Raw genomic sequence first — 230,686 nt, forward strand, 5'->3', positions numbered from 1 at the left:
ACTGTAACTGATTGGCCATTACCTCTTTCTGCAATTGTTGCTGTTGGCTTTCCAACAGCAGCTGTTCTGCCTTTAACCTCGCCTGCTCTTCTTTTTCGAATTTCATCTGCAGTTCGGCATCCTGCTTTTCCAAATGCAGCTGTTTTTCGCGCTGCAACGAATACCGTAACCTAAAGTGGTAAGAGCGGAACATAAATATAAGCCCCAGTACCGAGGCAATTGCGATACCAATATAAAGGTACTTTTGCTGCCGGGCATATTTTTCACTCTGTTTTAACAGTTTTACCTCATTGTTTTTTTTTTCGGCCTCATACTGTACTTCCAGTTTCTGAGCATTTAAAGTCTTCTTCTCAGCAAAAAGTTTACTATTGTATTCTGTTGCCTTTTTCTGGAATTCGAGGGCTTTTTCATAATTTCCCTGTTGCTCATAAAAGTTCGACAGGGCATTTACCACATTAATTAAAGTGTAGTAGTATGGTACTTTTTGATTTTTCATGAGACTATAGGCCTCCTGTAAATAGGCTTCTGCCATTACAAAATTTTTGTCCCTCTTGGCATATTCACTTAAAATACCCAAGCCACTGGCCCTCAGTTCTTCTCCGTTTAATGCGCCTTTCATCACTTCGTTAGCCATGGTGGCATAGCGAATGGCGTTATTTTTTGCCTGCTCATCGGTATCTGAGAAATACCTCAGGTAATAATCGGCGCTGTTGATACAGGCAATTCCATAGGTTTTTCGGGCAACATATTGAGGATGCTGAACGTAAAGGTTTTGGGCCTTGTTCAAATAATAGATGATGCTATCGCGGAACACTTCTTTTTTAGTACCGGCATAATTATAATCGGCAGCAACCGATAAGGCGATATAACCATTGCTCAACAGGTTATAGTCGGTAGTTTTTAATGCGTTTTCTACGGCCAGGCGTGCGTATTTATTTATATTTTTTACATCGTCCCATCTCGTATTCAATGCATATAGCTGGTAATATATTTTTGCAATGATATAAGCATCGTACTTTTTCTCTAATGCTTTGAGGCCAAGCTGGCAGTATTTGGTTACCTGTTCATTATTATCGATGGCATTATAAAACAGGGCCTGCGCAAAATACGCATAAGCCAGGGCAATGGGCCGCCGCGACCGTTGTGCAACAGATAGCGCAGTATCAGCTGTATTTTTTAATAATGCAAACTGATTGGTATTCGCATACACATTAACCAATATGGTATAGGCCTTTGTAGCTTCTTCATCGTTTTTAAATTTTAAGGCCAGGCCTATACTTGTTTTTGCTTTTGCAATGGCAGTTTGATAATCGCCGACAATTCTGCTCCGCTCTGCCAGCTGGGTAAGAAGGGCAGGTTTATCTTTTTCACTAAGATTGCCAAGCGCTGTACTATCTAGCATAGTTTGCCCATTAGCTATAAAACAAATCAAAAACATTCCCATTAAGAGTGTTATGCTTTTCAGAACCAGGTATTTCATATCGTAAAATTAACATAAAGATTGAAGCCAGGACATAGTTGTAGACGAAAAACAAAAATAAACAAAAACTATAAACAACTGAAAAACAACACATTAAACACAAATGTAGATACATTGTAGACGTTTTTACAAAGTGCCGTAGATGCTCTGTAGGCGGCAAAAACTTTAAAACCCTGCTGATAAGCCTCAATTTTGGATCAAATAATTTTTCAATCTAAAAACAGAAATCATGGACAACAAGACCCTTTCAATTATTTCTTACATCACCCTTATTGGTTGGTTAGTAGCCTATTTTACTGGAAAAGATAAAGCCGATGCTTTGCTTAAATATCACTTAAGACAATCGTTGGGCATTGCCATTGTAAGTATTATTTTCAACATCCTTTTTACGATCATTGCCAGTATAGTGCCTAGTTTATCCTTTTTAGGATTTGTAGGTTATGCATTTGTTATCCTTTGGATTATAGGCATTATCAATGCGGCAAATGGTGCACTAAAACCTATTCCACTTATTGGCAAGTGGTTCGAAGACAAATCCTCAGTAGTTGGTAAATATTAATAAAGAAGTTTATGCGCCTCAACATCAAAAATGTCATGCTAATGGTGATGGTTTTTACCATCACCGCATGCAAATTTTCAATCAATACCCCTGAAGAATATTTCGACCAGGCAGCCCTGAACACGAATGACATATCGCGCTTTGGCACATACTATTTTCAAGGTTATCAAAAATACCTCAAAGTTGTATCAGGTCCGGGCAAAGTGACCGGCTGCGAAGAATACTTGAAAAATTCAATTAACAGGGCCGAAAAGAATTTGGAAAAAGTAAAAAAACTGGAGCCAACTCCCTCGGCTAAACCCATGCTTGATGCATCAATAACCTTGTACAACTATGTTTTAACCAGTTACAAAAACGAGCACCTTAAAATAGCCAAGATGATCGATAATCATGAACCGGAGCAAGAAATTAACAAGGCCTTAACAGAACTGGATACCAGCCAGTACGATGCATTTATAGAGAAGTATAATACACTTTGGAAACTTGCAGAAACATATGCCAAGGATAATAAAATTGAAGTAAAAAAAATGCCTTTTTAGCAGATCCATCACTCACCATACCCTTAGTTGTACTTTAAAAAGAAAAATGATGTGGAGTGACAGATACAACTATTACAGCATTAAAAGCGACCTGCAGCACAAAAAGAATGCAGAAACCGGAAGCGTAATGAAGATGCTGTTACAGACCGGAAATTTTGTGCAGCAAGATCATCAAAGCCTATGTAATGCAGATCATTTCCCATGGACGAGTATAACATTGGCTGAAACAAAAGAAGGAAGTTTTTCTTCATCAAAAAGGCAAACAGACTTTATTAATTTGATTGACATTGTTTGTAGCAAAGGAAAAGATATAGATCAGCAGTTATACCTTAAAACTTTTTTAGCAATAGCCGAAAAATTAAACTGGAATTTATACCTGGAAGCCGATGATGAAGGAAATGAAAACGTAATTGTTAAACGTATGCACTAACCCCATCATCCGGTAGTTCTTTCATAGTATCGATATTAAAATATATCAAATTCATTTTCAAATAATTAAAACAAAATGCAAACATTTAAATATTTCGAACAAGAAGGCAATACTTATAAATTAAAGGTGCAAAAAGGACTATTTTATACCATAACTTTGGGCTGTATTGCTGCCATCATAGCCCTACTGATCTATAGCACCAGCAAGGCAACATTTTTATACGTTACTTTCTTTGCCTTTGTAGGTGTACTGGGTGTTTTGCGTACAACAGGTATTATTGCTTTTGATAACCAAAGTCGTGAAATACAGCGTAAACGTTTTTTCTTCAGTGCGCCTGTAAGCTATAGTTTTGATGATTTTGACCATTTTCTCATATCAAAACAAAAAAGTTATTTTATTACCGTGAGTATCCAGGCCATTATGGTAATGAGAAAAGGCGATAAAACCAGACACATTTTACTGGCGCAAACTTTATTTACAGCAAAACCGCTTCAAAAACTTAGTGAAGAAATAAGTACAATAATGGGTTTGCCACAAACTTAAAAATATACAGGTAAGCCTGCTGCTTTAGCCTGACTACAGGCAAGCCGGAAATACGTAAAACTGTAATAAAAAAGAATCCTAAACAAAAACATAAGTCATTTTATCACCAGCTAGTTTTCGTGGTCGTCGGCATTCAGAAAAGCCCTGTTGCGGACAAGAGCAAAAAACAGGAAAAATTATAAAGATATGTCAGCCTATAATTTAAAAATAGAAAACGGCAAACTCAGCTTTCAACCCGAACGCGATTACAGGGGCAAGATTTTGTTTTTTGTACTTCTCGCTGCAGGAATATTTGTGGTAACGCCTATACTCCATCTCTATCGTGATACGAAATGGGTTGTAATGGGCATTGGTTTCATATCGGCACTAACGGCGATTTATGATTTCATCTTCCATTTTAATGTTACCTATATTTTTGATCAATACTCAAGGCAGGTATACAAAAAAATTCCCGGGTTATTCACCCGTAAAATTATGGCCTTTGAAGATATATACATCCTTCATGTACAGGAAGATGGCCTATTGCATTATGCCTTATCGCACAAACAGAACAAGTATGGTAAAAGCTTCGCCATTAGCCAACCGTTTGGCACCAACCGCAAAAGCCGGGCAAGACAGGAGCAATTTGAAACAGAAGTGTTAACTGAAATAGAAAAAATAATGCATCAAAGCATATGATAAACTAAAAACCTCAAATATTACAATTAAATAAAAGATTCACCTACCTAACCAAAAAAACATGAGAGGATTTTCGATATTCTGGATCATTTACATGCTGTTTTTCGCTATTCCGTTCCCCATGTTGATCTATTACAACACCAAAGACGATAGCGTATCCAACCTGATGGGCGAAAATCCCTGGTATCCGCTTTCTATGCTTGCCTTATCCATAATATTCTGGGTCATATTATTAATCGGCTACTACCGAAAATGGGTGATTCGTATTTTTTCGGTTAAACGTAATATAGAAAAACTTAAAACCACCGGTGAACCTCGGGAGGCCAAAATATTAGAATCATCAAAAATACATGAAAAAGGTGCGGCTTACGATACCTACGAACTTACCTTAGGGTTTAAAAACCTAGTGGGCAGTACGATTATGCAAAAAACCACGGTAAATGATGCAAAACCTTATGAACGCCGTTATGAAGTGGGTAAAACTGTTGGCATTCTGTTAGATAGAGAGGTAAAAAAAGTCCCTTATTTTATTTTTGCCACAACAGAGGTAAGCATAAAAAAAATGATCATATTTCTCACCAACCTGGCCTGGCTGATCTTTGTCGCCATTGTTGTTTGGTATTATGCTTATTCTTATGCTTTAGAAAGCAAAGGCATGGGCTGGCGTTTTATGGGTATCGGCCATCCTTTATTAACCTGCGCATTTACGCTGCTTATTTACCGTATCTTCGGCACTTTTATCGCTCATAAGTTTAGCAGCAAACCCAGTCAATTGTACCTGATCAAATTTAAAGGTACACATACTACTGCCCGGTTGGTAAAAGTTAACCAAACCGGAACTTATATTAATGAGCAGCCGATGATCAATTTTGACCTCGAATATACCGATCAGTTTAACCAAAAGCACCGGACAAGCATTAAAAAAATAGTAGATCTACTTGATCTGGACAGCGTTAGGCAGGAATATTTTTCTATTTTTTACATCAAAGAAGATCCGCAAAAAATTGCCTTTGAAAAAGACCTGAACGAACTTAAGGGAGAATTCTGATGAAAAACCTAAAAAAACTTTATTGCCTGATTGTACTGCTCAGCTTACTCGGTTCAAGCTGCAGACAGATTACCAAAAGTATAGATGAAACCTTTCATCCAAACGATTCGCTGGTTAAAAAATATGATCAGGAAAAAGGCCTTCGAGAAAATGGAGGATATAAAGGAGACACAAAAACATCTTCTTCTACTTCAATACAGCACCAACAGAAAAGAACCATCGTGATCAATGGCGATACCGTTAATACACCCGAAATGGAGTCAAAAGCAAAAGAGATGTTCAGCGACATTGAATCGTTAAAGCAGCAAAAAAGCCCTGCTACAGCTAAAGAAATACAGAAAAGGGTAAACAAGTTTCTAAAAGAGATGAAACTTCCGCAAGGTGGCCTTAAAACCATTGATACGGAAAAACCGATCGTAAAAACTAAAAAAGGACTATTAGGTACTGCTGACCTCGCGTTGGCTGAAGAACAGTTAAAGAGATTGCCCCAATATCGCCACAAAGAAATAATGGTGTACCAATCGGTTCATTTTTACGATAATGGCACTATAAACCTGATGTTACAGCATCCTGTAAACCCTAAATATGCCGATGCATACGAATATCGGGATGGGGTATGGTCTATGCCGAAACCGGTATTGGCCAGAGATATGGAACGCAGAACCTTCCCCTTAAGTGAAATGCATTTTTCAGATGCCCGGAAAGTACTCAAAATCTACAACGAAAAAGCGGCACAGGTAAATGGTGCAGCACCAACTTCTTCTGTTTACATTTCGATATGGGATGATAATTTCCGCTGGTTCCCCGGGAGCATCAACGGTACCCGCGAGCGCTTCGATATCCAGTTTAACCGCGATGGAACACTTAAAAGTTTCAGGCAGGAATGAAAAATACGAATGGAGTGATCTTATCCTTTTGTATCCCAGATAATTGATCGTTGCGTTTTCCCGATTTCTATATCAAGATCAGGTGTTGTTATCGCAAATACTAACCTCGCAGTTGCTATTAAGCTTTAAAAAAAATAGAAAACAGGTTCAGCATTGACGAAATCCCGAATTTATTTAATCAAACTCAGGGCCTTTTTCAAATCCAGGTCATTATTACTTACTACATCCTTCGGAGTATAATCAATTGTGTAATCGGGCATTATGCCCCGGCCACGACTTGCTTGTTTAGCTGTCGAAACTACCCGCATCCACGGAAAATCGACTACAACCTTACTATTGGGCAACGTTAGGTGCTGCACTGTCATACCATTGCATCCCTCCTGCGCCCCTGCAGTTTCCCTTCCAATAAACTTAACGTTTTTATTTTGCGCCTTTAATGCTGCTGTAAAAAGCACTCCTGATGAAAAAGTGGCGCCATCAATCAACACCAAGAGCTTACCATCAAAATGATTGGCACCAGCAGGCTTAAATGGTCCGTAGAGCTGTCCAAACTCAGAAGTAACGGTTATATGGTGCCAGGTTGCTGGCTTATTATCAGCTTTAAAGCCTGTTTTAAAACCTTTGGTTATTTCGGCATCAAAGTACCGGGCAAACTGACTTGCAGCAGGGTCAGTAAATCGTGATTTTACATCACCAACAATATTGAAATCACCATCTGCCAGGTAAGACAGCAATCGGGTCGCCACCCTGATATCGCCACCAGTATTGTGCCTTACATCCAGCACCAGATTTCTAATCCCTTTTTGTTTAATCAAGGCAAAAGCCTTTTGGTATACAGCAGTATCGGTATAGGCAAATGGGGTTGCCTGAAACCAGGCCGTTAGTGCATTTTTTTGAAAGCGTAAGCGCGAATTTTCAATTTCCGTAGCCACTACCCAGCCAGCAAGATTATCGATGGTCTGTTGCGGCTCGGCCAGTAATTTTTTTCCATTTTGAGCTTCATCAACTTTTATCATTTTCAACTCACCTTTGCTGGTACGAAGCTTAAGTTCATACGGTGGTTGCCAGTGATAGTATTTATTGCATACATCTTCAAAGCCATCATATTCACTTAAAAACAATTCTTTAAAGGTTTCGTTATAACCGTCTCCACAATATAGATTATAGCCATGATCAACCATTTGAGCAACAGGAATACCATTCATTTCCATAAGCTCATCCCCGGTATGGAGTTCCGGTACCTGATGAGTAGTAACCCATACCTTGCGCTGCTGTACCAGTACATGAAAAGGCAAATGTGGTACTTTTTCGTTTGCTGCCGGTTTAAAGTTGACCGAATGTTTTAACTGGGTATGTCCACATCTTAACTGGCATAAAAAGGGATAAACCGCATCGATAAACTGACTTTCGGAAAGTGGTTTTTTTAGGCCTTTATAAACATTTTGATAAGCTTGCTGCAATTGAGCTGTTGGCGTATAAAAACCGTAACCCGGATGTAATTCCTGAATGGCACCCCACAACACAGCCAAATCCTCCTGCATACTATTTACCGGTAACATATTTTTGGCAGCTGTATCAGCAGCTGTTGAATGATTTGTTTTATGCGATGTATTACTGCCACAACCCAAGGCAATGACCATCATCACTGAAATCAATAATCTTAATAAAGGTGCTTTCATGACAGGTAATTAAAGGCACGCAATATACTGTAAGTTAGAGGCTAACCAAAATTCGATTTTAAAGTTTGCTACAGCTTTGATAATTAAGGGAATTACGCAAACCCACAACTGAGTCTACACCACAGAACCATTCTAAATAACACTGTACACTTTAGCTTAACATAAGCTTTAATTTTTCGCAACATAGCCAATGTATTTTTGCCGCAAACGGAAAACAAAACTTATGAACAAAACGCTATTAAAGCAAAGGGCTTTGGCCCTTGCTGTTGCTGCATTTGTTACTTCTACAGTAATAATCAGTGCCTGTAAAAAGAATAATGAGCCAGAAACACCAGAAACCACTACCCCGGTTACATTAAAAGATTATTCGGTAAATCCTTCGCTGGTAAAAGCAATGCCTGGTTTCGAGAGCCTGAACATTACGACTTTAATCAGTTCGGATGATGTATTGCCTGAATCGCCAAATTTCATTTTCGGTGCACAGCCTGATGGTGCAGGAATGATTAAAAACCCTTCGGGCGAAGGTTTTATCATGATTAACAACCATGAAATTCTCCAGTCGGTATCGCGCGTGTATCTCGATAAAAACTTTAAACCGGTAAAAGGAGAATACATTGTTGATTCGGATGGCGGTATGACCCGTCTTTGTTCGGCTACCCTGGCAACCCCCGAAGAGCATGGCTTTCCTAAACCAGTTTTTTTAACTGCGGGCGAAAGTGGTGCAGAATCGATGATTCACGCCATCGACCCTCTTGCTGCTGCCGATAAAAAGAATAAACAAAGAACCGTTAGCGCATTGGGCAGATGGAGTGCCGAAAACGCAGTACCGCTGCCTAAAGGAGCATTTGCGGGTAAAACTGTCATCATGATTGGCGAAGATGAGAGTGACGGACAGCTGGCCATGTATGTTTCCAATACACAAGGTGATTTGGAAAACGGCAAGTTATATGTAATGAAACGCAGCAATAACGACCCGATTGAAACCAACATGGAGAAGGGACAAACCTACGATGTGGAATTTGTAGAGCTTGACAATGTAAAAAGCAGTACCGGCGCCCAGTTACAACAACAAACTATTGATAAAAAAGCTTTAATGCTGGCGCGCGTAGAAGATATCGATTACAGAAAAGGCAGTGCGGCAAACGGTCGCGAAATATACTTTACTGCAACTGGCGTTAGCCAGGGCGATAAAATCACACCTGTAAGTGGTAAAACCATGTGGGGTCGTGTGTATAAGCTGGTACTGGATGCAAGCAACCCGTTAAAAGGTAAACTGGAAGTAGCTGTTGATGGAAACGACAATCCTGGAAAAAGCATCGTAAACCCTGATAACCTTTGCGTTACTGAAAACTATGTATACATCCAGGAAGATGGCGATTCATTTTACAAAAACAACGATCACGATGGAACCATATGGCAGTTTGCAATGGCTTCAAAATCGTTAAAACCAATGTTACAGATGAACCACCGCAGAACAGATGCCACATTTAATGCAAAATACAACCCAGGAAACAATACGCAATTAAGCAGCTGGGAATATGGTGCCATGTACGATATTTCTGCTTTAACCGGCATTCCTGATACTTTTGTGGTGAATTTACACCCACACACCTGGACAAATGACAAATACAAAAATGCCGACGGTGGTACGACCAGATTGGTTAACAACAGCGAAGGTGGACAAGTAGTAATTGTTCGCGGCGTTTCTAAATAACCAATGCGCTTTCTCATCCCTTTCAGCAAATGCTGGAAGGGATTTTTCTATTTTATTTCAACTCCACTGCAAGTATGCCCAGCCTAAAAAAAATTGTCTTTTTCGCATCCTTAATTACCCTTACTACTCTTCTTTCCATTTTCTGCAAAATGGAAAAGAAAACAACGGCAGAACGGGTTAGAGCAGATTTCGACCAGCAGCTCACTGAATTTCAAAGCCTGGTTGATCAAAAATTATCTCACGCCGCTCAGAACCGGGATGAAAAAGCAATTAAGCAAGCCTTCTTACTGGCAAGGACAAAATACAAGCAACTCGAATATTATATCGAATATTTTTTCCCGTCTACCGCAATAATGCTTAATGGGGCGCCCATTGATGAAATTGAATTGGGCGAAAACCTGATCGAGAACCCAACGGGTTTTCAGGTAATGGAAGAAATAATTTACGAAAGCCCAACAAAAGAAAATCGTCTGGAATTACTGAACGAGGTAAAGAAAATGCAGCTCAATTTGCAGCGGGTTAGTCGTTTTAATGCTCAATACCAGCTTACTGATGCACAGCTATTTGATGCCATCCGTTTAGAAATTTTCAGGATTACAAGTTTAGGGATAACAGGTTTCGACACCCCCAACGCTTTACAATCGATCCCTGAAACGGCGGCGGCTTTAAGAGGAATTGAGCATGTACTGGAGAAGTATGATGAAACATCAGCAAATCAAACAATTTCATTGGCCATTGCCTATTTGGATAAAAACCATGATTTTAACACTTTTGACCGCCTGACTTTTATCACCCTATACCTCGACCCCATCAGTAAAAAAATCAACGCACTCCGGTTGAAAAAAAAGATCGCAACTGCAGCAAGTGGATCCGCATTGCACGATGAGGCGGTAAGCATGTTTCAGCCAAATGCTTTTAATGTAAATAAATTTGTTGGTAACAGCACCTTGTTTATTAGCGACGCTAAAATTGCCTTAGGCAAAGCTTTATTTAACGATCCTGTACTTTCTAACAGCGGTAACCGCAGCTGCGCCAGTTGTCATCACCAGTCGAAGGCCTTTACCGATGGTTTAGTAAAAGCCACCGGAATTAAAACAGGGGAAGCTTTACTAAGAAACACCCCCACACTAAGTTATGCAGGCTTACAACGCGGATTCTTTTACGACTTAAAGGCCGGCACATTAGAAGACCAGGCCCTCGATGTGGTACACCACAAACAGGAAATGAACGGATCGCTTACCCAAGCGGCTGAACGTATTAACACGGCTAAAGGTTACCAAACCTTATTTCAAAAAGCCTATCCGGATAAAGCCGGTAAAGCCAACCCTTGGAAAATACAGCATGCACTGGCTTCCTATATACGATCGTTATCGCCTTTTAGCTCAAGGTTTGACCGCTACATGCAGGGAGACCATAAACAGCTAAGTGCTGATGAAAAAAAGGGCTTCAACTTATTTATGGGTAAAGCTAAATGCGGAAGCTGCCATTTTGCACCGCTTTTTAACGGCACCCCGGCTCCCCTATTCAATAAAAGCGAGGCGGAAGTTTTGGGTGTACCTGCAACTGCTGATACCATTAAACCGCAATTAGACAACGATTTGGGACGTTACGCACTTTACAATTACCCACAGTACAAGCATGCCTTTAAAACTTCAACCTTAAGAAACATTACCAAAACAGCACCATATATGCACAACGGTGTATACAAAACCCTCGAGCAAGTGATGGATTTCTACAACCGGGGCGGAGGTGCAGGCATGGGTATAAAAGTTGATAACCAAACTTTATCTGCCGATAAACTGAATTTAAGTAAAACAGAGATTAAACAGATTATTGCTTTTTTGGCTACGCTTGAAGATTTACGTTGATCTTGTTTATATTTTTCACTACTAAAGGCGCAAAAGAACACAAAGTAAAGTAAAACTTCCGTGTATACTGTACACCCATGGCTAAAAAGGGAGTACGCAGAATAACCCGGATTTTTGATACTTTTACATTATGATCAGAATAAACAACGATACACCAACCGAGGTTCTTCAGGATATAAAAATTGGCGATATGGTAACCGATACCTTCAGCAAAACGGGTCTGGTAGAAAATATAGAGATCAGCGATGATGGGCTATACCGGACCTATGAATTTAACCTTGTTACCGGAAGAACCATCACGGTTAAAAAGTAAAACGTTATAAACTTATCTTACCATCCTAACCCTGGCCAAATGTCATTACTTATCCTCCTTTTCGGTATTCTTTTGCTTTTTGTGCTGATCTTGAAAAAGATCAACCCAATGATCGCTTTAATTGCTGTAGCGATTATTACAGGTCTTTTATTGGGCATGCCGGTAACAAAGGTAATGGCCTCCATCAGTAATGGAATTGGCAGTACCCTGGGTAGTATGGTGATGGTTTTGGCCCTTGGTGCAATGATGGGTAAAATGATTGAAGATAGCGGCTCGGCTAAAAAGATTGTTTTTATTTTAATCAGGGCCTTTGGCAAAAAGAATATTCAATGGGCCGTGCTGTTAACCGGTTTATCGGTAGGGATTCCTTTATTTTACAATGCTGGTTTCGTGGTACTAATCCCTTTGGTTTTTGCCATTTCTGCTGCCACAGGGCTATCGAAATTATACATTGGCATCCCAATGGCTACAGCCCTTTCGGTAACACATGGTTTTTTACCCCCTCACCCCGGACCTGTTGCTTTAGCCGGAATTTTCCATGCTGATATTGGCAAAACACTCATTTACGGCTTAACTTTAAGTATACCCATTGCGGTTATTGCCGGAATTTATTTTCCGCGTTTTATTCTCAAACGGGATCAATCGGCAACTGTTCAAGACTTCCATATCAGCGAAGAAGAAAACCTCCCTTCTGCCCCGAGAAGCTTTATTACCGCATTGTTACCAGTATTCTTAATCATCGCCGGAACCATAGGAAGCAGTTTCAAAACAGATTATGTAGGCAAACCGCTGTTTATATTTTTAGCTGACCCTACGGTAGCCCTATTAATTTCGGTTATTATTGCTTTGGTTATTCAAAAAACGGGCATTTCAAAAGCGATGGAATCATGTGCTGAAGGGGTAAAAAGCATCGCTATGATTATTTTAATTATTGCAGCCGGTGGTGCATTTAAACAGATTTTGATTGATAGCGGTATGGGCGAAACCGTAAAACAGCTTACCGGAAGTTTAAATTTATCGCCACTGCTACTGGCCTGGTTAATTACTGCATCGCTCCGGGTAACCCTTGGTTCGGCAACGGTAGCTGCCCTAACCGCATCCGGGATGGTATTGCCACTGATCAGTTCGGGTGCTCCGCCAGAGTTAATGGTTTTATCGGTAGGTGCAGGAAGTTTAATGTTTTCGCACGTAAATGATACCGGGTTTTGGATGTTTAAAGAATATTTTAACCTCAGCCTGAAAGAAACTTTTAGCACCTGGACCATGATGGAAAGTTTGGTTTCTGTTTTAGGTTTGGTTGGTGTGCTGCTGTTGAACCAGGTTGTTTGAGCTGATCTTCGTTTAGAGAGCTCAGTTTTTTTAACAAAACAACAGGAGTTGGAATGACAGCATCAGCTTTAAAAGGGACCGTCATTTCGAGCGGAGTGCAACGCAGTCGAGAAATCTGCATAGATAGAAATAGATTTCTCCGTTTCGCTTCGCTTCAGTCGAAATGACGTCCGATTTTGAATTTTATCATTGTGTACTGGAGCACAACACATTAGAGAGATCCATTAATTTTCATGGATGTCCCTGAACCACATTCGATAGGTAATCATTAATTCTTCACCCTGTTCTTTTCTGCATCAGCACCGGATGATTCGTGTTTTGCTGGTGTAGAAAAAGCCTTACCAAAACGGTAGCTGTAACTCACCACAACCGATCTCGAATCCTGGCGGTTTACCCAGTTTGCCTCTGTATTTGCGAGGTTATTGATTACCCCATTAAAAACCCTGGTTCTAAAAATATCATTTGCGGTTAATTTCAAGGTACTTTTAGTTGAAAGTTTTTTCTGCACCGCTGCACCAAACTCATGTACTTCACCCAATAAAAACTGTACATTAGATAGTTTACTCTGGTAACGCATGTTTACTTCGGCATTCCATGTCGGGCTGATTTTGAACTGCAAATTCGGGTTTGCCCTTAAATAACTTCCATGGGTAACCAGAAAACCTGTATAAAAATCTGTTTTTGAAATTATGTTTGCATACTCCACATAAGCATTCAGTTTAACCCATTTGGTTAGGTCAATTTCTGCATTTACCGAAATATTGGCCACGGTTGTTTTGCCCACATTCGCGGGCCTGCTGTAATAGGTGCCATCTACAATCTCTATGGTTTCGTTCACTTCGTCTCTCACCCAGCCATAACCTAAAGTGGTGGTAATTTTATTTTTATAGGTGTGCGACAGCTCTAAACTGTGTGTAAATGACGGCTTTAAGAATGGATTTCCGACGTAATAGGTAAACTTATCCAATGGCGAGAAAAATGGGTTCAGATCCTGATAATACGGACGGTCGATCCTTCGACCATAATTTAAGCCTAACTGATTATTGCCGGCAGTATCCAGTTTATAAGAAAAATAAACCGTTGGAAACAAGCTGTTGTAAGTTCTTTTGAAACTCGAGTCAGGTTTAATCAAATTACCCAACTGGTGCCCGTTTGACACCGTATTTTCATACCTCAATCCAACTTGTAACGAAAACCTTTTTCCCTCCCTGCTCATGTTCAGGTAAGCTGCATTAATATTTTCTTTGTACAAGAAATGATTGCTTTTCTCATAATCTACACTTGTTTTTCCATTTGCGGTATTAAAGTAATCGGCAATATTATCGGTTTTGGTATAAGCCGTTTTAACACCTGCGGCCAGTTTCCATTCATTTGCCAATGGGTGCGAATAATCCATTTTTGCCGTGTAAATATCGATATCAGAAGGCAGGTTACCGGTTAATATATCCTGGTATTTTAATGTTCCACCCGGTAGGTAACTGAAATTATAATAGGTCTGATCGGTTTGATTATGATAAAGCAGGTAATCTGCATCAAAAGTAAGTTCCCTGCCCGCCTGTTTAAATTTGTGCCTGTAATTTAGGTTTACCCCAGCATTCTGGTATTTAATCTGGTCGATGTTTTCGGCCCTGATGACCGAATCGAGCTGCATTGATGCATTCGATAAGTTACTGGTATTGTTGTTTACCTGTTTAGAAATCCGGTTCATGCCTGTTAGCACCATGCCCCAGGTAGTATTATCCGAAGCATAATAATCGAGCCCTGTTTTCAGGTTGAACGTATTGCCATGCCTACGAAAATAAGAGTTCTGATTAAAGTATGATTTTGCGCTGCCATCATCATTTTTATATTTCCGGTTAAGGTCCAGATCGGTAAAACTGTTGTTGAGGTTATAACTCAAATTTCCGAAAACGTTGATCTTATCCTTGCGGTAATTAAAATTTAAACTGTTGTTAGATCTACTCAGTTGACCTTGATTTAAACTCAGGTTAATGCCTCCGTTAAACCCGGCAATTTTTGTTTTCTTGGTTTTGATATTGATGACCCCGCCATTTCCTGCCGCATCGTATTTGGCAGGCGGATTGGTCATCAATTCGATCTGATCAAGAGATGAAGAAGGCAACGAACGCAGGTAATTCTCCAGCTCGGCCCCCGACAGGTAAGTCGGCTTATCATCAATAAAAATGGCCACCCCGTTTTTGCCCTTCAGCGAAATTGCACCGTTCTGATCGACATTAACGCCAGGCGATTTACTCAGCACATCCAGGGCCGTTGTTCCTGCATTAGAAATCAGTGCATCAACATTCACCACTGTCCGGTCTATTTTCCGTTCAACAAAAGCCTTTTGCCCGGCAACCGTTACCTCTTTCAGGTTATTGGCTCCGGTAGCCATTTTAATATCGGCTAAAGCAATATTGGAATGCGCAACATCTAATACTATTAAATCTGATTGGTAAATGGGCGCCCCCACAACCGATATTTTAAGCAGGTATTTACCATAAGTAAGCTTATCAAAACTGAACAGTCCATCTTTTTCTGTAAAGGTGGTTTTTAAAAGTACAGAATCTTTAAGCAGTGCTACCGTAGCAAATTCGATGTTTTTTCCTTCAGCATCCAATACCCGGCCATAAATTTTGGGTGAAGATGGTTGATCCTGAGCAAAAGTAAGGGCAATATTCATCCAAAGGGCTAAAAAAGCCAGGAGTGTAAATTTCATGATGGTAAGGTTGGATTAGCGCCTAGAAGATTAATTTTTGTTGTTTTCAATCAGGAAATTATACATCAGCGAGTGGTTATCGTTTTTCAAAAACCTTCTTTTGTACTTTTGCTGAGTCTCGGTACTTTGTTTCACACCATTTACAATCAGCTCGTCTTTATTGAGTTTATATGATAGCTTATTGGTGCTGCTGATAATGCCATCTTTAATCAATTCTTGGTTAATAGCATTCGTATAATCGTGTCCATCACCATTGGTTACGGTTTTTGAGGTAATTGTACGCTGCGATCCGGTTCTGATACTGCTGCTTTCGCCATGAACAGGTGGCGTTGGTGGTGTAGGAGGAGTAGCATAACCCAAGCCTGGCTGAGCTGCAGGAGCTGCCGGCATAGCAGGTATGGCGGGTATGGCAGGTGCCGCGGCAACAGCTTTCGGTGCTTTTGGCGGACGAGGCGCCCTCGGTTGTACATCATAACCTTGCGATTTATACTCTTTTGCCCATTTCCGGTATTCTCTTGCATCGTCAGCAGCTTGCTTAGCATCAGCAATAGCTCTTTTCGAATCATTTTCGGCCATTTTAGCATCAGCAACTGCCTGTTTATGGTCTAACTCTGCTTGCTTAGCATCAATAGCAGCCTGCTTGGCATCTTTCTGAGCCCTCATTTCATCGTAGCGCCGTGCTTTTTCATCTGCTTGTCTGGCCTTTTTATCTTCTTTCGTTTCCTGCCACTGTTGCTTTTCATTCAGTTTTTTCAGCTGGCTGTCCATTTTTTCATTGATCTCTCTTTCCATCTGATCTGCAGATTTACCTGTTGAAGGTCTGGCTTTTTTCTTGGTCGTATCCTGCAACACTACATTTAAAGTGCTTATTTCTTTTTTAGAAACTGCTTTTGTATTGCCCACGCTTTTAAAAGCAGCAGTACAAACCACAGCAGATACCAGGGCGATGGTTAATATTGTTTTTTCCATTTTGTTTAAAGTTGAATTGGTATTAAATAACATCCTGCTGGCTCTGTGCAGCAGGCTACCTTTCTTGCCGGTAATGGCCATGGCATAAGCAGGTGCACGCTGCTTAAATTCCTGGCACACAATAAGGGCCTGAACGTAGTTTTTGCGATCGTTTACACAGGCGATGGCCAAATCATCGCAACAATGCTCGCGCTCTGTTTTAATTAATTGCGATACCCAAAGTACCGCGGGGTTAAAGAAGAATACGATTTCAATAAAACTCTGAAATAAATTTACCAGGTAATCTTTCCGTTTGATGTGGGCCAGTTCGTGAGAGAGGATAGCTTCAACTTCCGCATTTGATAAACCATTAAGCAGCCCCAAAGGAATAAGGATTAAAGGCTTAAAATATCCCACTACCATAGGCACCTGAACAATACCCGATTGCATTACTTTCACCTTTTGCGTTAAACCCAGTTTCTGCGCGAGTTCATTTAGTTTTTCGTCCCATTTTTTACCTGCAGCATAGGTTTTATTATTACGCAAATGGTACACGCCATTTAAACCAACCGTTAATTGGATACTTTTTCCGCAGATGATCAGGAACCACACCAATACAATCTGACTGGCATAAGTATTCCACAATGAGAGGATTTTGTTCAGTCCCGAATACATATCCTGCTGTACACTTGTAACAGCATATTGATCTGTAATTGCTTTGGGCAGGTTAATCCCCGTTTGATGAATGGCCCTTGTCTGTGCATCGTACACCGGTTGTTGTAGCTCCTGATAAAAGGTAAAACCTATTGCAACAACAAACAGGCCTAAACATACCGTAAGCAGGTTGTAACGCCATGCTGCGCTCACCCTACGGGTAGTAAACATAACCAAACCGGCCATCAATGCTAAAATTACACCAAGCCACAACGAATGGAACAAGGTAGCGCCCAAGGCATGAAGCCAGTTTTCTGGCAAAAGGTTAATTAATTTAAATTCCATTATCGTGGTTCTTTAGAATCAGTACTGTTAATTATTCCATGCTATCCAATAGCCGCTTAATCTCTTCGATTTCCTTTTTTGATGTTTTCTCGTTCCCCAAAAGCTGCATCATCAACTGCGATGCAGAACCTTTGTATAACGTGTTTACGAAACGGTCTAACAATTGAACTTTGGTTTTTTCTTCTGCTTCTACCGGAATATAAATGTGTTTCATTTGGCTCTCATCACGCTTTAAAATTCCTTTTTCAGTTAAGATCTGCATCTGCTTTAAAGTGGAGGTATAATTCACCTCTCTTTGTTCATTCAGCTTATCATTTACAAACCGAACGGTCGACGGTCCAAATTCCCATAATACCTGGAGAATTTCCAGTTCGGCTTTGGTAGGTTCGGGCAGATTATTTTCGGATTGCACATTCTTCATACCCTAAAGGTACGATGTTTTTCGTACGATACAAATATTAGGATAGATATTTTTAACAAAATTTAGTAAATAACTGATTTATAACCACTTAAAAATAATAAAGACACAGAACTTAAATCTGATATCATGTTTAAAAAACTGGATTGGTAAGTCTCAAAGACTTTTTACTAAATCCTGGCAGGCCGAAATCCTCATTTTGATTACAATCATCAACAGGCTTAATGCTTATCAAAGGATATGTAGCGGCAGCTCTACAAATTTGGACATAAAACTTATACCCTATCGCCTGTTCCGTTTTACCCTTAACCTGCACAGACCTAATTATAATATGACAGATAAAAAGAACAACATTTCTACCTTGTTTATCACCTACCTGATATTGACAACTACTTTCCTTTTATTATTGATTGGCTTTGGAGAAGATTATTTTTTTGGGAGCTTTAATATCGAGATCCTGACTCTTTATGATTTTAGCGACCTGGCTTCATCGCAGAGGGGATTAAGTTCCCTGGAAAAATCTGCCCTTTTAGTTTTTTTACCTTTAATTATTACGGTTGCTTTTATTGCACATTCGTGGATCTGCGATACTTCTACCATACTACGCACCAGAAATGCTGCTTTTATAATAGGCCTAATGCCATTTGCATTTTTACCTGCTGTAATCAGCTTACAGGAAATTAAAATGTCTATCCTATTAATCAGCATTTCACTTGCCCTTATGCTATGCCTTTGGATTATTCTCTTTCAGGTCAGGATGTTCCAGTTTAACTACCTCTCTTTTCATTTATTTGCGAGCTGCTGCCTTTTAATCACATTTACATCAATTAACCGGATCGACATGGATATCCAACATTGCTTAAACAGCGCAAAAAACGATGGTACTATCGAAAATCCAGATCCGGCTACCGTAAACAGTCCGGTTGTTTTTGTTGGCAGTACCACCTCCTTTAATCTTTACTATTCTCCTACACAGCGCCGCAGCATTATCCTGCCCAAAGCAGATTAAGGATTCTTTTAAATAACTACCCCAATCATCGCCATAACTCAATAGATTAATTTAATCACTACCTATTTGTTACATCAGGCATTAAACACCGGCTGTAATGCCGTTAAGCCAACCTTTTCAATTTAAACAGCCAGGCTTCACGGTATTAACGCACATCATATTTATCATTATTAACCAAAATCAACAATTAATTTGACAATTATCAATCTATTTATGCATATTTATGCTCATTTTTATTGGATATTTGTCTATTAATCCCTATAAAAACATTTGCTAAATGCTTTTTGCAGAAAATCATGTTAAAAAACCGTGCTGTTTTTTTAACAGGTCGTCTTACGTAATTCCCATTGCTGTCAATGGACTTCCCGCTGTGGATACTCTTCAAAACAATTCGGTTTTGACAGATATTCTAATTAACATACCATAAATGAAGATTTTTAACTTATTAATCAACGATATACCTATACCCGTCTGCTTTATCAGAGTTTATCCGGCAAAGGGCGGGCAAAAACCAAAAAAAATTAAATTCGATTTTCAAAGTAATCTGTACCGCTGCCAATTGCCAATCTTCTTTTTTCAACGGCCTATGTTTAATATCTGAGGAATGCTTTTAATCATGCAAACACCATAAGGTTAAATGCTTTTTTACTTATCCAAAAAGAGCTTATTGTCTTTAGGATCAAACATAAAATTTAAATGGAGGGATCTAAAATCTTGGTTATACTAGAGGATTTTGATTTAAGAGTAAAAATCACCGAAATACTTACAGCTGGAAAATACAATGTAAAATCGACAGATAATGGCAAACATGCGATCGACATCATTAGAAAAAATCCTGTAGATGTTATTATTTCGGGGATAAACGTATCAGAAATAGACGGATTTGGGGTACTCCTTGTGGTTAATAAATTTACTGAAACTGCAGGCATCAGTTTTATTATGCTACTGAACGATAAAGATTATGATCTTGCCCGCAGGGTGATGGAACTTGGTGCAGATGGCCACTTAATGACTCCTTTTGATGACGGCGAACTGCTTAACCAAGTGGAAGTAAAACTTAGAAAAAAAAAATTGCAGCACGATTTATTTTTAAAAAAACATTTACAACTGAGAAATATAGACAACAGTGTAGACGATATGTCATGGCTGAGATCGAGGTTTGAAGGAAGTTTACCAAGAAATTTTAAGAAAAACCAGGTGCTTTATTATAAGGGAGAAAGACGCGCGCTTGGCCTTCATTATATTTTATCCGGAAAAATTAAAACTTATGTAACTGATGCAGCAGGCAATGTATTCATTACGGGCATTTACGGCCCTCATGAGTATTTTGGATTACAGAGCACATTATTGGGTACCGAAAACAAAGAAATTGCAGAAGCTATTGATAATTCTGAAATACTGACCATTCCATTTGCTGAAGTGCAGCATTTAATAACCGATTACCCCGAAATATTCAGTGTTTTTGCCAAAGATTTAGCACAGACTTTAAGCACACGTGATGAAAAGCTGCTCGACATTGCTTACTACTCGGTACGAAAGAGAATCGCAAAAGCCATTATTGGCTTAACCAAACTTGCCCATGGCACTGAAAATGGCCAGTTTATACTTCCAAGGCACGATCTGGCCTGCCTCGTTGGCATTGCAACCGAAACCCTGAGCCGCGTATTAGGCGATTTTACCAAAGAGGGACTTATTGAAAAGGAAGGCAACAACATTATTGTACTTGATGCCAAATCTTTAGATATGATGAAAAACTGATATACCGAGGCTTAATACCGTCAATTTTGAACAGCAACATTAACTATTGGCATAAACCGGAGCGGTAGATGAGAAAGATCAAGATACGCATTGACCATAGTCAGAGGAAAATTGGTATTAGTTACACAACTTAGCAACAACCAATACTTAGCGAATATTGGATGAATAATTTATGCATTTGCAGCGTTATGTTAAATAAATGTGAACGCTGGTACTGAAACTGAAATGCAAGCGGGAAGAATGCTGTATTTTCAATATCAAAACAAACGAAATTTTACTCAACTAAATTAAACAACATGAAACTTGGCTACACTAGGTATTTTTTAAAGGTATTTCTTTCATTATTAGACAGTAAGAAGAATAGGGCGGCCATCCGTTTTTTATATCGGCATACAACATTTCGAAACATTAGCGAAGGAGAAACGCTTTTTGAGGTCAATAGCCCAACAGCAAATGGCCAAGTAATATATGTGGCTGAGGGGCTGGTAAATGGATATATCAGTAATGAAGGGCAAAAATCGTCTGATATATGGCTGGGCAAATCGGGCAGCACTTATATCTGCGATGATTACAGCTATACCGGTTACAGCTTTAACATCAATGCGTTAGAAAATTCTGTCATTTTTATCATAGATAAATGCGAATTTGAGGAGGGCTGCGCATGGTATCCTGAACTTGATTCATTATTTGATGTTTATTTTCTCAGTAACGCCATAAATGATGTCAACAACAGGAACATTTTATTCAGGTTACAGGATATAGAAAACAGAACCAGATTATTCAGGCAAATTTATCCAGACCTCTATGAGCGAATACCTGCTGATCTGCTCATTTCTTATCTTGATCCGGATGCAGCTTTGGACCTGGAACAGGACCTGCATTTAGACGATACAAACAACGAAAGCATACTGAATTACCCGTGGCTGGAGAACTCACAAAAATCCACCTTGCTGTTGAATAAGGCTTAATTAAGCCTACTCAACAACAGATAATTTAGCATTAAGGCTTTGATGGTTTATCAATCAGAGCAAGATCATCAAGAATAATATCTCCTGAGCGGGTTTTATTAAAAATAAATTTGATTTTTTTAAGGTCGTTGAGCCGAAGTTTAGTTTCAGCATTCAGGAGTTTCGCAATATCGAAATAGAAAAAATCGGGTACAGCTTCCGAATTTGGATAATCGTCAAAAAAGCTAAATTTACCCAGATTTTTAGCGATCTGTGGCTGCAACATACTACAACTGCTCAATGGAAACGAAAGTTTATGCTTTTCACTGTCTTCAAGTATAATGGTAAAATCTGTTGGTTTTGCATGGCCATCCGTATTTTCTTTGTTAGCTGCCAGAGAAAAACTCAACATTTTTCCTGATAAAGAAAGCGGGGAAGCAAGTGTAAGCGAGAAAAAACCGCTCTGGTGTTTTAGGCTATCCCACCCTAAATAAACCCCTTTAGTAACCTGTATTCCCCATAAAAATTTATTCTGCTGTTCTTTCCATTGCCTTAAACCACTGGTTGTAATCCGGCCACCATTAATTGTTGAAGTATTAACATCTATATCTTCATCAAAATCAGCCAATACCGTTTTTTGGGCCGGTTCGAATTGGTTCATGTAAATCTTTTTGGGCAACCAGTTCCTGCCGAACCTCGCATCCATGAATAAGGGCTTATAACCTTCATTGCCATTAATTGTTGACTCTAAGAACGAGCTGATGTAGATGCTTAATATTTTTTGCTGTTCCTTCTCATCCATTAATTGTTTTAAATTAAACTTATTGATACCTGGCCCGGTGCCATCTCTCCTTCCCCATACTGAATTAAACTGACCATGGTTGGCTCCGCTTAAATAAAGTCCGGCCTTAAAGCCATTAAATCCCGGTGAAAACTGAATCCTTTTCATAGTAGTTAACCCGCCATAAGTCTGCATATCCATATCAAGTGCACCTTGTATTACAAAAAAATTAACATCTTTTGCAACAGTTAAAGTTCCTCCGGGTTTATATTGGCCATCAACAGGTGCAATGGCTACTACGGCGCCAATATTAAAATTAAAGTCGAATTTCTCTCTGGCATCGTCAGGGTAATGGCTTAGTTTATTAAATACAGCGGCATGGGTTACAGCTTCTCCCCCTCTCGAATGGCCAATAATGGCAATTTTATTCATATCCAAACGGTTATAAAATATATTGCCAGGTGTTTTATTCCAGTTGCGTAAAAGTTCAAGGTGTTTTAAAAGCAACCATGCCCGGGCTGCATTTTCATTTTTTAATCCGCCACCAAATACATCCAGATCGGTTAATGAGAGGTTTAAAAAATTTTCATCTACCGATACGACCATATAACCACGGCTGGCCAGTAGCTCACCCAAAAAAGCATAACCCGGATCTGAAGCTTGTTGCCCCAGGTGGTTTCCATGGATAATCATCACCAGCGGAAGTTTTTCTTTTTTCTCACGGGGGTACCATACCAGCGCATTCATGGGTAACGATTTTTCATCGCAACCAAAATATAAGGTTCTTAATTTTCCCGAAATCCCGGTCCATGAAGTAAGCAACCGGGAACCATCTATGCTGCTTGTTTTTATGGTAACACCATCTGCAAATTCTTTTCGCCATTTATCTTTTCCACTGCCATAAGTCAGAAAATAAGGTTTATACCGCCCTCTTGCTGAGGGATCAGGTAAATTTAGCGCTAAGGGCAGCCCTCCATGCAATTTATAATTGATAACGGTTTGTGGCTTACTCCCCTGCCCCAGTAACATAATGAGCCCTGAAACTAAAACAACCGAAGAAACAAGCAATATCGCAAACCAGAGAATACGTTTTGGACTCTTCAGAGGAAATAAATCACCCTTTTTCCATTGGTAAAGCCCTGTTAGCACGAATACCGGTAATATAACGGTCGATAGGATCAATAACCAACCATAATTGGTGGGTAAATGAAAAAAATAAAAAGCAGCCAGATAACTGAATATTATGGCCACCTGGTAAGCAGAAGGAATGCACCTGACCAGTTTTAATAGCCAAACCAATAAAACGGAGAAGATAACTCCACAACCCACATAAAACAACAGGTAAGCAAAAAGGTATATTGGTGATACATCTCCGATAAGATATAAAACATGCAAAGTAGATAGGAATATAACCACAAAAGCGGCGACTAATTTCTGAGCAAGTGCGGGTAATTTATTTGATGGGGAAAGGAATTCGATAACGCGTTTAAAGATGGATCTGATCTTCTTGATTATAGCCATAGTTTTTAAGAGTAGGTGCAGGTCAGAAACGATGGTAGAATCATCTGTTAATAAACCAATTATTAGGTAGTGCCGAATGGGTATTAAAAACAAATTAGGGAAAATTAATAAATATTCAAAATACCGCAGGTGTAGCGGCAAGTAACAAAGTCAGTACGCCTGCAGCATTAAAATGATCTTAAAACGACACAAAACATATGATGTTTAAATAAAACATCGTATGTTTGTATCACTATTTTAAAAGTAATGAAACAGGAAAGCAGGCTTTTTGAACAGATAGCCCTTAAAATCAGGAATAACATTAAAGAAGGCAAATTTAAAGCCGGAGAAAAAATCCCTTCTGAGCCTGCCTTAATGGAATTATACCAGGTTGGCCGCTCTACCATCAGAGAAGCGGTTAAATCATTAACCTTATCCGGAATTCTTACCGTTCAGCAAGGTTTTGGAACAAAAGTTAATGCAGTGCCTGCCGAACCTATAGAACAGCGCCTGCGTAGCTCTGATTTTGAAGAAATCAATCAGGTCAGGGCATTGCTCGAACAGGAAATTGTACGTTTAGCAACGCAGAACAGAAGTGATTCTGATTTAAATGCCATTGGCCAGGCACTTGAAAAACGAAAGCTGGCCATCGAAAGCGAATCGAGAACCGCATGCACCAATGCCGATATTGAATTTCACCTGGCCATTGCCGGAGCGTGCGGAAACCGGGTACTAAATGACCTCTATGAAAGTTTCACCCTAATTATCCGCGATTTTTTTGCCAAACGTGCACCTTCTGGCATTGCCCATTTTGCCATGAGCCATCATTTACACGAGGCATTATTTGATGCGATAAAAAACAGGGATGCCGATACCGCCCGCCAAATCATCACTACTATATTGAACAACAATCATTAAAATATATAATCATGCCAATTTTAACTTTTACCCTCATTTTATTGCTCGGTGCATACCTCGCAGGCCTGGTGGGTTCGTTAACAGGTCTCGGCGGCGGAGTAGTGGTAATCCCATTGCTTACGCTCGTTTTCCATGTTGATATCCGTTATGCCATCGGTGCCGCCTTGTTGGCTTCTATTGCCAACTCTTCGGGCGCGGCAAGTGCTTATATTAAAGAGGGGATCACCAATATCAGGCTGGGGATGTTTTTGGAAATTGCCACTACCATTGGGGCTGTAATTGGCGCCCTGATTGCGATATATACCCCAACCAATACCATAGCCATTCTTTTTGGTGCTGTGCTTCTATTTTCTGCTGCAATGACCTTAAGAAAAAAGAACCAGGAGGCCTTAACCGAAGGGAGCAGGTTATCTGCCGTGCTGAAGCTTAACAGTAGCTATCCCACCCAAACGGGAACGGTTAAGTATCAACTCAAAAACGTTGGGACAGGCTTTTCGATTATGACGATAGCAGGGATAATGTCGGGCCTGTTGGGAATAGGCTCTGGGGCATTAAAGGTACTGGCAATGGATACCGCCATGAAAATACCTTTTAAAGTAAGTACAACAACGAGTAATTTTATGATCGGTGTTACCGCAGCAGCCAGTGCCGTGGTATACCTGCAACGTGGTTATATGGACCCGGGTATCGCTTTCCCCGTGGTGCTGGGTGTATTGGGCGGAGCATTTACAGGGGCTAAATTACTGACCAGGATCAACCCCTCAACCTTAAGGATTATTTTCTGTATCGCCATTACTTTTGTTGCACTCGAAATGATTTACAATGGTTATCACCATAAATTCTAATTAAGGACAAATGAAAAATATCACTTCCACACATCTTATACAAGACCGCGATGTAGAAAAAATTGTAGGCAAACTACTGAGATTTGGCGTAATTACCGCAAGCCTGGTTGTTTTATTGGGCGGCATACTTTTTTTGGTTCAAAACGGTAATCAGGCCCAGCCTGATTACCATATTTTTAAAGGTGAAGAAAACGACTTTATTACTTTCAAAGGTATCTTTATGGGCCTTTTTACTTTTAAACCTATGGCCATTATCCAGTTCGGAGTATTGCTTTTGATCATTACCCCTATTATGCGCATCGTATGCTCACTGTTTGCTTTTATACTCGAAAAGGATAAACTATATGTAATTATTACCTTAATTGTACTGGCCATTATTTTAGGAAGCACTTTCGGTGGATTAAAAATATAGCCAAACCCCTGCGATAAGGTATACATGAAACTCTTATTTTTTTGATAATATAGGTATCTCTTTATCCTTTAACCTGCTTAATTACGGCAATTAGATCTTCTTCTCCATATCTGGTGGTTGCTGCCTCAAACGTTTGCAATGTGGTTTTGGCTAATGGCGAATTAAGCCCTATTGCTTTAGCCAGGTTTAAATCTTTTACAATATGTTTAAGGGCGAAAGCAGGCTTATAGTTATCGGCTATAATGGCATCGCCTTTAATTTTGGTAAAAACATTGGCTATGGCGCCATTATTGAGCAGATTAAGCAAATCTTCCGTTTTAATTCCTTGTTGATTGGCAAATACCACCGTTTCGGCCAAGCCTTGTGTATATAAAGCCAATAATGAATTAATAGCCAGTTTAGCTACATTACCTACACCTGCATCACCCAAACGCACCACCATTTTACCCATTTTTTCGAGTATCGGTTTAACTTGTTCAAAAGCAGCCTCATCTCCGCCAACCATAATTACCAATTGTCCTGTTTCTGCCTGCTTTACACTTCCAGAAACCGGGGCATCTAAATATTCCGCTCCTTTTTCTTTGCACAAAGCGGCCATTTCTTTTGAAATAGCAGGAGAAACCGTACTCATATTAACAATAATTTTACCCGAAATTTCTACACTGAAAAGCCCTTCAGGTCCATTAAAAATCTGCTCTATTGCCGCATCATCCGATACCATTAATATAATCACTTCTGTTTGGCTGATCAGGTTTTTGGGTGTTTCAGCAATCAATGCTCCCATTTCTTTTAAAGCAGCTTCTTTTTCTTTACTTCTGTTGTAAACGGTAACGGCATAATCGGCTTTTATCAATTGTTCTGCCATTGGGATTCCCATGTTGCCTAAGCCGATCCAACCTATTTTTGTTGTATTCATGTTATTGTTTTTATACTAAACAAATGTGATAAAGAAAAAGCTGAAATTGTTTAGCGATTGGTAAAAATACTACTGCAAAATGATTATTTTAATTATCCGGACCCAAAATACTAATAAAATTAGTATTTTAGCTAACTGATAAACTTGATCACACACTTTACAAACAACAAAATATGGCCAGCCTCCTGAAAGATTTATACTCTCCTGCTTTTTACGATCGTTTAAGCAATGCCCTGGCGGTTAGTATCCCAAAATTTGATAAAGAAAAATTTATTAAGGCCATTTTTATACCTGAATTTGAGGCAAAGGAACTTAAAGAGCGGATGAAACATACATCGGAGGTTTTGCACCATTTTTTACCAAAGGATTATCAGCAAAGTATTGAGCTGATCAAAAAAACCATCACACAATTAAGGGCGCAGGGTATAGGAGAAGACGGATTAGCCTATATGTTTCTGCCAGATTATATCGAAACTTATGGCATTAACGATTTTGAAAGCTCAGTTGAGGCACTTGAGTTTGTTACCCAGTTTATAAGCTGCGAATTTGCGGTGCGCCCTTTTATTTTAAGGTACGGAAATCAAATGATCTTAAGGATGCAGCAATGGTCACTACACGAGAGCCATAAAGTTAGAAGATTGGCCAGCGAGGGCAGCAGACCACGCCTGCCCTGGGCGATGGGCATTCCTTTTCTGAAAAAAGATCCCACTTCCATCCTACCCTTACTGGAGAACCTTAAAACAGATCCCTCTGAGTATGTGAGGCGCAGTGTGGCCAACAGTTTAAATGATATTGCAAAAGATCATCCGGAAGTGGTACTAAATGTGGTTAAAAAATGGTCGGGTTTAAGTAGCGATACTGATGCCATTATTAAGCACGGCAGCAGAACATTGCTTAAACAGGGACACGCAGCTATTCTTAAACATTATGGCTTGGATGATAAAGGCATTTTGCTGAGAGACTTTAAAATCCTTAACCCAACCATTAAAATCGGGGAAAGCCTAGAATTTTCATTTTCAATCACCAACGAAAATCCTACCGGACAAAAAGTGCGCCTTGAATATGCCATTTATTATAAAAAACAAAATGGCCAGAATACAAAGAAGGTATACAAGATTTCGGAGAAGATTTATCCTCCTGGTGCAGCAGTTAGGGTAATACGTAAACAAAAATTTGTGTTAATTACCACCAGAAAATTCCATTTGGGCGATCATCAGCTATCGGTAATTATCAATGGTGCCGAAAAGGAAAAGTTACATTTCGAATTAACCGCCTAATTTGGCGATCAGTTCATCAAGCAATGCAATTTGTCTTTCGTTAATGTATTTAACCGCATCCGGGTAATTAAACCAGGCGGCTTTGTCCATTTCCGGATAACTTTGCCTCTTACCCGAACGGGGCGGCCATTCCAATTCAAAAGTATTGCTCACGAAAACTTCAGGGGCCAGGTTACCTGCTATTGCCCAGCAAAAAACTTTTTTGCCCCCTTTTTGAACAATTGGGGTTAACTCGATAAAATCACCGGATAGTTTTTCACCTGTTTCTTCAGCAAATTCGCGGATAGCAGCCGCTAAGGGTTCCTCATTCTCGTCTATTTCGCCTTTGGGTACCGTCCAAAAGCCCTGATCTTTGTTTATAAAAAATGGTCCGCCCGGATGAGCAAGAAAAAATTCAATTTCCTGATCCTTTTTTCTGAAGAGCAATATTCCCGCACTTTGTTTCATTATGGTAAGGTAGGAATTGCATAAAAAAAAGCAGCCATATTTTTAAAATTTGGCTGCTTTATATAAATCTGGCATGATGAGATTTTTTGAAGATATTTTTTACAATAATCCATACAAACCGTGGGCGTAATTCCTTAACGATGACGATACCGTTTTCATCTTATCCGGTGACGGACCTTTTACTTTGTACGCTTCCGGATGAAGTTCTAAAGGCTGTTCTTCAACTTGTTCTAATGTGCTTCTATTGCTTAATGCAGCATGCTGTTCTTCGCTTAATTTTAAAGGTGCCATGATGTTTATTTTATATTAGAACAACAGGAATATCTGAAATAAGTTTGCCGTTTTTATTATTTTTTTTGTATTTTTTATCAAAAACCTCTGACCAATTATTTACAAATTCTAAAGCTAAATTTATTTCGCTATCGATGGCAAACATAATAGTTTATGGTACGTGAGGACACGAACCTAGGCGACGGCTAGGTAGCCAAAGCAGTATTTCTTTTTTAGGGCTCGTAAGGTGCAGCCCCCTTTGTTCCTAAACCTGATTGAGCGGAATAGCCCGCATCCCGATTTTTCATCGGGAGAGGACTATAAGCGAAAGCAGGACTGCAAACCGCCAAGAACTACAAGCTGCTCATTTCCTGATTCTATTCCAATGAGGCAGCGATCGATGGCATAAATAATGCTTTATGGTACGTGAGGATGAGAACCTAGGCGACGGCTAGGTAGCCAAAACGGTTTTTCATTTTTTAGGACTCGTAAGGTGCAGAACCCTTTGTTCCTAAACGTAATTAAGCGGAATAGCCCGGAACGAAGCGAGGACTATAAGCGAAAGCAGGAATGCAAGCCGCCAAGAACCACTAACCAATCATTTCCTGATTCTATTCCAGTGAGACAGCTATCGATGGCTAACATAATAGTTTATGGTACGTGAGGACACGAACCTAGGCGATGGCTAGGTAGCCAAAACGGTTTTTCATTTTTTAGGGCTCCTAAGATGCAGAACCCTTTGTTCCTAAACCTGATTAAGCGGAATAGCTCGGAGCGCGGCGAGGACTATAAGCGAAAGCAGGACTGCAAACCGCCAAGAACTACAAGCCGCTCATTTCCTGATTCTATTCCAATGAGACAGCGATCGATGGCATAAATAATGCTTTATGGTACGTGAGGACGCGAACCTAGGCAATGGCGATATATTTCGGTCGGTGAGACACCGACCGATAGGATAAGGTTCTATGTACGCTATAAACTATAAACATGAGAATTCCGGCACCATCATTTTCAAAAAAACATAAAAAAACCGCCCCAATTTTAACACTGGGACGGCTCTGAATAATTTTATTTAAGTTATTTAATGGTAACCGGAACCGAGATTTTATCCCAATCCAAAGAGAAACCATTTTTGGTAATTTTGTAAACCAAACGTTCTTGTGTTGCTTTTAAGGCTTTGGTTTTAACTTCTACCCGTAACGCATCTTTTGCTTCTTCGTATTTGTAAGCCCCCCATTGTTTAGGTTCTTTATTAAAAATAGCTGTCCAGGTACCACTTTCTTTAGGGATCAAGAAGAAACTGTATTTTCCGGCTGCCAAAGGTTTGCCTTCAACCAGGATATCTTTATCGGTTTCGAAAGTTGTAGCTTCGTTTGCACCAGCACGCCATACTTTATCGAAGGCTTCCAGACCGCCCCAGATTTTACGTCCCTTTACAGCCGGGCTACTGTAATTGATGGTGATGGTTGCGCCTTTAACTTTTCCGGTTGCCGTTGCCGCAGGGCTTGGCTTCGGCTGAGCATCTTGAGCCATTGCATTTACAGAAATGGTAATTACTGTTAATAGCAACGCGATTGATTTAATCATCGTTTTCATAGAGTTATATTTATCTGTTTTGTTGTTTTTTGATTTTACGAATTTATACTTTTAGGCTGAAAAAACTATAATCCCAGTGTCTAAAAACGCTGGAAACGCTTTATTATTTCACCATTGATTTTCTATTTTTTCCGACCTACAAATCTGATTACAGAACCTTGCCCGTTATGGAATAAACCTTCGCTCAGTTCAATCTCTTTTTCTTCTAATGTGATGATGTCAAAATCAGCAAAATCTGATCTTATTTCTTCAATAGAGAATAACATATCAACCTCTTTTGGCCCGCCAACATTTTCGTTTTTGGCCAGGTAACCGAGGTGGTTTTTACTGAAAGCTTCGAAAATAACTATGCCCCCTTTACGCAAATAAGCACGGAGAGATTTGTGATAAGAAGATTTAATTGCAGCCGGAAAATGGGCATAAATCAGTGCCAAGACATCAAATTGTTCAGGCTTATAATTTAATGTTTCCAATTGACCAACCTGATAATCGACGCTGACCTGACTATTTTCTGCGAGCCGGAGGGCTTTATTTTTCCCTTCCAGGCTGATATCAAAAGCTGAAACCTCCCAACCCAGTTTGGCCGCAAAAACCGCATTGCGCCCTTCGCCTTCTGCAGGAAATAGTATTTTGCCGGGACTAAGCTTTTCTAACTGTTCTCTTAAATAATTATTTGGTTGTTCGCCATAAGCAAACTCATCTGTACGGTAACGGTCGTTCCATCGGTCAATCCAAGCTTGGTTCATATTCGCATTATTACTTTAATTGGTCAAAATAAAGGTATAGAATTTTGCTTAGGCAGCCGAGTTTCCAATATCTTCCTGAAGTAAAAATTAAGGTCTATTTGCCATTACGGTTTTAGGCTGATAAAATAAGAGGCCCAACAACGAAAATATAATTACCGCAAAGGCGCCGATTACATTTAACCACAGAAAAGAAACAATATCGAATTTGTATATGGCAATAACCGCAATTTCAGCCAAAATTGCAGCAATAAATACTAAAGGTCCGTTTATCTTTTTAAAATAAAAAGCCACTAAGAAAATGCCCAATATCGGGCCGTAAAAGAGTGAACCCAATACATTTACGGCTTCAATAAGCGATCCCATCTGTGTGGCAAACATGGCCACCGCAATGGAGAAAATTCCCCAGGCTAAGGTATGCAGGCGGCTATATTTCAGTTCATCTTCGTCTGCTATTTCTTTTTTCTCAAAAATAAGGTGTACGTCTTTTAAGGAACAAGCAGCCAAAGAATTAAGTGCTGCTGAAATCGACCCCCAGCTGGCCAAAAAGATGACGGCAAAAAGCAAACCGATCATGCCTACAGGCAGCGTATTTTTTACAAAGTATAAAAAGATATAATTGGTGTCGGTTTTTTCGGCATTATAGTTAGATTTATTAATGGCTTCCTCTACCCTGCCGTGCAATTCTTTTACCTGTTTTTGGATCGACTTAAAATCTGCTATCGAAGCATTTAATGTTGGAGATTGTTTTTCTTTTTCTTCAAGAACATGTTTTGATTGCTCGTTAAATTTCTGTTGCAGTGCAATATGTTCTTTTTCAAAAACAGCAGCCTGTTGTGGCTGGGTTTCTTTTAAGTACTGGTAAGATCGCTCGTTGAAATAAATCGGAGCGGGTTTTAGCGCAAAAAAGGCGAACAACAATGCACCGATTAAAAGGATGGCAAACTGCATCGGAATTTTAACCACCCCATTTAGCAGCAATCCCATTTTCGCATTCGTATTGTCTTTTGCAGTGATATACCGGCCAACCTGGCTTTGGTCTGTTCCGAAATAGGAAAGTGCCAGAAAAAAACCGCCGATCAATCCGCTCCAGATGTTGTATTTGTCTTTCCAATCGAAACCGGTGGTAATTACATTTAACTTGCCTGATTTACCTGCCAGGTAAAGTGCATCTTTAAAACCGATCCCATTTGGCATATTCTGTACCAGAAGGTACCCGGCGAAGGCCATGGTACCCAGGATGATCAAAAACTGTAATTTCTGCGTATGTGCAATGGCTTTGGCACCTCCAACGTAAGTATAAATTAACAGTATGCCCCCGGTTAAAATATTGGTTAAATAAATATTCCAGTTTAAAACACTCGAAAGGATAATACTGGGTGCATAAATGCTGATCCCGGTTGATAATCCGCGTGAAAAAAGAAAGAGCAGCGAGGTTAATACACGTGTTTTTTTATCAAACCGGTTCTCCAGGTATTCATAAGCCGTATAAACATTCAGACGCTGAAAAATCGGAATGAAAGTGATGCAAATCACGATCATTGCCAAAGGTAATCCAAAATAATATTGAACGAAGCGCATGCCATCGGTATAGGCTTGCCCTGGTGCCGCCAGAAAAGTAATAGCACTGGCCTGGGTAGCCATAATACCCAAAAGCACAATGTACCAGGGCATTTTATTATCGGCCTTTAAGTAAGAAGCATTACTTTTTTGTCCGCGGCCAATAAAGACGCCATAAGCTACCACGGCAAGTAAAGTAAATATCAATACTGCCCAATCGATATTACTCATGCCCAGAATTTAGTAAAGAAATAATAAAATACAATCTGGAATGCCAACGCCAATGCCAATAATACATACCAGGTATTCCAGTTTTTAAATTGATTTTTCATCACTTCCCGGCCGATAAAAAGTTAAAAAACAATCTCGCTGCGCCCACATTACCTGCAGGCAACTGCCTGAAAAAGGCCAAGGGTGTATAAATAAAATTCCCTTTACCATATTTTGCATAAAGCGTTGATCCTTGAAGCGGTTCTTCGCCAGTATCGTTCATTTCGAAAAGGGCTTCGTATTTTGCATCCCATTTATCAGGAAAATAAGCACCACGTTCCTGCACCCAGCCTTTAAAATCTTCGGCAGTGATTTTATTCGGATAATTTAGCAGTTTGTGGTTAGGGTTTAAGAATTTAACTTCCGCATTTTCTTCGGTTACCCTTTTACCGCTTATCGAGAAGGGATAAATCCCGAAATCCTGTAAGGCCATATCCTGTGTGGTATTATATTGCATTACAATGGTGCCACCATTTTCTACATAATTACGCAATGCGGTTTGCCAGTTTTTAATCCTTTTTTCGGTATTGATCACCCTTACACCGGTTACCAGGGCATCATAAGTAGCCAGTTTTGTTGCATTCAGGATATCGGCTTCACTGAGCACATCTACCTGCAAACCAGCCTGCCTTAAAAACTCAGGGATTAAATCGCCGGCACCTTCAATGTATCCGATCTTTTTGGCCAGTACTTTTACATCGCCTTTTATCAACCAGGTAGTGGCAGGTACGAAATATTGCAAGGTGGGTAGATGCGGATATTGGATCAAAACCTGCCCTTTCGAATATTCGTTCGCTTCTGATGAGAAAACAGCCTCGAGTTTATTCTGGCTCGTTTTTATTTTCGCCAGATCTTCTGCCGGGATCAGAAAGTCTTTGATGGTTATGGTATTTTCTGCCAGATTAATTCCCTGGAAAGTTTTGATCACCTGTTTACCGATCTTAAAGCTCACCTTACCGTAATTGATATTTTTATTCGCTTTTAAGCGGAGTGTAACACTTAATGCTTCTTTTTCTTTAGCAAAATAAACAGGCTCAGCAAAACTTAAATCAAGCGGCGGAACAACCCGCAGTGCTTCTACCACGTCGCCTTTAACCGGATCTAATTTTTTATAAGATAAAGGCAATCTGATCTCAAATTTTTCATTTTCAATTTTCAGCAACAATAGCACATTGATGGGCGATTGTGTTTCCGGTAAACCGATTAAGGTATCGTTGGCTACACTGAAAGTTGCCGCATCTTTTGCAGGTTTGCTTAACCAGTAAGGTTCGGTAGGTGCTGCATCAGCCGGAATCTGGATTTTACGCTCAACTGTAATCAGTGAGTCGTTAGCAATATTCCTGTTCAGGTTATCGGTTTGGTTTAACCAGTTCACACTTTCTACAATTACCGGCGTAGCCGATCTTGAAATTAAATTCAGGCGAAAGTTATAGCTATTGCCTGCTATAGCTTCGGGCTGGTTGGTTACCACTTCGCCCATAAAACCTGCACAGCTTAAAATAATCTGATCAATAGCCGCCAGTTTATCTTTTCTTAAAGCCTGATCCTGTAATTCGGCAATTTTCTTCCTGAGCATCAACAAGCCATGCAAACTCTTATCAGGCTGGTTGTAATTGAAAGATAACAGCACAATATCAATCAGTTCGTCAATATCACCGGTTCCTTTTTCCGACCAGTTAAGATTTATGCCATCAAATAGTGTTCGCTTAGCAGGATCGCCCAAAACATGGGTAAAATATTCGGTTCGAACGCCGGCTACTGATTGGGTTCCTGCGCCCTGGCTTTTATGCAGGCTTCTGCTTAAACCAGCCAGCTCACCGTAGCCCATGCCCAGTTGCGCATCGTATTGGCCAACCGTAACTTTTAATTGATTTTCGGCCGTTGTATTTACAGACCCGAACCTAAAGGTATTCCACAACAATCTTTTTGGCTGCCAAACGGAAACATATTTAAGCTGGTTAGGAAACATATTTTTATCGGCAGCAGCTTTAAAAGCTTTTTCTGCAACCACAGCAGAAGCAGCATGTTGCCCGTGCCCCGCAGCAGCTGTAGGTGGGAAACGGCAGATGATTACATCTGGCCTGAATTTTCTGATCACCCAAACCACATCGGCCGTAATGCTATCGGCATCCCATTGCTTAAAGGTATCGTTGGTATTTTTCGAAAAGCCAAAATCGATGGCCCTGGTAAAAAACTGCTGTGCTCCATCTAATCTGCGTGCCTCTAAAAGTTCGTGTGTTCTGATTAAGCCCAGAGCAGCACCTTGCTCGGTACCCAAAAGATTTTGCCCACCATCGCCCCTGGTAAGTGATAAATATGCCGTTTCTACATTTTGATCATTGATTAACCAGGACAATAAACCGGTGTTTTCATCGTCAGGGTGAGCGGCTAGATATAAAACCTTGGGCAGGTGTTTCAAGGTTTTGAGTTCTCTATAAATTTCTGAAGATTTTGCCGGACGTACTTGTTGGGCCATGCAAAATATTACAGGAAAGCATAATATAAATAGTGCAGTTAATCTTTTAAACATAATATTTGTTTTGCACATCAAATATGCTCAAAAAGCTTCTACTTTAATGCCTCCGAAACGAAAAAGGTACAAAAAATAGCGTTTCTCCGATTTACAAGATTTTAAAAACAGATTCGAGCAAATGGATATACAGCGTTATTCCTTCTTCAATTTCTTCAATCAGTACAAACTCATCTGCAGTATGCGATCTTGCTGATTCCCCTGGCCCCATTTTTACGGAAGGCATGGTCAGCCAGCCTTGGTCGGAACTGGTAGGGGAAACATAAGTTTTTCTGCCAAGCGACATTCCGGCCACTACAAGCGGATGTAATATATCGATGTTAGAAGGATGGAGCACATTAGGGCGAACGTTAAAATCACTTAAGGTATGGTTGATGATCACATTCAGGATCTCGCGCGGGGTATAATTATGATCGAAACGGATATCCACCGTAAAATGACATTCGCCGGGTACAATATTATGCTGCAAACCCGCATTTATTTCTGTAACGGTCATTTTTACCGGAGCAGGTAAATGGTCTTCAATCGGGAACTGAAAATGTGAAAACCATTCAATATCCTTAATGGCTTTGTAAATGGCATTGTCACCTTCTTCACGTGCGGCATGGCCAGATCGGCCTTTGGCTACACAATCAATCACCATCGAACCTTTTTCGGCAATAGCCATTTGCATACCTGTTGGCTCGCCTACTATTGCAAAAGAAATGGGTTTAAGCTCATCCAGAATACTTCTGATGCCGTTTAAGCCCGAATTTTCTTCTTCGCCGGTAGCTGCCAAACATAAATTAAAAGCAAGATCAGTCGATTCGTAAAAATAAATAAAGGTAGAAATAAGCGATACCAGCGAAGCGCCTGCATCGTTACTGCCCAGGCCATGTATTTTTTCATCATAAATTATGGCATGGAAAGGGTCTAATGTATACTGCTCATTCGGTTTTACAGTATCATGGTGCGAGTTGAGCAGAATAGTTGGTTTTGCGTGGTCGAAATACTTATTGTAACACCATACATTATTGTTTTTGCGGATAGTAGTAATGCCATGTTTAGCCAAATGCGATTCTATTTTATTTGCAGTGCCTTGTTCTGAACCACTAAAAGATGGTATGGCAATTAAAGCCGACAAAAGTTCTATCGCTTCATTGTACAAGTGGTTTAAATCAGGATGGCTGGTTAATTGTTTTTCTACAGTATTCATAACGGTTTATTAAATGCTTTTAAGGTTTAGGTTCTGTTTCAATTGCAGGGTATTTTCTGCACTGGCGATAATTTGATCGATATGTTCGGGGCTGAACAACATGGCCGTGCATAAACAGTTGCTTTTATTTTTGCTCTCGAGGATAGCATAGTTAACACAGCTTTTGCAGCCTTCCCAAAAGGCGGTATCCTGAGTAATTTGTGCAAAGGTTACAGGCTCAAATCCCAGTTGACTATTCATTTTCATAATGGCTGCGCCGGATGTAATGCTGAATATTTTGGCTTCGGGATACAAGCGACGGGAGAGACTGAAAATCCGGTTTTTAATACTTTTTGCAACGCCAGCATTTCTAAATTTAGGGGCAACAATTAATCCTGAATTGGAAATAAAGGTGTTATTCTGCCAGCTTTCGAAATAAGAAAAACCAACCCATTCGCCAGCTCCAGTTACTGCGATAACGGCTTTCCCGGCATTCATTTTTTCGACAACTGAAGCCGGTGTTCTTTTCGCAATTCCCGAACCTCTTAATAGTGCGGAACTTTGAGTTTCTGCAACAATTTCATCTGCATACTTTGCATCTGCGTTGGTTGCTACCCTGACAAAAATGATTGAATTATTCATTTTAATAAAATTTCATAACTGCCAGTCATCAAAAGCGATACCCGCGTAGAGAACAAAATAATAAAACACTGATTATCAATGCAAAAATTTTGAAAAACAGATACCATTGCAGTAAGTATGAACAAAATCATATCATTTTGAAAGGCTTCTTTCCATATTGAAAAGCTATTTTTATCTTCTGCCTGATTGGTTTAGTTTCGAGCTAAAGCCGAAAGGGTCCAATTATCACAATCGTTAATTATTCGGTATATTTATTGTTAATATTGCAGCATAATTTTTACCTATGAATGGGATGGTCCTCATCATCGATGATGAAAAGAAAATCAGCAGTTTACTTTCAAGAATTATAGAACTCGAAGGTTTTAAAACCTTACAGGCGGGTACTGGGAAAGAAGGCCTTAAACTACTTAAAAGCAATGATGTGAGTATTGTTATCAGTGATGTAAAATTACCTGATGTAAATGGCGTTGCGCTGGTTAAAGATATTAAAGCCATAAAGCCTTATGTAGAAATTATAAACCTTACTGCCTACGGTACCATTTCTGATGGCGTTTTGGCAATTAAGAACGGTGCATTTGATTATCTTGTAAAAGGCGACGATAATGAAAAGATTATTCCGCTTTTATACAAAGCCATGGATAAATCTAACCTGCAGCGAAGGGTTTCCGACCTGGAAAACAAAATCGCCAAAAAACACAGCTTCGAAACCATTATCGGTCAATCAAAAGCCTTAAAAGAAGCCATTGATCTTGCCAAAAAAGTAAGTGCAACCGACACTACGGTATTGTTATTAGGCGAAACCGGCACAGGAAAGGAAGTTTTCGCCCAATCTATCCATTACGAAAGTCCGAGGGCGGCCAAACCATTTGTAGCCTTAAACTGTAGCGGTTTTAGCCCCGATTTATTGGAGAGCGAACTGTTCGGTTACAAAGCAGGGGCCTTTACCGGCGCAAACAAAGATAAAAAGGGCCTGCTTGAAGAAGCCAATGGAGGTACTTTACTGCTGGATGAGATAGGCGAAATGAACCTCGATTTACAAGCCAAGTTATTACGGGTATTGGAAAGCCAAACCTTTATAAAAGTGGGCGATACCTTAACCCAACAGGTAAACGTGCGGATTTTAGCCGCCACCAACAAAGATTTAAAAGCAGATGCGGCATCCGGAAAATTCAGGTCTGATCTTTATTACCGGCTTTCCGTTTTCACCATCATTTTGCCACCACTCAGGGAGCGTAAAGCCGATATCCCTGCATTGGCTAAACATTATTTAAAAGAATTTGCCGATAAGGTGAACCGCGCAACACCAAAAATGGACGATAAGATTTTATCCATTTTAAGCGATCATAGCTGGAAGGGAAATATCCGTGAATTAAAAAACGTGATAGAGCGCCTGGTTATTTTATCAGATGGTGATACGCTGAGTGCAACCGCACTTCCACCGGAGTTTTTTGAGTTTGCGCCAATAGAAAACGATTATAACCTGCAACAGATAGAAAAACAGCATATCCAGAAAGTGCTGATCCATACCAAAGGAAACAAAACAGAAACTTCGCGGTTATTGGGCATTGGTTTAACTACGCTTTACCGCAAGATAGAAGAATACCAGATCAGAGAGCTTTAAGGTTGAAGGCAGGAAGGCTGAGGGTTTTGAACCAACAGGATTACTTTTTCATCTGCCTCATATCTAATCTCATTTAAACTTCAAACCTGATCCACTTATCACCTTCGTGGCCAAAAATAAAGGACCCCGGGTGTAACATTTCGGCAATATCTTCTATAAGTGAAACTGCATTTTCGGCTGTCCTTTCTCGTTCAACATCATCGTTTAACAAAATGATGCGGCTATTTTTTACGGCCGGCCAATCGGTATCCAATACAGAAGGCACTTCGCGCATCAAATCTGTTAAGGTTTTGCCCGGCTGATAGTAAATGATGAAAACAGCACTTAAAATATCGGTTTCCAATCTGCCTCCTGCCAGCGCAATTTCTTCTGACAAAAGATAGCCAGGATTGTTGCCGGTATCCAGGCAGGCTACAGGCATTTTATCCATAAATTTAATTTTGTGCTCCACTAAATCTAAACGTTCCTGTAGTTCTTCCTGTTTAGCAGCATCGAGGCCAATAAATAAATCGTTTAAAAAAGACATCTGCATTAAATTTATTAATTTGTGCAAAAATAACATTCCTGATCGCATGCGTGGCTCATTTAAATATATATTTTGGATTTTTTGTATCATCTTACTCTTTTCTTGCCAGGAAAATAATGACCATAAAGACAAAAAGGTATTCAATATCAACCTCGATCAGGGTTTAACCTCTATTGATCCTGCCTTTGCACGCAACCAGAACGCCATCTGGATGACGAATCAAATCTTTAACGGACTGGTACAGATCGATTCGTCATTACGAACCCTTCCTTGCATTGCAAAAAGTTGGCAGGTTTCGGAAGATGCACTCACCTACACCTTCAATCTGCGCAATGATGTTTATTTTCACGACGATCCGATATTTAAAAACGGAAAAGGCAGAAAAGTTGTGGCAAGCGATTTTGTGTACAGCTTTTACAGGTTGATTGATCCAAAAGTAGCCTCGTCGGGTGGCTGGATTTTTAGCGATAAAGTGAAAGATAAAAACAATTTTATAGCCCTTAACGATTCTACTTTCAAGATTAAACTGGTTCGTCCTTTTCCGCCGTTTATGAGTTTGCTTACCACACAATACTGCTCAGTAGTACCCAAAGAGGTGGTAGAACATTATGGAAAGGATTTTAGGAGCCACCCGGTTGGAACTGGCCCGTTTAGATTTAAATACTGGAAAGAGGGCGAAATACTCGTGCTTTTAAAAAATGAGCATTATTTTGAAAAAGATGAAAAAGGAAAGGCACTGCCCTATCTGGATGCCCTAAAAGCCACATTTATAACGGATAAACAAAGTGGCTTTATGAGTTTCCTAAAAAAAGACCTTGATTTTTATTACAATGTTGACGGGAGCTACCGCGATGATATCCTGACCAAAAGCGGAAAAATGACCTCAAAATACAAGGGAAAATTTACGCTGACCAAAAGCCCATACCTTTGTACGGAATATGTTGGAATATTAGTAGATACAAACCTTTCAATTGTAAAAAAATCGCCATTGAGGCTAAAAAAAATCAGGCAGGCGATTAATTATGCGATAGACCGCGACCGACTGATCAAATACTTAAGAAACGGGATCGGTATTGCGGCAACCTCTGGTTTTATTCCAAAAGGAATGCCTGGTTTTGACAGCCTGGCTGTACGTGGATATGCCTATAATCCTAAACTTGCCGCCAAACTTTTGGCAGAAGCCGGTTTTCCTGAAGGCAGGGGTTTAACTGAAGTTACCTTAAACACTACCACCACTTATAAAGACCTGATTGAGTTTATTCAGGGCGAGCTTACGGCGATAGGTATCAAGGTAAAAATTGATGTCAGTCCAAGTGCCAGTTTAAGAGACCTGATGTCCAAAAACAACGTCAATTTTTTCCGCGGCTCCTGGTTGGCAGATTATGGCGATGGAGAAAATTTTCTCTCCATGTTCTACTCCAAAAACAGAGTGCCTTACGGCCCCAATTATACGGCTTTTTACAATAAGGAATTTGACCAGCTTTTCGAAAAAAGCTATTATGAAACCAATAATGAGAAAAGATTTGAGCTGTACCGCAAAATGGACCAAATGGTTATGGATTTTGCCCCGGTTGTTCCTTTATTCTACGATCAGTCGGTTGTGATGTTGCAAAACAATATTAGCGGATATTCTTTTAACCCACTAAGCCTGATGATTTTAAAAAGGATTAAAAAAAGCTCAATATAAAAAATCAACGTTGTAAGCCTGAGCCTGTTGAAGACCTTCTAACAATTAAATTATTGTGGCCCTTCGACAGGCCCAGGATGACCATACGATTTCAAACTATTTTTTCTCCATCAACTTTCTTTTAAGGAAATCGGCGGTTGCTTCGCTTACTTTTAAACCGTTAGAAAATTTCATCCAGTGGTGGGTATCATCCGGGATGGCGAGAAACTCAAAATCAAACTTTTTATCTTCAAAGCGTTTAATGAGGTCTACACTTTGGTTAAAAGCAACATTTCTATCATCATCAGCATGAATAATCAATGTGGGCGAAGTCCAGGTATTCATATAACTTACCGGCGACGATTCTTCGGCTATCTTTTCAGCAAGAACTGCATCGGGTGCAGGCTTCCGCCCTTCCTGCGCTAAAGTAGTAAACCGGTTATTTACGCCATGTATATCTACCCCAGCAGCAAACCGTTTAGAATCTTTACCAAGGGCAAGCGCGGTCAGGTATCCGCCATAAGAACCACCATAAATCCCGATTTTTTCTTTGTTGATATTGGGCTGTTCAACAAGCCAGTCGCCCGCAGCTTTAATGTCCTGGTATTCTGATGCCCCCTGTGCTCCTGCATGTAAGGGTTTATGAAAATCATAACCATAGCCGATCCCCAAACGGTAATTAACAGAGAGAACAGTAAAGCCAAGATTAACGAGGTATTGATTTAAGGCATAATCTATCGAATAATAATCCATAGGATTCCAACCTAAAAACATTTGCCTTTGCGGTCCACCGTGTACATATACGATAGCAGGTTGATTTTTAAATACCTTTTTTGGGGAGAACAATTGGCCATAAACAGTACTTCCGTCAGCAGCTTTGAAGTTAACATGTTTAGGCATCACCATATCCTTGAGGGGAAAATCATTGGGAATAAGAGATTCGCCGATGAGCTTTAGTGCTTTTCCGGGATTGATAAGCGCAGGTAAAAGCGGTCTTTCGGCAGTAGCGCTCAAACAGAAAAATGCTTGGGTATCGCCCGAAATAACCGGATAGGCTTCTATGCCTTTTCCATGGGTTAAGGGTTGCATATCGGTCTGGCTGACCGAAACTTTATAAATGTGCCTCCTATCCAGGTCATCGGCATCTTTGCCTGTATTGGCTGCAAAAATCAATGTTTTCTTATCTGTACTTAACTTAATGTTCTCTACAGCAAAATTACCCGGGGTAAGCAACATTTTTTCTGATCCGTCAGGATTAATGGCATAAAGGTGTGGCCACCCATCTTCATAGGAAGTAAAAATAATTTTTCCATCGGCCCATAATAAGTTTGCTCCACCATCAATTGAAGGGAAAGAACCGCGTAAAGTTTCTGGTGCTTTCCAGATCTGTTTTCCTACGCCTGTATTAACATTTACTGTCCAAATGGCCCATGGTTGATGCTTCCTGGTTAAAATGGAGTCGGTTTCACCTCCGGCACCAGGTGTTCTGATAAATGCAATGTCATTTCCATCAGGCGACCATACCGGGGTATTATCTTTGGAAAAAGAGGGCATTAGCCATTTAACCGGTATTTGCTGATCGGTATAAATCCCTAAAAAAGAATGATCGTTACGGTTGGAAATAAAGGCTACTTTTTTGCCATCTGGCGACCATTTACAGGCTCCGTTTATTCCTTTTGCATAAAATAGATTTTTCACTGCCGATGTTCCATCAACAGGACTGATCATCACCTGGCCATTTTTAGCAAAAATAACCTGGTCGCTATTAGGCGAAATAACGGGATAATCACCATCGCCTAAAAGCACTGTTTTTCCCCCATCAAAAGGAACAGAAAACACTTGTACTTTAGGTGCAATAGGGGACGAATTTGCATTAACCGGACCGCCATCCCGTCCACCGTGATCTCCGCCGCGCACAAATACGATCCATTTTCCATCAGCAGAAATAGACAAACTGGTTAGCTCCTGACCATCATCCTCAGCATAATCTGTAATTTTTACTGCTTTGTAATCCGGAGCCTGTGCTACATAAATATTTCTTTTCCCTTGTTCGTTTGCTGCCCAGGCAATTTTAGCGCCAACCGGAGCGGCCACCAATTGGCTTGGAAAAGGATAAGATAAAACAGATTTTAAACTGAACGACTGCGCGAATACACTGGAGGCAGAAAGTAAAACGAATAGGATAATCGATAGTTTCTTCATTTCGTAATGGGTTTGGCATTGAGCGCATGGCGAATAGCGTTTGGCGAATGGTGTAAAACACCTTCCGCCAAACACGATATGCTTTATCTTACTGATCCCACCATAACCTGGTAGTTCTTGGTACATCAACAGGCACATTGCTGCCATTTTTACTTCTTTCGCCTTGCGGATAATCTAACCGGCGGATAAAATCGGTTAAGACTGCATTTACCGGAAGCGTAAAATCTTTATACTTATAATCGTAACGGCGGGCATCATTCCAGGCTTCAGGATTCAGATAAGTGGCAACATACTTTTCTTTAAAAATTAAATCTTTGGTTAATGAAGCTTCACCAACTGATACCCTTGGATCGGCCAAATAAATGGCTTTATCTGTTGCTGCCACCTGAAATTTATCCATATTAGCTCCGATCGCTGCTAAATAAGCAGCATAAGCCCGTGGTCTATTTGTTGTTAATGCAGCTTCTGCTTCAATAAACTTTAATTCGGCATAAGTTGCAATAAATATCGGTGATGTTGGGCTGGTCCAGGGCGAATTGATAGAGATATAACATTCGTCTTTAGTTGTATTTCCTCCGGTACCCCGATTACCTGCACCATTTACGGTACCTATGTAAACATTATTAATGGTTTTATCGGTTATTTTCGCGATTCTGGGATCGAACAAACCATATGTGGTACCATTAAGCTGATCGATCAGTTGTTCAGAAAGCCATCCACCTAATGATTGGGATGCATTTGCAATGGCTACACTTGCCCAAAAATTCCTGGTTACAAAACTTCCCATAGCAGCATCATCAGCATTAGAAGTAAAAGAATTATCTATTGCGCTAAGTACCGCCGTTGCATTATAAGCAGATGTTTTACTTACTTTATTTAAAAGCCTTGCCTTAAGTGCATAAGCAAATTTTAACCAGTTGGCTCGCTCTGTAGACGCAGAGGCTCCATAAATAAGATCGTTGGCAGGAGTTAACTTTATGGTTGCATTTGTTTTGGCCAATTCTACAATGGCCTCGTCTACAAGGGCCATGCTCTGGTTGTAAACCTCTTGCCCACTATCATATTTCGGCGTAAAATTCGTTATGTTAAAAGCCTGTGAAAATGGTGCATTGCCCCATAAATCGTTAACCATAATCAGGTTATAGGCAATCAGCACATCTGCAACGCCTTTATACTCGCTTGACCCTTGTGATATAGCCAGTTTTTTCATTTCATTGGCATCCGCCATGGCGAAATACAGTGCATCCCAGGTGGTGCTAAAATCAATAGATTGATAAGTATCGCCCGCCGCACTTGCAGATGGATTTGCAGTATACTGTACATAAGGTACAATTATGCTGGCAACATTATAATTGTTTAGGCCTGCCTTTGCAGTTGATGTAGCCAATAAAGATGGCAGCGTTGGAATGGTAACCTGATTGGGGTTATCAGCTAATTTATCAAAATAGCTATCCTTACAGCTTTGCAAGCTTAGTGTTGCTATTAAAGCCGAAAATATTGTGTATTTTATATTATTTTTCATTGTATTTCCTTTTAAAAACCAACATTAATAGAAAAAAGGATAGTTCTGGCACTTGGATAGGTAAAACCAGCAGAACCATCATTATTGCTGCCTGCATCAAAAGAACTGGATTCAGGATCTACACCATAGTATTTTGTCCATAACCAAAGGTTATTTCCTGTTACCGACAAGCTCGCTGATTTTATTGTTTTGGCCGGAAGCCATTTTGCCGGAAGGGCATAACTTAAACTTGCAGAACGTAAACGTACCCAAGAAGCATCGGAAACAAATGGTTCAGAAACATTTCTATAATACACCCTGTAATAACCTTCTCCATAATCAACACCATCTACTGTATTCTGCCCCAGCCATACCGCTTTGGTATTTGGTGTTCCATTGGCCAGTACACCATCAAATACCTTATACGATCTTCTGTCAGCAGTATAATCCGGTAATCCGAAAGCCGCATAAAAATCTTCTAACCAATTATATTTTTCGAAGCCCAAACGTGCATCAAACAGCACATTTAAGCTGAATTGTTTATACCTGAAAGTATTCCCTAAACCAATAATATAATCGGGCTGTGAATTACCGAGCAAGCGTTGTTGTCCGCCGGAAATTACCGGAAAACCATTTGCACCAATCAATAACGGAAGATTTTTATCTAAAAACACCGGATCCTGGGCCTGAGGAGAATACCTGGTAAAATAACTTCCGTAAATATTTCCATAAGGCTGCCCTTCAATTAATTTCATGGTCACCCCGGCATTTCCATAACCCCTGGCCGCACCATAAACCAGCTCGGTTATGCCATTTGGCATGGTTAATACTTTATTCCTGTTGGCTGAAAGGTTGAGGTTTACATCCCATTTAAATTGTTCGGTAACGATAGGTTTTCCATTGATCACCAGTTCTACCCCTCTATTCCTGATATCACCTGCATTAATAAAAGATGAAACGTAACCTGTAGCAGAAGAAACCTGCGCACGCACGATCTGATCCTTACTCAATGAATAATAATAAGTGAAATCGAAGCCTAAACGATTTTTAAGGAACGACATTTCTAAACCCGCCTCAAAAGTATTGGTAAATTCAGGCCTAAGTCCAGGGTTTCCCAAATTCGGAGAAATGGTTAGTCCGGTAGTACCTGTTGGAAGATTAGTATAGCTTACAAAACCCGAAGAGGTGGCATATTCTAATGCATCTTTTCCTATTTGAGCATAAGATAACCGCAGCTTCGCCTGACTGATTGCCGTTGGAAGCTTTAAATGATCCGAAAACACGTAACTCAAACTTGCCGATGGATAAAAGAAAGATCTGTTATCTTTTGATAAAGTTGAGGTAATATCATTTCTTCCTGTAAGTGTTAAGAAAAGGTAGTTATTATAATCAAATGTTGCTTCACCAAAATAGCCAACCAACCTTTTCTCTGTTATCGTTTGAGATGGCGTTAACACCTTTGCATTTCCCAGATTAAAGAAATTATAAATGCTTAACTGACTTCCCAGCACACCAATATCCTTAACACGTTTGTCGTAAATTTCCTGTCCAACCCTTAATGTGCCATTCAAACCCTCAGCTATTTTCGAACTGAATGTTGCTACAAAAGTGCTGTTCAAAGTCCTGAATTTAGTATTATATTCGCCATAAAAACCAAAATCATTATCATATACATTTTCGCCGGTAAACATTGGCCCCCTGGCCGTTCTTATCCTGTTATCGTTATAGGTATCAACACCAAAACGGTACGCAAAATTTAACCATTTAACCGGCTCATATACCACGCTCGCCCCACCTATAAAGCGGTTTACATCGCCTTTCAGTTTGTTGTTAGCAGTACCCCAAATGGGGTTGTTAGTGCCCAGATATACCTGTGTTCCATCAGGATTTTCAGAATTTGAAACATCGTACCTTGGCGACCAATAAGCTAAGCTCTCTCCAAATCGGTCAGCACTATAGGTATATCCTCCAGAATTGTTAAAATTCATATTTACCGAAGCTTTAAGTTTAGTACTGATAATAAAATCGGTATTTAGTCTCGCAGAAAAGTTTTTGTAATCGGTGTTTGGCATCATTCCTTTCTGATAGAGCTGAGAAACTGAAGAAAAGAACTTGATGGCTTCACTTCCTCCTGCAACTGAAACTGAATTTTTAATTTGCTGTCCGGTTCCAAATGCCTGTTTATAATTATTAAACAGCTGGTCAGGATGTGTCGGATCTATCAATTTTGCCTCAGCTATGGTTGGGCCCCATGCCGGTCCGATACCAGCGGGAGGATTGGTGTAAACCCCTCTAACACCCTGGGTATATTCTGTCTGAACATCGGGGCTGATCAATACGTTATCAAATCCATAAGTACTGTTGAGGTTGATATTAAATCCACCAGCCTTACCTCTTTTTGTGGTAATTACGACTACCCCGTTAGCTCCCCTTAAACCATATAATGCGGTTGCTGCCCCGCCTTTTAAAATATTGATGGTTTCGATATCTTCAGGATTCACATCCGATGCCCTGTTGCTTACCCCCCTTGCACCATAAGGTGTTCCTCCCGGATTAGCTCCCAGTGTTGAGGTTGTATTATCAATCTGTACCCCATCAATTACATATAAAGGATCGCCGGAAATATTCGGATCGATAGAGTTGACTCCCCTGATCCGGATATTTGCGCCCTGCCCGGGACCTCCGCCTGTACTCGAGATGGTTGCACCTGCCACTTTGCCCTGTAATGCATTGATCAGGTTTGGCTGGTGATTAAAATTAAGGTCTTTATCGTTTACTGTTTGTGCTGCATAACCTAAAGATTTGGCCTGTCTGGTAATACCCAATGCAGTTGAAATGGTTACTTCCTTTAATTCCTGGGCATCAGGAATCAAGGCCGCATTAACAGTAGTTTTACTGCCAACGGTAATTTCCTGGGTTTTATAGCCAATAAGGCTGATAACCAGCACCGCACCTGGCGATGGTACCTGGACGGTAAAAACACCAGTAACATCGGTTGAGGTACCCGTTGCAGTACCCTTAATTTTTATACTTACTCCGGGTAACGGACCGCCATCATCAGAAGAAGTTATTTTTCCTGTTATGGTTTTTACCTGGGCCCAAGTAGTAAAACCGGTGAGTAAAATGCACAGAAAAACGAATGAGGTAAAGATTTTTCTCATATCTGAATTTGTTTAGATTAATAATTAGCTACTGCAATATAACTTTTTAACAGCACAAAAACGCACAAAAGGCGACAATAGCGACTAATCGAAAGTATTTTTTACATTACAAAATGCATATCCTACAAAAACAAGCAAACAATCCACCCAAAAAACCGCAAAAAACCACAATACAACACCAACACCTTCAAAAACTCCAGAAGACAGCCATTTAAAATCATCAATTTGATGCCAATAGGTAATTTTTAGCAGTTTAAGTGATCTTTTAATTGAGGTTATAAACGGAGTTCAATTAAGAATCTGTTCTGAAGATGTTCTTACAAATGGTTTTCTTTTCTGCCCGTCGCCCTGAATCTAACATTAGCGAGCTCACCGGAGGTAATTTATTTCAGGGTCTATTTGCAGGGAAGATGATGATCAGGCAGTATCTGCGAGGCAATTGAAAGCACTATTAGCAATTTTATTGGCTGTGGCACTACCGGCATGGTTTGATTTTCCGGCTAAAAACAAAAAGTCTTTCCGGATTAATGGAAAGACTTTTAAAAAATATATTTAATTTGGGTTTTTACTGTTGTATGCCGCCCATTCCACCTTGCTGCTGATCTTGCTTAATATCATCGTTTTTAATCTTTTTCTTTTCTGTATATTTAAGCTTACCGAAAGAATAACTAAAATTAACACCAAAAGAACGTAATGGATAGTAGATATTTTGGCTTTGAAAAACGGCTCCTGTAGGTACAATAGAGTTGTTTACAGTCTGAATGTGAAGATCTTTTGTAAAAGGGTTTAACGTATTAACACCAATTGAACCTTTTTTATTTAAGATATCTTTTTTGAACGATGCTCCGTAAAAAACCATAGCGTCTGTTTTACCCTGATAAGTTCTTCTAGGCGAATTTACTACACCGAATAATTCAAAATTATAGCCTTTGCCGAAACCATAAGCTGAACGGAGAAAAAGATTATAGTTTAAAAAAGTACCGGTATTAAAATTGGCTACCTTATTATTAACTTCATAAGTATTTAACCCGAAATTACTCATTAAAGTCCATTTAGGTTTAGGATTGTACGAGCCAAATACATTAAAACCATAAGTCTGGCCAGTACCCACATTGATATAAGTGGTTAAGGGTGTATTTGTGGCAGTTGTAGTAAGTGAACTTTCTATTATACCACCTGTGCGTCGGTAAAATACAGATGCATTAATTACCGATCCTTTAATAAAGGTACTGTAGCCCAGCTCCAGGTTATCGCTTAATTCTGGATTCAAATACGGATTTCCCTGCATCAAGCTAATTGGGTTACTGTCGTTAAGGAAAGGATTTAAATAGTTTTGACCAGGCCTTTGTAAACGACGGTTATAACTTAGTTTTAAGGTGGTATTACCTTTTAAAGTTTGAGATATGATGGCGCTTGGAAATAAATTCAGATAATCATTCTTCTGAATTCCATTGGCTTTGGTATTAAAACTTATTGTAGTATATTCAGTCCTTAAACCACCTTTAAATTTTAATTGTTTCGTTAAATTAAAGTTAATCACACCATAAGCAGCAGCAACATCCTGGTTGTAATCAAAATCTTGAGAAGAAAAATCGAACTGGCTTTTTATCGTACGAAAAATCCCTTTTGCCCCCACTTCTAAAGTTGTTGATTTAGAAAATGGATAGGTATAATCAGTTTGAACAGTGTATTCATCATTCTTACTGGTGTTGTTCCTTTCAGTAGTTACACCAGTTGAAGATCCCTGAGGAATAAGTGTATTACTGAACCTTTGCGGTGTACGTCCGGTAGATAATTGTGCCGAAATGGAAAACTCCTCCCCTTCTTTCTTTGATGTCTTTTTATAATCCACATTCCAATCCATATTGCTAAAGGTCATATCCATATCGCTAATATTTTTTTGAAAAAGGCCATTATAAATAAAATCCGATTCGCCGGGTCCGCCATTTGAAAAACGGTTGAACTTCAAATTAGAGCTAATGTTATTGTATGCATTAAAATCATAATCAACTCCAACGCTACCGTTTAAACCATTTCTGCTCCATTTTGAGTACCCATCCTGTGATAGGTTATTCACACCGCCATTGTTTAATGTGGTATTATTAACGATTACAACCCTCGAATTTTGAGCGTATGCAAAATTGCCTCCAAGAGCTGTATTAACACTTAAACGACCCGTTTTTGCAGTTAAGTTGAAGGCACCATTATTCTGTCTTGTACCAACAGATGCATTTACAGAGCCACTTACCCCCTGTGCATTTGATTTTTTGGTGATGATGTTGATAATCCCTCCGGATCCTTCAGCATCATATTTTGCAGACGGGCTGGTAATTACTTCAACGCTTTTAATCTGCTCTGCAGGAATCATCTTTAATGCATCGGCAACACTACTCGCCATCGTACCAGAAGGTTTACCATTTATCAATACACGAACAGCACCACCACGGAGCTGAACATTTCCGTTCATATCAACTGATAACATCGGTACTTTACGCATAACGTCGGTTGCATCACCACCAGCATTGGTACCATCGGCTTCGGCATTGTAAACCATTCTATCGATTTTATTTTCGATAACCGCTTTTGTACCCTGAACCTCAACATCAGCCAAAGTATTCCCTGTGCCGGAGATATAAATGGTTCCAATGTTGTTATCGGGCTTGGAAGGAGTAGTTGTTACTAAAACCGTTTTCGTTTTATAGCCCATAAAACCAATCATCAGCTTATAAGCATCAGGGGCAACATTTTGCAAGGATAATTTTCCTTTCTCATCAGTTACTCCACCATTTACAGATTTATTGTCTTTTACTGTAATTAACGATACTGTTGCGTAATCAATTGGTTTTTTTGTTAGTGAATCAACTATTATGGCCGTAATACGTCCGGTAACAGCGACTTTTTTGGCTGCTCCACCAAAGCCGCCACTGGGAAACTGGGCATGTGCGGTAAAAAATATTCCTAGGATAAAAGTTAATAGTAAAAGTTTTTTCATTTTAAGAGTTAGTCTTTTGTAATTAGTCTACGCAAATTGCATTTTGTTACAATTATACACTATACTTTTTACACCAACTCTATTAATTAGTCGGTAAACGTTAGGCTTTTATCGGCGAATAGATTGGTTCATTGGTCAATAGTTTATGGCTTGATTAGTCAAATTAGGATTGATGGCTCTAATTATCCAAATCAACTACTCCACTCATAACTTAAGGCTAATCAATTTAATGCCATAACATTTTCTAACTTACCGGGCAATTAACTATAAAACCATCATCCATCTTACCTCACTACCTTGAAATATTATTTGGTCTTGAGTAAACCATTTGCATTACATTAATATTTCGCATGGCAAAAGCGGCTTCGCAATAGTTTAAGTAATAATTCCACTTGCGTATAAAGGTTTCGTCAAAACCCAGGGCTTTTACTTTATTAAGGTTTTTATTGAATTCGATAAACCATAAATGAAGGGTACGGGCATAATCAAGCCCCATGTCTTTTAAATCGACCAAGGTTAACTCTCCGGTTTCATTTATTGCTTTGTTTATGGCAGCTACCGAAGGTAAAAGTGAGCCCGGAAAAATGTGCTTTTGAATCCAATCTACACCGTTTCTCAATTTATCGTACCTACAGTCGGGAGAGGTAATTACCTGAAAGGCAAGAATCCCATCGGGTTTCAATAACTTCTGGCATTTCCTGAAATAGGTTTCTAAATATTGATGACCTACAGCCTCGAGCATTTCAATGGAAACGATTTTATCAAAAGTACCTTCAATTTTGCGGTAATCCTGAATAATAACTGAAACTTTATCTGTCAGTCCTTCTGCATGAACGCGCTCCATGGCAAGTTTTTGTTGTTCCTTAGAGATGGTAACAGAAGTAACATTACAACCATAATTCTTGGCTAGAAAAATAGCATTACCGCCCCAACCGCTTCCAATTTCCAGCACATTATCGGTCGCTTTTATTTTTAACTGCCTGGCCAGGCGGTCGTATTTAGCATATTGCGATTCTTCTAAACTTAAATCTCCAGGGTTAAAATAACCGCTTGAATAAGTCATGGTTTTATCCAGAAAAGTCGCAAAAAAATCGTTGTTGAGGTCGTAGTGTTCCGAAATATTTTTCTGCGATCCGGCCAAAGTATTTGCCCTGCGCATATGATAGATTTTGTTAACCCATTTAAAAATATTAAGTGCAACAGATTTCGCCTTGCTCCCGGTAACCGATGGTGCATTTTCAATATTCAGGATTACCCATTTAATTACATTGGTAATGTTAGTGGTATCCCATAGACCCGACGTATAGCCTTCTCCAAAGCCGATATCGCCGTAAAGCGCAATGGATTTAAAGAAATCGGGATGGTTAACCTGTATATGTGCTTCGATTTGATGTTCACCGTTTCCAAAAACCAGTGTTTCGCCACTTGGCAACGAAAGTTCCAATTTGCCTAATGTCATTTTAGAAAGTGCATTTAAGACAGTTCTTTCGAAAAAACCCGTTGATGTTCTGGTAGCGGTAAGCGTATTCATAATGTTTTATCTATTTTATTTGTGGCTTATAGGGTCTATATACGTTGCGTTGCAGCTCAGGGTTTTCGGCTTTTGGATGAAAAGGTATTTTTTTTATCCAAAGCTTAAAGGCCTGCCAGTGGATCATACCCATTACCTGCAGAGGGATTAAGGGAATAGAGAAAAAACAACGCAACAAACTGGCATTACTCAGTGGCTTTTTCTGTCCCTTTAAGGTACTGATAAAAAACCGGTTACCCTGCTTATCGATATCATCAATTTTAATATCGAGTTTATCATTGGGCACTCTTAATTTAAAATCGAAAGAATCATCGTGATCGATAAATGGTGAAACATAAAAATATTTGGTGGTGATTTTTTTAAAGGTATCGCCATCCAATTCATCTTCGCCGAAGAAAAAAAGTTTCATTTCGCGGTAGGTATTGCTGATTTCGGCCACACAACAAACCGGATTATCCTGCTCATCAAAACAATAATAAAAGGAAACCGGATTAAAATTATAACCCAGCACATTGAGGTTGGTAAGCAGTTTTATTTTAAGCCTGGTACCATCTACTCCATTTTCTTTTAAATAATCTTCTACATGCTGGCGCGTATTTTTGGTTTGGTCTGGATTTTCTTTGGGTAACTGTAGGTGTTCGGCATCGCGAAAAGAAAAGAGGTTAAACTTATTCCTGCTGAACCAGCGGAGTTTTTGGGCAAGCAAATCCAACTCATCCAGATCGATGTAGAACATATACACCCTGTACCAAAAAGAATGTTTTTTGGGCGCCAGGCGGTGATGCATGACCTTTGCAGTGTAGATGTTTGATGTAAGATTCATTATTATTACTTCAATTTACGATTTTTTGTGGATTGTCTTTCTGAATTCATTGTCATTCTGAGCGTAGCGAAGAATCTTTTAAAGCAGATCCTTCATTGCATTCAGGATGACAAATGGAGTAAAAATGGTTTAGTTATTACATCCCTTTACACAAATCAACAGCACTCTTATAAGCATCCTCATGAAAACCATATTTAAAATAACTTCCGCAATAATAAATCGGCCCGGTTTCGTTTAGCTTGTGTAATTGCTCCTGTGCCTGCATGGCAGGAACATCGAACAAAGGGTGGTGATAATCGATTTCTTTGATGATCTTATCTGGATTTAAAGTTCCGGTGGGGTTAATGGATACAAAATAATTCTGCTTTTTAGAAACACCCTGTAAACTGTTCATCCAATAAATGGTGCTCGGTAATAACTTATCGCCATTTTTTTCTACACGGTAATTCCAGCTGCTCCAGGCCAGTTTTGTTTCAGGCATCTGCTTTTCATCGGTATGTATAACCGCCCGGTTTAACTGGTATTTAAATTTAGAGAGCAGTTCGGTTTCGAGTGCTGTTTTATCTTTTACGATTTCGAAAGTCTGGTCGGCGTGACTGGCCATGATCACTTTATCGAATTCGAATTTCTCGCCCTTTTGATTTTCCACTTCGACTTTACCGTTTTCCAAACGTTTTACCGCTACAATTTTAGTATTGATCTTGATCCTGTCGCGAAAAGGGGCGATCAGTTTTTCCCGGTAGGCCTGACTGCCATTTTGCAGCGTGTACCATTGGTGCTGGGTATTTAAGCCCAAAAAGCCATGATTTTTAAAGAACCGGATTAGGGTAACCGCCGGAAAATCCAAAATCTGTTCCATTGGTGCGCTCCATACTGCAGCACTCATTGGGATCAAATATTGCCAAAGCATATCATTGCTATAACCAAATTCTTTAAAAAACTTTCCGATCGAATAATCCTGATATTCCGGTTTATCCAAAATTTCGACACTCTGCTTGTTAAAACGGTTAATCTGCATCAACATTTTTAAATAAGAAATATTGAACAGGTTTTTCCGCTGGGCAAAAAGATGGTTCAAGCTTGATCCGCTGTATTCTAATTTTTTAGGCAGAAACTGCACGCTGAAAGACATATCGGTTTTAATTACCGGGGCCTCAATCTCAGAAAACATTTCTGTAAGATTTGGATAAGTCTGGTAATTAAAAACCATAAAACCACTGTCAAGGTAAATGGGTTTACCGTCCTCTTCAAGTGTAATGGTATTGGTATGCCCCCCGATATAACCGAGCTCTTCGAAAAGGGTAATATCGTATTTATGCTGCAGTTTATGGGCACAGCCCATGCCTGCTATTCCGGAGCCGATAATGGCGAGTGTTTGCATTTTGATAGATTTGAATTAATCGTCATGCTGAATTCATTTCAGCATCTGTAAGTAGCCCCTGAATCAAGTTCAGGGTGACGCACTGCGTTATACCTTTTCGAACAAATAATGGCATACCATCCATTCGTTCCCTTTGTTATAATTAAACAGTTCGGCGCACGACATGTAGAACAACCTCCAGTATACCCACCATTTTACGGCCTGATCTTTACCATAAGTACGTTCCAAAATCGGCATGATTTCTTTTTTGTGTTTGTCCATATTGCTTAACCATGCTTCGGATGTTTTACCATAATTGGTTCCATTTACCACCCAATGTTTATCGATCTTTAAATCATCGTTAAAATAGAAAAACAGGTGGTTTGATGGCATAATGCCCCCGGTAAAAAAATATTTGCTCATCCAATCGGTTTCATCAATCACCTCAAATTTATAAGCCAGCGTTTTATGGGTAAAAATATGTACAAACAACTTGGCATCAGGTTTCATAAAAGAAGCAACCTTGTTAAGCAAAAATTTATAGTTTCGCATGTGTTCAAACATTTCTACCGAAACCACACGATCGAAAGTATCAGCAATGGTAAAAGTATTCATATCGGTAGTTAAAACCGTTAAATTCTGGATTCCGCGCTGTTTTGCCGTTTCATCAATAAAAACTTTTTGGGTAGCAGAATTAGATACCACAGTAAAAGTACTTTCCGGATATTTAGCTGCCATGTAAAGCGAAAGCGAGCCCCAGCCACAACCCAGCTCTAAAACATTTTGTCCGTTTTGTAAATCGGCTCTTTTACAGGTTAAAGCCAGCATATCATCTTCTGAAGTATCGATATCCTTAACACCTGGTTTCCAATAACCGCTGCTATATTTTAAATTTTTCCCCAAACAGTACTGAAAAAATTCGGTTGGCAATTCATAATGCTGTTCGTTGGCATCTGCAGTATTTACAGCAATCGGCGATTGCTTTAATTCTGCAACCAGATCCATAAATTTTTCCTGTTGCAGTTCTGCATCTCCAAGCGTTTCGTCATCCAGACGTTGTTTGCATAATTTTCTGATACCGATACGCAAGGCAGTATCCGGAAGTTTATCGTTTTCTAAAAGTTTATCGTACCACATATAGTTTGAAGTTTGATGGTCGGAAGTCCGAAGTCGGAGGTCCGGTGTTGTTGTTCTATACCTAAAATGCCTAATAGCAGATAGTTTATTTTTGATTTACAGTTTTATATTAGCAGCCAGCCCCCGGTCTTTCGGACCTCTGACTTCTGACTACTTTTTCTTAGACCATGGAAAAAAGGCGCTTGTTGTTTCCTGATATTTTTTATAGGCCAGGGGTTTGCTCCTCAGGTTTTGCTCTTCGTTATTGGGTACACCGGTAACACCTGTTAATAAATACAACATAACTGCCGGACTGATAATTGCCAGAATTCCCCATGGTGATGCCAGTGCAAAGATGAAATAGCCTATCCAGGTTAACCACTCGAAAAAGTAATTAGGATGACGGCTGTAATACCACAGGCCGGTATCGCAAACCTTACCCTTATTATTTGGATCTTTCTTAAATGCGGCAAGCTGTCTGTCGGCCATCATCTCGCCAAAAAAAGCCACTGCCCAAACTACAGCGCCGATAAATTCGAGAATCGAAATTTCCTGCGATAGGTTTGCAGTAATGATCAATAATGGAATAGCCAAAATTACATTTGATATCGCCTGAAACTGAAAAAAAACAAAGAAATTCCGATCAGCTTTATCTCCCCATTCTTTACGGAGCTGTTGGTACCTGCCTTCCTCTTCGCCTAAATGACCAATAACACGTTGCCAAAGGTGAATACCCAAGCGCAGCTCGGCCAATAAAAACATGCCGCAGATTAAGATTTTCCGGGGGACAAAACCATCCGACATCAAAAAAGTAATCAGTGTAATTACAGGAAAATTCAAGGCCCAGAAAACATCAACCACACCAGCGTTTTTAATTTTCTTCGCCCAAAGCCAAACCATGGCCATAATAAAACAGCAGGCTATTAACGAAATGAGTGCTATGAATAATAGATTTACTGTTTGGAGCGGCATAAAGTTTAAGGTTTAAAAGGTAATCAGCTTGCTTTAAAAAACTCCTTATAAGACCCCTACACTTTAAACCCTGCACCTAACGCCTTAAAAGTAATTCTTTAACACCTTCGCCATCTTTTAGTTTGAATAGATGCACTAAAACATAGGCTAAGGTTGCTATACTACCTAAACATACGAACAAAATAACAATAGAGATTTTAAGAATGATGCTTTTTTCTTTATAAAACATCCACAGCGTGATAATAAAGATGTTAGCGTAAAAATCCCAAAGTGTGGCACGCATCCAGGGTATGCTGCCCAGGAAATCCCATTGTTCGAACAGGTTATTTTCCAGCGAAGTGCTAATTACTTTATAGCACATAAAAACGAACAATACAGAGAAAATGATTTTGAGAAAGTTGATCATCAGAAGGAGGAATTTTATTGGAGTATATACGGTAAGATAAGTAAAAAGGATTTTACTTTTAAAATCTCCTGGCTGTCGTTCAACTCTGCTGCCCTTGAATTCTCCTGTCGTTCAAATTGATTTTTATGCTACAACATAAATACCCCTTAGGGTTTACAAGATCAGAACAGTACGGGCACAGCCTCACATAAATGCATTTTTATTTAAAAAGCAGGCTCCTGTGTGTATCACTTGCGATAGTCCTGCCATTCTCTTCAATCTTTTTAAGGTGCTTTATGCTGAAGGCAGTATCCCGTTCCATAGGCTGCAGATGCTTCGTACCTCAGCATGACAGTATATGTAGGGTATTGCAAACAAAAAGGATTTTTGCTGCCGTCCCTTAGGTTTAGTTAAAACCCAAGACAGTGAAAGGAAGGAAATAACTCAGAAGAATTAAATAATGATCAGTGAAGCCACAGATCATCGGTTGGTGCTTTGAGCTGTGGTCTTTTTTTCTCTCAACCTAGCTCCTTAAATTTTTCTAATTTTAATAATCTTCATCCAATGCAGTACTTTCATCACCGGGTAAGTTGGATCAAATTCCCACCATTTGGTAGCAAAATTCGGGCTGTTCGGTTTTTTATGGTGGTTGTTCTGAAAAAGCTCACCCATTAATAAGAAATCCCAAGGCAAGGAATTTTTGCTATGGTCTTCATTATCGTGGTTAGCGTAACCGTATTTGTGTCCACACCAGTTTACAATTGCGCCATGTAACGGTCCCATTAAAAAGTGGACCGGCAACAACAGATACATCCACCAGTGATTGGCAAAAGCTATATAAAAACCGATATAAAACAAACCACAGCTGATTCTCCAAATCCACGAATCGCCGATCCGGTCAATCAAAGGCCATTCCGGATAATTACCACGGAAAGCAGGTTCGGGTTCGATTTTATATTTAAGATAATTGAGATACATGTTTTTTGTTGCAATCATCATCCCGAAAACATCCTTAAAAAAATGTGGCGAATGCGGATCTTTTTCAGTGTCGCTATAGGCATGGTGCATCCTGTGAAGGATAGCATATGCCCTTGGGTTTAAAAATGATGAACCTTGTGAGATCAGTAATACCAGATAGAAAAACCTTTCCCAAAAAGGCTCCATTTTAAACATCTTGTGTGATGAATAACGGTGGAGGAAAAAGGTTTGGCTAAACAGGGATAAAAACCAATGACAAATAAAAAAAATGAAAATTACCATGTATGATGTGTATGCTTTATAAACGGATTTTGAAAGCGTTTAGTTTTTTTAGCGTAGCGAAAGGCGTTTAGTTTTTAAGCGTTTAGATAAAAAGAATCCCGTTCCGTTGTGGAACAGGATTCCATATATTAGGTGTTTATTATCTACCGAAATCGTCCTGAACACGAACAATATCATTCTCATCAGATGGGTTAGAAGCATCAGTATGTTGCCAGATTTCTGCCACTACTCCCCAGTCATCTAAACCTATCAAACGGTGACGTTCACCTTGTTGCAATTTGATCTGATCTTTTGGTGCATATTTTTTCACTTCACCTTCTTCGTCGGTCTGACTGGTTTTGATGCCCACCGTACCGGTTACCACTTGCCAGATTTCTGCCCTGCGATGGTGATATTGCCACGAAAGACGTGTATTTGGCGCAACGATTAAAATTTTCGGGCTTAATTTACCGCCAATTTTAAGGTCTTCAACGTTTAATCCATCAAAATAAGTATCGGCAAATTGTTGTGCCTGTGCCTCATCTATTACAAAGAAACCTCCCCAAGGACGGGTTTCATCGCGGTTTACTACATTAAAACCTTCAATTTTTAAACGTTGTGCTACGCTTTCGAATATTTCTTTTTTGTCGTTTGTCATTGATAAAGTATTAGTTCTTCTAATAATTGTTGAGGTTCACAGGTGTTAATTAACCTCCTGTGCGGTTCTATAATTTGCGGCAAAAATAAGCCTAATAAATTAAAAAAGTACTTTCGTATATTTTATTTTTTTTAACCTCAGGATGAAATCGGCTCAAAATCATGGTACAGAAGGATTAATGGCACTAAATTACCGGTAAAATTTTAGCCGGCAGCACTTTACAAGTAGGATAACCGGATATGCCTAAGTCACCATCATATTATAGCTGTTGATATCATTACTCTTCCCAGTTTGCCTGCTGGCTATTGCTCCATATAAACGAGAAAGCCTCATATTTCTATGAGGCTAATTACTTTGTCTTATCAGCATCCACCAATAAAACTAAACCAAACAAACTAATGAAACTATAAGACAAATAAGTTTGAAAATTGTTTTTAATAAATGAGAAAATCTTTTAATATTTTTTTTTATCAAGATTCCCATCAGGTAATAATAAAAAAGAGGCTGTATCATAAGTTTAATGTGTCATCCTTAGCTTTTTGAAGAACCTCTTTTAAAACACCTAAAACGCGTTTCGACAGGCTCAACGTGACAAAACCTAAAGGAAACCTGCTTAAGACACAGCCTGTATACAAAACGATCTATCCTTGATTACTTCAAATCAAAACGGTCTGCATTCATTACCTTATTCCAGGTGGCCACAAAGTCTTTTACAAATTTATCTTGTGCATCTGAACTTGCATATACCTCTGCAATTGCCCTTAATTCGGAATTAGAACCAAATACAAGATCAGCACGGGTTGCCGTCCATTTTGGCTGGCCGGTTGAACGGCTGCTTCCGATATAAAGTTCCTTATCTTCTGCAACTGCTTTCCATGCGGTTTCCATATCTAATAGGTTCACAAAGAAATCGTTTGTTAACTGGCCCGGTTTGCCGGTTAATACACCATGTTTTGAACCGTCAAAATTGGTATCCAATACGCGCAAACCACCTACCAAAACTGTTAATTCGGGGGCTGTTAAGGTAAGCAACTGGGCTTTGTCAATCAGGAATTCTTCTGTAGGAACGGGAGATTTTGATTTGCGGTAATTACGGAAACCATCAGCCGCCGGCTCTAAATAACCAAAAGATTCAATATCGGTCTGTTCTTGCGAAGCATCCATCCGGCCTGGCGAAAAAGGAACTGTAACGGAATGCCCGGCAGCAGCGGCCGCTTTTTCTACTGCAGCTGCACCTGCTAATACAATTAAATCGGCTAAGGAAACTTTTTTGCCATCAACCTGTGCCCCATTAAATTCATTTTGAATACCTGCTAATACGCCCAATACCTTTTGCAATTGTGGAGGATTGTTAACGGCCCAATCTTTTTGCGGTGCCAATCGGATACGTGCACCATTTGCACCACCACGCTTATCAGAACCGCGGAATGTAGAAGCCGATGCCCAGGCTGTAGAAACCAGTTCGGCCACACTCAACCCCGAAGCCAATACTTTTGCCTTTAATCCGGCAATGTCGCTTTCGTTGATCAATGCATGATTAACCGCCGGTATCGGATCTTGCCAAAGCAACTCTTCCTGTGGTACATCTGGTCCCAGGTAACGCGCCAAAGGTCCCATATCACGATGGGTTAACTTAAACCATGCCCTCGCAAAGGCATCAGCAAACTGATCCGGGTTTTCTAAGAAACGTCTTGATATTTTTTCATAAGCCGGATCAAACCTTAAAGAAAGATCGGTAGTAAGCATCGTTGGCAGGTGTTTTTTTGATCCATCAAATGCATCCGGAATAATGGCTTCTGCATTTACGGCTTTCCACTGATGGGCACCAGCAGGGCTTTTCGATAATTCCCATTCAAATCCAAAAAGATTTTCGAAAAAATTATTGCTCCATTGTGTTGGTGTGGTAGTCCAGATTACCTCTAATCCACTTGTAATCGCATCAGCGCCTTTGCCGGAACCATAACTATTCTTCCATCCGAAACCCTGGCTTTCGATATCAGCAGCTTCAGGCTCTTTACCAACATGATCTGCTGAAGCAGCTCCGTGGGTTTTGCCAAAGGTATGTCCACCGGCAATTAATGCCACCGTTTCTTCATCATCCATCGCCATGCGACCAAAAGTATCACGAATATCTTTAGCCGCAAGAACCGGATCCGGGTTTCCATCTGGCCCCTCTGGGTTTACATATATTAATCCCATCTGCACTGCAGCAAGAGGTTTTTCTAAATTACGGGTATGCACATTGCCATCGGCATCATCATCTGAAACCACTACACCATGTGCTTTATTTGCCCCCTCAGAGCCTTGTGCATAACGGAGATCGCCGCCTAACCAGGTGGTTTCAGAGCCCCAATATACCGATTCATCGGCCTCCCAAACATCTTCTCGCCCACCGGCAAAACCAAAGGTTTTGAAACCCATCGATTCTAAGGCGATATTTCCTGTTAGGATCATTAAATCTGCCCACGAAATTTTACGCCCGTATTTTTGTTTAATCGGCCAAAGTAATCTGCGGGCTTTATCAAGACTCACATTATCTGGCCAACTGTTCAGCGGTGCGAAACGTTGTAATCCGGCACCGGCACCACCCCGGCCATCGCCTACCCTGTAGGTTCCAGCACTGTGCCATGCCATCCGGATAAATAAACCTCCATAATGACCGAAATCTGCCGGCCACCAATCTTGCGAATCAGTCATCAGTGCATGAAGGTCTGCTTTTAATGCTGCCAGGTCTAAACTTTTAAAAGCCTCAGCATAATTAAATTCAGCATCCATCGGATTGGACAAACTAGAATTCTGACGTAAAATATTCAACTTTAACTGCTTTGGCCACCAGTCGCCATTTCTGGTGCCGCCACCAGCTACATTGCTCTTCATGCTACCATTATGAAACGGGCACTTGCTAATATCATTTGATTCTTTTTCCATATGTATAATTTTGTTAGTAAAACCTGATTCTTTTAGTAGACTTGATCAGATTAAGATAAATTTAGAGAATTGAAATAACTAATCACAATCATTTAATTCTATAATGGAATAGTTAGAATCTATTACTGTTTGATATCAGGTATTTATAAAGATTTAGGGCCATCATATCAAGAAAAAAAATCAGGCCGGGTATTAACTTTTTAGGGATGTAAATAAAACAGAATGATATGGGGACAATCCGTTAAAAGTATAGCAACCCGAAATTCCAATGTTTTTTTTAAAGCATTATTAAAGCAAAAACAATACAATTAACATTTTCATAGGTATTCTAAAATATTGAATTTTATTAAGCCCTTATAAATTCACACATATCTCAGATGAACTAAATTTAATTTGCTTTTCATCCCCTCCTCAGATCGCACCTGTAGTTTTGGACTATAAAATTATTGCAAATCAAAAAAAGAGCATATGAAAAGTCAAATCAAAAGAACAGCAATAACTGCTTGTTTCGCGTTGATGAGTGTAGTAGCACTAGCGCAGGTACGTCCAAATGATAACCTTCCATTACCACCGGCCAGAGTGCCTGGAGAAATACCTCCTCGCCCTGAAAGACACAGAGGTGGCCTGGAACCAGGAAATCCTTTAAAAGTTTTAATGTCACTGAGTGGAAAAGTTATTGCCTATCAAGCTAATGACAGGCACATTTACAACAGTTTCACCTTGCAAAACGGCAGCCAGGTGATCACGGTCAGATTTCCAGAACAACTGGGTAAACAATTAATGAGTGCAGCAGGAAAAGGCAAATCGGTAACTGTAAAAGGTTTTACAGACAATGGGCCGGATGGTGTAAACGTATTCCAAATGGCGAGTTTGCTGGTTGGTGGAACGCAAATAGTAGATACCCCGCCTACTGCGCCTATTGAACCGGTTAATGTGCCGTCAGGAACATTTACAGGAAAAATCAGTGATTTTAAGCGTGATCAGGGAGGCGCAATCCGTGGACTTAGTCTGGACAATAAAATAGAGATAGATCTGCCGCCACCTGCAGTTGAACAGTTACAATCTTTATTGAAAGCTGGTGATAAAGTTGTGGTAACCGGCTTTAAAGACATCGCACCGTCAGGTGTGGCGTTGGAAACCGGTGCCCCAACCGTCGTTCGTCCACAAACCATAGAAATCAATGGCCAAACCTATCTGTTAAGATAATGCAATAAGAATAGGAGAGCTAAATAGCTCTCCTATTCTTAAATTATTTATTACCGGATATGAACTAATTGGCTGCTTTGGTGTTAACTCATAAAATACAGATATTTTGCAGGTTGTATGAAAATGGAGCAAGATAATGACTTACAGGGTGAGCCATTAAAGATGAAAAGTAACCGTCCGCTGCTGGTAGTGATCATTGTTTTACTGCTGGTTATTATTTGGTTATTGGTAAAACCCCCAGTGCCTCTATTACCAAAACAGCCGTTGCATCATAACGGGCCACAGGTAGAACTGTTTCATAAACAACGCGTAGTTACAGGAATTGTTACCGCGTATAAAAACAATCCTCATTTAGATATCAATGCCCTTCAACTGAAAACCAAAACGGCAGGCTCAATAACCATCGATTTTCGGCCACATACTGCAGCATTGATAACCAGGATCGGTGCTGTAGGTGAGTTGGTTACGGTAACTTATGGTTTAAATCCTAGTGATGAATTAGTGGGTTACCAATTAATAGCCATTAAGAATGATAAGACAGGCATAAGCCAGATCCTTGATGACGTGCCGCCACCTCCGGATGTTCCAAATCATCAAACTGAAAAATTCGAATTAGCACACCCTATTTTGATCACCGATCAATATGGTGGTATTGTAGCAATGAAAAAGAATAATCTTTTATTTCACTTTAAGCCAGGGCTGGTAGATGATATCGCACCGTTAATCAAAAAAAGCAGCACATTTCATCTTATAGCGGTAAAACGTCAGGATGACCAGGGCTTCATTAACATCAATCATGATAAAGTATACATCGTGCTCAGCATCACGATAGATAACAAAACGTTCCTAGTAAGATGAAAATATTATTGATAGAAGACGAGTTAAAGTTAGCAGGGTTTATTGCCGACGGCCTTACGCAGGCTGGTCATATCTGTGATCAGGTTGCTGATGGCAATAAAGGGCTGGAAATGGCTATGGTTGGCAATTATGATCTCATACTATTGGACATGATGTTACCCACACTCAATGGCTTGGAAATTTTAAAAAACCTTCGCAGTTTTAATAACCAAACGCAGGTAATTATAATCAGTGCATTGAACGATACAGAACACGTTATAAAAGGACTTGACCATGGCGCTATTGATTATCTTAAAAAACCGTTTGAGCTTGACGAACTACTAGCCAGGGTACGTTCTGTACAACGTCGGTCTTTAGCACAGGGTTCACTCAAATTGCAGGTTTCGGACCTCAAGGTAGACCTGCTCACAAGAGAAGTTAGCCGCGCAGGTAAACCTGTAATACTCAGTAATCGTGAATTTGCCCTACTGGAGTTCCTGCTCGCTAATCAGAACAATGTGGTCACAAAATCACAGATCCTTGAAAAAGTATGGGATATCAACTTCGATCCGGGAAGCAATGTAATAGAAGTGCACCTTTACCAGCTTCGAAAAAAAATGGACAAGGGTTACGATGAAGAATTGATCCATACGGTTATTGGTCGGGGTTATGTACTTAAAGGCGAAGTAGAACGGGGTTAAAAATGATAGGGAATCGTCAGTTCGGCATCAAATTAAAAATAACAGCGGCATTCAGCCTGATCTTTATTTTATTAAGTTTCTCTTTCAACCTCTACTGTTATCGGAAGATCAGGATGCTGATGATATCCGATAATGATGCTTATTTGCTAGCCAGGGCCCAAACACTTTTGGATAAAACTGAAGTGTTACCTGCCATTATTCCTTTGCCTGATAAAAACACTTCCATCAGGGTATTGTACCATTCTGCAGGGAAACCCATAATTGTTTTTCAATCGCCGGGCATCATTAAAAATATCCGTACACCTACAAAGACTGGCGTAACCGATACCTTGGGGATGAGGGTTGCTTACGTGGCGAGCAGCAATGAGGATAATCCCGCCGAATTGGTGCTCGTACGCAGTGCAGAGCATTTGAACAGTAATTTACAATACCTGCTCTTACTGCTTTTTGCCTGTAGTTTGCTGAGTGTTTTACTTGCAGGTTTAATTGCCTATATCTTATCTTTTTACTTATTACAACCGGTGCAGCGCATTATTAATGCGGCAAAACTTATCAATGCGCATAAACTCAGGAATGTAATTCCGGTTAAGAAAACGAATGATGAATTACAGGAATTAACGGAAACCATAAATACCATGTTAGTAAGGATCGATGAATCGTTACAGCAGCAACAAAACTTTTTTGCCTCTGCCTCGCATGAATTAAAGACACCGCTTGCCATTATGCGTGCCGAAATAGAAGTTCACCTATCTAGACCAGATTTAACAGCAGCGCTATCAAGCCTTATGGAAAGCCAGCTAGCCGAGATCAACAGGTTACAACAGGTGGTACAGGAATTTCTATTGGTAAGCCAGCTAAAAAGTAGTGGCATTACTTTACATAAGCAACAAATAGACCTTTCATTAGTTATACTCAGGTTATTTCACAGGTTTCAACCATTCCTGCAGCAAAAAGGACTGCAATCTACGATTGATTTTGATCAAGAGGCTGAAACATTTTTAGTAGTTGCCGATGATGATAAGCTGAACATCTTATTGATGAACCTCGTCGAAAATGCGGTTAAATATGCTGCCCCTGAAACGATGATCAGCTGTTCTATTCGGCAATCTACAGTAAAGGATCAGATCGCCATTAGCTTTAAAAACAAAATCAACGAAGAAAGTTTCCCGACTGAGAATCTCCAAAATGCTTTTCACAGGGAAGCTATAGACTCAAACGGTGCAGGTATTGGTCTTTGGCTCGTCAAAGAAATCACGCGTTTACATCATGGAAATTTCAGCATAAAGAGCAGCAACTTTTTCTTTGAGGCAATAGTAGACCTGCCGATTAGCGAATAGCCTTTAATTTTTTGGTTTAAATGCGAACCTTAATTTTAATATGAAGAAAATTTAATTTCAACCAAAAAACACACCCAAACAACTGACTAACAGAAAGTTAATTAAAAATATTCCTATTAAGGGTTTAAACATAATTATGCTCCTGTTGTTAAGAGGATCATATGAACACACAAGTATCAACAAGCGTAACAGATAAGCGTGTAATCTGGCCATTGCAATCTCTTAATTTTTTCATGGCCGACCTTCAGGCCGGGATCGGACCGTTTTTGGGAATATTTCTTTTAGCACATGGCTGGAAAAGCGGACTGATTGGTTCGGTAATGACTATTGGCGGAGTAGCCGGAATGATCATGACTATTCCGGCAGGTGCATTAATCGATGCTACCAAAAGAAAGCGGTTTTATGTAGTTATATCCGCAATCTTCACTATACTCGCATCAGGTATAATCTTATTCACACAAGAATTTTGGTTGGTTAGCATTTCGCAGGTGGCAACGGCTATTGCCGGATCGGCTATAGGTCCGGCTATAATCGGAATCACGCTGGGAATAGTTAGGCAAGAAGGATTTAACAGACAAAATGGCTATAACCAGGCATTTAATCACGCCGGAAATGTAGTAGGTTCAGCACTTTCGGGTTACCTGGGGTATAAATTCGGTATAACGGCTATATTTATTCTGGCTGCTGCTTTTGGAGTGCTATCTATTATTTCAGTGTTATTGATCCCCGCCAAATCTATTGATGATCATGTGGCAAGAGGTATGAAAGAGGGGAATAAAAATGATGAAGTAAGCGGATTTAAGGTATTGTTTCAATGTAAATCATTGTTGATACTTGCTGGCGCATTAGCATTTTTTCATTTAGGAAATGGTGCTATGCTTCCCCTATACGGCCTCGCCGCAGCCGCAAATAGCCATGGTAATGCTTCCATGTTCGTGGCCTTTACTATTATCATCGCTCAGCTTGTAATGATAGGCACTTCGCTGTTAGCCGTAAAGATGGCAGATAAAAGAGGCTACTGGCTGGTATTATTCATTTCTTTCCTGTCATTACCTATACGTGGTTTATTTGCTGCTTATATGCATAGTCACACAGGAATATATCCGGTACAAATTTTAGATGGAATTGGAGCAGGCTTGCAAAGTGTTGCAGTTCCCGGATTGGTTGCTCATATACTGAATGGCACGGGAAGGGTAAATATTGGCCAGGGTGCAGTGATGACTGTACAGGGACTGGGTGCTTCGTTTAGCCCCGCAATTGGAGGTTGGATAGCCCAGGGAATAGGTTATAGTAGTGCTTTTATAATCCTCGGTGCTTTCGCCATCGGTTCCGTATTATTATGGGTCATCTTTGCAAAAACAATTAGAGATGTTTGCTAACCCATATTATTTTCATATTATACATGAGTAATTTGACCAGCAAAGCGCTTAAAGTTACCGGCCTCGCCAGCATTTGGGCAATACGAACAACTCTACCCTAACCGTAATGGAAAAACCAATATCTTAGCGCTGTAAAAAATATGAATAACATGTTAATCTGGATCATTTCCTTCTTTTCAATAGCGGGTGTGATCATCAGGCCATTTAAAGTTACCGAAGCGGTATATGCCATAATTGGGGCTGCCCTATTATTATTACTCCGGTTGATTACCCCTTCTGATGCCTTTTCTGGGATAGCGAAAGGATTAGATGTCTATTTATTCCTGACAGGCATGATGTTGCTTGCAGAAACCGCCCGGGAAGAAAAACTGTTCGATTGGCTGGCTGCCCATGCCACTTTGAGGGCCAGGGGTTCTTCCGGAAAATTATTTTTGCTGATCTACCTGGTTGGCATTGTGGTAACCACATTTCTTTCCAATGATGCCACAGCCGTTGTGCTAACGCCAGCAGTGGCGGCTGCAGTTAAAGCCGCTAAAGTAGAAAAACCACTGCCCTATTTATTGATCTGTGCTTTCATTGCCAATGCCGCTTCCTTTATACTCCCCATTTCAAACCCGGCAAACCTGGTGATTTATGGCGCACACATGCCATCCTTAATGCATTGGCTCGGCCTGTATCTGATCCCCTCTGTATGTGCCATTACTGTTACTTATTTTATGCTTCGATTTTCACAGCGCGAATGCTTTAAAGAGAAAATCAGAACCGAGATTGATTTGCCCGAATTAAGTACAGGCGGCAAGACTGCTTTAATTGGAATCTGTGGAACTGCTGCAGTTTTACTGGCTGCGTCTGCCTGGAATATTCAACTTGGGCTGCCTACATTGATTACCGGTGTTGCTACTAGTGCAATCGTATTGGCCCGGGCAAGAAAAAACCCTGTGAATATTATTAAAGGCATATCCTGGGCAGTACTTCCCTTAGTGGCTGGTTTATTTATAGTGGTAGAAGGGTTGAATAAAACCGGGATGACACAGCAGCTAAGTACATTATTAAATACTGCTATAGCGCAATCTGAGACGGCCGCCGTGTGGCTGAGTGGCTCCCTAACCGCAGTAGCCTGCAATTTAATGAATAATTTACCTGTTGGTTTAATAGCGGGAAATGTATTACAGAGTTCTTCGCATACACCTGAAATGGTTAAAAGCGCGGTATTGATCGGTGTAGATCTTGGCCCCAATCTCTCTATAACCGGTTCATTGGCTACTATACTGTGGCTGGTGGCTTTAAGACGGGAGGGACAGGAAGTAAGCACCTGGACATTTTTAAAATTGGGAAGCGTAATTATGACTGCTGCGTTAGTAGTCGCGTTACTGTCATTATGGATTTCATCTGTTTAGCATCTTTTTCTTAAATAACTTAAAAACGGTTGTTAAAAAACTTCCACTTTTTTGAAAGAATATCAAATATGCAGGATCCCCACCTCTCAACATCAAAATATTACCCCGTACCTGAGTATTAGACCACGCTGGTATTTTTTGTTTTAACGGACCTGGTATTGGCATTCAAATCGGTAAGCTCAACATTGAGCTTTCTCTTTGCCCGCCTTCTGGTATATTCAACTAATTATTTTCCCATTTTGAGCTTTATTCCAATTTCTACCTCTCCATTACTGTAATTATAAAGGTCTGAAGTATTCGTTGTGTAAAGACATAAAATAGACAACTTTTCCTTATATAAAGTACCAATGCCAACGCTTGTACTATTGGTACTATGGTACATTGCATTAAAAAACAGTTTATTTTCTGAGAGATTTACATTAGCCCCTACATCGACAATATTTTTATAATTTTGAATAGCACGGTAAACAACTTTAGGTTCTACACTGGTGAACCCTGCTGATGACATGGGCAGTTTATAACTGATTGACGAAAAAAATAAGGCTCGGTCTGCCACATTTCGAAGCAAATCTCGCTTTAAAAAACGCTTTAAATTAGGAAGACTTCCCTGTAAAGTTAATCTGTTAAGGCGGAAGGCGATTCCGAAATCCCCGTCAAAGTTAACTTTCCTGTCGTTAAAATTAGAAATAGACACATCATCAAGATCACCTTGTACTTTATATAAATCTATTTTTTCGTCTACTATACCGGCAGAAAGCCCCAAATCAATAAAGTTTTCGTTTTTTTTGCCCATGCCGATATGATAGGCATAACTTATTTTAGTGCCAGTTCTTTTAAAAATTCCGGCACTTTCATTATAAAGGGTAAAGCCCAAACCCACTTTTTTCTTTAAGAGACCATAATCTATGGTAACGGCTTGCATAACTGGTGCACCTTCAATAGCCGTCCATTGCGCTTTTAACGCAGCTGCAACGTTCCATCCTGTATTTGTACCCGCCATAGCCGAATTCATTAAATATTGATTTTGAAAATACATGTTTCCAAATGGGTTAAGCTGTGCATGGATATTTGTCGATATCAATAATAAAGCAACCGTTGCTGTATTCCTTAATAACTTCATCAGTAATTTATTCGTTTTTTGATTTTTGATCTGCTCAACAGATACTATAGCTGTTTTAATATTATTGCCGATCATCGCGAACAATTGAAATAAATCCCCTGATTAAACCTTTCGATTTACCTAAATCAATAACATAATAATAGCTGTCTTCGAAAAGTTGCTTACCATTAAATGTACCGTTCCAGTCGTTTTTATAATCGGTGGCCCGATAAATTAATCTTCCGGCCCGATCATAGATACTCAAAACACTTCCGGGATAATTTCCCAAACCTTGAACAGTAAAAAAGTCGTTCTTGCCATCGTTATTGGGTGTTATAATATTATTGCGGGCTTTTACATCGGTTAAAAAAGGTATAGCGATGTAGTAGGGTTGTAAAAAGCCCTGACTTAAAAGGAATTGACCTGAAGAATATGTATCTACCAACACCATTTCGGCAAAACTATAATCGAACATAAATTCGTTTACAATACTTGATCCGCTTGCAGCGTTAAGTGTATAAGGCAAATCGATGGTTTGGGCATACGTTGTTTTACCTTTTATCTGGAGCAGAATACATGCTACAAATAATACCAAATATCTATTGTACTTCATCCCGTTCTTTTAGTTTTTCAGGTACTCGATTACAATTTCATAATTACCTGCCTTATTTGTAGTAATTGTAGTACCCGCTCCGGTAATGAGCTTGTTTGTTGTGTAATCGTAGCTGTAGATATCTCTGCTTACTCCGTTATTACCTGTATTGATAATGGTAATGCCAATAATTTTTTTAAGATAACCGGATGAAAATACCGTACTTAAATCAAAAGTAGTATTGTCAGCAGCTAAAGTGTAATTAAAGGTTTTCCAGTAAACAGTACTCGTGTTATCGTACCATAACTTGCCTGTTGATTTTTCTGTAGTACTGTAATTGCCTGCTGACAAAGAGTTGATTACGTAGGGATCTAAAGAAGTACCTGTACCTGTTACAGTAATGTTAGTACCGGCAATTGTTTTTCCGCCAATACCCGCTACCCCTTGCGGCCCTTGAGGGCCTGTAGCTCCGGTTGCCCCGGCAGGTCCTTGAGGGCCCTGAGCTCCCGTATTTCCAATCGGGCCAACTGGTCCTTGCGGACCCTGTGCGCCGGTAGCGCCATCAGCGCCAGCCGGCCCCCGAGCTCCAGTTGCACCAGTAGGACCCTGTGCACCCTGAGGGCCCTGTGCGCCAACTGGGCCCGGAGGGCCTTGAGCACCTTGCGCTCCGTTGGCACCATCAGTACCCGCGGGGCCTTGTGGGCCCTGAGCGCCTGTGGCTCCGGCAGGTCCTTGAGGTCCTTGCATTCCGGTTGCACCCGTAGCTCCGGCAGGACCTTGTGGGCCTTGAGCGCCGGTAGCTCCATCGGCCCCTGGAGGACCTTGTGGGCCGCCTGTGACGTTAATAACTGTAGAATTTTGCTTTTCATCGGTGTAAGTAACAGTACCATTGCCATTGTCAACCAGTTTGGTTAAGGTTTCGGCAGATTTTACCAGTGCAGCTGGTGTAATCAAAACAGGTGTTCCAGAAGCATCTGTACTATAAATTTTATTACCATCGGATGCACCTGCTGTTTTTAGTTTAGCGAGGGTTACAGTTGCATCAGCTATTTTAGGTGTAGTAATGGCATTGGCGTTGATATTTGCGGTAACCGCTTTTAATGTAGCACCTGCCCCACCAGAAATGGTTAAATCAGTTGAAGTAAAGTTGTTACCAGTAACTGAAGTCGCGGGGATAATAAGTTTGCTCTCATCTAATTTAATGGTTAACGGTTTTAACGCTGCACCAATGTTGTTGGTTAAAATAATTTTACCGCTGGCATCTGTTGTAACGTCCATACCTGCAACTGAAGAACCGGTAGGTATATTAATAACTGTAGAATTTTGCTTTTCATCAGTATATGTAATGGTACCATTGCCATTGTCAACCAGTTTAGTTAAGGTTTCGGCAGATTTTACCAGTGTAGCTGGTGTAATCAAAACAGGTGTTCCAGAAGCATCTGTACTGTAAATTTTATTACCATCGGATGCACCTGCTGTTTTTAGTTTAGCAAGGGTTACAGTTGCATCAGCTATTTTAGGTGTGGTAATGGCATTGGCATTGATATTTGCGGTAACCGCTTTTAATGTAGCACCTGCCCCGCCAGAAATGGTTAAATCGGTTGAAGTAAAGTTGTTGCCGGTAACCGAAGTCGCTGGGATAACAAGTTTGCTCTCATCCAATTTAATGGTTAACGGTTTTAACGCCGCACCAATGTTGTTGGTTAAAATAATTTTACCGCTGGCATCTGTCGTAACGTCTTTGCCTGTAGCCGGTAAAGAACCGGTAGGTATATTAATAACTGTAGGATTTTGTTTCTCATCCGTGTAAGTAATGGTACCGTCACCATTGTCGACCAGTTTGGTTAAGGTTTCGGCAGATTTTACCAGTGCGGCTGGCGTAATCAAAACAGGTGTTCCAGAAGCATCTGTACTATAAATTTTATTTCCATCTGATGCACCTGCTGTTCCTAGTTTAGTGAGGGTCACAGTCCCATCAGCTATTTTAGATGTAGTAATGGCATTGGCATTGATATTTGCAGTAACAGCTTTTAATGTAGCGCCTGCCCCACCAGAAATGGTTAAATCGGTTGAAGTAAAGTTGTTACCAGTAACTGAAGCCGCGGGGATAACAAGTTTGCTCTCATCTAATTTAATGGTTAACGGTTTTAATACTGCACCAACGTTGTTGGTTAAAATAATTTTACCGCTGGCATCTGTTGTAACATCCATACCTGCTATAGATGCTGCTGCAATAGTGGCAGTTTGAGTATTTCCTGATTGATCTATATAACTAAAGGTCTTAGTATTGGCGTTGTAAGTTACCCCGTTTTTAGCATTACCGATTAATTGTTCGAGTATAGTTTTTACCGATGGATTGTTAACGATATTGCCGAAATTATTAGTTACATCGCCTACTACATCAATTTTAATCTCTGCACCCGATTCGTTTTTATATGTATAAGTTCCGCTATTGTTATTTACCAAAGTGGTAACAGTTTCAGGTTTAGGAGCCGGGGCGTTTGCCGCATAAATGGCGTAAGGAACGCTTAACAATTGCGATGTACCAGCAGTAAAATAGTTATTTCCATTGTTAATATCAACCTCAACTTTAATGTATTTAAGACCTGATGCCCAGCTTACAGAAGCAATGCTTCCACTCGTTGTAATTGCTCCCGGGCTACCAATAGCAACACTATAAAGCCCCAAAGCATTTGTGTTAATGCTTCTCGACTCTGAATATTGAACGTTTCCGTCAGCAGAACCATCCAAAATACTTAAACGTAATGAGATTGTTTTGTTTGCGAGTGGTGTACCATTTGTGTTCCTTACTGCTCCCTGATAATTAAACTGTAGTGGCGCCTGACCAAAAGATTTTATCGCAAATACGACAGAAAAAAAAAGAAATAGTAAAAGTTTATTCTTCATACAGAGTTGTTCGTGTTTGCGGCAAATATGATCGATTCGCCTTTTCAAATTAAAAATCTTAACAATAAAACAGCACTTCCCATTGGAGATTACAAGTAAAATAATACTGTACAGTTACCATTGTAATGTTAAAGATTACAGGTAAACTTGTTTAAAATGAAAGGTTTATCACCCTGCCCGGATGAAATAAAATCACAAGTAATGTAAAATCAGTCAAATTAATCTGAATAAGTAAAGTGGAAATGGTTTTAAGAGCCATTTTTTGTCTACAAATATTTCAGCCCCTCAAACCATACTGTTGAAAAAACAAATCACCCGGTATGACCGTAATTTTGTTTCAATTTATTGATGGGTTAATCATCAAAGAAAAACAGCTTCAAATATCTCCTCACCGAAAATAAAGAGTTTGTTTTATCTAAATTGATAGCCTTTAATTCATAATACCGAAATGGAAGAGAACAGCCTATAAGGATGATTGGTACTGGGCCAATTCAGAATATCCTTAAATCTCATATTATTCGTCTCGATCACAAGGTCCTCTGTAGTTCTGCCTGATCCTCTCAGAAATCCAATTTACGACCAGCAATGTTAATACGCTCAAAAATATTATACAGATACGATTTGTTAAATTCATAGCAATTTATTTATAAAAAAGTTCTCCATATTGCCCACTAAGGCGCAATAGGTTTAGTTCTAATGTTTAAAGAGCATATTTTATTTTATCACCACAGCACACAGGTTGCAGAAATAAAAAATTGCGGCAGGCATCCACCATATCCGCAATTCATCCATCTATTAGCTAAATCCTCATAAGAGTCATGTTAAAAAAATTATTACTTATATATTTTATACTTATACTATTAGGTTCAAATTATTCAGAGATCTTTACTCTCTTTAAAAAGGAACTTATGCTCATCCGAGCATAAGATTCCTTTTATCATCGCCTTAGGTAAGAAAAAATTACCGCCTTATTGTGTGTTATACATGCCACAAATATATCACTGGTATTTGCGCATTGTGTAAACGTTAATAACAAGATTATGTTCCCCAAATGATAGACACATTGGGTTAGAGGATTACAAACAGCTTGTAAATCAATTAAACGGGCTATTTAGATATATAAAAAGCTATATAAGGCTATAAAAATGATTTTTCTACACAAAAGTCAGTTTTTTGATTTTTTTTTAGAAAAAAACTGACTCATGATATCATATCCACAAGCTTTTTAACAAAAATTATTTACGGAAAAGTCCAAATGCAAGATTTTTGAGACAAAACAACACAAAACCACACTTATATAAGTACAAAACGCGTTCAATTTATTACTTATTAATTATTTAAGATTTTTCAGCGGCCTGTAGTTTGGTTTAATTCTGAAATTATTAAAATAAACACAAATTAGTTGTAAAAAAATCATTACGAAATTGATTTCTTTTTGTATTTTCACGGCACTAACTTTTTATTGATATTAAATGAGTAACCGTAGTCGTGGTTATCCCTTTTTAATTGATATTGCTGCCTATAAGATTTTATAAATTAAACGGAATTGTATTTTTATCAAATAGTCTCTTTCTCTTTTAATCATGAAAAAAATCATTTTATTAAGCCCATTCTTTACAACAATTAACGATCAAGATTTATACAATGGCGATTGTTCTCTCTAACCCATTTTCCCTATAAAATATATTAAAGGGGTAATTATTTATTTCAAGAACAAATAGGATTTTATCCAATTCTGTTTATTGTAAAAAATATCTCCCTCAAACATGTACTATTATTCATATACCTGTCTGTACATTTTATCCCAAATGTTAAGGCAGAGAAGTGGCCATTTTATTGGCTGGTAAAAACAAATATGTTAACAATGATTATGCTTTTTAGATTGCTCCTGTTATGTCCGGGCTTTGTTCTGATATTAAAAGGGCGAAAAAATTTCCTTACTATTTCAGGATTATTCTTGTTGAAGCTTACACAAATCTTTATCCTTTTTTATGCCAATAAAGAAACTAAGAGTTTTCTTAACGCTGATGTAATGATTGCTACAATTCCCATAATATGGGTGTTTTGTAATGAGGGAAAAAGCGCACGAAAACATTTTTTATGGCTTTTTATGCTATCGATTGCATTATTTCTGATCAGGTCTGTTGGGTTGATAGGCAATATTGCAGAGATTATTTTTTACACAAATTTTATTGGGATTTCTACTTTGATCCTTGTCAGGTGTATTTGTTGCTTCAGGCTTTATACGGCGAAAACTTCTTTTGATAATAATAAGCCAATAACTGATTGGGTAAAGTATTTATTATTATTTAGTATACTGGAATGCATGGTTAAGTTTTTGGTTTTTTTTGAAATTGGTATTATAAAACTTCCCCCAGGTTTTGGTGATGATATCTTCCAGTTCCTAATGTCTTTTATCTCTTTACTCTTACTCGCTAAATTAATGAATGCCATTTATTCTAACCAGGTTACCCCTTCTACTTTGGAGGATGAACCGGTTATCGATTATCCAGATGCTGCATCTTCTTATCAGTCTTCAAAACTAAACCAGGATGATATTGAATTTATAACTTCGGAGGTAATGGCCTATCTTGATAAAACAAACAAATACCTGGATTCGAATTTTACATTGGAAAAGCTTTCTGAACTGACAGCTATCCCTAAACATCATATATCTCAGGCAATTAATACTGAAATAAAAAAGAATTTTTACGGCTTGATTTCTGATTATAGAATAAAACATGCAAAAAAACTTCTTTCCGAATTGAGTCACATCAAGGTTGAAACGCTAGCTTACAGTTGTGGTTTCAACTCCGTTAGTTCGTTTTATAAAAACTTTAAAAAACTTAATGGGATGACACCAGCTGAGTATATTGCTATGCAGAACAAAAAATTAAATAAACAGGCAATTGTAGAATAGCGGAATTAAGCAATTATCAGTAACTTTTTTTAGGCAGTACAGATGGAAGCACTTAATTTAAAGGGAGGTTTAAGTACTGCTACAACTAACAATAAAACATTTTAGAATCGCTATTTACCGGTATTTTGGGGCGGTTATTGCTAAGACACGAAACAACTATTATAGTAATAGACTTATCTTTCCAATAAATCATTAGATTTAATATATTCTGAAGGTGTATTACCAGTAAGTTTTTTAAAATAACGGTTAAACGATACCCTGTTACTGAACCCACTTCTAATATAAACATCGTAAATTTTATGTTTATTTTGCTGAAGGAGCGAAAGTGCATGTTCGGCCCTTAAACCATTTAAGTAAGAATAAAAATTCTGACCAATTTTAATATTTAATAACTGGGTAAGATGAGAAGGGGGAATGCGAAGCTTTTTAGCCAATTTTTCGAGCGTAATTTCAGGATCAGTATAAATTTCTTCAACCATCATCACCTGGTTTAAATCATTCAGATATTCATCGAGTTTTTCATCAGATAACCGGCTTTTAGAATAACCTCCCGGGGTTTCAGCCACCAGCATAACCTCCCGGTTTTCTGATACTTGATCATCATCATCATCACATTTGTCGCTAAGCCATTCTGGTAAAATGGTGTTTTGTCGGGTCATCAGATACACACAAGAAAAGAAATACGACCAGCCAAAGGCCCCGATTAATATACAAAAAGGAATTTGCTGGTGATTGAACATAGCATGCGAAAGCTTTTGATGCATTGACCCTTCTATACCAATGATCATCGAAACTGAAACCATTGTTAAAAAAAAGGCATTTAGCACATAAATATTTCTCAACTTCAAATTGACCTGCGAATGATTCATAAGTATGATTAATACACTATAAATAAGGAGCGAAAGGCCTTGAAGGAGATAAAGCAGGTAAAAAAGAGAAATTTTAAGATCAGTATCACTTACAAAAAAAACAATAAAAAAGTAAAGCGCAAATAAGCACAAGACTGTTGTAAAGTGAGTTGCCAAATATTTCAGGTTAATAGGTTTAGTACTGAAGAACCTGATGTGCGTATGGAATAAAGGGCCATACATACTTAAAAAAGGGATTGTTGTTAAGTTAACCTCATTACAGTGATAGTTAAAATAAAACAAGATAGCCGAATTGAGTAAGATAACGGTAGATGTAACTGTAATAACCCAGTAGCCTGTTGTTAAAGTGTTTAACAAAAGACTTACAACTGCCAAAACAATCATGGTAGTTATAAAATAGTTCAATTCAACTATTTTAAAAGTTATCATAGGAATATAAGTTAAGTTAAATGGTATCGTTTCAAAAACAATTAATGATTCATTCTCTGTATACTGTTGAAATACTAGATACGAAAAGCGAATATAAGTATTGGAGCTGGAAGCAGGACTAAAAGAATTTCAATAATCCATTGCCTGTAAAACTCCATCTATTCTAAGCCGCCGATGATGCTTGGATCAGACCAGACCGCATAACCTGATTGTACAATCAGGTTATGCGGTCTGGTCTGAAATGACAGATTATTGGTTCGATCTTTCAAGAAAAATGACAAATTTAGATTTGGAAAATCGAACCGGAAATGCAATTCGCGCAGCATATCTATTGTATCTGGTAAACTGTGTTTAGCACATAAAATTATTACTAACTACAAAGCGCTTATTTATTTAGATTTTTTATCAAATATATCTTTAATTTTCGCTTCTAAGGCCTCACCTCTCAAATATTTAGCTATAATTTTCCCACTTGGATCGATTAAAAAATTCATTGGGATAGCTTTAACCTCATATTTAGCTGCCGCCTCATTTTCCCATCCTTTTAAATCGCCAACCTGTTTCCAGGTCAGTTTATCGTCGGTTATTGCTTTAATCCATTTTGCTTTATCGGCAGCTTTATCAAGCGTAACCCCCAATACTTCAAATCCTTTTGATTTATATTGCTCATAAACCTTAACTAAGTTAGGATTCTCTCTGCGGCAAGGGGCACACCAGGAGGCCCAAAAATCGACCAAAACGTATTTTCCTCGGTAATCAGAAAGCTTAACCATTTTTCCATCCACATCTGGCTGGGCAAAATCCTGGGCTTCTACACCCTCTTGTGTTTTTTTGAATGTGGCAATACGCTCTGCAACCTGTTTTCCCAAATAAGAATTTTTAAGCTCCGGTGAGATGTTCACGAATACTTTTTCCATTTCAACTGCATCAAAACCGGGGCTGAGGGTTGAGTTCAATGCCATTAACGACATGAATTTTGAAGGATTTTGTTTGGCATAGTTAATTTTGGCCTCTAAAATTTCTTTTTCAACTGCTCTCGCACGCATTTCCAGATTGAGGATATACGTCTGATCTTGTTTTTTAGCTTCAGGCTGATCGGCATATTCTTTATTTAATGCCTGTAATTTGGTGTATAACGGGCGCAACATATCATCAACCTTTTTGCTTTCATCTGTTAACGCAGATCCTGTTACTACAGCAGTTTTTATCGAATCTTTTCCGGTAACGGTGATTGTTTCATTCCCTAAAATAAGCGGGATGCCATCAACTTTAATCCTTCTTCCGGGGGTATCAATGGCATTATCGTGCTTTAAACGGAGCACAGCTTCCATAGGTGATGGAACGGAGCCTTTAAAGGTAAAAGCGCCATTAACCAAAACTGCCGAATCCAGTTTCTCTTTTCCTTCGAGCTTAATTAACAGAAAAGCTTTAGCAGGTTTTCCAAGTTTCCCAATCTGGCCTTTGATGATATAGCCGGTTTGTGCAGAAGCTACGATGGTATACATCGTGAGTGCTGCTGCCAATATTATTTTTTTCATATTTTTTTATTTTTTTAATGTTTTAGAGGTAGCTGTATTTTTAGCCGGCTTAGCAGATAAAAACTGGTTATACGTATTTTGGTTATTTAAAATATTCAATGCGGTTGTAAAGGCAGCACTTGCCTCATTCCGAACGCGCAGGGTGTAGCTTTTACCGAGAAATAACATGTCGGCCATAGCAGCTTTTACCTCTACCGCAATCGTTTTTCTGGCTACCTGATCAGTTACCGGGGGAAGTTTTCCTCCCTGTTTAGCTGCGCTGACCATAATCTGGTCAATCAATTTATCGTCAACTTTGAAGGAAACATTAAAAGCCTCAAAATTTGGATATTTATTGATTAAAGCCTGGCGATTTTGTTGCACTTCATTAAAGGCTCCCTGCGTAACTCTGCCACTGCTCATCAACCTATTTAACCACCCACTGTAAAGTGCGGTATCAATTGGAATAAACTTATCCGGCATAATACCGCCACCGCCATATACCACCCTTTTATTGGTAAGTGTGATATGTTTTAACGAGTCGGGAAAATTGATGTGGCCACCCTCAGTAAGTTCGCCAGATGCCATGCGCCTGTTAAAATCTTCAAAATAATCGGTTTTGCCTTTAGCATAAGGCTTTTGAATAGATCTGCCTGAAGGTGTATAATACCTTGCCGCAGTTAAACGGATTACTGAACCATCACTCAAAGACAAACCCTTCTGCATTAACCCTTTACCAAAACTTCTTCTGCCCACTACAACTGCTCTGTCCCAATCTTGTAAGGCGCCGGTTAATATCTCACTTGATGATGCGGTTGATTCATCGATCAATACCACGAGGTCGCCTGTCATAAACTGGCCATAACCTCCTGTTAAGAAATGATCTTTTACTCCGGTGTTGGTTACCGAATAAAAAACCATTTTTTCTGCAGGTAAAAATTCGTCGGCCACGCCAATTGCGGCATCTACAAGACCACCTCCATTTGACTGTAAATCAAGGATCAATTTAGTCATGCCTAAAGCCTTTAATTTTTTAAGGGCTTCGTCCATTTCTCTCCTGGTAGACTGGCTAAAAATAGATAGTGCAATGTAACCCACATTTTTACTCACCATATAACTTGCCGTTATAGAGAGCTCCGCTATCTGCTCTCGCATTACCGTAAATTCGAGCGGTTCTGCCTGTGTTTTGCGAATAATGTTCAATTTCACTGCTTTTCCTTTTTCTCCTCGCAGCAGGCGCATTACTTCCTGGTTTTTTAAACCTTTACCAAAAATAGACTGACCATCAACAACAGTGATTTGATCGCCAACCTGTAAACCTGCACGGGCTGCCGGTCCATCGGGATTAATACCGGTAATGAACGTACTATCGGCAACCATGGCAAATGAAATACCAATGCCGGCAAAACTCCCCGTCATTTGTTCATTCATGGCTTCCACTTCTTCACGGCTAACGTAGCTCGAATGGGGATCGAGACTGCTGAGCATGGCTTTAATCGCAGCATCAACAACCTGCTCATCATTCACCGGATCTACGTAATTATCCTGAATAAGCTTAAGGGCATCTTGTAGTTTTATTTTTGGATTCATCTGAGCCTGGGCGGCCAAAACGATGAAAAAAGTAAAAAAACAAGATATTAATATGTTCTTTCTCATGTGATTTATTTCTCTGCTCTTAATATTTCTATAGCTGTTGATAATTCGTCTTTTAGCTGACTTGGGCTACCGGAGTAACCTTCTGAAGTGTATCTGACCAAACCATTTTTGATAATGATTTTACGCGGAATAGCTGACGACTTGAATAAGGGTACCAGGCTCTTGAAAACCTGGTCTTGCTCTCCTTTAGCCCCAACAGCATCGTGCAACAGATTGAAGCGAAAACCTTTGCTGCGTACATAATTAACCGATTTTGTCTTGTAATCGCCGGTTTGCATGGTACCTATCATATAAACCCCAACTTTAGGATCATTTGCATATTGATCAACCAAAAGCTGCATACCGGGAAATGCTTCAATACACGGCCTGCACCAGGTTGCCCAGAAATCGATCACTATTATCTGATTGGCCCAATCTTTCGAGTTAACCATTTTACCATCGGCATTTTCCAGGCTAAACGGAACTAAAGGATAATTAACCATGTTGGCCATTACATGGGCCCTCATTTCATCTTTTTTATCTGCAGGCGTCAGGTTAGAAAGGTATTGTTCATACCCCTCTTCTTTGCCATTGTGCTCGCTCTTATAAAGCTCTTTTAACTTCACAAACATGATTGGCGTAACTGCGTTTGCAGCCACGCTCGATTCCAGTAGCGGCTTGATTGCTTTTGTATCGTTCAATTTTTCTAAAACGTGGAGGTGCAAGGCATTTAAGTCTGCATTGGAAAAAGTCCCTTTATCTGATAAGAATTTAAAATACTGATTTGCTCCTTCGTAATCTTGCTGGCCATTAGCCAGAAAAATGTGCGTAAATAACCGGTCGTCCATTTGGTTATCGGCATTCTGCTGCGCTTTCTTTGGGTCGTTTCCGAAATCGACCAGGTACGAGCTGTCCTTTTGTCTTTCCAGCAGATAAGGTATAATTACTTTACTATACTGATATAACAGTTTCTGATCGCCCGTGCCCAGAAGCTGTGAGCGGGTTAAATTCCAGCGGTAGATCTCATTGGCTGTTTTGAAGTCGATTTCTTTAAAAAGGCCCAGGAACTTATCATTTTTGCCCGTTTCGAAGTAGGATGTTCCTAAACCTCTAAACACAGTATAATAAATATATTCCTGGCCATCCGGCGATTTTTTCCATTCAGCATAGGGAAAGGCTTTAAGGAAATTTTCTGCACCGGCTTCAAGTGCTGCACCCGATTTCCCTTCGGTACTTTTTATGTAGGCTAAAAACCTCGCCGTACTACTTTTAGGGTAGTTTTTGAAAATGAGTGCCTCTGTTGCTGCCGCTCCCTGTTCATTTTTTAATTTTGTGTAGTAGCGCTGTACCCGGGCCAGAAAATTTTCCGTTAGCTTCGTATTCTTTAACTCCTTTTTTAACAGATCATCCGCAAAAACACCAAAATCTGCGGCTGGCATTGTCAACTCTTTTAAATCAAGATAGTTAAACAATAAAGCGCTTGACAGCTTATGTGATAATTTCTCCTCCTTTTTAAGCAGTGAATCAAGCATCTGCTTATCTTTAGATGGATTGACAAAACTATTCATTTGCCAGTCGGCGGTTATACCTGTCCTTAACGTTCCTTCAGCCAGGTAAGTACCCGGTACCACCTTTGCCTTGTTGTTTAGCACTTCGTGGTAATAGCCTTTGCCGTTTCCGTTATCGCTGGCTTCGGGGTTTTGCAAATCACCCTGATAAAATTTCAAGGCGATAAATGTAGCATGATCCGGTAACTGAAAGCTCCCGATCCACTCTCCATTATCTTTAACCAGAGTTATTGGTGTAGTGTGCCATTTTTGATCGTTATAAACTGCTAAAAGTGCCTTAGGCTCATCGCTAAACTCCAGATCGCCACCTTTTGGCTGGTACTTAAAGCTGGTTTTCTGGCCTTGTTTTAAGGTTTTCGGCTGCCATACTACGGTTTGTGCAGCTAACTGCTGCCCAAAAAAAGGGCAAAGCAGTAGCACACATTTTATTAAAAAATGTTTTTTCATGGATAGTTTTTTATCTTGGATTTTGTTCCAATTCAGGGTTCAGGATAATGTATTTATCTCCTATAGGATATAAATAACTATTTGAATTTGGCTGCAAAGTATAATCTACGCCCTTAAAATTGCGGTTTTTAGTTAACGCAAAATCACTATCGAGGTTAAGTCGTTTCTGATCGAACCAACGCATTCCTGTTCCAAAAAATTCTCTCCGTTTTTCTTCAATTACCATACGCAATGCATCACTGGCATTAGCTGCTGTTAAAGGAGTATAATTGGCTGCTGTAAAACGCTTGATTCTTAAATTATTTACAAGGGCCATAGCATCGGCTGTATTTCCAGCTCTTGCCAGACATTCAGCTTTAATTAACATCATTTCTGGCACAGTAGGGCCGTTATTGAGGATATTATTCTCATTGATCATGTATTTGATAGACGCCCTTCCGGTAAAAGAAGGACTAAACTGGCCCCTAAACCGGCTCCCAACATCTGTGAATAGCTTATAACGTAAGTCAGTTGTTCCTAACGATGCCAGCAGATCACTACTTATCGAAATGGCAGGTAAAGCTACGTTAGCAATTTTCGAAAAGATGATTTCCGGATTCGATAGCCTTACCGGAATGGTGCCCGCTGCGTTCTCGTAAGTTTTCAGATCGAGCAAGCCACTTTGTAATGATAAAGCACTGTCGGCATATAAGGCAGCATTATTAAAATCGCGCATGTTTAAATACGTTTTGGCAAAAATAGCATAGGCTGAAACCTTGGCCGGACGTACATTATAATCAGCAATGGCAGGCAAACGGCTTACTGATGTTCTTAAGTCTTTCAGTATTTGCGTATAAATTTCAGCAACAGGTGCCCTGTTAAGCTTGGTGTATAAATTTGGTGTGGTAAGCAATGGAACGCCTAAGTCGGTAGCAGCAGTTGCACCGTTATACTGCTTCCCATACATGTTCACTAAAATAAGATAGGCATAAGCCCGATGAACCAAAGCTTCGGCATAGATTTTTTGTTTCTCCGCTTCAGTACCATTCTGAGAGGTAAGAACGCCTTCTAATACCTGGTTACATACATATATTGTTTTATACTGTTTTTCCCAGTCGCCATCGCTTTGAGATTCAGAAGTGTATTTAGGCGCCCAGGTATAAACATTACTTAAAATGTCTCCAAGCGAATTTTGCCTCGTAGCATCCGTAATTTCTGTATCATCACCCGATAAGATCGGATAAGAAAAAGTACCTTCCAGAACAGTATTATTATTCATGGTGTTCCTGAAATCGGACGTATATTTTAATGTTCTGATTGATAACTGATCAATCTCCACATATTTTCTGCAGCTTGCCAGGGTAATTGCCAAAGCAAGCAATATAATTGAATATCTATTTTTCATGTTATTATAGCGTTGCATTTATACCAAAAACATAACTAGGTGTAGGGGTTATGCTACCAAAGTTGCCTGTATTAATAAATTCAGGGTCGATACCATCTTTATTGGCCCTCCAAACAATTCCCAGGTTACGCACATTTGCCGAGATTGAAACTGACTTCACAAAATTGCGTGGCAGGAAGCGTTGTGGAACGCTATAAGCCAATGATATTTGCTGTAAACGTATATTATCTGCTTTTCTAACCAAAGCATCTGAATAACGATAACGGTTAATGCTGTTGAAATTAACCCCAGTTATCCCCGGTACATCGGTAAAAGCCTCATCACCTGGTTTTCTCCAGCGGTCGGCCAGTTCACCTTGTCGGCCCAATACCCCAGAGTATGCAAAATCGGCAGTAGTTGGATAATTAGTAACTGCATTTTTTAGGAATACATGCCCAAAGTAACCAACAAATCTTACGCCTAACTCTAACTGACCATAGCTGAAATTATGGTTAAAACCGGCGGTGTAAGGCGCAAACCTATTCCCAACATAAACCAAATCTTCTTTTGTAAAGGCTGTAGTGAGGTTAGTGGTGTTATTGATGATATTATTATTGCGATCGTAAATCTGTGATTGGCCTTTGTTATCTAATCCTGCCCAGCGGTAAACATAAAGTGAGCCTAATGGCATCCCTTCTATTGTAGTACCGGCTCCGGCAATATTACTACCATTGTTTACATAGCGCTGATCTGTAACTGTATTGGTAGTATAACCAAAATTTAGCAGTGATTTCCATCTGAATCTTCCGGCTCTTATCAATTCACCATTTAAGGAGAATTCATAACCATGGCCACTCAAAGTTCCGCTGTTGAATGATAAGTTAGACCAGCCGTAGGTGGCATTATAAGGGAAGGATGCTAAGATACCTACTGTTCTTTTCGTATACACGTCAACACTTCCATTTAGCCTTCCTTTTAAAATGCCGAAATCGAAACCTAAGTTTGCCATTTTTGTGGTTTCCCAACCCAGGTCTGAATTGGCTGGGGTTTCGATATTAGCCACAGGTTGGCCAGTTCTAACATCGGTACCAGAAATATTAATGATGGCTACATTTGTTCCTGCCAATGGTACCACGCCGGCGGTACCTAAAGTTGCACGAACACTAAAGGCATCTAACCAATTTAAATCCTGGAAAAATTCTTCTTTATTAGCGTTCCATCTTAAGCCGACTGACCAAAATGGCTTGGCTCTCTTACTCCTATCTAAACCTAATAAAGTATAGTCATCAAAACGTACACTACCGGTAACAAAATATTTATCCTGATAACTGTATGAGGCATTACTATAATATGATAAATACCTCTTACGGTAAGCCGTTAAACTGCTTAAATTGGCACCTAAAGATTGGCTATAACCATACATAGTTGGATACTGCTGCGTAGGGTTAACGGTTGCAATGGTACGCGTATCAGCATTGTAACCATACCTGGTTTCAGATGTACCATCCGAATTGGTTTCCCTGATTTCGGCACCTGCAATGGCATTAAACTGGTGTTTGCCAGCGATTCTGAAATCTGAATTTAACTGTCCGCGCAATGACATTTCTGATGAAGTAGTTCCATAAGTGATGTAACGCCCGCCATAGAGAAATGCATTTGAGGCTTTAGTATTAGGAGGGGTAAATGTATTTACCAGTATCCTTCCTGCATAGCTATCCAGGTCATCAAGCGTATAAGAATTACCGAATTGGCGCTGATTGGATATGGAAACATCAGCATTTAACCATTTCGCAATCTTACCGTTTAAACCGGCACTCATTCTAAGTACATTGTTTTTGGCGATAGAATTTGAATAATTTAACTCATCAAGTGTATTGTAAGTAAAGGGTAAATAACCCTGTGCCACCATTTTATTTGCTAAAACATCGGTAATGATAATATTTCTGCCGATGCTGTTGCCATTAGCATCCACTATTAAATCATATGGGCGTAATGCTGTAGTGCTTACTGATAGTGCATTTACCGCTGCAGCATTGTATTGCGATTTAGAATATTGATAATTAAACAGTGCCCTTAAGGTTATTTTTTTATTAAAAAAATCAGTTGATGTATTGGCATTTACAAAAGCATTTTCGCCATAATTGCTTTTAAAAATGGGGTTATCTTTGGTATAATTTCCAGATATGTAATAGGTACTGTTTTCAGATCCGCCCGAATAGGAAAGGTTATACTGATGATTAGTAGCATTTTGCAGTAAATATTTTTCGATTTGGGCCATACCATCTCTCGATGCAATTTCTGCTAATGCAGCATCGCGCTGTGCAGCAGTTGCAGTACCGCGTTTAACCCTGAACATCCATTCTGTGGCCTCACTATTATTTGGGGTATAAATTTCATTTCCCGACGGTGCCGCTAAAGGATCAACCAATAGCCCTTTATCAACCATTTCCTTTTCCAGATCAATATACTGGGCACTATTCATCCAGTGCAAATCGGCAATAGAAGGATTTTTAGAGATGCCAAAAAGATAGCTTACATTTAGGGAAGGCGCTATTTTTTTACCTTTTTTAGTCTCAATAACAATTACTCCGTTAGCTGCTCTCGAGCCCCAAATAGAAGTAGCTGAAGCATCTTTCAAGAAAGTAATCTGCTCAATATCGGCCATGTTTACACTACTGATTACAGAATTACCAAAAGTATTACCACTAACAGGATTAGTCAATGTTGCCCGGTCGCTCGGATTCATCAAAGGAAATCCATCCACCACAATAAGTGGAATTCCATTGCTTCCGCTATAATTATTTACCCCTCTAATCTGTACGCTATTACCTTTTATATCGAACTTCACGCCGGCTACCTGTCCTTCTAAGCGTTCGAGGATATTTACAGCCGGATTAGCTTGTAATTCTTTACCGGTTATTACTGCATATGCTCCGGCAGCACGTTCTTTACTGATACTCTGGTAACCATTTGATACTATGCTAACTTCTTCCAGGCTTGAAGTAACCGGGTGAAGTACAACGTAATAGGTGATGGTTTTTCTATCTACAAATATTTCTTCTCCTTTGTAGCCTATGTAGTTAATCTGCAAAACGTAACCATTGGCGGGCACGTCTTTAATAACAATATCACCCTCTTTATCAGTGACGTACATTTTGTTAATGGTTTTATTATACACGTTGGCTCCAGGGAGCGGATGCCCTAACGAATCCCTAACGGTTACCTTAACATCAATTGCTGTTACCATATCAACCAGTTTATCTTCAATACTTCTTTCTTTAATTACAATGGTTTTACCATCTACAGAAAAAGTAAGTGCCTGGTTGTTTAATGATTTTTGAATGGCTTCTAATACATTAACCTGGTTTACAGCAATCGAAACGGGCTTAGCATCAAGAATAATGTTGAGGTCGTAAATGATATCGTAACCGCTTTGTTTGCGTATTTCTTTCAGCACTCGTTCTAACGGCGCATTTTTTTCAACGATAGAAACTTTTTGTGCCCTGGTAGATGCACTTAATTGCATTAAAGCAGCCAAGAAAATCACAGTCGTTAGTCGCATAACGAGTAGCAGTTTACGGAGCTGCCTGTTGGGCAGCCCGAGTGAAGTAAAATTTTTATACATTTGTTTGTTTGGTTTATTGCATTTGGCCCAGGCTTCGAAATCAAGACCTTATGCAGTGATTAGTTGATTATTTATAGTCGACTGCCAAAGTATCCAGGGGTGCCGCCAAGCACTTCTGGTTTTTTTTGGGAATCGTTTTTTATTTATTTAGAAACGATTACCCTCCTTCCTTCAAGTTTAAAGTGTACTTTTCCTGTTAACTGAATATGGTTAAGTACTTCTGAAATATTTGTACCTCTAGACATCCAGCCACCAAGCATTAAATTTTCAGGTGCGGTTTCGTCATAAACTATTTCCACATCGTACCATCGGGCTACCTTTCTCATCGCGCTGCGTAAATCTTCCCTAAATACAAACTCTCCATTTTTCCAGGCCACCGCCATTTCAGTATCTGCCTCTTGTACCTGTATGTCTTCATTACTCAGCTTTGCCAGTTGCCCTGGTTTAAGCAGTATAGTTTTGTTATTGTTTAAAGCAACGCTCACGCTACCTTTTAGTAACGTAGTTTTAACAAAAGGCTCATCGGCATAAGCGTTGATATTGAAATGTGTTCCCAGCACCTCCACTTTTTCTGATTGCGCCTGGTTTTTAATAACCAATACAGAGAAAGGTACTCTCCCTCCAATTCGCTCCAGGTGTGCCACTTCAAAATATCCCTCACCTGTTAGGGTTACGCTCCTTCCGCTTGCCGCAAAAGTTGTCGGGTATTTTAAAGATGATCCGGCATTTAGCCAAACTTTCGACCCATCAGGCAAAATAACGGTGTATTGTCCGCCAACAGGTGTGGTAATGGTATTAAAGTCAGTGCTTTTACCTTTTGTATTTACAACTTTATAAACCAAAGTGCCGTCTTCAGATTTGGTGATTTCAATTCCCGCTTCGGTTGCGATTTTGCCTACAACATCTTTGTTTAAATTAATTATCCTTCCATCAGATAAAGTCAATATTGCCTTATCGGTACCAGCAGGTAGATCATATTTTTTTGCTATTACAAACTTGTCATAAGTGGTACTTTTATTCATTAGCATGAGGTAAGCTATGCCAGCAATTAATAATATGCTTGCAGCAATCCCTATTGAAATTATTCTTTTATACGGATTACTTAGTTTTTGAACTTTTGGTAATTCCTGTACTGTTGGTGAAACATCAGAAAGAATTTTGGTCCAGATTTTTGCTTCTAACTTTTCATATTCTAATTCTATTGGCGGATCGTCCGATTTATTTTCTTCAGCTTTTAACAAATACCAGGTTTCTATCTGGGCGTTTTGTTTTGCATTAAGCTTATTATTCAGATAGTCTCCGATAAATCTACTTATAGTTTGTTTGTTCATGTTTTTTACAGGCAGTATAATAGTATGACAGGTAGCTCAGGTCAATGTTGTATTCAACATTAAAAAAAAGTTACTTTTTTATCAATTTATTAAGAAAGCGCTATAACGAGATAAAGAAAGAGGGCAAATGATTACCAAATTTGGTACGCAAGGTAGAAATGGCCTTGTTCATCTGCGTTTTAACAGTGAGTTCAGAGATATCCATAATACCTGCAATTTCTTTGTAGGAAAGATTTTGTTTTCGTTTTAATTCGAAAACCTCACGCATCCGCGGAGGAAGTTTTTCAATTTCCTCTTCAATAAGTTTGGCTAGAATGCGTTCTCTGATGCGGTGATCGGTAATTTCCTGTGCCTGATCTAAAAATTGGCCAAGATCTGTTAAATAAGCATGATGCACCTGATTTTTACTAAAAAAATTCAAAATTGCATTTCTTGTGGAAACATAAAGATATGCCCCAATTGAAGTGTCAGCTGGCAGTTGAGGTGCTTTCTGCCATAACTTTGTAAACACCTCCTGCACTACATCCTCACTCTCATTCTCCTCTTTGAGCATCCGCAGGGCATGTTTATAGAGTAATGGCCAATACCTGCTGTAAATTTCTGAAAAAGCTTTATTATCCCGACCTATTAATAGCGAAAGTAATTTTTCATCATCATATGTGGCATACTCGGGAATCATCAACAAGTAAAAATATAACTTATTGCTTAAATTTAAAAACAAAGCCTTTCGGGATTAAACCCTTGTGTAAGGGCATTAAAGTCCCCCTATTCAATAACCGCTCTTATTTTCTTTCCTATTAAGCCTTAAAAGTATTTATGGTTCAACCTATTGCATCTTATCTGATTTTGCCAAAGTGTGCCTGCAAACCAAATCTTAGTGTATTTCTTAAAGGACTCTGTCCTGATCCGATCAGATATGAAAAATCGAAGGCCAAACTGCTGTAACGAACACCAAGGCCAAGCGTAAAGTAAGAATTATCAGCCTTTTGAGGGTTTTGATAAAGGTATCCTGTACGCAGGTAGAGTGCATCTTTAAAACTCACCTCTGTGCCTGCAGATATCCCTACTTCCTGGAGCTCTTCCCTGAAACCTCCGGGTGCATCACTGAAAGAGCCAATTATACCTGCTGGTACCGAACGATCAGGATCTTTACCTTTTACTATATTTCCGTCAGCATCGTAAATGGGTTGGGTTGGTGCCATGAGTTTATTAAAATCAAGCGCAAAAGTAACTTTTGTTGTTCCCTCGCCCATTTTAAGTGCAGAGCCGATTTTAAAGTTTGCCGGGAGGAAATAGGATTTGAGCGAATTGCCGTAAATCATCTTGGTACCTATATTAGAGAGGCCAATGCCAAAACTCAATATTGCCGGAGTTCCTCCCAATTGGATTTCCGATTTTTCAAGCGCTGAAACATCTACAGCCACTGCTTTACCTGCACGTACATTGTTTACTGCGCCTCCTCCAATTAAGTTACTGCTGATATAACGTAAGTTCCCTCCAAGGGCAAATCCGGGCCCGAGTTTTAATGCATAGCCTATATCGAAGGCAAATTCGCTTGGATTATAAACACCGAGATCCTGAAAATTATCGTCGCTAAAATTTACATTACCGATTGAAAAATACCTCAATGATGCTGAAACTGTATTACGTTCATTCAATCTGTAGTAGCCTGTAAGCAAAGAAATGCTCATGCCGGAAGCAAGCTGCCTGAGCCAGGGGCTGTATGAAAAAGAGGCACCAATATCTCCTTCTGGCAGGAATGCCAATGCCGAAGTATTGATGGTGCTGGCATTAGCATCGGCATCAAGCGCAACACCGGCATTCCCCATGGCAGCCGACCTGGGTTGTGGGGTAATAAGCAGGAATGGTACTGCGGTATAGATATTACTCAAGCGGCTAGCATCTGTCTGGATACCCCCTATAGACTGGGCATTACTGCTGTAAAGTGATGCTGTTAGGATAATAGCAAGCCAATATTTAATTGGCTTTACTGATAAATTGATCTTCATAATAGGTTAATTTGATGATGGCCTGATCATACCAGAAAAAATTAGCGCGAGTACATTAAGGTTCCAAAACCAAGCTGATCAAATCCGCCGCTGTTTGGCCCGTAATTTCCGCCACCTCCCTCTGGTCTAAGTTTACTTGCAAATTGCTGCGAATAAGTAGCTTTTAATCCTTTTATCTTTGCGTAATGATTAAAAATCAGTTCCCAGCAAGGGCGTACATTTCCTCTGCCTCCACTTGATACCACTTTATGTTCAATACCCGGATCGCAATTTTTATAGGGTAAAAATGGCACATCATTGGTGGTATTAACATTATACTTTGCAGTATACTCGGCAAGGGCCAATACGCGGTTATTATCGAAAGCAAAAAGATCGATGCCAATATTATAAGCCATTTGACAAAAAGCACCATAAAGAGAAATGTTGAGTGTAGCATGTCCCTGATCCCTGCCCGATTCCTGTCCCTGGCCCAGATCTTCATCCCCTACTTTATGCCTGTAAACAACGGCTTTAAAAATATTTCCGTTTCCTATCCCATTTTTAAAATAATCAACAGCATAGTTAATCTTACTCTGATCATCCGTTAAGATACCGATAGAAAGAATGGTTGTCATGTTGGCGATATCCCAGTTAGTCCAGTAGTGAGTAGCGCAGGTTCCGTTATGGCGTTGCAGAAAATCGAGGGCCAGCGGATACCAAACATTTAACATCCAGTTTTGAAAGGTTTTAAATTCAGCTGCCTTCCAGCCAGAATAGCCTCTTACCAGCTCTGCGGCATTAGCAAACTGATACCCGTAAATGCCAGAGGCCAAAAATTTATTTGAATTACCGGTTATACTTTTATTGGTAATTGCCCATGCATTTAAAATCTGGACAGCCTTATCGGCATATTTTGTGTTTCCGGTTAAATTATACATCAAGCCAAGCTGATAGGCTGCGGCAGCATCGCGATAGGCGTTACTGTAATTATCGGGGTCTGGCTCCTCGCGTGTTTTGCCTCCGCGAACGATCTTTATTTGTGGATTAGCAACATAGTTGAGTGATACGAAACCGCTTGCAGCCAATACATCAAATCCGGCTTTCCAGGGTTGAAGATTACGAGCGAGTTTGCTTTTAATAAATTCAAAATCACTTTTCGTATGCAGCATTGCCGGATGAGTTATGGTTATTTTATTGGCCTGAAGTGCTGCCTTAACAAAAGTTTGTTTCCGGGTATTGCTTAACAGCTTATTTTCGCAAATTATCAATAGAAACAAGCATATTATTAAACTGGATATGCTGAAATAATTCTTCATAATGATCAGTAATTTATGGTTCGGACTAGCCTGGTGTTTATCAAAATGATTTAACTGATAATCAATGGGTATCGAGACTTGTAATTTCCCTGGATGGTAACGTGGCATTTTCTCCTGACCGGTTCCCGTTCAGGTAATATGCCATACCAAGCATTGCCGCATCTTCTCCCAGGGCAGATGGTACAACCTGAACATCAATTCCAAGCTTAACCAAATTCGCATTAACCTGATCGAGATACAGCGGATAAGCTTTTGCGATATTTCCGCCGACAACAATGGCACCCTGGCGCTCACGGATGCTGAAATTATATAAAAATTCGCTCAAATTTGTTATAAAATCGCCTACGATGCCCAAAGCCAGTGGATCGTTAGATGCGGCTAAGTCAAAAACAGGTTTGGCATCGGCAATCTCTTTCCCGGTGAGCTCCCTATAGCGGCAAACAAACCACCTGGTTGATAAGTAATCTTCTACAATTCCATCTTTAAAAGGCGAAATGCCCAAATTCGCATCAAGGGTAGTTCCGGCAGTATGAATGGCTGAGCCTACTCCTGTGCCTAACGTTATTCCCAATGCGGTTGATACGTGTTTTACTGCGCCACAATATGCCTCACCATGCAGAAAGGCTTCTGCATCATTTCTGAAAATAATATTTTCTTTGGGTATGGCTAATTTGATACTAAGATATGCGCGGATATCGGCTTTGTAAAGCGATTCGAGCTTATTCATACCTGTAATCAAAGAAATGCCGCGCTCATAATCAAAAGGACCGGGCATTGCTATTCCAATTTTCACATTTGGTCCGTTAACTACTCCCAGTTCAATGCTTCTTTTAATACAGTTTATCCAAACATCCAAAATTTCTTCCGGCACTCCGTTGTCTTTAACTTTTTCTCTTGAGTAAGACTTAGAAACCACACGTGCATTGGCCATATCTATCAGCGAAGCTGTAATGTGCGAGCCCCCAATATCGACGCCAAGTAAAGATTCTTTATGTTCCTTGAGCATGTAAATGTTTTATTTATTGGTAGACAAATAAAAAAGTCATAGATACTCATTTCTTATACAGCAAAAACCAAAGGGCACCAGCAGTATAACTGAGGTGCCCTTTTATACGGATAGATTTAGATAAATAGTTTAGCTATCGCCGTTATCATAGTTCCGGATTTCCATACTCCTGATTACAGCACCATTTACGGTTTGTCTTAAGCCCAGCGTAATGTTGTTTTTCTCTCCTGCCTTAAGGTTTAGCCAACATTCGGGAATATAAAATTCCCTTTGTGGCCCGGCTTCCCAGTGGCGGCCAATATTATGGCCATTTATATAGATAAATCCATTACCTGAAGCATTGATAAGTAACCTCCAGGTTCTTTTACCTGTATTTTCAGGGAGTTTAAATTCTGCCTGGTACCAAGTTAGCAATGCATTTTGCTCTCCTTTTGGCTGTATGTTATTTCCCTTGCGCGGAATTAGAAAAGTGGTATCTAATGGTACAACTTTCCAGCCCTTGCTATCGAAAGCAGCATCAGTAAATTTGTGTTCTATACCGGACAGGTTGGGAGAATAGTCCCATTTCAGGATCTTATCGATTGTGGTAACCCCATCAGAAAGGCCTGCGGTACGGATACCACACAATTCTTCCATTGGAAAATAGCCATGTTCGTGCCCTATATTTTCGTAAACAAGCCATACTTCATTATGGCCTTCCTTGAGCAGGCCGGTTAAATCAAATTGGTTATCGTATTCGGTTTCCTTTAAAAAAGTAAAGGATTTATCGCGCTGACGGGTAACTTCTGACACCCACTTTTCAGAAGGGAATAAGCGGGGTGCGATTTTGCCGTTAACCTCCATATTGATGATATCTCTCGAATAGGTGTTAAACAACATGCGGGTGTATTTGCTTACTTCTTCTTTATTAAGTTCGAAATTAGAACGGTAACGTACGTAGCGTAAATCATTTATCTCCATTTCTGGCAATGATTTTCCATCAAACAGCGGGCGCCACGGCCCCTGTGTATCCTCGTTGTACTGTTTTACTGTTTTAAAGCGGAAGCTAACCGGCGACACTACCTTTGCTTCGGGCACACTGTAAGACCACCAGGTTCCTTTATCTGCTCCGCCAGCCGGAGGAATAATCAGTACTTTTGTTTCCATTGGCCCTAAATCGTAATGAATTGAAAGACTGGCTATTGCAGCCATTGCAGTATCTGCATTATTTTTACTTTTGATCAGTACTTTGTTTTCATCCTGGTCAATGTTGTACATGGCCTGCCCATTATTACCTTTACCTGCTTTAACAGTTGCATTTCCGCTATACTTCTGATTAGCAGAACTGTTATGTATAAATACAAAGCGCGTCCCCCCTGAAGATATACGTTGTGCACCTACTATTTCGGCTGGGGCACTTTCAAAGCTGCACAATCCTCCTTTCGAATGAATAAGTTCTTGCCCATACTTTTTAATAAAATTGCCCAAATTCTGCGCGGCGTAATATTTTGGAGATAAAGCTCCGTTTTCGCGGATGGCTGCATTATAATCGTAGGTTGTAGTTTGCCCCCTGGCACCCCAGCCTGCAAAATGTGTACCCCCAACAAACACATAAGGAAAAATACCCGTAGCACCTCCGGCAATTGACATCATGCCGATGGCATAAAAATGTTTATCATTAGAATAATGCTCTTCGCTCAGTTTGCCACCTACTGTTGAAAACCAGCCTCCCTGTAATTCTGTAACAAAACCTGGTGCATCGGGCTGTTGCCGTTTTAAATCGCTCATGCGTTGCGTACAATTAATCGCATCTTTCTGTCCAACATAATAATTGTCACAATCGAATACCTGCGATAATACGGGGTCTTTGCTTCCACGGGTTTCGGCGGTAAGGCAGGTAAAAACAGGAATGGTTATACCGGCATTGCGTACACAGCTATACATGCGTTGTAAAGCGTGAGCCTTATTGGTGGTTTTGTGGGCATTGTACTCGTTCTCGATCTGGATCAGGATTATTCCTTTTTTACCTTTCTGTTTTGAAGTAATCTGCTCTTTCTGAACAACTTTACATACCGCTTTATACCAGTGATCGTGCCAGTCCAGATAACGGTCATCAGCACTTCTCAACCAGAAACCCTCTATATCATTGGGACGGAACTTAGCCAGCCAACGGGGATAGCCACCACCGGCAAATTCTGCGCAAATAAATGCCCCGGGACGGACAACCGTATAGAAACCAAATTCATCCTGCGCCATTTTAAGCCATTCGGTTAAATCTTTTAAATCTACCTGTGAAAAGTCATTAAGGCCTTCCGGCATATTAAGTTCAGATAAATTCCAGGGTACATAAGTTTCAACGGTATTAAAGCCTGCAGCCTTTATTTTAGAAAAACGATCTCGCCAAAGCGCTTTGGGTGTTCTGAAATAATGAAAAGCTGCACTATAAACAAAGGTTTGTTTACCATCTATGTATAAACAGGCACCATCGTACCTGATTTTATCGGGGTAAGGAAAATCTTTATGCTGACGGAGGGTTTGGGACTTGGATGACAGCGCTATTGCCATCATGATAACTACCTGAAAAATTTGTTTCTTGAACATTATTAAAATGAAAGTTTGTACATTGTTGTAAACCGCATAAACGGTTTTCTTCTGCTGAATGACAAGAAAAATATCAGTTGATACTCTAAAGAGTATAAGTGTTGCCAAATAGTGTCAACAAACAAATGCTTTTAAACTACAAACACTCAAATAAATATCAATGACTAAAAAAACACTGTTATCCATTTTTTTTATCCTTAGCGTATCCGCCTCAATAAAGGCGCAGAACAGAAACCCATTTGGCAAGCCGTTGATTCCGGATATGAACGCCGATGCCAGTATCCAACAGATCAATGGAACATTTTATTGTTATGCCACTACAGATGGCTATGGTAAAGGCCTTAAATCTTCAGGTCCTCCTATACTCTGGAAATCAAAAGATTTCGTTAACTGGAGCTTTGAAGGCACTTATTTTCCATCGGCAGTTAAAGAATTATACTGGGCGCCAAGCAAAGTTGTTCCTGCAAATGGCAAATTCTATATCTACCCTACGGTTAATGGTTACATGTACCCTGCAGTAGCCGACAGGCCGGAAGGGCCGTTCAAACTTGCCCGCGGCAAAGACGAATGGTTTAAACCTTACACACCATCAACCTTGTTGCAAACTAAAAAACCAAATGGCATTGATGCAGAAATATTTATTGATGATGATAAGCAGGCCTACGTGTTCTGGAACACCAGGCATGCAGCAAAATTAATGCCTGATATGATTACTGTGGACTCGGCCGTACAGGTAATTTCGACCCCCAGAACACAGTATTCTGAAGGCCCAATTTTCTTTAAAAGGAAAGGCATTTATTACTATTTGTATACCATAGGCGGAAACGAGAAATACCAGTACGCTTATATCATGAGCAAAGTTTCGCCCCTAGGCCCCTATACTTTTCCTAAAAATGATATCATAACCACAACCAATTATGAAAAAGGATTATATGGCCCGGGGCATGGTTCTGTTTTCAACCTGGAAGGAACAGATAAATATTATATTGCCTTTTTAGAATTTGGCAGGGGCAGCACTAACCGCCAAACTTACGTAAGCCCGTTAACCTTTGCAAGCGACGGAACCATTAATCCTGTAGAGGTAAGCCTTGATGGTGTTGGTGAGCTCGCAAAAGTAAAACACCGCAAACCGTTGCAGGTTGGTAATGCTTTTGCATCGAGTACGGCCGATTCTGTAAAAATTAAACCAATCAGCGATCCATCATTTAAACGGGAGGAGTTCTTCGACTCCAAATTTGCCTTTGATGGTTCAAATGGTTCGCGCTGGATGGCAAAAGAAGGCGATACTTCTAGCTGGATAGTGGCAGATTTAGGAAAAGTAAAATCAGTAAGTTTAAGCGAAGTTTATTTTGTACGCCCGGCTGCTGGCCATGCATATTTGCTGGAGACATCTACTGACGGAAAATCATGGCAAAAAAGCGGGGGGCATAGCGACATTAAAGTTCAATCGCCACATGTAGATCAACTGGCCGTAAAATGCCGTTACCTCAGGATAAAAATACTAAACGGAGTGGCCGGAATATGGGAATGGCACCTTTATTAGGATAACTTATACCGGAACATAAGCCAAAAGAGCAAGTTTAATTCAATTGTTAGGGGGCTAAAATCAAACGGCCCTTACAATTGAATTATTTAATAGATATACCAAAGCAGTGCACATGTTTTTTAAAATTGAACATTACATAAACGCACTGCTTTTATTAAATTTTGCGGTAATGAAAGAGCAGGATACTAAATAGGTAAAGGTAAATTTAGCCCTGCTCTTTAAATTTATTGTATTTCCTTAAGCACACAGGTAAAACCACCTCTCGGAAGCCATTTTAACTTAATATTATCTCCTTTTCCCAGGTTAAGGTAAGTGGTATTAAATGCCGAATCGTAATCGCCATCTGCAATCAGTACTGCTTTGTACCGTTTTCCTGTCTTCAAAAATTCGACCGGAATTTGAATATCCTCCTTTTTATCAAGGCCGTTAATACCGGCCACATACCAGTCATTTCCCTTGCGCCTGGCCAGAACAATATTTTTCCCCGGATATCCTGATATCAATTTGCTATCGTCCCAGGCTACAGGTACTTCGCGTAAAAACGCTTTGGGCGCATCCGGAAGGTTATCAAATCCTTCAGGCCTGTCGGCCATGTGCAGGATACCTGATTCGAATACTACAGATAAGGCAAGCTCGTGCGCAAAAGTGGTGATATGCGGATGTTGCGAATTGGTAAAGGTTACCGGTGTATAATCCATCGGACCAATAATATTGCGTGTAAAAGGCAGGGTTGCATTATGCGCAGCAGCTTTACCTGTTAGCTCGGCGCCATTATTGTACCATTCTGCACCCAAAACGGCCTCCATACTCATGAGGTTCGGGTAGGTTCTGCTCCAGCCCCGGGGAATAGTTGCACCATGAAAGTTGACCATTAATTTAAATTTTGCCGCATCTTCCAGGATATCGATATAATATTTCATCATATCCTGTTTGTCGCTCTCAAAAAAATCTATTTTAACGCCATAAACTCCGATTTCTGTTAACCATCGAAACTCCTTCATCCGGTTCTCATGAGTCAACATTCTATCGCGTGGCGTAGCAGACACCCCATTGTGTGGGCCACCCGAGTTATACCACATCATGGGTTTTACGCCTTTGCTATTGGCATAACGTACTGCATCTTCCAGCTTTCCGCCATTGCCCATGTCATCCCATTCCCAGTCAAAGAGCGTATAAGGCCAGTTCATCCGTGCTGCCAGGTCTATATAATCGCATACCTTTTTAAAATCTTTGGTGCCGTGGTTATACGCCCAGTAGACCCATGAACTTGATCCTGGTTGCACCCACGAAAGGTCACTGATCTTAGTGGGAGTGCTAATATCTTCAACCAGTGTAGACTGGAACAGCTGTCCCAGATCCCCAATTATAACCGTTCTCCATGAAGATAAAAAAGGAAGGGTTATGGTGGGATTTACCTTACCCTGCCTGTTTCCATCAGAAGCTGCCGGAAATAACAGTTTATAATTGTCCTGGTCGTCCTTATTACCAAGTTTGGTCGCGCAATATGAACCGTTCACGTCGGCTTCGGTTATCAGCATCCAGCAATCAGCCTTTCCCAGCGGCTTTTTAAATAATGCAGGGTAGCCCCACTCTCCTTTTGCTACCGAACCGCTTTGAACCGGATAGTAGCCCTCGTAACTTGTTCTAAAAGATTGTAACCATCTTTCGGCATCTGTGGGCATTTTATAGCTGGTGAGCTCGTCGGTTAATTCAATGGTTTCACCGTTTTTTCCGGTCAGGCCATAACGGAAAGCAATCCCATCATCATATGCCCTAAGGGTAATACTGAGTCTTTTTCCCTGCTCACCTTTAAAATAGAAGCTGAGCTCTGTGGCGTTGTTAGCACAATATTTACGTTTGCCGTGAACCGCAGTATACGTTTCTTTAATTTGTTTTTCTTTATCTGCCTGATCGAATTTAATGCCTGAAGCAAAATCAACCGCTCCGGCCTTAAGCCCTAAATCAATAGCTGGAATCACATTCTGATAAGCACTTCCCTGTAGATAGTCTACCTTAAGGTACCATTTCTTTGAATTATTATCAGTTTTTGAGGCCAAAGACAGTTCGATCTTTTTGTTTGGCGACTGTATTTTGTACTCCTGGGCACGCAGTGCATGACTAACTAAAATCAGCGTTACAATTGCAATGCCTTTTATTGTATTCATTTTTATTAGAATTGGTTTAAGCTCATTTTTGAGCTGCGTTTAACTTTTATTATTCGTCGAAACTGATCAAGGCTTTAATCAAAGATTCATTTGCCTGGAGCAAGTGGTTAAATTCTTCTTTAACCTGTGTAAATGGAACATGATGGGTAACAAAATCCAAAGGTTTAACTAACCCCTTCCTGATGCAATCTATCACATAGGCAAAATCATTCGGCAAGGCATTTCTGCTGCTCATCAGCGTAGCTTCACGCTTGTGGAATTCGGGGTGTACCACCTCAATAGTACCTTTCTGAAGTCCTATCATGATAAATTTGCCTGTATGTGCCAAAAACCTGAAGGCATTATTAATGGCTTTTAAGTTTCCTGTGCAATCAATTACCACTTTTGCAAACTCACCATTGGTAATAAGCGATAGTTGTTCCGATGGATCTTCTTTTAATGGATTTATGGTATGTACAATACCTAAACGTTCACGGCAAAAAGATAACCTGTTATCATTAACGTCTATAACAATAACCTCAGCTCCAGTTATTTTAGCAAATGCGATGGTACCCAGGCCAATTGGCCCTGCTCCGAGTATCACCACGGTATCGCCCTTGTTCAACTGTGCCAGGCTAACGCCATGTGCGCCTATGGCCAATGGTTCTACCAATGCCAGCTCATCTACTGTTAACCCTTTACCGCTAACAATTGCTGATGCCGGAACCGTGATATACTCCTGCATGGCCCCATCAACATGCACACCAAAAACTTTTATTTTAACACAACAGTTGGTTCTGCCGCTACGGCATGCTATACAGGTGCCGCAATAAAAATAGGGACTAATTGTAACCAGGTCTCCGGCTTTAAAGTCCTGTCCGGGGTCAGCGCTTACCACTTCGGCGGCAATTTCGTGTCCGAGTATTCTTGGATATTCAAAAAATGGCTGTGTTCCTTCAAATGCATGGTAGTCGGTACCACAAATTCCCAGTCTTTTCATCCTGAGTAGCACCATGCCCTCTTCAACAAATGGCATTTCTTTATCGATATAGCCAAATTCTCCTGGTGTTTTACAAACTAATGCTTTCATTGTTATTTTAAAAATTCAATAATCCTTGCGCTTTCATTTCCTGCCAAAACCCGTCGGGAATTTTCTTTTCGGCCAGGGCGGCATTGATAGCCACTTTCTCGGGCCGTGTAGTATTTAAAGCGATACTTTTTACCCCCGGAAAGCTTGCAGAAAAACTAAAACAGGCTTCGGCCGGAAGTACATTAAACTGATCACAGATCCGGAAAAATTTCTCCCTCCAATCAAGAAGCATTTTCCCTGTTAAACTGCCGGCTTCAACAGGCTGGTAATTGTAAAAATCTCCACCGGTTAAAAATCCACCATTAAATATGGCAGAGTTAATTACTTTAATATTTTTCTGGTGGAGTTCATTTATAAACGCGACCAGCTCCTGAGGATGCGATTTGATGGTCAAACTATTGGCAATCATCACCCAATCGAGCTTTACATCTGTTGCTATTGTACGTATGATTTTCCAATCTTTCGCGCCGACACCGATAGAAGATACCAGGCCAGCAGATTTTAATTCGGCCAATGCCATGTAGGCATCCAGAATTTGCTGATAACGTTCTTCATAATCTTCCTGGCTTTCGCTCGCAAAAAGATATTCGTCCGGATCGTGTACCGATACCATTTGTGCCCGGTAATCGCCCAGCAGCTTGTTACCTTGTTCGAAGCACTTTAATATCCCATCGTAGCTGATCATCTGAACAGCATCATGTTCAATATTCTTCCAAACACCTGCTTCAAATGTAGGTTCAGGGGTTAAAAGTGCTGTTCTGTACCAACCAAGCTTATTGCTGATTACTACCTGCTGCGGATCTACATTTAAATCGCGTAAACATTTCCCCAATGATTCCAGTGCCAGACCTGCTCCATATTTGCCGGCTGAATCAAAAAAAGCAACGGGTTTTGATGAAGCCACACATGCCTTTACCACCTCCAGTTTCACACTATAATCAACTGCCTGATAAAGATTGCCTAAACTACTGGTTCCAAAAATAACCGGTGGCAGCACCTCTGATTTCAAGGCATAGGTATCGTTACTTGATCTCTCTATCATTACTGTTCGGTTAATTTAAAGATATTCTGCATGAGCAGCCATTTTTCTCCTGGTTTGGCAATTGGCAAGGCCTGCTGATATTTCCACATCAGTTGTTCCCACTCGGCTACTTTGAGGTTAGCGGCATCCATTTTTGCCTTTTTTTCAAAGCTAAAATCATCGTTGGTTTCCATCACCATAAAAAGCCTGTTGGCAACCCGGTATATTTCCATCTCTACAATTCCCGCCTCCGTAATGCTTTGTTTAATTTCAGGCCAAACATTAAGGTGGTAGCGCTCATATTCCTCAATAAGCTTCGGGTCATCTACCAAATCAAGCGCCAGGCAATGTCTTTTCATATTTTATTAAATTAATAACTGCTTTTATTTATTTTTTAAATGATATTTTAAACCCTGTTACTTTCCAGGCCGGGTAATTTGCAGGCTTTTTGATTACAAGTGAGCCTTCACGCTGTTCCCAACTTAGTTTTTGTTTACTGCCGAGCAGGGAAACGGAGCTAATGGCTTTAGTGAGGTATTTCGAATTTTTACCCAACAATTTCATCTCAATATCGCCCTGGGGAACATTTAAGCAAAATGCAAAAAGGTCGTTCCCTTTTGTGGTATAGCGGATATCGCTGGCATCATAATCGCGCGTATCTGTCAATCCGCCAAAATCGCCTCTTTTTTGGTTTGATTTAATGGTAGATGGCCCTTCGCCGTATACTTTCCAGGGCCTTGTGGCATAAATTCCCTCTCCATAAGTTTTGGTCCATTCGCCTATTTCGGTTACTATTTTGGTTACATCAGGCTCTAAGTCTCCTTCCGGAGTTTGTACAACATTGATTAATAAGTTGCCGTTTTTGCTCACAATATCTACCAAAAGCTGTGCAATTTCATTTGCATTTTTATACCGCTGTCCGGTTCTGTAATACCAATCGCCTATTGAGGTATCGGTTTGCCATGGGAAAGGACTGATTGAATCCAGTACGCCACGCTCAACATCCTGGGCCCATTTACCCTCCGATGGCTCTTTAGGGGTATAAACGGCTTCGAGTTTACCTTTATTTTTGGCTATATCCTGATTGTAGTAATGTGCCACCACTTTGCGTCCATAATCTTCAAATGGAAGCTTGCTATCAGAATAAAGCAGGTCAGGGTGGTAATTATCAATAAGTTCGGTTACATATTCTGACCATTTTTTATGCCATCCGGGATTATTGGTAAGCCATTCTTTTATGTCGCTGGAATCGGCAGGTAGATGATAAAGGTCTGAATACTGAGGATCGTGACCATCATACGGAACTCCGGCAAACTGGCCGGTTTTATCCGATCCGTGGCTGGGCTGAAACCAGTTGAAACTGGCAGCAAGATGCTCTGAAACGCCAAAGCGTAGCCCTTCTTTTTTAGCTGCTTTTTGCCACAAACCTACCACATCTTTATGTGGCCCCATTTTTACCGAATTCCACCGGTGGATTTTAGAATTCCACAAAAAGAACATGTCATGATGTGAGCCCATACTTACAAAATACTTTGCACCAGCTTTCTTATAAAGGGCCATTAACTGTTCAGGGTTCCATTTTTCTGCTTTCCATAGCGGGATAATATCTTTATATCCGAATTTAGATGGAGTGCCGTAATGTTCTACATGGTATTTGTTCTGCCCGCTGCCCTGTACATACATGTGCCTGGCATACCAATCGCCTTGTCTTGGAACGGCCTGTGGCCCCCAATGTGACCAGATCCCGAATTTCGCATCACGGAACCAATCCGGGTATTGATACTGTTTTAAAGATTCATTGGTAGGTTTAAATTTCTCAGCCCCAACCTGGGTGTTACTTTGCTGTGCCTGCACTTTTGCCAGCATGGAAAGTACGGTAACGGTTACTAATAATGTCTTTTTCATTTGCTTTAAATTGCAATTATGCGTTTTGATTTGGATTTTAATCCTAAGGTTTCACTTGTGTGTAAGCCATAATTGAATGTTATATATTTGGTTATCAAAATCAAAATTAAGTATCTTATCCGATCTAAATTTGAATAAAAAAGACTATTTATTGTAAAATTCCGATATTTAAGACATGATTAAACGGGTATTGCAGAACAACTTTTCGCTGCTTAATGTAGACTATGTGAAACTTACCGAAAAGTGGGACTATCATAATGTGATCAGTCCTTATTACCGTATCTACTATATAGATGGAGGATCAGGTGAAGTATCAGACCAAACACAGCGTTTACAGCTCGAGGCAGGTTATCTTTATATCATACCAAGTTTTACCCTTTGCAACCTACATTGTACAGGGTATTTAAGCCAGTATTTTGTTCAGTTTTTCGAAGAATCTGTAGATGGCGTTTCACTTTTTGCCCAAAGAAGAACGGTATCTAAAATAAAAGCAAGCCCCCTTGACGTTGACCTTTTTAAGCGTTTGCTCGAAATTAACCCGGGCAGGGGAATCAATAGATCTGACGACCCCAAAGTATACGAAAAGAATATCTTCTACAGGGAATACCAGGAATTGAACAACCGCCAGAACTTAGCGAGCTACCTGGAAACACAGGGAATCATCTTACAGCTTACCGGTCGCTTACTTGGCCAGCAATTATCTTCCAGGCAAGAAATGCCTTCAACACCTGTTAAGATAGCCGAAACCGTAAGCTACATTTTAGTAAACCTGCACAATGAACTATCGGTTACCGCACTTGCCACACGCGTGAACCAGCACCCTGACTATTTTTCGCGCCTGTTCAAAACCTTCACAGGCGAACGTCCTGTTACCTACATACTTGGCAAACGGATAGAACGCGCACAATACCTGCTTGCCACCAGCCAGTTGAGCTATTCTGAAATTGCAACCCGAACCGGCTTTGATAATCTTTCGTATTTTTCCAAATCATTCAAAAAAATTACAGGCATGTCGCCCGGGGCATATAAAAAACAGGTTTATAAGGTAGGATTTACTTTATAAAATCTGTTAATACCAGCAATTCTTCCTATAAAGATTGCCTGCTGCAGGCAGGCTTCGTTTGCCAGAAAAGCCTTCTCGCAATGAGGATTTTTAGTTAGCTTAACCTTATCGGTCAGTTTGTAATCCAAAAAGTTCTTTCTACAGGAGCTGCTGATTGAATTTTCTTGTCTGGAGTATCATATCCGTATTGCCAGGCCACTACAGTTACTTTTACCGGGAATTTACTTCGGGGCGGAACCGGGGTAAAAAAAAGAACATTATCTGCAATTTCTGCAGGTCCTTCCTTAATGTAATAAGAAACCGGTAAACCAGCATCAGATTTAGCATTTAAAGAAAATGATTTTATATTTTTTTGATAATTGGCAATTGCTGGAAAACTAATCTTTTGCGGGCTTCCCTTCTGGTTAGGCAAAGGAATTTTAAAGCCTAATTGTTGTACTGCCGACCGGTATTTTTCATCGCCTTTTTGACTGGCCATTAACCAAATATCGTTGCTCCTTTTTTTATTGTTAAACCCCATCCGGTAAAAGGCAATCTTAAAAGTCGAATCGTTTATTTTTTTCACAGGTCCGCAGATTCTTGAAATAACGATTTTTTCGACTGGCCGGTAACTGCTATCGGCATTACCTGTGGCCGGGTTGGTATTTGTGGCCGAAAGATGAAAAGAAATTCCATCTGCCAAAGGTTTAAAAATTAGCTTTGCACCAACAAAATCAGCTACCGGTATTAGTTTCCCATTTTGCACGAAGCCAATGGTCCGTCGTATTTTCCCCCTGGCCTTTGCATAAAATTTTTCGGTAGCTGATGCCATTTGCTGGTCAAAAGCCCAACCGGCTTCCGCCTTGTTGCCTTTATATTTTTTAGCCGGAGCCGATTGCCAGTGGGGCAATTCGTTATTTCGCCACCTGTCTATCAGCCAGCCTGCTTCAGGATTTACCGGTTTAAGTACGGGAAAAGCATCAATAGGCTGTTTTTCTGGCAGTCTTGCGTTAACTGCCTTGGCTATAAAAAGGTTAATATAGGAGATAAGGTCATCTGAAAAATCAAAGTGGCCATGACCGGCATCACAAAAAAGCGCTAAAGGTGTATTGGGATTATCGTTACGGTATTTCATGGCCGGGGCAATCCTTCCTTCTAGCCATTCCTCCTCGCCCATTACAAAAAGCCCCGGAATGCCATTGAGGTTTCGTTTACCCCAATCCGGATTGGGTCGGCCGCTACCGGTCATATTGGTTAAAGGCGCATCGCCATGTATAGATAAAACGGCAATGGTCCGGTCGGCATTACAGGCTGCATAATTCCATGGATAACTCGCCGCAGCAGAATGCCCAATGGGGATAACCGGAGAAAAGGCCAGCTCACTGTAGCCGGAAATTTCGGCAAGATCTTTTAACATACCATCGAAAATTGCCGCAGTACTGAACTGAAATACCATATCTACTGATGGGGTAATCCAGATTTCAGCAATTCCTAACCGGGAAAGATTTTTCCTAAATGCGGGGTGTTCCAGTATGCCTTCCTCCAGCATATTGTGCTGGCCAATAATTACACCCTTCACCTGCTTACAATCAGGAGGTATCCATAAAAATGCAGTTGGCCTTTCGCCGGTTTCGGTAGAAATATTGCCATTTACCGGTACAGACCATTGCCATTCTGCAGCTGAACCGAGCAACGATTGCAAAATAAATATGACCAAAAAAAATCCTTTCTTCATTTGACCTGGTTGTTAAGTGATTATGAACCTATTTTTCCAAAGAGAAGAACAAGGTACCAAACCCGGCATTATCGGCATTAAACCCCGGGCCTTCAGGCCTGAGTTTTTCTGCTGCCTGTTTCGTATACCGGTAGGCACTGGCCGGAATTCCTTTTACCCTGAAGGCATAGTGATTGTATACCTGTTCGAAAATAGAACGCAGGTTGCCCCTCCCATTGGTGGCAATATGATCTGCCGGAAATCTTCCGCTGATATCAGTATAAGGCTGAAAAGTTACTTCTTCGCCAAGGTTATATTTAGCAGTATACTCAAAGCCTTTTAGTAACCTGTTGCCGATAAAACTATACATATCCATGCCCTGGTTCCACCCCATTTCGCACATTTCGGCCAGGTGACCAATACCAAGCATGCAATGTGGCTGGTCGCGTCCGCTTTCCTGTATCTGCCCTTCCTCATTTATGATATAGTGCAGCAAACTTCCGTTACCAGGGCCTTTGTAAAAGAAATCAACTGCACGGTCGAACATGGCATGGTCATCGTTAAAAATAGCAATGGCCATCATCCCCTTCATACAGGCCAGGTCCCAGTTGCCGTGGGCCCAAAGTGCGAAATACTGGATCGGCGGATAAAAAACCGTACTGAACATCTTTTTACAGCGTTCTATATCGCTTTGTTGCCATTTCGGATAAGTAGCACGCATTAACTCGGCAGCACTGGCCATTTTAAAAACATTGAGCCCTGCACCAAGTTCTACATCAGTACCGTCAAAAACCTTAAATTTTTCAGACCAGGCATTAATAATTTTCACGGCTGTAATGGCATGTGCCTCATTTCCGGTTATGGCCCACATTATTGCATTTTGGTAGGCTGCACAAACATCTTTCTCCAGGTTACCGATGTTTTTACCGGCTCCCTTAAGCAAACTCCGTTCTACATGGGCAACAGCATTTGGCTGCCATGAAGCAGCAGAACACGGGTGCTCACTAAACTTTTGGAATGCACTTTTCCAGGGCTCCTTGCCCTGGGCCACCATTTCCTTCATCCGTAAAAGATCACTACCGGAATGCAGCAAACCAGGATGTGTAAAGGGAGCTGCATGATACTGTTTGGGCGATTCGAGTTTAAGCACCTGACCATTGGCCTGTTGCAGGCTAACCATGGCCATCAATATGGTGATCAGCCACCTGCCGTATCCTACAATGTACATAGTTAAATCGGATAGGTTCATTTTAAAAGAGTTTGATATTGCCTTTTGAATGGTTTTTCTGATAAAACGGACCTGCAAATCTGATTGATGCACCCGTTTTATTATTTAAAAAATCGTGATCGATAGTGATCTTTTTCCCATCAGGAAATGATATATATTGTTTACTTAATGCAAAAAAACCAAAAAAATCAGCCGTTAGTAAAGGTATTTCAGTAGCCTTCATGGGCGAATTATCCCAAACCAAATTTACCCCAAGTTTATGATGCAGTAAACGTAAGGATATATTGTTATCAATTTTAACACTTTTAAAATCAGCCCATTTTACAGGGAAGGCTCCATTTGCGTACTGGTTGAAATCAGCTTCACAACCTGCTACCCTGTCTATCCCTATTCCCTTGCCAATAAAGAGATTAGCATACCAGCGGTGATCGATGTTCAGCGCAGGAATAGTTTGCTTGATGATGAGGGTATTGGGCAGGAAGTTGGAAGTAGCCACTGATTTGCCCGGCTGGCAATTATTGGTAAAACCGCAGTTGTAAAATAAGTTCTGAACAAAAACATTGGCTTCAGCAGCCATCATTTTTACACCTGTAGTGTCATTGGTTGTCTGGTTGTTGCCAACCAGCACATTATTATCAAACAGGCTGGGACCATGGTTTTTAAACAAATAAAAAAGACTCGATTCAGTACCGGTTACAATATTTCGCGATACCCTGGCACCTTGAAATACAGGGCCTAAAAATACACCATAGCTATTTTTGCCCCTAACATGGCGGATAAGATTATGTTCAATGGTCGCATCAACAGCCATAGCCAGGCGTATACCTGCAGATTCTGAACCCGGATAGGCCCGGTCATAGTTTATATATTCGATCAGGTTATCTTTAATAATGGAAGATGTTGCACCCAGCAGCCCAAAAATACCGGCCTGACCACAACGCGAAATATGATTGTTGTTGATTTTATGATGCCCAACTGATAACAGGTCTGTATAGTCACTGAATTCTGGTTTGCCTGCATTGGCGTCTTCATAAGCATGGCCAGTTTTGCCGATAGAAATACCCACCGATCTGCAATCGGTAACGTTACAGTTCTCAATATTCCAGTATTTCCCTCCTTTAGTATCTATCGCACCAGGTTGTATGCCATAAATGGAGGCATATTCATTTGCAACCTGGCTTACGCTAATGCCTTTAATGGTAATGTAATCTACATTTTCTTCTGCGCTAATCCCGTATTGCCTTACCGCAATTTCGGTTAGCTGCCGATTCGGATCTGCAGTTCCAAAATTAGCTTGGATGATCATTTTGCCCTGATCTGTTTTGTTTGTCCAGCTTAATGCCTGCTCACAATCACCGGCAGATGGCACCCACGGCAGTTTTATCCCATTACTGAACAGCATTATTTGTTCGGCAGGGTTATCCAATATACATTTCCAGAGCTTATTTTTTTCTTTAACCCAGTTTACCTTACGTTCAGATCCTTTTATTACCACTTTTTGAGGGTTAATGGCCTGTAAAGTAATCCTGTTATTTTCAGCCCTTCCACCATGGGTAAACAGCACCGATTCGCGGTATACACCATCCATCACCAATATCTGATCTCCAGGCTGAGCTTTTGCAACCGCTTTATTAATGCTCCTTAAAGGTTTAACAGCTGTACCTGCTCCGCTGTCGTTACCAGTAGGCGAAACATAAATTTTGTTAGGGGGTAAACTCCTCTTTTCTCCATCTGCCTTTACCACAAAAGGAATGAGCCAGCAGAGTAAGAAGCATTTGGCAATCTTATTCATTAATTTTTCAGGGATATAATAAACTTATCATCTATTGATGAAATATTGCTGTTCAGCAGGATAAGGAAATTCTTATTTTGATCAGGTTGTTTTTATAAAAATTTGTTCTTATTTACTACCCAAATATAAAAATGTACCAAATCCAGGCTGATCGCGATCGTAACCTTCAGGGCCCACCTGATCAATCACCTGCTTAGTAAATGGCATCGACATTCCCTTGCGGACAACATAGTGGTTATAAACCATTTGGTAAATCGGGATAAATTTACCCCTGCTTATGGTAGAAATTTCGTTCCAATCGCTGTACTTTCCGGTAATATCTTTCCATGTTCTGAAAGGCACGTTATTACCCAGATTATAATTGGCTACATACTCGAATCCTTTTAAAAGGCGGTTTTGCAGTGCAGCATAGAGATCATTGCCCTGTTTCCAGGCAATTTCGCATACCGTAGCCATGGCACCTATACCCAACTGGCAATGCCCCTGGTCTCGTCCGCTCTCCTGTATCTGACCGGTTTCACCGTCAATATAATTGGCTATTGTTCCATTATCGTTTGCATGGAGGTAAAAATCTACAGCTTTATTGTACATTTTCTCATCATTTAAGTGAATGGCTGCCGAAATATAAAACTTGGTAACAATTGGTCCCCAATTCCCGTTGGTATAGGCTGGCGTGCGGTAAAAAGTTTCGGCTACGGGTAGAAATATATTTTTTACCATAGCCGTAATTTTATCAAGTTTAGCCTTACTACCAGATTTGTAGCTATATTTTAACAGCTCCAATACATTTACAATTTTTAGACCTTCGAGTCCTACGAGCAGCGGTGCATCATTGGTTGCGGGGATGCTTTTTAAAGAATCGGCATAAGCCTCGAGTATGGTTAATGCCCTTTCGGCATGTGCTTTATTATGAGTTGCCGCCCACATGATGCTATTGAGGTAAGCTGCACTAAAATCTGCTTCCATCCTGCTTTTGGTATTTCCATATTCGCCATCGCGGGAAATAATCCTGAACGGACCTTTCATTTTATAATCGGCACTGGCCAATGGATTGCCACTTAACAATTTATAAGATCCATAACCCGGCGATGCAGGCTGCTGTGCGGTTAAAGATATCCGCTCTAAATCAGCTGCGTTAAATAAAATACCCGGGTGAACAAATTTTTTCTGAGCACATGCAGCAGAAACCGTGAAGAATACAAAAAAGGCTACTGCCAGTCGATGTTTTTTTTTCATTGAAAACGAAGTTAATGTAAATCTGAACAGATCATTCAAATTTTTAATGGTTATAAATATATAGGGTATGACACCTAAAAGTAAAATACAATACTCTAATAAAAGCGTTAAACAGAAATCGCCCGATATATCCTGATTTTAGAGTATTTAACCCGCTATTTTTTGTCGGTACTTTATCGTGGTCAGGGGCAGCTCTATTTTTGGCCTGGCAGTAGATCTTCCCCGATTCAATTTGATTTTATAAGATAACCAACGCATGAAAAAAATAATAACAGCATTAGCAACCCTACTGATCTGCAACGTATTAACTGCTTTTAGCCAGGTAAAAGAAATAGCCCATATTTTATCACCCGGAGCCGACACCAAGCTGGAAGTGGCTTTGTTTGCCCAAAAACAGCTTAAATACAGGGTTATTAAAAAGGGAGAGGCCGTTATTGGATGGTCTGAGCTGGGCCTTAAGCTAAACCTTCCTGATACCACCACAGGGCTAAAGATAAGCGGTACAACCAGGTACACTCACTGCGAGAAAATCGTTACCCAATTAGGTGAAAACCAAGTAATTTACAACAACTATAACCAAGTCAAGATTAATTATTTGTCGCAGGGATTCAATCTTGCAGTTGTTTTCAGGGTGTTTGATGGCAGCGTTGCCTTACGGTATCTCATTGCTGCTCATGACAAACAAAAAGAAGTGAACATTTTGAGCGAAAAAACCGAATTTAAGCTACCCCAGGCTTATACGCTTTATCAATATCACCAGGAGTCGGTGTTTAAACCTATCCCACTTGATTCGTTGACCGGAAGTTCTGACCTTCCGTCTACCCTGGCAGGAAACAACTCATATATCAGTATTGGAGAGGCTGATAATACCGGTTACACCAAAGCAGAATTAGCGCACGGCTTAACTAAAGGCTCCCTGCAAATTGCGTTTACAAAAGATAAACAGGTTAATGCAGTTCTTCCTTTCAGCAGCCCATGGAGAACAATAGGGATTTCAGAAACGGCTACCGGCCTTCATTATTTCAGCGAACTCCCCTACAAATTGGCTCATCCTGCGGTATCCCAAATAGCAAACACACCACTTGCAGGTAAGTTGATAAGGGCCCAACTTGACACGCAATCCGGATTTGACTGCATTGATTTTGCTCAGAAGATGAATTTTCAGTACATCATGTTCGATGCAGGTTGGTATGGTCCTGAAAGGAGTGCCTCTTCGGATCCCAGAGTCCCTATTCAGGCCATTGATATGGAACGGGTTGTAAAATATGGCCAGCAGCATGGGGTTGGGGTTATCCTGTACCTTAATTACATCGCGCTCCAAAAACACCTTGATGAGATCCTACCTCTTTACAAAAAGTGGGGCATTAAAGGGATTAAATTCGGTTTCATTGACGGATTAACTCAATCGGGTACAAAGTGGCTTGCAACTGCGATGAGAAAGGTTAATGACAGTGGGTTAATCCTGAACATCCACGATAACTACAAACCAACCGGTTTATCGCGGACGTTTCCCTTTTTGCTTACCCAGGAAGGCGTAAGGGGTGATGAGAACAGCCCTGATGCATTTCACACTACCGTTTTGCCCTATACACGTTTTTTGGCAGGCGCAGCTGATTTTACCTTCTGTTTTCCCAATCCAAAACAACAGTTCGCTAAAAATTTAAAGGTAAGCAAGGCGCAGCAACTGGCACTAACGGTGATTAATTTCAGCCCGCTTCAATCCATTTTCTGGTACGGAAAGCCAAAAGATTACACCAATTGGGATGAAATAGCATTTTTTAAAACGGTTCCGACCGTGTGGGACCGTTCGATATACCTTCAGGGCGAAATCGGCAAAAACATCTGCGTGGCCAGAAAAAACGGAAAGAAATGGTTTATCGGTTCGGCAGCGGGAAAAGATGAGTGGCGCGGAAGCTTAAGCCTTGACTTTCTGGATGAAGGAAAATCATACCAGGCTACCACCTGGGAGGATGCCGGTAACCAGAAACTTTCGAAAAAGACATTCAGTGTAAAAAAAGGTTCTTCTTTACCTTTTTATATTAAACCGGCGGGAGGCTTAGCCATTGAAATTACTCCAGGTTAAATAACTTGAGTTTTGCATAGTCATTGCGAAATGAAGAAGGGATTTCGCGCAGGAGTGAAGCACCCGCGAAGCAAGCTTGAATGCCATTAAAGCAATAAGCTACAAATGAAAAATCTTTTTGATGATAAATTACATAATAGATTACTTCGGCTCGCTCATATCCCGTCTCGCAATGGTGAAACACATCACAACAATATGACAATCAAACAATTAACAACAACAATACAGATTAAATAAATTTTTAGCTTTTCAGATCGGCATATCCCTAAACAAAAACAACAATTCCAAATAATCTGAAATTGCTGTTTTTTGCGCTTGTAAACAAGCAAAAAAAGGGTGAGACTGTTAATATTAGGATTAATTTTTTTTGATAGAAACAAAGGTTATTTAAGAATTTCTGTTTCTCCAGTTTTTACATTAATATGCCAGGGTTGGGGCTTGGGAAGCTGAAGCTCGCCTTTTCCTATTTTAAGTGGCATCCATAGGTACCTGGAATCCCATTGTGTTCGAGGTTTCCATTTATCGGCTACAAAAATTACAGATGTTGCTTTTGTACCTGTAACTTTTAGCATAAAAGTAGATTGCGAACCGTAGGTATTGGTTTCTACCGGCGCAATATCCTTAAATTCAGACCAGGGCCCTTTTAGCGACAGGGCTGTGGCAAATTTATTCGGGTTAGGGTTCCAGCTGGTAAGCGCAGACCCGATTGCGTAATAAAGGCCATCGTATTTAACCACCGCCCCGCCTTCCAACGGTGCTTTAATCAGGCAAACATCCTGCTCAACGTCTAAATAATCGGCAGATAGTTTAGCAATATGAAAGCCTTTAGAGGCCCTGTCTTCAAAAATAAGATAGGCAAGGCCATCGTCGTCTATAAACTGTCCTATATCGCGGCTTTGATGCCCCAAAGGGCGGAATGTTCTGAGAAATTTATAGGGGCCAACCGGCGAATCAGCAATGGCGGTACCTACACGGGCATATTTGTAATTTCCTACTTCGCCTTTTACCTGCCCATCAACATGCATATACATCACATATTTTCCGGTTTTAAGGTTATGGTATACTTTTGGGCGTTCCAAAACCCATTTTTTCCCCAGACTATCAGGATCAGTCATTTTAAACACATCGCCCCTGAATTTCCAGTTCATTAGATCTTTAGACGAATAACAGCTCACATAACGGTAATTTGAATCCAATCCCTGCCGGCGTTCTTCGCCATACCAATAGTAGGTATCTTTTACCTTTATAATGCCCCCGCCATGGGCCTGAATGTGATTGCCTTCGTCGTCCGGCCAAAGCTCTCCGGGCAGTATTGCATTACGTGTTTGCGCAATTCCTGTTGAGCAGTGCAGGCATACCGCCAATAATGAAAAAGCAAATCCAAACCAGCTATTCCTACCTATATTTTTTTTCATTTACCAGTGTGCAAATTATATTGCTAATTATTAAAATATTAATCTATAAATGTCGCTCGCTTTAATTCACTTTGTATTTCAGGCAGCGTAAAATGTCGACAATTCTGAAACCTCCCTTAATTTTTGGATAGCGCGGTAAACATGATTGATTACAGACTGGTATCTTATCTTAAGAATTTTAGCGATTTGCGGATAACTGAGGTCATCATAAAAGCGCATGGTCAGAATTTCGCGTTGCTTAGCAGGAAGGGAATTGAGTACCAGTACCAATTGCTGTTTTATCAACGAATCGGATTCTTTAGATACCATAATATCTTCTGCCGAAAAAACCGATTCCGGTTCAGGAATCAATGTAAGCTTAGCTTCACGGTGTTTAATCAAACGGATATGGTTGAGTACAATTGATCGGGCCGACCGGTAGAAATAAGCTTCCACATATTTGATTTTGCCAATCTTTTGCCTTGTCTCCCAGAATTTAATAAAGAGGTCCTGAAGAAGATCATCAACGAGTTCATCATCGTTTAAGATCCTGGAGGCAAATACAAAAAGTTTAGGGTAAAGATTGGCATGCAGTTCTGCATAATCGTGCTCGCTTCCTTCCAGGGTACCTTCCCACAATGCAATCAATTTCTCAGTCATCATAAAATATTAATATTTGGTTAATACGAAGATGGCTCAGCTTGAAAAAATTGATGGGTATAAATTCGTAAAATAGGAGTACATTTTCGCTAAACACCCTTAAAGTGTGCGTAAACAGGGTTTTTAAGCTGAAATCTAGCTGGTCTTTTGACTATTATTTCATCTTGTATCTCCGGCCCAGTGTTTTACGATGCTTGGTAATAAAGGCTGTTGGGGTAAGTCCGAAAAGTTTAGAAAACTGTTTTCCAAAGTATTTGGCATCATTAAATCCTGAACGGAAAGCTACTTCGGTTACATTATAATCGGAGCCAATAAGTAATTCTGCCGCTTTACGCAGGCGAATAAACCTGATAAAGGCATTAACAGATTGCCCGGAAATACTTTTAACCCGTTTATATAAGTTTGAATGGCTCATTCCAACCTCGTCCGCCAAAGTCTTAATGCCAAAATCAGAGTCGGTAAGGTGTTTTTCAACCACCAGGATACAGGCATCTAAAAAGGCCTTATACTCTTCAGATACGACCACGGAGTTGCTTTGAAGTGTAATTTCGTTATAGAAGTAGTTTTGCAGGTTGTTCCGGTTGCGCAACAGATTGGCTACCCGAGCTACCAGGTATTCCCTTTCAAATGGTTTGTTAATGTAGTCATCAGCACCGCCATGCACACTTTTAAGCTTCAGATCCTGCGATGAACTGGCCGTTAATAAAATAACCGGTATATAAGAAAGTGTTGGATTAGATTTAATAGACTGGCAAAATTCGATTCCATTTATACCCAGCATCTTAAAATCGGTAATAATTAAATCAGGAAGTTTTTCGCTGGCAATCTGCAGCCCCTGCTCACCATCTTCTGCTTCATAAACCGTATAATCGTTTATAAAAAGACTTGCAATATATTTCCGGATATCCCTTTCATCATCAACAATAAGGATGGCTTGCTTATCGCTTACTATACTTACATCCAGGCTGATGTTATTATCTTCAACAGGTGTTAAAAGGTCTGGTGCATATATTTCTTCAAAAAGATCTTCCTCACCATCCTGCGCATCGGCTACAATAAACCCTGCCAGATGGTCTGTGCCTTTTAAGAGTGTAATACTAAAAATACTGCCTCCATCTGGCCTGTTTTGGTAAGCTATGGTTCCGGAGTGGGCTTCTACAAACTGTTTAGCCAGGTAAAGGCCAATACCAAAACCCGACTTATGCGTTCCATCTGTTCGCTCTGCCTGGTAAAAACGTTCAAAAATACGGTCGGCTGCTGCTTGCGGAATACCAACACCAGAATCTTGTACAGTAAGCATCAACTGTTGTTCGTTTTCGCTGAGTTTAATTAATATTTCTCCTCCTGCCGGCGTATACTTTAAGGCATTAGAAATCAGGTTAAACAGAACAATTTCTATTTTTGTGCCTTCAGCATACACTTCCGGTTCAAAAGCAGACGATTCAAACCTGTAATCAATCTGCTTGGCTGTAGCCTGTTGTGTAAAGCAATCATAAACGGCTCTCGACAATTTTTCCAGGTCAAGTTTATGGGCTTTAATTTGTTCAAAACCCTCTTCTGCTTTTCTGAAGAGCAATAACTGATCGACCAATGAAAGCATCCTTTTCGCATTACGTTGTATGAAGTTAAGTTCATTAGCGACCTGGCTATCAGGACTATTCTTCTTAATGAGATCGTTAACCGGATTGATGATCAAAGAAAGCGGTGAGCGAAATTCGTGCGAGATATTGGTAAAAAACGACATGCGTTTTTCGGCAAGTGCTTTCTCCTGCTCATTAATAATCCTTTCTTTCTCGTGCGCCAAACGTTCCATGTTGTGCCGGGCCACCTGCGAATCATATTCGGCCTTTTTGCGCTGTGCCTCCAGGTTTATAATCTGAACTTCGTATTTTAACCTGGTTTGGGTGTTACGATAACGCAGATACACGTAAAGTAAACCGGCAATAGCGGCAAGATAACCCAGGTAGGCCCATAAGGTACGGTACCAGGGCGGCAAAACCTTAATTTTTAAACTAATTTCCTGGTTTCCCCACTCTCCTTCTACATTGGTAGACCTTACCTTAAAGGTATAATTGCCTTCAGCAATGTGGGTATAAGTGGCTTTTCTGTCTTTCCCTGATTTACTCCAGCCACGGTCCCAACCATCCATAAAATACTGGTAAGAAATTTTTTCGGGTGATGAAAATTCGAGTGCAGTAAAGTTAAAAGTGAATACAGCCTGATCATAAGGGACTTCTATTTCCCTTATAGCAACGTTATCTTCAGCTACTACCCAATCCAGATTTTTTTCAATCGGGGTATTGTTAATCGTTATACCTGTAAGGAACAAGCCCGGCATATCTTTTCGTGGAACAATCTTGTCTGGATTAAAGAGACTAAATCCTCTGATCCCTCCAAAAACGATTTCCCCCGATTTCAGTTTCACCCCTGCATTGATCTGAAACTGATTACTCTGCAAGCCGTCGCTCTGATAGAAATTACTGAATTTACGTTTATCAAAATTAAAGCACGATACCCCATAGTAAGTGCTCATCCACAGGTTACCGCGCTCATCAGGAATTAAAGTTAATACCGAGTTATTGCAAAGTCCGTCGGCAGTGGTAAAACGTAAAACGACCTTCTTTTTAACCGGATCAAAAACAAAGAGCCCTCCACCTTCTGTACCCATCCACAGGAGCCCGTTTTTATCTTCATAAATAGCCCTTACCGTGTATCCCAGGTCATAAAAATGGTGCTTTTTGTTTTTTTTATCAATTTGAACGAGCTGACTCAAGTTTCCAGCCCAGATCTGGCCGTTACGTGCCTGCATCATGGTGAAGAGGTCGCCAAGTTGCTGATCGAAAATTTCAAATTTATCTTGCGGGGCATTGAACCTGTAAAGTGCCCCCAAAAGGCTTCCACGCCTCAGGGTACCCACCCAGATATCACGGTCAATATCTTCAAATACCGTAAATGCAACTTTACTCTCAATCCCTGTTAACGGGTTGATCATTTTATACCGCTTAAACTTTTGGGTAAGGGGGGTAAAGCGGTTTACGCCTTCGTTAAAAGTACCGATCCAGATATCACCTTTTGTATCGGCAATTAATGAAGAAACAAAATCAGTAGAAATTGATGATGGATCTGCAGTATGTTTAAAATTTAAAAAATGATCTGATTGCTGATCCCAGATACTCAGGCCAAAGCCATCTGTTCCGATGTAGAGCTTACCTTTTGATTGGGATACAAAGGCTGATATAGAATTTCCGGGAAGTGAATTTTTGTTCGGATCGTGCACCCAGGTCTGGAACGTTTTTTTTTCAGGATCAAGGATCGTGACTCCGCCTGACGAGGTTCCCACCCATTTTCTGTCGTTCTTATCAATAAATACGGAATAGATATTTTCGCCAATGAACCCATTATCAAAATCAGAATTCACCACATCAACCTGGTTATTTGAGATGATATAACGGAAAACCCCGCTTCCGTTAGTTCCAAGATAAAGTTCGCCGTGCTTATCGGCTGCAATGGCCGATACCGACATGCCCAAGAGCATATCTCTGATACCCTTTATCTCGGTGTTTAAATTTGTGGCAGGATCGTAGCAATAAAGTCCCCGCTGTGTTCCCAAATATACTTTTCCACCGCTAACGGCCATGGCCTGTGCCAGCAAAACATCTGTATTACAAAGGTTGAGCACCCCTGCCCTGACATCAAGCAAAGCCAGTCCCTGGTTTTGAATGAAAACCCATATCCGCCCCTTATTATCGGCACCGGCAGCCTGCACACCATAAAATAAGTTTTTTTTGCCATTGACCAGCAGGGGAATCGGTTCGCCTGTACCGGATGGCTGCCCGAAGCGGATTAAGCCAAGGCCTTCTGTTCCTACCAGCATTGTATTTTGGGGGCCTGATACTATTTCCCTGATCACATTAATCAGGGGTAAAATTTTACCGGTTCTCCAATCGCGGTATTTTGCAGTATTAAAAATACCTTTCTGATCATTATATACACTTAGCCCTTTTCGGGTGCCAATCCACATATTATTATCAGCATCACTACTCACTGTGTGGATAATATTATGGATAAGAGATGCTTTATTATCTAATTCGTTTCTAAAAATTTTGAAGTCATATCCATCATACCTATTCAGTCCGTCTTTAGTACCCAACCAAAAGAAGCCTTTTTTATCCTGGTAAATGCAGCGAACAAAATTATTGGAAAGCCCGTTCTCAATTGCAAGGTGCCTGATGGTAAAAGGGTCTTCCGCAGCAGCACAACAGAAACCAATGGTTAAGAAAAAGAATAAATGTAGAATTCGTTGCACAACAGGAGGATTGAAAGCTACTAAAATAATGAAACATATGTGAATAATCTACAGTTTATCTGGTTAAAGCTTTTACTTGGTCACTTTAAAGAATTTTATGGCGAAGAGCGCAATGACCACGTAACACACAATGGGTAAATAGTAGGCATGTGCTACATCAGTATTGGCTATCTTACCCATAAAATAAGGCATTACCGCTCCACCAACCACTCCCATAGAAATATAGGAGGAAGCCTGCTGGGTATGTGAACCAAGATTTTTCAGTCCGAGGCTAAAAATGGTAGGGAACATAATACTAAAGAAAAAATTGATGCTTAACAAGGCGCAATAGGATGTCCAGCCCCAGCTTTGGGCAACAATAAGGCAGGCCGCAATACTAGCAATGGCAAATGCTGCAAGAATTTTGTTTGGGGCTATAAATTTCATCAGGTAAGTTCCAACGAACCTGCCTAGCGCCATCATGACCATAAACAATACCATAAAGTTTCCGGCTTTCTCATCAGAAAAGCCCATCTTCTCGTGGCCATAATTTATAAAATAGCTCCAGGTACCGGCTTGGGCTGCTACATTAAAAAACTGGGCTGCTACTGCCCAAACAAAATGCCTGTGCTGAAAGAGGCTTTTTCCGGGGGCAAGATCAATGTTCTGTGCAGCTGCAGGCTCATCGGAAATGCCATGAGGATCAATCAGATCGGGAATACGGATAAAGAAAAAAGCCACAGCAACAACCAGGATAAATGCTCCTAATCCGGCATAAAGCAATTTTACCGAATCAAGTGAATTTTCGTTCCCTCCGGAAGTAGCACGCAGCAAAAAGAATGTGCCTATAGCCGGGCCAATTATTGCTCCGATGGCATTAAAAGACTGGGAGAAGTTTACCCTTCTGTCGCTGGTACGCTGGTCGCCCAATGAGGCTGCAAAAGGATGTGCAACTGTTTCGAGTGTTGCCATTCCGCAGCCAAGAATAAAAAGTGCTATCCTGAAAAAACCAAAGCTTTCTGCATTTGCTGCCGGGACAAAAAGAAATGTGCCCAAGGCAAAAAGTGCAAGCCCCAGTATTACGCCAGCCTTGTAACCAAAGCGTTTAAGAAATATTCCGGCCGGAATGCTCATGATAAAGTAGGCCCCAAACACGGAAAACTGGATCAGCCCTGACTGTGCTTTTGATACGTTAAGCACATTCTGAAAATGTTTATTAAGTACATCACTCATAGAGTGTGCCACTCCCCATAACATAAACAAGGAAGTAACCAGGATAAAAGTTAACAGGAATTTCTTTTCGGTAAAAGCAGGTTTATTATTCATTTTGATGTTATTGTATCCTTTTTATGATTATTTTTTATGGAGCCAGATTGCTGCACCTCCTGAGACCTGGAGATCCAGTTTCAGGGTAGATTGTGCATCAACCGTAATATCTTTTATGCCTACTTTGGTGGCAGTGTTAACGGTGTTGTCATCATGATAAATCCTGGCAACAAATTTTTGCCCTTTTGGAAGAAAATCCAGCTTTAATTCTACCTTGCGGGCTTCTGTATTGGTAATACTGCCTAAAAACCATTCTTCGCCACTGCGCCTTACAGTGGTAATGTACTCGCCCGGTTTTCCCGATAAAACCTTAGTTTCATCCCAGGTAACAGGAATCTTGTCCCAAAATTCAAGTTCAGGCTCGCCTTTATAGAGGGCAGGTTTATCATACCAATATAAAGTCTGTATCGGGCTAAAATAAATGGCAGCTAACGCCAGTTGATGTGCATGTGTGGTTTTAATCCTGCTGTCGAAATAACAGATTGTATAATCAGCTGCCCCGGCCAGAAACCTGGTAAACGGCATTACGGTATTGCTGGTGGCTGCCGGCATTTCTTCATTTCCCCTTATACCTTCTGCTGTCATCAAATTAGGCCAGGTACGCTGCTCGCCGGTTGGCCTCCAGTCGTCGTGTATATTAACCATAATGTGGTTTTGGGCAGCCTGCTGTATCGCTTTTTCGATCCAGGTGGTCCAGCGATGCGAACCTGACTGAACGAAACCGAACTTTACACCTGCAACGCCCCATTTTTTATAAATGGAAAAAAGACTATCGCTTTGCATCAATAAGGCCTGCTGGTTAACATAAAGCCACACACCTATCCCCTTTTCTTTTGCATATTTAATAATTGCAGGCAGATCAAAGTCGTTGATCGCCACCTTTGAAGCATCAGAATTAAAGCTAAAAGCCGGACCATACCATTTCCAATCGAACAGGATATATTGCAGGTTCCGTTTAGCGGCAAAATCAATATTCTCAAAGGCATCGCGGGTTGTTTGCGACATTACCCTCATAATTTTACCGGGTTTAATCCAGTTTTCATCTTTTATTTTAGAGGGTTCGTTGAGGTTCAGGATCAAATCTGTACCCATAGCAATTTCTGGTGCGCTTTCGGCAACTAAAATTGCTCTCCAGGGCGTTGCAACCGGCGAAATCAGGTCAACAGGTGTAAACATGGAAGTTACCAAACTGTTTTGGGCCTTTAATTTGAATTTAGACCTCGAATAATCAACCATTCCGGCCTCAATAAGTGTGGCAAACAACCCATTCTTCAGCTCGAGGGTAAGCGGACGTTCGGCTTCATAATCCCAATTTTCAAGCGCTACCTTCTCATAAGGTGCCTGCGCCCAGTTGGCCTTCCAGGCTAAGGTTCCGGGGGCAAAATTAAATTCGGTATTCTCTGACATGATCCGGTAGTAGGTGCCTTTAGCATTTTCAGGAAAGAAAAAGCGGATGGCTACGCCCTGGTTATAGGCCCTGATTTCAATATTCATCAGGTAGTTAGGATTATCGTCTTTTACCGTACTGATGATGAGACTATTATACTGATCACGGATAAGTTTTTTTTCGCCGTAAACCGGTATCCAGGTGGTATCTTTTGTTGAGCGTTTTACTCCGGTAATCTGCAGGTTTTCGAACCAGTTTTTATGCTTATCTACCGGAAGTGCCATTGCACTTTCTGAGAGGTGATTATCGAGTTGCAGCTCCAGCTTTGATTCTAAAATAACGGGTTTGCCCTTGTAGCTTAGCTGGTAAAAAAAAGCCTTTTCCTTGTTGGCAATTTCTTTTTGAAAAAATTTAAGTTCGACTGAACGATCGGGTGAGCTAAGTAAATGCTCGGCAGGTATTTCCTTCTCTTTGGCTGTAGCTTTAAAAAAAAGAAGTGAGAGGAGCATTAAAATAGTATAGCTGTTATATTTCATATTCAAATCGGGAGGATTTTAGAGATGCTGATCAGTTTTAAAAAAATAACTATTTGTGTTTGGGACGGAAGGGTGCCGGTTTACCTGCTAATTTCTTTTGGCAAAACGGCTCCCGTTATCCTGGAAGCGATCCGGAGCCAATGTTTCTCGATATTCTTTTCAGAAATCTGCCTCCGGTTAAAAGTAAATGGTAGTTCTTCCTGGTCGGTATGGCCAGGTAGTTTTTTATTTTTCATATTTATATGACACCGAGTCGCATTTTATATACTCCAACATCATGAAAATTAAAGACAGTTTGTCGTACAATTTTCTTGTTACAAAGCTGCTTTTGCTAAACAAATCAGTTCATAACTGATTTGAGTTGCCCCCTGATGATGCCCTGCGGGTATTTTTGTGTACAGATCTGGTAATAACAATTTCCATTTAACAATATATTCTTCTCTGCTGCAGAAAGCTCCGAATATCCACCCAGGCCCAGGTTTACAGATCCGCTGGCATTGGCATTTGAAAAGGAAATGGTCTTAATCAATGTACCGTTTGTACCTGCCGCTGCAGGTCCGTAGAATTTTACTGCGGTAAGCGGGTCGGCAGGTGTTCCCGTAAAAATATTGCTCCAGGAAAGGGTGAAGGTTAATACATTTACCTGCTCATCGTACCAGCCGTTAAAACTTCCGGTCGCATTAACGCCTGTGGCGGGTACCATTTGCGTTCCATCGGCAGCGCCGGTAACCGTATAGGTTGCGCCATTAATCGAAACGAGTTCTTTTCCTTTGGTACAGGCCCAAAGATTTAATACTGCACACAGCATTAAAAATTTAAATATGGTGTTTTTCATATATTTAAAATTGAATAATTAAGGTTACTAATAACCTGGGTTCTGTTTCATTGAAGGTGATTTGGTCAGTTCTGCCTGTGGTATCGGGAAGAAATACATATTATCCCTGAATACATTTTTCCTTACTACAATGGTACGGTAGCTGTAACTCCCATTACTTGCCCTGGTAATTTCCATACCATGCAAGTCTTGATTGAGTACCTGCGGTGCGGTTTTCCACCGGCGCACATCCCAAAAACGGTGTTCTTCCAAGGCCAGTTCTACCTGGCGCTCACGTTGTAAAAATATCCTCATTTCTTCCTGCGTCATGTTGGCTTTCATTCCATACATGCCATCGGCACCGACTGCAATGCCTGCACGGTCTCTTATATCCTTTAACCAGGTGTAAATCTGTGAAGATGGCCCACTGAATTCGTTATTGGCTTCAGCGGCATTTAACAACACCTCGGCATAGCGGATCAGGATTCTTGGCCGGTTTAATTCTACCCCGCCGTTAGCCACATTATTGGCAAGCATTTTATAGGCAAAATAACCTGTCCTCGTACCTGTTGCGGTATAAATTCCATCGGTTCTAGCACCAGAGATTGATGCATCGTTCGTAGATGAAGAGGGTATATCTCCGGTATAGGTCCATACGGGTTGATCTGTAGCCTTACCATTCAAAAAGCGCAAGCCTCCGTTATAGGTAATTGAGGCATAAAAACGTGGGTCGCGGTTGAGATACATATTGTTCCCAATACCCGGATATCCAGAAGCAGGGTCATCTATGGCTTTTCCGTTGGCCATTCCAAAAGCATCTACAAGTTCCTGTAAGGGGAAACAGCTGGGACCGTTAGACTGGTATCTTGTGCCTCTTGTTGCCGGATTGGCCAGCGTTTCCCTGATCATGTTATTTTGAGTGGTTGTTGCCGGTAAAAAAGCAAAAACAGCCTCTGAATTTGGGGCACTGGCAGTAAGCCCATTAAGAAACTGGTTATAGAAAAAAGGCGTAACCCTGCGAAACAGCGTATACTGCCCCAGGTTAATTACCGCTTGTGCCGCATCGGCAGCAAGTTTCCAGCGGTTGGGATCGGTATTACCCAATGAAACCAGCCGTGAAGGATCGTCGCCCCTTGGTGCATTTATTAATGGACTTGCCGCGTATAAAAGTAAACGGGCCTTTAACGCCAGGGCAGCTCCTTTTGTAGCCCGGCCATAATCGGCCGGATTACCTGTGGCCGCAACAAAATCAACAGGTAGCAGGCTTGCAGCAGCATCGCACTCTGATATAATGTAATTCAGGCATTCTTCGTAAGTGTTGCGCGGTAAATCAATTGCATCTCCATCGCTAAAAATGGCATTTCCAATTAACGGGAAACCTCCATAAGTTTTCAGCATGGTTGCATAATACCAGGCCCTTAAAAACCGCATTTGCCCTTCCAGGAGTTTCTTGGTGTTGGCGGTCATGGGTATGCGGGCCTGGTTTTTAAGAAAAATATTAACTGCCCTCACCTGTTGCCAGGTAATGGTCCAGATCTCGGCTGTTACATTGCTTGGATTAATGGCCCCACCGGCCCAGTAAGTTTCTTGTTCGGTTGGGGCATTTGCCGACTGCACCTCGTCACTTGCAGCATCAACACCACCTCTTCCCCACCGGTTGGGCTCCCAAGAGTAGGTAAGATTGCTATACCTGCTGTTTACATAGTTCCAGCTGTTTAAACTATCCGTAAAAACGGTATTTTCATCTATCTGACTCAGTTTTTTCTGATCGAGAAAGCCTGATTTCCTGCAGGCGCTCAAAGCAGCAATAAGCAGCGCTGTAAGCATCAACCTGGATCCGGCTCCAACCATTAGCTTTAAGCAGCCTGCACTAATATTTTTATATCCTAAAATCGTCTTTTTCATTTTTCTTTCCTTTAATGTTAAAAACCTAGCTGCAGCCCGAAAGTATAATTCGCCGTAATTGGGTATGCTGTACCGGCGTTACTGCCCTGGGCAATTTCGGGGTCGACCTGAAACTTACCTGTATCTCTGATGGTGAGGAGGTTATAACCTGCTGTGTAGACTCTGCAATTCTGGATGAAATGCGTTTTATCTATCCACTTTTTAGGCAGCTGAAACCCAAATTCGAGCGATTTCAGACGGACATAACTCCCGGGTGTAAGGCTAAAATCGGATATGGTTTGCCAGGTCCTGTTGTTAATGTTGTTATTAAAACCAATCCGTGGGAAAATAGCATTATCTGGATGGGAAGGGGTCCAGCTCTGAAGGTGCAAAGGTTGCGGTACCCCATTAAAAATATCGGTTCCTTCGGCAAAAACGTTAATCGCATAACCCCATGCTCCCTGTATCAGGGCACGCAGTGAGAAACCCTTATAATTTAAGCCCAGGTTTATCCCATAAGTATAGGTTGGAATATTAGGCTGCGACAGGAAAGTCTGGTCGGCAGCCGTGATAAATCCATCGCCATTCAGGTCGGCATATTTCATATCACCCGGCTGGATGGTGCTCCATAAAGGGTAAGCCACTCCAGACCTAACGGCTCCGTTCGCATCAAAATCTGAAACCTGGTAAAAGCCAATAAATTTGTAACCCTTGGTAAGGCCGATTTGCCGGCCGGTTTGTGCCAGATACGGATAATCTGGCGCCTCGCTGATATAAATGATCTTATTTTTAAAGTGAGAAAGGTTACCACCAATTGAATAGGAAACTGCCCCGATCTTGTCGCGGTAATTCAGTTCTAATTCAAATCCTTTGTTATCAGAAATCCCAACATTTCTTCTAGGCACCGCCTGACCAATAATGGTAGGTATTGCGCCTTGAGCAATCAGCTGATCGTAGCGGTATTCATAAAAATAATCTGCAGACATACTGAGTTTCCCTGCAAACATATTGATATCGAGGCCAACATCGGTTTTTCTTGATTTCTCCCAGGTTACATCAGCATTTACCAATGCACCTTCGGTTGCACCATTTCCAAAAATTGTTCCCGATCCCGGCAGTGTATAGGCTATTGAAGTAAGTACGGTAGGATAACCATAGTCGCTTCCGGTAAGCCCGTAAGATCCCCTGAACTTAAAAAGATCAATAAAAGGGAACAGTTTTTTAAAGAATTTTTCCTCTCCCAGGTTCCAGAAGCCTGAAACAGATGGGAAAAAACCATAACGCTGTTCTTTCCTGAACAAGTCGTTACCATTTCGGGCAACATCAAATTCAACTCCGTAGGTTTGTTTGAAATTATAACCCAGCCTGCCCGAAATTCCCCTGAAATTTACCGGAACATCGGCAGCATTAACCGTGCTGATATCATTTACCAATGCCAGTGCATATACCCTGTGTACACCGAAATTGTGATCGTAATTTAACGATAACTGACTGTTTACAGAATTGTTGAAGACATCGTTCCCAACATTTTGTGTAAAAACCGGGAACCGGTTATTGCCTTTGCTACTGTAAGTGTTATTTGCTGAGTTATAATAAAAAGCCGGGAGCGTTGTCGGATCACGTTGCAGGTTACGGTGTTCGTTAATGTTGCTGGCATAAGATACATTTAACTTTGCTTCGAGGCCCTGGGCAATGAAATCGAGTTTTTGGTTGGCGCCTGCTACAATATTAAAGTTATTGTTGTAATTACGTTTGTATCCGCTGTTGGCAAGCCGGCTTATAGGGTTAACGTATCCATTTCCCCAGCTTTGGTTTGCATAACCATAGGTTCCGTTAGGATTAACGGTGGGCATGCTAAATGCTGAAAGGTTCCTAAAAGAAATCAATTCTTTAAATAAGCCAGCGGCATCCAGTGGTCCATTAGGGTTATTGATGGTTTCAAAACGCCCGTTTAAATCAAACCTGATGTTCAGGGTTTTGGTTGGGGTAATATCTAAATTGGATCTAAAATTTACCCGGTTATAGAAATAATTGGGTTCAACCCCGTCATCATCCGGATTTGTAGGGGTAAAATCGCGCAGTAACCCGTTCTGCTTAAAGTAACCAAAGGAGGTAAAATATTTTACTTTGCTGTTTCCGCCGCGGATATCGACATTGTAGTTGCTCTGCGTGGAACTGTTTTTTAACAATTCTTTTTGCCAGTTCACATTGGGGTGACCGTAGGGATCTGATCCATCTTTAAACATTTTTAAATCGGCTGCAGTCCAGGGCAGCGTAAGTGGTGAGGCCAGGCCATAGCTGTCGTTAATATAGGCTTCGTTTTGCAGCACTGCAGTGGCATAGGCATCCAGGTAGCTGGGATACTGAATTACCTGATTTATTCCAAATTGTGTGGAAAGGTTAATGGAAGGTTTAGAGATCATCCCTCTTTTGGTGGTAATCACCATGGCTCCATTGGCCCCCCTTACCCCATATATTGCGGTAGTGGATGCATCTTTCAGAATCGTAATGGTTTCGATTTCGTTGGGATCAAGCTGTGCAACCTGTGCATAAGTATATTGAATATCGTCGACAATGATGAGCGGCTGATTATCATTGTTAATTGAATTTACCCCACGGATAAAAAATTGGGCTGCATCTGATCCCGGCTGTCCGCTGCGCTGAATTGCCGTAAAACCGGGCAACCGGCCTGCCAGGGTATTCTGAATACTTGAAGTAGGAACATTTTCGATTTCGGCGGCTTTTATCGAACTTACCGCACCCGGATTGGTAATCCTTTTCTGTGTGCTGTAACCTACAATTACCACGTCATCAAGCCCTTTAGTATCCGGCTTCATTTTTATTGCCATTTTTTTTCCTGCATCAGCCTGCAGGCTAAGGGTGACGTAACTTACCATGGTGAAACGGATCGTGTTATTCACTGATTTTAAAGTGATTACAAAATCTCCGTTTTCATCGCTTACGGCACCGTTACGTAGATTTCCTTCTTCAGAAATAGAAACACCGGGCAAGGGTATATTTTTTTCATCCACAATATGCCCTTTTATTGTCCTCACCTGAGCATATAATTTTGCAGAAGTAAAAACAAACAGGAACAAACAGATTATCTTTATAAATTTCATAACTAATATTTGTTATCGATTAGTAGTTGGGGTTCTGAGCAATATTTGGATTGGCCAGTATCTCGCTATTTGCAATGGGTAAAAGGTACATGTTATTGGCATTGAAGAAAGGAGTAGCCACCGTAACCGGGGTGTAAGTAAAGGAACCATCTGCATTTTTGACGATGTTAACACCATGCAGAGAACCTGTTCCGTATACTTCTTTGGCAATCTTCCACCTGCGGATATCGTAAAAACGCCTTTCTTCAAAAGCAAATTCCAAACGGCATTCATTCCGGATCAGATCCCTCATTTGTTCTTTGCTCAATCCGGCAGGAGCTGCAAAAGGATTTAAACCTGCACGTTGTCTTACCGCATTAACCGCTGCATAAACCGTTGCATCTGGTCCTGCAGATTCGTTTTGTGCTTCGGCATAGTTTAGCAAGATATCGGCATACCTGATAAGGCAAAAAGTTGATATGCCCGATGGGTGGTACATGGTTGGCGTAAAGGCTGTATTGTTATCGTCCTGCGCCAGAAATTTCTTTTGGTAATAACCGGTCTGGGTTTGCACACCGCCGGCAATATTGGTGTTATTTGGTTTGTCTAAACCGCCTTCATAGGTTTGTACAGGTCTTCTGAGCCAGGTGGCCCCATTGTAAAATACCGTTTGAGCAAACCTCGGATCGCGGTTTGCGTACGGATTAGCCGGATTGTAACCTGATGAGGGATCGGATATGGCTTTACCGTTTGCCATAGGAAAAGCATCTACAAGCTCTTGTGTGGGGCTTACAATTCCGCCACTTACCACATTACCTACGGTATAACCAACAGGCGAGGCCAGGTTGCCCCAGGTAACCTGGTAGCTTGCTGCGTAACGTGTAAAAACAAATTCTTTATTTACATGGGTGGTATTCAGAATGTAACGGTTAGGCTCTAAGGCAAACATGTTTAAGTCCATAACGGCTTTCATGGCATCTGCTGCTGTTTTCCACCTGTTGGCATCAAAACTTGGGTATCCGGTAAAATCAAGTGCCGGAGTAGCTGAGGGATTAAACAACGGGCTTGCAGCGAGCAACAATACCTTGGCTTTGATGGCCATGGCAATGGTAGGGCGCATACGGCCCGCATCATTATCAGTACCCTCTGCTACCCCATTACCACTGCCGCGGCTTGCCAATGAGGCATCGGGCCTTAACTGATCCTTTACGGCATCCAGCTCGGATACGATGTAATCTACACAGGCGGCAAAACTGCTTCGTTTTAACTGCAGTAAAGCAGGGTCATCAGGACTGTAAACTTTTTCGCCCAGTAATGGCACGCCGCCATAACGCCTGATCATTTCATAATAGAAAAAGGCCCTTAACGTGCGTACTTCGGCCGCAAGCCACTTGGGCAATGTGGGGTCGCTCCAGGGTACACGTTTATAATTATTCAGGAAAATGTTGGCCCTGCGTATGGCACTGTAAGAATTGGCCCAGTTATCATCAAAAGTATTAATTGAATTGTATCCGCCGTTAATTACGTTCCAAACCGCATTAGCCCTGTTACTCGGAACCCCATCTCCGGCAGCGCAATCGAGTTCCATTCCGTTCAGGCGTATAAAACCATTGGGTAACTGCGAATATATTTTAATTACCCATGCCTGGGCATTGGTTCCGGTTGCATCGTATTGATCCCAGATGTCGTTGTCTTTGGCTATATTCAGCGGATGATCTTCAAGGGTCTTTTTACATGATATCGATAAAACCAGGAAAAATGCAAATAAAAGATTGATAACTAATTTTTTCATATCATTTTTAATTAAAACTTAGCGTTGATTCCAAAATTGAAAACCTTTAACATCGGATAGGTTGGGTTTAGTGATTCAGGATCAACGTCATTCCTGAATTTAGATAGCGGCGACCAGGTAAACAGGTTTAGCCCGTTGCTAAATAACCTGATTGAAGGGACACCAATTTTTTTGGTGAGGTATGCCGGTATGGTATACCCGATTTCGACATTTTTAAGCCTTACGAAACTGGTATTCTGAATCCAATAACTGGATACTTCCTGGTTGTTGGCATTGGCACCTAACCATAAACGGGGCTGATTGGCAGTAGCCGCTGTTGCAGGTGTCCAACGGCCCAGGTTAAATTCAAATGCATTGGCTGCACCGCCATTACCAAAACCATTATAGAAATCGCCATATTGCCCGGTTGGTCCTCCCAATGCGGTTTGACGGTTCATTACGCCTTGTAATAGCGCGCTAAAATCGAAGCCTTTAAAATTAAAACCAATTGAGGCACCATAGTACACGGCTGGTTTTCCGCTGCCAATAGGCCCTTTATCCAAATCGTTGATTATCCCATCGCCATTCCTGTCCAGGTAACGGATATCACCGGGCCTTAACGAAGATTTTGGAGTAGCTGCAAGTACAGCCGTTGCCGGATCGTTAATTTCTGCAAAGCTCTGGAAAAGCCCCGTAGCGGTATAGCCATAAAGCATACCTACCGGCTTGCCTGTTTGACGCTGGTAATCATAATTTCTGGCAATTTCGTCCATGAAAACAACTTTCGATTGAACAAGCGAGAAATTACCTGAAACAAAAAAGTTAAAATTGCTGATGTTATCCTGGTAAGTGAGGGAAATATCAGATCCTTTATAATTATAGGTGTATAAATTTTTATTGGGATAAGCTGCACCGAGTATATTGGTTTTTATGCCGGGGCTACCTACCAAATCATAAAACCTGTTATTAAAATATTCGGCAGTAATGGTTAATTTGTTATTCCAAAAACCCAGGTCGAGTGCAATATTGGTCTTTTTTGCTTTTTCGGCTGCAAGATTGGGGTTTGCAAGACTATTTTCGCCGGTACTGCGGGTAACGCCTACTCCTGTGTTTCCAAAATAATACCCATCTCCATTATCGAAATTGGTAGCCGGTGTCCAATAGGTTTGTATATAGGTATAATAGCCGGCGTTTGCCTGCCCCGTTTGCCCATAGGTACCACGGATTTTAAGGTTGCTGATCCATTTTAAATTGTTTTTTACGAATTCTTCATTATGGATGTTCCAGCCCATACCCAAAGCCCAGTAAGTTGCCCAGCGATTGGCTGGTGCAAACCAGTTGTAACCTGCATAGCTACCTGCCGCTTCAAAAAGATACTTTTGATCATAATTGTACTGGAACCTGGCGGCATAATCAGTATAAATTTCCGGAAGTGTACCCGTATCGAACTGCATGGTGCTCTGTTCATTTCTCAAAACAAGGGCTGACAGGTTGTGCTTTTCAAAACTATGCTCGTAACCCAGGTCAGCTTCGGTATAAATAACCCTGCTGCGTACCCCCGGTGTTCCTGATGTACCCTGCTCTGTCAGGGTTCCGACAGCGGTATAAGAATTGTTCGGGTTAAGTTGAAAAGATGCAAAGTTTTTTGACCTGTCGGTTCTATACAGTGTGGAGTTATTGTACGAACCCTGGATTTTAGCATATAAGCCGGGCAAGAGCACATCAAGGCGCTGGGTTAACTGGAGATCGACTGAAACATCCCTTGCATCCTGAAACTGGTAACCGCGCTGCAAAATCTGCCCGTAAAGATTGGCATTTTGCGCATAGGTACTGGTACCGCCAAGGGTGCCATTTGGGTTAAATACAGGATAGGCATTGTTTGGCGTAGCCGCTAAGCCAGAAAAAACCGTTGCAGTGGTACCACCAGGCTGATTATTCTTTGCAATCCGTCCGAAAAGATTGAGCTGCATCACGGTGGTTTTGGTGAGGTCTACCCCAAGGTTGCTTCTTACAATATACCGGTCGAGCTGTGCATTCGTATTGTAGCTGTTTAACGAATCATTGGTATTAAAGAGGCCTGTCTCCCTTAAATTATCCAGGTCAACAAAATAACGGAATCCCTTTCCGCTCCCCTGTACATTGAAATTATACCTGTTGATATAGGATTGCTTCCGGAGTATGGTACTGTACCAATCCACGTTGGGATGGCGGAAAGGATCAGTCTGGTTTTGATAAAGTGCAATATCGGCCGCAGAATAAGATGGGGTTAAGGTTACCCCGGGAGGAGCATCATTCTGCTTGGCTTCGTTATAAAGCATGGCATAGGTTGCTGCATCAAGCGATTTTGGCAGTACAATGGGCCTTTCAATTCCGCCCTGGGCAGAAAACGAAATACGCGGTGCTCCTTTATCTCCCTTCTTCGTGGTGATGGCAATTATTCCATTTGAGGAACGCATGCCAAACATTACCGTAGCCAGTGCATCTTTATAAACTGAAACGGATTCGATCTGATCGGGATCAATGGAAAGATACGGACGCTGGACACCGTCGATTAAAATAATGTTATTGCCAAGGGCAGAACGTACATTGTAATTCAGGCCATTCCCGTCAAGCCCAGGCCCTCCACTGGTAAAACCAATGTTTAATCCGGCGATACGCCCCGGAAGTGCCTGAAGAAACTGTGATGCAGGGGTGGTATTTAATTGGTTAGTATTAACCGACGAAATGGATTGCAGTAAATTTTCCTTTAACTGACGACCATGCAGAATATCAACCGAAGCCCTGTCTACTGCCGCAGAATCGTCCCGGTTTATATTATTAAAATCTTTTGATGGCAGATACCGCCCGATGAGTTGAATAATTACATTTTTGCGGCCTGAATAAGGTGTTTCAAGCGTATAAAAATCGGGATGCTCAAATCTTAGTTTATCTCCTTTTAAGCCTGCCACCGCAAAATAGCCGTTTATAGACGATTGGGTTGTTGCACCGCTGGTAATATCTGAAATTTTTACACCTTTTAACGGTTTCCCATTATTATCAACAACTGTCCCCTTCAGCGAATCTGTTAATACTTTTTCTACTGCCTGATTGCTGAAAGATCTGCCTGGTGAAGCAAAGCAGTAAGCGTGCAGCAGGAGGATAATTGAACTTAGTACAAGTTTTCTTTTAACTAAAATGTAATTGTCTATCATGAATGATATTTTTAATTTGATTAGAATGCAATTAGGCTTTACAGCCTCCCCTGTTTTTTTGGTCTCAGATTGGAGAGCATTGGGAAAATACCCACAGTATTAGGGTATTTATCAGATCATAAACCATCGGTTTCGGGTAGCCGACTAAGACATACCGACTTATTGTTGACACTCGTTTATTTGCTTAATACTCTCTTTTATGTAAAAGAATAGTATTCTTAAGAAAAAATTTAAGCAGGAGGTAAAAGCTGGTTTATAATCAGGTTATTGATTAACTGACGACTAAAACTAAAACAAAACATCAGTAATACAAGAATAAAAATCGAACTGTCAGCCCCCTGCAATATCCTTTCCAATATGCATTTATGTTTATTTGAGCTTACTTTTCAGGCTCATTCCCATTTGTAGTTTTTTCAACCTGAGCAGGGCTTCTATATAATAATAATCTGCATATATAATTGAAGTATCTATTTCCGAACCATTAGGTTTATGGCCGGTTGAATGCAACAAAAAAGCTGTGTTTTTATCTTTGCTCTGATACGCCGGTGAAGAAAGTGAGGCCAGCATCTGTTCTGCAGCCTTGCGGTATTTTTGCGCTTTTACCTTATCCTTAACCAAAGTAGCCAGCTCTAAAAGGCCTGAAGCCACAACTGCAGCTGCTGAGGCATCTTTAGGAGCATTCGGAATTGCAGGATCATTAAAATCCCAATAGGGAACCTGATCTGCAGGCAATTTATCAAGGTAAACGTCTGTTACTTTCTGTGCAAAATCAAGAAAAGGCAAATACCCGGTTTCGCGGAAACACATGGTATAGCCATAAATGGCCCAAGACTGCCCGCGTGCCCACATGGAGCTATCAGCATATCCCTGATGTGTTAGTCCCTTTATTTTTTTTCCGGTCTCCTTATCATAAATTACCGCATGGTAAGCACTGTAATCTGGTCTGAAATGATTAGCCATGGTAACTTTGGCATGCGATAAGGCGATATCATACAATTTTCTGCTCCCCCCATTTTTAGAGGCCCAAAACAACATTTCCAGGTTAATCATATTATCGATAATGGTGTTATGTTGTGGCCATTGCATTTGTGGTACAGCCCTCGGCCAGGATAAGATGGTACCCACTTTAGGGTTAAAAAGCGTGGCCAATGTATCGGCAGCTTTTAATATAATGGCTTTAAATTTTGAATTTCCGGTAAGCCGGTAGCCATTTCCATAGCTATTAAAAATCTGAAAACCCAGGTCGTGGTCAATTACATGCTGCTCTGAAAGCGGTTGAAGTGCTGCCGAAAAACGCGTTGCTTCGTTGAGCAGGGTTTTTGAACCTGTAGCTTCATAGCCGTACCAAAGTATACCGGGCCAAAATCCGGAGCACCAGTCTTTATAACCCACAAACTTCCAATCGGCAGATCCGGGGATAACCGATCTGGGGATACTACCTTTCTGGACAGGAGTAAGCTTTAGGGTCTTTTGTATTTGGGCCGTACAATATGCCAGCTCTTTGGATGCATCCACCTGTGCAGTTGCAGCTTTACCTAAAAGGCCCAATGTTGCAATTAAATAAATAGCTAAATTTTTCATGTCGATATGGTCTATAGACAAATGATGTTTACAGATATACTCTTCAAAGCGGGAAAGATATTAAGATTGTTACCGCAATATTGGATATTACCCTGCCAGGGGCATATTTCAGGCCCAGAGATAAAAAATTAAGGTAACCTGGCTTTAAACACTGAGGTTGTTTACACCGAATGACTTATTTAAAACACATCAATGAAGTTAACATATGTCGAGTATAATTTAACAAATGAGCCATTGCATTGGGGTCCGGGTCTCTAATTTAGCTCACCGTGGGAATTGAAAAGTGTTGCATCGATTATTAAGCCACTAACCAAATATCATATAATATGAGAACACTAAATTACCTAACAGGCATTATGCTGTCCGTTTTAGCGGTAGGCTGCCAAAAACAAAAGATTGAAAATCCTACAGTTATTCAATCCACAAAACGAGCGGTTACCATGCCAACCTCGACCAGTTATCCCAGTTATAATACTTCGCCACAACCGGCAGATCAATCAGGCGTTGGTAGTACGGCCGCCCAGCTTGCTGCTAAATTTACACTGGGATGGAATGCCGGTAACAGCCTCGAAGCCATAGGCGGCGAAACCTATTGGGGTAACCCCGCACTTACCCAGGCAATGATTGATCAGGTAAAAAGAAGCGGCTTTACGGCGGTACGCCTTCCCTGCTCGTGGAACCAGTATATGGCCAATACCAGCACTGCCCAGCTTCAACAATCGTGGCTTAATAGGGTAAAAGATGTGGTCCAATACTGCGTAAATGATGGTTTATATGTAATCCTGAATATCCACTGGGATGGGGGATGGCTTGAAAACAACTGTACCACGGCCCAACAGCCTTATGTAAATGCCATGCAAAAAGCATTCTGGGAACAGATTGCAACACAATTGCGCAATTTTGATGAACATGTTATTTTTGCCAGTGCCAATGAACCAGCAGTTTCTGACGCTACTGGAATGGGGGTACTGTTATCCTATCACCAAACCTTTGTGAACGCGGTACGATCTACCGGTGGTAAAAATAGTTACCGCACGCTTGTAATCCAGGGGCCTAGTACCAACATAGACTATACCAACAACCTGATGAATGCCTTACCAAATGATACGGCTCCCAACCGGCTAATGGTAGAAGTACACTACTATACGCCATTCAATTTTGCGGGTCTGGCTACTGACGCAAGTTGGGGAAATTCTTTTTACTATTGGGGTAATGGTTACCACTCTACAACTGATGCTTCGCGCAATGCAACTTACGGAGAAGAAGGAGATGCCGGACCACAATTTGCCCTGATGAAAACAAAGTATATCGATAAAGGTATACCGGTTATACTTGGAGAATATGGCGCCATCAGAAGGCCTAATACTTTATCAGGCGATAACTTAACTTTACACCTGGCCAGCAGGGCTTATTATATCAACCACGTTACCCGTCAGGCGGTTCAATACGGGTTAAAACCATTTTATTTTGATGACGGGGCTTCGGGAAACAATGCATTCAGGATCCTCGACAGGCAAAATATTGGTTCAGCCGATCAACAAGCGCTGGCAGCGGTTGTACAGGCAGGCCAAAATGCCAGCACCTCAAGCATTCAGGCCGGGCAAACTTACCAGATTTACAACAGGTATAGCTTTAAAGCCCTTGAAGCTGCCGGATGGGGTAGTTCAAACGGAACAGTTGCACAGCAATGGCTATATGGTGTAGGTGCCAACCAACAATTTAAGGTAGAAGATGCAGGTGGCGGATTATTCCGTCTTACTCCTGTTCATGCACCTACAAAGTGCCTGGAAATTAACGGCTGGAGTACTGCTGATGGCGGACAGGCCGTTTTGTGGGATTACAATGGCACTGCTAACCAAAAATGGTCTATCCAGATAACCGACAATGGCTATTACCGCATCACGAATGCAAATAGCGGGAAAGCCCTGGATATAACAGGTTCCTCATTAAACAATGGAACCGCGGCGATACAATGGACGTACTCCGGAGGAAGAAATCAACAATGGGGATTTGTAAAAATCTAAAAAACAAGGCCTGCAAGTAAGAGCCAGTTTAAATTTTGTTCAGCTATTACATATAGCACTTTTTCTGTCACACTGAGCTTGTCGAAGTGCTTTCTTTGTACTAAAAATAGTGGTCTTCGACAGGCTCAGACTGACATAGCAATCATTTTTATTGAATTTTAAACAAGCTCTAAATTTACTGAAAACCTGATGTAACAAAGGCTTCATCGTAATTGATGAAGCCTTTGTTATTATTAACGTGAGTTTGGATCTAATTTCGTCATTGCGAACTGAAGAAGAGGCTTTGTGAATGAGTGAAGCACCAGCGAAGCGAGCTTGAATGCCATTAAAACAATAAGCTACAAATGAAAAATCTTTTTTGACAATAAATTGCAGGCTAGACTGCTTCGGCTCGCTCATGTCCTGCCTTGCAATGACGAAATTTATTATAATAATCAGATACAAACACCCAAAACTCACCTTATTAGGATATTTTTAACGCGAAAAAGTTAAGGTTCCGAAGCCAAGCTGATCGTAACTTCCACTGGTAGAGCCATAGTCTCCGCCTCCACCCTCAGGTCTTACTTTTTCGGCAAATTGGGTTGTATATGGGGCAGACTTTCCTCTTATTTTTACGTAATAATTGTAAACCAGCTCCCATCCCGGACGGATATTCCCACGGCCAGCACTTGAAATAACCGTGTGATTTGAATTTTCACAGTTGTTGTAAGTGGTAAACGGAACAGTATTAGTGGTATTGATGTTATAGGCCGCTATATACTCGCTAACCCCTAAAAGTGGCGGATTAACATGGCTCCAGGGATTATAATCGAAAAAATTCTGGCCCTGGTTATACAGCATCTGGCAAAAGGTTCCGAAAAGCGGAACCTCCATTGTGGCATGCCCCTGATCTCTCCCCGCCTCTTGTGCCTGGTCCATACCATTTGGATAAGTTGCTGTGGTTACCCGTCCGATAAAGGCAGTACCTGTTCCACTATGCTGGTAATAATTTATTGCATAGTTAATTTTGGCCACATCATCGCAAAGGATGCCAATGGCCAGCACGGTACATAGGTTAGACATGTCCCAGTTTAACCAGTAATGGGTGTTGCAGGTGTTGTTATGCCTGTTCAGAAAATCACTCGAAACCGGATAATATACATTAAGCATAAAATTTTTAAAGGCCGTAAAATCTGCTGCAGACCAGCCACTGTAACCCCGCATAATTTCTGCTGCATTGGCCCATTGGTAACCTTGCAAACCAGCTGCTAATTGTTTGTTGCTATCGCCATCAATATACTTGCATTTACGGGCCCAGGCATTCATAATCGCAACGGCATTTGTGCCGCAGGCTGCATCGCCCTTAATTTTCCATCGTAAAGCATTTTGATAGGCTGCCGCAGCATCCTGACATGCCTGAATGTAATTTTCCCCTCTTCCGCTTGCTGCTCGTCCGCGCACAATCGTATCAACCGGCCGCGGAACATAGGTGGCTGCAGAACGGCCGTTGGCTACCAGTTTATTCCAACCATCCAGCCAGGGCTGTGCCCCTGCATTTACCTTGGTTGTCATTCGTGTAAAATCAGCGGCCGAATGGAGCATTCCAGGGTGTACTACCGAGGTTACCTGTCCCAGCGCAGCTACGGCCATTTGTTTGCCGGATAGCGATCCTGTGCCCAGACTTGAGGAATCCTCTCCAGCGATCGGCTTACTGCATCCGCAAAAGATGATTAAAGCGCATAGCATCAATTGATTCATTTTTGTTTTCATAGCATATATAGAAATTGGTTAAGCTAATTTGGCAACATCTCTTTCCAGAAAGATTACCTGCTGTGTTTAACGTAATTCCAGTAAAATTCTTGTTTCCAGAAATTTCTAAGTTTTTTAATACAAAAGGTTGCTAAAGCAACCCTTTGTATTGTGGAATTCTCATTTATTTGTCGACGATCAGCCTGATCGGTGTCAGGGTATTCAGATACACGAAATAAACACCTAAGCGGTAATTTCCGGAAAGGCTTACCTGCAGATCGCGGTCTGCTGCACGGTGGCTTCCGCTCTGCATTATCCTGCCTGTAACATCCCTGATTATTACCCTAATGTTTTGATCCCTCAGATCAGGCGTAAGCCTTACTTTGAAAGACTGCTCTTTAACCGGGTTCGGATAAATGATATTGCTGGTTGAAGACTCTGGAGCAAGGGCTTGTGCCGGAATTATCCCTGAACGGTTTTGTGTGCTCGAAAGATTTCCAGGTTGGCCGTAACCCGCTGCAACAGGCTCTGTTCCGTACACCAGTTGCCCTTTATAATACAAGGTAATGTGTGCGTTGGTGTCCATTGCTGCTTTTGGCCGATACGAATAATCATCAGATTCGTTAAAGGCCGACCAATTGCTTTTATAGATGCGGAACTGGATATTTCCGGTACTGCTTAAAGGATACAATTTCCCTGCCGACTGATCAATTGATAATTCCAGGCGGGTATCGGCTCCGGTAAGCGAAGGACTGATCTCTGTAAACTGCCCCCTGATCTTATTATTCCCCAGTTTGGCATAATCAACCGTCATATTCAAGCCGGCTGTTCCTTCTTTGCTAAACCAGTAACGCGCAGTAAGATCGCTATAATCAATGGCGCTGTTGCCTGTGTTTTTAATGGCAATAAAAGCACTGATCGTGTTACTGTTTGCCGTCTGGTTTTGATTCTGGTACAACACATTCAATTTGGTTGTAACTGGCACAAGGGCTGGTTCTTCTCCAAATATCAATTTACCATTGCGGTATAAAGTTATCCGGTTGTTTGTCCCATAGCTGCCGGTATTGGCCTGGTAAGAATAATCATCTGCTTCTGAGAAATCAGACCAGTCCTGGTTGGCAAACCTGGTACGGATTACCCCACTGTTGCTGTTTGCATTTAACTTTCCACCAGGTACAAAACTATATTCCATGTAACCCAGGGCTCCTGAAGCAGGATTTGGCAGTTGTACATATTTCATTTTCACATTGCTGTTTCCCATCTGGGCATAGTCTACCCAGGCATTTATCCCGGCGTAATTTTCTGCTGTAAACCAGTAACGCATCGTGAGCTCATTGTAATATACCCCGATCGAATCCTGGTTAACCAGGCTGAAATTTGGCCTGATCACATTATTGGTCAGCTGGCCGCCATCGCCATCCATTGATTGGACCTGGATATTAAAAGGGATCACGTTCAACAGCTGGGTTGCAATGGCAGCAGCATAAGTGCCGTTACCTGCCTGTTTTGCTGTAATAACGGCCGTTCCCTTACCAAGCACCTGGAGCTTATCATTTACGATTTTTGCAACTGTGGTATCGGAACTTGAATAGCTCACCGGTAAATTAGCGCTTGTTGTAGCACTTAATGTTACATCGGCATCTCCTATCCTTTTAGCAGGTAGGCTGGCGAAACTAATGGTCTGTTCAACTTTATGAACGGTTAAAGCCTGGCTTACAGGTGCGGCAGCTGCATAGGTTGCGTTACCTGCCTGCGTAGCCGTAATGGTGGTAACACCTGCTCCTTTAACCTGGATCATATTGTTAACAACCTTTGCCACTGTGGTGTCTGAACTGGCATAACTGATGGCCAAACCAGAACTGGAAACTGCACCAGCATTAAAGCTTGTATCGGTAACCGTTTTTTCCGGCAAAGCATTAAAGGTGATGGTTTGCGCAACTTTATGAACGGTTAAGGCCTGGCTTACAGGTGCGGCAGCTGCATAGGTTGCATTGCCTGCCTGCATGGCCGTAATGGTGGTCACACCGGCTCCTTTAACCTGGATCATGTTGTTGGCAACCGTTGCCACTGTAGTGTCTGAACTGGCATAACTGATGGCCAAACCAGAACTGGAAACTGCACCAGCGTTAAAGCTTGTATCGGTAACCGTTTTTTCCGGCAAAGCATTAAAGGTGATGGTTTGCGCAACTTTATGAACGGTTAAGGCCTGGCTTACAGGTGCGGCAGCTGCATAGGTTGCATTGCCTGCCTGGCTAGCCGTAATAGTGGTAACACCTGCTCCTTTAACCTGGATCATATTGTTGACAACCGTTGCCACTGTGGTGTCTGAACTGGCATAACTGATGGCCAAACCAGAACTGGAAACGGCACCAGCGTTAAAGCTCGTATCTGTAACCGTTTTTTCTGGCAAAGCATTAAAGGTAATGGTTTGTGCAGTTGTTAAACTTTCAGCAATCTCTGCATCACTTAATGCCCGGCTGTAAATTTTAAATTCATCAATTGAGCCTTTAAAAAGGGGGTCATTGAACTGTGATTTACCCAGGTAATTCAGCGTAGTGCCTGTGGTTGTACCTGAAGCGGTGAGTTGAGAAGGTTTAATGTTCAGGTTAGTATTGGTAGCTGCCAAATTACCGTTAATATACAGCTTTGCCGTATTTCCTGATTGGGTAACCGCCAGGTGTGTCCAGGTATCCAGCGGGAAAGCAAAGTTGGCACTTACGTTTAACTCTGTACCGCCGTTTTTAATCGCATAACGAACGGTTGATAGTTTTACCCCGTTTACCGTAGGCGTTCCCTGCTGAACGGTAAGGAACATGTATTGTGTGGTGCTTGTACCAAAATCGAAAACACGCATCCAGGTAGACAGCGCATCCATTCTTACCCAGCTCGACACGGTGAAATCAGATACTGTTTTTACAATTCCTGTTGGCAAGGTGGCATAAGAAGTAGCCGTACCATCCAGTTTGAGCGAGTTACCCGGTTTCCCGGCTGCACGGGTTGCCGTTGCTGCCAGTGTTCCATGCGTAGCCCCCCAGCTGTCTATTGCCCGTGTTCCGCTCGCCTCATCGAACTTGAGGTAAGTAAGCTGGCCAGCCGCAGGTTTTGCGGTTACCGCTGTACCCGGAGGCAATTCTCCTATGCTATCAACTACTGCAATCACATAGTAATAAGTAGTTCCATTGCTCACCCCGGTATCGGTGAACTTAGGGGTACTTGTACTGCCCACCGCAATATAAGGACCTCCTAATGCGGTTGAACGCTTAACGTTATAAGTAAAGTTCTGAATAGCATCCCATTCGAGCACAATTTTTGCATCCCCTGCAGCAGCAATAACATTACTTACCGCATTATTTTTTACCGTTAACGTGATCGTTTGGGTATTGGCAATGGTGTCTTTAAGAGCGCCAATGGTTACAGAAAAGGTGCCATGTTCAGTAGGTGTACCCGATATTACCCCCGTTGTAGAATTTATACTTAGGCCAGCAGGCAAACCTGTTGCCGTAAAATTACTTAATGGCTTATCGGTAATGGTATAGCTAAATGGCCTACCTTTTAAGGTAGTAAGTTGGGTATTATTGGTAATGCCAACCGACAATGTTCTTGATTGTGATATCGGCCCATACACTTCATCTCCTGCCTGTGAAGCCGTAATGATGGTCGTTCCGGCCGATACAATATGAACATTTCCCTCCACGATGGTTGCAACCGACGGGTTCGAGCTGGTGTATTCTACCGGAAGGCCTGAAGAAGCGACGGCTTCTGGATCAAAATCGTCACTGCCTACCTGTTTTGGTGTAATGGTATTAAAGGATATAGTTTGAAATACTTTCATGCCCTCTACAATTTCAGAAGCACTTAAAGCCCGCTTATAAATCTTAAACTCATCAATTGAGCCTTTAAAAAACGGGTCATTAAATTGCGATTTACCCAGGTAGTTTAAATTGGTTCCGGTAGTAGCACCTGTAGGGGTAAGCTGTGAAGGATTAATACTAAGTGCGGTATTCGTTGATTTCAGCACGCCGTTGATATACAGTTTGGCAGTGTTTCCGGATTGGGTAATGGCCAGGTGTACCCAGGTATTCAATGGAAAGGCATAAGGAGAAGTTATGCTTAGCTCTGTGCCCCCGTTTTTAATTCCATATTTAACAGTCGATAAGGTTGCTCCGTTCGAGGTAGTGGTTCCTCCCTGAACAGTAAAGTACATATACTGGCTTTGACTGATGCCAAAATCAAACACACGCATCCAGTTCGCAAGGGCATCCATTTTTACCCAGGCTGAAATGGTAAAATCAGTTACATTACTCACAATTCCGGTAGGTAGCGTAGCGTAAGAAGTGCTCGCTCCATCCAGTTTAAGGGCATTTCCTGTTTTTCCTGCATCGCGTGTAGCGGTAGCCGTTAAAGTACCATAAATAGTCCCCCAACTGCTCACACAACGGTTTCCGCTGGTTTCGTCAAATTTCAAATAGATCTTTCCTATACTCCGCGAGGCCGAAACTTCCTGGCTGGATGCAACACCATCAGGCGAAGCAACGATGTAATAATAAGATGTTCCATTCACGATAGTGGTATCAGTGAACGCTGTTGTATTCACAGACGCAATATCGGTATAAGGCCCGCCAGGTGTTGTAGAACGTTTAACCGTATAGGTTAAATTCGCAATTGGATCCCATTCCAGGATGTTTTTTCCATCAGTCGCCGAAGCGGTCACGCTTATCGGAACCGTTCCTACCGGAACAAAACGGAAAGGGAAAGTATAGGGAACCGGATCGTTATCATTCCCAAGTACAGCAAGTATCTGATTGCCACCCTTATACCAGTACCCGTTTCCGGCACTTTGTGCCCGCTGAACGGCATACGAGGTACCATTACCATAAATATTAAATGAATTGTAAGCGTCGTTGTAGGCAATAACATTACGGCCAAATAAGGCATCCTCATAGATGTAATTGCTAAATGCCGGAAGTGGTGAGCTCAGGCAAATAATTTTATACCTGCCGTTCGCCTGCTTTTTCACATTCCACATTTGAGTCAAGGGATTAGGATTCAACACATCAAATAAAGGCCGGTTGGTCTCGTTCTTCGTCCATAACGAATCGCTATCAAGCGGTTTAAGGTAGTAATTCCCGTCAGCAAGGGTATTCGTAAAGTAATACATAGAAGACTTATACCGTTCCATCGCATTCTCCAATATCGTAACATAGTCACTGATCTGAAAAACTGTTGATTGAGGAGTATATAAGGACTGTACATGGGTGATGCTATCGTTTAACTGTACCTTGGCCGCAACCGGAAATTTACCGCCCTCAACTGTTGTACTGGTTTGGGTGGTATCGCGGAGTTTTATCGCTTCAGCCAGTGTTTTAAGGTAGGCGGAAGACATGTCTGACTGCGTAACCAGTTCTATTCTATAAATCTGGTTAGGGTTATCCAGCCACCTGTTCAGGTTCATTGCAGCACCATTTAACGTGCTTGAGCTGGCAACTTCAAGTGCTTTCTGGCTTGGTTTTCCAACAATACTGAAAGTGCCGTTCTCGCGGTCTTTAATAGACCATATCTGGGCCGAATCTGTAGCCGAGTAGCTTCGCTGCTCTACAGGAGCATTATTGGTTACGGCATTGTTCACCACATCCATTGCTTTTCCACTCCGCAGGTTGATAATCTTATAATCCGTACCAGATACAGGCGTTATTCGCCAATGCTGGTTACTGGAAGAAGAATAGGCGTTTTGTCCCAATAAGGCTCCTTCGGCAATTGAACCGTTTTTAACCTCCACGGCTTTATTGCTGTGTACGGCTATAATCCGGTACACCCCATTAAAACTATCTGAATTTAATACCTGTGGAACTGGTGGCGCCTCCGGAGTACCTCCGTCTCCCGGCGAATCTGCACTGGTGCCCGCAGTATTTACTGCACAAACTTTATAATAATAAGTCTGGCCGTTTGATAAATTATTATCCAGAAATGTATTTCCGGAAAGGCCTGTGGCAATGGTAGAATAGCTCCCGTTCAGAGAAGACGACCGTTTAAGCGTATAACTCACTGCACCGAAGGAGGATAACCACCTTACCCGCATCTCTTTATCTCCGGGATAGGCATATACTGAAAGCGGAGCTTCGGGTGCAGTAACCACCCCTCCCTGCCCGCCGGTAATACTTACATTACTAAAAGTAGAAGTGTTTAAAGCCCCATTGCCAGATGAACAAACCGCCAGGCCAATGTAGGCCGTACCGGTAAAGCCCGTATACCTGCCCTCATGGGAGGCCGCCCAGCTTACCCCATCAGGAGAATAATAAACGGCAATCATCTCCCCCACACGTTCAACTTTCACCCAGTAAGGAATACTGGTTACGGGCCTCGACGCTTTCTCATAATAAGAACCGCCCCTTAGTTCTGACCATCCATGCATAAATGCTTCGGCTTTCACCTCCGGAGTTATCGCTATCCATGCCCTTTGTGCGGCATTAGGGGTCAGATCAGAACGGAGCATTACCCCTGCTTTAGCACTGGAAGTAGTACCCTCAACGGATTCTACTTTAGCAATAATGGAACAATTTCCGGTCACTTGCTTATATACAAAGTGCAAAGCATCTGCTCCATGTGTCCAGATATCGCCTTTTCCTTTTACCGTCCACACATTGTTGTTATAAGAACTGCTTCCGGCAGCCGATACCGTGCCTATATCAACAGAGGTTAAACCCCCTGTTCCAACTTTTGTAGGAACCGGAACCGTTTCGGTTTGCGCCGGAACGGTAGCTGTAGCGTTGTCTTCTGATTTATAGAACCAAGTAATTACCGGGTCAAAACGTCTGGGGATGTTGTTTAGCAGTTTGTTCAGGTAAACCGAACTTTGCTTTTTACGGACTACATAAGCTCCATGCGCTATAGTTGGGCCAAACCTTCCCATATCCCAGGCAGTGGTCACGTCATTTAAATAATAGGCATCGATAGTGCCAAAAGGTACGTAAGGGATTGGCAGGCTTAAATTTTTCCTGGAAAAATATTCGGCATTGGCCATAATCCGGTCTTCCAGGTCCGAATAAATATCGATACCCTGTTTATAGAGCACTTCGGCCACGAAGGCCAGGTTGTTAAATGTTCCGTGGGCGTGCCCCTGGTCTCTTAAACTTTCTCCGTTCTGCCCATTGGGTAAGGTATTTTTAAGCCCGCAAGAGGCAATGTATCTGGACAGGTAGACGATATGCGCCATTTTAGCAGGATCGTCGGAAAATGCCGCGATCACCGCTCCTGCAGATATACTCAGATTACCTTTATTGGATGGGCCTATAGCATAAAAAGTGCAACCTGAAGCTGGCCAGTATACATTATTAAAGAGGTTTTTTACGGCGGTAGTATTTGCCGCCGTCCAGCCGCTCCAGGTTCCGCGAAGAATAGAAGCGGCGCCCCCATAAGCATACGCATAATCCCCCAGGTCAAGGTTGCCCAACTGGCCTCCAAACTCTGTCTGGGTGGTGGCCCAGGCAATTAAAATATCCCTGGCTTTTGCAGCATAAGCCTCATTTTCAGTAAAATACCACATCAGTGATAAATAAAAGGCGGCAGACATATCGTTTCTCCAACGGTAAAGGTTTAAATCAGGACTACGCGTAACCGTAGCAAAAGCCTGGTAAGTGTAGGTCAACTGAGCCCTGCCATCGGCAGCCATAACATCATAAGCCTGTTTCCAGGGATAATCTCCGGCCCTAATGTGCGCTCTTAAAACACTGAGATCGGAAACTGATAGCGGAGCCCCCGGGTGCACAAAGGTTTGGGATCGTGCAGTGAAGCAGACACTCAAAATGAATGAAAGCAACATAAAAAAGTACTTGTTCATCATATTTAATGGTTTAGGTTATTAATTATTTAAAGGGTTGCAGAAAATTAAAATGCCAGGTAAAGCTTTTACAGGTTCTTTGCTAAAAAAGAGTATCTGATTGGTTATATCAGTTGAAAGAATCTAAAAGCAGCATGGGCATATCACCTTCGCGGCTGCGTCCAGGAGGATCGTTACAGGCAGTTGCCTGAACATGATGTGTTTTAAGTGAGACCATTTGTTAATTTATTGGAGCAATAGTTTAGCATTAGGCGTTGGTGATGAGGCAACGCAGATTTGTATACGACCTAGGCAAACCAAACACAAAAGACTGTTAAACAGCCTTTTGTATTCAGAAATTCTTATTTATTTATCGACAATCAATCTGATTGGCGTCAGGTTATTCAGGTACACGAAATAAACACCTAAACGATAATTTCCGGAAAGGCCTACCTGCAGATCGCGGTCTGCGGCACGGTAGATTCCACTTTGCATTATCCTGCCCACAACATCCCTAACCGTTACCTTAATGTTTTGATCCCTCAGGTCAGGCGTGAGCCTCACTTTGAAAGACTGCTCTTTAACCGGGTTAGGATAGATGATGTTGCTGCTTGAAGATTCCGGAGCAAGGGGTTGTGCCGGGATTATACCTGAACGGGTCTGTGTGCTCGAAAGACTGCCCGATTGGCTGAAACCAGCGGTTGTACCTTCGGCAGCAATTTCAGCATCACTTAATGCCCTGCTGTAAATCTTAAATTCATCAATTGAACCTTTAAAAAGGGGATCATTGAACTGTGATTTACCCAGGTAATTCAACGTGGTACCCGTAGTAGTGCCTGAAGCGGTAAGCTGCGAAGGTTTAATGTTCAGATTGGCATTGGTGGCTGCCAAGGTACCGTTAATATAAAGCTTTGCCGTATTACCCGATTGGGTAACCGCCAGGTGTGTCCAGGTATCGAGCTGGAAGGCATAGTTGGCACTTACGTTTAACTCTGTCCCCCCGTTTTTAGCAGCATAACGAACGGTTGATAGCTTTACCCCATTTACCGTAGGCGTTCCCTGCTGAACAGTAAGGAACATATATTGCGCAGTACTGTTGCCGAAATCAAATACACGCATCCAATTGGAAAATGCATCCATCCTTACCCAACTCGAAACGGTAAAATCAGATAATGTTTTTACAATTCCTGTTGGCAAGGTAGCATAAGAAGTACTTGTTCCGTCTAATTTAATCGAAGTTCCGTCTTTGCCGGCTGCACGGGTTGCCGTTGCCGCCAGTGTTCCGTGGGTAGCCCCCCAGCTGTCTATTGCCCGGGTTCCGTTCACCTCATCGAACTTGAGGTAAGTAAGTTGGCCGGCAGCAGGTTTTGCGGTTACTGCTGCACTGGGAGAACCTTCACCCTGACTATCAACCGCTGTAACTACATAATAATAAGTAGTTCCATTACTCACTCCGGTATCGGTAAACATATTGGTCGTTACATTTGATAAAGTGGTATAAGGACCACCCGCTGTAGTTGAACGTTTCACATTAAAGCTAAAACCCGGAAGAACATCCCATTCGACCACATTTTTGGCATCTCCCGAAGCAACAATAACGTTGCTGACCATCTTCTCTACCGTTAAGGTAATGGTCTGCGTTCCCGGAATACTGTCATTGACCGCGTTAATAAATAGCGGGAAAGTACCGTACTCCGTTGGCGTACCCGATATGATCCCGTTTGAGGCATTCAGGCTTAAACCGGCAGGTAAACCTGTTACATTAAAATCGCTTAGTGCATTATTGGTGATGGTATAGGTAAAGGGCCTGCCTATAACCGCAGTAGGCTGGGTATTATTGGTAATGGCAACCGACAATACTTTTAATTGCGGCGTTGCAGGCCAGTAAACCGAATTCCCTGCCTGCGAAGCTGTAATAACGGTTGTTCCGGTAGTCAGAACACGGACTTTGCTATTTACAATTTTTGCAACCGTGGTATCTGAACTGGTATAGGTTACCGGAAGTCCTGACGTTGCCGTAGCTGCAGGATCAAAATCAGCATCGCCCATGAGTTTAGGCGCAATGGCATTCATCGTAACCGACTGGCTGGTAAATGCCGAGGCAATCTCTGCAGTACTTAAGGCCCTGCTGTAAATCTTAAACTCATCAATTGAACCTTTGAACATAGGATCATTGAACTGCGATTTACCCAGGTAGTTCAACGTGGTACCAGTAGTGGTGCCGGAAGCGGTCAGCTGCGAAGGCTTAATCGTGATCCCGGTATTACTGGCTACCAAAGTTCCATTGATATACAGGCTGGCCGTATTTCCGGACTGGGTAACGGCAAGATGCGTCCAGCCATTCACTTGCAAAGGATAGTTAAAGCTGACGATCTGATCTGCTCCCCCATTTTTAATTCTATAGCTAATGGTCCGTGTGGTGATGCCATTTACCGTAGAGGTTCCTGCCTGAACGGTCAGGAACATATATTGTGTAACCGTTGTCGCACCAACACCAAAGTCAAATACCCGCATCCAGGTAGAAAGTGCATCCATCTTTACCCAGGTGGAAATGGTAAAATCATTTAAGTTACTCACAATACCAGCCGGTAAGGTTGCATAGGCATTGGCCGAACCATCCAGTTTAAGCGCATTTCCGGATCTCCCGGTGCCACGGCTTGCCGAAGAGGCCAACGTTGCATGTTTAGCTCCCCAACTATCAAAAGCAGTACCGCTTATTTCGTTAAATTTCAGGTAAATAAGCTGGCCAACATTAGGTGAGGCCGCCACTACCGGGCTGGAAGCCAGGTTATCTGGCGAAACGACCTGGTAGTAATAGGTAGTTCCGTTGTTCACGCCCACCGTATCGATATACCTTAGGGCATTGGCACTGGCGCCGATCGTAGCGAGTGTATTATAAGGACCAGCTGATGCCGTTGCGCGTTTTACGATATACGTTAGGTTTGGGACAGGGTCCCAATCCAGGATGTTTTTACCATCGCCCGCCGCTGCTTTCAGGTTTAAGGGGATAACTCCGACCGGCACTAAACGGAAAGGGAAATTATAAGGTATAGGATCGTTCGTATTGCCACCTACAGCTAATATTTTATTACCACTTTGATACCAGTACCCGTTCCCGGCATTTTGCGCACGCTGAACAGCATACGAGGTTCCGTCAAAGTAAATATTAAACGAGTTCCAGACATCCGAATAGTTATTGGTGCCAAACTGGGCGTTCTCGTTTATATAGTTCTTATATGATGCCGGCGCACTCAGGCAAGCAATTTTATACCTGCCATTTCCTTGTTTGGCAACATTCCAGATCTGTAGCTGGGGTTCAGGACTTGCTACATCAAATAAAGGGATATTCGTATCATTCTTAGTCAATAATGAATCACCGCTTAGCGGTTTAAGATAATAATACCCATTGGCCAGCATATTGGTCTGATAATATTTAGCGGCTAAGTACCGTTTCATCGCATTATCCAGTACAGTGATATAGCTGCTTACCTGGATAACTGTCGATTGTGAATTGTATTGAGACTGGACATAGGTAATGCTGTCATTTAACTGGGCATTAGCCGTTACCGGGAATTTACCCGGTACATTGGTGGTACTTGTCTGGGTGGTATCGCGTAACTTGATGGCGTCTGCAAGTTTTTTAAGATAGGCAGCAGATATTTCGGAGGCCGAAACAGGTTCTATCCTGTAGATCTGGTTAAAGTTATCAGTCCACCTGGAAATATCCATTGAAACCCCCTCAGCGGTACTTGATCCCGGAACCTCCAGCGATTTCCCACTTTGCTTGCCAACAATGCTAAAGGTACCGTTAAACCGGTCTTTGATCGTCCATACCTGGGCGGCATCGCTTGCCGAATAGCTGCGCTGCTCAATCAGTGCACCATCCGTTGTGGCATTAGACACCACATCCATAGCCTTTCCACTGCGCTGGTTAATGATCTTATAATCGGTACCGGATATAGGGTTGATGATCCAATGCTGGTTGCTCAAATAATCATAAGTTTTCTGTCCTATTAAGGCGCCATCAGCTGTTGATCCATTTTTAACCTCTACTGCCTTATTGCTATGCGTAGCTATGATCCGGTATACCCCATTTAAAGCATCTGAACTTAATACCTGTGGAACCGGTGGCGCTTCCGGGGTAGCTCCATCGCCCGGCGAATCTGCACTGGTACCCGCAGTATTTACCGCACAAACCTTATAATAATAAGTTTGGCCGTTGCTTAAGTTTTGATCCAGAAAGGTATTTCCGGAAAGGCCCGTAGCTATGGTAGAATAGCTCCCGTTCAGAGAAGATGACCGTTTAAGCGTATAGCTCACTGCGCCAAAGGAGGATAACCACCTTACCCGCATATTTTTATCTCCAGGGTAGGCATATACTGAAAGTGGAGCTTGTGGCGCAGTAACCACTCCTCCCTGCCCGCCGGTAACGCTCACATTACTAAATGTAGCGGTATTTAAAGCACCATTAACATTAGAACAAACCGCAAGGCCAATGTAGGCCGTGCCGGTAAAGCCCGTATACCTGCCCTCATGCGCTGCCGCCCAGCTTACCCCATCAGGAGAATAATAGGTGGCAATCATCTCCCCTACACGTTCAATCTTCACCCAGTAGGGAATACCGGTTACGGGCCTTGACGATTTCTCGTAATAAGCACCGCCCCTTAGTTCTGACCATCCATGCATAAACGACTCGGCTTTTACACTTGGGGTTATCCCTATCCATGCCCTTTGCGCGGCATTAGGGGTCAGATCAGAACGGAACATCAACCCTGCCCGTGCATTCTGGGCACCGCCTCCTGTAGTTTCTACCTTCGCAATGATAGAGCAGTTACCGGTCACTTGCTTGTAAACGAAATGCAAAGCATCTGCCCCATGGGTCCACATATCGCCGCTTCCTTTTACCGTCCATACATTGTTTGTGTAAGAACTGCTCCCGGCAGGCGAAGTGGCCCCGATATCAAGTGAGGTTAAGCCTCCCGTTCCAACTTTTGTCGGAACAGGAACCGTTTCGGTTTGCGCCGGAACAGTAGCCGTAGAATTGTCTTCCGACTTATAGAACCAGGTAATTGCCGGGTCAAAGCGCCTTTGAATGGTATTAAGCAATTTGTTCAGGTAAACTGAGCTTTGGTTTTTACGGACTACATAAGCCCCGTGAGCTATAGTTGGACCAAACCGTCCCATGTCCCACGGAACGGTTACATCATTTAAATAATAGGCATCAATAGTACCATAAGGCACGTAAGGGGTTGGCAAACTTAAATTTTTCCTGGCAAAATATTCGGCATTGGCCATAATCCGGTCTTCCAGCTCCGAATAAATATCGATGCCCTGTTTATAAAGCACTTCGGCCGTAAAGGCCAGGTTGTTAAATGTCCCGTGGGCATGCCCCTGGTCCCTTAAACTTTCTCCATTCTGCCCACTGGGCAAAGTATTTTTAAGCCCACAGGAGGCGATATATCTCGAGAGGTAGAGGATATGGGCCATTTTAGCAGGATCGTCTGAAAATGCGGCGATTACAACACCAGCGGCTAAGCTCAGGTTGCCTTTATTGGAAGGGCCCAGCGCATAACCCCCACAACCCGATGGTGGCCAGTATACATTATTAAAGAGGTTTTTTACCGCTGCAGTGTTCGCCGCCGTCCAGCCGCTCCAGGTTCCTCGAAGAATAGAAGCCGCGCCCCCATAGGCATATGCATAATCCCCCAGGTCAAGGTTTCCCAACTGCCCGCCAAACTCCGTTTGGGTGGTTGCCCAGGCAATTAAAATATCCCTGGCTTTTGCAGCATAATCCTGGTTTCCGGTAAAATACCACATCAGCGACATATTAAAGGCGGCCGTCATATCGTTTCTCCAACGGTAAAGGTTTAAATCCGGACTGCGCGTAACCGTAGCAAAAGCCTGGTAAGTGTAAGTCAGCTGCGACTTGCCATCGGCTGCCAGCACATCATAAGCCTGTTTCCAGGGATAGTCCCCTGCATCAATGTGTGCTTTCAGGATACTCAGATCGGAAGCCGATAGCGGTATCCCCGGATGCACGAAGGTTTGGGATCGTGCAGAGAAGCAGACACTCAGCATAAATGAAAGCAGGATAAAAAAGTACTTGTTTTTCATAGTTGATGATTAGGTTATCAATTAATTATTTAAGGAATTGCAAAAAAATTTGGGGTACCACTTAAAGATTTTAAGGGGTGCTTTGCTAAAAAAAAGGTACCTGATCGGTTGTATCTGCTGAAAGGAGCCAAAAACAGTACAGCAGCCAATCATCTTCCTGTGGTTTAGGATGATGGCTACAAGCAAAACCTGGGCATGATGCGTTTTAAGTGAGACCATTTGTTAATTTTATTGGAGCAAAATTTAGCATTAGGCGCGTTGGTGATGAGGCAACACAGGTTTATTTATTACATAGACAAATTAGTAAACCAACAATACTCTGTTTGTAAAAAATAGTATACAAATTAAAAATCAGTAATCAGCAATATTTGCATTACGTAGTATACGTGAGTTTGGTTGCCCAAATGTACACCACGCAAATTATAATCATATTACATATTTGTTAATCTATTGATTTAAACAAAGCATTCCATTGGGTTTCCAGCTGTTGGGCGCCGCAATGGCTAGCTAATTTAAAAATCTGATTTGGAGGATCTATCGCCACATGGCTCAACAAAACTACACCCCTTGTAGAGATGAGCATACAATATCATTTAGGTATTTTATCGCAAAGTTGTTTTAGTACCTTGCGGGTACCAAAAAATAGTTGACTGATAACCTGCTGAGCAATTATCAAAGTCAGTAAATTGGACCTTATCCCGCCGAGGTAGTCATCAACGGTGTGTGATCAATTATTTAACTTTAAACCAAGGGTTAAAGCTGCAGTATTATTAAGGTGACAGCCCCCCTTGTTTTTACTTTTTTTTTTGCAGAAAAAAAGCTCTTAATAGGGATCACAAAAACTGACGAATAGCGTATAATAGTTTCATAATGAGACGTTTAGATTTGGTTAGATATTGGTTATTTTGTTCAGATAAGCTAAAAATCAGCTCATTTATAATAAGACAATAATTATGCTTTTCTATACTCTCTCTGTCTGATTTTTTTTAAAAAAGAGGCCAGCCCTGAAGAACGTTTAGTTTAGCAAAACCGGTTTATTTTTTAAGCAGGAACACACAAAGTCTGTACAGGGAAGAAAATGTCTTTTTTCACTTTGTTTTTGCAGTAATCTTGTTTCCAGCCCCGGGCGAAGCGGCATCCCGGCAGCGTAGCGCAAGGATATAGCGCAGCACGGGAACAAACGCCAATCGTTGTAACTGCCCCTGCGGCTCCTAAAAATAATTATTTTTTTTTGTAAAGCAGGTTTATTGCCTGTCGGCTCGGTAGCCCTTCTTTTCGCTTCTATCTTTTTGTGAGGGGTAAGCGGAAACATTTTTGTTTGTGCACCAAAAAGTATAACTGCTTCAATAAGGTTTATTTAACAGGGGTCTGTGGAACAAAACTACTGTACGTATTAGCGATAGTCGGCTTTGTATCGACTTCCTTGCAGATAGGAAGTACCTAGCCCCGGGCGAAGCGGCATCCCTGTAGCGCAGCCCAAGGATATAGCGCAGCACGGGAACAAACGCTAATAGCTGTGACTGCCCCTGCGCTCCAAAATTATGATGTTTCTTTTTTGGAAAGCAGATTCCTTGCCAGTCGGTTCAGGTAGTCCTTCTTTTCGCTTTTATCTTTTTGTGAGGGGTAAGCGGAAACATTTTTGTTTGTGCACCAAAAAGTATAACCGCTTCAATAAGGTTTATTTAACAGGGGTCTGTGGAACAAAACTACTGTACGTATTAGCGATAGTCGGCTTTGTATTGACTTCCTTGCAGATAGGAAGTACCTAGCCCCGGGTGAAGCGGCATCCCTGCAGCGCAGCGCAAGGATATAGCGCAGCACGGGAACAGACGCTAATCGTTGTAACTGTCCCTGCGCTCCTAAAAATAATTAATCTTTTTGTAAAGCAGGTTTATTGCCTGTCGGCTCGGTAGCCCTTCTTTTCGCTTCTATCTTTTTGTGAGTGGCTGTGGAAACATTTTTGTTTGTGCACCAAAAAGTATAACCGCTTCAATAAGGTTTATTTAACAGGGGTCTGTGGAACAAAACTACTGTACGTATTAGCGATAGTCGGCTTTGTATCGACTTCCTTGCAGATAGGAAGTACCTAGCCCCGGGCGAAGCGGCATCCCTGCAGCGTAGCGCAAGGACATAGCGCAGCACGGGAACTGGCTTTAATCATGCTTACTGCCCCTGCGCTCCAAAAAAATATCGTTATTTTAATATAAACTTTATTTTTTATCCTAACTATCAGACACTTAAAAAACTATTACAACTACCAAAGCTTGTTTAGGTTGGTAGAAAATAAAAATTGGATCACCTCTACGAAATGATCCAATCTTAAGGCTTTAGTCGCCCGGTTATGCCTGAACTTATGTAATTTTCAGGGCATTAGCATAAGAAGCCTGCGGCTGATTTGCAGGGAAATAAACTTTTAACCCTTGCGAATTCCTTTCAAAACGCAGCTTTTCTTTGGTGGCAAGCAGCTCGACATTATTTATCTTCCCGGGATAATTTGATGATCCTTCGGCCAGGCTCGAAATTAACACCGAACCTTCCGCAGGCCAGGCCATAACCGTAGCAAACAATTCTTTTTCTTTTGCGGCAAAGCGGATATCTTTATCGCTGAAAGGTACGCCTTTGCCTTCATTAAATCCTTGCGCACTTAATGCTGGTGATTTTTCCTGTGCAGGCCCTTCTCCAAATACTTTCCATGGCCGGGTACCATATATGCTCTCTCCGTTCGCTCTCATCCATACCCCAATATCTTCAACAATTTTTCGTTCCAATTCGTCTATTGTGCCATCACCCCGAACCGGAATATTGAGCATCAGGTTTCCATTTTTGCTCACCACATCAATTAAGGTATGAATTACGGTTTTTGCGGTTTTATAGCCATTTCTGTTGTAAATTCCGCGTTCGTAATGCCAGCCCCCAATGCAGGTATCAGTTTGCCAAGGCAGGGGCTCAATGTTGTTGCTCTGACCACGTTCTATATCCCACACCATAGCCTTACGCTGTGTTTCATTCAATATTTTTCCGGTAACTACCGCAGTGAGCTTGCCTTTATCCTTAATACTTTTGTTGTAAAGGTGTGCGGCGATTTTTAAACCTACATCACTGATTGGCCACATAGGCAATTGCGAATCGTCAAAATAGATCATATCCGGATGATATTTGTTGATCAGGTCCATCGTCCGGTTATAAAACTTGTTGATGTATGCACTGTTGGGCGGTGTAACACCATTGCCCCAATCCCATTGCTTGTGTATCATTCCGTTATTCTGGCTGTTCTGGCTCAGTTGATGATCCTGCGCATAAAGTTCCTGTGGATCAAGGCCGTCCCACCATTTACCTTTCCCGTCGGCTTTGGTCAGCTTACCATCGTATGGAATACCTGCCATCGGCCCGTTTTTATCTGCACGCTGGCTGGTTTCAAACCAACTCCAGGCGTGTGCGGCATGCACACTAACCCCAAATGGCAATTCATGTTTTTTCGCCGCAGCAGCCCATCCGCCAATAATGTCTTTTTTCGGGCCTACTTTGGTAGAATTCCAGTTCTTCTGGTACTTACTCTTATAAAGATCGAGGTTGTCGTGGTGGTTGGCCAGTGCCATAAAATATTTGGCCCCGGCGCTTTTATACAGTGAAACGAGCGATTCTGGATCCCAGTTCTCGGCCTTCCAGACATTGATTACATCTTTAAAGCCGAATTTAGAAGGATGTCCGTATTTTTCAATATGATATTTATACTTCCAGCTTCCCTCCATATACATTTCCCTGGCGTACCAATCGCCAGCTTCTGGCTGACATTGAGGGCCCCAGTGTGCCCACATGCCAAATTTTGCATCCCTAAACCATTCAGGGGTTTTATAATTAGCGAGCGACTCCCATGTTGGGGAGAATGGTCCGGCGAGAACTTTCTCTACAAACTCTTTTGCCCCATCATCATTTGATTGAAATGCGGAAAGTTTATTGGAAAGTAAAACTCCGGGAATACCAATAGCAAGGCTTTGGATTAGTTGTCTACGGTTCATAAAATTGGTTAGCTTTATTTGTAGACAACAAATTTAGAGCGTCATACTCCAACATCCTTGTCATTAACAGACTATTTTTTAAACAAATCCGACATCAGGTTCTAACCCAGCTGCTAATGAAACCATCAATGCAAACCAATCCGGCTATTAAGCTATCGCATCAGCGCAACTTTGGGCTCCATGAGGAAGGCATGGTACTCAACTCGTTTATCTACAGCAGCCCAAAAGGCTATGCATCTTAGAACATGGTGGCGGTAAATGCGGTTCGCGCAATACCCTGGAAAAAGAGCTGTTGGCTATACTAAACAAAACAAGGTATAAAAAACGGAGCGGTTATCCAACCAGCTCCGCCCATCATTAACTAAAAAAATAGCACAAAATTGCTATTATTACTTTTTATCATGTGAAATGTCTTGTTCAATGAAATACTTCGCAAAAAAAGCCCTCATACGCTTCTCAAAATAAAGTTTTGCAGCTCCCTCATAATGATGGTTCTGTCCGGGAAACAACAACAAATCGAAATTTTTATCTGCTTTAATCAATGCATCAACCATCCGGTAAGTATTAGCAGGGTTAACATTGTCATCGACCTCTCCGGTAACAAGCATTAAATGGCCCTGAAGTTTGCTGGCTAAGTCTTCATTTACAGGCATTTTATTTTCTAAGCCCTGATAGCTTTCACCCCAGGCGCGTAAATAAATCCTGTTATCATGGTTGCCTGAAGAGGCCACCCCTACTTTATAGAAGTCTGGGTATTTACACATGGCTGCTATGGTCATCATGCCACCGCCCGAATGTCCGAAAATCCCCACCCTGTCCAGGTCTAAGTAAGAAAACCGGCCTGCTAACTGTTCTATTGCATATTTATCATCATCTATACCATTGTCCCGAAGGTTTCCATATCCGAATTTATAGTAATGTGCATCACGAATTGGAGATCCTCCCCTATGCCCAACCGATATTACGATAAAACCCAGTTGCGCCAGCGCAGCGTTATTGTACTTATCCAACACCGTAAAATCGGGCCATACGGTTTCAATTTGAGGACCGGGGTAAACCTGCGAAATAACGGGATATTTTTTATTTGGATCAAAATTGAAAGGTTTCCATATTAAACCATACAGATCTGTTACATGATCTTTTGCTTTAACGATAAAAGGTTCGGGGTGTTTCCAACCATAGGCATTTAAACTATCCAGATCAGGCTTAAATATTTGTGCTACAGGTTTGCCATCTATCTTCCGGAGCATGGTTACCGGCTCCAGGTCAATCCTTGAATAATTATCTATAAAGTAACGGCGATCGGGCGAAATATAAACCTGGTGTGTTGCATTTTCAGGTGTGAGCAATTGCTCGCTTTTACCATCAAAAGAAACCTTATAAAGCTTGGCGTAATAGGGATTGGTATGCGCCTCTTTTCCAAAAGCATTCAGGTAAGCATACCCTTTGGCTGTATCTATTGCCAGTATTTTTCCTGCCGTATAGTTGTCTTTACCCATGCGGTTGATTAACTTACCACTACCACTATAACGGTAATACTGCCCCCAGCCACTGCGATCACTCCACCACAAAATTTCTGTGCCTTTTTTGATAATGGATACATCAAAAAAATCTTCATTAATAAATGGTTTGCTCACCTCATTAATAACCACACGCACTTTACCTGTTTCTAAATTAACGGCACATAGTTCTATCTCATCCCTCGTTCTTTTCCGCCGTAAAACAAAAATTTCCTGCGGGTCATCCGGTGCAGAAACAACCTCCAGCTGCTGATCGGGCCAATGTTGCAAATCGACCTTTTTCATATTGCCTTTTAAGGCATCGCCAATATACAGTTCATACTGTGCCACATACTGATCTCCGGGAAGTTCATATTTGTAGGTGTATATTAAAGGCCTTGGTGTAAATCCCGACTGGATTACCGACATGGTCTGTACTTTCCGTTTATCTATCCTCAATGCATAAAAATACCTTTCATTTATCCATTTAGCGACCGATGGATAAGTTTTATCAACTTTATAATCACCTTTTTCATCTACACAGAATGAATAATAGGGTTCTGCATCGGTACTGAGCTGATGTTCATCGTTATGGTTGTTATTAGCCGATATATAAAGATTATGCGCCCGGGTATACAGTTCCCATTTATTATCAGAAGAAACGCCAATCTTTTGGTATGATTTTTTCTGTTGTAACCCTATCTGACGTTTAATCAGCTGTTTTTGCTCATAGTGATAATCATAGGATTTACCTGCATAACTGACCAATACGCTTTTTTCATCGGCTGAAAATTCTGGCGTATAAATAACTTGAGCGGAATTCACTTCTCCCTGCGTTAAACCTTTGAGCTGATCGATAATAATGGCTTTATCAAAAAGTTCCTGCCTTCTGCCGCTGGCCATATCAACAATGTAGTGAACATTGGTAAGCAAACTGCCCGAAATTGCGCCATTTGCCTGATTTGATTGATTCGATAATTGCGCCGATCCGTTCGCCACAAACCAAAATTTATGGCTATTCTTTAGAAAAAAAGGAATGATTTTTAATGTACCTACTCTTTTGGCCAGATTTGGCGCATCGTATTTTTGTGCGGCTAAATAATCGGCCTGTTGTGCAATTACCGAAATACAACCAAGCAGGCAAATCGCCATTATGGCACTAATTCGCTTTATCTGCATATCTTTTTTTCATGTCTTGATACAAATTAACCAGGAACGGATTAGTGGAGCTTTTACTGATTTCGTCTGAAAGTGCTTCAATCTGAGGAAATTTAAAACCCTTTATTGTGCGGGCAAATGTGGGGTAATCAAAAAGAATCCTGCGGTTATCTTCAGAAAAAGTGCTTAAATTTTTAAGCAGCAGCCTGCGTACTTCCGGTTCGTTTTTTTCACCTGCCGCGATCGCAATATCCATCATAACCAACAATTGTGCTTTATCGGGCATTTGGGTTTTGCCAATCTGCGCTTTGTACGCTTCATAATTGCTTTTATCAAAAGGTTTCACTTTAAAATAAAAACCGTTTAATGTCCATGAGGCAATTTGCCTGTAAACGGATGATAACTTTTTATCTACAGTATCTTTTGTATTTTGTGCGGCAAAATCTTTCCAATGGTTGGTGAGGTACAAGAAATTTGAACTAAAGAGGTCAGACAAATACATGGTATACCTGTTTTGACCAAATAGGAACCAATTTTCAGGACTGGCTTTTTGCTGTGGCGTTAACAAGGCCATTAATTCATCGTTAAGTTGTTTCGCCCTGGTAATTTCCATTACTTTTATCTTTTGTTTAATATAAGCACGCATCAATTCGGGCGTGCGTTCGCCGTGCTCGTAGCGGGCATTTAAAAGTGCTTCGTCACTATTGGTAGAAAGCCCCTTTTGTGCATTGGCTAAAAATTCGTTTACTGGCATCCCACCAACAAATTTATTTTTTACTTTACCTTCTGTATCAAGTATTATATAAGAGGGGTACGCACCTACGGCATATAACTTCCGCAATTCTGGCCCTTCTCCTTTTTCCATATCTACTTTGATATTAATGAAGTTTTTGTTGTAAAAATCGGCAACACTATCTTTCGTAAATACATTGACCTCCATTTGTTTACACGGAATACACCAGCTGGTAAAACAGTCTACGAAAACTGTTTTTTTCTCTTGTTTTGCTTTGGCTAAAGCTTCTTTTAAGCTAAGTTTTTCGAAATTGATCTGCCTGTTCTGGGCATAAGTTAAACTACCTGTTAAAAGCAGCAGCGCAGCTATAATTAGTTTTTTCATCCTATTTTGCATTTAGTTCATTATTCATCATCATTTTCATTAACTGAAAATGTTCCCTGGTTAATAAATCAGTATGTTCTTTGGCCATTTTAACAATATGGTCAGCTAAAGAAGAGGTGTAGCCATTTAAAACAACACTGATTTCGCTAAGGCCAGAGCCAAGCTTATTCTTTGCGGCTAAACTGATCAATCCCCTAACTGCTGTAGCCTGTATGTTGCGCTGGTAGCTGTTTAGAGCTTTGTTCTTATCAAAATCTAAAAAAACATACCTGTTAATAGCAACAAACAAATCTTCAGTACCAAAAACATCTTTCTGACCTGATTTTTCAGCGTCGATAAGGTTTTGAATCAAATCGGCACTCACCAAATAATTTACTACCCTTACTGCGGTTTTCGTAACCAAGGTTTCTGTATTAGAACCGTCTATGGCTTGAGCCCTGTCATTCCGGGTCCAGGAAGGAACGCCTTTTAGTACATTGTTGTATAAAAAAACAAAGGTTGCTTGCTGCCTGGCCTTAGGCGTGTAAACAAAAGGCACACTGTTATAGCCTTTCATTACTGTGTAACGTTGTTTCCCACCAATATTGGGTAATACGCTGGTCACATATTGGTCGTAAGACATGATAAAATTTGCTGCAAGCAGCATGTAGGTATCCCAGGTATCGTCTTTCATTTTGGCAGCAATTCCATTTAATTTTGGATAAAAAGCAACGAGTTTATCAATGCCTAACTGAGCGGCCTCAATATTTTGTGATGATAAATCTTTTGCGAGTGCCAGTGGACTGTTTTTATCCTCTGCGGAGTAATAATAAATGGGATTGATCTTACCTGAGGTTAAAAAAGACGGCTGGTTTTTACCATCCTGAAACAACCGGTAAGCCCAGTTGATGGCAAAATGATCGTAGGCTCCTATGCCTGGGATAAGCAGGTTGCTGTTAAATGTTTTGGTTGGAGGCATCAGGTAGTTAAATTCCAGATCGTCAGTAACTGAAGCCGTGAAACCATTTTTAGCTACCCAATCAGGGTCGCTGACCTGTTGAGGTGTAAATGCGGCACTTGCTGCATAGTTTGGCAGCATTCCCAATACCTGGGCCATAGCCTGGGTAGCTTTGAACTTTAATATGTCCTGACGAACCGCAGGTGCATAGGCATCTTTTTGAATGCGGACATCCTGCAGCCCGCATTGTACAAAATATTTCTGCAATAAATTATCTATTACCGTATCTGAAAAAGTTATTTTTGCCGTTTTTATTTCACCGGTACGCGGATCGTCAACCATTTCTACTGCAGCTACCGGTGCCACACCACCCCAGGCTACAACAACGCTACCTTCTTCCATTAAAACCTGCCCGCCATTTTCAGGAAGCACTACCCTGATCACGTTTTTAAATCCGGCTGTTTCAAAGCACCTGTTCCATGCCAGTATGCCATCTTTAACCGCAGCCTGTAAAAATTTAGGAATTGATGGATGCAAGTAAACCACGATAGGTCTTTGGGGCGAAACCAGCACACCGGCCCGGTATTTAGCCACATCTTCCGGTTTTACCTGAATGTTCCATTTTTTAATCACATTCACCTTTTTCGCAGCATAGCCTGCTAAACCGAAATCAGTAAAAGAGCGGGTATCAAAGCCGATTCTCCTATCTGCTGTTTTAACCGGCATTGGCACATCAGCAAGTTGCTGCAACACCAAACCCAACTGCACGGTAATTGCCTGATCTATTGACTTGCCATTGGAATCTCGGCCGGGGTTGTTCTGCGAGCGGTATACACTGAAAGCCACACCGTTATTAATGGCCACTACGCTGTCAACCCCTGATCTTGATGCGTCTGGATTGGCAATAAGATTATAGTTCCTAAAAGAGAAAAGCTCTCCACCATCAATCAGTTGTTTAGTAATGTCTATAATGTAACTTCCGGTATCCTTGCCTAAGGCTTCAATTTTGAAAGTATAATTAATTGGTGCCAGGGTTGAACCACTTAACAAAGTTGCCATCGCATCATTGGCTGTTGCCTGTTCGCTGTAATTACTTTTAATTACATATAAATTTTCACCCTCTCCCTTCGTGAAACGTAAAATACCGGAAGATTTAGAAATCACAGAAGAACCGTAGCGGATATCTCCCACAACCAAAAGATCTTTGTTCAGTTGTTTAGAGCCGATTTGCAGGTAATATTTGTCATCAAGCTGATAAACAGGGAAAGTGCCGGCAACCACCTTCATCTTATCTTTAAAGAATTTATCAAAGCTTGGTGGATTGCTTGTTTTTAGTTGTTGCGCAGTAACTTGCGAAGCCAGTGTTACGCAAAACAGCAACATCGATAATATTTTTCTCATTTTTTGTATTACTGGTTATGAACTTTGTTTTGTTTGATGATCTGCTTTCCATTGCTGAATCATATCCGAAATAGCTTTAAGATGATCTTTGGAAGCCTGATCATTTTTTTTTGGCAAAGCTGAATCGCAAGATTGTTTAACCTTGTCTAATTGTTGCTTAAGCAGAATAGCAACATCAGCTTCGAAACTTGCAGGATTATAAACAGCCGTTAGCAGTTTGTTTACATAAGAGCGCTGCAGCATTTTCCTGTAAGCAGATATTGGTGTAGAATTATCAACATCTGCAAAAAGTCCCTGATAAATATCATCAAAAAACTCACTTACGGTATAGGGGGTTTGACCAACAATACGCTGATTTTTTGAAATGGCAGAAAATTTATAAAATATCTTCCCCATAAACGTTTCATAATCTGCAGATACTTGTCCGTCAAAAACAAACTGGGTTTTATCAGTAATATTTGAGGGGAACATCCAAGATGGTTCCTGAAAATAATAGGTATTGATGAAAGCCATTGCTTCTTTTTGAGTAGACCTGCTTACGGGCACATAATTGGGTTTAGCTTCTGCTACCAGCGATTGATCTGCATACCTGCCACCGAGGTTTTTCAACACATGAGCAAGGTATTCGTTATAACGACTGGCTATGGCACTGTGCATTTTTTTCATCATCGTAAAGTTTTGGTCGTCATCATCTTCCAGCCATTCTTCCATATTTTTCATGATGAGCTTTAAATTTTTTATCCCCATGTTACCTGCCTGCATAGCATTACTGCCCATATCTTCTGATTGTACCCGGGGATCGTAAAAATCACCTTCAGGAAAGTAAAACAACCTGGGATCAGCACGTTTTTGCGTAACCCAATTTTTCAGTGCTTCTGCTTCTGTAAAGGCATCATTATCCTTAGGGAAATATTTATAACCCCAGGCTATAGCGAATTCATCATATATGCCAATTTTGGGGAATAACTCTTCGGCAGTAAAGCCATCTTCTGGCTGCGCTACATAGTTAAATCTCAGATAATCCATAATAGAGGCTCCAAACCCATTTTTAGCCACATAATCGCGTTTGCGTACACTATCTACCTCATAACTGCAACTACCTGCAAAATCGTGCCGTAGCCCCAAAGTGTGGCCAACCTCATGGGTAATTACCGTTTGGGCAAGCCTCCCCATGATGTCTTTAGACAATGGTAATTTTCGGGCATTGGGATCGTTGGCGGCACACATCACAAAATACCACCGTTGCAACAAATCGGTAATGTTATTAAAAACGGCTACATGTGAGCTTAAAATCTGACCGGAACGCGGATCTACAACCATGGGGCCATAGGCATTGGCAGTAGTAGAAGGCTTATAAGAAATAACCGAGTAATTGATATTATCAATAGCGAAAGACGGATCTTCAGCGGGTGTTGGTTCCGGTTTAGCAATGATGGCATTCTTAAAACCGATTTTCTCAAATACCTTTTGCCACGCATTTACGCCTTTAATAAAATAAGGTTTCAGGTACTCGGGTGTATTTTTATCGACGTAAAAAACAATCTGTTCTGCTGGTTCAACCAATTCGCCACGCCTGAATTTTTCCAGATCCTGAGGTTTTGGCTCCATTTTCCACCGGGTTGCCAACAACTTTTCTTCTACCCGCAATGGATTGCTTATGTAATCTTTAACTGGTTTGACAAAATAACCTACCCTTTTATCGGCAAAACGCTGTTTCATCGGTTTTTTTGGTAAAAGAAGCCAGCTTGCCCCGATTTCCCAGGCAGTTGGGCCGGTTTCCAAAGAAACTTGTGTGTCTTGTCTGGATTGCGGTTCTACAGGTTCTGCAGAACTTGACTCGGGCTTAAGAGCACCTGCCCCATAAGCACGCAGCGAACGGAATACGATGTTATTTTTGTAGCTTGTAATAGCCAATTGCTTAGAAAGATTAGCTTGATAGGCTCCTAAACCAAGTTCTTCTTTTGCCCCATTGAGTGATAACATGGGCAGATCTGCATTAAGTGCTGGCGTAATATCGATTAAATTAGCATGTTCGCCTTGTGCAACGGTATTCAGGGTAAAAAAAAGGACCCCTTCTTTATCCTTCAATAGCTGGTAATAATCATTGCCATTTTTTTCCGGTGCAATATAGAACTGCGATTGTTCTATAAATATTGTACCCCTGGCATTTTTGTTGAATTTGAATACCCCTTCATTTACCACATCACCTGCAAATCCAAAACGCCTTCTAGGGTCGCGGGCTACCTGTGCAGATCCTTTATTGATCACAATCATAGCCAGAATATCACGGTTAAGCAAAGAATCAGGCAGTTCCAGGTAATATTTATCTTCCTGAAGATAAATATTGAAAATGCCGGTATGCTTTACAGCGGATGATTTTATAAAGGTTTTAATTGTAGGGAGTGCAGCGGTTTTTTGTGCCTGCGCCCGGGTAAACAGGCAAAAATATGCCAGCAATAATAACCTTATAATTTTTTTCATTTATATGTGTGTTTAGAAAATGGTGCTGCACATTAAAAAGCAGCACCATTTTATTAATTAGTCCTCCCGGCAGTTACATACCTCTCGATTTGTTACCGATAAGCTGAAGATCTACCTGGTAGGTATTAATGAAATAATTCCGAACAATGTTGTAGCGTTTTTTTATCAGTCCATTGGTATCCTTAGTGGCGTTTAAAATGCCTACCGCACTGGTATTTGAATTAGCAACAGATCGGTTTAAATCAGCCTCGGATAAGGTAACCATGGCCATTACGTAAGCATTCCAATCAATCGTGGCTGATATTGAAGTATAAGCACCGATAATCCCCTTACTAAATGCTGCTGCCTGACTGGTGTTTACACTGATGTAATCTGCACTGTTTATGAACTCAGTAGTAGGCTTAATCAGTGAACGATCGTTTATACTCTGAAAAAACACCTGGTTAATCCTTGCCAGGAAGGCCAATTTTTCAGCAGCTGAAAGTGTGCTCGCGCTGCCATCGCCATAATTAACGGCAATATTATCATAGCTGAAGTAAGCAGGAATTTTCTTCACTCCTTTAGCCGGCGAATAAGTAGGATTAAATACATACGTAGTAAAAACAGAATCTACTTTGCTGCATAACAGTAGTTTAACCGGCAAAAACCGCTTTAAAAAATTCTTCGGGTAGAGGCTAAAAAGGCTCTTATCTATTAAATCCAGTTGTGCCTGAATGCCATCTGGCTGGGCAGCCAGGATATCAGCCCCCACACTCCAGGTACCCGTAGCACTAACTACAGGCTTTTTCCAGCCTGTTGGGGTCCAATAAGCATCTCTTTCAGTAAAGTTATACAACAGGTAAGTACCGTAAGTGTTGTAGTAATTTAAAATGGTCTGATCAAAGGCATTATTTCCCTGTGGCACTTTATAAGTTACATCAATATCGGAAGGAACAAGTATTTCCTCTGACTTTTTACAAGCACTTATGCCGGCGAAAAAAGCCACTGCTAATATTAAATTTAAATAATTTTTCATTTGAATATTATTTTTATTGATCATTAATTTATCTCGGATTTTGAACAAGGCCTGGATTGTTTACCATTGCTATAAGCGGTATTGGTAAAGCAAATAATGGGCTGTTTGGAAGCAATGAATAGGTTCCGGTCGAATTATCTGCTGAGGTAAACGTATGCGTTACGCCCAAACCCCATCTTTTTAGGTCGATAAAACGATGTCCGTCTTCGAGTGCCAGCTCTCTCCTGCGTTCTTCCTGGCAAAATTTAAGTAATGCCTGCCCGTCGGTAATGTTTACAGGCGTATATGGGGTGTTCCTGGTATCATAACGGCTGATTCTTAACGTATTGAGATCATTAAGGGCGGCCAACCTGTCTGCTGCATTTCCATTCTTAATAAAATTGCGTATATAAGCCTCAGCACGGTTTAAATATAATTCTGCCACTCTAAATCCTCTGATACCATAAGGCGCATTTACCGTGTTTTTTCCGGTTCGGTACGGAAATTTACTTCCAGACAATGTATTGAACTGAAAATAATACTGATACCGCAGATCGCCATAGTTTGCTGTTCCTGTTCCTTTATCGTACTGACTGATCAGGCTGGCTGAGACAGTAAATGGAGGTAGTGAACGTGAATCAAAATTAGCGGTTAACAAATCAGGATATACCCCACCATAAACCCACAGCACTTCTGGACTGCTCGAATTGTAAATTCCATTTGGGCTTATACTGCCACCACTGCCTATAAAACTGGTAAGTGATGTTAAGGTAGACCTATTTTGTAAGGCACGCCCTGCAGATTGTATGGCTTTGTCCCAATCGCCAGGCCCTCCTTTATAAAGGTAATACCGAGACAATATACCGTTGGCCAGATCGCTTCCTATTCTGAAAGCATTTGCCGGTACATAATTGTTCCTTAGCAATTCTTCCGCTCTAATCAAATCTTTCTCAATCTGATCGTACACTTCTTTTAAGGTATTTCTGGGTACCCCGCCATCTCTAACCTGGCTTGATAATATCAAAGGGACACCAGGTGCCGTAGAAGGATCTACGCCGGGCGCACTATACATTTGTGCATAAGTGGTAACCAGTTTCAGATAATAATAACCCCGCAGAAATAAACATTGTCCCAGTATTGCGTTTTTATCTCTTTCGGTTCCTGGTACTTTATCCAGCTGGTCTATAATCACATTGCATCCTTTTATTTTTATGTACATGACACTATAAAGATTACCGATATCTGTCGTTGAATTAATCCCATCAAACATATTCGGGTTAAAAGTGAACATCAGCGTGGCTCCCTGCACAGCTGCCAAATAATCTGCGTTAACAGCGCCGTTAACACTAACTAAAGGATTATTCTGTACATCATCTGCCAGTGCTTCAAAATTTTCAATTTTAGCGATGTAAGGGTATGCATCGCTATACATTAATGCTGTTAAATCGTCTGTAGAACCAGGGCGCATTTCATCCTGACTATACTCTTCCAGAAATTTTTTACATGAAGAAAGTAAGACAGTGCAGAGTAGAAGCGTGTAGAGTATTTTTTTCATCGCTTTAAAAACTTAAGTTTAAATTAAATGTGTAGGTTCTGGTGCGCGGCTGACCACCGGTAGCTACTTCGGGATCCAGCCCCCGGAAATCGCTGCTATTGATCGCAAATGGATTTGATACGCCCCCACCTAAAGCAATATTTTTACATTTTAATTTTTTAACAATGCTTTCGGGCAAGCTATAGCTGAGGTTAATATTGTTACAACGCAAACTGGTTGCACTTACGACCCTATCTGTACTATAGTTATAAAATGTGTATAAATTGTTGGTTGCCCGTTGGTCTTTGTTTGGCAATGCAACAAATGCTAAAGTACCATTTGGCAATGCCGGTACCGTTCCGTTCGGATTTGAAGGTGTCCACCTGTCGAGAATCTGACGTGATAAATTTTCATACTCTGTTGGTAAACCACTATTTGTCGAAGCATAGTTATATAAAGGTGATAAAAATCTTTTTCCTCCTACCTGCAGGTAAAAAGAACTGCTAAGCGTAAGCATTTTGTACCTGAAATTCATCCCTAATCCTGATGTAAAATCGGGGTCGAGTTTACCCATGTATTGCATGAACGATGTTGGGTTATTAGGATCTGACCCTGGCGTAGTCGACAAATCAAAAGTTGGTTCTCCATTGGCAGGATTAATTCCGGTATACTTAAATGCATAAAATCCTGAAACTGGCGCACCAACCGCATTTAACTGACCTGAAGCGGCCGTTTGCCAACTCACAAGCTGCGGACCTACCTTAGTAACCTTATTTGTATTCTTTGACGTATTCAGGTTAACCGACCAGGTAAAATTCCGGGTTCTTACTGGCACAAAGTTCGCAGTTACCTCATAGCCCGAATTATTCATTGAACCACCGTTAACCAACATGGAATTTACACCATACTCAGTCGGTACATCAAGCGATGTGATGAGCTCGCGCCCCTTTTTAGTGTAATATTCAAATGATCCGCTTATTTTATTCTTGAATAAACTCCAGTCTACGCCGAAATTCAGACTTAAAGTATTCTCCCAACGCAAATCTCCATATGGCAAACTGCGTACAGTAAGAAGTGTTTCGCCTGTAAAAGATTCTGTGTTATTAGCCGGCGCACCCGTTGGTATCTTGATAATCAGGTCAGGACTTACATTTGCGGCGATGTTGCGCTGATATCCGAATGAACTACGGATACTTAAGCCATTTAACCAATTATTAGTTTCAAACCATTTTTCATTGGCAATATTCCAACGCACGCCTCCAGCCCAAACCGGGTTAAATTTTTCGTTTGTAAACTGTCCGAACCGGTTTGATCTGTCATTCCTCACACTTACATTCACAATGTATCTGTTATCGTAAGTATAGCTGGATGTTAAATATAATCCCATTGTATTAACCCTACGATCGATAACAACAAGTACCGATTGAGTTAAAAGTGAATTCACTGTTTTTTGGCTGGTTACGGTTAATGGCAATGTTGCAAAGGATTTTCCCCTGTCTCTCAGGTACCCATAGTCGGTAGACTGGTATCCATCATATTGCGAACTGTTAGATTCCCATCCAAGCATTAAGGCAATGGTGTGTTTTTTTGCAAATGTTTCATTATAAGAGAGACTGTTACGCCATCCCCAGGTTCTGTTTGCACTCACTACCTCATTGTATTCGCCCCCTACAGGTAACCTGCTATTGATGTATGCGGGATCAGAAGCTTTAATGCCATATTCAGCATACCTCAAAGCTCTTGATACATATTCTGTTTTTTCAGTGGCGTATGCTGAGCCATTAGTGGAAGAAGAATTATAGCTAAAAAGCGTCTGAAAACGTAAATTTTTCAATATCTGATAATTTACATCCAATACACCGTTTGCGGTAAGCACATTATTTACGTTGCCGGTTTCGTTTCTCTCATTCAGAAAATTAAAAAGGTAACCTGAACTATTTTTGTAAAAATTATAATCCCCGTTATCTGTATATGCGGGAATTGCCCGGTTTACTTTTGTAGCATAATCATACGGACTAATCTGGTAGAAACCGTTGGTTGTATTTTTTGATGCAGACAGACGTACATTAAATGAAAGATTTTTCCATAGCTGGGTAGAAATGGATAAATTACCTGTTATACTCTGCATGTCGTTTCCAATTGCAGTACCATTGTTTTCGCTATAGCCGAAAGAAGAGTAATATCTTGTGGTTGAGTTACCGCCAGAAATCCCCAGGTTGTGAGACATGCTAAAGGGTTTTCGGAACAACAGTTTAAACCAATCGGTATTGACCGTTTCCATCTTTGCCACTCTTGCATTGAATTCATCAGCCGAGATGGTTTTAAGATAAAGGTATTCATTTAGCGCCCCGGCATAACCGATGCTGTTATTCACAAATGGAGAGGTAAGTCCACGCTCATATATCTCTCTTGATACCGCTACCCGCTCTTTGGAATTCATCAGGTTTAATTTATCATAATCAACACTTTCCGTCATACTTAGGTTAGTTGAGTAAACAATAGCCGGTGGACCAACCTGACCCTTTTTGGTGGTGATTACGATAACACCATTTGCGGCCCTTACACCGTAAATTGCGGTTGCGGATGCATCTTTAAGTATAGTTATATCTTGAATGTCGTTAGGATTAAGCCAGCGGATAGAATTCCCGACAAAATTGCGCAGATAATCAAAATTATCGGTATTAATACCGCCTGCCGTATTTAATTCCTGCGCCTTAAAGGGTAGCGGATCTTCCTGAATAATCCCGTCTACCACCCATATTGGCTCTTGCGTACCAATTAATGTTGAAGTTCCCCTAACACGTACATTTTGTTTGGTACCCACCATACCACTCGTACTGGTAACCACCACACCAGCTAGTTTTCCCTGCAGTGCCTGTTCTAAAGTATTGATACCGTTAAAATTTAAATCTTTTGCATCAATAGAAGCAACAGATCCCACCACATCACTTTTCTTAAGCACCTGGTAACCGGTTACCACCATCTCTTCCATTTCTTTAACAATTTCTGTAAGTGTTACATTTAAATTCTGGAGGCTGGTTACGGCAATCTGCCTGGATTGCATGCCGATGTAAGAAAAAATCAGCGTGGCTTCTTTTTCATCCGATACCTTGATCTGGTAACGGCCGTCTCTGTCTGTTACCGTCCTCACATTTAACTCCTTGGAAAGTACTGTTACGCCTGGCATCGGCCGTCCGTCCGGACCGCTTACCTGTCCGCTTATCTCCCTGATTTTCGTTACAGGAGAAGTTGAACTCCTGGGAGTTTGTATAGCTTCTTTCGGCTTTATAACAATGGTTTTATTTTGAATGGAATAACTCAGGGGCTGATCTTTAAAACATGCTGTCAAGGCATTTTCCAACGAAACTCCTTTCACGTTAATAGTTACCGGATGAGCATTGCTGATCTGAGAAGAGGTATAAACAAAATCAAAACCGGTTTGCTTCCTGATCTCTTTAAAAATATCGACGATTTTTGCATTCGTTTTAACGATGGTTACCGTTTGGGCAAAACTGACACCGACCTGCAGGACGAAAATGGCAAGAAAAACTATAAATGATCTGGTTATTCGCCCCACAGTGTAATCGGAAAAATAGACACAGCGCCTACTCTCCAAAAAAATGGATTTTTTCATATCTTTGAATGAATACCAATACGCAAGCGTTTTGGTACCCTTAGTTTGTTTGGTTATTGTGGTTTAGTTGATTTAATTTGCATTGATCTGAACCGATCCGAACTTTAGCCGGAGGTGCTTCGAACCACTTCCGGTTTTTTAGGATACGGCCTTATATTCTTCTACCGCATAACAATTACACTCCTTCCTTCGATTTTAAAATGTACTGCACCCGTTTCTTCCAACGATGCCAAAACCTCCGTAATTGGTTTATTTCGCGAAATGGTCCCGCCGAATCTTTCTTTGGTTACAGCACCTTGATATACAACCTCTACATTGTACCAGCGAGCTATATCTAACATAACATGTTGGATATCTTCATCGGCAAATTGAAAATTCCCATTCTTCCAGGCAACTGCCTCTTCTACATCAACAGTTGAAGTGCTTATATTATCATTAGTTACCAACGCCTGTTGCCCCGGACTGATTACTTTATATTTATTTCCTGTGCCCACCCTAACACTGCCTTCAAGCAAGGTAGTTTTAACTCCTTTTTCTTCTGCATAGCTTTTAATATTAAAATGTGTACCCAACACCTCTACCGTTCTATTACCCACACTCACCAGGAAAGGTCTGCGCTTTTGGCTACCTTGATATCTGATTTTAGATTTTGCCACTTCAAAATAGGCCTCACCACTTAATTCCACGTGCCTTTCAAATGCACTTGCAAAATCTGCCGGTAATTTAATACTGCTCAATGCATTGAGCCAAACTTTGGAACCATCTGGTAGCACAACCTGATAAGTACCTCCTTTTGGTGTACTTAAAATCATTTCTTGCCTGTTCAACAGTTGGTTTTCAGGAATTACAATCCCAGTCCCATCGGTGTATTTGAGGCTCTTCGAATCGATAACCAAACCATCCTCATTCTCCTGAAGCAGTATAGATCGGCCATTAGCTAATTTTAAAGTTGCCTTGGCCTTACCTGGAACAATTTGCACTTGCCGGGCAGACTGGTTATTTAATAATTTATTGAGTGCATTTGATTGATACAACCAATATGCCATCCCCAATACCAGAACAGCAGCCGCTGCAAACCATTTTAAATGTATGATATAGCTGGTTTTTTTAGGCTGTTCTTTCGAAACCTTCAGCATTAATTTGCTATAAAGCCCGGCCCCCAATTGTGAAGTCGCATCAACGTCCCCTTCTCCCAGCTCTAATTCTTCATCTTTAAAAGAGGCATACCATCTCTCGTAGATTTCAATTTCCTCATCAGAAGCAGTGCCCTGCAGCCTTTTATAAGCAATTTCTGTTATTGATCTGTTATCTTGTCTAAAGTCCAATTTGATGCGCTTTTCTATATAGTCACATCAACGGCATTAAACCCTACATCAATTTGAAAAAAAATTATTTAGATAATAAATAAGAAATTAAAGGTATTCCAAAATGTAGTTTTCCTTTTAATACCTTTAATGCCCTGGTAATGTGGGCCTCAACAGCTTTTTCGGTTACCCCCATCTGCTGGGCTATTTCGGCATTGCTCAAATAAAGTTCCCTACTCAATTTAAAAACGAGGCGGCATTTTTCCGGCAATTGTTCGACATGATAATCCAGTTGTCTTTTCAGCTCTCGCTCAGAAAACCATAGTTGAGTACTATCAATGCCCTGTTCTGGCAGTGAGGCAAGTGATAAGTCAGATTGGGTTTTGAGGTAATTTCTACTTTGCCGGTTGATAATCTGGTATTTTACAGCAGTACTTAAATAGGTATTCAGGCTATATTGTACTTGTAGAGTTTCCCTACGTTTCCATAAGCTCAAAAAAACTTCCTGAACAATTTCTTCTGCCTCTGCCTGGTCTTTAAGCCGATTAAAGGCAAGCACAAATATTTTATCCCAAAAACGCCTGTAAATCTCTGTAAAAGCATTATGATCTTCATCCCGCAAAAGAGCAATGAGCTCCGCGTCTGAAGAAGAATCATAACTGGGTTTCATTAGAAGTACGAGATTATAAACACAATATTAACAAAATAATAGGAAATTGTAGGTATTAACCTAAGATATTGAATACTTGAATGGCAAATACCTGTCCGACCACCAAAAACAGGCTCTTGTGGATGGTTATAACCATAATTAACCCATAAAAATAGTAAAAGAACACCTTGATTATCCGATCATTTTGCAGAGCATGTCATTTTGTTATAATAGAAATTTTATATTTTAACCCATCTATTGTAAAGGGAAATGGCCGCAGCAGCAAAAATTGAAACCTATAATTTTCTCCCGTATAAGTATGGTACTGAACTGTTACTGGATATTGGGCGTATCGAAACATTGAAGAATTATGTCTTAGATACTACTGCACATCAACTTAGCTTCTATGAAATCATTTTTATAGAAAAGGGAACCGGTACTTTTACACTCGACGAAAATGAGATCAAAATAAACCCGCAAACCATTATATTCACCAGTCCAGGACAAGTCCGCCGCTGGAAAATTGAAGAGCAGGTAAAAGGTTATACACTTTTCTTCGAAAAAGACTTTCTCCATCTTTTTTTTTCAGATGAGCTGTTCCTCTACAGATTTCAATACTTCAATCAATATTCACGCCCTACCAATATGCTGGTAGCTGAGGCTCCATTTGGAAAATGCCTTGACCTTTTATATGAAATAGAGAGAGAATTCGGGCGACTTCAGAACGACAGTAATCATTTTATCCGGTCGTTATTGTACCAGTTACTGGTTATTCTCAACCGGTATTATGCCGGGCTTTACAATGTTCAGGGCGACACCTATGTTCATCCCGATTTTTACAGGTTCCGGTCTTTACTTGAAAAAAAGGTAGTTGACGGCCTAAGTGCCGAAGGTTATGCGAAAATGCTCAATGTTAGCTACGGATTTCTTAATAAAATCTGCAGGCAATTTAGTGGCTTATCTGCCCAGCAAATGATCCATTACAAGCTGATTTCGGAAGTAAAGAAAAGACTTCATCAAAATAAATCCGCAAAAGAAATTTCTTATGAGTTTGGCTTTTCCGATCCATCCAACTTTAACCGTTTCTTTAAAAGGTTTACAGGCATTACGCCTCAACAATACCGGAAGAAGTGGTAAAATGACCAGTTTAAACACAAAATGACCATTCCTGGCGGATGAGCGTGTATTAATTTTACAAAAAAAAGAATATGGTAAAATATACGCTTACTCTTCTATTAACTGTAATGAGCATAGTGCTGGTGCGGGCAGAAGATTTATATGTTAATCCTAAAACAGGCGATGATGGAAATTCCGGAACGCAAACCCATCCGCTAAAGACCCTTTTCGAGGCCGCAAAGCGCGTAAATCTTAACCACGCGCCCGGACCGACCACAATTTTTCTCTCTGAAGGGTTGCACCTGTTAACCCAAACCGTTGTGTTCACCAACAACAAATATACGGTTAAAGACCGTCTCGTTATCCGTGCAGAAACTATGCCTGACGATACCGATTGGATGCCCCAGAAAATGCCGGTTGTTATGACAGTGGTTCCACTTGTACCGGGCGTTGGCGGAGAAGAAGCGAAAGGGATACAGCCTGAAATTAATCATGTAACCATCGAAGGACTTCGATTTACAGGGAGCCCTGACTACTCCTACGTAGATGGTTCTAATTTACGCCGTTCTTATCCGGTATGGCGTGAGGGAAAGAAATTAGATGATCTGCTTGTAACACAATGTCTTTTTGCCGGAAATGTTGATGTATTGCCCTTGCATGTAGGGGTTATAGCCAATGGTTACGGCCTTGTTATCGATCACTGTGTGTTCATTGACTGCAAAAACCCGGTTGTTTTTTGGAAAAACGATGGAGGGAGCGGCAGCCGGAGTGTGATGCGCTATTCATTGGTATATGGCTGCTATTTTAGTGGTGTTTGGACAACCCAAAGTACCAATGGCGAAGAATTTGATTTTCACCATAACATCATTGCTAACACAAGTACGGTATGGGTACGGGAAAAAGGAAGTACCCGGCAGTATAAAGCTTCTGATTGCCTTTTTACAGACTATACCAATTTGGCCGGATATGGAAGTGGTGCCTTAAGCAGCAACGATGCCACCTCAACGAGCTTTTTGGAGATGAAGCATATACAAACTACCGGAACAGTAAAAATCGAAAAAGACCAGAGCAAACGTAATTATTTACAATTGGCAGCAGGATCTGCCGGTGCTAACCTAAAAGCAGGGCTTTTTAAAAAAGATTGATAAGCTAATGATTTTAAAGCTTAAAAATTCCGGAGTATTAATAAAAACAACACCTTAACTTACCTTTTACAGGTTATTGTAATGAAAAATCTGTAGGGACAATTTCAGTCAATTCACATTTTATTCACTTAAATATCTACCAGTGAAACAATTATTTAAAATCCGATTTACCTGTATCCTGGTTTTCTTGCTCGTTATAGTGGCATTTGAATCCTGTAAGAAAAAACCTGGCGATAATCCCTCAGGTGAAAAATATCCACTTACAAACCTCCAGTTAAAACTAACCGGCCAAGAGCGGGCTACCGGTTCATTAATCGTTGCATATGAAGTGAAAAATATTTCGGCTAAGGATTACATCATGCGGGAAAATAGCGCTAACCTGGTAATAGTAAGGGTTACAGCATTTACAACAGATGGAAATATTTACACTGATGATTATGAACTACTTGATTTATTATCGAATAAAACTGCTGCATATGAGTTTGCACTCGATGTTACAGCAGGTAAAACTGTAGACACAGGTAAAACCAAATTAGAATTTATTTATAAACCACTCTGATTTTGTTAAAGGCCAAAGGAACTTTAAAGATAAATTTGCAGGCCAAACCATTTCAGCAGTTGCATTTTAACCAGGGATTTAGTTCCTAATGAATAGGAAATCTTGAAGGGATCGGCACCCCTCTCCGGTACTGGATTTTGGAAACCAATCATCCAGCAGCTGAGGTATGCCGAACCTCCTTTATGAAATCATTTTGATCCTTATTTTTTTCCCTTTTGCAGGCACTCCGCCGCATTTGCCACATATACCAACGGAGCATTCCAATTGATGGCAATTTCGTTACTTGCATAAGAGTTAACATCGTCAAGATATGACAATTCTGGCTCTGCATTATATTGAAGTCCATCTTGTTTCCCCCGGTTAGGCCCTCCAACCAACAAGCCCGGAATAGGCTCGGCAACACCATCGGCAGACGACAGGCGGTGGTGGGGATGCATAGGCGATTTATAACCTATACCCGTTACAAAAGAATAACCAGTTGCATTTTTACCCAAAATGTAATCCAGGTTACTAAGCGCAGCATCGAGATAAGCATCCTTTTTGGAAAACAGATAAGCATTGATAAGCAATATGCTCTGATTCATTGCTGAAGAATTACTTCCCCATGCAAAATCGTTAAGCGAAGCACCGATTACAGTATGATAGGGTCCTGTTTCAAAAGCAGCTAAGTAGCGATCGGCAAGGCCAAGTATTTTCTTTTTCAGAATGCTGGTTACACTTTTGTACTGTTCAGGGAGCTGTCCCTCGCACCTGATCAAGGTATAATATCCCAACGCAGCTACATTGTTCCAGCTAGGTAAGCTTAGCGGAGCATTTAAACGTGCAAAAAAAGCATCATAATATTCTTGTTGCCCGGTTGAGGCCAATAGTTCTGCCGAGGCCCAGGCCCATTCATCTTCGAAGTTCCCATCGCCATAGCCTCCTGTGTTTACCTTCAGGTCTGTCATTTTGTTGAGTGCATCCTGATCATAAGCGATATTTGGATTTTTTACCGACCAGCTCCAGGCTTTTTTGGCGGCTAACAGGCAACTATCTGCCAGCCCGGGATATTGTTCGGGAAAATGCTTAAAAATGCGGTAAGCTTGTGCGGCAACAGCGGCCAGGTTAAGTGTTGCTGCCGTGCCTTTTGCCACCACGTAACGTTTTGATGTGGCTTTATCAGGCATGATCATGCCGTCGAAATCCAGGTTGGTACATTTATTATAAACTCCGCCGTCAGCTGGGTCCTGCATTTTAAGCATCCATCGCAAATTGTAAATGGCCTCAGTTAACACATCAGGAACCTTGTTCTTTGCATTGGGAATATGTGCCTTCTGACCTTGAAAATATTCAGAAAAATCTTCGTAGGCAGAAAGTAAGGTAGAAGTAGAGATACCGCTGTTCACCACATACTTATTGTAATCTCCGGCATCGTACCATCCGCCCGAAACATTGATCTTAGTATCAGCCTTCCGGTTTTTAGAAGCAGCCAATGGATGGATATAAACTGAAGTATCGGGATGCCCGGCCGCGCGATACCATTTGCCTGCATAGTCAGCATCCAGTGCAGAAGAGGCACGCTGGTAATAAAATGCTTTTAATGCGGCCACGGCAAGATCGTGATATACGCCATCTGCAATTTTAAAAACAGGGGATTCAGAAAGCCCGGCGATCCGGATAATATATTGGCCAGGCCGGTCGAAAGTGCTAAAATCTGCAATTCTTGTGTTAATTTTCGAGTAGCCGGTAGTTTTAGGTTCAGATAATACACCAGTGTACACCGCCTTCCGGTCTGGCATTGATAACAACTCGAATTTACTTTCTGAAACTGCCCGCAGCACGACTGCACTTTTTTCCAGCTTTGGATAATACCCCGACTGGTTCAGCACAATATCTGGAACCTTCATTTCCTGGGCAGTTGCCACGGAGGCAATTAGCGATAACCATATTAAAACCGACCTGTACAAGATGCTATTTATCATACTATAAATATTTTTCGAACTCAGATTGCGTAATTACTTTCAGACTTACATCATCTACGAACATCGTTCCGGTGACATAACCCAATGCAAATAACAACTTTATTTTCGTAATACCCGGCGGAATAATATATGCTTTTTCATACAGCTTCCAATCGGCATCTCCCGTAACTGAAGCAATGTTGATTCCCTCGCCAATTTTAGCTTCCTGTTTATTAAGGGTCTCAAAAAGAAATAACGCTCCGTTCCAAGGGTTTTTCCCGGTACTCACCGCGTCTGCTTTAATCTTTGCGCTCATGAGTATATACTGGGTATTTTTAGGTAAAGATACAACCTGATGTATACCGGTCCATTTAGAAGAATCTGAAGAAAATATAGCACTGCTCATTTTCCCTGAATTGTATATGTAGGGTGTTACCTTGGCCGAATAATCGACCCATCCATCCAACTCATTTTCAAAGCCACCATTAATAACCAGGTTTTTTTGTGCCAAAGCATGGGTACTGGCTGCCAGCATCATGATGCCAACAAGCATATATTTTATCACTTTCATTAATCGATTATTTTAAAATTATAAATATGGAAGAGGTTGGAGCATTAAGACTGAATGTCATCCTGAGCTTGTCGAAGGACCTGTTTTAAATTTCTTAAAGGCGTTTCGACAGGCTCAACGTGACAAATTCGATTTATTTTATTACTTTCATTAATTGATTATTTTAAATTATAAATCAGGAAGAGGTTGAAGCATTAAGGCTAAATTGTCATCCTGAGCTTGTCGAAGGACCTGTTATAAATTTCTTAAAGGCATTTCGACAGGCTCAACGTGACAAATTCGATTTATGTTATTACTTTCATTAATTGATTATTTTAAATTATAAATCAGGAAGAGGTTGAAGCATTAAGACTGAATGTCATCCTGAGCTTGTCGAAGAACCTGTTATAAATTTCTTAAAGGCGTTTCGACAGGCTCAACGTGACAAATTCGATTTATTTTATCACTTTCATTAATTGATTATTTTAAATTATAAATCAGGAAGAGGTTGAAGCATTAAGACTGAATGTCATCCTGAGCTTGTCGAAGGACCTGTTATAAATTTCTTAAAGGCATTTCGACAGGCTCAACGTGACAAATTCGATTTATGTTATTACTTTCATTAATTGATTATTTTAAATTATAAATCAGGAAGAGGTTGAAGCATTAAGACTGAATGTCATCCTGAGCTTGTCGAAGAACCTGTTATAAATTTCTTAAAGGCATTTCGACAGGCTCAACGTGACAAATTCGATTGAATTATTATTTATAATACAACCTCATTAAAATATCCTTTTATTTAATACACCCCAATATCATCCAAATAAATGGTTTCAGGTGCATTGCCACTCAGCTCCTGAAAGCCGATCCAATTCAGGCTTGTAGGTTTCCCGGGCTGACTGGCATTCTGAAAGCGATCTATCGGAACCACATAATTGGTCCACTTGCCTGCATGCAGTACAACGCTCACATTACGGTTGTCAAAATCACCTAATGCAACTTTTACTATTTTACCTTCAGTACCCGTTGTACCATAAATAGAAAACTTAACGTAGGTTTTGTCGGTCAAATCAACAGGGGTATTACTGCCTACGGCATATCCTGCGTAATTTCCGGTATAGGTAAGCTTGATCGAATGCGTACCCCGTTTTACCATTTCTGTATTGTTCACATCAGCATTGGCACCCCCGAAGTTGAAATCGTAGCCTGCTGTTATCTGATCATCATAAAATAAATTTCTGAATCCAAATGGCAGCAATATCGGAACCACAACACCATCGTAAGATACGTATGGCCCAGTGCCCGTACCTCCCGGAGTAGTCACACTTACTGCCCCCAAAGCACCTGCCGGAACCGTTACTTTCAGTTCTGTGCTGGTTGAAGAAATTACCTGGGCTGCTGTTGTACCAAATTTAACGCTCGATACCTGATCAAACCGCAAACCGGTAATGGTAATTACATCGCCAGGGTTACCGGCAAACTGACTCACATCGGTAATTGCCGGAGCAGGTTGTTTAATACTAAAATTAAAGCTGGTGCTACCGTATGCATTGGTGAGTGTTAATTTCCCTGTTTGATTAATCCACGTAGCGGTGGTTGGGATCATTACCACAATGCTTTTATCACTGAAAAGAGCCGTATTAAGATAGGCTGATGCTCCATTGAATTCTACCCGGTTGGTCGATTTCAGATTTTCTCCTTCTATCACATAAGTAACACCAACATCGCCCGACGTAACCGTTGAATCGAGTGGGGTGAGCTGACTATCTCCGGGTCTTACCAGTGTGCGAACCCTGGTAATGCTTGGTGCACCCTGCCCCTCTTTGTCTTTTTTGCATGAGGTGGCAAAGATCAGCATGCAAAAGATGCCAGTCAGATAAAGGGCTATAGTATTTTTATATAACGTTTTCATAATAGCTTATTTAAAATTGTAAGGCACAGGAGGCAATAGTAATTTAGGATTTAAAATAGTTTCTGTTGTAGGATAAGGCAAACGGAAATTTGCATCGGTTGGGGTATATTTTTGCCCCCAGATTACAACCGGTGTGGTGTTGCTGTAAATTCCTCTTTCCTGGTTAGAAATAATGGCAATTGCTTTAGGATGCGAGGTAACATTAAAACCATCTAAACGGCCCAGATCAAACCAATAATCAGCCTCAAATACAAATTCCATACGACGTTCCTGGTAAATATCCTGGATAGTGATGGAGGTTTTAGGAATAAGGCCTGCCCTTCTTCTGATTTTGTTAAAAGGGATAAGTGCAGCATCATCAGAAGTACGCTCAGCACCGGCAAGAACTGCCTCTGCTTCGATTAGCAATACATCGGCATAACGCATCAGGTAAGTATTATTGCCTGTCGAAAATGCAGCACCTTTCCCGCCATTATCTGCCGGGGTGCCTACTACATATTTTTTAATAAAAACTGGCATCCCCTGGGCAACTGCTCCGGCAGGTAAAGTGTAACCGCCTTTGGCCTGGTTAATTTCCGGATAAACATCGCCCTGCATCATCACCGTTGGCTTTCTCCTTAAATCGCCTGGTTCGAAAGCGGTAAGCAAATCAATCGAAGGTGTAACGCTTCCATAACCGTCGCCGGTACCCGTAATTTCAGAGTTGAATGCCAGGAAAGATTGTAATGCATTACCATGGCCATAAGAAGATCCGCCCAGCCATTGAATGGCAGCAACACTTTCTTCATTATTATTATTGGCCGTTTTAAACAAATCAGCATAAGTTTTGCCCGAAATATCTATTCCGTACAATTTAAATTCGCCACTGTTAATTACCTGTTCTGCTTTTAACCTTGCATTCGAATAATCGCGCATGTACAAATAAACCTTAGATAGTAATGCCGAAGCTGATCCGCTGGATACTTTACCCTGTGAAACGGAGCCCGTTCTGATCATTTTATCGCAATTTTGTTCAGCATATTTGAGGTCATTGATGATGAATTTATACACATCGGTTACCGGATTGGTATTAATCTGATAATTGCCCACATAATCCAGGCTATTTTCGATAATCGGTACATTTCCCCATATCCGTACCAGATAAAAATAGGCCATGGCCCGCATAAATCTGGCCTCACCAATCGCATTATTAACTACGGGAGCGGGCACGCTGGCGGGTACTTTTGTTTTCAGGTTATTAATTAACGCGTTAGACTGTGCAATTACGCTGTATAACGAATTCCAGGCTGATGACAATTGGGTATTATCTCCCGTTACAGAAAAATTTCCAAAGTTAATTACATCAGGAGAATAAGTGTGTGCATTGCCACTCAGTAATTCCGAAATACACCACGAAGCTTTAGCATTCCAGTCAAACCATGGCGAATTATACAAAGCAATGGTACTGGCCTGAACCTGTTCGGCGTTTTGGTAAAAATTATCGGCACTAAGTGCATCTTGTGGAGGAATATTAAAAAAGTCCTTTTTACAACCAGCACTAACAATGGCTATAAAAATAAAGCTGTATATTAAATATGATTTCATTTTGTTCAATAATTGTGGGTCACTAAAACTGTGCATTTATTCCAAAAGTGATGGTCCTGGCAATCGGGTATCTGCCCAGGTCGATATTATTTAAAATGGCACTCTGATTCATTGCCCCGATTTCAGGATCGTAACCCTTGTACTTTGTAAACGTATACAGGTTTTGTACGCTTGAGTAAATTTTTAAATTAGAGAATTTATATTTCCTGATCCATGAAACAGGTACCCTGTAACCAAGGCTAACATTCTGTATACGTAAAAAAGATCCACTTTCCACATAACGGTCAGATACAAACAGGTTAGGATTATCAATACCGATTTTAGGTGCAGGAATATTCGAATCAGGATTCTGTGGCGTCCAGAAATTACTGTATGCCGCGTATTGATTCTGGTATACAGCCGCCAGGTTACCCATGGTGTTGTTTAACAGGTTCATGATTTTGGAACCATAAGACCCGTTCAGGAACAAGGTAAAATCAAAAGCTTTGTAACTAAATGTGTTGGTAATGCCATAGGTGAATTTAGGATTTGGATTTCCAATTGCCGTACGGTCTTTCTCATTGATTACCCCATCGCCGTTTACATCTTCATACTGCACATCGCCTAGCCAGGTGCTATTGCTGTTATTGGCAATACTACGCCCGAATTGAACCGGGGCCGATTGAAGTTGTGCTTGTGTTTTAAATATCCCCTTTACTTTATAACCGTAAAATTCGCCTACAGATCTGCCTACTACGGTACGGGTAACAGGGGTTTGCAGGTAAGCGCTGGTTATGGTTCCGAATAGTTCGGTAAGGCCATTACCAAGCTCTTTAACCTCATTATTATAATGCGAAAGCACCACATTTGTATTCCACTTAAAATCGCCTTTATCAATATTGCGCGAGCTAATGTTCAAATCAAAACCTACGTTGTCAATCTTTCCAAGATTTACATATGGAGGATTAATACCGCCTAAATAATCAGGACCACCTACCAAATAGGCCGGAAGGGTAAGCTGGAATAAGAAGTCTTTTGAGGTTTTCTTATAAAAATCTATGCTGGTGCTGATTTTACCGTTTAAAAAGTTCATATCAAGGCCACCATTGTATTGGATAGAAGTTTGCCATTTCAACGATTTGTTGTCAATCCGTCCGGCAAGAAAACCCGTGCCTAAACCCGTTTGCGAAGATCTCAGCAACGAGCTGTACAGGTAATTGGGAACATCCTGGTTACCTACCTCTCCGTAACCCAGGCGGATCTTAAGCCCGTTTACAACCTTATTGATCCCTTTCATAAATGGTTCTTCAGATAATTTCCAGGAAGCTGCAAATGAAGGGAAATAACCGGTTTGAGAGCCATCGGCGAACTTAGAAGTCTTGTCTCTCCTGATGGTAGAAGTAAGGCTATATTTTGAGTTGTAGGTATAAATGGCACGCGCATAGATTGACTCCTGGCGCTGTGTGCCAATATATTCATCGTTCGTAGCCGTAACAGCCTGACCTAAATTTAACGATTGCACATCGTTACTGTAAAAGCCCTGGCGTGTACCTTCAATCCCCCTCCAGTTTGACTGTTGAACCTCGTAGCCCAAAATGGCACTTAGGTTATGCTTTTGGCCAAATGTCTGGTTGTAATTAAGGTACTCTTTCCAGATCAAAAATGTGCTCTGCTGAAATCTTTCTTTTAGAGAAGCTGTAGGATTGGTAAAACGGCCCCACGAATAGCTTGGTGTAAAAACATTATTATCAGAGAAATTAAAATCACCCCCAAGTTCTGATCTTAGTGATAATGATTTGATGAACTTAATTTCATTATAAATATTGGTGTTAATGTTACTCCTGTTCAATTTATTTTTGATCTGTTGGGCCTGTGCAACCGGGTTTAATGCCGCTGCGGCAGCAAGGGGGTCAGACAAAGGAGGACCGGTATAGGAACCATCCAGGTTGGTTACCGCTAAATCAGGAGCCTGCAGTAAAGCATTGTATATAATCCCGTTATTATCACTGGTGACTACGTTTTCTGCCGACCGGCTCCCGGTTAAGGTAATTCCAAGTTTAAACCATTCTTTTACCTGTGCATCAGCATTTACCCGGAGGCTGTAGCGGCGAAAATCAGAACCGATCACGGTACCGTCCTGCCCCAGGTATCCACCGGAAATGTAGTAGGTTAATCCTTCTTTACCACCTGAAACCGCTACCTGATGGCTCTGTTGCGGCGCAGTTCTGAATATTTCTTTTTGCCAGTTGGTACCCTCTCCCAATACAGAAGGATCTGCAAATTCGACCCTCCTTCCAGTGCCGTAAATATCGCCCAGTGAGTTTTGAAGCATTGCATACTGGCGAAGATTCATTACATCCATGTATTTTGCCACGCGCTGGAAACCATAATAACCATCATAATTTATTGATGAATTACCGCTCTTTCCTCTTTTGGTGGTGATGATAATTACCCCGTTTGAAGCCCGGTTTCCGTATATTGCGGTTGCCGATGCATCTTTTAGCACATCGATAGATTCAATATCATTTGGATTGATCAATGATAAAGGACTTACGGTAGTTTGCGAATTGGCATTGGAAGATGAAGCCTGTAAAGGAGACCTCCCGCTGGTGCTCTGATTGCCTGCATCGCCCGAAATTGGCACCCCATCTATCACATATAAAGGCTCATTACTGCCACTTAAAGAAGTTACTCCCCGTACACGCACAGAGGTATTGCTGCCAGGTGCGCCGGAGTTTTGCGAAATGGTAAGTCCCGAAGCCCTGCCCTGCAGCATCTGATCGATGCTGGCTTGAGGCACATTGGCAATATCGGCAGCTTTTACAGATGAAACCGCTCCGTTAAGATCTGTACGTTTTTGAGTTCCATAACCAATTACCACTACATCAGAAAGTGAGGTGGTCTGTGCCTTAAGTACCACATTCAAAATACTCTTGTTACCCGGATTAATTTCCTGGGGCTCCATTCCAACAAAAGAAAATACAAGGGTAGTTGATCCCGCAGGCAGCGATATCTTAAATTTACCATTAATATCGGTTACCGTTGATTGTTTGGTACCCTTTACATTAACAACTACCCCTGGAAGCGTTACTCCTTTTTCATCGCTCACCGTACCGGAAATCTCCACATCACGAACCGAAACGGTTGTAAATGGTAGATAGGGAACCTTTTTAAGGATAATGGTTTTCTTGATGATTTTGAAATCAAGGTTAGTATTTTTCAAAACTACGCCCATTACCTGTTCAATAGGCATATCGGTAACATTAAGGTTTATTTTATACTTATCATCTATATCGGCACGCCTGAAAAGCAAGTGGTAACCACTCTGTTTCTCTATTTGCTTTAAGATGGAAATGATGTCAGAATTATCCTGTTTAAGTGTTAAATTCTGACTGAAGCTGCTAGCGCTAACCTGCATAAGGGTAAGCGTCAAAAAAAGCACTACGAGTCTCATTGTTAACAAGATTTGGTAAGAATCACGGCGCAATACCTGCCTGATCCTAAAAAATAAATTCATATCTTTATGGAGTTTTGGTTAAATTATAATGTTGTCTAAATCGGATTGTAAGTAACCTTTACTGTAACCGGATGTGCTGCGAACACGATCCGGTTTTTTCTTAAAAAGCATGGTTACCCTTACATTATGCAGTGTTGTAGTAGTTTCTCATGTTGAAATATTTATTTGGTTAAATTTATTTATCGATTGTGTTTCTTTAATCGATTATAGTGAGCAGGTGCCCGTTCAGTTCATATTTTAATCCCGTAAATTGAAGCATACTTAACAGCTCTGAAAGTTCTACGTCTTTAGAAATTGTTCCTGTATAAGATATTTTGGAAGGCGTTCCTTTAAATACCACCTGAATATCGTACCATCGGGTCAACTGCCTGGCAATTTCTTTAATCTCCATGTCTTTGAAGATAAAAAGATCATTTCTCCAGGCCATTACTGCTTCCATATCGAAATTGGTATTCACCTTTATGCCAGACGGATCTACCAGTGCCTGCTGCCCTGGTTTTAATAATTGTGAAAATTTACCGGATGATAAATGGATACTGCCTTCAATTAATGTTGTTTTCTGCTCAGCCTCATCTTCATAAGCCATTACGTTAAAATGTGTACCCAATACTTTAATTTCTGTTCCGCCAGATTGTACCTTAAAGGGTTGATGAGGGTTTTTAGCCACCTCGAAATATACCTCGCCGGTCATCTGTACAATTCTTTCAGCACCCGTAAAAGCAGTTGGGAACCGCAAGCTCGATTTTGCGTTTAACCAGGCTTTACTTCCATCAGGCAACACAACGCTGTATTTCCCTCCAAGTGGTGTGGTAATCTTATTATAGGTTATCTTCGAAGATGCAGATCCGGCATGGATTTTATAGCTGAGCTCGCCTTCGGCGGTTTTGATAACACTAACATTCTGCTGATCGGCCAGTGCACCTATTTTGGCATCGGTCAGTACAACTGACGATCCGTCGTCTAAAGTCAGTACTGCCCTGTTTCCACCAGGTTTGATGTGAACTGCCTGGTGTAATTTTGCAGTTTGGTCTTGTTGCCACAGCTGCGAATGGTATCTCCAGATCAGCACTGCCCCAAGCACCAGGATGAGTGATGCGGCTGCCCACAGCAGTTTGTTTATACGTACTGATTTTTTGTGAATCGATATGATCTTTTGGTCACTTTTTGCTTCGATATTGAGCAGGATGCGTTCAAAAATTCTATCTTCTACAAGTTTCCTCTGCTCATCAGAAAGGCCTGCAATATCTTCAGGTACCTCATCCATACTGTCAAACCATTGGTCTACCTGTTCTATCTCATTCAATGTACAATCGCCAGAAAGGTATTTTTTAAGTAAGGAAACGGCTATTGATCGGCCCATGTTGATTTGTAGTTATATTTGGTTCGTTAATGGTATAGTCGGTTAACCTGACCCTTGCCCCCAAAAAAAAAAATAAAAAAAATTAAATAGGACGGTATGATCAATATAAATTGAAAATCAGAAAGCTCAGCGAAGCTAATCTGCACAGTAAATTTCTCCAGGATATCGTCACCATGAACTCGTTTCAGGGTCTTTTATACAGGATAGATCTCTCCATTCCACTGCGTTTCAGTCGAGATGACGGGAATTTTATTAAACGTTGTCAATTTAGCGGAGTAACCAGGCAAAACCAGAAGCAATCAAAATTACCTTGTAATGCGCCCTGAAATACTTTAAGGCATTGGTAATATGGTTTTCTACCGTCTTTTCAGATAAGCCCAGTAATTCTGCTATTTCCTTATTGGATTTATGCTCTTTCCGGCTGAGTTCAAATACCTTCCTGCATTTTGCCGGCAACTTCGAAATCACTCCGTTGATTCCCTTTTCCAGCTCGTTTATAAAGATGGTTTCTTCGGTGGTATTCGTAGCCTCTTGATAACTGAATGAAAGCAACTCGAGATAATTGTTCCGGGTAGCCTCCTTAGCCATATAATCAATAATTGAATAGCGGATAGCAGAATGGAGATAGGCTTTTAGAGAACCCTTGATATTTATTTTTTCCCGGTTGATCCAGAACGTGGTGAAGAAGTTCTGGATAATCTCTTCGGCAGCTTCTTTAGACCTCAATCTTTTATTGGTCATTACATAGAGCTCATACCAATACTTCGTATAAATTTTCCTGAAAGCAACCACTTCGTTCTCCCTCAACATTACGATCAGTTCCTCATCAGTATGATTGTGCTGGTTGCTCATAGCCAGTAAAATTATAAAAAAAATTGAATCCAAAACGATCAACATAGCACCAATCATGGTGTTGTATAAAATGCTGATATGTTCGTGGCATCAGATGCCCACCTAACGTTGGTGTAGTTCTAAAAGATTTTGTACAATCGGACAACTTAAGTTACGAATCTACTCAAAAAATCCTTCTTGCAATAGTCAACAGCAAATTTCGGGGAGGTATTTTTACCGCTGTTAAGCCGCTTGAATTTTGTGAAGTTGAGTCCAGTCTGTACTAAGACTGACGAAGTATGAAAAGGCTTTAACTGCTGTTTTTTTACTCAACAGGCTACCATTGAAAGCGTTATAAAAGAATCGTCATTTCGACTGGAGCCAGCCGGCTTTGCCGGCAGCGAATGGAGAACCACGAAGTGCCCAGCGAAGTTAAATCTATAAAGACAGATTTCTCGACTGCGTTGCACTCCGCTCGAAATGACGATCCCGGAGAAGGCTTTCACTCATATTGATTTTTATAAAATAAATTCAAGATGACATTTGGCATTTATAAGAAAGCCCCTGGTTATTTGATTAACTTGCTAATAAGATCAGGCTTTTACTAAAAAAGCTTCGGGCATTTCTGCCGCTTTAAGCATGAAATTATGTAACTCGTAGTTTTTAACAAAAGGTTTTAGATTTTCTGAACCCGGACCAAACATCGCTAATTCAACATAATCTCCGGTATGGTTCATACCAGCCCATTGTACATCTGTATATTTACCTAAAATTTTACCGTATTCGTAAAACGGCAGGTTCGATTCGTTATAAAGCTGCCCCTGAGCAATATCTTTAAAATGAACCAATAGTGATTTTACATCTTCTGGTTTCATTTCAAAACCTTGGTTTTCTTTTATCAGATCGATTATTTTTTGTTCGCTAAATGATTGATTAAGCTGCCCCAAAAGCCAGGTATTACTGTGTTTAAAGTTTTGAAGGCTATCGAACTTTTTGTTGGCTTCATCCGCATAAAATAAACCTGGGTTCGAATTGCCATGATCTGTGGTGATGATTACTAACGTTTCGCCATCTTTTTCGGCAAACTCTATTACTTTTCCAACAGCTTCATCAAAGGCAAGCTGATCGAAAATTAAACCGCTCAAATCATTCGAATGTGCGGCCCAATCTACTTTACCACCTTCAACCTGTAATGCAAAACCATCTTTATGATCTTTCATGAGTTCTATCGCTTTCATGGTCATCTCTGCCAAACTCGGTGTAGATTTGATTAGCTCCTGATCATGTAACCTGTCTACCTCGTAAGGCATTCCGTCTTCTGCAAACAATCCCAAAACCGGCTTTGATTTATCTAACGCTAACATTTCAGCCCTGTTTTCTGCAATTTTGTAGCCTTGGGTCAAATATTTTGGAATCAGGTTTCCGCCTGGCCTTTTCGCTCCGAAATATTGGTGTCCACCTCCCATCATCACATCAAATTTTAACCCGAGATACATTTCTGCAATGATATCCTGTCCACCACGATTATCAATATTTACACAAAATCCTGCAGGCGTTGCATGCGTAATGGGTACAGTGGTTACACAACCTACCTTTTTACCTCTTTCTTTAAACTTTTGAAAAATTGGCTGAGGTTTTTCACCGTTAATACCCACGTTTAAAGAACCGTTTTTAACACGCACGCCACCACCCCATGATGAACTTGCCGCGGCAGAATCGGTAACCAAAGAGCTCGCCGAAGCGGTATCCATCAGTGCCCTTGCCACTTTATTATCCCTGTAAAGACCTAACCACTTACTGCTTCTGCCCAATATGCGGTTAGAATAGATATCGGCCATGTTCAGCGTTCCGGTACTCATCCCATCACTCACCATCATAATGATATTTTTAGCCTTTTTTCGTCCAGCTGTTGGCGAAGCCATCACCTCTTTTATACCTACAAAAGGCAAACCTAAACCGGTTAATAAGCCTCCTTTTAATAACGACCTTCTATTCATACCTGTACTTAATTTTTAAACAAGGGGTTTTCTCTAAAGTATTTTCCATCGGCAAAACTGATGGCATAATCTGATTTAAAGTGCGTACTCTTTTTATAATAATCTGTTGTAATAACCTGAGCGCCAGATTTACAGGCAGCTTCGAAATCGCTCCGGTCATTCATCCTGGCTTGCTTCGTATCTGCATCTGCCCTGGTTCTGATGATATAACCTTTCTTTACCAATTCAGGAATTTGTTCATCTTTTGGGTTATTTCTAATCATAAAACCTGCCTCAGGAGTTCCGGGTTCTGCATTGGCAAACATTACACGGCCTTTAAGTGAAGGATGCCCCTGTATGTACGTTGAGCGTTTTCTGTCTTTAGCATCCAGAACAAAAAGAAATTTACCTTTCGCTACACTAAGTTTCGGCCAGTTTTTTGCCAAAACAGCCTCTTCCAAAGTTTTGTATTTGCCCCTTACCTCATCCGGGCTTAAAATATGTTCTTTTCCTAAATTTTCGATAATCACAGCATCCAGCTTATCAAAAGTTTTACCGGTAAAAACCTCTGGCTGCGTAAACCCTGTACGCCTTATCGAGTCATCTTTAGCTTCTAAAGTGATGAAGATCGGCGTATGCTCCGGATTGGCTTCCGACCACTTTTTTAGCTGCTGCAATGCCGTAACCAAAGTTAGTGCTGAAGACCTGAAATCTAAATCCGGAATATGAAAGACCTTAAAACCCGGTTTATTCATTTCGCCAGCTTTATCGAATTCAGGTTGACCTTTTACCTGCTCAAGTCCAAATGGATGCGCATACTTGCCACCTTTCTCATCTGCATAAACATCGATTTCGAGATTTCTTAAACCCATATCCAATTGTTCTGGCATGGGGATGTGTTCATAATCCAAACTGTTTGCTGCTGCCAGGTCTTTTAATCTGACCACATTTAGCAGCTCCGGATTAATGGCTTGTTTATAGCTGTTATGCGAACCGATAACCTGTATCTGATTGATGGGCAAATCTTCCTTTTTAGCAATTAAAGCAATTGCCGGCAGCACCAACACTAAAACCAGGGAACTTGTTAATTTCATCAATGCTTTGATTTTATCTGGTTAATAACCAGGATTTTGTTTTAAATTGCTGTTAAGCTTTAATTCGTTGGCAGGAATCGGGTAGATTCTTCTGGTGATATCCTTATTCATGTTTAAGACATCATTTGGCAAAGGGTATTCTATTTCGAACTGTCCAAAACGGATCAGGTCATTTCTTCTCCAGGCCTCCCAACTAAATTCGCGTGCCCGCTCATCAAGTAAATTTTCCAAACTCACCTCACTTGCGGTTTCTGCACCTGCACGGGCCCTTATTTTATTTAACAATAAAAGTGGTGTTTGTAACTCGCCATTTACCGTAGTTGCAGATGCACCTCTCAAAATCGCTTCGGCTTTCATTAACATTACATCTGCAAGGCGTAATACAGGCATATCATTTCCATTAAGGCGGGTAGCCTGAATAGCATTTGGATCTGGCCAGTATTTTACCGAACGCACACCTTTTGCCTGATCAGCAACTGTGTTGCCTAAATCCATTGGTTTACCCGGTTTTAAAATAAGATCAGGAGTAATCTCAATCTGAGTTGTTGTTCCTGCAATATAAACAGGCTTTGTTAAATCAGGTTTGCGGTTTGCATCAGGCGCATACTGCTTACCTACCAGCCAGAAGGTTGTGCGAACATCGTTGTTTAAATTGAACCTTTTGAAGTATTCGGGTGTGGTACTCATCGAAATACTGAAACCCACATTTATACCATAAGCTGGCGCCAGCGCAGGATAGAAGCCAAATCTGGTCATTTGATTTCCTGGAATCTGCTGATCGTAAGGAATGGCAAATATCGTTTCATTAATCTGCGGACCATTATTTACATCAAAAATATCTGAATACTTGGCATCAAGAGCGTAATTATTGTTTTTCAATATATTATCGGCCATTGTTACAACATCAGTATACCTGGCACGGCCCGTGTAAACCTCGGCGTTTAAGTACATTTTTGCAAGTAACGCGTAAGCCATTGCCTGCGTCGGACGTCCATAAACCGCTACCTTATTATTGTTATCCTTAACTGGTAACTGCCCAACAACTGCCAAAAGCTCTTTTTCAATAAATTCAAAAACCTTTTCCCTGGGTTGGTTACCCGGAAGAGCGCTTACAGGGAACGTGTCAATAATTGGCACATTGCCATATAAATCCATCATGAAGAAATAATACAATGCACGCATGGCCCTTACTTCTGCAATACTGCTGTTTTTAGTGGCCTGAGGCACTGAAGACTCATTTGTGAGGTTGATTAAACGGTTGCAGTTATTAATCCCCCCAAAACCCCACTGCCAGATGTCCCTTACATTGGGGTGATCAATTGTCCAGGTATGGTAATGGAGCTGACGGTATTGTCCGCCATCATCGAAATTCCCATCGCGGGCCGGTAATATAGCCGCATCGGTAGAGAGTTCCTGCATCCTCCAGTAAGGAACACCGAATGAAGAGGACAGGTTGGAATACATAGTACCAAAAAGTGAGGCATAATCTGAATTGGTGTGTGGAAAGTTTTCCTTAACATATTGAGATTCCACATCTACATCGAGCTTACTGCATGATTGAAAAACCAACAGGCAAGCTATTATATTGAACAGGATAATGTTTTTTTTCATCGTTATATTTTTTTAGAATGATGCACTTACACCAAAACTGAACGTTCTTGTTTTTGGATAATAATTATTGTTATCAATACCTGGTGTTAAACCACCGATATTAATTTCAGGGTCTAATCCGCTGTATTTTGTGATGACGAAAAGATTGTTTGCTGTAGCATATAACCTGATGGCTTTGATAGCAGGACTCTTAGGCTTTATGGTGTAACCTAAGGTTGCATTATCTAAACGCAGGTAAGAACCACTTTCCAGGAACCTGTCAGAAATCAGATAAGCATTGATATCGTTAAAAGATTCTCCCAAAGTAAACCTCGGAATATTCTGAAGTTTGGCATCTGCCGGATTATTCAAAGAAGCTTTTGTTGCATTTAGTATTTTGTTGCCCAATACTCCCCTAACCAAAAAGTTGAAATCCCAGTTTTTATAATTAAAACTGTTTGCCCATCCATAAATTAATTTTGGTTGCGCATCTCCCGCAATCTTCGCATCTGTTGTTAAAGGCTGTGTAGCAATCGTTTGCCCGGCAGCATTAATATAAGTGCTTACACCTGCAGCATTTTTCCCGGCATAATTCCAGAGATTAAAAGTTCCTAAAGCGTAACCCGGTTGGATAAGCTGGCTAAAATTACCCGACTGGCCTTTACCCCCAAGCTGGGCGGTCTGGATGGCTGCAATCTTATAAAAATCGTCAGACAAGGTTTCGACTTTATTTTTATTATGCGCCAGATTTGGAGAACTTACCCATTTAAAACTATCAGATTTGATTACGGTTGCATTCAATGAAAATTCTACCCCTGTATTTCTGATTTTACCAACATTGGCGGTTATGGTAGGTAAGAAAAACTGCGTAGTAGATACTTCATATCTGTCGTATATCAGGTCAGAAGTCTGTTTTATGTAAAAGTCAACAGAGCCCGTTAGCCTGTTATTAAAAAGTCCGAAATCTAAACCAATATTACTTGTTGCTGTACTTTCCCATTTTAGATTGGGGTTTTCATTACGAACGGGCCCAATGGCATTGCTGATGTTGCCATTGTTAAGAAATTTGTTGCTCCCAGAAAGTGTACCATAAATAAGCAGTGAGGAGAACGCATCAAATCCTAAGCTGTTACCAGAAACCCCATAACCTGCGCGGAGTTTTAAATCGCTGATTGCTGGCAATGATTTCATGAATTCCTCTCCTATAATTCTCCAGCCGGCAGAAACAGCCGGGAACAATCCCCAGCGGTTATTACGGCCAAAAGCAGATGAGCCATCATCTCTTAATGAAGCCTGGAACAGGTATTTTTCATTATAATTGTACTGTACCCTGCCATAATAGGAAATTAACCTCAGGGTAGAAATTGGTGCATTATTAAAAGCAATCTGCGAAAGTAAAGTCGGGTTTGATAAAAAGAGGTTATTATAACCTAAATTATCATTTGAAAAATTCTGGGTTGTAACTCCAAAACCATCATTTGTTCTGTCTTCCTGCCAAGAGTAACCTGCCAATAATTTTAAGCTATGCTTGCCTATCGATTTATCATAATTAAAGTAACCTTCTAAAACCTGGCTTTTATTAAGTGCATCAATTTTTTGTGCCTGCCCGTTTACGCCGCGTGCCAATCCCGATTGGCTGTTTAAATAGGTACTGTAATTGTTTTGATCGCGCTGTGAAGATACACTGGCCGTAAATTTCAAGCCTTCCAGGATGTCTAATTGGGCCATCCCGTTAATAAGGGTCTTGTTGTTAAGGTTATCAATTTTGTTATTGTCTACAACCGATAGTGGATTTCTTGTTCCGCTTCCGGTACGGTTATAGTTTTCTTTGTAAGAACCATCTGCATTAAAGGGACTAACCGTTGGAAGATAAAAAAGCATATTTGGTAAAGCCGTCGACTGATAGATATCAGTGCTTTTTGAATTGCTATTGGTAATGGTTAAGCCTAGTTTTAACTTATCATTGAAAAATTTTTGATTTAAATAAGCCCTAACAATTGTTCTTTTTAGGGATGTATTTTTCAAAATACCTTTATTATCCAGGTAGTTTACGCTTGCGCCATAGTCAGAAGATTGTCCGCCTCCTCCATAAGAAAGATTATGATTTGTGGAATACCCGGTTCTTTCGAGTAAAGATTGCCAATTGGTATCTGAGCCGTCATCATCAGCAGCATTCAATACCTGCTTATTATCAGCAAGGTACTGCCTCAGTTCAGGAGCAGAAAGCATATCGTATTTTCTGGATACTTTTTCAACAGCCGCATAACCGCTATAAGCCAGGCGTGCCTGGCCATTTTTTGAGCGTTTGGTTGTTACAATGATTACACCATTAGCTGCTCTTGAACCGTAAATAGCGGTCGAAGAAGCATCTTTTAAAATATCAATATTTTCGATATCGGAAGGTGCCAGTAAATCAATTGAGGCACCCGGCACACCATCAATTACATAAAATGGCTCTTGCGCAGCCCCCTCCCTCAATGTAGACGGACCACGCAGAATAGTAGATGGTTTAGCATTCGGATCGCCACTTTTAGTTACATTCAAACCCGAAACCTTTCCCTGTAGTAGTTGGGCAGGATTTACCATTACGCCCTGGTTAAACTCTTCAGATTTAATGGAGGTTACCGCACCGGTTACGTCTTTTTTATTTGCCGTACCGTAACCAATTACCACAACCTCTTTCAATTTTTGATTGTCTGGCAAAAGCGTTATGTTAATTCGCGTTTGATTACCAACAGGCACTTCCTTTGATATACAACCCATCATAGAAAAAACCAACACATTGGATGGTTTTACAGAAATAGTATAGTCTCCATCGGTATTCGTTGAAGTTCCGCCGGCAGCACCTTTTATTCTTATGGTTACACCAGGCATCGGCTGGTTCATCTCATCAACAACCCTACCGCTGATGTTCCGGGTGTTTTGTGCCATTACATTTATTGACAAAAGCATAAGCATAATCAATAAACAACGCAGCCTGCCTACCTCAGTGAAGTAAATCAGTTTGTAAATTTTTTTCATGAAAAATAATTTATAGTTGGTTTGTATTAGTGGGAACGGCTCGTAAATGGGCCAAAGTCTCCTGACTAATTTGCCACAAAGATGCGCCTGGTTAGTTAGGAATTTATGATGTAAAAAATACAGAATTGTTAAATTCGAGCCCGAAAAGGCAATGGAATGTTAAGGAAACAACCATTAAACTTCACGTTGAAAATTTTTAATTTAACATGAAGTTTAACAATTATCTGCAGATCAAAATATTTCTATTTTTATAAGAATAGTTGGTTCATTAATAGCCAACTTTAATTGTTGTACCATTTAAATCTGCCATTACCGGGCCTTAGAAACCAGATGCATACAGATAAGATGCGCGGTATATTGGTAAACGGACAAAACTTAAAAGCGTAAAGTATTGCTAAGAATACGGTATCACGATCGTTCCGCTATAAAGATATTACCAGCTCCTTCCCTTCATAAACCAACTGCTTTCCGGTAAATTCTCCATCGCCAAGGCCTTTATTTTTCTCGACAAGCACGATATTCATTTTCCTTGAAGCGATCATTCCGTCATATGATCCCCGGCGTTTAGATATGCGGAATTCGCGGCGGTCATCATTCCAGGACAGGTCATAGCTTGCCGTTTTACCTTTTTGGTAGTCGTAAGTGGTACCGTCATCCTCATAAATGGTAAACGTACCATTTTTGCCCGGATAGATCCTGATTTCAAGAGGTGCATCCGGTTTTTCGCCCACATATTGCTGGTCGGGTCCTAAGGGAATAATTGAACCCGCTTTAACGAAAACAGGGATATAATCTAATGGGCTGGCCGCATCAATAGATGTACCGCCTTTATATTTCCTGCCACTCCAGAAATCGGTCCACAATGTTCCCTCAGGAAGGTATACTGCCCTGCTTTTTATGCTCTTATCGTTTGGCGATGATGAGCCTTTTCCGGTATATTGAGGATCAGTTACCGGGCATATTAAAAAGGCATTACCAAACATGAACTCATCTTTGATATCTTTCACCTTTTTATCTTTACGGAAATCGAAAAGCAGTGTCCTGGTCATGGTATAATCCATTTTGTTCACCATTGCGGCAATTGAGTAGGTATATGGCAGAAGCCTGTACCTAAGTTTTATCTGTTTAAGTATAGCATCATAAAATACATTTCCTGGTTGACCAAATTGCCATGGCTCCCTGGCAAAATCGGTACCATGGCTCCTCATCACTGGTAACCAGCAGGCATATTGCAAATTCCTCACATAAAATTCGCGGTACGCATCGTCTGATGGACCGTTTGGAAAGTCGCCGTTCGAGAACCACGTTTTGCTTGGCCTAACAAAGAATGCCCCGGCATCTATCGTCCAGTAAGGAGAGCCCGTAGTCATATAGTTTAGTCCGCCGGAAATCCAGCTCTTAAAATCGTTCCAGGTTGCTTTGGTATCCCCATTCCATACAATTGTCCCGTACCGCTGCATTCCCGGATAGGATGCTCTTGTAAGGTTCACCACACGTTTGGTACTCGAGGTTAATCTTTGGTTTTCATAGATACCCATTGCATGATGTAAAGAAAACAGATTTACCCTGAGGTCTCCAAGCAAATCGGCCATCACCTGAACGTTTTTTTGAAAACGGACGAGGGGATTGCCGGCAATATCATTAGCCTTGCCCGACCAATCGTAATCAACAGGTTCAGAAGAGTCGGCCCACCAGCAATCAACCCCTTTTGAAAATAAATTCTTGTTCACGTACTGGTCCCAATACATCTTTCTCGCCGCCGGATTAAAGGCATCGTATATTTTTCGCCCCAGAACATAACCATTTGCCGACATCTCTTTTTCTTCCTCTGCAGCTACCTGTGGCCAGATGGACAGCATGAAATGTGCTTTTTTTTCATGAATGTTACTGATCATTTTTTCCGGCTCGGGGAACTTGGCCTCATCAAATTTCTTATAGCCCCATAAATTTCCCTTCCAGTATTGCCAGTCCTGTACAATTACATCAAGGGGGATATTATTATTTCTAAACCTGGTTAAAACACTATCCAGGTCATGAACATTTCTATAGCGTTCTTTAGACTGTATGTAACCGAACATGAATTTTGGAGGTATTTCTACCTTTCCGGTTAAGGTACGGAATTGGTGAATAATCTGGTCGAATTCAGGACCGTACATAAAATAATAATCGATCTGATTTACAGCCAGCATTTCCATACCGTGCTTTTCAGGTTCATCCCTGAATATCATGGCCGAACCGGCATCAAACAATAATCCATACCCCAGGTCAGACATTAAAACCGGCATGCTTTTTTTAAGGTTATGCTCATAGAGATATTGCCTGGTCCCTCTCAAATTCATCAGGTTTTCCTGATGGGAGCCCAAACCATATAAGGCCTCTCCGGGCTGCCAGGTAAAGTTCTGTTCAGCATGCCATGCAGATCCTACCTTTTCCTTATTGGTGATATTAGCCTGAACCTGGTCTCCGTTCGCGGTTTTCTCAACCTTACTCACCGCATCATTATAGTTTGATTTAAGCAATTCTACCTTCTCAAAACTGCGGGGTTTTTGCTGATCCTCCTGTAAAAGTGTATTCCCTTTGCTATCGTAATAAGATATACTTCCGGTAGTCAAAAATACCCTAACCTCGAGCTGTTTGGATTTAAGGCTTACAAAATTGCCAGCGCTTGCGAAATCGACTTTAACATTTCTTTCAGGCAATGGTATACATACATCAGTTTCATTACTTTTAAAGTCGCCATCCGGAACACTCCTTACCCTAACAATTGCCTGATCTACAAACTCAACCTTAAGTATCTTACTTCCCGAACGCAGCACTAATCCGTTGGAGATCTTAGTAGCCTTAAAGGCTGATTGCGCAAAAGCGACTGTAGGCCCAAGAGAAAATGTCAGTAAGTATATTATTGCCAATGCAGAAAATTTTAATCTGGCGTTTACATTCATACGTATCAATCTGTCAGTTTATGTGTTATTCTGAAAATATAATCAATTAAAAAAATCAGGCTATTTTGTTACTTTGTACCGGTATACACTGTGCAACATATTACCGTCGGGTGTTATTCCTTCTATTGTTATCCTAAAGTTTCCGGTAGCATCAGAGTTATAGTATTTAATGGGCACATTTCCTGTAGCGGAAGTCACCACCGACGGGTTCCAGTAAACAGTAGACCTGAAATCGGGTTTTTGACCTTTCGAAAGGGTATTGTATTTTGGCACATAAAAATCCTTTACCTTGCTAAATCCAACCGGTTCGAATAATCGTGTACTTAAATTTAACCTTCCGCCCGATAAACTGCCGCCCCGGGTGGTAACCACTATTACACCACGGCTTTGCGCACCATACATGGTGGTATAATTATCGTTTCTTAAAATTTCAATCGACTCTATATCCTGCGGATTTTCGATATTTTGATCGAGGTACACAGGGTAGTCTTGCAGTTCGACCTGCATACCATTCCAGTAGAGCAGCATTGGTCGCGCATCAGGTCCGCCCCGTGCCAAAAATGGCGCCATTACAACTCCAAAATCGGTTTGAACACTTTTGAAAATAACCCCACTGATCAGGCCGGCCAGACATATAGATAAATTTGCACAAGATTTAAGCTGATCGCCAACAACTACCTGGTCTGCTCTTCCTGCACCGTTGTAATTGGCTGAACGTGACATTTGCTGTTTAGACTTTACCACAACATCTTTCAGCTGTATTCCTGTATGGTTTCCGGCTTTTTCCTGCAGCTCTTTTTGTGAATTGAATATATCGTTATAATGGTAGGCTCCAACGGAATGGTGAAGTAAATAATCGTAAGATTCGTCGGTAAGCGGATGGTACCCGGGTATAGAATCAATTTCAACCGCCAATCTTCTTTTTTTGTCTGGAGCACTGGCTTTAAAAGTAATTTTAACACTATCAGTCAGTAAAAATGGAGGAAAAGAAAACCTGCCCGATTGGTCGGTTTTGGTTTGCTGGAAAAGTTTCGCCTTCAACGACAGGATGGTAATATCGGCTCCGGCATAAGCTTTTCCGAATAATGTTTTTGCAGATCCGCTAAAAACCGTTTCAAGCGCCTCGGGGCTGTAAAGCGGCTCCTGTTTATTGTTTAGGTTTTTCCATGAAAAACTCCTGTATCCCTGGCTGCGCAACAGCAGATCAAGCTCAGCTTTCTTTTTGTCGTTAATATCATGGAAGTAGTAGTTTGGGTGTTCAATGTAACCTTTAACATCAGAACTCAGCAATAATGAGCTTAAAATAGTTTGCTCATCATCTTCGCTGCCAGTCTGCAGCCTCTCGTCTGTTACGGATACAGCGTAGCTCCCAACAACCGCCTGGTTACCCACTTCGCTTTGCATGCCGAGGTCTACCATTTCGCGGGGCTTAAAACTTTCTTTTAAGTTAGAAAGCTTTATCGAAGAATTTACTTTCGGGTAATTAAACACAAGCCGTTCAGCAACAGGCTCATACCGATCTGAAAATAGTGTAAGCTGGGTTATGCCCGTGGGTAAGTCGCTGCAGGGGATTTTAAATGACAACAGCGGCCCGTTTAGGGTAAAATCTTTCTTTATAACCAATTCATTTCCGGCAACACCAGTCAAATGCCAAACAGATTTTAGTGCATGTACTGATGAGGAAGCCTGGATGCGTAACGTAATCGTATCGGAACTATTGGTATAGGCCGAAAAGATGGCACCATTGCGGGAGGCGGCCGGTAAGTTAACTTTTGTCGAAAAACCATCTTTTATATCAGCAATAGCGGTATAAGTCCTGCCTGCTTCCGGAACGATTAAGAATTGGCCCATGCCGTAATGATCACAATTGAAGGTTGTAACCGTTACACCCTGGTCATCGACAATTTTTCCGGTAATATTTTTTCCGTAACCATCGGGGCCAACACATTTAACAGCCAGCCTCGATTGTAATCCTTCCACAAAAGTTCCGCCTTCGGCAAGGATTTGTATATCGAAATCTGAAGGTTGATTAATTGCTACCACTGTATTAACCTTTTCATCATCCGCTTCTGCTTCAACACTCACAAATTTTAAATGAGAAGTTGATTTAAAATGTAAACTTAAGTTTCCATTCCCATCAGTAGCAGACTTTCCGGTTTTTAAGGTATCGGCACCTTCGGTTATACTGTATTTAAACGATCTGTCGGCTATTGGCTCCCCCCCACGGTTGGTATACTTTAATTCAATCTTGTTTGATCCGTTCTCTGTACTTGAAGAAGCGATGACGGCAGAAACGATCTGAGCGGCTTTGGCACTTCCTATGTATATATTTTTTTGAAAAAAAGAAGTTGGATCGTTCCTCATCAGCCGCGTGTACGCGCGGATGCTGTAATCTCCATCAATTAAGGTAAGATCAGTAGGGAAACAACCTTTAGCAAGGCCGTTAACTATGGGAATTTTAACCTGGGAAATTTTACCCGACTGCGTAAAAAGCTCTACATATAAAGCTCCGCTGAGACGGGAAAGCCGATTACCTGAACCCGTAACGGTATAGGCGTTAAACCAAATCGTATCGCCCTTAGCATAAACAGTTCTATCCGTATGGATGTAAACTTTTTCCCTAACCCTTTTTTTCGTCCACCCTTCAAAATCATCTAGTGGAATAGTGCCTGATGACTGGGCGAACGAATCTTTTAGCCCCAGGAAAAAAAACATCCCAATGAATATATATCTCTTATATAAAGGGATAAAAGAGACGAATTGAAAAAGATTTACCGACTTCACGTTACAAGAATTTATTAAAAATTATGTTTCCACTACGAAGAGATTTAACCACCGGTTAAGGCTTGTTACCTGATTTTTCTACACCAGGCCTTTTATTTTATAAATCTTTCCCTTGCTGGTTAAAAACGTTGTGAGGTACCCATTTGCTGATTTTACAACTTTGGTTTTAACCCCTTCTACCTGAATCTGGTTGCTGGTTCTGATTACACAATTACCGCCATTTCCGGACTTAATTAATGCGGACTTTAATTTACCTGCAGTCCATTCCATATCGACAGTAAAAGCACCCCTGGCCTTTAGTCCGGAGATACTTCCATTTGCCCACGATGTTGGAAGCGCTGGCAGAAGATGTAACTCATCCAGCTGGCTTTGCAAAAGCATTTCGGTGATGCCGGATGTAGCGCCGAAATTTCCATCGATCTGAAATGGAGGATGGGCATCGAATAGGTTGGGGTATAAACCACCTCCTTTTGAGACACTTAAATCGCGCATTAAATCACGAACCAATTTATAAGCATGGTCACCATCAAGTAAACGGGCCCAGAAATTGATTTTCCAGGCAAGGCTCCAGCCGGTTCCTTCATCACCCCGTAATTCCAGTGTTTTTTTACTTGCTGTAGCGATGTCGGCGTTGATTAAAGGAGATATTTCACGTCCGGGATGTAAGCCATAAAGATGACTTACATGGCGGTGATGCGGTTCAACATCTCTCCAGTCTTTGTACCACTCTTGTAAGTTACCTGCCTTACCAATATGCAGTGGGTATAGTTTCTCTACCTTCGCTTTAAGCAGTTTTCTGAATTCAGGATCAATTTTTAATGCTTCGGAAGCCTCGATGCAGTTGCGAAAATGGTCACGCACGATCGACATGTCCATGGTTGTGGCTATAGAGGTATTGGCTTTTTTCCCTTTATCATCATAATATTCGTTTTCTGGCGAGAATGATGGAGCGGTAACCAGGTATCCATTTTTATCCTCTACCAGGTAATCCACTAAAAATTCTGCGGCACCTTTCATCACCGCATAAACCTTTTTCAAAAAGTCTTTATCCTGGGTAAAACGATAATGCTCATACAAATGCCGGCTTAGCCAAGGCGCAGCCATATACCAGTTTGCCCATTTCGGATCGCCCTTTCCTAAATTTCCTACCGGGTTACTTAAGGCCCATATATCGCTGTTGTGATGGGCGACCCAGCCTTTCATGTTATAAAAATCTTTAGCCGTTCCTTTACCCGTAACAGCCAAATTGTTGATGAACTCAAACAAGGGGTACTCCATTTCTTCCAGGTTACTGATGGCAGCAGGCCAATAGTTCATCTGGGTGTTAATGTTGATGGTATAATTTGAGCTCCATGGTGGTCTCATGGAGGCATTCCAGATGCCCTGGAGATTTGCCGGAGGGCCGCCGAGCCGCGAAGAACTGATCAGCAGGTACCTTCCATATTGATACAAAAGCGTTTCAAATGCCGGGTCGCTTATACCTTTACTAAACTCAATGAGGCGTTCATTTGTAGGAAGTTTCGCATTCGACGCCACACTGGCTGAACCCAACTTAAATTTAACGCGGTTAAAATAATGCGAATAATCTGCCAGATGCTCAGCAAAAAGCTCCTTCCATGGGCGCTTAATCGCAGCTGTCAGGTTATTGCTGCAAATTTTTATTTCATCTTTCCCCTCGCTTACCGGACACTTATCGAACCCGTTAAAACTGGTAGCTGCGCAAATAAACAATAACACTTCATCGGCATTTGCAACCTTCACACCTGAAGTATCCGATTTTACGCTTCCACCTTTCAAAACAGCTCTAAGCTGCATGGCTACCCGCATACCACGGCATTCTGCATCGTCATAGTTTACAGGTTTCGGATTATAGTTCACATAATTCGGATCAACCTGCGAGGGGGCTTTTCCTTTAAAAATAATACCATTGCTTCCATCTGCTGTTATGGCTCCCTTAAGCTGACTACTTACACTGGCAAAAAAACTGATCATGCCGGGCTTATCTGCACTTAAACGAATAACAATGGCTTTGCCCGGAGCAGTTGCTATGATTTCGCGTTTGTAAGTCACTCCGTTTGCCCTGAACTTAACGGATGCCAAACTTTGATCAATGGATAAGTCTCTTACATAATTCTCAAACTGACCGGGGCCAATATCCTGTTTCAATTTCAGGTCTGCCAAGGGTAGGTACGATTGAGAATAAACCCCCTGCATTTTCCTGATCTCGGTATTTGCTTCCTGGTAATTCTCATCTTTTAAAAGCAGCTCGCGGGTACGCATCACGTATTCAGGTGCTTTGGGATTTACATTTGCTTTTACCGGGCCTCCGCTCCATAAGGTGGCTTCATTAAGCTGTAGTAATTCATTAGACGGATCGCCATAAATCATAGCACCCAGCATTCCATTTCCAACAGGCAAAGCTTCAGTCCATTTTTTTGCGGGCGCATTATACCAGAGTAAGTCATTTTTCTGTCCAAAACATTGAAAGAACAGGTTGAAAAAAATTGTGAGGCAAAAGAAAAAACGAATCATAGGTTAATAGTTGTGTGTTTAATTTTAAAAACGGACTTCAGCGCCCGTATCTTCTTCAATATTGGATCAAAACAATGAGTTACATTAACTGGCCAGGTTGGTGCACTGCTTCCTGTTAACAGATATTAAAAATTATTGTATTTGGCGATCATTTAGCCTAAATAAAAACGGGCTAAAGCTTTAACTTTAAGCCCAGGTTTTATCATCCGGTCACCAATATTTATCTTTTATTTGGCATACTTGTAATTAAAATAGTCGATATCTACAAAGCCCTTATCGGCAAGTTTATTGTAATTAAAGATGCCGATTCGGTCGCCCCGGTAACTTCCCCAGGTTAACTGGGTAACATTGCCTATAGGCAAGAAATTCTTTCCATCTAAACTATAAAAGTAGCGGTTTTGGCCCTGGTAATCCCAGGTCGACCTCAGCCAAACCATGTTTTCTTTTATTTTTATTCCAGGTAATTCCTGCCCATCTGCATGGTACACCATCAACCTCTCCTCTCCTTGCTGTTTAATCCCGAGCATGCTCATCGTTGCTGTGGAGAAGTGAGTCAAACCCGCAAACTGTCCGTCAGCCATTCCGCTAATATCCAGTTTTACGGTAGCCTCATTAGCGCTTGTTCGCATACTCCGTTGCGTAATGGTATTACCGGCCCTTAATAATATTTTTTTCGGATCTTCAGGTTTTATCGGTTGAAAAGCCATCAGGCGAAGAAATCCTTTTCTTGCAGAAAGCGACCACCTGTCATTTCTCGGCTGGTAGTTCCACTCCCATTGCGGACGTAGCGCCACAGATGAAAAATCGTCGTCTGTCTGGATCTTTATAGCTGGATTAAGGGGAAGAGGTGCTTTTCCTGACCATACCATGTTTCCAATATTATCTTCGCCAACCTTACCGATTATAGGCCAGCCATCTACCCAGGTTACCGGTAATAAACTTGCGGCCCTTCCTTCCCAATCGCCGGAACCATGATGGGTGAAAAACCACCATTGCCCATTTTTCAGCTGCATAAGTCCGCCCTGGTTAGGCTCCCGGTCAATGTTCTTATTTACATGATTAATCTGCTTAATTTCCCACGGACCGGTAATCTTCTGTGACCTTTCCATCATCATTACACGGCCTTCGGCTTTTACTTCGCTAAAAAAATGATAATAAAGGCCATTAATCTTGTATAGTTTATTTGCCTCACTACCTGAAGATTGATGAATAATGGTATCGGTGTCCATACGCAGGCTCTTGCCATCCTGTGCCATCTTAAAAAGGTGGATATTGTACTTTTTATTGGTTTTAGGGTCCAGTTTAAAGTTTGTAGCTATAAAATAAAGCTGTCCGTCATCATCACAAAAAGAAGAACAATCGTCCCATCCCGATACGTTCCAAACCTGGTGTAACGGTTCCCAGGGTCCTTTGGCATCCTTTGCCGAGCTCATAAAAAATCCGTCGTCAGGACTGCCGAAATAGACCCAAAACTTATTTTTGTAATACCGGATGGAGCCTGCCCAGATCCCTCTGCCATAACTGTTCATTTTAGTCCAGTCCAAATTAGGGCTAATCCGGGTAAGATCAGCAGCCACATGGCCTGCAATTTCCCAGTTCACCAAATCTTTAGAGTGTAATACGACCATTCCGGGCGAAAACTGCATGGTTGACGATATGGCATAAAAATCATCACCAACGCGGATAGCATCTAAATCACTGTAATCGGCAGGTATAACTGGGTTGTAAAAGGTTCCATCCTTTTGCCCTCCCCAACTTTCCGTTTTCTGTGCAAAAACGGTGGCACTGAGCGTAACGAGCAAAAAGGTTTGGCATAAAAAATTAAGTGTAAATCTCATAAACATGTTAAGGTAATAGAGGATGCTATAAACTCATTGGTTTTTAAAGGGTTTTAACTAATTTACAATTCTGACTTCCAATTCGGGCATATTTTCTAAAAAATACATAGGGCCTGTTTAAAAATTAAATAAAATTATCTCGTATGTCAGTCTGAGCGTAGTTGAAGACCATTTCGGTGTATTAAAAATGCACTTCGACTACGCTCAATGTGGCAACAAAGGCCATTTATATTTGTTATAAAAAGTTAAACAAGCCCTAAGGATTTAATGTACGTGTTAGCGTTACCCCCGATATGTTAACGGCCTGGCTACCGGAAACCGTGGCAACAAAACCCATCGATACCGTAGCCGCGGCATTGAGGGTAAAGGTAAACGATTTGCTTCCTGATCCGTTTATGGCCACTCTTCCTACAAAGTTTGCGGGAGTTGTAGGAGCAGCAATATCAGGAATGGTTGTACCTATTGCGGCAACACTGTATGCTCCTTTGGTGTTATCGGTTGTCACACCACCACGCACGTTCGCATCAAACTTGTAGGTTCCTGCCGGCAATAAGACGGTTTGATAAATCTTGCCATTTGTAATATTTGGCGATGTTGGTGCCCCCCCTGGCTTTCCATAATCTGCAGCTATATAACCAGATTCGAACGCAATTTGGGTACTGTTGTTATTATCAAACGAACCGTACGAACCGTTCAGCTCATTTGTCAGGCTGTACGATTGGCGCGTATTTCCCTGGGCGTTAAACAGCCAACCCGAAAGCACACCCCATCTGCCCTGATTTGGATCTATTGTACTGGTTTTAAACGGCTGTGAGGTATTTTTCAGCACTTTTGTGATATCCGAAAAGATGCGCAGCGGATCTATTAAGTAAACCAGCGTACTTTTTGCAGCGTTAACCTGGTATTTTTCAGGATTGGATAAGGTAAATGCCACTGCAACCTTTGATGGGAATCTCGCAAAGATACTATCGATGTTAACCCTCATTTCAACAACGGTCGAATTCTTATAATCACCCAGGTCAACATCATTAAGATCCATGGCGGCATTAGTAAGAATAGCGGTGCCCGCCGGAAGCAATCCTTTTGCAAGCAATTTTTTTAGGGTATCGGCATTATAAGCAACTGATGTTTTAAAACCCCTGGAAGCTTTTCCGCCTAAATCTACCTGCGCTTTAATCGAGAAAGCATTATTATCAAAGCTTGCATTATTAGCGGTTAAATTAGGGGAAGTGAGTTGTGTTACTACCTGGTTTGGGTTGCTTACCGCGGAGGTAAATGATAAAAAATGTAACTCATCTATTTTAGCCACATCTGTAGTACTTAGTGTAAGCACTACAGACTTTTTACTTTCATCCAATTTTTGAGATTTTGACGGGTTGGCAAGCGTTATGGCAAAAACTAAATTTTTCCCATAATTCCGCTCAATAGCACTTGCAGAAACAGCTACATTAAAAGTTACATTTCTTGTCCCGAACCTCACTTCAACAGATTGAGGCATTGAAAAATCCGGGAAATTGATCACCGCACCATTGGCCACCGTTTGCGAAGTTGCCAGTTGTGGCTCGGGCTGGAGATTAACCGTAAAAGTAGAATTTGCCGGGTTTTCCAGCGCTATGCGAACCGGAAAAGTAATTCTATCGTCTCCTTTTGTCACATCAACAATATTTACGGCGTTAACCAGCGATGGATAGTCAAATTTAAGCACTCCGGGTGAGGAGCTCACCTCGTCAACAAATTTTTCCTGTTTACAAGAGTACAGAAAAGTAACTGTAAGTGTGAAAAAAGAACAAAAGAGGATTACTATTTTAATATGATTTTTATAAAACGTATTCATGTGGTTCAGGCTTAATTATTTAAAAATACTTTCCCATCCAAATTCCAGTTTTCTTTAATTGGAATACTTAGCCACGACAAGATTTGTGCGGTTATATCATCTGAGCCCGGTACTGTTGCCGATATATCGGGAAGTGAAATTGGGCAAACGATGTAAGTACTTTTTTCCCACAAGGTACTGTTTGCGAGTTCAGTACCCTTTACCAAAGGTGTACCTCCTTTGAGCACTTTAAAATCGTAATTACCATTCTCCGTTAATATTTCATTCTTAAACCTGCCTCCAGCTCCATCTCTGCAAGGCCAGTAGCTTGCAAGATAACTGTAATCCGGGTGAGAACTACTTACATAAGTATCGCACGCAAATTGCTTGATGGTCTCATCAGACAATGCTTTTCTCCAGATCCTAATATCAGACACATTCCCATCAAAGGGGTCTTTATTTTCGTCGGGAATATAACCTATAGTATAGGGTGCATTATAAGTATCAATCAAAGGCCACAGGGTCTCAGGAATTTCTGCTTTATTGTTAAAAATCCCATCGGTATACAAATAGACGAAACGCTTTGTGCCCTCAGTTCTGATTACAACAGCAAGCGCATGCCAGTTTCCATCGGCAATAATAACCTTCTTATCATCGGCATTTACCCCCAGCTCATTGGTACCTGCAGGTGTTGCGCCTCTGGCAAGTGAAAAACGCCAGGTCAGTTTTTCTATAGAAAGGCACCAGCCGGTACCCCCGGTATTGTTAAGCCTGGTCATCTTTCTGCCAAAGAAACTTGGCCATTGAAAAGTATAAGTGCCTATATTTTCCTTTGCGAAAGTGCCTATCGTGTTTTTGTTCTTTCGCACCTTCAATTCGATGGTAAAATCGCCATTACTACCGAAATTCAGTGGATTTACAGAGGACGATTTTAAAGCATCATCAAATCTAAGTTCAGCCCTGATTGCACCACTTTGCAGCGCGGCTTCAGATGCTACTCCCGTAGATGAATAAAAACGAACGAAGTTTCCGTCATAAACATTGCCGGTAAATGGTTTGTCTATTAGTTTTGACTGATACTTATCATTATAGAAAATAGTAAAGGTATTGGCCTTTGGATTTGAAAATATAGTATTATCATTCACCACACTTGCTGCCGCCCCTCCGCGGCTGGAAGTAATGATAACCATCCAGTTTTCCTTGCTATAATTCTTCCTATTTTTTAATGCATCCATGACCTGGCCAACATAAGTATCAAATTGCAGGATAGCATTTTTGTACTGTTGATTTGAACTCTCGTAAGCATTGGTGCTACCTGCAGTGTTTACACTTTTATACATACCCACTACCACACCGGCATTATCATTGGCCAACTCTTTCAAAACACCATTTTGAATTTCCGTATCACTATTATAGGTTACCCTCGAATCAACAGAAGCGTCGCTTGTAAAATTGTCTGTAAATGCATTGCTGTAAGAAAAGGTCGCTATTCTAACTTTCGCATTTGCCTCCTTAATCCGCTGAAATACTACCGGATACAAATTCAGCTTGTTATTGCCGAGTGTTGCACTTGTTACCTCGTGCTTAGCTTTTGATACCCCGGTAAACAGGTCTGCCCATGTGGTTGCCTCATCATAACCTTCATCGCTTACGGAGTAATATGAAAAGGTTGATTTTTTTAGCAGGTTGGTCATATTAGGGGGCGCTACTTCTTTTAAAGCCACCCCACGCAATCCATCCACAACCAAAACCAACACTTTCCTTGCTTTCGGACTATTGAAAGTAGTATCGTTTATAACTAAAGGGGCTACCTTGTCAAAATCACTTTGGCAGGAACTTCCCAATATGGCTATCATCCAAAAGCAGAATAGCCTTACCATTACCGTTGTAAAATTCTTTTTCATAATTTTAATCAATACTTAGTTTAATTAATCTTCAAGCACTAAACCTTTGATATTTTGAACAGCTTGTGAATCGAATTTTCTAAACGAGCCAAGCAAAACGATGCTTCGCTTATTATCTTTATTTCGCTCCTCTAGCACCCTGTTAATCGTTCCTGTTAACTCGCCCAACGTGTTGTAACCTTGAGCCAAACTACCTTGCGGCGATAAAATCATAAATCCTGCGCGACGCACATTGTTATATTTTTTAAAGTTACCCGACACGACAATCAAACCGTTAGACAACTGCTGTGCAAACGATGGATAGCCGCTATCAAAATTTCCTGAAACAAAAGTATCATCAATTGATCCGTCGGCTTTGAGCACTAAAATGTTCTGAATAGAACGGTTGTTAAATGAACTAAAAACACCAGTGAGTACAAATCTTTGCGTAGTACTGTTCCAGTTAATGCTGGTGATGTAGCCTGTAGCACCTTTACCCACCTGGAAAGAATCGTCAACTGTTCCGTCTGCATTAAGCCTAACAATCCCCCCTGCTGCCTTATTATCAAATTTTGAAAACGCCCCTACCAATACCAACTTACCATCTGCCTGCATTACGGCATCTAAAATATTTCCATTACCTCCATCAAGGGTAGTCCCTCCTGAAAAATGGTAAGTGTTGTCGAGCCCCCCATCCAATTTAAACCGTACTACCTGCCTGATCGGAATAGAATCCCGGACAAGACTATCCCTATAGCCGGTTAAGGTTGTATTTCCAGACGTATAGGTAAACGTTCTGCCCACATCGTACCGGTGGGAGACATAATATTTGAATCCTCCAACGGCAATTATTCCGTTGTTAAAGTAAAAAATCCGCTTAATCGGGGCATCTGTTCCTCCATTGAAAACGGGAACAGTAAGTTTTGGATAAGTTGCACCACCATTCTTCGATGAGTAGGTATCAACCTGCTTGAGGTCAATTGCTCCAAGAGCAGTAAGCCTTGTGATGTTTTTAACAGGTCCCCTCAGATCAAATGCAGACATATTTCCAGCAACGAAAATATTGGCATCGTTCGGGCTCGAGGTAACGGCACTGAGGTAACCACTAACTACCCCGGTACCCAATTGCAATGTTCGCTGAACCTCCCCTTCGTAAGTAGTCTCTGCTATTTTTTTGATGGCCAAAACAATTCCTTTTTCATTAAAGTCGGTAAATTCTCCTACCATCAGGTATTTTCCCGTCTTCAACTTATAGGCATCATAAATGGTGTTATTGGCGCCTATTTTTGCCTTGAAATAGGGATCATCAGATATTTTGCCAAAAACCTTAAACTGCGGACCAAAAAAGATCTGGTCGCCAATTTGTATAGAAGTTGAGCCCGAACTCCCCGCAGCAGGAACTTTAACTTTTACTACATCGCCGGCAATCGACACAATTTCGGCTTCTTCGCCGCTAAACTGGAAACGAAGTTGTGTTTTATATTGTTCGGCACCGACAACACTTACCGTTACCACATCATTGGCACTGCCTTGTGTAGGCTCGATAAAACTAGCCGTGTTAAATTTTAGCCCCAAAGGCAATTTACCGCCCGAATAGGGGTTTTCAAATTCTTTAACTTCATCCTTGCAGCCAGCGAGCAACAATAACGAAAGGCTACAGGCAGTAAACCAAATTTTTATTTTAAAAACTGACATATTTTTTGAATTACTTGGTTAATAATACGTCCTGGATTAAATTTTGAGGATCGGCTCCAAATGGAAAATCTGTGCTCAGAACATGCACTACAGCGTGCTTTGGCTGCACATCAGAAGAAGTAATGGGGATACTGACCCAATTATCTAAAGGTTGTGATATATTCGGTATATACGACAGCAGTAATTGCCTGTAACCCGTGTACTTTACCCCGCCGGCATCGGCATATCTTACACCAATATTAAATACATCCCCACTGTAAGCTATATAATTCTGGCCCGGAAATATGGCTTTTGCACCAACATCTATTTGTGGATAATCGTTAAGCTTGTTCGCTCCCTTAAAAATATAGTTTGAAAGATACCTGCGCCAAATCAGTCCATCTATATCAGTAAGGGTTTTCACCGTATCTTTTCCGTAGATAAATAGTGTTGAATTGACTTGTTTGATCAACAAAGCAACAGCGTAATCCTGCGGGGCAAAAAAGGTAAGGGTATCTTCGTTAAACTGGCGTTCCATACCGGCGATTTTAATGATGTTGACAATCGTGTCAAAGCTTCTCGGATTTGACTTCAGGTATTCCAAAGTAGTTCCCGGAAAAATAGGATTGGATTTACCCCCATCAAAATAGTATTGATCTTTTTTGCAGGCAAAAAATAGCAAGCAAGAAAATAATACTAACAGCCAGGGGATTGATATTTTTCTAAAATAGTTCATTGTGAAAATATAAATTGTTAGAACCAATAATCATTTAAGGTCATAAAAGGGTTTCTGTCACGGGCAGCCGGATCAATTGGCCATGTCCATGCGCCCCTGTTAAACTGATCAACCGATAGTGGATTTGAGCTCCATTTCGGATCGAGAATTCGTTTTGTCCGTACCAGGTCGAAGAAACGGTAACCCTCACCGAGCAGTTCGCGCCCTCTTTCTTTAAATATCTCATCTTTCAGATCCTGACCTACCAATCCAGATAAAGCGGTCGCATTGGCCCTCATCCGCACCATATTCACTATAGAAGTGGCCTCTCCATCCCTTCCTAAGTTGGCAAGGGCTTCAGCCTGGAGTAATACGGCATCAGCATACCTAAAAAGCACAAGCCCCCAATCGGGAAAGCCCAGCACCGATACCGGTCCTTCAAATTTAGATAAGGCAAAACGCCCGTTTTCCTGGTCTCTGTTTTGAATCATATCTGCGCGGTAATCGCTCACGTTACCGAACAGAAAATCGATATATGCCTTTTTATAGTGCAAATGCGTTGTTGTTCCGTTTTCTTCGTGCTTGGTTAAAACAACCGGCTCGCCCGGAAATGCCGATTTATAAAAAAGATTGGAACCCGATGCAAAGGCAGAACTTTCCTTTAATTCAATTAAACTTTCACTGGTTCCTCCAAGGAATATCCGGCTCGTTTCTTCAATTGGAATGAGCGTATGCTGGTTACTCTGAATCAGTTCATTGCCTAAAGCAGCTGTTTTTTCATAATAGCCGTTTTTGTTTGCTTCATCAAATCCGGCATTCCACATATACATGTTCATGAGTAGTGAGATTGCGCCACCCCTGTTTGCCCGTACGCCATTTAATGCCGGATCATCATATTTCCATGGAAGGTTATTTTTTAACGGTTCCAGTTCGGCGATACATTTGTTTAGTACGCTGACAAATTTCTCCCTGCCCAATGGTGTGGAGTGATTTGCATCGGTATAATAGGCAACATCGCCATAAATTCTAACCATGATAAAGTAAGTGAGGCACCTGATAAATACAGCTTCGGCTAGGTACCGTTGTTTATCACTATCGCTTAAGCCCGGAATACCTTTGTTCACCTCCTCATACATGATATTGGCTTCCTGAATAACCCTGTAAAAATCCGTCCAGTTGGTATTAACCACGAAATTAAAAGCCAGCACCGTATTAAATGTTCTGGGCGATGCACCGTTAGTTAGCCATGGTGAGTTAGGTGCTATTCCGTAAACTACCGCCTTCATATCATTTTTAGCCAGGTAATCGTAAACTACCCTCCGGTTCTGGTCATTGGATTGAAAACTTGTTACGCCCGCAACCGCTGTATTAGACCTAATCTCTCCAAGCCTGAATTCGCCTGCAGCCGGCCAAAAACAAGAATTAGACAGTTTATCCCAAAGCCTTGCATAAATATCAATGGTAAATGCTTCCACATCTGCACCTGTTTTCCAGTAGCGATTTCCGGAGAACCTTTCTATCGATTCAACCTCAAGAAACTTCTTGCAACCTGTGCCGGTTAACACCAGTGCAAGAATTAAATAAAATCGTATATTTTTAATGTTCATGTTCGTAATTTATAGTTCCAAATTCAAACCTACTGTATACCTTCTTGCTAAAGGATATCCACCAGAATTATCAAAACCAAGTGCTGTTACATTTTCTGGGTTAGGTCCGCTGTAGCGGGAAAAGGTTGCAAGGTTATCTCCGGTTAAATAGATCCTCAAATTATTAAGCCTAAGTTTATTGGCCAGTTCCTTTGGAAGCGTATAGCCCAATGTAACCGCGTTTATTTTAAAGTAAGAACCATCTTCCTGAAACAAGCTCTGGTTGGTTCTGAATGGAGCAACAAGCACTGCCCTGGTGTAGTTGTACGGATTCGGATATTTTGCAATATCGCCCGGTTTAGTCCAAAAATCTAGGCCAGTTAATGGTAAAACGGCTTGTGTCCCAAATGGATCTCCGGTCAAGACCAATCTTTCAGCAATGGCTGTATTCATAATATCGCGGTCAATAGTGAATGAACCGTTTAATGAAAGAGAGAAATTTTTATAACTCACGGTTGTTGCGAATCCGCCTGTATATATGGGCTGCGAATTTCCGATTACTGAACGGTCATCCTGATCATTAATAATGTAATCACCATTACGGTCAACGAAAATTGGATCTCCTGCCTGGAAATAACCACCGCCTGAGCCTCCCTGGCGCAATGGGAGTCCGGTTACAGGGTTTACAGGAACATCTGATTGATTAGCATAAACGCCTTTATTTTCATATATATAATTTGAAAGTGCGTTACGTCCTACACGCAGAACTGTCCCACCAATTACAATTTGCCCTACTCCGCCAGGCAACCTGGTTAACATGTCCCTGTTCATTGCGCCATTGATTGTGAAAAACCAATTCACTTTACTGTTTAAAGGAAGCGGGCGAAGGGTAAGGGAAATTTCGTTACCCCAGTTGCGGATCGACACCTCGTTGCTTAAAACATTGTCAAATCCTACCATATTTGGCAGGGCTAAAGTTCTGGCCTGGCGATCGATGGCACGATAGTATGATTCAAAAGTTAGCTGAATCTTATTATTAAACATACCTAAATCATAACCCAGGTTGTAGGTTGTTCCTACCGCCGAACCCAGGTTTTTATTTGGAAGCAAAGCCTGGTCAATGGTGATTCTGGATTGACCGTTATAGGTTCCATTCGGATTATAGGTTCCATAAACTGAAAAGATGTTTCCAGTAGGCGTTATGTTTTTGCCCCAGGTTAATCGCAATGCACTATATGTCAACCATTTCCATCCACTAAAAAAAGTTTCCCTTTCCATGTTCCATCTCAGACCAATAGAGGGGCTCCTGGTATATGGGTCATCAACACCACTGAAAGATGTGGCATCCATCCGGTAACTGGCATCAAAAACATATTTTCTTTTATAATTGTAAGAGAAACTGCCTGCAAAGGAGACTGCCCGTAAATTACTGTAGGCCCGTAACCCCGCTCCTCTTGTAGAGGAGGCGGCGCTGATAAAGCCAAGCGGTCCTAAATAGTAATCTGAAGAAAGCCCGACCTGCTTCAGGTCGTTTGCCTGGTATTTCTTAAAATAAACCTCGTTAAAACCAAATATGGTAAAGTCGTGCCCGCTTTTTAAACTTTTTGAAAAGGATATTAAATTCCGGTTATAGAGCGTCTTCCGTGTATCGTTAAAATACTGTATTGCAGCCTGTTGGTTATTTGCAATAGCAGGTGTAAAAGTATAATCAATTGAGTTTACAATATCATAACTACCAGTAGTACGTAAGGTTAACCCCGGAATTGGGTAATAGGTAAATTCAAGATTGGTTTTTAGATTCTTCGTTGGATTGCTGTTATCTACATTAAGATTGGCAAGGGCATCATTAGAAGCTAAAAACAATGAGGGACCCGGCAACAGCGACGAAGCTGCCGCACTTCGTGCAATGCCTGTATTGAGCAAGCCAACGCCGTTACCCTTTTTGCGGTCCATAATACTTCCGTTAACCAACGCAAAAAGTGAAATTTTTGAACTTGGCTTATATTCAAAGTTGTTACTAAGCGTAAAACGGGTAACACCTGTATTTACCTGGATACCTGTTTCTTTATAATAGCCGAAATTGGTCTTGTAGTTAAAGCTTTTATCACCGCCTTCTACACCGATATTATGCGTTTGGTTATAGGTAGTTCCATAATAGATTTCCTGCCAGTTTGTAGAGTTATTATAATAAGGATTTAAACTATCAACCAAAGCTGCATTCGAATTCAACAGCGAGTTAATGTCCCTAAAACCTCCATACTGGTAAATCTGCTGCAATTTTAAGTCGCGTTCTGCTTTACCTCCGATGGTAGCCCTTAACTTCGGAGGAGTACTGATAAAAAAATTAGTGGTGTAACGCAATCTTGGTATTGCCGACATGCCCCGGCGCGTGGTGATCAGAATAACACCATAAGCCCCGCGCGATCCGTATAACGAGGTTGCCTGTGCATCTTTAAGCACTTCTATATTGGCAATATCTTCCTGGGGGATCAGCGACAGCGGACTTGCACCACCAAAAGAATTAAAACTATCGGCAGTAGCCGGATCCACGTCGGTTGGTACACCGTCTATTACATATAAAGGTGAAGTTGGACTAAGAAAAGCGTCAGCATCCTTACCTGTAGATGAGGCGCTTACCTCCACATTCGAAAGCCCCCTCAATAGTACGCTGCCCCGAAAACCCGGCGCACCGGTATTTACCTGAATATTTAATCCTGCTACCTTACCTTGCAGCAATTGTTCGGCATTTGAAACCGGAACCTGCTGCAGATCGTCGCCAGAAATTTTTACCGAAGAACCCGAGCTTAAATCGCGGGTTTTAGTAACGAATCCACGTATAACCAGGTCATTTAAAGTACTTACATCGGGATTTAGTACAATGTTAAGGGTCTTGGAAGCATTAACTTCTCTCGCCTCAAAGCCTATTATACTGAATTTCAATCTTGAATTGGCGGGTACGGTTACCGTGAAGCTACCGTCGGCTCTTGTTGAACCAAGTGCCCTATCAGGAGTTCCTTTCAGTGTGATATTTACTCCCGGCAGGCCAGCATCAGTCCCTTTTTCTTTAACAATACCACTCACAGTCAAGGTACCCTGAGCTGAAAGGTCCTTCACCGAGAATAAAAAGATGAATGTGAGTACGGAAAAAAATATTTTCATTTGAGTAAAATCTAAATCAGATAATAATTGATTTTTAAGTTGCATGCCCTTATTCATCTTCAAACTTTGGATTCTCGTTATGAAAGAAAAACACAATTTCCCAATCACCGGCCTGATAGATATTAAATGGCAAGGTCATGGTTGCTATCACCCGAAGGCCACTAAAACCAATTCTGTTGTAGCTAAAAGTCAGTTGTGCCTGCGAGCCATCAGCGGTGGTGTAAGGTGTAGGTAAGTTGGTTAATGGAATAGGATAGGCTACATCATATTTCACGGAGGTTGGGGTAATTACCGGGTTGAATCCATGAATAAGCTTCTGCCAGTTTGTACCATTAAATTTTAAAGGATTAATGGCTATCGAATCTTTGTCAACAAATTTGATGGTGAGGGTATTCCCATCGCCTTTACGCTTAAAATATACCCAAACATCCTGTTTCAATGCGGTGGTCCCTGCACCGGTCTCACGAACCAATGGATTACCTGTAGTTACGCCAAACATGTTTACCAGTGTTGCAGGGATCAGTCGCTTAACGGCACCAGAAACTTCTTTTCGCGGAACTGCAGTGATTTCGTTAAGATGATATGATGGTTCGTATGGTCGCGTAGCTAAGGGAGCCAGGAATAAAGGCCCCAGAACTCTTTCGCCCCCCCCATTACTGATCTTTACGTTGAACCGGTAAGCGGTATCAGGTTGCGGTTTGCGAAAATCTGCATCAGCGGCAGATGACCACATAATAAATTCACCTGCCGAATTAACCTCAAAAAGCGGGCGTTCTTCTACACTTCGTTTGGCATTGATTTCGTCAATGCTTTTCTCGTTCCCCGTATAAGCCTGTTTCCAAACCAAGACATTACGCTTCAGGTTTAATTTATCTGAAGGGGATCGATCAAGATTGGTAAAATTGATGATTTCAAACTTAATTGGGAAACTTGAATTATCCGATTTGAAATAGCTGAATAAGGTATTACGGCCCAGAATTGGTCTTAATACAGGTGCTGAGGTATAATTCGCATCCGGACTAAGATAGGGCTTGTCTTCAGGTAAATTGAATATTTTTTTACATGAAGAAAGAAAAAAAACTACTATTGCTACAAATAAGATAATTTTTTTCATTATCAATGAGGTTTTAATATTGGTTTGGTTCATTAGTTAACGCGTTTAAATACGAAAGCATCGAAACTTAAATCAGGTACAGAGGTCATGGTGCAAAAAGTCAGGTAATGAATTCCCTTTGTTAAAGAAAAGGTGCCTGCTTTCAATTCATCCATCTTTCCTGCGGTTATCGGCAGCGCAACACGCCTGGCCAATAGCTTCCAATCAAGCCGGAGGTCGCAGTATGCAGGAGGATTGCCCGTACTGTTTTGAACACTATAGTGTAATTTGATTTCGTAATTACCATCTGCGGGTACCTCAATAGAATAGTTGGTCCATTCGCCCGTTCTCATGGCACCAATCCTGTAACCTTGCCGATAAAAAATACCTTTATTATATGCTGCAGGCTGTCCCCAGATATCTACCCCTTCGCCAGTCCGATATTGTCCGCCATCATTCCAGTATCGTCCGTCAATCTCGTTGCAAGGGCTCCTGGTATCGTGATAGGCTACTCCACAGCCTCCGTTATCATAATCTTCTGCTTCCAAAGGCTCCGAATCCATATCGAATGTTTCAGGTAATCTGAATGCAAAATCGCGGAAAGGTGTTGAAGGTTGCTTACTGTAATATCCAAAACCAAAAAAGTGCTTATCGTCGATTACATGTACCAAACCGTTCCTGGTTGGTATATCTATAGAATAGGCTATGGCTGATGACCAGTTCGCTTTAAACTCTGTTCTGTTTTTACTGCTGTAAACGATTGATGAGGGGCCTGCGCCCACCTGCCCCATTGCCGACGAAGCGGTTGCCTTAGCGTTCAGTTCATATCCGTATTTGTGGGCAAAAACAGTTATTCCGTTAAGAACAGATAATTTTTTAGAAGAAAAAGTGCCCTTGAGTATATAACGGCACATCAGGCTATCCAGTTGATCCAGGCGGTAATCTTTCAGGTAGATAGGCTTTTTGCCTGTACGCAATCGTTGTGCATTTAAGTCGTCAGAAGCCAGTCTGAAACTGGTATTTGTAACAGCAAAAAGGGTCACTGAATCTGATTTCAGCACATCGGCTAATTTCAACCGATCAATCACAAATAGTAACGAATCGAAGATTCCGGGTTTGCTCTTGAGGTAATCGTAAGTATTACCAGAGAACCCCCTCCCGGTTTCTGAAAGACCGCTTTTTAATTCATTTTTCTGACAAGATGTTAATAATGCCCCTGCTACCAAGCCGAGTGTCATTATCATAATACTAAATCTCTTCATATTATTTCCAATAAGGATATTGTGTTAACATTGGATTTTGACTGATCAACGTACGGGAAACTGGCCAGTAGATACCGCCACTTTGGATGAGCTGGTTAAACTTTGGATCGTTATTTTTGATTTTCTTAAATCTGACATAATCATACCATCGCCACCCTTCGCCAATCAACTCACGCCTTCTTTCTTTGAAGATGGCATCAACCAGCGGGCCATTGTCTCGCTCGCTTACATAGGCTGGTACACTGTTATTAACCCTTACCTGGTTCAGGATCGTTATAGCGCCTTCCTTATCATTCAAGGCTGCCTTACATTCCGCTAAGAGTAGCCCCATTTCTGTAAACCTGCTAAAAACGATTGGGCTGGCAAAAACGCCTAAGTCTGAGGGCACATTAATACCTTGCTTATTTGGGAAACTAAACCATGGTACAAATATTTTCCTGAAAACAGGATAGGGTTTATCAAATCCTGTAAAAAAGCCATCGGCCGACCTCACAATCTTTGTTACACTATCTACAGCGAAACGGGCATCCGTACCCTCATTATAAATGGAGAATAAACTGTCTTTAGGTACGTAAATTGCCGGGATTCTTCGGTTTGGAACAATAGGGTCAGCGGCAGTTAATTCTTCTATTACATCAGATGTCGCCAATTCACCACGGGCTACTGCAAACAGTACTGCAGGGTGATTTGCCCCCCACATGTAGCCGATGTAACGTATGTTTACTGTAAGTCCGTCATTTACATTACGGAATGTTCCGGCTAATGCTGCTCCGGATCCTGAAGGCCTCACGGTTTTATCAACTATCTTTTGCGCGTAAATGGCAGCGTTTACATAATCGCCCCTCCAGGCATACATATGAGCAAGCATGGTCCAAACCGACTGTTTGCTAACCAGGTAACCGTAGCCGTAGTAAGTTGCGATGTTCTGTCCATAATACAATCCGGTTTGTTCAGGATCAAAACCATCATAAGCATAAGGCAATTTGGGTTCTGCCTCGAGCAAATCCTGTTCTATTGCAGCAAAAATCTTGTCCTGTGGATCACGTGGCTTATTGGTAAAACTTCCTTCGTGCGAAGATAGGATGAGTGGCACGTCGCCCCATATCCTGCACATGTAAAAATAAGTGAAGGCCCTTAAAGCTTTTACCTGCGCCCTGTCTAAATTATAGGTTTGCTCTACAAATCTTTTATCCTTTTCATACACTTCGTGAATTCTTTCCAGGTATAAATTTGCGGCATTAATGGTGGCATAAAACGGGCGCCAATCTGAGAGGTCATTGATTAGCTTATAATCGGCATTCAGCATGTTATTGTGGATAGCCTTAAGATCAAGCCTTGAAGTAGGCTCAAAATCGGCCAATCGAACATCTCCGTAAATAACATGCCGGTTATTATCAGACATTGCAGCCCTGTTAAGTGCATAAACCCCGAACAATGCGGCTCTTGCATCTTCTAAAGTGCTCCACATATTTACTTCTCCGACAGCACGTGTAGAGCCTGTATCTAAAATCTTCTTGCAACCTAATAAGGGAAGCAATAGGCTAATGAGCATTATATAACTTAATTTTCTCATTTCTAAAAACTATTTAAAATCAACTTTTAATCCGGCAGCAAACATCATGGGCAAGGAAAGCCCGTATCCGGTATCAATACCACTTGTATTAACCAGTTCGGGATCACGGCCAGAATATGATGTTATGGTGAATAAATTACTCGCAGAAGCAAAAACATAGAAAGATTTAAATCTTGTTGCCTTATTAGACTTGAGCAACTTATCGGTCAGGTCGAAGCCAAGACTAATGCTCCTAAGCTTAAAAAATGAGGCGTTTTCCAAAAACAGATCCTGCTCTGACCTGTAGGGAATAACCGGGCTCCATGGGTTATAGATAGGATATAAAGCCGCGTTGCCCTGCTCCTGCCAAAACGTAAACTCTTTTACCGAATTGATGCTGTTCTCGGCTTCGCGGTTAATGAAATTGAAACGGTCAGCCATATTCTGATTCAGCACTTTTCTACCTAAATTAAAATAGAAATTGGCTTGCAAGTCCCATTTTTTATATTTCAGGCTGTTGTTCCAGCCTCCTGAAACTGCGGGTAAGATATGGCCTGTTAGCATCTTGTCTTTATCGTCAACATTATAATCACCATTGATGTCTGCCCATTTCGGATCTCCTGCTTTTAATTCGGTGCCTTTATAGGTCATTTTATTTCCTGTAGACGGGTTCACGGGAACCTCGTCATCAGCATTGTAAACACCATTATTCTTTAATACCCAAAACTGATCTACGGCCTGGCCAACCTGTAGTTTTCTATCACCAATAATGATTTCGGATATGCCACCCGGCAAAGCTTTTAAGGTATTGCGATTAAAATTCAGATTGATAGAAGAGTTCCAATTAAAACTTTTCTTTGAAGCAGATTTTAAAATATCTGCTGATAAAAATAAATCGATACCTTTGTTATTAATGTCCATACCCGGCTGAAACAACCCTGTATAACCGTATTCTGCAGCCCCCGGAATGTTAATCAGCTGGTTTTTTGTTGTTGTTGAATAAAAGCTCAATTCTCCAACGATCCTGTTTTTAAAAAAACCAAAGCTTGCTCCGGCACTTAACTGCTCGTTATAACTCCATGGGATGTCATAACCCAGGTATCCGTATAAGTAAGACCTCATCAACGTTGCGGTATTCAGGTAAGAAGGAATTCTGGGATCATTTGACCAGCCAGCTTCTGATGCATATTGCGTTCCCAATGAAATGCGATCGGTTAACTGAGCAATACCAATGCGCCCCACACTCGCTTTGAGCGTTAAAGCCGAAACGATCGGAGATTTAGCGAGTTTGTGATTTTTGATGTCCCAGGCGCCTGAAATCACCGGAGAAAAGAACCAGCGGTGAACCGGCTGCATATTAGATGCCCCATCCGTCCTGAGCAATAAACTTGCACTGTAAAAATCTTTAAACTTATAGGTTCCGGATGTGTAAAAAGATAAAAGGTTCGTAGCGGTTTGGTCAAGGTACTTGAAGGTTAACTGGTCTCTAAAAGCTCCATTAGAGTTAAAATTGCCCGCCTTGAGCAAATTTACCTTTAAATAGTCACTTACACCTTTATAGGCATAAGAATAGCTGTACCGGTCTTGATCCCATTGTATAGAACTGCCAACTGCAAAATCAAAAGAATGCTTTGATTTCAGGTCAATTTTGTAGTTGAGTGAATTATCATAAACCAGGCGCTGGCTAAGACCAAAGTAGTTGGATGCATAGTTCGAATTATCTAATAATGTACTCGGATAAAACAGGTCTCTACCGCCTTCATTGTAACTCACCCCAAAACGTGTATTGTAATTGATATCTAAAGGCAGCTTAATGGCCACATTTAAAAAACCATTCGCAATATTGTTATAGTTCTTATCGAATCCTTTGTTAAACTCATTGATGAACGAATTATAACTGTCTATATTTGGTGCCGGAGCTTCTGCCAGGTCTGGTAAATAACCTACCTCTGCCAGGCGGTCCCTGTTATATCTGTTCCGGCTCCGGTCTAACCTTGTACCTTTTATATTAGCACTCACCGTGATCCAGCTTCTTGGTATAATACTCAGGTCAATAGACGTATAATATTTATTCAGAGCGGTCTCGTCAGCGTTACCAGCACTTTTTTGTGTTCCTACGTTGAATTTAAAGGTGGCCCTTTTAGACCCTCCGGACATCAGCGCATCAGCATTATATATTAATGCATTTTTATAATATGCATCTGCCCAGGATGACTCTCCATAATATTTGGTCGTAATCGAATCGCGCAAAAAACCAGGATAGGACTGTAACTGCACCGGGGTAGCGTACCTGGTATAAAAGCGTTGCCTGAAACTATCTTCATAGCCTCCGTTTAAGGTGGTAATTGATGGTTTTGCGGCAACACCAAAGGAAGAGTTAAAACTCATATTTGATGTTGTTGACCCAGCCCTTGTACGGATATAAATTACACCGTTTGCTCCGCGGGGTCCATAGATGGCCGTTTTAGACAAGTCTTTTAATACTTCTACCGACTCTATATCCGCAATATTGAGCCCTGCAAGCAGATTGGTTGAAGGGCCTATTCTATTAAAACTATAATCAGGCCTTTGTATATCATAAACAAAAGGGTTTTCGTATGAAAGAACAGGCAATCCATCAATAACCACTAATGGTTGGGTTTTTAGTACGTCTTCCTGGGTGATCAAAGGAGTAGATGTACCACGGATAAACATATACTGATAAGTTCCAGGCTCACCACTGGCCTCGGTAGCATATAATCCTGCAACATTTCCTTTAAGGTATTGTTGTATACTATTAGCAGGGAATTTAGATTTTATAGGTACTGGAACACTCTGAAAACCCTTTGACTTAGCCGGTTGCTTTTTGATCAAGACTTTCGAAGTATCTTCTAAAGGCTTCTTATTCGAAAGTGGATCGGATTGAACATTTTGAAATGCAATTGCAGCACTCAAAAAATTCAACAAAAAAACACACAAAACAACAATAATACGCATAGTTTGTTCGTTGATAATAAAAGTTCTTAGGACTGTTAGCTCTAAAAGATATTTTTGAACATTTTAGATTTAACTGGTCTATATTGGTTAGTTAGTTTATTTGGAGGGAAGTTAAGCCTCCATGCGATAAATTGTTCTGAATTAATCTGCTCCCAATTTTGATCGGTTTTTATTCGTTTCCACCCTGTTTAATTTGCTGAGGCAAATGTTATCTACAGCAGCATGAAACTTTAAATTTTCATTCTTTAATATATCCGGTCGCAAGGATGAAGATAAAAACTCTTCAACAACTCATCTATAGTTTTTTAAACTATTTAACAAAAGACACTGCTTATCAGATTTAATACTCTATTTATTTAAAAAAAATAAATATTTCCTAAAACCACTCCGGACATAAATGTAAAGGCGAAAGCATCGACTGGAAATTTTCGGAATTGGCAAACAGCTGTCCGGTACTATCCCATAAATTTAATTATAATTGCTATAAAGCAAAATGGTGTTATGCAGGGAAATTGCTTTTAAAACATGTGCAAAATTAATTAGACACGGAAACACAGAAATCACGGAGTAGAAATAAAGTTTTTCCTTGTTTTTCGTGCTTCCGTGGCAAACATAATGCTTAGGCATGAGCAGAAAGAGGAAGAATTATCAGTAAAAAGTTAAAAACGATTTCCCTGTGTTGTTAAGCTTTTATTTACACATCTTTACAAAAAATATATATTTTAGAGCTTGTTTAAAATTCAATAAAAATGATTACTATGTCAGTCTGAGCCTGTCGAAGACCACTATTTTAGTACAAAGAAAGCACTTCGACAAGCTCAGTGTGACAGAAAAAGTGCTATATGTAATAGTCGAATAAAATTTAAACAGGCTCTTGGTTTCCTTTGCGGGAAAAAGCGTTAAGCCATTATCGATCAAACGCAGCCCCCCAGAGTATCCGTTCCGTTATTTAGTGTCAGTATTTACAATTATTCAATACCGATGTTTCAAAAATTAGTTATCACATTCCTTTTTATCCTGGTCACCTTAAATTGCTTTTCTCAACATCCTGCCGTTTTAAACACTGCCGTATCGCCTTTTAACGACGGGGAGGTGAGCCTGAGCAACTCAGGGATTAAACATCGCGAAGAACTGGATATTTCATTTCTAAACGCCCAGGAACCCGACAGGTTATTGCATAATTTCAGGCTTACTGCAGGCCTTCCCTCTACTGCCAAACCGCTTGGAGGATGGGAAGCGCCCGGCATTGGCCTCCGCGGGCATTTTGTGGGCCACTACCTTTCGGCAGTTTCCCACCTGGTAGAGAAGTACCATCAGCCTGAACTTACATCGAAGTTAAAATACATGATCGATGAGCTTTATAAATGCCAGAAAGCTTTCGGAAACGGCTATCTGAGTGCTTTTCCAGATAAAGATTTTAAAACCCTGGAGACCAAGTTTACTGGGGTTTGGGCGCCATATTACACGTATCAAAAAATTATGCAGGCCATGCTCGATGTTTACATCCATACGCAAAACAAAAAGGCATATGAAATACTGCTGGGGATGGCTTCCTATGTAGATAAGCGGATGGCAGCATTGCCAAAAGAAACGCAAGAAAGAATGATGTACACCGTGGAGGCAAATCCACAGAACGAGATGGGTGCAATGAACGAAGTTTTGTACAAACTCTACGCCATTTCCAAAGATCCAAAGCACCTGGCACTAGCCAAAATTTTTGATCCCCAATGGTTTTTCAACCCGCTTCTGCAGAATCGCGACATCCTCTCCGGACTCCATTCCAATACCCATCTGGTACTGGTTAACGGATTTTCTGAAGGCTACAATACTACCGGCGATATCCGCTATCGTGAAGCAGCAACAAATTTTTGGGAAATACTAATGAAAGGCCACGCCTATGTTAACGGCTCCAGCAGTGGCCCCCGGCCAAATGCCACTACCAAAACCTCCCTTACTGCTGAACACTGGGGTGAGCCGGGGCATCTTTTTACCCTTTCAAAAGAAATTGCAGAGAGTTGCGTTTCGCATAATACGCAAAAACTAACCTCAAGTCTCTTTACCTGGACAGCTGATGCAAAGTATGCAGATGCCTATATGAACATGTTTTATAATGCGGTACTACCTGCGCAAAGCAATAGTACCGGTGCATTTATTTATCATTTGCCGCTAGGGTCGCCCCGGAATAAAAAATACCTCAAAGAAAATGATTATGCCTGCTGTACCGGTTCCTGTGCTGAAGCCTTCGCCCAGCTCAATACCCGGATTTACTACCATAATGATTCGGCACTCTATGTAAACCTTTATGTGCCCTCAAAGGTTGAGTGGAAGCGGAAAAATATTAGCCTGGAGCAAAAAGGAGAATTGCCAAAAGATTCTCTTGTAAACTTCATGGTAAAAACAAAAAAGAGCACTGGTTTTTCACTTAAGCTTTTTATCCCATCCTGGGCACAGGGTACAGAAGTATACCTCAACAAAAAGAAGCTATCTGTTAATGCAGAAGCCGGATCGTATCTTAACCTGAACAGGACCTGGAAGGATAATGATGAGGTTGAACTTATATTTCACTATGGTTTCCAGGTAAAACAAATGCCAGACAGTCCGCAGGTCATATCCATTTCCTATGGTCCGGCTTTACTGGCCTTTGAAACGGAAAACGAAGTAATTTTGAAAGGTGGGGCAAGTGATCTGCTGAAAAACCTTTCTGTATTAGATCACAACAACAATACCTTTCAACTTAAAAATTTTAAGAAGAATTATACACTCAGGCCATTATATGATGTTGATGCCCAATCTTATGGTGTATATGCTACGCTGAGGGATTTTTAGCGCTGTTGTGATGATTACAGCAATTTTCCCTTGCAACTGATTTTGTAACCTTTAACTGCATTCCTTCCTAAAGAACAACAAATTAAAGCTTGGATTGAAAGATACGAAGGGTAAAAATCCTTCAGAAAACTTCGAGCCGAATAGTGACTATGCTCTGTGCCCAAAAGTAAAACTTTAAGTATCCAATTCTACTGTAAATCATCTATTCTACTTGAAAATTTACTAATGATAGCCAAGTCCCGCAAATCAGGGAGAGAGTCTTTATCACCTGCCCAACAGGGGTATTAAAATAGGGCAAACCAAGCAGAAGTTTGATTTGCCCCATTTTTCTCTCTAACTCCATTAAACTACCAGCAATGCACAGTCTGTTTTGCTGATAAGGTTAATGCTAGCACAAGTAACGCTGTTCATTTTTTATATTAGTTTAAAATCGCAGCCAGTTTTTCGGTCAAGGCCTCACCGCGAAGATTTTTAGCAATGATTTTACCGTTAGGATCTATAAGGAAATTTTGAGGAATTGAACTGACCTGATACAATTTGGCAGCAGCATTGTTCCAGGATTGGAGATCAGAGACCTGAGTCCAGGGTAAGCCATCAGCTTTAATAGCTGCCAACCATGCATCTTTTTTACCGGGCTGATCCAATGATACACCCAAAACCGTAAAATTCTTGTCTTTGTATTTTTGGTATGCCACAACTACATTCGGATTTTCCTTTCTGCAGGGGCCACACCATGATGCCCAAAAATCGAGTAATACATACTTTCCCCTAAAATCAGAAAGGTGAACAGGCTTGTCGTTCACATCATTTTGTGTAAAATCTGGTGCAATTTTCCCGATAGCGGCAGCCTCTTTATTGTAAAGACTTTTTTTGAACGCCTTTGCTTTTTGTGTATTTTTAAGTGTAGTAGAAAGTTTCTTATAAAGAGACTCTATTTCAGTTATGTCATCCTCGTTTTTCGCAATTTCTGTTAAGGCAACCAAACTGATGAATGAGTTTGGATTTTGACTGATGAAAATCTTTTTAAGTGAGTCTTTATCTTTCGTTAGTTTTTTGAAAGTATTCGAATAGATCTTCGTGATGATATCCGAATACTTTGGATCGTTGCGCTGCTGTTCTGTTGTACTGGCCAGCTTGGCTTGTACTTCTTTTTTGGCTTGTGCCGTCGCCTCTAAAGCAATGCGATCTAAACGATTATTATCGTCGTTTACCACGCCGGCCTTTATTTGAGCATTTTTTACAGAGTCGGTTCCCGTAATTGTAATTGTGCCATTTTCAAGATAAAAGGTGGTAACATCACGGCTATTCTTCCAGCCTGGATAATTACCGCCTTGATGATGGATGAGCAGGCCGACCATTTCTGGCTCGGCAAGTTCGTGAGTAAAGCTGAACCTGCCATCAACCAGTGTAGCTGAATCAATAATTTTTGAAGCAGAAACCAGATAGGCTTTAGCTGGCGCGTTTAGTTGAGTAAAAGTGGCGTTGAGCTGATAGCTTCCACCCTGCGCCCATGTAACGAAAGGGAATAGAATGGCGATTAGGATGAGTATTTTTTTCATGATGGTTATTATTTGATAATTAGTGAATTATTTATTGAATATGGCCCAGGTTAAACATCAAATCCGGGCGTTGAATTAATTATTGGTTGCGAATTACCAAAACAGGTTAAAAAACGCAGCAAATGCTTTATTTAGAGATTTAAGCGAATTACTTTAACAATGCTGCCAGTTTCTGATGCAACTCCTCTCCCCTTAGGTCTCTCGCAACAATTTTGCCTTGAGGATCGATCAGTACATTTTGAGGGATTGCTTTTATGGCATATAATTCGGCTGCTTTATTGGGTGTTTTCAAATCAGATACCTGTTGCCAGGGCAGCTTATCCTCTTTTATGGCCTGTAACCATGCGCTATTAGTCACATCAAGAGAAACTCCCAGTATTTCCAGCCCTTTTTCATGGTACCTGTTATAAGCTTTCAAAACGTTTGGATTTTCCTTTCTGCAGGGACCGCACCACGATGCCCAAAAATCTACCAATACATATTTGCCTTTATAATCTGAAAGCTTAACAGGTTTTCCTTCAGCGTTAAACTGCGTAAAGTCTGGAGCAATAGTACCCAGGTTTGTTGTTTTTAGCATGGCCAATTCTTCTGCATAGGCTTTACCGGTTGGTGTTTCCTTAACGGCTTGCGATAGTTTATTAAACAATGTTATAGCAGTTCCGTAATCTGGCGTTGGTCCTACATATTGTTTGAGGCAGTAGAGCGCTAAAAAACTGTTTGTGTTAGCTTTATAAAACGATAAATAAACAGCTTTTTTCTCACTATCAATAGCATTTGATTCTTTTTTATACTCGGTCCGTGCCTCTTCACTTTTCTTTTGATCTGCCGGCAATAATGAAAAAGTATTATCTAAAGCCTTCTTTTTTACTTCAAATGGCTGCAACAATGCCTGTAACCTTAAGTTATCTTCATTGAGCTTTGAGCCAACAATTTTGGCATGTTTGATTGAATCTGTGGGGCTTTCCAGAACATTTATTCCAGGCTCGATGTAAAGCTCAATATGTTCTAACTTAAACGGCACCTTAGGTAAGCGATCCATAGTCAGTACCACCTTCAAAGGTTCATCTATCATTCCACTAAATTCAAACAAGCCATTTTTCACTTCAGATGTTAGATGCAATGCTGGATAGTAACAGTTAAGTGATGTAATTGCAGGAACAGTCAGTCCCGTTAATTTGCCTTTGAGAATGAATTCTTTCTTTTGCGCCATCGCGAAGGCAGGTAAAAGAAGAAACAGGTAATATACTATCTTTTTCATTTGTTTTTATTGATAAAAGCTGCCACACTCCGATAACCGAAAGCTGTGGCAGCTATTAATTTTGTTATTAAGGATTTTGTTGCCAAGAAGGATTAAAGTACATCACTTGAAGCGGGATGCGCAGCACATACCGGTCGCTACCTGGAGCAAGTGTTGCAACCAGCCCACCTGTTCCATTATAACGGTTCACGGCTGGCATTTTACCCTCTGCATTTAATCGGCGCATATCAAACCAGCGCATACCGCAGAAAGCGAATTCAAAACTACGCTCGCTAAAGATTTTATTAAGTACAACGTCTTTATCGTTTGAAGTAAACTTCTGGTAGTTTACTGCCAGGAAACGTTTCTTGCGTAGTTGATCAAGTTCATCGCAGGCTTTGGCCAGGTCGTTTGTACGGGCTGCAGATTCAGCTAAGATCATGTGCATTTCGGCCACCGAAATTCCCCAGTTTGGAGATGCATTGCTTAAGCCTGCCGGAATTCCTGAATGCTGGAACACTGCTTGGCCACGAGCGGTAAAGCTATAATCACCAGTTCCTCTGTACCAAAATTTCAAACGAAGGTCTTTCGTATCGAACGACTTTAAGAAATCCAGTGTCGGAATTTCAGTTGTCAGATAAGCAGTTCCTCCCAAACGGGCATAAATGGCGTCGGGTCTCTTCATCACCTGAGCTATTCCTGTGGCATCCGTTAATGTCCCGTAATCAACAATAACATTTGGCCCGTTATTCAATGCCAATTGGGCATATTCCGCCGCTTTTGTGTAATTGCCCATAAACAGGTAGGTGCGTGCTAAAGTTGCATACCCTGCTGCCTTCGAGCCACGGAAACGATTGCTTGCATTATCTTTTGGAAGATCTGGAATTGCGGTATTAATGTCACTGATGATGTGGTTATAAAGCTCCTGCACAGAGGCCCTGGGTGGCGTATCATCGGTTACATCTATGGAGGTAACAAAAGGCACGGCCAAATCTGTATTCGCGGTAGCCGGATTATAGGGTTTTGCGTAAAGGTTAACCAACGATAAATATTCAAATGCCCTACCCAATAAACCTTCAGCTTTCAATCTGCGCTTATCCTGATCGGTTCCGTCAATTGCATTGTCTGCATTATTAACCACCGTGTTAAAGAGGTAGATTGTTTTATAATAATTTGCCCAAAGCACTGCAGTACCCGGAACAGTTTCTACAAACTGAGGTTGCCAAACGTACATCTTTTCGTTTGTGCTGCTTAGCGAGGTGCTGATGTTGGGAAGATCCTTATGGTCATCGAACTGGTTTAAAAGTGGTGGGGTTGAATATTCCACCTCGACATTGTTTAGCCAACTGTCATAATCGCCAATGGTTTGCAATAAGCGAACGCCTTTTGGTGTAACATCTAAATATTTATCGCATGAGGTTAGCAAAACAACCAACACCAATACACTATAGATATATTTATTCATGATTTAATT

Annotated in this window: 144 protein-coding genes (1 of these 144 cut by a window edge); 36 read left to right on the plus strand and 108 right to left on the minus strand. The window is 41.1% G+C overall.

Annotated elements, in window-relative coordinates:
- Positions 1 to 1,402, minus strand: partial view of a helix-turn-helix transcriptional regulator gene (locus ACFSR6_RS07275; protein ID WP_379076949.1) — the 5' portion only. The gene continues 365 nt to the left of window position 1, outside the view; the window shows 1,402 of its 1,767 coding nt (coding positions 1-1,402); it begins with the start codon at positions 1,400 to 1,402; its stop codon lies beyond the left edge, outside the window.
- 307 nt (positions 1,403 to 1,709) lie between these two features.
- Here ACFSR6_RS07275 and ACFSR6_RS07280 point away from each other — a divergent pair, with 307 nt between their 5' ends.
- The 7 genes from ACFSR6_RS07280 to ACFSR6_RS07310 all read left to right on the plus strand — a co-directional run bounded on the left by ACFSR6_RS07280 (position 1,710) and on the right by ACFSR6_RS07310 (position 6,164).
- The gene (locus ACFSR6_RS07280) at positions 1,710 to 2,039 is read left to right on the plus strand and encodes a DUF4870 domain-containing protein (RefSeq protein WP_379076951.1); all 330 of its coding nucleotides are present in this window, start codon (positions 1,710 to 1,712) and stop codon (positions 2,037 to 2,039) included.
- An 11-nt stretch (positions 2,040 to 2,050) separates the two neighbouring features.
- Positions 2,051 to 2,578, plus strand: coding sequence for a hypothetical protein (locus ACFSR6_RS07285; protein WP_379076953.1), 528 nt, complete (start codon positions 2,051 to 2,053; stop codon positions 2,576 to 2,578).
- A 46-nt stretch (positions 2,579 to 2,624) separates the two neighbouring features.
- Positions 2,625 to 3,008 carry a hypothetical protein gene (locus tag ACFSR6_RS07290; protein WP_379076955.1) on the plus strand — a complete coding sequence of 128 codons (384 nt, stop codon included), beginning with the start codon at positions 2,625 to 2,627 and terminating at the stop codon, positions 3,006 to 3,008.
- 75 nt (positions 3,009 to 3,083) lie between these two features.
- Entirely contained in the window at positions 3,084 to 3,551 is a 468-nt protein-coding gene (locus ACFSR6_RS07295) for a hypothetical protein (RefSeq protein WP_379076957.1), read from the plus strand.
- A gap of 186 nt (positions 3,552 to 3,737) precedes the next feature.
- The gene (locus ACFSR6_RS07300; protein WP_379076959.1) at positions 3,738 to 4,229 is read left to right on the plus strand and encodes a hypothetical protein; all 492 of its coding nucleotides are present in this window, start codon (positions 3,738 to 3,740) and stop codon (positions 4,227 to 4,229) included.
- A gap of 61 nt (positions 4,230 to 4,290) precedes the next feature.
- The gene (locus ACFSR6_RS07305; protein WP_379076961.1) at positions 4,291 to 5,277 is read left to right on the plus strand and encodes a hypothetical protein; all 987 of its coding nucleotides are present in this window, start codon (positions 4,291 to 4,293) and stop codon (positions 5,275 to 5,277) included.
- Positions 5,277 to 6,164 (plus strand): hypothetical protein, encoded by an 888-nt coding sequence (locus ACFSR6_RS07310; protein ID WP_379076963.1) that lies wholly within the window; start codon positions 5,277 to 5,279, stop codon positions 6,162 to 6,164. The genes ACFSR6_RS07305 and ACFSR6_RS07310 overlap by 1 nt, the downstream gene beginning before the upstream one ends.
- Positions 6,165 to 6,334: 170 nt before the next feature.
- On the opposite strand, the gene ACFSR6_RS07315 is transcribed toward ACFSR6_RS07310, so the two are convergent.
- Entirely contained in the window at positions 6,335 to 7,843 is a 1,509-nt protein-coding gene (locus tag ACFSR6_RS07315) for a S41 family peptidase (protein ID WP_379076966.1), read from the minus strand.
- 223 nt (positions 7,844 to 8,066) lie between these two features.
- Between ACFSR6_RS07315 and ACFSR6_RS07320 the strand changes: the two genes are divergently transcribed.
- The 4 genes from ACFSR6_RS07320 to ACFSR6_RS07335 all read left to right on the plus strand — a co-directional run bounded on the left by ACFSR6_RS07320 (position 8,067) and on the right by ACFSR6_RS07335 (position 13,067).
- Positions 8,067 to 9,557, plus strand: a complete 1,491-nt coding sequence (locus tag ACFSR6_RS07320; RefSeq protein ID WP_379076969.1) for a PhoX family protein — start codon at positions 8,067 to 8,069, stop codon at positions 9,555 to 9,557.
- Between the two features lie 149 nt (positions 9,558 to 9,706).
- The gene (locus tag ACFSR6_RS07325; protein ID WP_379076971.1) at positions 9,707 to 11,425 is read left to right on the plus strand and encodes a cytochrome-c peroxidase; all 1,719 of its coding nucleotides are present in this window, start codon (positions 9,707 to 9,709) and stop codon (positions 11,423 to 11,425) included.
- Positions 11,426 to 11,555: 130 nt separating this feature from the next.
- Positions 11,556 to 11,738 carry a hypothetical protein gene (locus ACFSR6_RS07330; protein WP_379076973.1) on the plus strand — a complete coding sequence of 61 codons (183 nt, stop codon included), beginning with the start codon at positions 11,556 to 11,558 and terminating at the stop codon, positions 11,736 to 11,738.
- A 39-nt stretch (positions 11,739 to 11,777) separates the two neighbouring features.
- Positions 11,778 to 13,067 (plus strand): gluconate:H+ symporter, encoded by a 1,290-nt coding sequence (locus ACFSR6_RS07335; protein WP_379076977.1) that lies wholly within the window; start codon positions 11,778 to 11,780, stop codon positions 13,065 to 13,067.
- A 268-nt stretch (positions 13,068 to 13,335) separates the two neighbouring features.
- Here the strand turns inward: ACFSR6_RS07335 and ACFSR6_RS07340 are convergent, their stop codons facing one another.
- Genes ACFSR6_RS07340 through ACFSR6_RS07350 form a run of 3 tightly spaced genes read right to left on the minus strand, consistent with a single transcriptional unit; the run spans position 13,336 to position 18,151 of the window.
- Positions 13,336 to 15,783, minus strand: a complete 2,448-nt coding sequence (locus ACFSR6_RS07340) for an outer membrane beta-barrel protein (RefSeq protein WP_379076980.1) — start codon at positions 15,781 to 15,783, stop codon at positions 13,336 to 13,338.
- Between the two features lie 30 nt (positions 15,784 to 15,813).
- Complete coding sequence (locus ACFSR6_RS07345; RefSeq protein ID WP_379076983.1) at positions 15,814 to 17,730, minus strand: M56 family metallopeptidase; 1,917 nt, start codon at positions 17,728 to 17,730, stop codon at positions 15,814 to 15,816.
- Positions 17,731 to 17,761: 31 nt separating this feature from the next.
- Positions 17,762 to 18,151, minus strand: a complete 390-nt coding sequence (locus tag ACFSR6_RS07350; protein ID WP_379076986.1) for a BlaI/MecI/CopY family transcriptional regulator — start codon at positions 18,149 to 18,151, stop codon at positions 17,762 to 17,764.
- A gap of 328 nt (positions 18,152 to 18,479) precedes the next feature.
- On the opposite strand from ACFSR6_RS07350, the gene ACFSR6_RS07355 reads away from it, so the two are divergent.
- The 3 genes from ACFSR6_RS07355 (at position 18,480) to ACFSR6_RS07365 (ending at position 21,883) form a co-directional block, all read left to right on the plus strand.
- On the plus strand, positions 18,480 to 19,157 hold the full coding sequence (locus tag ACFSR6_RS07355) for a hypothetical protein (protein WP_379076989.1): 678 nt from the start codon (positions 18,480 to 18,482) through the stop codon (positions 19,155 to 19,157).
- Between the two features lie 696 nt (positions 19,158 to 19,853).
- Entirely contained in the window at positions 19,854 to 20,915 is a 1,062-nt protein-coding gene (locus ACFSR6_RS07360) for a response regulator (protein ID WP_379076992.1), read from the plus strand.
- Between the two features lie 296 nt (positions 20,916 to 21,211).
- Positions 21,212 to 21,883 (plus strand): cyclic nucleotide-binding domain-containing protein, encoded by a 672-nt coding sequence (locus ACFSR6_RS07365; RefSeq protein WP_379076995.1) that lies wholly within the window; start codon positions 21,212 to 21,214, stop codon positions 21,881 to 21,883.
- 31 nt (positions 21,884 to 21,914) lie between these two features.
- Here ACFSR6_RS07365 and ACFSR6_RS07370 read toward each other — a convergent pair whose 3' ends face one another.
- On the minus strand, positions 21,915 to 24,164 hold the full coding sequence (locus tag ACFSR6_RS07370) for an alpha/beta hydrolase (protein ID WP_379076998.1): 2,250 nt from the start codon (positions 24,162 to 24,164) through the stop codon (positions 21,915 to 21,917).
- A gap of 246 nt (positions 24,165 to 24,410) precedes the next feature.
- On the opposite strand from ACFSR6_RS07370, the gene ACFSR6_RS07375 reads away from it, so the two are divergent.
- Genes ACFSR6_RS07375 through ACFSR6_RS07385 form a run of 3 tightly spaced genes read left to right on the plus strand, consistent with a single transcriptional unit; the run spans position 24,411 to position 26,318 of the window.
- Positions 24,411 to 25,061 carry a FadR/GntR family transcriptional regulator gene (locus ACFSR6_RS07375; protein WP_379077001.1) on the plus strand — a complete coding sequence of 217 codons (651 nt, stop codon included), beginning with the start codon at positions 24,411 to 24,413 and terminating at the stop codon, positions 25,059 to 25,061.
- A gap of 11 nt (positions 25,062 to 25,072) precedes the next feature.
- On the plus strand, positions 25,073 to 25,906 hold the full coding sequence (locus ACFSR6_RS07380) for a sulfite exporter TauE/SafE family protein (RefSeq protein ID WP_379077003.1): 834 nt from the start codon (positions 25,073 to 25,075) through the stop codon (positions 25,904 to 25,906).
- A 10-nt stretch (positions 25,907 to 25,916) separates the two neighbouring features.
- Positions 25,917 to 26,318 carry a DUF1634 domain-containing protein gene (locus ACFSR6_RS07385; RefSeq protein WP_379077006.1) on the plus strand — a complete coding sequence of 134 codons (402 nt, stop codon included), beginning with the start codon at positions 25,917 to 25,919 and terminating at the stop codon, positions 26,316 to 26,318.
- A 61-nt stretch (positions 26,319 to 26,379) separates the two neighbouring features.
- Here the strand turns inward: ACFSR6_RS07385 and ACFSR6_RS07390 are convergent, their stop codons facing one another.
- Complete coding sequence (locus ACFSR6_RS07390) at positions 26,380 to 27,234, minus strand: NAD(P)-dependent oxidoreductase (protein ID WP_379077009.1); 855 nt, start codon at positions 27,232 to 27,234, stop codon at positions 26,380 to 26,382.
- Positions 27,235 to 27,407: 173 nt separating this feature from the next.
- Here ACFSR6_RS07390 and ACFSR6_RS07395 point away from each other — a divergent pair, with 173 nt between their 5' ends.
- Entirely contained in the window at positions 27,408 to 28,511 is a 1,104-nt protein-coding gene (locus tag ACFSR6_RS07395) for a DNA alkylation repair protein (RefSeq protein WP_379077012.1), read from the plus strand.
- Here ACFSR6_RS07395 and ACFSR6_RS07400 read toward each other — a convergent pair.
- From ACFSR6_RS07400 to ACFSR6_RS07440, 9 genes are all read right to left on the minus strand, one after another.
- A complete protein-coding gene (locus ACFSR6_RS07400; protein ID WP_379077015.1) occupies positions 28,500 to 28,958 on the minus strand; it encodes an NUDIX domain-containing protein in 459 nt (152 codons plus the stop codon). The two genes, ACFSR6_RS07395 and ACFSR6_RS07400, sit on opposite strands and share 12 nt — an antisense overlap.
- Before the next feature lie 99 nt (positions 28,959 to 29,057).
- On the minus strand, positions 29,058 to 29,249 hold the full coding sequence (locus tag ACFSR6_RS07405; protein ID WP_183761941.1) for a hypothetical protein: 192 nt from the start codon (positions 29,247 to 29,249) through the stop codon (positions 29,058 to 29,060).
- Positions 29,250 to 29,259: 10 nt separating this feature from the next.
- Positions 29,260 to 29,394: a hypothetical protein gene (locus ACFSR6_RS07410; protein WP_379077017.1), complete on the minus strand. Its 135-nt coding sequence runs from the start codon at positions 29,392 to 29,394 to the stop codon at positions 29,260 to 29,262.
- Positions 29,395 to 30,305: 911 nt separating this feature from the next.
- Entirely contained in the window at positions 30,306 to 30,824 is a 519-nt protein-coding gene (locus tag ACFSR6_RS07415) for a DUF2911 domain-containing protein (RefSeq protein WP_379077019.1), read from the minus strand.
- 122 nt (positions 30,825 to 30,946) lie between these two features.
- Positions 30,947 to 31,570 (minus strand): class I SAM-dependent methyltransferase, encoded by a 624-nt coding sequence (locus ACFSR6_RS07420; RefSeq protein ID WP_379077021.1) that lies wholly within the window; start codon positions 31,568 to 31,570, stop codon positions 30,947 to 30,949.
- A gap of 87 nt (positions 31,571 to 31,657) precedes the next feature.
- Positions 31,658 to 33,358: a sodium:solute symporter gene (locus tag ACFSR6_RS07425; protein WP_379077024.1), complete on the minus strand. Its 1,701-nt coding sequence runs from the start codon at positions 33,356 to 33,358 to the stop codon at positions 31,658 to 31,660.
- 100 nt (positions 33,359 to 33,458) lie between these two features.
- Positions 33,459 to 35,873, minus strand: coding sequence for a PIG-L family deacetylase (locus tag ACFSR6_RS07430; RefSeq protein ID WP_379077028.1), 2,415 nt, complete (start codon positions 35,871 to 35,873; stop codon positions 33,459 to 33,461).
- Positions 35,874 to 36,018: 145 nt separating this feature from the next.
- On the minus strand, positions 36,019 to 37,122 hold the full coding sequence (locus tag ACFSR6_RS07435) for a M20/M25/M40 family metallo-hydrolase (RefSeq protein ID WP_379077031.1): 1,104 nt from the start codon (positions 37,120 to 37,122) through the stop codon (positions 36,019 to 36,021).
- A gap of 9 nt (positions 37,123 to 37,131) precedes the next feature.
- A complete protein-coding gene (locus tag ACFSR6_RS07440; protein ID WP_379077034.1) occupies positions 37,132 to 37,743 on the minus strand; it encodes an N-acetyltransferase in 612 nt (203 codons plus the stop codon).
- Positions 37,744 to 38,026: 283 nt separating this feature from the next.
- On the opposite strand from ACFSR6_RS07440, the gene ACFSR6_RS07445 reads away from it, so the two are divergent.
- Positions 38,027 to 39,364 carry a sigma-54-dependent transcriptional regulator gene (locus ACFSR6_RS07445; RefSeq protein ID WP_379077037.1) on the plus strand — a complete coding sequence of 446 codons (1,338 nt, stop codon included), beginning with the start codon at positions 38,027 to 38,029 and terminating at the stop codon, positions 39,362 to 39,364.
- 73 nt (positions 39,365 to 39,437) lie between these two features.
- On the opposite strand, the gene ACFSR6_RS07450 is transcribed toward ACFSR6_RS07445, so the two are convergent.
- Positions 39,438 to 39,890 (minus strand): hypothetical protein, encoded by a 453-nt coding sequence (locus ACFSR6_RS07450; RefSeq protein ID WP_379077040.1) that lies wholly within the window; start codon positions 39,888 to 39,890, stop codon positions 39,438 to 39,440.
- 46 nt (positions 39,891 to 39,936) lie between these two features.
- Here ACFSR6_RS07450 and ACFSR6_RS07455 point away from each other — a divergent pair, with 46 nt between their 5' ends.
- Entirely contained in the window at positions 39,937 to 41,577 is a 1,641-nt protein-coding gene (locus tag ACFSR6_RS07455) for an ABC transporter substrate-binding protein (protein WP_379077042.1), read from the plus strand.
- 96 nt (positions 41,578 to 41,673) lie between these two features.
- Here ACFSR6_RS07455 and ACFSR6_RS07460 read toward each other — a convergent pair whose 3' ends face one another.
- From ACFSR6_RS07460 to katG, 13 genes are all read right to left on the minus strand, one after another.
- Complete coding sequence (locus ACFSR6_RS07460) at positions 41,674 to 43,758, minus strand: S9 family peptidase (RefSeq protein WP_379077045.1); 2,085 nt, start codon at positions 43,756 to 43,758, stop codon at positions 41,674 to 41,676.
- Positions 43,759 to 43,846: 88 nt separating this feature from the next.
- Positions 43,847 to 45,280, minus strand: a complete 1,434-nt coding sequence (locus ACFSR6_RS07465) for a SusD/RagB family nutrient-binding outer membrane lipoprotein (protein WP_379077048.1) — start codon at positions 45,278 to 45,280, stop codon at positions 43,847 to 43,849.
- A gap of 11 nt (positions 45,281 to 45,291) precedes the next feature.
- The gene (locus ACFSR6_RS07470) at positions 45,292 to 48,420 is read right to left on the minus strand and encodes a SusC/RagA family TonB-linked outer membrane protein (RefSeq protein ID WP_379077050.1); all 3,129 of its coding nucleotides are present in this window, start codon (positions 48,418 to 48,420) and stop codon (positions 45,292 to 45,294) included.
- A 565-nt stretch (positions 48,421 to 48,985) separates the two neighbouring features.
- Positions 48,986 to 51,412: a TonB-dependent receptor domain-containing protein gene (locus ACFSR6_RS07475; RefSeq protein ID WP_379077053.1), complete on the minus strand. Its 2,427-nt coding sequence runs from the start codon at positions 51,410 to 51,412 to the stop codon at positions 48,986 to 48,988.
- A gap of 292 nt (positions 51,413 to 51,704) precedes the next feature.
- Positions 51,705 to 52,943 (minus strand): class I SAM-dependent methyltransferase, encoded by a 1,239-nt coding sequence (locus ACFSR6_RS07480; RefSeq protein ID WP_379077056.1) that lies wholly within the window; start codon positions 52,941 to 52,943, stop codon positions 51,705 to 51,707.
- Between the two features lie 10 nt (positions 52,944 to 52,953).
- Entirely contained in the window at positions 52,954 to 53,766 is an 813-nt protein-coding gene (locus ACFSR6_RS07485) for a DUF1365 domain-containing protein (protein WP_379077059.1), read from the minus strand.
- Positions 53,767 to 53,902: 136 nt separating this feature from the next.
- Positions 53,903 to 55,147, minus strand: a complete 1,245-nt coding sequence (locus tag ACFSR6_RS07490) for an NAD(P)/FAD-dependent oxidoreductase (protein ID WP_379077062.1) — start codon at positions 55,145 to 55,147, stop codon at positions 53,903 to 53,905.
- Between the two features lie 87 nt (positions 55,148 to 55,234).
- On the minus strand, positions 55,235 to 56,263 hold the full coding sequence (locus ACFSR6_RS07495; protein WP_379077065.1) for an SAM-dependent methyltransferase: 1,029 nt from the start codon (positions 56,261 to 56,263) through the stop codon (positions 55,235 to 55,237).
- A 150-nt stretch (positions 56,264 to 56,413) separates the two neighbouring features.
- Positions 56,414 to 57,214, minus strand: a complete 801-nt coding sequence (locus ACFSR6_RS07500; protein ID WP_379077068.1) for a DUF1295 domain-containing protein — start codon at positions 57,212 to 57,214, stop codon at positions 56,414 to 56,416.
- A 76-nt stretch (positions 57,215 to 57,290) separates the two neighbouring features.
- Positions 57,291 to 57,620, minus strand: a complete 330-nt coding sequence (locus ACFSR6_RS07505; protein WP_379077071.1) for a DUF1475 family protein — start codon at positions 57,618 to 57,620, stop codon at positions 57,291 to 57,293.
- Between the two features lie 510 nt (positions 57,621 to 58,130).
- Entirely contained in the window at positions 58,131 to 58,859 is a 729-nt protein-coding gene (locus tag ACFSR6_RS07510; protein WP_379077074.1) for an acyl-CoA desaturase, read from the minus strand.
- A 139-nt stretch (positions 58,860 to 58,998) separates the two neighbouring features.
- Complete coding sequence (locus ACFSR6_RS07515; protein WP_379077077.1) at positions 58,999 to 59,496, minus strand: cupin domain-containing protein; 498 nt, start codon at positions 59,494 to 59,496, stop codon at positions 58,999 to 59,001.
- A 651-nt stretch (positions 59,497 to 60,147) separates the two neighbouring features.
- Positions 60,148 to 62,424, minus strand: coding sequence for a catalase/peroxidase HPI (katG, locus tag ACFSR6_RS07520; protein WP_379077080.1), 2,277 nt, complete (start codon positions 62,422 to 62,424; stop codon positions 60,148 to 60,150).
- A gap of 468 nt (positions 62,425 to 62,892) precedes the next feature.
- On the opposite strand from katG, the gene ACFSR6_RS07525 reads away from it, so the two are divergent.
- The 6 genes from ACFSR6_RS07525 to ACFSR6_RS07550 all read left to right on the plus strand — a co-directional run bounded on the left by ACFSR6_RS07525 (position 62,893) and on the right by ACFSR6_RS07550 (position 69,281).
- Positions 62,893 to 63,630, plus strand: coding sequence for a hypothetical protein (locus ACFSR6_RS07525; protein WP_379077083.1), 738 nt, complete (start codon positions 62,893 to 62,895; stop codon positions 63,628 to 63,630).
- A 117-nt stretch (positions 63,631 to 63,747) separates the two neighbouring features.
- Positions 63,748 to 64,488, plus strand: coding sequence for a hypothetical protein (locus ACFSR6_RS07530; RefSeq protein WP_379077086.1), 741 nt, complete (start codon positions 63,748 to 63,750; stop codon positions 64,486 to 64,488).
- The gene (locus ACFSR6_RS07535; protein ID WP_379077089.1) at positions 64,485 to 65,168 is read left to right on the plus strand and encodes a response regulator transcription factor; all 684 of its coding nucleotides are present in this window, start codon (positions 64,485 to 64,487) and stop codon (positions 65,166 to 65,168) included. Before ACFSR6_RS07530 ends, ACFSR6_RS07535 begins: the two co-directional genes overlap by 4 nt.
- 2 nt (positions 65,169 to 65,170) lie before the next feature.
- Positions 65,171 to 66,505, plus strand: a complete 1,335-nt coding sequence (locus tag ACFSR6_RS07540) for a HAMP domain-containing sensor histidine kinase (RefSeq protein ID WP_379077092.1) — start codon at positions 65,171 to 65,173, stop codon at positions 66,503 to 66,505.
- Positions 66,506 to 66,666: 161 nt separating this feature from the next.
- The gene (locus ACFSR6_RS07545; protein WP_379077094.1) at positions 66,667 to 67,884 is read left to right on the plus strand and encodes an MFS transporter; all 1,218 of its coding nucleotides are present in this window, start codon (positions 66,667 to 66,669) and stop codon (positions 67,882 to 67,884) included.
- Between the two features lie 140 nt (positions 67,885 to 68,024).
- Positions 68,025 to 69,281: an arsenic transporter gene (locus ACFSR6_RS07550; RefSeq protein ID WP_379077097.1), complete on the plus strand. Its 1,257-nt coding sequence runs from the start codon at positions 68,025 to 68,027 to the stop codon at positions 69,279 to 69,281.
- 226 nt (positions 69,282 to 69,507) lie between these two features.
- Here ACFSR6_RS07550 and ACFSR6_RS07555 read toward each other — a convergent pair whose 3' ends face one another.
- The 3 genes from ACFSR6_RS07555 to ACFSR6_RS07565 are packed head-to-tail and all read right to left on the minus strand — an operon-like array spanning position 69,508 to position 73,879.
- A complete protein-coding gene (locus tag ACFSR6_RS07555; protein ID WP_379077100.1) occupies positions 69,508 to 70,476 on the minus strand; it encodes a PorP/SprF family type IX secretion system membrane protein in 969 nt (322 codons plus the stop codon).
- Positions 70,463 to 70,993, minus strand: a complete 531-nt coding sequence (locus ACFSR6_RS07560) for a gliding motility-associated C-terminal domain-containing protein (RefSeq protein ID WP_379077103.1) — start codon at positions 70,991 to 70,993, stop codon at positions 70,463 to 70,465. Before ACFSR6_RS07560 ends, ACFSR6_RS07555 begins: the two co-directional genes overlap by 14 nt.
- Before the next feature lie 9 nt (positions 70,994 to 71,002).
- A complete protein-coding gene (locus ACFSR6_RS07565; RefSeq protein WP_379077107.1) occupies positions 71,003 to 73,879 on the minus strand; it encodes a hypothetical protein in 2,877 nt (958 codons plus the stop codon).
- A 2,326-nt stretch (positions 73,880 to 76,205) separates the two neighbouring features.
- Here ACFSR6_RS07565 and ACFSR6_RS07570 point away from each other — a divergent pair.
- Entirely contained in the window at positions 76,206 to 76,799 is a 594-nt protein-coding gene (locus ACFSR6_RS07570; RefSeq protein ID WP_379077110.1) for a helix-turn-helix domain-containing protein, read from the plus strand.
- Positions 76,800 to 76,972: 173 nt separating this feature from the next.
- Here ACFSR6_RS07570 and ACFSR6_RS07575 read toward each other — a convergent pair whose 3' ends face one another.
- The 12 genes from ACFSR6_RS07575 to ACFSR6_RS07630 form a co-directional block, all read right to left on the minus strand.
- A complete protein-coding gene (locus tag ACFSR6_RS07575) occupies positions 76,973 to 77,602 on the minus strand; it encodes a helix-turn-helix domain-containing protein (protein WP_379077113.1) in 630 nt (209 codons plus the stop codon).
- Positions 77,603 to 78,486: 884 nt separating this feature from the next.
- Complete coding sequence (locus ACFSR6_RS07580) at positions 78,487 to 79,635, minus strand: redoxin domain-containing protein (protein ID WP_379077115.1); 1,149 nt, start codon at positions 79,633 to 79,635, stop codon at positions 78,487 to 78,489.
- 6 nt (positions 79,636 to 79,641) lie between these two features.
- On the minus strand, positions 79,642 to 81,270 hold the full coding sequence (locus ACFSR6_RS07585) for a S41 family peptidase (RefSeq protein WP_379077118.1): 1,629 nt from the start codon (positions 81,268 to 81,270) through the stop codon (positions 79,642 to 79,644).
- A 5-nt stretch (positions 81,271 to 81,275) separates the two neighbouring features.
- Entirely contained in the window at positions 81,276 to 83,264 is a 1,989-nt protein-coding gene (locus ACFSR6_RS07590) for a TlpA family protein disulfide reductase (protein WP_379077121.1), read from the minus strand.
- Between the two features lie 10 nt (positions 83,265 to 83,274).
- Positions 83,275 to 84,648: a RagB/SusD family nutrient uptake outer membrane protein gene (locus tag ACFSR6_RS07595; protein ID WP_379077124.1), complete on the minus strand. Its 1,374-nt coding sequence runs from the start codon at positions 84,646 to 84,648 to the stop codon at positions 83,275 to 83,277.
- A gap of 4 nt (positions 84,649 to 84,652) precedes the next feature.
- Complete coding sequence (locus ACFSR6_RS07600; RefSeq protein WP_379077127.1) at positions 84,653 to 88,252, minus strand: SusC/RagA family TonB-linked outer membrane protein; 3,600 nt, start codon at positions 88,250 to 88,252, stop codon at positions 84,653 to 84,655.
- Positions 88,253 to 88,395: 143 nt separating this feature from the next.
- A complete protein-coding gene (locus ACFSR6_RS07605; protein WP_379077130.1) occupies positions 88,396 to 89,583 on the minus strand; it encodes a FecR family protein in 1,188 nt (395 codons plus the stop codon).
- Positions 89,584 to 89,683: 100 nt separating this feature from the next.
- Positions 89,684 to 90,262 carry an RNA polymerase sigma factor gene (locus ACFSR6_RS07610; protein ID WP_379077133.1) on the minus strand — a complete coding sequence of 193 codons (579 nt, stop codon included), beginning with the start codon at positions 90,260 to 90,262 and terminating at the stop codon, positions 89,684 to 89,686.
- A gap of 157 nt (positions 90,263 to 90,419) precedes the next feature.
- Complete coding sequence (gene porV, locus ACFSR6_RS07615) at positions 90,420 to 91,592, minus strand: type IX secretion system outer membrane channel protein PorV (protein WP_379077136.1); 1,173 nt, start codon at positions 91,590 to 91,592, stop codon at positions 90,420 to 90,422.
- A 41-nt stretch (positions 91,593 to 91,633) separates the two neighbouring features.
- On the minus strand, positions 91,634 to 92,848 hold the full coding sequence (locus ACFSR6_RS07620; protein WP_379077139.1) for an alginate lyase family protein: 1,215 nt from the start codon (positions 92,846 to 92,848) through the stop codon (positions 91,634 to 91,636).
- A 100-nt stretch (positions 92,849 to 92,948) separates the two neighbouring features.
- Entirely contained in the window at positions 92,949 to 93,893 is a 945-nt protein-coding gene (locus ACFSR6_RS07625) for an ROK family protein (RefSeq protein WP_379077142.1), read from the minus strand.
- 129 nt (positions 93,894 to 94,022) lie between these two features.
- A complete protein-coding gene (locus ACFSR6_RS07630; protein ID WP_379077145.1) occupies positions 94,023 to 96,473 on the minus strand; it encodes a beta-galactosidase in 2,451 nt (816 codons plus the stop codon).
- Positions 96,474 to 96,633: 160 nt separating this feature from the next.
- Here ACFSR6_RS07630 and ACFSR6_RS07635 point away from each other — a divergent pair, with 160 nt between their 5' ends.
- Entirely contained in the window at positions 96,634 to 98,016 is a 1,383-nt protein-coding gene (locus ACFSR6_RS07635) for a family 43 glycosylhydrolase (protein WP_379077148.1), read from the plus strand.
- A gap of 227 nt (positions 98,017 to 98,243) precedes the next feature.
- Here ACFSR6_RS07635 and ACFSR6_RS07640 read toward each other — a convergent pair whose 3' ends face one another.
- Genes ACFSR6_RS07640 through ACFSR6_RS07660 form a run of 5 tightly spaced genes read right to left on the minus strand, consistent with a single transcriptional unit; the run spans position 98,244 to position 104,179 of the window.
- Entirely contained in the window at positions 98,244 to 100,184 is a 1,941-nt protein-coding gene (locus tag ACFSR6_RS07640; RefSeq protein WP_379077151.1) for a glycoside hydrolase family 97 protein, read from the minus strand.
- A gap of 49 nt (positions 100,185 to 100,233) precedes the next feature.
- Positions 100,234 to 101,253, minus strand: coding sequence for a zinc-binding alcohol dehydrogenase family protein (locus ACFSR6_RS07645; protein WP_379077154.1), 1,020 nt, complete (start codon positions 101,251 to 101,253; stop codon positions 100,234 to 100,236).
- A gap of 7 nt (positions 101,254 to 101,260) precedes the next feature.
- Positions 101,261 to 102,295 (minus strand): aldo/keto reductase, encoded by a 1,035-nt coding sequence (locus ACFSR6_RS07650; protein WP_379077157.1) that lies wholly within the window; start codon positions 102,293 to 102,295, stop codon positions 101,261 to 101,263.
- Positions 102,295 to 102,633 (minus strand): L-rhamnose mutarotase, encoded by a 339-nt coding sequence (locus ACFSR6_RS07655; protein WP_379077160.1) that lies wholly within the window; start codon positions 102,631 to 102,633, stop codon positions 102,295 to 102,297. The genes ACFSR6_RS07650 and ACFSR6_RS07655 overlap by 1 nt, the downstream gene beginning before the upstream one ends.
- 28 nt (positions 102,634 to 102,661) lie before the next feature.
- Positions 102,662 to 104,179 (minus strand): alpha-L-fucosidase, encoded by a 1,518-nt coding sequence (locus ACFSR6_RS07660; RefSeq protein ID WP_379077162.1) that lies wholly within the window; start codon positions 104,177 to 104,179, stop codon positions 102,662 to 102,664.
- A gap of 175 nt (positions 104,180 to 104,354) precedes the next feature.
- Between ACFSR6_RS07660 and ACFSR6_RS07665 the strand changes: the two genes are divergently transcribed.
- The gene (locus ACFSR6_RS07665) at positions 104,355 to 105,242 is read left to right on the plus strand and encodes a helix-turn-helix domain-containing protein (protein WP_379077164.1); all 888 of its coding nucleotides are present in this window, start codon (positions 104,355 to 104,357) and stop codon (positions 105,240 to 105,242) included.
- A 112-nt stretch (positions 105,243 to 105,354) separates the two neighbouring features.
- On the opposite strand, the gene ACFSR6_RS07670 is transcribed toward ACFSR6_RS07665, so the two are convergent.
- From ACFSR6_RS07670 to ACFSR6_RS07685, 4 genes are all read right to left on the minus strand, one after another.
- Positions 105,355 to 106,956 carry a hypothetical protein gene (locus tag ACFSR6_RS07670; protein WP_379077167.1) on the minus strand — a complete coding sequence of 534 codons (1,602 nt, stop codon included), beginning with the start codon at positions 106,954 to 106,956 and terminating at the stop codon, positions 105,355 to 105,357.
- A gap of 28 nt (positions 106,957 to 106,984) precedes the next feature.
- Positions 106,985 to 108,184 (minus strand): alginate lyase family protein, encoded by a 1,200-nt coding sequence (locus ACFSR6_RS07675; protein WP_379077170.1) that lies wholly within the window; start codon positions 108,182 to 108,184, stop codon positions 106,985 to 106,987.
- Position 108,185: 1 nt separating this feature from the next.
- On the minus strand, positions 108,186 to 109,955 hold the full coding sequence (locus tag ACFSR6_RS07680; RefSeq protein WP_379077173.1) for a right-handed parallel beta-helix repeat-containing protein: 1,770 nt from the start codon (positions 109,953 to 109,955) through the stop codon (positions 108,186 to 108,188).
- A gap of 108 nt (positions 109,956 to 110,063) precedes the next feature.
- On the minus strand, positions 110,064 to 111,191 hold the full coding sequence (locus tag ACFSR6_RS07685) for an alginate lyase family protein (RefSeq protein WP_379077176.1): 1,128 nt from the start codon (positions 111,189 to 111,191) through the stop codon (positions 110,064 to 110,066).
- Between the two features lie 256 nt (positions 111,192 to 111,447).
- Between ACFSR6_RS07685 and ACFSR6_RS07690 the strand changes: the two genes are divergently transcribed.
- The gene (locus ACFSR6_RS07690; RefSeq protein ID WP_379077179.1) at positions 111,448 to 113,274 is read left to right on the plus strand and encodes a glycoside hydrolase family 97 protein; all 1,827 of its coding nucleotides are present in this window, start codon (positions 111,448 to 111,450) and stop codon (positions 113,272 to 113,274) included.
- 383 nt (positions 113,275 to 113,657) lie between these two features.
- Here the strand turns inward: ACFSR6_RS07690 and ACFSR6_RS07695 are convergent, their stop codons facing one another.
- The 12 genes from ACFSR6_RS07695 to ACFSR6_RS07750 form a co-directional block, all read right to left on the minus strand.
- Positions 113,658 to 114,689, minus strand: coding sequence for a family 43 glycosylhydrolase (locus ACFSR6_RS07695; RefSeq protein WP_379077182.1), 1,032 nt, complete (start codon positions 114,687 to 114,689; stop codon positions 113,658 to 113,660).
- A gap of 78 nt (positions 114,690 to 114,767) precedes the next feature.
- On the minus strand, positions 114,768 to 115,331 hold the full coding sequence (locus ACFSR6_RS07700) for an RNA polymerase sigma factor (protein WP_379077184.1): 564 nt from the start codon (positions 115,329 to 115,331) through the stop codon (positions 114,768 to 114,770).
- A gap of 151 nt (positions 115,332 to 115,482) precedes the next feature.
- Positions 115,483 to 119,634 carry a two-component regulator propeller domain-containing protein gene (locus tag ACFSR6_RS07705; RefSeq protein WP_379077187.1) on the minus strand — a complete coding sequence of 1,384 codons (4,152 nt, stop codon included), beginning with the start codon at positions 119,632 to 119,634 and terminating at the stop codon, positions 115,483 to 115,485.
- Positions 119,635 to 119,706: 72 nt separating this feature from the next.
- Positions 119,707 to 120,939: an L-fucose:H+ symporter permease gene (gene fucP, locus ACFSR6_RS07710; RefSeq protein WP_379077190.1), complete on the minus strand. Its 1,233-nt coding sequence runs from the start codon at positions 120,937 to 120,939 to the stop codon at positions 119,707 to 119,709.
- A gap of 27 nt (positions 120,940 to 120,966) precedes the next feature.
- On the minus strand, positions 120,967 to 122,862 hold the full coding sequence (locus ACFSR6_RS07715) for a glycoside hydrolase family 97 protein (RefSeq protein WP_379077193.1): 1,896 nt from the start codon (positions 122,860 to 122,862) through the stop codon (positions 120,967 to 120,969).
- 80 nt (positions 122,863 to 122,942) lie between these two features.
- A complete protein-coding gene (locus tag ACFSR6_RS07720; protein WP_379077196.1) occupies positions 122,943 to 123,098 on the minus strand; it encodes a hypothetical protein in 156 nt (51 codons plus the stop codon).
- Positions 123,099 to 123,202: 104 nt separating this feature from the next.
- Complete coding sequence (locus tag ACFSR6_RS07725) at positions 123,203 to 123,697, minus strand: CHRD domain-containing protein (protein ID WP_379077199.1); 495 nt, start codon at positions 123,695 to 123,697, stop codon at positions 123,203 to 123,205.
- Positions 123,698 to 123,724: 27 nt separating this feature from the next.
- Positions 123,725 to 125,581, minus strand: coding sequence for a RagB/SusD family nutrient uptake outer membrane protein (locus ACFSR6_RS07730; protein ID WP_379077201.1), 1,857 nt, complete (start codon positions 125,579 to 125,581; stop codon positions 123,725 to 123,727).
- Between the two features lie 17 nt (positions 125,582 to 125,598).
- Positions 125,599 to 128,682, minus strand: coding sequence for a SusC/RagA family TonB-linked outer membrane protein (locus ACFSR6_RS07735; RefSeq protein WP_379077204.1), 3,084 nt, complete (start codon positions 128,680 to 128,682; stop codon positions 125,599 to 125,601).
- 19 nt (positions 128,683 to 128,701) lie between these two features.
- Positions 128,702 to 130,453, minus strand: coding sequence for a RagB/SusD family nutrient uptake outer membrane protein (locus ACFSR6_RS07740; RefSeq protein WP_379077207.1), 1,752 nt, complete (start codon positions 130,451 to 130,453; stop codon positions 128,702 to 128,704).
- An 11-nt stretch (positions 130,454 to 130,464) separates the two neighbouring features.
- Positions 130,465 to 133,623, minus strand: a complete 3,159-nt coding sequence (locus ACFSR6_RS07745) for a SusC/RagA family TonB-linked outer membrane protein (protein ID WP_379077210.1) — start codon at positions 133,621 to 133,623, stop codon at positions 130,465 to 130,467.
- A 369-nt stretch (positions 133,624 to 133,992) separates the two neighbouring features.
- The gene (locus ACFSR6_RS07750; RefSeq protein ID WP_379077212.1) at positions 133,993 to 135,204 is read right to left on the minus strand and encodes a glycoside hydrolase family 88 protein; all 1,212 of its coding nucleotides are present in this window, start codon (positions 135,202 to 135,204) and stop codon (positions 133,993 to 133,995) included.
- Between the two features lie 326 nt (positions 135,205 to 135,530).
- Here ACFSR6_RS07750 and ACFSR6_RS07755 point away from each other — a divergent pair, with 326 nt between their 5' ends.
- Positions 135,531 to 137,228 (plus strand): cellulase family glycosylhydrolase, encoded by a 1,698-nt coding sequence (locus ACFSR6_RS07755; protein WP_379077215.1) that lies wholly within the window; start codon positions 135,531 to 135,533, stop codon positions 137,226 to 137,228.
- Positions 137,229 to 137,702: 474 nt separating this feature from the next.
- On the opposite strand, the gene ACFSR6_RS07760 is transcribed toward ACFSR6_RS07755, so the two are convergent.
- The 5 genes from ACFSR6_RS07760 to ACFSR6_RS07780 form a co-directional block, all read right to left on the minus strand.
- Complete coding sequence (locus ACFSR6_RS07760) at positions 137,703 to 138,977, minus strand: alginate lyase family protein (RefSeq protein WP_379077218.1); 1,275 nt, start codon at positions 138,975 to 138,977, stop codon at positions 137,703 to 137,705.
- Between the two features lie 163 nt (positions 138,978 to 139,140).
- Complete coding sequence (locus ACFSR6_RS07765; protein WP_379077220.1) at positions 139,141 to 146,793, minus strand: LamG-like jellyroll fold domain-containing protein; 7,653 nt, start codon at positions 146,791 to 146,793, stop codon at positions 139,141 to 139,143.
- A 342-nt stretch (positions 146,794 to 147,135) separates the two neighbouring features.
- Positions 147,136 to 152,883 (minus strand): LamG-like jellyroll fold domain-containing protein, encoded by a 5,748-nt coding sequence (locus tag ACFSR6_RS07770; protein WP_379077223.1) that lies wholly within the window; start codon positions 152,881 to 152,883, stop codon positions 147,136 to 147,138.
- Between the two features lie 442 nt (positions 152,884 to 153,325).
- On the minus strand, positions 153,326 to 153,466 hold the full coding sequence (locus ACFSR6_RS07775; RefSeq protein WP_379077226.1) for a hypothetical protein: 141 nt from the start codon (positions 153,464 to 153,466) through the stop codon (positions 153,326 to 153,328).
- 1,768 nt (positions 153,467 to 155,234) lie between these two features.
- The gene (locus ACFSR6_RS07780; protein ID WP_379077228.1) at positions 155,235 to 156,899 is read right to left on the minus strand and encodes an alpha-L-fucosidase; all 1,665 of its coding nucleotides are present in this window, start codon (positions 156,897 to 156,899) and stop codon (positions 155,235 to 155,237) included.
- 116 nt (positions 156,900 to 157,015) lie between these two features.
- Between ACFSR6_RS07780 and ACFSR6_RS07785 the strand changes: the two genes are divergently transcribed.
- Positions 157,016 to 157,141 carry a hypothetical protein gene (locus ACFSR6_RS07785; protein ID WP_379077231.1) on the plus strand — a complete coding sequence of 42 codons (126 nt, stop codon included), beginning with the start codon at positions 157,016 to 157,018 and terminating at the stop codon, positions 157,139 to 157,141.
- A 147-nt stretch (positions 157,142 to 157,288) separates the two neighbouring features.
- Here ACFSR6_RS07785 and ACFSR6_RS07790 read toward each other — a convergent pair whose 3' ends face one another.
- The 9 genes from ACFSR6_RS07790 to ACFSR6_RS07830 all read right to left on the minus strand — a co-directional run bounded on the left by ACFSR6_RS07790 (position 157,289) and on the right by ACFSR6_RS07830 (position 173,628).
- Complete coding sequence (locus tag ACFSR6_RS07790) at positions 157,289 to 159,577, minus strand: S9 family peptidase (RefSeq protein ID WP_379077232.1); 2,289 nt, start codon at positions 159,575 to 159,577, stop codon at positions 157,289 to 157,291.
- Positions 159,558 to 160,673, minus strand: coding sequence for a thioredoxin family protein (locus ACFSR6_RS07795; protein ID WP_379077235.1), 1,116 nt, complete (start codon positions 160,671 to 160,673; stop codon positions 159,558 to 159,560). The genes ACFSR6_RS07790 and ACFSR6_RS07795 overlap by 20 nt, the downstream gene beginning before the upstream one ends.
- A gap of 1 nt (position 160,674) precedes the next feature.
- Complete coding sequence (locus ACFSR6_RS07800; RefSeq protein ID WP_379077238.1) at positions 160,675 to 163,011, minus strand: DUF5117 and DUF5118 domain-containing protein; 2,337 nt, start codon at positions 163,009 to 163,011, stop codon at positions 160,675 to 160,677.
- A 15-nt stretch (positions 163,012 to 163,026) separates the two neighbouring features.
- Entirely contained in the window at positions 163,027 to 165,492 is a 2,466-nt protein-coding gene (locus ACFSR6_RS07805; RefSeq protein WP_379077241.1) for a zinc-dependent metalloprotease, read from the minus strand.
- 73 nt (positions 165,493 to 165,565) lie between these two features.
- A complete protein-coding gene (locus ACFSR6_RS07810) occupies positions 165,566 to 166,507 on the minus strand; it encodes a putative zinc-binding metallopeptidase (protein WP_379077244.1) in 942 nt (313 codons plus the stop codon).
- 28 nt (positions 166,508 to 166,535) lie between these two features.
- On the minus strand, positions 166,536 to 168,041 hold the full coding sequence (locus ACFSR6_RS07815; protein WP_379077246.1) for a RagB/SusD family nutrient uptake outer membrane protein: 1,506 nt from the start codon (positions 168,039 to 168,041) through the stop codon (positions 166,536 to 166,538).
- Between the two features lie 4 nt (positions 168,042 to 168,045).
- A complete protein-coding gene (locus tag ACFSR6_RS07820) occupies positions 168,046 to 171,654 on the minus strand; it encodes a SusC/RagA family TonB-linked outer membrane protein (protein WP_379077249.1) in 3,609 nt (1,202 codons plus the stop codon).
- Positions 171,655 to 171,815: 161 nt separating this feature from the next.
- Positions 171,816 to 172,979 (minus strand): FecR family protein, encoded by a 1,164-nt coding sequence (locus tag ACFSR6_RS07825; RefSeq protein ID WP_379077251.1) that lies wholly within the window; start codon positions 172,977 to 172,979, stop codon positions 171,816 to 171,818.
- A 64-nt stretch (positions 172,980 to 173,043) separates the two neighbouring features.
- Positions 173,044 to 173,628: an RNA polymerase sigma-70 factor gene (locus ACFSR6_RS07830; RefSeq protein WP_379077253.1), complete on the minus strand. Its 585-nt coding sequence runs from the start codon at positions 173,626 to 173,628 to the stop codon at positions 173,044 to 173,046.
- Between the two features lie 249 nt (positions 173,629 to 173,877).
- Here ACFSR6_RS07830 and ACFSR6_RS07835 point away from each other — a divergent pair, with 249 nt between their 5' ends.
- The 3 genes from ACFSR6_RS07835 to ACFSR6_RS07845 all read left to right on the plus strand — a co-directional run bounded on the left by ACFSR6_RS07835 (position 173,878) and on the right by ACFSR6_RS07845 (position 176,427).
- A complete protein-coding gene (locus ACFSR6_RS07835) occupies positions 173,878 to 174,744 on the plus strand; it encodes an AraC family transcriptional regulator (RefSeq protein ID WP_379077256.1) in 867 nt (288 codons plus the stop codon).
- A 71-nt stretch (positions 174,745 to 174,815) separates the two neighbouring features.
- Positions 174,816 to 175,868 carry a hypothetical protein gene (locus tag ACFSR6_RS07840; protein WP_379077259.1) on the plus strand — a complete coding sequence of 351 codons (1,053 nt, stop codon included), beginning with the start codon at positions 174,816 to 174,818 and terminating at the stop codon, positions 175,866 to 175,868.
- A 142-nt stretch (positions 175,869 to 176,010) separates the two neighbouring features.
- Positions 176,011 to 176,427 (plus strand): hypothetical protein, encoded by a 417-nt coding sequence (locus ACFSR6_RS07845; RefSeq protein WP_379077262.1) that lies wholly within the window; start codon positions 176,011 to 176,013, stop codon positions 176,425 to 176,427.
- Between the two features lie 200 nt (positions 176,428 to 176,627).
- On the opposite strand, the gene ACFSR6_RS07850 is transcribed toward ACFSR6_RS07845, so the two are convergent.
- The 25 genes from ACFSR6_RS07850 to ACFSR6_RS07970 form a co-directional block, all read right to left on the minus strand.
- A complete protein-coding gene (locus ACFSR6_RS07850) occupies positions 176,628 to 178,388 on the minus strand; it encodes a glycoside hydrolase family 9 protein (protein WP_379077264.1) in 1,761 nt (586 codons plus the stop codon).
- 1 nt (position 178,389) lies between these two features.
- Complete coding sequence (locus tag ACFSR6_RS07855) at positions 178,390 to 178,938, minus strand: carbohydrate binding domain-containing protein (RefSeq protein ID WP_379077267.1); 549 nt, start codon at positions 178,936 to 178,938, stop codon at positions 178,390 to 178,392.
- A gap of 778 nt (positions 178,939 to 179,716) precedes the next feature.
- Positions 179,717 to 180,829 (minus strand): IPT/TIG domain-containing protein, encoded by a 1,113-nt coding sequence (locus ACFSR6_RS07860; RefSeq protein WP_379077269.1) that lies wholly within the window; start codon positions 180,827 to 180,829, stop codon positions 179,717 to 179,719.
- A gap of 6 nt (positions 180,830 to 180,835) precedes the next feature.
- The gene (locus ACFSR6_RS07865) at positions 180,836 to 182,413 is read right to left on the minus strand and encodes a RagB/SusD family nutrient uptake outer membrane protein (protein WP_379077271.1); all 1,578 of its coding nucleotides are present in this window, start codon (positions 182,411 to 182,413) and stop codon (positions 180,836 to 180,838) included.
- Between the two features lie 22 nt (positions 182,414 to 182,435).
- Positions 182,436 to 185,909 carry a SusC/RagA family TonB-linked outer membrane protein gene (locus ACFSR6_RS07870; RefSeq protein WP_379077273.1) on the minus strand — a complete coding sequence of 1,158 codons (3,474 nt, stop codon included), beginning with the start codon at positions 185,907 to 185,909 and terminating at the stop codon, positions 182,436 to 182,438.
- Positions 185,910 to 186,105: 196 nt separating this feature from the next.
- A complete protein-coding gene (locus ACFSR6_RS07875) occupies positions 186,106 to 187,269 on the minus strand; it encodes a FecR family protein (RefSeq protein ID WP_379077275.1) in 1,164 nt (387 codons plus the stop codon).
- Between the two features lie 267 nt (positions 187,270 to 187,536).
- Positions 187,537 to 188,121 (minus strand): RNA polymerase sigma-70 factor, encoded by a 585-nt coding sequence (locus ACFSR6_RS07880; protein ID WP_379077278.1) that lies wholly within the window; start codon positions 188,119 to 188,121, stop codon positions 187,537 to 187,539.
- A gap of 572 nt (positions 188,122 to 188,693) precedes the next feature.
- Positions 188,694 to 190,097 (minus strand): alkaline phosphatase, encoded by a 1,404-nt coding sequence (locus ACFSR6_RS07885; RefSeq protein WP_379077280.1) that lies wholly within the window; start codon positions 190,095 to 190,097, stop codon positions 188,694 to 188,696.
- A gap of 8 nt (positions 190,098 to 190,105) precedes the next feature.
- The gene (locus tag ACFSR6_RS07890; protein ID WP_379077283.1) at positions 190,106 to 191,170 is read right to left on the minus strand and encodes a phosphatidylinositol-specific phospholipase C1-like protein; all 1,065 of its coding nucleotides are present in this window, start codon (positions 191,168 to 191,170) and stop codon (positions 190,106 to 190,108) included.
- 21 nt (positions 191,171 to 191,191) lie between these two features.
- Entirely contained in the window at positions 191,192 to 192,781 is a 1,590-nt protein-coding gene (locus tag ACFSR6_RS07895) for a RagB/SusD family nutrient uptake outer membrane protein (RefSeq protein WP_379077286.1), read from the minus strand.
- A 12-nt stretch (positions 192,782 to 192,793) separates the two neighbouring features.
- Positions 192,794 to 195,781 (minus strand): SusC/RagA family TonB-linked outer membrane protein, encoded by a 2,988-nt coding sequence (locus ACFSR6_RS07900; protein ID WP_379077289.1) that lies wholly within the window; start codon positions 195,779 to 195,781, stop codon positions 192,794 to 192,796.
- Positions 195,782 to 196,203: 422 nt separating this feature from the next.
- Positions 196,204 to 198,690 carry a glycoside hydrolase family 31 protein gene (locus tag ACFSR6_RS07905; RefSeq protein WP_379077292.1) on the minus strand — a complete coding sequence of 829 codons (2,487 nt, stop codon included), beginning with the start codon at positions 198,688 to 198,690 and terminating at the stop codon, positions 196,204 to 196,206.
- Between the two features lie 93 nt (positions 198,691 to 198,783).
- Positions 198,784 to 201,438 carry a hypothetical protein gene (locus ACFSR6_RS07910; protein WP_379077295.1) on the minus strand — a complete coding sequence of 885 codons (2,655 nt, stop codon included), beginning with the start codon at positions 201,436 to 201,438 and terminating at the stop codon, positions 198,784 to 198,786.
- A gap of 147 nt (positions 201,439 to 201,585) precedes the next feature.
- Positions 201,586 to 204,039 (minus strand): glycoside hydrolase family 95 protein, encoded by a 2,454-nt coding sequence (locus ACFSR6_RS07915; protein ID WP_379077297.1) that lies wholly within the window; start codon positions 204,037 to 204,039, stop codon positions 201,586 to 201,588.
- Between the two features lie 227 nt (positions 204,040 to 204,266).
- Positions 204,267 to 205,877 carry a glycoside hydrolase family 43 protein gene (locus ACFSR6_RS07920; protein WP_379077300.1) on the minus strand — a complete coding sequence of 537 codons (1,611 nt, stop codon included), beginning with the start codon at positions 205,875 to 205,877 and terminating at the stop codon, positions 204,267 to 204,269.
- Positions 205,878 to 206,133: 256 nt separating this feature from the next.
- The gene (locus ACFSR6_RS07925) at positions 206,134 to 207,711 is read right to left on the minus strand and encodes a DUF5013 domain-containing protein (protein ID WP_379077303.1); all 1,578 of its coding nucleotides are present in this window, start codon (positions 207,709 to 207,711) and stop codon (positions 206,134 to 206,136) included.
- A gap of 11 nt (positions 207,712 to 207,722) precedes the next feature.
- On the minus strand, positions 207,723 to 209,594 hold the full coding sequence (locus tag ACFSR6_RS07930; protein WP_379077306.1) for a LamG-like jellyroll fold domain-containing protein: 1,872 nt from the start codon (positions 209,592 to 209,594) through the stop codon (positions 207,723 to 207,725).
- A gap of 24 nt (positions 209,595 to 209,618) precedes the next feature.
- A complete protein-coding gene (locus ACFSR6_RS07935; protein WP_379077309.1) occupies positions 209,619 to 211,268 on the minus strand; it encodes a DUF5008 domain-containing protein in 1,650 nt (549 codons plus the stop codon).
- Positions 211,269 to 211,278: 10 nt separating this feature from the next.
- The gene (locus ACFSR6_RS07940; protein WP_379077311.1) at positions 211,279 to 211,983 is read right to left on the minus strand and encodes a hypothetical protein; all 705 of its coding nucleotides are present in this window, start codon (positions 211,981 to 211,983) and stop codon (positions 211,279 to 211,281) included.
- A 17-nt stretch (positions 211,984 to 212,000) separates the two neighbouring features.
- Complete coding sequence (locus tag ACFSR6_RS07945) at positions 212,001 to 213,569, minus strand: RagB/SusD family nutrient uptake outer membrane protein (RefSeq protein ID WP_379077313.1); 1,569 nt, start codon at positions 213,567 to 213,569, stop codon at positions 212,001 to 212,003.
- Positions 213,570 to 213,578: 9 nt separating this feature from the next.
- Positions 213,579 to 216,707, minus strand: a complete 3,129-nt coding sequence (locus ACFSR6_RS07950) for a SusC/RagA family TonB-linked outer membrane protein (protein ID WP_379077316.1) — start codon at positions 216,705 to 216,707, stop codon at positions 213,579 to 213,581.
- 49 nt (positions 216,708 to 216,756) lie between these two features.
- Positions 216,757 to 217,821 (minus strand): DUF5007 domain-containing protein, encoded by a 1,065-nt coding sequence (locus ACFSR6_RS07955; RefSeq protein ID WP_379077319.1) that lies wholly within the window; start codon positions 217,819 to 217,821, stop codon positions 216,757 to 216,759.
- A 32-nt stretch (positions 217,822 to 217,853) separates the two neighbouring features.
- Positions 217,854 to 219,062 (minus strand): fasciclin domain-containing protein, encoded by a 1,209-nt coding sequence (locus ACFSR6_RS07960; protein ID WP_379077322.1) that lies wholly within the window; start codon positions 219,060 to 219,062, stop codon positions 217,854 to 217,856.
- 1 nt (position 219,063) lies between these two features.
- Positions 219,064 to 220,635 (minus strand): RagB/SusD family nutrient uptake outer membrane protein, encoded by a 1,572-nt coding sequence (locus ACFSR6_RS07965; RefSeq protein WP_379077325.1) that lies wholly within the window; start codon positions 220,633 to 220,635, stop codon positions 219,064 to 219,066.
- A gap of 9 nt (positions 220,636 to 220,644) precedes the next feature.
- Positions 220,645 to 223,590, minus strand: coding sequence for a SusC/RagA family TonB-linked outer membrane protein (locus tag ACFSR6_RS07970; protein ID WP_379077328.1), 2,946 nt, complete (start codon positions 223,588 to 223,590; stop codon positions 220,645 to 220,647).
- Between the two features lie 981 nt (positions 223,591 to 224,571).
- Between ACFSR6_RS07970 and ACFSR6_RS07975 the strand changes: the two genes are divergently transcribed.
- Positions 224,572 to 226,416 (plus strand): beta-L-arabinofuranosidase domain-containing protein, encoded by a 1,845-nt coding sequence (locus ACFSR6_RS07975; protein ID WP_379077331.1) that lies wholly within the window; start codon positions 224,572 to 224,574, stop codon positions 226,414 to 226,416.
- A gap of 419 nt (positions 226,417 to 226,835) precedes the next feature.
- Here the strand turns inward: ACFSR6_RS07975 and ACFSR6_RS07980 are convergent, their stop codons facing one another.
- The 3 genes from ACFSR6_RS07980 to ACFSR6_RS07990 form a co-directional block, all read right to left on the minus strand.
- Positions 226,836 to 227,975: a redoxin domain-containing protein gene (locus ACFSR6_RS07980; RefSeq protein WP_379077333.1), complete on the minus strand. Its 1,140-nt coding sequence runs from the start codon at positions 227,973 to 227,975 to the stop codon at positions 226,836 to 226,838.
- Between the two features lie 148 nt (positions 227,976 to 228,123).
- A complete protein-coding gene (locus tag ACFSR6_RS07985; RefSeq protein ID WP_379077336.1) occupies positions 228,124 to 229,233 on the minus strand; it encodes a redoxin domain-containing protein in 1,110 nt (369 codons plus the stop codon).
- Positions 229,234 to 229,300: 67 nt separating this feature from the next.
- Entirely contained in the window at positions 229,301 to 230,677 is a 1,377-nt protein-coding gene (locus tag ACFSR6_RS07990; RefSeq protein WP_379077338.1) for a RagB/SusD family nutrient uptake outer membrane protein, read from the minus strand.
- Positions 230,678 to 230,686: the final 9 nt, after the last annotated feature.

Source organism: Pedobacter vanadiisoli, from assembly GCF_042684385.1.
Lineage (GTDB): Bacteria > Bacteroidota > Bacteroidia > Sphingobacteriales > Sphingobacteriaceae > Pedobacter > Pedobacter vanadiisoli.

Excerpts from the sequence above, each read along its gene's own strand:
- ACFSR6_RS07690 (WP_379077179.1), top strand. The coding sequence starts at position 111,448 with ATGAAAAAAATAATAACAGCATTAGCAACCCTACTGATCTGCAACGTA.
- ACFSR6_RS07765 (WP_379077220.1), bottom strand. The coding sequence starts at position 146,793 with ATGATGAACAAGTACTTTTTTATGTTGCTTTCATTCATTTTGAGTGTC.
- katG (WP_379077080.1), bottom strand. The coding sequence starts at position 62,424 with ATGGAAAAAGAATCAAATGATATTAGCAAGTGCCCGTTTCATAATGGT.
- ACFSR6_RS07490 (WP_379077062.1), bottom strand. The coding sequence starts at position 55,147 with ATGCAAACACTCGCCATTATCGGCTCCGGAATAGCAGGCATGGGCTGT.
- ACFSR6_RS07730 (WP_379077201.1), bottom strand. The coding sequence starts at position 125,581 with ATGAAAAAGACGATTTTAGGATATAAAAATATTAGTGCAGGCTGCTTA.
- ACFSR6_RS07930 (WP_379077306.1), bottom strand. The coding sequence starts at position 209,594 with ATGAAAAAGAATTTTACAACGGTAATGGTAAGGCTATTCTGCTTTTGG.
- ACFSR6_RS07420 (WP_379077021.1), bottom strand. The coding sequence starts at position 31,570 with ATGAACCAAGCTTGGATTGACCGATGGAACGACCGTTACCGTACAGAT.
- ACFSR6_RS07525 (WP_379077083.1), top strand. The coding sequence starts at position 62,893 with ATGAAAAGTCAAATCAAAAGAACAGCAATAACTGCTTGTTTCGCGTTG.
- ACFSR6_RS07850 (WP_379077264.1), bottom strand. The coding sequence starts at position 178,388 with ATGATAAATAGCATCTTGTACAGGTCGGTTTTAATATGGTTATCGCTA.
- ACFSR6_RS07315 (WP_379076966.1), bottom strand. The coding sequence starts at position 7,843 with ATGAAAGCACCTTTATTAAGATTATTGATTTCAGTGATGATGGTCATT.
- ACFSR6_RS07645 (WP_379077154.1), bottom strand. The coding sequence starts at position 101,253 with ATGAAAGCATTAGTTTGTAAAACACCAGGAGAATTTGGCTATATCGAT.
- ACFSR6_RS07855 (WP_379077267.1), bottom strand. The coding sequence starts at position 178,938 with ATGAAAGTGATAAAATATATGCTTGTTGGCATCATGATGCTGGCAGCC.
- ACFSR6_RS07670 (WP_379077167.1), bottom strand. The coding sequence starts at position 106,956 with ATGAAGAAAGGATTTTTTTTGGTCATATTTATTTTGCAATCGTTGCTC.
- ACFSR6_RS07895 (WP_379077286.1), bottom strand. The coding sequence starts at position 192,781 with ATGAAAAAAAACATTATCCTGTTCAATATAATAGCTTGCCTGTTGGTT.
- ACFSR6_RS07935 (WP_379077309.1), bottom strand. The coding sequence starts at position 211,268 with ATGTCAGTTTTTAAAATAAAAATTTGGTTTACTGCCTGTAGCCTTTCG.
- ACFSR6_RS07940 (WP_379077311.1), bottom strand. The coding sequence starts at position 211,983 with ATGAACTATTTTAGAAAAATATCAATCCCCTGGCTGTTAGTATTATTT.
- ACFSR6_RS07880 (WP_379077278.1), bottom strand. The coding sequence starts at position 188,121 with ATGAGCAACCAGCACAATCATACTGATGAGGAACTGATCGTAATGTTG.
- ACFSR6_RS07720 (WP_379077196.1), bottom strand. The coding sequence starts at position 123,098 with ATGAAAAATAAAAAACTACCTGGCCATACCGACCAGGAAGAACTACCA.
- ACFSR6_RS07650 (WP_379077157.1), bottom strand. The coding sequence starts at position 102,295 with ATGATAGAGAGATCAAGTAACGATACCTATGCCTTGAAATCAGAGGTG.
- ACFSR6_RS07500 (WP_379077068.1), bottom strand. The coding sequence starts at position 57,214 with ATGCCGCTCCAAACAGTAAATCTATTATTCATAGCACTCATTTCGTTA.
- ACFSR6_RS07860 (WP_379077269.1), bottom strand. The coding sequence starts at position 180,829 with ATGAAAACGTTATATAAAAATACTATAGCCCTTTATCTGACTGGCATC.
- ACFSR6_RS07890 (WP_379077283.1), bottom strand. The coding sequence starts at position 191,170 with ATGAAATTAACAAGTTCCCTGGTTTTAGTGTTGGTGCTGCCGGCAATT.
- ACFSR6_RS07580 (WP_379077115.1), bottom strand. The coding sequence starts at position 79,635 with ATGAAAAAAATAATATTGGCAGCAGCACTCACGATGTATACCATCGTA.
- ACFSR6_RS07425 (WP_379077024.1), bottom strand. The coding sequence starts at position 33,358 with ATGAGTAATATCGATTGGGCAGTATTGATATTTACTTTACTTGCCGTG.
- ACFSR6_RS07285 (WP_379076953.1), top strand. The coding sequence starts at position 2,051 with ATGCGCCTCAACATCAAAAATGTCATGCTAATGGTGATGGTTTTTACC.
- ACFSR6_RS07300 (WP_379076959.1), top strand. The coding sequence starts at position 3,738 with ATGTCAGCCTATAATTTAAAAATAGAAAACGGCAAACTCAGCTTTCAA.
- ACFSR6_RS07970 (WP_379077328.1), bottom strand. The coding sequence starts at position 223,590 with ATGCGTATTATTGTTGTTTTGTGTGTTTTTTTGTTGAATTTTTTGAGT.
- ACFSR6_RS07925 (WP_379077303.1), bottom strand. The coding sequence starts at position 207,711 with ATGAATACGTTTTATAAAAATCATATTAAAATAGTAATCCTCTTTTGT.
- ACFSR6_RS07625 (WP_379077142.1), bottom strand. The coding sequence starts at position 93,893 with ATGCTCAAGGAACATAAAGAATCTTTACTTGGCGTCGATATTGGGGGC.
- ACFSR6_RS07325 (WP_379076971.1), top strand. The coding sequence starts at position 9,707 with ATGGAAAAGAAAACAACGGCAGAACGGGTTAGAGCAGATTTCGACCAG.
- ACFSR6_RS07610 (WP_379077133.1), bottom strand. The coding sequence starts at position 90,262 with ATGATTCCCGAGTATGCCACATATGATGATGAAAAATTACTTTCGCTA.
- ACFSR6_RS07445 (WP_379077037.1), top strand. The coding sequence starts at position 38,027 with ATGAATGGGATGGTCCTCATCATCGATGATGAAAAGAAAATCAGCAGT.
- ACFSR6_RS07345 (WP_379076983.1), bottom strand. The coding sequence starts at position 17,730 with ATGGAATTTAAATTAATTAACCTTTTGCCAGAAAACTGGCTTCATGCC.
- ACFSR6_RS07800 (WP_379077238.1), bottom strand. The coding sequence starts at position 163,011 with ATGAGAAAAATATTATCGATGTTGCTGTTTTGCGTAACACTGGCTTCG.
- ACFSR6_RS07655 (WP_379077160.1), bottom strand. The coding sequence starts at position 102,633 with ATGAAAAGACATTGCCTGGCGCTTGATTTGGTAGATGACCCGAAGCTT.
- ACFSR6_RS07320 (WP_379076969.1), top strand. The coding sequence starts at position 8,067 with ATGAACAAAACGCTATTAAAGCAAAGGGCTTTGGCCCTTGCTGTTGCT.
- ACFSR6_RS07545 (WP_379077094.1), top strand. The coding sequence starts at position 66,667 with ATGAACACACAAGTATCAACAAGCGTAACAGATAAGCGTGTAATCTGG.
- ACFSR6_RS07875 (WP_379077275.1), bottom strand. The coding sequence starts at position 187,269 with ATGGGCCGATCAATAGCCGTTTCCTTACTTAAAAAATACCTTTCTGGC.
- ACFSR6_RS07585 (WP_379077118.1), bottom strand. The coding sequence starts at position 81,270 with ATGAGAAAGAACATATTAATATCTTGTTTTTTTACTTTTTTCATCGTT.
- ACFSR6_RS07510 (WP_379077074.1), bottom strand. The coding sequence starts at position 58,859 with ATGGTAATTTTCATTTTTTTTATTTGTCATTGGTTTTTATCCCTGTTT.
- ACFSR6_RS07455 (WP_379077042.1), top strand. The coding sequence starts at position 39,937 with ATGCGTGGCTCATTTAAATATATATTTTGGATTTTTTGTATCATCTTA.
- ACFSR6_RS07980 (WP_379077333.1), bottom strand. The coding sequence starts at position 227,975 with ATGAAAAAAATACTCATCCTAATCGCCATTCTATTCCCTTTCGTTACA.
- ACFSR6_RS07485 (WP_379077059.1), bottom strand. The coding sequence starts at position 53,766 with ATGAATCTTACATCAAACATCTACACTGCAAAGGTCATGCATCACCGC.
- ACFSR6_RS07870 (WP_379077273.1), bottom strand. The coding sequence starts at position 185,909 with ATGAATTTATTTTTTAGGATCAGGCAGGTATTGCGCCGTGATTCTTAC.
- ACFSR6_RS07635 (WP_379077148.1), top strand. The coding sequence starts at position 96,634 with ATGACTAAAAAAACACTGTTATCCATTTTTTTTATCCTTAGCGTATCC.
- ACFSR6_RS07505 (WP_379077071.1), bottom strand. The coding sequence starts at position 57,620 with ATGATCAACTTTCTCAAAATCATTTTCTCTGTATTGTTCGTTTTTATG.
- ACFSR6_RS07640 (WP_379077151.1), bottom strand. The coding sequence starts at position 100,184 with ATGAATACAATAAAAGGCATTGCAATTGTAACGCTGATTTTAGTTAGT.
- ACFSR6_RS07985 (WP_379077336.1), bottom strand. The coding sequence starts at position 229,233 with ATGAAAAAGATAGTATATTACCTGTTTCTTCTTTTACCTGCCTTCGCG.
- ACFSR6_RS07605 (WP_379077130.1), bottom strand. The coding sequence starts at position 89,583 with ATGAACAAACAAACTATAAGTAGATTTATCGGAGACTATCTGAATAAT.
- ACFSR6_RS07685 (WP_379077176.1), bottom strand. The coding sequence starts at position 111,191 with ATGAAAAAAAAACATCGACTGGCAGTAGCCTTTTTTGTATTCTTCACG.
- ACFSR6_RS07840 (WP_379077259.1), top strand. The coding sequence starts at position 174,816 with ATGGTAAAATATACGCTTACTCTTCTATTAACTGTAATGAGCATAGTG.
- ACFSR6_RS07600 (WP_379077127.1), bottom strand. The coding sequence starts at position 88,252 with ATGTATAAAAATTTTACTTCACTCGGGCTGCCCAACAGGCAGCTCCGT.
- ACFSR6_RS07450 (WP_379077040.1), bottom strand. The coding sequence starts at position 39,890 with ATGTCTTTTTTAAACGATTTATTTATTGGCCTCGATGCTGCTAAACAG.
- ACFSR6_RS07465 (WP_379077048.1), bottom strand. The coding sequence starts at position 45,280 with ATGAAAAATAATATAAAATACACAATATTTTCGGCTTTAATAGCAACA.
- ACFSR6_RS07440 (WP_379077034.1), bottom strand. The coding sequence starts at position 37,743 with ATGAATAATTCAATCATTTTTGTCAGGGTAGCAACCAACGCAGATGCA.
- porV (WP_379077136.1), bottom strand. The coding sequence starts at position 91,592 with ATGAAGATCAATTTATCAGTAAAGCCAATTAAATATTGGCTTGCTATT.
- ACFSR6_RS07700 (WP_379077184.1), bottom strand. The coding sequence starts at position 115,331 with ATGATGACTGAGAAATTGATTGCATTGTGGGAAGGTACCCTGGAAGGA.
- ACFSR6_RS07550 (WP_379077097.1), top strand. The coding sequence starts at position 68,025 with ATGAATAACATGTTAATCTGGATCATTTCCTTCTTTTCAATAGCGGGT.
- ACFSR6_RS07350 (WP_379076986.1), bottom strand. The coding sequence starts at position 18,151 with ATGAAGAATGTGCAATCCGAAAATAATCTGCCCGAACCTACCAAAGCC.
- ACFSR6_RS07355 (WP_379076989.1), top strand. The coding sequence starts at position 18,480 with ATGACAGATAAAAAGAACAACATTTCTACCTTGTTTATCACCTACCTG.
- ACFSR6_RS07785 (WP_379077231.1), top strand. The coding sequence starts at position 157,016 with ATGAAACCATCAATGCAAACCAATCCGGCTATTAAGCTATCGCATCAG.
- ACFSR6_RS07960 (WP_379077322.1), bottom strand. The coding sequence starts at position 219,062 with ATGAAGAGATTTAGTATTATGATAATGACACTCGGCTTGGTAGCAGGG.
- ACFSR6_RS07695 (WP_379077182.1), bottom strand. The coding sequence starts at position 114,689 with ATGAAAAAAAATATAGGTAGGAATAGCTGGTTTGGATTTGCTTTTTCA.
- ACFSR6_RS07715 (WP_379077193.1), bottom strand. The coding sequence starts at position 122,862 with ATGAAATATAACAGCTATACTATTTTAATGCTCCTCTCACTTCTTTTT.
- ACFSR6_RS07965 (WP_379077325.1), bottom strand. The coding sequence starts at position 220,635 with ATGAGAAAATTAAGTTATATAATGCTCATTAGCCTATTGCTTCCCTTA.
- ACFSR6_RS07415 (WP_379077019.1), bottom strand. The coding sequence starts at position 30,824 with ATGAAAACGATGATTAAATCAATCGCGTTGCTATTAACAGTAATTACC.
- ACFSR6_RS07410 (WP_379077017.1), bottom strand. The coding sequence starts at position 29,394 with ATGTTTGCCATCGATAGCGAAATAAATTTAGCTTTAGAATTTGTAAAT.
- ACFSR6_RS07330 (WP_379076973.1), top strand. The coding sequence starts at position 11,556 with ATGATCAGAATAAACAACGATACACCAACCGAGGTTCTTCAGGATATA.
- ACFSR6_RS07990 (WP_379077338.1), bottom strand. The coding sequence starts at position 230,677 with ATGAATAAATATATCTATAGTGTATTGGTGTTGGTTGTTTTGCTAACC.
- ACFSR6_RS07360 (WP_379076992.1), top strand. The coding sequence starts at position 19,854 with ATGGAGGGATCTAAAATCTTGGTTATACTAGAGGATTTTGATTTAAGA.
- ACFSR6_RS07745 (WP_379077210.1), bottom strand. The coding sequence starts at position 133,623 with ATGATAGACAATTACATTTTAGTTAAAAGAAAACTTGTACTAAGTTCA.
- ACFSR6_RS07460 (WP_379077045.1), bottom strand. The coding sequence starts at position 43,758 with ATGAAGAAACTATCGATTATCCTATTCGTTTTACTTTCTGCCTCCAGT.
- ACFSR6_RS07885 (WP_379077280.1), bottom strand. The coding sequence starts at position 190,097 with ATGAATAGAAGGTCGTTATTAAAAGGAGGCTTATTAACCGGTTTAGGT.
- ACFSR6_RS07920 (WP_379077300.1), bottom strand. The coding sequence starts at position 205,877 with ATGAGATTTACACTTAATTTTTTATGCCAAACCTTTTTGCTCGTTACG.
- ACFSR6_RS07495 (WP_379077065.1), bottom strand. The coding sequence starts at position 56,263 with ATGTGGTACGATAAACTTTTAGAAAACGATAAACTTCCGGATACTGCC.
- ACFSR6_RS07810 (WP_379077244.1), bottom strand. The coding sequence starts at position 166,507 with ATGAAAAATTATTTAAATTTAATATTAGCAGTGGCTTTTTTCGCCGGC.
- ACFSR6_RS07915 (WP_379077297.1), bottom strand. The coding sequence starts at position 204,039 with ATGATTCGTTTTTTCTTTTGCCTCACAATTTTTTTCAACCTGTTCTTT.
- ACFSR6_RS07435 (WP_379077031.1), bottom strand. The coding sequence starts at position 37,122 with ATGAATACTGTAGAAAAACAATTAACCAGCCATCCTGATTTAAACCAC.
- ACFSR6_RS07975 (WP_379077331.1), top strand. The coding sequence starts at position 224,572 with ATGTTTCAAAAATTAGTTATCACATTCCTTTTTATCCTGGTCACCTTA.
- ACFSR6_RS07395 (WP_379077012.1), top strand. The coding sequence starts at position 27,408 with ATGGCCAGCCTCCTGAAAGATTTATACTCTCCTGCTTTTTACGATCGT.
- ACFSR6_RS07340 (WP_379076980.1), bottom strand. The coding sequence starts at position 15,783 with ATGAAATTTACACTCCTGGCTTTTTTAGCCCTTTGGATGAATATTGCC.
- ACFSR6_RS07945 (WP_379077313.1), bottom strand. The coding sequence starts at position 213,569 with ATGAACATTAAAAATATACGATTTTATTTAATTCTTGCACTGGTGTTA.
- ACFSR6_RS07760 (WP_379077218.1), bottom strand. The coding sequence starts at position 138,977 with ATGAAAACAAAAATGAATCAATTGATGCTATGCGCTTTAATCATCTTT.
- ACFSR6_RS07530 (WP_379077086.1), top strand. The coding sequence starts at position 63,748 with ATGAAAATGGAGCAAGATAATGACTTACAGGGTGAGCCATTAAAGATG.
- ACFSR6_RS07680 (WP_379077173.1), bottom strand. The coding sequence starts at position 109,955 with ATGAATAAGATTGCCAAATGCTTCTTACTCTGCTGGCTCATTCCTTTT.
- ACFSR6_RS07735 (WP_379077204.1), bottom strand. The coding sequence starts at position 128,682 with ATGAAATTTATAAAGATAATCTGTTTGTTCCTGTTTGTTTTTACTTCT.
- ACFSR6_RS07560 (WP_379077103.1), bottom strand. The coding sequence starts at position 70,993 with ATGAAGTACAATAGATATTTGGTATTATTTGTAGCATGTATTCTGCTC.
- ACFSR6_RS07820 (WP_379077249.1), bottom strand. The coding sequence starts at position 171,654 with ATGAAAAAATCCATTTTTTTGGAGAGTAGGCGCTGTGTCTATTTTTCC.
- ACFSR6_RS07405 (WP_183761941.1), bottom strand. The coding sequence starts at position 29,249 with ATGGCACCTTTAAAATTAAGCGAAGAACAGCATGCTGCATTAAGCAAT.
- ACFSR6_RS07570 (WP_379077110.1), top strand. The coding sequence starts at position 76,206 with ATGGTTAAGTTTTTGGTTTTTTTTGAAATTGGTATTATAAAACTTCCC.
- ACFSR6_RS07675 (WP_379077170.1), bottom strand. The coding sequence starts at position 108,184 with ATGAACCTATCCGATTTAACTATGTACATTGTAGGATACGGCAGGTGG.
- ACFSR6_RS07280 (WP_379076951.1), top strand. The coding sequence starts at position 1,710 with ATGGACAACAAGACCCTTTCAATTATTTCTTACATCACCCTTATTGGT.
- ACFSR6_RS07390 (WP_379077009.1), bottom strand. The coding sequence starts at position 27,234 with ATGAATACAACAAAAATAGGTTGGATCGGCTTAGGCAACATGGGAATC.
- ACFSR6_RS07305 (WP_379076961.1), top strand. The coding sequence starts at position 4,291 with ATGAGAGGATTTTCGATATTCTGGATCATTTACATGCTGTTTTTCGCT.
- ACFSR6_RS07565 (WP_379077107.1), bottom strand. The coding sequence starts at position 73,879 with ATGAAGAATAAACTTTTACTATTTCTTTTTTTTTCTGTCGTATTTGCG.
- ACFSR6_RS07470 (WP_379077050.1), bottom strand. The coding sequence starts at position 48,420 with ATGAGAAAAATCTTTACCTCATTCGTTTTTCTGTGCATTTTACTCACC.
- ACFSR6_RS07515 (WP_379077077.1), bottom strand. The coding sequence starts at position 59,496 with ATGACAAACGACAAAAAAGAAATATTCGAAAGCGTAGCACAACGTTTA.
- ACFSR6_RS07795 (WP_379077235.1), bottom strand. The coding sequence starts at position 160,673 with ATGAAAAAACTAATTATAGCTGCGCTGCTGCTTTTAACAGGTAGTTTA.
- ACFSR6_RS07480 (WP_379077056.1), bottom strand. The coding sequence starts at position 52,943 with ATGAATACGCTTACCGCTACCAGAACATCAACGGGTTTTTTCGAAAGA.
- ACFSR6_RS07400 (WP_379077015.1), bottom strand. The coding sequence starts at position 28,958 with ATGAAACAAAGTGCGGGAATATTGCTCTTCAGAAAAAAGGATCAGGAA.
- ACFSR6_RS07290 (WP_379076955.1), top strand. The coding sequence starts at position 2,625 with ATGATGTGGAGTGACAGATACAACTATTACAGCATTAAAAGCGACCTG.
- ACFSR6_RS07295 (WP_379076957.1), top strand. The coding sequence starts at position 3,084 with ATGCAAACATTTAAATATTTCGAACAAGAAGGCAATACTTATAAATTA.
- ACFSR6_RS07665 (WP_379077164.1), top strand. The coding sequence starts at position 104,355 with ATGATTAAACGGGTATTGCAGAACAACTTTTCGCTGCTTAATGTAGAC.
- ACFSR6_RS07790 (WP_379077232.1), bottom strand. The coding sequence starts at position 159,577 with ATGCAGATAAAGCGAATTAGTGCCATAATGGCGATTTGCCTGCTTGGT.
- ACFSR6_RS07380 (WP_379077003.1), top strand. The coding sequence starts at position 25,073 with ATGCCAATTTTAACTTTTACCCTCATTTTATTGCTCGGTGCATACCTC.
- ACFSR6_RS07830 (WP_379077253.1), bottom strand. The coding sequence starts at position 173,628 with ATGAAACCCAGTTATGATTCTTCTTCAGACGCGGAGCTCATTGCTCTT.
- ACFSR6_RS07365 (WP_379076995.1), top strand. The coding sequence starts at position 21,212 with ATGAAACTTGGCTACACTAGGTATTTTTTAAAGGTATTTCTTTCATTA.
- ACFSR6_RS07805 (WP_379077241.1), bottom strand. The coding sequence starts at position 165,492 with ATGAAAAAAATTATAAGGTTATTATTGCTGGCATATTTTTGCCTGTTT.
- ACFSR6_RS07535 (WP_379077089.1), top strand. The coding sequence starts at position 64,485 with ATGAAAATATTATTGATAGAAGACGAGTTAAAGTTAGCAGGGTTTATT.
- fucP (WP_379077190.1), bottom strand. The coding sequence starts at position 120,939 with ATGAATAATAAACCTGCTTTTACCGAAAAGAAATTCCTGTTAACTTTT.
- ACFSR6_RS07370 (WP_379076998.1), bottom strand. The coding sequence starts at position 24,164 with ATGGCTATAATCAAGAAGATCAGATCCATCTTTAAACGCGTTATCGAA.
- ACFSR6_RS07595 (WP_379077124.1), bottom strand. The coding sequence starts at position 84,648 with ATGAAAAATAGATATTCAATTATATTGCTTGCTTTGGCAATTACCCTG.
- ACFSR6_RS07310 (WP_379076963.1), top strand. The coding sequence starts at position 5,277 with ATGAAAAACCTAAAAAAACTTTATTGCCTGATTGTACTGCTCAGCTTA.
- ACFSR6_RS07335 (WP_379076977.1), top strand. The coding sequence starts at position 11,778 with ATGTCATTACTTATCCTCCTTTTCGGTATTCTTTTGCTTTTTGTGCTG.
- ACFSR6_RS07555 (WP_379077100.1), bottom strand. The coding sequence starts at position 70,476 with ATGATCGGCAATAATATTAAAACAGCTATAGTATCTGTTGAGCAGATC.
- ACFSR6_RS07775 (WP_379077226.1), bottom strand. The coding sequence starts at position 153,466 with ATGCTCATCTCTACAAGGGGTGTAGTTTTGTTGAGCCATGTGGCGATA.
- ACFSR6_RS07740 (WP_379077207.1), bottom strand. The coding sequence starts at position 130,453 with ATGAAAAAATTAGTTATCAATCTTTTATTTGCATTTTTCCTGGTTTTA.
- ACFSR6_RS07815 (WP_379077246.1), bottom strand. The coding sequence starts at position 168,041 with ATGAAAAAAATACTCTACACGCTTCTACTCTGCACTGTCTTACTTTCT.
- ACFSR6_RS07955 (WP_379077319.1), bottom strand. The coding sequence starts at position 217,821 with ATGAAAAAAATTATCTTATTTGTAGCAATAGTAGTTTTTTTTCTTTCT.
- ACFSR6_RS07950 (WP_379077316.1), bottom strand. The coding sequence starts at position 216,707 with ATGAAAATATTTTTTTCCGTACTCACATTCATCTTTTTATTCTCGGTG.
- ACFSR6_RS07630 (WP_379077145.1), bottom strand. The coding sequence starts at position 96,473 with ATGTTCAAGAAACAAATTTTTCAGGTAGTTATCATGATGGCAATAGCG.
- ACFSR6_RS07660 (WP_379077162.1), bottom strand. The coding sequence starts at position 104,179 with ATGAAAAAGACATTATTAGTAACCGTTACCGTACTTTCCATGCTGGCA.
- ACFSR6_RS07910 (WP_379077295.1), bottom strand. The coding sequence starts at position 201,438 with ATGTTTTTTTTCCTGGGGCTAAAAGATTCGTTCGCCCAGTCATCAGGC.
- ACFSR6_RS07780 (WP_379077228.1), bottom strand. The coding sequence starts at position 156,899 with ATGAACCGTAGACAACTAATCCAAAGCCTTGCTATTGGTATTCCCGGA.
- ACFSR6_RS07750 (WP_379077212.1), bottom strand. The coding sequence starts at position 135,204 with ATGAAAAATTTAGCTATTTATTTAATTGCAACATTGGGCCTTTTAGGT.
- ACFSR6_RS07835 (WP_379077256.1), top strand. The coding sequence starts at position 173,878 with ATGGCCGCAGCAGCAAAAATTGAAACCTATAATTTTCTCCCGTATAAG.
- ACFSR6_RS07900 (WP_379077289.1), bottom strand. The coding sequence starts at position 195,781 with ATGAAAAAAATTTACAAACTGATTTACTTCACTGAGGTAGGCAGGCTG.
- ACFSR6_RS07385 (WP_379077006.1), top strand. The coding sequence starts at position 25,917 with ATGAAAAATATCACTTCCACACATCTTATACAAGACCGCGATGTAGAA.
- ACFSR6_RS07725 (WP_379077199.1), bottom strand. The coding sequence starts at position 123,697 with ATGAAAAACACCATATTTAAATTTTTAATGCTGTGTGCAGTATTAAAT.
- ACFSR6_RS07755 (WP_379077215.1), top strand. The coding sequence starts at position 135,531 with ATGAGAACACTAAATTACCTAACAGGCATTATGCTGTCCGTTTTAGCG.
- ACFSR6_RS07865 (WP_379077271.1), bottom strand. The coding sequence starts at position 182,413 with ATGAAATCATATTTAATATACAGCTTTATTTTTATAGCCATTGTTAGT.
- ACFSR6_RS07770 (WP_379077223.1), bottom strand. The coding sequence starts at position 152,883 with ATGAAAAACAAGTACTTTTTTATCCTGCTTTCATTTATGCTGAGTGTC.
- ACFSR6_RS07575 (WP_379077113.1), bottom strand. The coding sequence starts at position 77,602 with ATGGTTTCAGTTTCGATGATCATTGGTATAGAAGGGTCAATGCATCAA.
- ACFSR6_RS07430 (WP_379077028.1), bottom strand. The coding sequence starts at position 35,873 with ATGGCCCAACAAGTACGTCCGGCAAAATCTTCAGAAATTTATAGAGAA.
- ACFSR6_RS07475 (WP_379077053.1), bottom strand. The coding sequence starts at position 51,412 with ATGAAAAAACTTTTACTATTAACTTTTATCCTAGGAATATTTTTTACC.
- ACFSR6_RS07375 (WP_379077001.1), top strand. The coding sequence starts at position 24,411 with ATGAAACAGGAAAGCAGGCTTTTTGAACAGATAGCCCTTAAAATCAGG.
- ACFSR6_RS07540 (WP_379077092.1), top strand. The coding sequence starts at position 65,171 with ATGATAGGGAATCGTCAGTTCGGCATCAAATTAAAAATAACAGCGGCA.
- ACFSR6_RS07590 (WP_379077121.1), bottom strand. The coding sequence starts at position 83,264 with ATGAAAAAACATTTTTTAATAAAATGTGTGCTACTGCTTTGCCCTTTT.